Here is a 227,443-nt window from a genome sequence, read left to right as displayed (position 1 = left end):
CGATGGTCTCCGCCGGGCCCCGGCAGTACCCGCACCGCCAGCCGTCCCGGGCGAAGATCGCCCGCCGGGAGAGCCCGACGTGGGTGCGGTAGGGAACCCGGACGAACCGGGTGAGCCGGACCACCGAGGGCACCGGGAGCGCGTTGCGGGCGCTGTGCAGCACACCCTCACCGTCGGCCACGCAGATGGCCTTGGCGGAAAGGACGAGGATCGCGGCGCGACGCACCGACACGACACACAGCGGCTCGTAGGTGGCGTTGAGAACCAGCGCGCCGGAGCCCACCGCGGGTCGTATGTCAGGCATCGAAACTCACCTTCCCGGTCCAGCCGCTCCCACCGCTGGCCGCGCCGGGCACGCCCGCGCACGGCGGAACCACGCCCGACGCCGGCAGGATCACCGACGTCCGTTGCGCCAATCGTCCCTGATAAGACCCAGGATTGCACGTACTAATCCGGGGTCCCTCGGGAAGCCCTTTCGGGCCGTGCAAGGATGACCGGTTCGCCACGGTCCGCCGGTGACGGCGGACCAGATGGGTGGGTCCGCCGGCCGGTGCCCGACGGCCGTGGGGTACTAAGACAGGGTGAGTGCCGCCAGCCTGATGATCGCCGCCCTGTCCGTGGCTGCCCCGAGTCCCGCCCCGGACGTCACCCCGAGCGCCGACTGCCAGAGCAGCACCTCCTGCGAGTGGTTGTACGAGACGACCGGGTCGTCGTGGTTCGCCGAGGGCAGCTACTGGATCCTGCTGAAGCCGCTGCGGGTGCTGGTGATCCTCGTACTGGCGTTCATCGCCCGCTGGGCGCTGCACCGGATGATCAAGCGGCTGGTCCGCACCACCGCCGACGGGGTGCCGACCATGTTGCGCCCGCTGCGGGAGCGGGTGCCGACCGCCACGCACCAGCCCGGCGAGTTCGTCCCCGAGCGCCGCCGGCAGCGGGCGGAGGCCATCGGCTCGGTGCTGCGCAGCATGGTCACCGCGTTCGTCTTCGGCATAGCGCTGCTGATGATCCTGCGCGAGTTCAGCTTCGACCTGGCGCCGCTGCTGGCCAGCGCGGGCATCGCCGGCGTGGCGCTCGGCTTCGGCGCGCAGAGCCTGGTCAAGGACCTGATCGCCGGCCTGTTCATGCTGGTGGAGGACCAGTACGGCGTCGGCGACACGGTCGACCTCGGCGAGGCCACCGGCGTGGTGGAGTCGGTGGGGCTGCGGGTCACCACGGTCCGGGACGGCCGGGGCGTGCTCTGGTACATCCGTAATGGCGAGATCATCCGGGTGGGCAACAAGAGCCAGGGCTGGGCGCTGGTCGTGGTCGACCTGCCGATCGGGTTCGCCGGCACCGAGGAGGCGACGGCGGTGCTGCGGACCGCCGCGGCCTCGGTGGCGATGGACCCCGACCTGGCCCCCGAGATCGTGGAGGCCCCCGATGTGCTGGGCGTCGAGCAGATGACGATGGACGGCGCGGTGATCCGTACCGTCGTCAAGACCACCGCCGACGGGCAGTTCGCGGTCGGCCGGGAGTTGCGCCGGCGGCTCGCCGAGGCGCTGGAGAACTCCGGCATCACGGCGAAGATCGCCGCCGCCCGTCTCTACCCGGGTTTCCCGCTGCGCACCGTCGAGGGCGGGGCAACCGGCCAGGGCGGGCCCACCTGAACCGCGAAGAACGTCGATGACCTGCGACTTTGCCTGACCATGGATCTGAGGGGTCGCGGACCGCGCGGCCCCTCGGGTATCGTCCGTTCGTTCAGTCGGAGATGCGACGATCAAACCGTTCGCCCTAGTCAGCTCTCAGACGATCGGGCAGAATCCGGTACGCACGCCATCTGCCGGAGCGTAATCACGTCTCGCTGATCCGTAGATCTGACGACGGTTTCCCGGGCAGGCCATCACGAGTGGCCACCGTGGAGACGATGGAGGCCACGGTGTCCGACGAGCGACCCTCCCAGGAAGGGCCAGCCACCTTCCGCGAGGTGTTCGCCCAACGGGAGTACAGGGCGGTCTTCGCCGCGAGCGGGCTCTCCTGGATCGGCGACTTCATCGCGAAGGCCGCAGTCACCGTTCTGGTCTACCGCGAGACCGAGTCCGTGGCCTACTCGGCCGCCGCGTTCGCGGTCAGCTTCCTGCCCTGGCTGATCGGCGGCCCGCTGCTGGCCACGCTGGCGGAACGGCACCGCTACCGGTCGGTGATGGTGGCCTGCGACCTGATCCGGATGGCCCTGATGGTGCTGGTCGCCATCCCGTGGAATCCGCCGTGGCTGATCCTCTGCCTGCTCTTCGCGACCACCCTGGCCAACCCGCCGAGCCAGGCCGCCCGGTCCGCGCTGATGCCACTCATCCTGACCGGCGACCGGCTGGTGGTCGGGCTCTCGCTGAACAGCAGCACCGGCCAGGCCGCCCAGGTGATCGGCTATCTGATCGGCGCGGCCATCGCCGCGGTCAACCCGACCGCCGCCCTGCTGATCAACGCGGGCACCTTCGCCCTCTCGGCGACCCTGGTCCGCTTCGGCGTCCGGGACCGGCCACCGGCGATGAGCGCGGCGCACCGGAGCCACCTGCTGCGGGAGACAGCCGATGGCTTCCGGATCGTCTTCGGCACCCCGGTGCTGCGGGCGGTCGCCCTGCTGGTGTTCAGCTCCATGCTCTTCTCGATCGTGCCCGAAGGGCTGGCCGCCGCATGGGCCCGGGAGGGCGCCGGCGGCGGCCTGGACACCGGCGCCTCCCAGGCCGCCATCATGGCCGCCAACCCGATCGGCTTCATCCTCGGCGGGCTGCTGGTCGGCCGGGCGGTCGCCCCGGCCCGCCGGCTGCTCCTGATCCGGCCGCTGGCGGTGCTCGCGCCGCTGGCCCTGGTGCCGGCGCTGCTCGACCCGCCGCCGCTGGTGGTGGCCCTGCTCGCCGCCCTCTGCGGCTTCGCGGTCGCCGGGCTGCTCCCGGTCGCCAACGGGCTCTTCGTCCGGGCGCTGCCGAACGGCTTCCGGGCCCGCGCGTTCGGGGTGATGGCCACCGGGGTTCAGGTGATCCAGGGCGCCGCCGTGCTGATCACCGGCCTGCTCGCCGAGCGGTTCTCGATCCCGCTGGTGGTGGGCGTGTGGAGCGCCGCCGGGGTCCTGCTGATGCTGCTCACCGCCGCGCGCTGGCCCAGTCGGGCCGCGATCGACGCGGCGGTCGAGGCCGCTGGGAACGAGGCCGGCCCCGGCCTGCCCCGGCCGGCGGGCAGGGGCGACGGCAAGGGCGAGGGGCAGCTCGACAACCTGCCGGGCGAGCACAGCCGACGCAGCCACGCGGTGGGCTGACCCGCCGGTGTGACGAGGACGGCAGCGGCCCCGGCCGGTACGCCCCCGCCGGTCGCGGACGCACCTGGCAGGATGGAACGGTGAATCCCGCTGGTGAGTCCGAGCGTGCCGTGACCCTCTTCGAGGCGGTCGGCGGCGAACCCACCTTCCGCAAGCTGGTGGACGAGTTCTACGTCGGCGTCGCCACCGATTCGCTGCTGCGGCCGATGTACCCGGAGGAGGACCTCGGCCCCGCGGCGGACCGGCTGACGCTGTTCCTGATCCAGTACTGGGGCGGCCCCAACACCTACTCCGCCCAGCGGGGGCATCCCCGGCTGCGGATGCGGCACGCCCCGTTCCGGATCGGCGCGGCCGAGCGGGACGCCTGGCTGCACCACATGCGCCGGGCCGTCGACCGGCTGGACCTGCCGCCGGAGATCGCCACCGCGCTGTGGGACTACCTGGAACGGGCCGCCTACTTCATGGTGAACGCGATGGACGACCCGGCGGCCGGCCCGGCCTGACCTGACCGGCGGGTCAGAGCAGCGCGCCCTCGTCGTGCAGCCAGTCCACGAAGGTGGTGGCCACCGCCGCGCCACAGTCGAGCATCTCGACCAGGAGCGCGTCGTGCGCCCCCGCACCGAGGGGCACCTGGAGCTCCGCGTAGATCGGCAGTTGACCCCGCTCGGTGGGGTCGCCGATGTAGGCCTTGCAGAACCGACGGGTGTGGTTCCACTCGTTGACCACCCGGTAGGCCCGGTCGACCCAGTCGGGCGGGACCGTCGCGTGTGGACGGGCCCGCATCACCAGGATCTCGTCCTCCGGGCCCTCCAGAGTGACCAGCACCGCGTGCCGCTCCCACATGGCCAGCAGGTTGCCGTCGCCGTCGGCCAGGTAGCGCACGTCCAGCAGGTCGAGCGCGTCGCAGACCCGGCGGAGGGTGACCGGCCCGATGGTTGCCGACATGTCCGTGATCACGGCACGGTCGGCGGCCGGGCAGTCGTCGCCCGGTTGACGTGGGGCCGGTGGTCCGACCCGGACGGTGCTGTCCACTGTGATCCCGCTTCGAGTTTCCGGTTCGCCGTCACCGGCGGGACCGGGGCGCCATGACCACCACGGCATCGCTCGCGCACCTCACTCCCCAGCGGATCCACTCGCCTACGGTGCGTTGGATCCGAGGATGGACGGTACCCGGACAGCCGGGTTGAAGCATCCCCCCAACGGCAGCACCGATCCAGAAGAATGAACAGGGGTCATACTTTCGGCTGAGCCCCGAGCGGCGTGACGACAAGATCAGCAACCTTCTGCGACCACACGGCTCCGTATGGTCCCACCAGACTGACCCATCGCCCAGCCACACGCACCTGAACGTCGCCACGGGCGGTCCCGCCAGCGAAGGGTAGGGGGGTCCCCACCGGGGTACCGGCACCATCGCCGGGGCGGCCCAGGAAGCCCATCCGGAGCAGTCCCTGGACCAGCCGCTGGGCGATCTCGACCGGTGGGCCGGGCGGGCCGTCCGGGGTGACCACCACGGCGACGTGGTCGAGCAGGGCGTCCCGCAACACCCGCTGCCCCACCGCCCGGCCGTTGAGGCCATGGGCCGCGGCCTCGCGCAGCGTCTCCGCCGCCGCCTCGGCGATCCGCCACAGCTCCCCGGCCGGCAACACCTCCACGGGTCGGCTCGTCGAGGGCGGCAGCGGCCAGCGCCACTGGGCGTCCCGCCGGGGCGGCAGGGCCTCCTCGCCGGCCGCCAGCGCGGCCAGGAGTTCCCGGGCGGCGACCGTGGCGTCGCCGCAACCTGCCCCGGCCACCGTCCGGACGGCCAGCACACCCCACGGCAGCCGGGCCCAGAGGACCGTCCGGCCGACCGGCGCAGTCCCGTCGGCCGGGGCGGAGGGCAGCACGGAGGGCGGCGCCGCCGGCACGCCGGGCGGGGTCGACGGGACGGCTTCCGGCGGGTCCGCCGGGCCGGCCGGACGCAGCCGGACCAGTGCCGCCGGGTCGAGCCGGACCAGCCGGGCCAGGAACGCTCCCGCGTCGGCCACCCCGACCAGCCCGTGCCCGCCGCCGGCCAGGTCGGACCCGTGCCGGCGGGCCGGGACGCCGCTCACGCCCGGGCCCCGGCCGCGCCGACGCCGACGCCCGGGGCGTACGCGAGCAGGAAGGCCCGCTCCTCCTCGGTGATCCGCCGGGGCCGCTTGGCGACCAGGTCGAACGGGACCAGCACCGAGCGGGCGGTGCTGGCCAGCACGTCACCGTCGTACAGCTCGTAGCCGACGGTGAACCGGGAGGCCCGGATCTCCTCGATCCACAGCTCGATCCGCACGGTGGGAGCGGCCTCCGCGGTGGCCCGGCCCAGCGCGTAGTCGACCGGGCGCAGGTAGTCGACCTCGTGCCGGCGGATCACCACCCCGTCGGCGAACGAGCCCACCCCCCACGCCCGGCCGCCGGCGAACATCAACGCCACCCGCGCCTCCTCGTACAGGGTGAGGAAGCGCGAGTTGTTGACGTGCCCGTACGCGTCCAGGTCGGACCAGCGCAGCGTGCAGTGGTAGACGAACCGGTCAGTCACGGGTGAGCTTGCGGTAGGTCACCCGGTGCGGGCGGGCCGCCTCGGCCCCGAGCCGATCGATCTTGTTCTTCTCGTACGCCTCGAAGTTGCCCTCGAACCAGAACCACTTCGCCGGGTTCTGGTCGTCGCCCTCCCAGGCCAGGATGTGCGTGGAGACCCGGTCGAGGAACATCCGGTCGTGGGAGATGACCACGGCGCAGCCGGGGAACTCCAGCAGCGCGTTCTCCAGGCTGGACAGGGTCTCCACGTCCAGGTCGTTGGTCGGCTCGTCGAGCAGGAGGACGTTCCCGCCGATCTTCAGGGTCAGCGCCAGGTTGAGCCGGTTGCGCTCGCCGCCGGAGAGGACCTTGGTCGGCTTCTGCTGGTCCGGCCCCTTGAACCCGAACGCCGCGATGTATGCCCGCGACGGCATCTCGACCTTGCCCACCATGAGGTAGTCCAGGCCGTCGGAGACGACCTCCCAGACGCTCTTGTCGCCGTCGAGGCCCTGCCGGTTCTGGTCGACGTACGACAGGGAGACGGTGGGGCCGACCCGGACCTCGCCGTCGGTCGGCTGCTCCAGCCCGACGATGGTCTTGAACAGGGTGGTCTTGCCGACACCGTTCGGGCCGATGATGCCGACGATGCCGTTGCGCGGCAGCGAGAACGACAGGTTGTCGATCAGCAGCCGGTCGCCGAAGCCCTTGCTCAGGCTCTGCGCCTCGATCACCGTGCTGCCCAGGCGCGGGCCCGGCGGGATCTGGATCTCCTCGAAGTCGAGTTTGCGGGTCTTCTCCGCCTCGGTGGCCATCTCGTCGTACCGGTCGAGGCGGGCCTTGGACTTGGTCTGCCGCGCCTTGGCGTTGGAGCGGACCCACTCCAGCTCCTCGGTGAGCCGCTTCTTCATCTTGGCGTCGCGGCGCCCCTCGACGGCCAGCCGGGCGGCCTTCTTCTCCAGGTAGGTGGAGTAGTTGCCCTCGTAGCCGATGGCCCGGCCGCGGTCCAGCTCCAGGATCCAGCCGGCCACCTTGTCCAGGAAGTACCGGTCGTGCGTGATCGCCATGACGGTGCCGGCGTACTTGGCCAGGTGCTGCTCCAGCCAGGAGACGCTCTCCGCGTCCAGGTGGTTGGTGGGCTCGTCGAGCAGCAGCAGGTCGGGCGCCTCAAGCAGCAGCTTGCAGAGCGCGACCCGACGGCGCTCGCCACCGGAGAGCTCGGTGACGTCGGCGTCCGGCGGCGGGCAGCGCAGCGCGTCCATGGCCAGTTCGAGCTTGGAGTCGATGTCCCAGGCGTCGAGGTGGTCCAGCTCCTCCTGGAGCTTGCCCATCTCCTCCATCAGCTCGTCGGAGTAGTCCGTCGCCATCTGCTCGGCGATGGAGTTGAACCGCTCCAGCTTGGCCTTGGTCTCCGCGACCGCCTCCTCGACGTTGCCGAGGACGGTCTTGGCTTCGTTGAGCGGGGGCTCCTGGGCGAGCATGCCGACGGTGTAGCCGGGCATCAGCCGGGCCTCGCCGTTGCTCGGCCGGTCCAACCCTGCCATGATCTTGAGGAGGCTGGACTTACCGGCGCCGTTCGGGCCGACCACACCGATCTTGGCCCCCGGCAGGAAGCTCAGCGTCACGTTGTCGAGCACGACCTTGTCGCCGTGCGCCTTGCGCGCCTTTTCCAGGACGTAGATGTACTGGGCCACGGTGCGGGCTACCTCCGTAGGTTGTGATCTGAAAGCTTGCGGGTGCGGGCGCGGCTCCGGGTGCCGCTCGCCGCCGCCGGCCGGGGCCGGCCACAACGCAGGCCATCCTCAATCCTGACAGGTACGATCCGCTCCGCCCACATCACCCCGCCCCAGCAGTACGCCGGCGAGCCGCACTGCCTGCAACGGTGGTCGTCACGTCGGTCGAGCACGGCCTCTGACCGGGCCTGACCTGCGTGATCACCTTCACGGTTCGGCGGTCGTGGGACGGGTAGGTAACTCCGGCACGAGGCGCCAGACGCCGCAGCTACGCTCAGTACGCTCATCGCGGTGGACCCGCCAGCACCCGGAGGTGGCCGAACGTGACCGTCCGCAGTTCCTTTGTCGTAGTAGCGAATCGACTACCGGTCGACGAGGTGAACACCCCGGAGGGGCGGCAGTGGCGCCGCAGCCCCGGCGGTCTGGTCACCGCGTTGCACCCCGTCCTCGCGGAGCACCAGGGCACGTGGGTGGGCTGGGCCGGCGGCACGGGCGCCGCCCCGGAGCCGTTCGACCTGGAGGGGATCCGGCTGCACCCGGTGCCACTGAGCGCCGACGAGCTCGAACGCTACTACGAGGGCCAGTCGAACGCGACGATCTGGCCGCTCTACCACGACGCGGTGGAGACCCCGGCGTACAAGCGCCGCTGGCGCGAGGCGTACCGGCTGGTCAACGCGCGGTTCGCGGAGGCCGCGGCGGAGGTCGCGGCCGAGGGCGCGACGGTCTGGGTGCAGGACTACCAGCTCCAGCTGGTGCCGGCGATGCTCCGCGAGCTGCGCCCCGACCTGCGGATCGGCTTCTTCCTGCACATCCCGTTCCCGCCGATCGAGCTGTTCATGCAGATGCCGTTCCGCGCCGAGATCCTGCGCGGGCTGCTCGGGGCGGACCTGGTCGGCTTCCAGCAGCGGCTGGCCGCGCAGAACTTCGTCCGGCTGGCCCGGCACCTGCTCGGGCTGCGCTACGAGGGGCAGATGATCCAGGTCGACGGCCGACAGGTGAAGGCGGGCGCCTTCCCCATCTCCATCGAGACGAAGGAGATGGAGCGGCTGGCGGAGGACCCGGCGATCCAGGCCCGGGCCAAGCAGATCCGCGAGGAGTTGGGCAACCCGAAGACGATCATCCTGGGAGTCGACCGTCTGGACTACACGAAGGGCATCGAGCTCCGACTCAAGGCCTTCCGCGAACTTCTTGCTGACGGAAAGTTGACAGTTCCGGAGGCGGTTATGGTGCAGGTCGCCACCCCGAGCCGCGAGCGGGTGGAGCACTACCAGGCGCTACGAGTCAAGGTCGAACGTGAAGTTGGCCGAATTAATGGCGAATTTGGCAGGGTCGGCGTGCCTGCGGTGCATTACCTGCACCAGTCGTACAGTCGCAGTGAACTGGCGGCCATGTATGTGGCCGCCGACGTGATGATGGTGACCCCCCTTCGAGACGGAATGAATCTGGTGGCTAAGGAGTACGTCGCATCGCGCGCCGACCAGGGCGGCGCGCTCGTGCTCAGTGAGTTCGCCGGCGCCGCCACCGAGCTGCGCCAGGCGTTTTTGTGTAACCCGCACGACCCCGACGCGGTCAAGGACGCGTTGCTCAAGGCCGTGCACGTGGAGAAGCCCGAGGCCCGCCGACGCATGCGTGTCATGCAGCGGCACCTGCGTACCCACGACGTGGGGCACTGGGCGAAGTCGTTCCTCACCGAGCTCGGTGTGCCTGATTCGGAGGCTGCGTGAACACGTCCGTCCACGACGGAGCGGCCGTGGCCGCGGAAGTGCTGGATCCGGCGCTTAGGGCCGCAATCGGCCGGATAGCCAGGGTCCCCCAGCTCCTGGTCGCCTGCGACTACGACGGCACCCTCGCGCCGATCGTGGAGGACCCGAGCAAGGCCGTGCCACTGCCCGAGTCCGTCGCCGCCGTCCGGGCGCTCGCCGCCCTGCCGCAGACCACCGTCGCGGTGGTCTCCGGCCGGGCGCTGCGCGACCTGGCCGCGCTGTCCCGGCTGCCCAGCGAGGTGCACCTCGTCGGCAGCCACGGCTCCGAGTTCGACATCGGCTTCGTCGAGCGGCTCTCCCCCGAGCTGGTCGCCGTGCGCACCCGGCTGCGCGACACGCTGCGTGAGATCGCCAGCGCCCACCCCGGGATCCGGCTGGAGCGCAAGCCGGCCAGCGTCGCGGTGCACACCCGCGGGCTCGACCCGCGGGTGGCCGCCGCCGCCGTCGAGGCCGTCCGCAAGGGCCCCGCCACCTGGGACGGCGTCACCGTCACCCAGGGCAAGGAGGTCATCGAGCTGTCCGTGGTGGCGACCCACAAGGGCACCGCCGTCGACCAGCTCCGCACCCAACTCTCGGCCAGCGCGGTGCTGTTCATCGGCGACGACGTCACCGATGAGAACGCCTTCGGCAACCTGCACGGGCCCGACATGGGCATCAAGATCGGTATCGGGGAGACGAAGGCCGACTACCGGGTCGCCGAGCCGATCGAGGCCGCCCGCGCGCTCGGCCTGCTGCTGGAGACCCGGCGGCACTGGCTCTTCGGCGAGCGGGCCGTGCCGATCGAGCGGCACTCGATGCTCGCCAACGGGCGTACCGTCGCGCTGCTCACCCCCGACGCCAAGGTCAGCTGGCTCTGCCACCCCAAGCCCGACTCGGCGGCGATCTTCGCCGACCTGGTCGGCGGCAGCCCCGCCGGGCACTTCAGCGTCTCCCCCGAGCGCGGCGGCATCCCCCTCGGCCAGCGCTACCGCTCCGGCACGATGACCGTGGAGACCCGCTGGTCGGGCCTCACGGTCACCGACTGGCTGGACAAGCCGGCCAGGGAGACCACCCCGGACGGCCCGGCGGTCGTCACCGGCGACTCGACCCTGGTCCGGGTGCTCACCGGCTCCGGGCGGGTCCGGGTGGAGTTCGCCCCCCGGCCCGAGTTCGGCCAGGTGGCCACGCAGCTCCAGCCGGTCGGCGACGGCCTGCTGGTGCTCGGCTCCAACGAGCCGGTCGCGCTCTACTCCCCCGGGGTGCAGTGGGAGGTCAGCAACGACGGCGGGTACGAGACGGCCAAGGCCGTCGTCGATCTCTCCGCCGCCGGCGGGCAGGTCGTGCTGGAGCTGCGCTTCGCCACGCACAGCCTGGAGCACCACCGGCTGCCGGTCCACGAGCGGCAGGCCGCGGCCGAGCAGCCGTGGAAGGACTGGGTGGCCTCGCTGCGGCTACCCACCACCGCCCGGGACCTGGTCGCCCGCAGCGCGCTGACCCTGCGCGGGCTCTGCCACGAGGCGACCGGCTCGATCCTCGCCGCGGCGACCACCTCGCTGCCCGAGGAGCTGGGCGGCGTCCGGAACTGGGACTACCGGTACTGCTGGCTGCGCGACGCGTCGATGACCGCGCGGGCGCTGGTGGACCTCGGCTCCCTGGAGGAGGCCGAGGCGCTGCTGCGCTGGGTGGACGGCTGCATCGAGCGCACCGGCGGCCACCCCGAGCGGCTGCACCCGCTCTACACGGTCGACGGGTACGAGCTGGGCGCCGAGGCCGTGATCGACACCCTGCCCGGGTACGCCGGCTCCCGGCCGGTCCGGGTCGGCAACCTCGCCAACCACCAGCTCCAGCTCGACGTGTTCGGCCCGATCGCCGACCTGATCGCCGCCGTCGCCGACGCCCGAGGCTCGGTCCGCGAGGACGAGTGGCGGGTGCTGGAGAACATGGTCGAGGCGGTCCGCCGCCGCTGGCACGAGCCCGACCACGGCATCTGGGAGGCCCGCCTCCCTCCACGGCACCACATCTTCTCCAAGGTGATGTGCTGGATGACCGTCGACCGGGCGCTGCACGTGGTGCGCCAGCACGGCGGCGAGGACCGGGCGGAGTGGGTGGACCTGCGCGACCGGATCGGCGCCAACGTGCTGGAGCACGGCTGGCACGCCGACGTGGAGGCGTACAGCGTCGCGTACGGCGACGAGGACATGGACGCCTCGTCCCTGTGGATCGGCCTGTCCGGGCTGCTCCCGGGCGACGACCCGCGCTTCCTGTCCACCGTGCTCAAGATCGAGGCGGACCTGCGCAGCGGCCCGGTCGTCTACCGGTACCACTGGGACGACGGCCTGCCGGGGCGCGAGGGCGGCTTCCACATCTGCACGGCGTGGCTGATCGAGGCGTACCTGCGCACCGGCCGGCGCACCGACGCGGAGGAGCTGTTCACCCAGATGGTCGACACGGCAGGCCCGACGGGGCTGCTCCCCGAGCAGTACGACCCGCTGGCCGAGCGCGGGCTGGGCAACCACCCGCAGGCCTACAGCCACCTCGGCCTGATCCGCTGCGCTCTGCTGCTGGACAACATGCTCAAGCAGTGACCTGACCGCGACGGCGGCCGGAGACCCACGTCTCCGGCCGCCGTCGCGTGTGCGGGGTAACCCCTACCGATCCCTGCCCCCACCCCAGCAGCACCACAGGATTCATTTACATACATCACTTGCCCTGTTTGACTGCGAGCGGCGGCGTCGAAATCGACGAGGTCGAATTCTTGTCGGTTACCAGGACGGAGATGCGCTGGTGAACAGGGTGATGAAGGCCCTACGTGGGGTCGGCGCGGCGCTGAGCGCCGTGCTGGTGGTCGGCGGGGTCGTGGTGGTCGGACCCACGCCGGCCTCGGCCGCGAACTACTACTACGAGCTGCCCTACCCGGCGGGTGAGTCCTACCGGGTGACCCAGGGGCCGGAGGGCACCTATTCGCACGTCGGCCCCTACAACGAGTACGCCTGGGACTTCGGGCTCCCGGCGAACTACGAGGTCTCCGCCGCGCAGGCCGGCACCATCCTCATCTCGGACTGGTCGGTGTACCCGGGCAACGGCATCGAGGTGATGATCCGGCACTCGAACGGCCAGTGCTCCCACTACATCCACCTGAACCAGGCGATTTACAACACCGGCGACTGGGTCCCGCAGGGCCGGATCATCGGCTCGTCGGGCGCCACCGGCAACGCCACCGGGGCGCACCTGCACTTCCAGGTCATCAACTGCAACACCCGGGTGGGCCTCCCCGCCACACTCCAGGGCTGGTCGCCGCCCACCGGCTCCTGGCCGGTGAGCGTCAACAGCCGCGCCTGACCACCACCGAGGGGCTGACCCGCCGGCGGGTCAGCCCCTGCCGAGGGGTTCAGCCGTCGAGCGTCCCCACCACGTCGCCGACGAGCACCACGGCCGGCGGCCGGAGCCCTTCGGCGACCACGTCGGCGGCCACCGCGCCGAGCGTCGACCGGAGCACCCGCTGCCCGCCGGTCGTCCCCTCCTGCACCACGGCGGCCGGGGTCTGCGCGGGCCGGCCGTGGGCGAGGAGGGTCTCGGTGATCGCGGCCAGGTTCTTCAGGCCCATCAGGATCACCAGCGTGCCGCGCAGCCCGGCGAGGGCGTCCCAGCGCACCAGGGAGGCCGGCGAGTCGGGCGCGACGTGCCCGGAGACCACGGTGAACTCGTGCGCCACCGCGCGGTGGGTGACCGGGATGCCGGCCGCTGCCGGGGCGGCGATCGCGCTGGTCACCCCGGGAACCACGGTCACCGGCACCCCGGCCGCCGCGCAGGCCAGCAACTCCTCGCCGCCCCGACCGAAGACGTACGGGTCGCCGCCCTTGAGCCGGACCACGAACGCGCCGGCCAGCGCCCGGTCGACGAGGATGCGGTTGATCTCCTCCTGGGCCCGGGACGGCCCGTACGGGATCTTCGAGGCGTCCACCAGCTCGACGCCCGCGCGCAGCTCGTCCAGGAGCAGCCCGGGCACCAGCCGGTCGGCGACCACCACGTCGGCCTCGGTGAGCAGCCGCCACCCCTTTACGGTGATCAGCTCCCGGTCGCCCGGCCCGGCCCCGACCAGCGCCACCCGGCCGACGGTCGGCTCCCGCCCTCCGGGGGTGTCGACGGGGGACCGCTGCCCTACCGAATCCGTGCCCTTCCCCGCACTCAGCAGGGCGCGGACGGCGTCGCGGACCGACATGGCCCGGCGGGGGTCGCCGCCGCCGAGGACGGCGACGGTGACCGGGCCGTGCCGGGTGACGGCGGGGGTCCAGGCGGTGGCGGCGGCCCGGTCGTCGGCGCGGACGCAGAAGATCCGGCGCTCGGCTGCGGCGTCGCTGACCGCCGCCGCGGCGGCCCGGTCGTCGATGGCGGTCTGGACCAGCCAGGCGCCGTCCAGGTCGCCGGGGGCGAAGCGGCGCGGCTCCCAGCGCAGCCGGCCGGCGTCGACGTGGGCGCGCAGGGCCGGGGTCAGCTCCGGCGAGACCAGCAGGACGTCCGCGCCCGCGTCGAGCAGCGCCGGCACCCGCCGGGTGGCCACCGCTCCCCCGCCCACCACGACCACCCGCCGGCCGGCCAGCCGCAGCCCGAGCGGGTACGGGCTGCTCACTTCTCGGCCACCCCGGCAGAGTCGAAGGTGGCCACCTCGTGCAGCACCCGGACCGCGCCGGTGACCACCGGCAGGGCGAGCAGCGCGCCGGTGCCCTCGCCGAGGCGCAGCCCGAGGTCGATCAGCGGATCGAGCCCGAGGTGGCGCAGCGCGGCCGTGGCGCCCGGCTCGGCCGAGCGGTGCCCGGCGACCATCGCGCCCACCGCGTCCGGGGCGAACGCGGCGGCGGCGAGCGCGGCGCTGACCGCGATCACCCCGTCGAGCAGCACCGGCACCCGGCGGGCGGCGGCACCGAGGATCAGCCCGGCCAGGGCGGCGTGCTCCAGGCCGCCGACGGCGGCGAGCACGCCGAGCGGGTCGGCCGGATCGGGGGCGTGCCGGGTCAGCGCCGCCCGGACCACGTCGATCTTCCGGGCGTACGTCGGGTCGTCCACCCCGGTGCCCCGGCCGGTCACCTCGGCCGGGTCGACGCCGGTGAACGCGGCGACCAACGCGGCGGCCGGGGTGGTGTTGCCGATGCCCATGTCCCCGGTGAGCAGGATGCCCGCACCGGCGTCGATCAGCTCGCGGGCGATCCGGATGCCGGTCTCCACGGCGGCGCGGGCCTCGTCGCGGGTGAGGGCGGCGGTCACGGCGAGATCCCGGGTGCCGCGCCGCACGTTCGCCGCCACGAGCCGGGGCTCGGCGGAGTTCACCCCGCCGCGGGAGGTCGCGGCACCGTCCGACGGGGCGGGCGGCAGCGGGGTGGCGACGCCGACGTCGATCACGGTGACCGAGGCGCCGGCCTGCCGGGCGAACGCGTTGACCACCGCCCCGCCGGCCAGGAAGTTGCCGATCATCTGCGCGGTGACCTCCTGCGGCCAGGGGGTCACCCCCTGGGCGTGCACACCGTGGTCGCCCGCGAAGATCGCCACGGCGGCCGGCTCGGGCAGCGGCGGGGGGCAGGCGGCGGCCAGGCCGGCGAGCCGGACGGAGAGTTCCTCCAGGGCACCGAGCGAGCCGGCCGGCTTGGTCAGCCGGCCGTGCAGCTCCCCGGCGGCGACCATCGCCGGCTCGTTGAGCGGCCGGATCGCCGCGATCGTGGACTCGAGCATCATGCCTCCAGGATCTCCGCCAGTACCTCGGTGAACGCGTCGATGGTGGCCCGGTCGCGCACGGCCACCCGCAGCCAGTCGGGGCCGAGGCCGGGGAAGGTGTCGCCCCGGCGTACCGCCCAGCCGCGCTCGCGCAGGCGCTGCCGCACCTCGGCCGCGCCGGGCAGGTGGACCAGCACGAACGCGCTGGCCGGGCGGCCCGCGACGCGTACCCCGGGCAGGGCCGACAGGCGGGCGGCCAGGTGGTCGCGGTCGGCGGCCAGCCCGGCGGCGATCGCGCGCTCGGCCGCGACGGCGGCCGGGGACGCGCAGGCGGTGGCGGCGGCGAGCGCCGGGGTGGAGACCGCCCAGAGCGGCTGCGCCGCGGCCAGCCGGGCCAGCAGGGCGGCGTCGCCGAGCAGGTAGCCGATCCGCAGCCCGGCGAGCCCCCAGGTCTTGGTGAGGCTGCGCACCACGACCAGGCCGGGCAGGTCCCGGCGGGCGGCCAGGGACTCCGGCTCCCCCGGCACGTCGGGGGCGGCGGTGGTGTCGGCGAACGCCTCGTCGACGACGAGGACGCGGCCGGGACGGGCCAGCGCGGCGAGCTCGGCGGCCGGGTGCAGCACGGAGGTCGGGTTGGTCGGGTTGCCGATCATGACGAGGTCGGCGTCGTCCGGCACCCGGGCAGGGTCGAGCCGGAAGCCCTCGGCCGGATCGAGCAGCACCCGCTCGACGTCGTGCCCGGCGGCCCGCAGCGCGGCCTCCGGCTCGGTGAACTGGGGGTGCACGACCACCGGCCGGCGCACCCCGGTCAGGGCCCTGGCGAGCAGCACGAACCCCTCGGCCGCCCCGGCGGTGAGCAGTACCTCCTCCGGGGGACGCCCGTGCCGGCCGGCGACGGCCGCGCGCGCCACCCGGTTGTCCGGGTACGCGGCCAGGTCGCCCAGCGCGGCGGTGATCGGCTCGGCCAGCCAGTCCGGCATCGGGGCCCGCCGCACGTTGACCGCCAGGTCGACCAGGCCGTCGCCGACCTCGGCGTCCCCGTGGTGGCCGAGGTCCGGCTCATCCCGGGTGGGGGTCGTCGAAGCCGGCTGAGCACGCATGTCCGCGATCCTGCCGGGAAGCCGCCGTTCGGGACAGCGCATCCCGGGGTGGGCCGCGTCACCACCCGCCGACCCGGCTTCCGGTTTATGAGTTCTTCTCATTTCTGAATCGGAAATGTCATAGCTTGACCCTGTGAGCAACCGACCCCTTGCTGGCGCTGGTCGTCTCGTCCCTCTCCTGCGTGCCGGGCTGATCGCGGGCATCGTGATCGCCGGGGCCCTCTACCCGCTGGCCGCCGTCACCGGGCTCGGCGCCAAGGCCACCGCGCACGCCGTGGAACAGAAGACGGACATCCTGCGCACCGCGCTGCCCGCCGAGACCTCCTACCTGTACGCGCCCGACGGCAGAACCGTGCTGACGATGTTCTACGAGGAGTACCGGCGCTACACCAAGCTGTCGGACATGTCCCCGAACATCCAGCAGGCCATCGTGGCCGCCGAGGACAGCCGCTTCTACCAGCATCACGGCGTCGACCCGAAGGGCGTGGCCCGGGCCTTCGTGGCCAACTCCCGCTCCGGCGGGGTGTCCCAGGGCGCGTCGACCCTGACCATGCAGTTCGTCCGGATGGCCCTGCGCGACAGCGCCCGGACCCCGAAGGAGGTCCAGGAGGCCACCCAGCAGACCAGCCTGCGCAAGGTCAAGGAGATGCGGATGGCCCTGGACGTGGAGAAGGAGCTGAGCAAGGAGGAGATCCTGGAGCGCTACCTGAACTCCGCGTACTTCGGCCACCGGGCGTACGGCATCTACGCCGCCGCGCAGATCTTCTTCTCCAAGACGCCGGCCACCCTCACCCAGGCCGAGGCGGCCACCCTCGCCGGACTGGTCAAGTCCCCGTCGGAGTACGACCCCGTCACCTCCGACCAGAAGGACGCCACCGGGCGGCGCAACTACGTGCTCGACCGGATGACCCAGCTCGGATACCTCTCGCCGGACGCCACCACCGCGGCGAAGGCCGAGCCGATCCGGCTACAGCTGACCGACCCGCCGAACGACTGCGCCTCGCTGCCCGAGAAGTACAACAGCTGGGGCTTCGCCTGCGACTACCTCAAGAACTGGTGGAGCGCGCAGCCGGCGTTCGGCGAGAACCGGCTGGAACGGATGGACAAGCTGCGCCGGGGCGGCTACCGGATCGTGCTCAGCATCGACCCGAAGATGCAGGAGGCGGCCGAGAACAACGTCGGGGCCAAGGACAGCACCGGCAGCCCGTTCGCCAACGGCATCGTGCTCGCCGAGCCGGGGACCGGGCGGGTGAAGGCGATGGCGGTGAACCGGAACTACTCGCTGGACGTCAGCGAGAACGGGCTCAGCTCGAACCCGGAGGCCGGCCCGAAGGTGAAGGCGAACTACCCGAACACGGTGGCCCCGCTGCTCGGCGGCGGCGACCTGCCCGGGTACCAGGCCGGGTCGACCTTCAAGATGTTCCCGATGCTGGCCGCGCTCAACGCCGGCATGCCGCTGTCCACCGCGTACGACTCGCCATACAGGTACCAGTCGGCGATCTACGACGGCTGGGCGCCGTCCAACGCCAGCGGCGCGATGACCGGTCGGCAGACCATGTGGTCCGGCTTCGGCAAGTCGGTGAACACGTACTTCGTCCAACTGGAGGAGAAGGTCGGGGCGGACGCGGCGGTCCGGCTCGCCGAGCAGCTCGGGCTGCGCTGGCGCACCGACGTCGACCGGGAGCAGGCGTCACCCGGCAAGGTGAAGAAGTGGGGCGCGTTCACCCTGGGCGTCTCCGACGCCACGCCGCTGGAGATGTCGAACGCCTACGCCGCGATCGCCGCCGACGGCCGGTACTGCGAGTCGATGCCGGTGCAGTCGATCAGCAACCGGGACGGCAACCCGACGACGTACACCACGGTCGGCGGGATCACGCGGGAGGTCGCCAAGCCGCGCTGCCGACAGGTGGTCAACGCGGACGCCGCCCGAGCCGCCACCGACGCCGCCCGCTGCCCGACCGGGGACACCCCGGCGAAGGGCGGCTGCGGGGGCTGGTCGACGGCGGACAGCGTGCGGGGCACCGTGGGGCGGCCGGTGGCCGGCAAGACGGGCACCACGGACAGCACCCGGGCGGCCTGGTTCGTCGGATACACCCCGGAACTGGCGGCGGCGAGCTTCATCGCCGACCCGGACAACCCGTTCAACGCGGTGGGCGACGGCCAGTCCCAGATCCCGGTCAACGCGGTCGCCCAGACCCTCCGCGACGCCCTCAAGGGCCAGCCCACCCGCCAGTTCACCCCACCCTCCGACGCAATAGTCGGCTGACCCAGCGGGCCGGCGGGCCACGCCCGGGTGGACTGCCGGGCCGTGGTGGGCTGCCGCGGACCAGTGGTGGCCGTCATACGGGTAGCCTCAACGCGTGTACCGGTTCCTCCTGACGCCACGCTGGCTGGGCATCCTCGCACTGACCATGGTCGCTGCGGCCGTGATGGTGATGCTCGGCAACTGGCAGATGGACCGGTACGAGGGCCGGACGGTGATCAACGAGCGGATCGACGCCGGCGAGCGGATGACCCCGGCGCCGCTGCGGGACGCCGTGCCCGCGCCGAGCGGGGGCGCCGGCACCGCCGGCCCGGCCCCCGCCGACGAGGCCACCTGGACCAGGGTCACCGCGACCGGGCGGTACGACACTGCGAACATCGTGCTGGTGCGCGGCCGGACGGTCGACAACCGGGTCGGCTTCGAGGTGGTCACCCCGCTGGTCCTCGCCGACGGCACGGCCGTGCTCGTCGACCAGGGCTGGGTGCCGCCTGCGCCCGGCGGGGCCCTGGCCCAGCCGCAGCTTCCGCCGGTGCCCCAGGGCGAGGTGACCGTGGTGGGCCGGGTGCACCCGACCGAGAGCGGCGGCGGGGCCGTCGACCGGCGCGAGGGCCGGCTGGAGACCCGCCGGATCGCCGTCCCCCGGCTGGCCGGCAAGCTGCCGTACCCGGTGCACGGCGCGTACGTCCTGCTGGACGAGCAGACGCCGGCCGCCGACCCGCTGTTCCGGGCGGTGCCGATCGGGCACACCAACAACTGGCAGAACCTCGGGTACGTGGTGCAGTGGTGGCTGTTCGCCGCCATGACGCTCTTCGGCTACGGCTGGGTGGCCCGGCGGGAGGCCCGCCGGATGGCCGGGCTGGACGAACCGGGCAAGCCGCTCGACCGAGCCGCCGAGCCCACGCCCACGACGCCCACCGCCCCGGCCTGACACCTGCGGGAGCGGTCCGCCGTGATCGACTCGGTGTCGTCGACATCGCCGGCTCACGAGCGCGGGACGACGCGATGTCGACGATCCGGAGTGATGTCCGACCAGCTACCGGACGGTCGGCGGACCCGCGACCCGGCGGAACGTTGTAGTGTCCGCGGGTGATCAACTCCCGTGGGGGGTCACGGTGACCCCTGATCCCACGCCACCGCCGCACCCGGAGCCGTCGCCCCCGGGACACCCGCCGGAGCCGATGACGGCACACCCGTCGACCGATCCCTGGGCGGTCACGCCCCGGTCGACGACGTACTCGACCCCGCCGGCAGGGTTCCCGGCCGCGGCCGACCCGTTCGCCGCTGCCCCGCCCGCCGCGCTGCCCGCCACCCGACCGTTCCCCGCCGCGTCGGGCGACCAGGTCCCGGCAGCCCCGCACTCCGCGCTGCCGGACCCGTACTCCACTCCGCCGGCTCAGTACTCGGCACCGCCGGACCCGTACTCCACTCCGCCGGCTCAGTACTCGGCACCGCCGGACCCGTACTCCACTCCGCCGGCTCAGTACTCGGCACCGCCGGACCTGTACTCGGCACCGCCGGCTCAGTACTCGGCACCACCGAGCCCGTACTCCGCGCCGCCGAGCCCGTACTCCGCACCGCCAGACCCCTACTCCGCGCCGCCGGTCGCCGTGCGGCCCGGGCCGCACCCGCCCGTGATGGCGCTGCCGACCGCGGCCCCGGGCGGTCCGCAGTACGTGACGCCGTCCGCCGTGGCGGTGCAGATCGGCGAGATCATGGTCACGCCGCCGGAGATCCGTACGCCCGCCGGCGTGCTGCCCCTGGCCGGGGCGCAGTGGCACGTCGCCGACTACTGGCAGAAGGAGGAGAAGATCGCCCCCTGGGCGATCGTCTGCGCCGTCCTCGGGTTCTTCTGCCTCACCATCTTCAGCCTGCTCTTCCTGCTGATCAAGGAGACCCGGCACCACGGCACCGTGCAGGTCACGGTCACCAGCGGGCCCCGGCAGTACGTGGCCCGCATCCCCGTCACCGACCAGGGTCAGGTCATGCACGTCAACAACCAGGTCAACTACGCCCGGTCCCTGTCGATGCGCTGAACCCCGACGCCGCCGCCCCGGGGCCCCCGTCGCCCGACAGTGCCCTGTCGCCGGGGTGGCCCCGGGCCGGTCAGGTGCGGCGGCCGGCGTGGATGGCCCGGACCGAGTCGATCGTGTCCGCCTCGGCGGCGGTCTTGTCGCTGCGGTAGCGGACCACGCGGGCGAAGCGCAGCGCCATCCCGCCCGGGTAGCGGGAGCTGGCCTGCACACCGTCGAAGGCGATTTCCACGACCTGCTCGGGGCGGACCCGGACCACCCAGTCGCCCCGCTCCACGGCGAGGGCGAGGAACCGCTCGGTCTGCCAGCGCAGCACCTCGTCGGTGAGCCCTTTGAACGTCTTGCCGAGCATGACGAACTCGCCGCTGCCCGGGTCCCGCGCGCCGAGGTGCAGGTTCGACAGCCACCCGCTGCGCCGGCCGCTGCCCCACTCCACCGCGAGCACCACCAGGTCGAGGGTGTGCCGGGGTTTCACCTTCACCCAGGCCGCGCCGCGCCGCCCGGCGTCGTAGGGTGCGTCGAGGGACTTGACCACCACCCCCTCCTGGCCGGCGTCCAGGGCGGCGGCGAAGGCCGCCCCGGCCGGCTCCGGGCCGTCGACCTCCACCCGCCCGACCAGCAACGTCGGGTCGACGGCCCCGGCCAGCGCCGCCCACCGCTCCCGGCCGGGCCGGTCGACCAGGTCCTCCCCGTCGAGGTGCAGCAGGTCGAAGAAGTACGGCGTCAGCACCGCCTCGCCGGTGGTCCCCGCGGCGGCGAGGACCACCGGTGCGACCGGGGCGGGGCCGGTGTTGCTCGGCGTGGTGCGGCGGGCGGCCCGGCCGGACGTCTGTTGGAACGGCAGCGGCCGGCCGGTGGCGTCCAGCCCGATCGCCTCGCCGTCGAGCACCAACTGCCGGGCGGGTAACGCCCGGACGGCGGCGACCACCTCGGGCACCCGGGCGGTGATCTCGTCCAGGCTCCGGGTGAAGACGGCGATGTCGGAGCCGGCGCGGTGCACCTGGATGCGGATGCCGTCGAGCTTCACATCGACCACGGCGGGGATACCGGTCGCGGTCAGCGCCTCGTCGACAGAGGGGGCGCTCTGCGCCAGCATCGGGGCGAGCGGGCGGCCGACCTGGAGCCCGAAGTCGGCCAGCGCGACGGCACCGCCGCGCAGGGCGGCCACCGCGACCGCGCGCAGGTCACCAGCGAGCAGCAGGGCCCGGCGGACGGCGCCGATCGGCACGTCGGCGGCCCGGGCGACCGCGTCGGCGAGCAGCCCGGCCTGGGCGCCCTGGCGCAGCTCGCCGCTGAACAACCCGCGCAGCATGCGCTGCTCGTCGGCGGTGGCCGCGGCGAAGAGTGCGTCGAGCAACGCCCGGCGCCGGGCCTGGGAGCCGGGGCCGCGCACCGCCGCGATCTCGTCGACCGCGACGTCGACCGCGACGACGGTCAGGGTCGGCTCGGCGGCCGGCGGAGGCAGGTCGCGCAGGCTGGCCCAGCCGACACCGGTCTGGCGTTGTCGCAGCTCGCCGGCGAGCCAGCCCGCCCCGGCCGGAACCTCGGCCGGGTCGAGCGCCTTCAGGGCGGCGGCGAGCAACTCCACCTTGGCCCGCCGGCCGCTGGTGGCACCCACGGCGGCGGAGGTGGCCGCCAGGTCGAGGAACCGCACGCTCCCATCCTGCCAGCCACCCCCGACACCGCTGGGGATACGCGGCGGAGGCCGGAAGTTGCCGCTTCCGGCCGCCCAGCCGCCCCCCGACGCCGGGCCACTCCCCCCAGACCAGCCCGGCGACGACCTTGATCAGGCCGGAACGGGCTCCTCGATGCGCAGGCCGCGGGCGCGCACCTCGTCGGCGACCCGGGAGAGCACCGCGTCGAGCGCTACCAGGGCGGTGGAGAGATCACCGATCCGTTCCTTGAGCGTGTCCTCGGGCCACGCGGAGACGTCGATGTCCCCCAGAGCGCTGACGGCGGCCTCAAGCCGGGCCATCACCTCGTTCGTACTCATGTTCGAAACGCTATAACAGGCCAGCTCCCGACACGCCGAAAACGCCCGCCCGAACCGGGGCGTTACCGTTTCGTCACCTAACTCCGGTTCGTGCCGGCAGCGGCCACCTTGGCCAGCAGCAACGCCTCGGCGGCGCAGACCCGGGCGAACTCGCCGAGGTGCAGGCTCTCGTTCGGCCCGTGCGCCCGGGCGTGCGGGTCCTCGACGCCGGTCACCAGGATCGCGGCCTGCGGGAACATCTCCTGGAAGGTGGCGATGAACGGGATCGAGCCGCCGATGCCGATGTCCACCGGTTCGGTGCCGTTCCAGGCGGTACGGAAGGCGTCCCGCGCCGCGTCGAACATCGGGCCGGACGCGTCGATCACGCACGGCTCGCCGTCGTGCTCGAACGTCACCGTCACCTGGGCGCCCCACGGCGCGTGCTTCGCGAGGTGCTCCTTCAGCGCCTCGTACGCCCGCTTCGGGTCGTCGCCCGGCGCCAGCCGTACGCTCAGCTTGGCCTTTGCCGCCGGGACCAGGGCGTTCGGGGCTTCGCCGGTGGCCGGGGCGTCGATGCCGAGCACGGCGAGCGCCGGCTTGGTCCACAGCCGGTCGGTGATCCGGCCGGTGCCGATGAACGACACGCCCTCGGCCAGCCCGGCCTCGACCCGGAACCGGTCCTGCGGGTAGTCGACGGTCGCGCCCTCGCGCCCGGCCAACCCGACGACGGCCACGTCACCGGCGTCGTCGTGCAGGGTGGCCAGCAGCCGGGCCAGCGCGGTCAGCGCGTCCGGCACCGCGCCGCCGAACATGCCGCTGTGCACGGCGTGGTCCAGGGTGCGGACCTCGACGAAGCAGTTGACGATGCCGCGCAGCGAGGTGGTCAGCGCCGGCACGCCGATGGCCCAGTTCGCGGAGTCCGCGATCACGATGACGTCCGAGGCGAGCTCGTCGCGGTGCTCGGCGAGCAGCCGCTCCAGCGAGTCCGAGCCGTACTCCTCCTCGCCCTCGATGAACAGCACCACGCCGACCGGGAGCCGGTCGCCGAACGCGCGCAGCGCCGCGATGTGCGCCATGATTCCCGCCTTGTCGTCGGCGGCGCCCCGCCCGTACAGGCGGCCGTCGCGCTCGACCGGCTCGAACGGGTCGGACTCCCACAGCGACAGGTCGCCGACCGGCTGCACGTCGTGATGGGCGTAGAGCAGCACGGTCGGCGCGCCGGACGGGGCGGCCCTCGTCCCGATCACCGCAGGCTGCCCGCCCGAGCGCACGATCCGCACGTCGAGGCCGCAGCCGCGCAGCAGCTCCGCCACGGCCTCGGCCGAGCGTTCCACGTGCGAGTGGTCGAAGCCCTCGAAGGCGACGCCGGGAATACGGACGAGTCGTTCCAGGTCTGCGCGGACGCCGGGCAGTTCCCGCTCGACGGCGGCCCGTACCTCGGCGTCGGACATGATCGGTGATGTCATGACCGGCATCGTATGCCGGCCTTACCTCAACCGGCCGTCCCCGGCCGGCAGGCGGACGTACTCCCGGTCGGGATCGTGCGGCACCGCCGGGGCGCCGTCGACGATCAGGTCCACCGCGTCGGCCGTGGCGTCGGCGGCGAAGTGCGCCCGCTCGCCGGCGTGCCAGCGGCGCAGCTCCGGCAGGATCCCCGGCCCGTCCCGGGCCACCGCCCGGGTCAGCCGCAGCTCGTCGGGCGCGGCGACCAGGACCGACAGCGTCAGCTCGGGCCGGGCCGCGGCCCGTGCCGAGCTCACCCCCTCGACGAGCACCACGGGGGCGGGCGGCACCGGCACCTCGCGGGGCAGGAAGGACCCGCGTACCCAGCTGTACCGCTGGTACCCGCCCGGCCGGCCGGCGCGCAGCGGCGCGAGCACCCGCGCCTCCAGCCGGGGCCAGAAGGTGAGCTGGTCGTCCCAGCCGTCGAGCAGGTCGTCGGTGTGCACCACCGGCGGTCGCCCGCCGCCGGGCAGCGCGGCGAGGGCGTCCGCGAGGCGCGCGGCGAAGACGCTCTTCCCCGCGCCGCTGGGCCCGTCGACCGCCACCAGTCGGGTACGCCCCAACCGCGCCGGCCCGGCCAGCACCCGCCGGCCCAGTTCGGCGTACGTCTCGACGACCGGAACCACCACGGGCCCGACGCTAGCGGTCCGGGGCGCCCCGCCCACGGCGGGTACGTCGTCCGGTCGAACCGAGGCCGTTTCACCGCACGGACCACCCGGGCGGCGGGCATGCTCGTGCCGTGCGCCACAACGTGATGAGCCCGGGCGTCGACGCCCTGCTGGAACAGGCCCGCTCCGGGGTCCGCCGGCTGACCCCGCACGAGACCGTCGAGGCGGTACGCCTCGGCGCGCTGCTCGTCGACACCCGAACCGAGGCGCAGCGCCGGGAACAGGGCGAGCTGCCCGGCGCGGTCGTCATCGACCGGACGGTGCTGGAGTGGCGGCTGGACCCGGCCAGCGACTGGCACGTCCCCGAGGCCACCGGGTACGACCGGGAGATCGTGCTGGTGTGCCGGCAGGGCTACAGCTCCAGCCTGGCCGTGGCCAGCCTGCGGACGCTCGGCCTGCACCGCGCCACCGACATGGTCGGCGGGGTGCAGGCGTGGCGGGAGGCGGGACTGTCGATGTCCGACCACCCCGCCGACGTCCGTTACTGATCCGGCCGTCTTCCGGCGCCGGCGGTCAGGCCGGCTCGGCCACCCGGGCCAGCCAGTCGGCCGCCTCGGTCGGAGCGAGCGTCTCCTCCACGGTCAGCGCCGCGGACATCAGCGGGAACCGCCGGATGTTGTTCCAGCTCCGCTGGTACGGCGGCGGGTCCAGGACCACGACGCGGGCGTCGTCGAAGAGCGGGATGTCCGCCGGCGCGCCCTCGTTCCAGATCCACTTGCCGTGCCCGTCGATGAGGTTGAAGCTGCCGACGACGGTGCCGCCGAACCTGTCCTCGGGGGCGTCGGTGGCCACCTCGACCCAGGACGGGTCGACGGTCAGCCCCTCGATCAGCCCCCGCTCGGCCGGCCCGGCGAGCACTCCGGCCAGCAGGGTGTGCAGCTGGAAGTTGTCGGCGACGCCGTCGATGGTGACCCGCCATCCCCGGCCCGTCGCCCGGTGCAGCACGAGCAGCCGCTCGCCGTCGAGCACCCGCAGCAGCCCGAGGACGCACTCCAGGTCGGGCCGCTCGCCGGCCAGCTCCGCCCCGACCGCGAGCAGCCGCTCCCGGTGCGGGAACGTGGCCCGCACGGCGGCGGACTGCTGCAACAGGGTGATCGCGGGCATGGCCCAGGTGCCGGCCTCGTACCAGCCCTGGACCGCGTCGGAGGCGCGCTGCTCGTCGCCGTACGCCTCGGTCAGCACGCCGATCGCCGCTTCCGTGGTGCCGGGGTCCTCGGGGTCGGGCAGCGCCTCGTCGCCGCGTACCCGCTGCCAGCCGGACCGGAACCGGTGCGCGGCGACGAGGGCGGCGGCGAACCCGTCGGCCACCGGTGCGACCAGCGGGTCGGGACGGGCGCCCAGCTCGACCAGCGCACCGCAGAGGACGGAGAACTGACCCCCGGCCCTCGGGCCGAGCTGCGGCAGCAGCGCCACGCAGCGGGGCAGGACCGCGTCCAGTTCCGCGACGGACGCCTGCTGCGCCACCTCCCAGACCCTCGGCACGGCCCTGGTCATGGCGGTGCCGTCGCGCCCGCGTACGGCCGCCTCGACGGCGGCGATCCGGTCCGCCAGCTTCCCCCTGCGATTGAAGATCATCGGCGCAGCCTAGCGAGCGCACCCGCCCGTCACGGCCCACCATCGGACCCGCGCCGCACCCGGGGCTGCCGGCCTGGGCCTGTCCGGACATGTGCGACACGTCACTTCTCACCGACACCCGGCCCGCACGCCCGCCCACCCGCCCTCCCGCCCGCGCACCCGCCCGCCCCCGCCCCCGCCCGCCCGCCCGCGCAAATTCAGAGAATGTGTTGCCTTTCCGCGCTCCATGACCACACATTCCGTGAATTTGCGCGGGAGGGCGGGTGGGCGGCGCGGGTGGGCGGCGCGGGTGGGCGGCGCGGGTGGCGCGGGAGGGTGGGTGGCGCGGGTGGGCGGGTGGGGTCAGGCGGGGGCGCCGGGTGGGATGAACGGCAGGCCGGCGGGCGGGCCGGACTCGAGCAGCCGCCACAGGGCGTCGGTGTCCAGGTGCTCCTCGACCAGGTCACCGAGCAGGTCCAGAGACCGCTCGCGGGCGGCGGCGAACGCGTTGTCCGGGGCGACCCGGAAGCCGGTACGGCCGGCGAGCCGGGCCGCCTCGGTGAGGAACCGGCGGCGGAACTCGTCGGACTCGAAGGCCCCGTGCCAGTGGGTGCCGCACACCGCGCCGAGCACCGCCCCCTCGCCGGCACCGTCCGCGTACGTCAGCAGGGGCGGCAGCGCCGGGTCGGCCGACGAGACGTACCCGTGGTGGATCTCGTACCCCCGGACCGGGACGCCCGGGTCGGCGGCGGCGGTGCCGGCCGAGGACCGGACGGTCTTGCGCTTCTCGAAGGTGACCTCGACGGGCAGCAGGCCCAGCCCGGGGACGCTGCCGGCGCGGCTCTCCACCGCGTCGTGCACGGCCCGGCCGAGCATCTGGAAGCCGCCGCAGATGCCCAGCAGCGGCTTGCCGGCCGCCGCGTGGGCGAGCACGGCGTCGGCCAGCCCGGTCTGGCGCAGCCAGGCCAGGTCGGCCACGGTGGACTTGGAGCCGGGCAGCACGACCAGGTCGGCGGCGGCCAGCTCGGCGGGCTCCACGGTCAGCCGGACCCGGACGCCGGGCTCGGTGGCGAGCGCCTCGACGTCGGTGGCGTTGCTGATCCGGGGCAGCCGGACGACCGCCACGTCCAGCCAGTCGGTGCCGCGCGGGGCCGCCGGCCGGCCGAGCACCCGGCCGTACGCGAGGGAGTCCTCGGCGTCGAGCCACAGGTCGAGGTGCCAGGGCAGCACCCCGTACGTGGGGCGGCCGGTGACCCGGTGCAGCATGTCCAGCCCCGGCTGGAGCAGGCCGAGGTCGCCCCGGAACTTGTTGATCACGAAGCCGGCGATCAGCGCCTGGTCGGCCGGGTCGAGCAGGGCGACCGTGCCGAACATCGAGGCGAACACCCCGCCCCGGTCGATGTCCCCGACCACGATCGTGGGCAGGTCGGCGTGCCGGGCCAGCCCCATGTTCACGTAGTCGCCGGCCCGCAGGTTGATCTCCGCCGGGCTGCCGGCCCCCTCGCAGACCACCACCTCGTACGCCTCGCGCAGCTCGGCGAGCGCGGCGAACGCCGCCTCGGCGAGCCGGGGCCGCAGGGCGTGGTAGTTGCCGGCGGTGACCGTGTCGACGGCCTCGCCGAGCAGTACCACCTGGCTGGACCGGTCGCTGCCCGGCTTGAGCAGCACCGGGTTGAACCGCAGGTCGGGGGCGATCCCGCTGGCCGTCGCCTGCATCGCCTGGGCCCGGCCGATCTCACCGCCCCGGCCGTCCGGGCCGACCACCACCGCCGAGTTGTTCGACATGTTCTGCGCCTTGAACGGCGCGACCCGCACCCCGCGCCGGTGCAGCCAGCGGCAGATGCCGGCGGTGAGCACGCTCTTGCCCGCGTCGGAGGTCGTCCCCGCGACCAGCAGCCCCCCGCTCACCGGCCCGCCCCCGTCCCGCGCGCCCCGGCGGCCACGGCCCGCCGGCCCGCCCGCGCCAACACGCCGGCCAGCCGGCCGGCGGTGACCGGGTACGCGGCGGCCACGCCGAGCGCGACCAGCCCTACCGCGCCGGAGATCCGCGCCGCCCGCTTCAGGTGCCGCGCCTCCGGGCGGGGCCCGTCGCCCAGGTACGGGCGCACCTCCGACCGCCCGAAGTAGATGTTGCGCCCGCCGAGCCGCACGCCGAGTGCCCCGGCCATCGCCGCCTCGCACTGCCCGGCGTTCGGGCTGGGATGGTCGTTGCGGTCCCGCCGCCAGACCCGCCACGCCCGGCCCCGGTCGCCGTGCGCGGTCGGGGCGACCGCGATCGTGAGCAGCCCGGTCAGCCGGGCCGGGGCGAGATTGAGCACGTCGTCGAGGCGGGCCGCCGGGGTGCCGAACCGGGCGTACCGGGGCGACCGGTGGCCGACCATCGCGTCGAGCGTGTTGGCCGCGCGGTAGCCGAGCAGGCCGGGCAGGCCGGCGACCGCCCCCCACAGCAGCGGCGCCACCACCGCGTCGGAGGTGTTCTCGGCGACCGACTCGACGGTGGCGCGGGCCAGCTCCAGCTCGTCGAGCGTCGAGGGGTCCCGCCCGCACAGGTGCCCCAGGCGGCGACGGGCCGCCGGCAGGTCCCCGCCGCGCAGCGCCCGGCCCATCACCTTCGCCTCGTGGCGCAGCGTGCGCCCGCCGAGCACGGTCCAGGTCGCGGCGGCCATCAGCACGGCCCGGCCGACCGGCCGGTGCCGGGTGGCCACCGTCGCCGCCGCGCCGACCAGCACCGGCACCCCGACGGCGAGGGCGGTGAACACCACCCCGGCGGTACGGTCCGGCCGGTACACGCGCTGTTCCAGCGCCCCGGCCGCCCGGCCGAAGCCGGCCACGGGATGCCACCGCCGGGGGTCGCCGAGGAGGGAGTCCAGGGCGTACCCCGCCACCAGACCTGCCGCGTTAGCCACGGCGACCGACTGCCGCACCTGCCACCACCTCCGGCCGGCCAGCCTAGCCGCGGTGATCGACGAGAACCCGGCACTGGTCGGATTTCCCACGCGCGGCGCCTCCCCCGGGGCGGGGCCACGTCCGCTTTGTCGACCTCGCGCCCGAGTCCAGGTCGGGCCGCCTGATCGACCGCCGCGGCCGGCCGTCACGGGTAACTGATCAGTTCCAGCAACGATCCGTCGGGATCGCGGAAGTAGACGCTCCTGCCGTGGCCGCGCCCGCCGTCGCGGTCGACCGGCCCGGCCGCCACGTCGACGCCGTGCCGCCGGAGATGGTCGAGAATCTCGTCCACCGTGCCGGGCCAGGAGAAACAGAGGTCGCTACCGCCGGGGGCGACAGGAGGACGAGCGACCAGCGCCCCGACATCCAGGCCGGGGCCGTGGACATTGAGCTGCTGGTCGCCGAACCGGTACGCGACCCGGCCGCCGGGATGCCCGACGACCTCTGCACCGAGCACATCCCGGTAGAAGGTCGCCGACCTGTCCCAGTCGCTCACCGCGATCACACAATGATCGATCCTGATTTCCCCACGCACAGCCCGAACGCTAACAGCGCGACAGGTCCGGTGCGCTCGGTCGCCGGTACGGGGGCGAGTTTCCGCCGGTCAGGCCCGCTTGGCGAGCTGGGCGACGAAGGCTCCCCAGGATTCGTGGGAGAACGCCAGGACCGGCCCGCCTCCGTTGTCCTTCGTGTCGCGGACGTAGACCGCCGCCACGAGGTTGTCGGCGACCTCTACGCAAGCCCCGCCGTTGGTCGACGATCTCGACGGCTTCCGCCACTGCGCACCGGTCATGTCCATGTCTTCGCCGCTTCCTTGAGCAAGTCAATAGTCGGCCCGAGCGGCAGCGCTCCCCCACGGACCGCCTCCCATGACAGGCCAAGGCTAGCAATCTCCTCGGGCTGGTCGACGATCTGCGCGCAGAGCTGGTTGTCCACATATCCGGCTCGGGTGCCGTCCGGCAGGTCGGCAAGGATGAACGCGCCCGCGAGGCCCGAGTACATCCCGAGCAAGGCGGGCACGACGTGCAACTGAATGTGTGGCTGCTCGGCGTGGCTGATCAGGTGCTCTAGCTGCTCGCGCATCACATCAGGCCCGCCACAGGCCCGGCGAATGACCATCTCGTCAAGCACGGCGAAGATCTGAGGCGCAGGATCCCGACTCAGCACGGCTTGGCGGTCCATCCGTGCCGCAATGCGCTGATCAAGCTCCGAGGTAGGAACCCGCGATGCTCTGAACGTGGCCCGCACGTAAGCCTCGGTTTGCAGGAGACCCGGCACGAACGAGTGCTCGTACCAGCGGAATGCGGTCGCCTCGCGCTCAATCCCGATCCACTCGCGCAGCCATACCGGAGAGGCTTCACCCTTCACAAGCTCGTCCCAAAGCGTCACAAAGTAGCCGCCGGTGCTCAGTGCTTCGTCGACCGACTCAAGGTAGGGCAGAGTCGGCGGCTTCGCCCCCGTTTCGATTGCGCTCACCTGCGAGTCCGAGCAGAAGACACGCTCTCCGAGTTGTGCCTGCGTCAGCCCGGAGGCGGTCCGGCGACGCCGCAGCTCCCGGATCAGATACTCCGATGGCGAGATTCCCACGGATTCCACACCTTTCCACCGTGCGCCTACGCGTTCCACGTCAGCCCGTGACCGGCCCACACTTTCCGCGATCGGTTGGTAACTGTTCCGAGGGTAGAGGGCCGTCATCCAGGGTGGAACCCAGGACGGCGCGGCCGGTGGAGGTCTCAAACCCGGCGGTTGCGCCCGCCTCGGGGGCCGCCCCGGTCTTCCCCCGTACCGAGCGGCGGCCCCCTTCCACACTCGACGGACAGGGAGAGTCATGTCGCACCGAGGAGGACGTCATCGGACCCGGAGGGGCCGGCACTGCACGTGCCAGGCGTGCCGGGCGCATCGCGCGGCGAAGCCCGAGCGGAAGCCGGAGCAGCAGCCGGAGCAGCAGCCGGAGCCGGACCAGCAGCCGAAGCCGGCGCGTTACGACCCTCCCCTTGTGGGGCCGATGATCCCGCCGCTGCGGGTGCCGCGTAATGGCGTGGCGACCCGGGTCCTCCGGGGACGGGTCGGCCAGTTCCGGACGCTGGGCGAGGGGCTGCGCGGGAACGGCGGGTGGCGGTGATGGACGTACGCGAACCGGACCTGGCCGACCACTGCGCCGCTGGGCCCGGCTGGCGGTGCGAGGCGTGCGGCGAGGAGTTCCCGTGTTCGACCTGGCGGGGACTGCCGCTGGACCGGCACCTGCGCGGCGCGCTGCTGTCGTGCTTCACGTTGCTGCTCGGCCAGGCGGTCCGGGACCTGCGCGGCCATCCGCACGGCCCGACGCCGCCGCAGATCGTACGGCGCTTCCTCTGGTTCATGCCCCTCTCCGACGACGAGGCGCGAGCCGTCGCCCTGCGGGTGCGCTGATGACTCGCGTCACCCGCCCGCACCTGCCCGTCCGCCCGGTCTGGCTGTGCCGCCGTTGCGGCCATCCCTGGCCCTGCGGCGACGCCCGGCTCTCCCTGCTGGTCGAGTACCGGGGCAACCGCCTCGGCCTGCTGATCTACCTAGCCGCGCTGAAGCTGGAGGCGGCCGAACACCTGACCCGGCTCAACCCCGACTCACCCCCGGGCAACCTCACCGACCGCTTCCTGTCCTGGGCACGGGCACGCGGGTAGCCCACCGCCGACCCCCGCCCCGTACCGTTCCTTCCCCCTGTGGGAGAACCGGAACCGGGGCGGGCCTCTCCTCGGCGGCGGATCGGGACGGACGACGCTCGACGGGCTGCCCCGTGCCAGCCCGTCGCGCGCCCCGACCGATCGTCAGGCGGACACCGGGACCCGTCCACGGCCCCGCCGGCCCCGGCGGTCGGGTGTCACCCCGCCCGGCTCCCCGCCGGGCGGTTCCGGGTCGTCGTGACCACCCTGGCCCGACAGGCCGACCTCGCCGGCCACGGCGGGTGCCTCGCCGTCGGGCAGCGGGGACAGGTCGTCCCCGCTGTCTACGCCCAGCTCCGTCAACTCGTCGTCGTCGGCGGCGGGGTCGGCCCGGTCGTCGAAGGGATCTTCCGCCAGGTCCTCGAAGTCGGGGCCGCCGGCCGGCTCCCGCCCGGCGCGCGGGGCGTCGAACGATCCCCGGGCCGGGTCGAAGCCGCCCGGCTCGAAGTCCTCGTCGAAGGGACGGTCGGCCGGCAAGGCGGGCGCCTGCTCCCGCGGGACCCGCTCGGTCGGCTCCCCGTGCACCCGGGCCTCCGCCTCGGCGTCCTCAACGGTGCTGGTGGCCATGGTCGGACGGTTGCGCAGGAACCGCCCCCGCCCCCGTGCCAGGTCGTGCCCGACCGCGACCGCCTCCAACTCGTAGAGGGTGCGGTGGTTGCCGGCCTCGTCGGTCCAGTCCCGGGTGTAGAGGCGGCCGGCAACCACGACCGGGTCGCCGACCATCACCGAGGAGGCGACCCCCTCGGCCAGCTTGCGCCAGCAGTTGACGCGGACCCGAAGGCTGTTGCCGTCGACCCAACGGCCGCTGTCCCGGTCGAGCCGGCGGGCGGTGGAGGCGACCTTGAAGTTGGCCACCAGGGTGTTGCTCTGGGCGGTGCGCCGCCACTCGGGTGCGGTTAAGACATTTCCAACAAGCGTGACGTAAGTGTCGAACATCGTCCCTCCAGGGGAGAACCGGGACTTGCCATGGCGAGTCGACTCACCACCGAGCCTGGCCGTCCCGGCCGCCCGCCGCCATCGGCCGGTCGCCACCTGTGGACAATGAGGCGGCCTGTGGACGACGACCCGATCAAGGTCCCGATGTGCTATGCCCCCGGTGGAGTCAACGCCTCGGCCGGCGGCCGGTCGCCGACTCGCCTGGAGCCGGGGCGTTTCCGGACGGACCGTGACTGGGTACAGCAGTGATCAAGCGAGCACCACCGACGGCACGCCCGCCCGCCCACAACAGGCGGCATGTCGTCCGATCAGAAGGGCTGGGAAGATGGCTTTCTGCCGACTCCGTACGACCGGTTCCGTCCGCACCGAGGGCGAGGCCCGCCGATGAGCGCCGTGGCGAACCCCGCGACCGTGGGTGAGTGTCTGCGGGTCGGTGCCGGGTTCTCCCAGGGCGACCGGAACTGGATCGCCACGCAGTTCGCCACCCTCGACGCCCGGCTGGCCGGCTTCCACGCCGACGCCACCGAGCTGGAGGTGTCGGTGAAGGATCGGGAGGCCCGGGGGCAGAAGGTCACCCTGGAGTGCTGGATCGCCGGCCGACAGAAGATCGTCACCACCTCGTCGGAGGAGGACCTGCACGCCGCGCTCAACGACGTGCGGGACGACCTGCGTCGCCGGCTCAACGATTCCAAGACCAAGCAGGAGCCCCGGCACAACAAGCACCTGCGCGACACCGGTCAGGTCGGGGCGAGCCTGGACGAGGTGGACCTCGACGTCGACGCGCTCCGGGTCGACGCCGAGAGGGCTTGATCAGGACCTGAGCAGGACCGGCGGGAGGGTGGGCTTCGCCCCATCCTCCCGCTTCGGGGCTACCGCCGGGTAGGTTCCCGGCGTACCGTCGCGGTCGTGGAACCGGACGTGCTGGGGCCGCCGTACGAGCGGCAGACGATCGACCTGGGCACCGACGACGAGGGACCGGTCGTCGCGACCCTGGTCCGCCGACGGGCCGACCGCCCCACCGGCCGGGCCGTGCTGTACGTGCACGGCTACGTCGACTACTTCTTCCAGACCCACGTGGCCGACTTCTACGCCGAGCGGGGCTGGGACTTCTACGCCCTCGACCTGCGCAAATATGGTCGCAGCCTGCTGCCGCACCAGACGCCGAACTTCTGCCGCGACCTCGGCGACTACTTCCCCGAGCTGGACGCCGCCGCGAAGATCATCCGTGACGACGACGGCCACGACACCCTGCTCACCATGGGCCACTCCACCGGCGGCCTGATCATCTCGCTCTGGGCGCACGCCCGCCGCGACGCCGGCATCGTCGACGGGCTCGTCCTCAACAGCCCCTTCTTCGACATCAACGCCCCCTGGTTGGTGCGCAGACCCCTCGCGGCCGCCGTCTCCCGCCTGGCCCGCCGGGCGCCGCACCGCGTCGTCCCCGCCGGCGTCGGCAACGTGTACGGCGAAAGCCTGCACACCGAGCGACGCGGCGAGTGGACGTACGACCTGGCGTGGAAGCCGCTCGCCGGGTTCCCGGTCCGGGCCGGCTGGCTCGCTGCCGTCCGCGCCGGCCAGCGGCAGCTCCGCGCCGGCCTCGACATCCAGGTGCCGGTGCTGCTGGCCTGCTCCACCCGCAGCTTCCGGGGCACGAAGTGGCACGACTCGGCGGCGCTCGCCGACGCCGTCCTGGACGTGGAGCACATGGTCCGTTGGGCGCCCCGCCTCGGCCGGCACGTGACCTTGGCCCGCTTCGACGGCGGCATGCACGACCTGACCCTCTCCGGCCCCGCCGTACGCGAGAAGGTCTTCGCCGAGGTGGGCCGGTGGGCGGAGGCGTTCCTCGGCGCCGGCCCTACCCCCTCGGTGCCCACCAGCCGTGAACCGGCCGAGCAGGGAGCGGGCACGGCGGCTGAGCAGCGACCGGGCACGACCGGGCAGGGCCGGGAGGCGACCGCGCCGAGCTGACCGGGGCCAAACTGGGGTGCCCCACGCAGGCGGATCATGCGACGCTGGGCGGGTGCGGCGGCCCGCCCCGTCGCACCCGCCCCGGCAGGTGCGGCGGTACCCTCTTGGCGCAACACCCACGACGCGCGCCCGTAGCTCAGCGGATAGAGCAGGGGACTTCTAATCCCAAGGCCGCAGGTTCGAATCCTGCCGGGCGCACAGCACTTTCTCTCAGCCGGTCAAGCCGCGTGGTGCGAGCGAGTTAGGTCAGCCACGTGGTGAGTCGCGGGTGGCGTCCGGGTGAAATTGATCGATGTAGACGCCCCTCGAGTGTGGACAGCAAGGCGGGCATGACCGCCCCGGAAGATCATCGGAATTCTCGGCCGGGCGCTAGGGCGCTGGTCCGGTCAACCGCATGACACCACCTGCCGCGTTTTCGTACCGACAGCCGGGGGCTAGGGGCCGCACCCTTGCCCCCGGCTGACGGTTAGGCAGATCCCCGTCAGGGAGGCTGGACTGTCTGGCGACTGCCCGGCGAGAAGATCCTTTCGATGCGTCCTCACTCAGCGTGAAGCTCGCCTTCCAGCAGCCCCATCATGACCATGTCATGCCACCTGCCATCGCGGCGAAACGATTCACGAGCCCTACCCTCTTCGACGAAGCCGACCTTCTTGTAGATGTGGATCGCCCGAGCATTTTCGTCCGCGACCCACAGCGTGATGCGGTGCAGGCGCATCTTGTCGAATCCGTATCGACAGGTCAGACGAGTAGCTTCGGTGCCGTAACCGCGTCCCCAGCAGTCCTTCTCGCCGATGTAGATGTCCAACTCGGCCTCGCCCGTCTCGGGCGTCGCATCGCCGAGCTTCACAAGGCCAATCAGTCGCTTCTCCGTCAGCGTCTCGATCCCGAAGAGCACCTGATCGTACGAGTTCCGCTCACGCTGCTCGGACCGTGCAGTCACCTGAGCCAGGGACTCCGGGTATCCGTCGTCCAGCCAACGCATGACTTCTGGGTCATTGTTCCAGCGCCACAGGGCTTCTGCGTCGTCCGGCTCCATCGGCCGTAACCGAACGAGATCTCCAGCGAGCATGTGTTACTCCATTCGATGTTGGAAGCGTGTCAGCAAGCACTCCAACAGAGCTGCCATCGGGCGCACAACGAGTTTTCGACCCTGCGCCACTCCCGCTAAACGACCATCCACGTGCAGGCGCGAAGTGCAGGTCGTCAAGGAAGCCAGGAACGCCAGAGCAACGGGTTGTGCAGCTCAACGGCCGCCTGCGGGCTCAGCCGCCGTGCGGGCCGGACGGTCCGGGCCCGGGGATCGCCGCGAGCGCCTCTCGGCACGCCCCGGCCACCGCCCGGGAGACGGCGGCGCAGTCCCGGGGCGCGCACCGCTCGGCGATGCGGCGGGCCAGCACGTCGAGGTACGGGGCGAGCGCCCCGGCCGTCGAGTCACGCCCGATCTCCGAGGCCGGTACGACGACGTTGACGGTGAGCCGCCGCCGGACGGCCGAGTACCGGAGATTGTGCACCCCGCCGTCGCCCTCGGCGCTCGTGATCGATCCGCCCAGGGTGAGGAAGATGTCGACCTCGTCGAGGCCGTCGATCACGATCCGCCCGAACGACTCCTTCAGCGCCCGGCGCAGCACGACCGCCTCCGCCAGTGCCCGTTCGGGACCGCCGTGGCGGAATCTGATCGCGACTCTCACGGCACCATCATCCTGTACAGGCCGGCCACACCATCGTCCGGCCAACGGGACGACCGGATGAGAAGCCCTGCCCGCTCCGGGCCGGGCCGGAGCCGCCCGACCATCAGGTGACGGCGAGGAACGCGGCCAGGTCCAGTCCGCCGACGGTCTGTCCGCCGCTGTGCTCTCCGTTGACCCGGAACCCGAGCCGCAGGTAGAACTCCTCCGGCCCGTCGTCGCCCGGCTCCCAGGTCGTGTAGACCCGGGTCTCCCCGCGCCGCCGCGCCTCCTCGGCCACGGAACGGACGGCGAAGCGCCCGTACCCGCGCCCCTGCTTCTCGGCGGCGATGTTCAGCCGCCACAGCCCGGACCGCAGGTCGGTCGGGGTGTCCTCCTACCGACCACCGCCCCGCCCCACTCACCCCCGGTGATCAAGAGATCCCGTCGCCCCCTACGACGATCCCGATGCCGAGGCCGTCGCGACGGTCGACCTGCGGGTGGGCCGGCTGCACGGCAGCTTCCGGCTGACCGACCGGGCCACCCGGGCGCTCGCCGAGGCGCTGGGCCGGTGGACCGACCCGGACGACGCCGGTCGGTGCGGCAGCACGGTCGCGCACCACGCGGCGCGGATCGCCGACCGACCCGACTGACTCCGCCGCAGACCGGATGGCCGCGTTCTCAGGCGGCGGGGGTACGCCGGGCGGGCCGGTCCAGCGCGGCGGCCTCCTCCAGGCTCGGCGCGGTGCCGCCGAGGTGCGCCGGCAGCCACCAGGTGTCGTCGGGGCCGGCCGGGGAGTCCGGGTACTCCCGCTGGGCCCGGTCGACCAGGGCGGTCAGCCGGATCTTCAGCTCGGCGCTCATCGCGTTCACGTCGGGGTACCCGGCCGGGTCGATCGGCTCCCCGACGAGGATGGTGATCGGGGTGTGCCGGCGGGTGAGGGTGCGCGGCCGACCCTTCGTCCAGAGCCGCTGGGTGCCCCAGAGCGCGACCGGCAGCAGCGGCACGCCGGCCTCCTGCGCCATCCGGGCCGCCCCGTTCTTGAGGTCCTTCACCGTGAACGACCGGCTGATCGTGGCCTCCGGGAAGAGGCCCACGATCTCGCCGCTGCGCAGCGCGTCCACCGCCGCGCTGTACGAGCCGGCGCCGGCCCGCCGGTTCACCGGGATGTGCTTCATGCCGCGCATCAGCGGGCCGGAGATCTTGTGCGCGAACACCTCGTGCTTGGCCATGAACCGGACCAGGCGGCGGGACTCGTGCGCCCCGTACCCGCAGAAGATGAAGTCCAGGTAACTCACGTGGTTGCTGGCCATGACCGCGCCGCCGGTGCGGGGGACGTGGTGCTTGCCCTCGACGGTCAGGCGTAGGTCGAGAACCCGGAACATCGTCTTGGCGGCGGTGATCACGGGCGGGTACACGAGTTCCGGCATCCGGCGACTTTACCCTGCTGGAGGCCGGAGTATGTCAGGGCCGCGCGCCGCCTCCCACGGCGGACGGCTGGCCAGTTCTGCCCTCGGCCGAGCGCTCTGGCGCCCCGGGGCACGGCGGCCGCACGATGGCGACATGACGGAACGCGGGGTGCTCCTCTGGATCCACGGCGGCGGTTGGCGGGCCCGGTCGAGCGAGGACGGCGCGGCCCTGACCCGGCACGGGCTGCGGGTGCTCCCGGCCGCATACCGGTTCGTCGCCGAGGCGCGCTGGCCGGCCCAGCTCGACGACGTACGGGCGGCGGCGCGGGCGGCCCAGGACCGGGCGGGCGGCCTGCCGCTGCTGGTCGGGGGCGACTCGGCCGGCGCGATGCTGGCCCTGCACCTCGCCCTGCGCGGAGTGGACCGGCCCGACGACGTGGCCGGCGCGCTGGCGTACTGGCCGCCGGTGGACCCGCTGGCCACGGACTGGCGGCGGCTGCGCGGCGACGACGACCCGTGGGCGGGGCTGCTCGGGCACCGGCCCGCCCCGGGTGACCCGGCCACCCTGGACGTCACCGTCGCCACCCACGTCGGCAACGGGGTCCCGGTGCTGCTGGTGCAGGGGACGGCCGACGCGGCCGTGCCGGCGAGCCAGTCGGTCGGCCTGGCCGCCGCGCTGCTGGCCGCCGGGCACCCGGTGCACGCCTGGCTGACCCACGGCGGCCACTCCCTGGACCTGGACCGCCCCGACATCCACGCCACGACCGCGACCTTCCTCGACACCGTCCTGCCGCCGCCCGCCTCCGCAAAAACACGGAATTAGTGCCCTCGGGCGTCGTCCAAGGCCACTGATTCCGTGTTTTTGCGGAGCGGAAGCGGGTTTGTGGGAGGGCGCTGCGGGTCAGGTGGAGAGTTGGTGCAGGTTCAGGCGGCCGCGGGCGAAGGCGTCTACCCGGCCCCAGCGGCCCGGGATGTCCAGCACCTCGATCCGCCCCATGCCGATCGGCAGGCGCGGCTCGACCGACAGGTGTCCCCCGTGCGGCTCGATGCCCAACATGGTGCGCAGCAGCAGCATCGGGGTGCCGGTCGACCAGGCCTGCGGGCTGCACGCCGTCGGATACTCGACGGGGAACTTGGTCAGCTCCCGGTGGTACCCGCCGAACGCCTCGGGCAGCCGCCCGTCGAAGTAGCTGGCGGCGGCGAGGATGCCGTCGGCGATGGTCGCGGCCTCCTCCGCGAAGCCGTACCGGCGCAGCCCCCAGGCGATGAACGAGTTGTCGAACGGCCAGATCGTGCCGTTGTGGTAGCCGATCGGGTTGTACCGGGCCTCCCCCTCGGCCAGCGTCCGCACGCCCCAGCCGGAGAACAGCCGCGGCCCGACCAGGTGCTCGGCGAGTTTCTCGGCCCGGTCGTGGTCGACGATGCCGCTCCACAGCAGGTGGCCGATGTTCGAGCTGAGCACGTCCGCCGGCCGTCCGTCCGGGTCCAGGGCGAGGGCGAAGTACTCCCCGTCCTCCACCCACCAGTCGCGGTTGAAGCGCTCCTTGAGCTGCGCCGCCTCCCGCTCCAACTGCTCGGCGAACGCCGGGTCGTCCCAGAACTCGCGCGCCATCCGGGCGGCCCGAATTTTCGCGTCGTACGCGTACCCCTGCACCTCGCAGGTGGCCCGGGGGAACGGCGGCAGCGTGCCGTCACGGTACGAGATGGAGTCCCAGGAGTCCTTCCAGCACTGGTTCTCCAGGCCGGTGTCGGTGTTGCGCCGCTCGTACCAGATGTAGCCGTTGCCGACCAGGTCGGCGTAGTTGTCGATCCACCTCAGCGCCGCCCGGGACTCCTGCTCCAGCTCCTTGACCAGCGCGACGTCCCCGGTCCACCGCTCGTACTCGTCGAGCAGCACCACGAACAGCGGCGTCGCGTCCACCGAGCCGTAGTACGGCGAGTGCGGCTGCTCCTCGAACGCGGCAGTCTCGCCGTAGCGCAGCTCGTGCAGGATCCGCCCCGGGTCCTCGTCCCGGAAGTCGTCGAACCGGGTGCCCTGCAACGATCCGAGGAGGCGCAGCGTGGTCCGGGACAGCTCCGGGGCGAACGGCATGGCCTGTAGGCAGGTCAGGATGCTGTCCCGACCGAACATCGTCATGAACCAGGGCAGCCCGGCCGCGGGCAGCGTCTGCCCGCCGAGCGACAGCGGCGAGAAGCGCAGCGCCGCCAGGTCGATCAGGCTTCGCCGGTACGTACGGGCCAGGTGCTCGCACTCGGAGTTCACCTTCGGCGCGGCGGCGACCCACTCCTCCAGGTCGCGCTGGGGGGTCAGCCGCTCGCGGCTGGGCACCTGCAGCTCCATCCGCAGGTTCTGACCGGCCGAACCGAGCACGAGCGTCTGCACGTCGATGTCCGTGCTCCACTGCGCGTTCGGCTCCAGGTGGACGCTGTACGCGAAGCCGTTGCGGTCGTACCGGGCGGTCTGCGACGAGGAGATCACCGTCTCCCGCCGGAAGTTGCCCCGCCGGTAGCCCAGCCGCAGCCGGTTCTCCTCGGCCTCCGCGTAGGTCTCGCCCTTCTTGTTCAGGATCTCGTCCTTGACCTGGAACAGGTCGGCGAAGTCGGCCCCGGCGTCCATCCTGATCTCCAGGTCGACGGCCTTCTCGTCGTGGTTGAGGATGGTCAGCTGCTCGTGGAAGCTGCCGCCGACGGTCCGCTCGCGGATGATCGACAACTTGGCGTCGACGTAGTGCGTCGGCATCCCCGGCACCAGGAAGAACCGCGCCTCGTAGTACTGGAGGTCGTCGTAGGAGAGCGCGTTGAGCCGCTCGCCGTTGATTGTCAGCACCCAGCGGGACAGGAACCGGGTGTCGAGGGAGAACAGCCCGGTCGGCTCGGAGGGCGTCGCCTCGATGTCGCCGGTGTCCTCCGACACCACGAAGGTGCTGCCGTCGAGGATCCGGACCGTGTTGGCCTGCGCCATCAGTACACCTCCCGGTGGAAGACCCGATGCGGCTCCCGACTTCCCGGGGGGTTGGGGAAGAGCCGATCCACCTGCACCACCAGCCGGACGTCACCGGTCACCGTCATGTCACCGCGAATCAGCGCCGCGAGGCCGTTCTCCCGGCCGGTGGCGAGACCTTCGAACAGCTCCGGGGTGGTTCCGACGACCGCGTTGGCCTCCCGGGCCTCCTGGCTCACCCGGAGCCGCCCCCGGTCGATCATCAGCAGCCAGTGCCTGGTCTGCGGCCCCTCGTTCAGGTCGAAACGCAGGGTTCCGGAAATCTTGGTCAGCAGGGGCTCGTAACCCCGCCGGTCCAGGTCCTCGAAGAACCTGGTGGTCGCGTCCAGCATCGGGCCCTCTCCTCCCGTCGATCCGCGTTCGACGTCGAAGGAGGGTCCCCGGCCGGTGCGGGGCCAACCTCGCCCGGATCGGGTGAGGCGGGTGGGCGCGGGCGCACGACGCGACGCCGGCCCCCGGGCGGGGGCCGGCGTCGCCGCGGCGGACGGTCAGTTGTTGGGCTCGTCGGCGCTGATGTCCGCCAGCACCGACTGCGGCTCGCGCTCGACCGCGAGGTCGCCCATCGAGATCAGGCCGACCAGCCGCCCGTCGTCGATCACCGGCAGCCGGCGTACGGCGTAGGTGCGCATCAGGTCGGCGGCGGCCACCGTGTCGTCGTACTGGCTCACCGTGATCACGTCCCGGCTGGTGATCTGGTTGAGCCGGGTCGAGTTCGGGTCCAACTGCTCGGCGACGCCCCGGACCGTGATGTCCCGGTCCGTGACGATGCCGGCCACGTCGGCGCCGTTGGTCACCACCACGTCGCCGATGGCGCTGTCGCGCATCTCCCGCGCCGCGGCGGTGAGCGTCTCGTTGCCGTCCATCGTCACCAACCGGGTCGTCATGAATTCTCCGACCGTTGTCATGGTGCTCCCCTCTCGGTGTCGGCACCCGCGGTCTACCCGCCCGACCCGAGGGGTAACGCGGTCCGACCGGCGGCCACGCGGAGCCGCGCTCAGCGGGGGCGGATCACCAGGGCACCACCCCGGCGTCCTCGAAGAAGCCGCCGGTGGGGCCGTCGTCGGGCAGGGTCGCGAGCCGGATCGCGGTCGCCGCGCCCTGTTCCGGGGTACGGACGCCACGGAATCCGTTGAGGTCGGTGGCGACGAAGCCGGGGCAGGCAAGATTGATCTTGATGTTGGTGCCCCGCAACTCCTTGGCGTACTGGATCGTGACGGCGTTGAGGAACGTCTTCGACGGCGCGTACGCCACGGAGAGCGGGCCCGTCGTCGCCGGGTCGTCGGAGGCGACCTGCCGGGCGAGGGAGCCGACGCCGCTGGACATGTTCACGATCCGCGGGGACGCCGAGCGGCGCAGCAGCGGCAGCATCGCGTTCGTGACCCGGATGACGCCGATCACGTTGGTCTCCACCGCGGTCCGCACGGTCTCGACCACGCCGTCCCCGGTGGGGTTCTGCGGCATGTCGCCGGTCACGCCCGCGTTGTTGACCAGGGCGTCGAGGCGGCCGGCGCGCTCGTCGACCAGCCGGGCGGCGGCGGCCACGCTCGCCTCGTCGGTCACGTCCAGCGGCACGCCGAACGCGTCGACGCCGGCCGCGCGCAGCTTCTCCACGGAGGCCTCCCGCCGCCGGGCGTCCCTCGCGCCCACGCCCACGCTCCAGCCGAGAGCGCCCAGTCCCGCCGCGATCTCGTAGCCGATCCCCTTGTTCGCGCCGGTGACCAGCGCAATCTTCTTTTCGCTCATGAAGTGATGCTGTCCGGCCCCGGGCCGGCCGCCAACACCGTCCGGGTGGGCGTCGATGCCCGCCGGGTATCGATGCGGCTCGGGCCGTCCCGCCGGTATCGTCGGGGTGTGGAGACGCGGGAGCTGCGGTACTTCGTCGCCGTCGCCGAGGAGCTGCACTTCGGGCGGGCGGCCCAGCGGCTCGGGATGACGCAGCCGCCGCTGTCCCGGGCCATCCAGCAGCTCGAACGGCGGCTCGACGTGGCGCTGCTGGAACGCACGAGCCGCGCCGTGACGCTGACCGAGGCGGGGTCGGTGCTGCTGCGCGAGGGCCGGGCGGCCCTCGACGCGGTCGACGCCGCCGACCGCCGCACCCGCCGCGCCGCCCGCGCCGCGACCGGCGACCCCGGTCTGGTCCTCGTCACGAAGGCCGGAGCAACCACCGAACTGCTGTCCAAGCTCCTCGACGCGTACGCCGCCGAGCCCGGCACGGTCGCCGTCGACGTGCTCCTGTGCGGCCCCGGCGAGCAGGAACGGCTGCTCCGCGACGGGCGCGCCGACGTGGCGCTGCTGCACCGGCCGTTCGACTCGACGACCGGGTTCGACACCGAGGAGCTGCGCACCGAGGGCCAGGTCGTGATCCTGCCGGCCGGGCACCCCCTCACCGCCCGGACCCACCTGCGCCTGGCCGACATCATCGAGCTGCCCGGCCTGCCGATGCCGTACCGGCTCCACCCCGACGGCACGTACGTGGACGGCTCGGGCCCGCCGTTCCGGTCCCACGAGCAGCTCTACCAGCTCATCGCGCTCCACCGGGCCTCGGCGGTCCTCCCCGACTCGTGCCGGGCCCACCTGCCGCGCGACGTCGCCGCCGTGCCCGTGCTGGACGCGCCGACGGTGACCACGGTGATCGCCTGGCCACCCCACAGCCGGTCCCGCGCCCTCGCCGGGCTGATCTGGGCGGCGACCCGCCTGTAGGGCTCCACCGCGCCGGCCGGGCCGGCCGTCAGGGCCGGGTGTCCGCGGTCCCCGGGCGGTCCCGGTCGCTGTCCAGCGGATCCCCGTCCCCGTGCCGGCCCGCTGGCCAGAACGTGTGGCAGGAGCCGCGGATACCCGCTGTCGCGGAAGTCAGCCGCGCGGTGGCATGCCGTAGACCCGCTCGACGTGCAGGCGTAACACCAGCCGCCCCTCGGCGACCATCGCGGCGCGGAAGTCGTCCCAGTCTGGGTGCTCGCCCTGCACGGCCCGGTAGAGCCCGACCAGTTCCTCCACCGTCGCGTCGTCCGGCCGCCGCGCCACCGGGGTCAGCTCGGCCCGCGCCTCGGCCACCGCGTACGCCCAGCCGTCGTCGCTGCTGACGTGGAAGCTGGCCCGGGGGTCCCGGCGCAGGTTGGCGGTCTTGGCCCGCCCGTCGGTGACCGAGACCCGGATCAGCCCGGCCGCCCGGTCGAAGGAGTAGACCACGTTCGACAGCTGCGGGCGCCCGTCCCGCTTGATGGTCGCCAGCACGCCCATCCACCGGCCCGCGATGAGCTCGGTGAGGGCGCTCCGGGTCTTCTCGTCCGCCACGGCAGCCTCCAGGTCGATTCGTCGTACCTGGGTCCATCCAACCCGACGCGCGGCCCGCCGGCCGGCCGACGCTACGGCCCGGCCGGCGGGAGCGGGGTCAGCGGCCCTCGGCGGCGACCAGCTCGGCGAGCTGCACCGCGTTGAGCGCGGCACCCTTGCGCAGGTTGTCGTTGGAGCAGAACAGGGCGAGGCCGTGCTCCGCCGTCTCGTCGGCGCGGATCCGACCCACGTACGTCGGGTCCTGGCCGGCGGCCAGCAGCGGGGTCGGCACGTCGGACAGGGCCACCCCGGGCGCGCCGTCGAGCAGCTCGCGGGCCCGCTGCGGGGTGATCGGCCGGGCGAACCGGGCATTGATCTGGAGCGAGTGGCCGGTGAAGACCGGGACGCGGACGCAGGTGCCGGAGACCCTCAGCCCGGGGATCTCCAGGATCTTGCGGCTCTCGTCGCGCAGCTTCTGCTCCTCGTCGGTCTCCCCGGAGCCGTCGTCGACGATCGAGCCGGCGAGCGGGAGCACGTTGAACGCGATGGGCCGGGCGAAGACCTGGGGGGCCGGGAACTCCACGGCCGTGCCGTCGAAGGCCAGCCCCGCGGCCTGCTCGGCCACCTTTCGGACCTGCTCGTCCAGCTCGGCCACGCCGGCCAGGCCGGCGCCGGAGACCGCCTGGTACGTCGAGACGACCAGGCCGACCAGCTCCGCCTCGGCGTGCAGCGGGCGCAGCACCGGCATCGCGGCCATCGTGGTGCAGTTCGGGTTGGCGATGATGCCCTTCGGGCGGTTCGCGGCGGCGTGCGGGTTGACCTCGGCGACCACCAGCGGCACGTCCGGGTCCGTCCGGAACGCCGACGAGTTGTCGATCACGACCGCGCCGGACTCGGCGACCCGGGGGGCCAACTCCTTCGCCGTGCCCTTCCCGGCGGAGAAGAGCACGATGTCCAGCCCGGAGTAGTCGGCCGTCGCCGCGTCCTCGACGGTCACCTCGCCGTCCCGCCACGACAGGGCACGCCCCGCCGAGCGGGCGGAGGCGAACAACCGCACCTGCTCAGCCGGGAACTCGCGCTCCGCCAACACCTGCCGCATCACGCCACCGACCTGGCCGGTGGCCCCCACAATGCCGATCCTCATGCCCGCGAGGCTACCCAGGTCGACGCCCCGGCCGGGCACGCTTTCCCACCGCCCGGACCCGTCCCGGCAGTGACCCGGCCCACCTCGACCAGCCCGCAACCGCAACGACGACCCCGGCGCGGAGCGTCGCCCGGAAGATCGCAGGCGACCCGGCCGTCGGGCCGTAACATCCGCGCCCGGCAGCCGCACGCCCGGCGCCGCCGGCCCTGGCAGCCGCCACGGCCCGCGCGACGGAGATCACATCCCCCTTCGCCGCGCGGGCCGGTCAGCCGGGCCGCCGTCGGGCGGGTCAGCGGGGGGCGTCGACGATTTCGCCGAGGTTGGTGGCGACGAGGTCGTCGCGGATCAGCGCGGCGTCGCCCTCCACCACCAGGGTGAGCGACTCCGGGTGCAGGTGCTCGGCGGCGGCGGCCGAGACCTCGTCGACGTCGGCGGCGAGCAGCGACTCACGCAGCCGGGCGTGGTAGTCGTCCGGCAGGTCGTGCACGACCAGGGTGGTCAGCGCCGACGCGATCGCCCGGGGGCTCTGCAGCTCGACCGAGAGCTGCCCGGCCCGCCAGGACCGGGCCACCGCGAGCTCGTCCTCGGTGACCCCGCCGACCTGGGTACGGCTGATCTCGCCGACCGCCTCCACCAGCGCAGGCGCGGTCACCGCCGTCTGCACGCCCGAGCCGACCGCGAACCGGCCGAACCGGCGGGACGAGGCGAACTCGCCCCGGATGCCGTACGTGTAGCCGCGCACTTCGCGGATCAGGTGGTTGAGCCGGGAGGTGAACGCCCCGCCGAGCACCGTGCCGGCCAGCAGCGACGGCACGTGGTCGGGGTGCGCCCGGTGCGGCGACGGGTGGCCCAGCCGCAGCGTGGACTGCACCGACCCGGGCCGGTCGACCAGGATGATCCGCCGCCCGGCGCGCAGCGACACGTCGATCGGACCGCCCTGGGAGACCGGGCCGCCGCCGGTGCCGGCGAACGCCGCCGCGCCGAGCGCGTCCAGGTCGAGGCGATCCAGGTCGCCGACGACGATCAGGGTGCCGGGACGGAGGAACCACTCGGAGTGGAAGACGGTGATGTCCTCGGGGTCCAGGCCGGCCACCGAGTCCGGGTCGCCGTACATCGGGCGGCCCCACCGGTTCTCCGCGCCGAACAGGTCGGCCCGCAGCGCCGCCTCGGCCCGGGGGCCCGGGTTCGCCCAATCCATCCGCAGGGCGGTGGCCTCGTCGTCGCGGACCCGCCGCACGTCGTCCGGGTCCAGCCGGGGCGTCCGGACGGCCTCGGCGAGCAGCTCCACGGCGGCGGGCAGCCGGTCCACCGGCACCTGGACGCTGACCTGGAACGAATCCCAGTCCAGCCCGGTCACCAGCTCGGTGCCGAGCCCCTCCACGGCCAGCGCGTACGAGGTGGCGTCCCGCTGCGCGGTGCCCTCCTCCAGGGCCTTGGCCAGCACCGCCCCGAGCCCTTCCCGACCGGCCGGCTCCCGACCGGCACCGGCGTCGAGCAGCAGCAGCGCCACGGCCAGGTTCTGCCCGGGCAGGTGCGCGGCGACGACCTGGCCGCCGGCCACCGAGCGGCGCACCACCTGCGGGAACCGGTACGGCCGGGCCAGCCCCGGCCCGGGACGTTCGGCGATCAGGCTCATCGGGGTTTCCTTCCGTTCACGACTGCGGGGCCGGCGGACAGCGGATCGCGGCGGCCCACCGGGCGGCGGCGCTCGGTCGTCGCCCTCACGCGCTCTCCTCAGGCAGGTAGGTCAGGGTCAACCGGTCCTCGGCGCGCAGCATCTCGGCGGCGAGCTCGGCGATCTGCTCGGCGGTCACCGCGAGCCAGGCGGGCAGCCGCTCGGCGGCGACGGCCGGATCGCCGAACTGGGTGGCGTACCGGCCGAGAGCGTCGGCGCGTCCGTCGACCGTGGACATCTGCCGCCACCACCCGGTGCTCAGCAGCGCCTTGGCCCGGTCCAGCTCCGCGGCGGTGACGGGCACGGTGGCCAACTCGTCGACCACCTCGGCCACCCCGGCGGCCAGCCGCTCGCCGCTCACCCCGGGGCGGGCGGTGGCCGTGGCGATCAGCGGGGCGGGGGCGTGCGCGAGGTCCACCCCGTAGGAGCCGACCAGGTCGGGCTGGGCGATCCGCTCGCCGTCGGCGAGGCGCTGGTAGAGCCGGCTGCCCCGGCCGCTGCCCAGCACGGTGGCGAGGACGGTGAGCACGTCGTACCCGGGGGTGCCGAAGGCGTGGGTGCGGTGCGCGACGTAGACGCGGGGCGCGGGCACCGCGGCCGTGACGGTCTCCGTCACCGGCCCGCCGCCGCCCGGCACGTGCCGGCCGTCCGGCGCGGCCGGGATCGACTCCCGGGCCGGGAGGGCGCCGAAGTACTTGTCGGCCAGCGCGAACACCTCGGCCGCGGTGGCGTCGCCGACCACGGTCAGCACCGCGTTGTTCGGCGCGTAGTAGGTGCGGTGGAAGTCCTGGAAGGTGGCCAGGTCGGCGGCGTTCAGGTCGGCCATCGACCCGATGGTCGCATGGTGGTACGGGTGCCCCGGCGGGTAGAGCAGCGGCAGCAGCCGCAGCCACGCGTCGCCGTACGGCACGTTCTCGTAGCGCTGGCGGCGCTCGTTCTTGACCACGTCCCGCTGGTTGTCCAGCGTCTCCTGGGTCAGCGCCGGCACCAGGCCACCCATCCGGTCGGCCTCCAGCCAGAGCGCCAGCTCCAGATGCTCGGCCGGGACGGTCTCGAAGTAGTTCGTCCGGTCCGGGTTGGTGGTGGCGTTCAGGGAGCCGCCCGCGCCCTGGACGAGCTTCATGTGCTCGGTCTTCGCCACGTTGACCGAGCCCTCGAACATCAGGTGCTCGAAGAGGTGGGCGAACCCGGTCTGCCCGTCCGGCTCGTGCCGGGAGCCCACGTCGTACCAGAGGTTCACGGCGACCGCAGGGGCGGCGCGGTCCTCGCTCACCACCACGCGTAGACCGTTGTCCAGTCGGGTCGTTTCGATCGGCCAGGGGTAACCGCTGTCGGGCATGGCCCGACGCTATCCGATCGGCGGGACGGAAAGGTGACGCGCGCGTGGTCGGCGCGGCGGCGGGCCCGCCGCCGCAGCCCGTCGGGAGCGCCGGGCGTGGTGACGATCCTGGGTACGCCCGGACCGCCGACCGGGGTCCCGCCGGGAGCGCGGCGTGCCGGCCGCGCGCCCGGCGCGCGCCCGCTCAGTCCGGGGGCTCGATCGGCGGCACCGTCTCCTCCGAGGTGCGCTGCTCCGGCACCGTGTCGGGGGCGGCGTTCTGGTCCTCCTCCCGCAGGTCCGACTCGGTGAGGATGGCGGCGGCCTGGGCCCGCGGGTCGTCGCTGCCGGCGGCGGCCTCCTCGGGCAGCAGGTGGGCCCGGGACTCGATCCGGTCCTGGTCGCTGTGAGCATTCGTCATGCCGGCCTCTGTACCCCGTGCGCGGCTCGGCGGAACGGGCCGTGCACCCTCGTAGGTGATCCGGCCGCATCGGGTATCCTGGTCGCCGTGACATGGTGCTATCGATGGTTTAGGCAGCCGGCTGGAGGAGCCGGTGACTTCACCATGATTTGACGTCACTCCTCTTCGAGCCGGCTGGGCAGGGACATTGGTTCCTGCCCTTTTGCGTATGAGCAGCCGGCTCGACCCTGGGCGCCGGCCCCGGGGCACGGTCGGCGGAAGGAACCCCACCGTGACCACCCCGGACAACCATCGCGTCATCGACCAACGGATCGATCGCATCGTGCCGTTGACCACCCCGGCCCTGCTGCACCACCACCTGCCCCTGGACGCGCCGCTCACCGAGGCAGTGCTCGACGGCCGGCGCGCGGTCAGCCGGGTGCTCGACCGTGCCGACGACCGGCTGCTGGTGGTGGTCGGCCCGTGCTCGGTGCACGACCCGGCCGCCGCGCTGGACTACGCGGCCAGGCTGCGGACCGTCGCGGACCGGCTCGCCGACGACCTGCTGATCGTGATGCGGGTGTACTTCGAGAAGCCGCGCTCGACGGTCGGCTGGAAGGGCCTGATCAACGACCCCGGGCTGGACGGCTCGGGCGACGTGAACACCGGCCTGCGTACCGCCCGCGCGCTGCTGCTGGACGTGCTGCGGCTGGGCCTGCCGGTTGGCTGCGAGTTCCTCGACCCGATCACCCCGCAGTACATCGCCGACACGGTGGCCTGGGGTGCGATCGGCGCGCGCACCGTGGAGAGCCAGGTGCACCGGCAGCTCGCCTCCGGCCTGTCCATGCCGATCGGCATGAAGAACCGCCCCGACGGCAGCATCGGCACCGCCGTGGACGCCATCCGGGCGGCCGGCGTCCCGCACGTCTTCCCCGGGATCGACGTCTCCGGCACCCCGGCGATCATGCACACCCGGGGCAACGTCGACGGCCATCTGGTGCTGCGCGGCGGCAACGACGGCCCGAACTTCGACGCCGCCTCGGTGGCCGGGGCGCTGGACCTGCTCCGGGCGGCCGGCCTGCCGGAGCGGGTGGTGGTCGACGCGAGTCACGCCAACAGCGGCAAGGACCACCGCCGCCAGCCGCTGGTCGCCGCCGACGTCGCGGACCAGCTCGCCGCCGGCCAGCGCGGCATCGTCGGCATCATGCTGGAGAGCTTCCTGCTCCCCGGCCGACAGGACCTCGACCCCACCCGCGAACTGGAGTACGGCCGTTCCGTCACGGACGCCTGCCTCGGCTGGGACACCACGCAGGAGGTCCTCGACACCCTGGCCACCGCCGTCCACACCCGCCGCACCACGACGGCCCCCCTCACCCCTCCGGCCTGACCCCACCCACACCCCGGCCGCCCCCGCCCCGGTGATCAAGAGCTTCGCGTCAGAAATCGCCCCGCCGGACCTGACGCAAAGCTCTTGATCGACGTACGTGGGGGTGGGGTTCGGTCGCGGGGGTGGGATGGGGTGGGGTTTGACCGTTTCCGGCTCGGGTAGCTGACCGTCGTGACCGACGACGCACCCGTGACGGACCCAGCTGTGGACGACGCCGAGCTGGCCGCCGACACCGATCTGCCCGCCGACACCGACCCGACCGGGGACGCCGGGGCGGCCGAGGAGCCGGACGCCCGGCTGCTCGACGAGCTGCTCGACGAGATCTACCACGGGCAGGAGCGGATCAGCCAGGCGGACATCTACCGCCGGGCGGTCGCCGCCGAGCTTCCCGCGGTGCTGCTCACCCGGATCGCCGCGCTGCCCCAGGGCGAGTACGCGGTGGACGAGGCCGCCGATCTGCTGGGCGGGTCGGCTGCCTGACGCCTCGGGTTCGGCCGGCACGAGCAGGCCCACGGCGGCCGACGCCGTCACCCGGGCCGACCGCGGCACCGACCCCGCCCCGACCACGGAGAGGACAGCGAGATGACCGATCGCGAGGAGCAGCGGGAGGAACACGTCCCGGCGCTCGGCCAGCCGCCGGAGGGCCTGGACAACACGCCCGAGCCGGACTTCGCCGACGAGCACGACCTCACCGCCGTCGACCCCGACATCATCACCGGCGACGAGGACGACGAGGAACGCGAGACGGAGTCGCCGCACGGCTGGTCCGGCATGCAGCGCTGACGCCCGACGAAGACCGTATGCAGCGCTGAGGCAACGCCGGACGGGTACGGGGAGGCGGCCGGCGGCCCCTCCCCGTACCCGTGTCAGTCCTTGTCGCGACCGCCGTCGGCGGCCCGCTGGGCGACGGCGTAGCCCATCTGGAGGAAGTCGGAGGCCGCCACCGCGGTCAGCGCGGTGGCCACCAGCCGGGTGAGCCGGGGGGCCAGCACCAGGCCGCCGGTGAGCCCGGTGGCCACCCAGACCGCCAGGCAGAACGGGCAGCTCAGCAGCTCGCCGATGGCGTGCCGGGTGGGACTGCCCGAGTCCCGGACCTGCTCCATCACCTCGCCGGAGCCGCTCGGGCGGTCGTACCGGGTGAACGGGGCGCGCAGCGGGCTGGTGACCGCGTCCTTGGACAGCAGCCGGCTGAGCTTGTGGGTGGCGATGGAGAGCAGCACCACGTCCGACGGGCTGGGCCGCTCCGGCACCGGCCGGCCGGTCGCCCTGACCAGTCCGGCGAGCGTGGCGGTCACCCCGGCGTAGGTGCCCATCGCCACCAGGTAGCCACCGAGCGGCCGGTGCTCGTGCGGCGCGTACGCCTGGCGCAGCCGCGCCACCTTCTGCTTCAGGCTGCTGTCGCTCAACCGCGTCTCCTCGTTCTCTGCGCGTGCTGGCGCGCGGCGCGCCGGCAGCGGGTCCGGCTGCCGGCTCAACCGGCGGTCAGGTTGTCGGCCACCTCGCGGGCGAGGTTGGCCAGGGTTTCCTCGGCCAGTCCCGGATCCGCCTGGCCGGCTGCCCCGGCCAGGTCGAGCTGGACCCTGGCACCCCCGGCGTCCGTGGGCTCCACCCGGATCTCGGCCGACCAGCCGGGGGCGGAGGCGCTGGCCCACCGGGCCCGCATCTGCCCGGGGCTGACATCGGGGCGGCTGCGGCCGTCGGACCGCAGCGGCTGGGGCAGCCACGCGGCGGCCCGGTCCGGGTCGGTCGCCGTGTTGAAGACCACCTCTGGTGGCGCGGACATCCCGCGCTCCGCGTGCTCCGCCATCACTCGTCCCGCAGCCGGGCCGGGTCGACCTCGCGGCCCGGGTGCCGGGCCAGGTACTCGGTCTCCAGCTCTGCCGTGCGCCGCAGGTGGTTCGCGAGCGCCGAGTCCGCCGCGTGCCGCAGCGTGTCGAGCCGGGTGCGGTGCAGGCTGTGTATCTCGCGGATCAGGTCCTCGTCGGCGAGCTCGGTGGGGTCGATCCCCAGCTCGCCGTCGACAACCCCGTCGTCGGTGGACATGTCGTGGACGTGGTCGCCGTCCCACTCGGGCATCCGCTGCTCCGGGCTGGCTTCCGTCGGGCCGCCGGTCTGCCGCACTGATTCGGTCATCGTCGCCCCCTCGTCTCGTCTGGCTGGCGTCTAGACGGATGCCCACACCGGCCACCACCAAACCCCGAACTACGACGCCACGTCGGAGATCGTCCCGACTCCCGGTACCCTCGAACCCATGAAACGGCTCTGGACACCGGCGTGGATCGCCCGCCACGTGGCCATGGTCGTGCTGGTCGTCAGCTTTCTCGGGCTGGGCTGGTGGCAGATCACCCGGGCCGCCGACGGCAACTCCATCAGTTGGGGTTACGCCGTCGAGTGGCCGGTCTTCGCCGCGTTCGTCATCTTCGTCTGGTGGCGTGAGCTGCGGCACACCCTGCGCTCCGCCGCGGACGGGCCGTCGGCGGGCGGCGAGGAAACGGGCGGCGACATCATGGCCGGCGCGGCCCTGTCGGCGTCCGGCACCCCGACGGGGGTACGCCGACCCGTGCGGGTCGCCCGGGTGTCCGCGGTGCCGGCCGGCGGCCCCGAGGACGCCGACCTGGCCGCGTACAACCGCTATCTGGCGTGGTTGAACGCCAATCCGGGCTCCCGGCCCGGTGACTATCCCGGCTGACGCCGGTTCGCGACTACCCGGCCGAGGCCGGTTCGGAAGGACGGACGAAGGTGGGCGGAGCCCTTACCCGGTACCGCGTGATCGCCTGGATCGTGGGCGTGGCGTTGGCCGTGCTGGTCCTGATCGGCATGCCGCTGAAGTACGGGTTCGACGAGCCGACGGTGGTCGCCATCGTCGGGACGGCGCACGGCTGGCTGTACATGCTCTACCTGGCGGCGACGTTCGACCTGTCCCGCCGGGCGGACTGGCCGCTGAAGCGGATGCTGCTGGTGATGCTCGCCGGCACGGTGCCCTTCGTGTCCTTCTACGCCGAGCGGCGGGTGAGCCGCTGGCTGGCTCCCGAGCGCGCCCGCACCCCGGAGCCGGTCGCCGGCTGACGCTGACCCGGCCGGGTCAGCGGTCCGGGCGCCAGAACTCCTCGACGGTGGCCCAGCCGCCGTACCGCACGCCCTCGCGGGCCCGGTGCACGGCGCGGCTGACCTGCCCGAACTGCCGCTGGTCGTCGCTGCTGAACAGCAGCACCCGGACGCCCCGGTGCCAGCCCCACAGCTCGTACGGCGGCGGGCGCCAGCGGGCGCCGACCGCCGCGAGCAGCACGGGCAGCAGGCCCACCACCCCGAGAGTCAGGTACGCCCCGGCGGTCAGCCGTTGCAGGCCGCCGGTGAAGCCGAGCAGCAGCCCCACCCCGGCGATCATGACGGCGGTCACCGCCACCGCCCGGACGGCGAGCCGGTCGTGTGGGCCCCGGGCGGTGTGCAGGTGGGTCAGGTCGGCGATCGCGAAGCTGCTGTGGCCGACCGTGAACCGGTCCGTCGTGACGACGATCCCGGGCTGGGCATAGAGCAGGGCAGGGGGCGCGGGGGTCACCCTCGGTGACCGGCGCGGGCGGGTAGCGGAGCCATCTCGGATCACGGCTGTCTCCCACGGCTGAGGGGCCGGGAGCGGTCCCCGCGGCGCCGGTTGACGCCTGGCGGGATTCCCGGCTCCGCTCCATTGTCTGACCATCTGGCCAGCCCAGGCCCCGATTTTCCGGAGCCGGGGGCGGGCTTGCGGTCCCCTGCGCGCCGGCAAGAGGCCACCAATTCCGGCTTGTCCGGCTATTAATCGTCGCGTCCGGCAGCATCCGCCCAGAACGACGAAAGCCATGGAACGCCCGTTCGGCACATCCGGTCGCGCCGGTCGCGCCGGAGCGCCTCCCCGACAACTACCGAACGTGACTGTATCTCGCGACACATCTGGCCGTTTCGCCACTTTCGCCCCTGCTTCACCTGCGGGTAACTTCCGTCCCGGGTTAGGTTGGGCGGGTCGGACCGGTCGACGGCCGTCCAACCGGACAGCCCCGGGCCGGCGTCGCCGCGGCGTCCCGCGACGCCCGGCGACTGGTGGGAGAGGAGCCCTCCGCTCTTGTCGTACCTCAGGAATTCGCTGCGCGCACTGGCGGCGGCCGGCCTCGCGGCCGTGCTGATCGCCCCGGCGTCGGCGGCTCAGGCCGAGCCGTCGCCCGCCGAACTGACCCAGCGAATCGAGAAGTCCTCGACCGAGTTGGAACGGGTCGTCGAGTCCTACAACAAGCTCACCGAGGACATCAAGGCGAACAAGGCCGCTGCGGCGAAGCTGACGGCCCGGATCGGGCCACTGGAGGCACAGACCGCGCAGAGCCGGGCGGACGTCGGCGAGATCGCCGTCACCGCGTACAAGACGGGCCGGATGGACACCGCCAACGCGCTGCTGAGCGCGGGCGGCCCGAGCAACCTGCTGGACCGGCTGGACACCCTCGACCAGCTCACCCGGCAGCGCCAGCAGCGGATCTCCGGCTTCACCGAGAGCCAGCGCCGACTGCTCGACCAGAAGGCCCGGCTCGACGCGACGCTGGCGAAGCAGGCCGCGCAGGCCAAGCAGCTCGCCGCCGGCAAGAAGAAGATCGAGAAGGACCTGGCCGAGCTCTACGAGATGCGCCGTCAGGCGTACGGGCGGGCCACCGAGCCGCCGGCGCCGGCACCGAGGACGAAGTCGAAGTCGGGCGGGGGTTCCGCCGAGCAGGCGCCCGCCGTCTCCGGCCGGGCGGGCACCGCGGTCCGGTACGCGTACGGCGCCCTCGGCAAGCCCTACGTCTGGGCCGCCGACGGCCCGAACGGGTACGACTGCTCCGGCCTCACCTCCGCCGCCTGGCGGGCGGCCGGCAAGTCGCTGCCGCACAACACGAAGATGCAGTGGGGCGTGGTCAGCCACATCAGCCGCAGCGAGTTGCGCCCGGGCGACCTGGTCTTCTACAACAGCCTCGGGCACGTGTCCATCTACGTCGGCGGGGGCCAGGTGATCCACGCGCCGACCTTCGGCCGCAACGTGGAGAAGCGGAACGTCGACCTGATGAAGCCCTACGGGTACGGCCGGGTCCGCTGACGGCACCGACCCGAACGGCGAACGGCCGGCGTCCCCCTGTCGGACGCCGGCCGTTCGCCGTTATTGCTACCAGGTCAGGCAGCCTGCAGCCCCTCCGCCCGGGCGAGCTCGCGCAGCCGGCCCAGGGCTTGGATCTCCAACTGCCGGATCCGCTCCCGGGAGAGGGAGAACCGCGAGGCGACCTCGGTCAGCGAGTGCTCCCGCCCGTCCTCCAGGCCGTAGCGGGCCCGCATGATGCCGGCCGACCGGTCGTCGAGGTGGTTGAGCAGACCCTCGATGCGCTGCCGCTCCAGCCCGGTCAGGACGATGTCCTCCGGCGACGGGGCGTCGCTGTCGGCGACCAGGTCGCCGAGTTTGGTGTCGCCGTCGTCACCGATCGGGGTGTCCAGCGACACCGTGTCCTGCGACCAGCGGACCAGCTCGTTGACCCGCGCGACGGTCACGCCGAGGGACGCCGCGATCTGCTCCGGCTCCGGGTCGCCACCCAGCTCGCGGGTGAGCTGCCGGATCACGTTCCGCATCCGGTTGACGTCCTCGACCAGGTGCACCGGCAGTCGCACGGTGCGCTCCTGCTGCGCGATGGCCCGGCTGATCGCCTGGCGGATCCACCAGGTCGCGTAGGTGGAGAACTTGTAGCCCCGCTCGTAGTCGAACTTCTCGACCGCCCGGACCAGGCCGGTGTTGCCCTCCTGGATCAGGTCGAGCATGGGCATGCCCGAACGCACGTAGCGGCGGGCGATGGAGACGACCAGCCGCAGGTTGGCGCGGATGAAGAGGTCCTTCGCCCGCTCCCCCTCGGCGACTACACGCTCCAGTTCGTCCCGGTCGACACCGGAGGGAACGCGGTCCGCGTTGAGCAGGTGCTCGGCGTAGAGGCCGGCCTCGATCGCCTTGGAGAGGTCGACCTCCATGGCGGCGTCCAGCAGTGGCGTCCGGGAGATCTCGTGAAGGTAGACTCCGACGAGGTCGCGCTCCTCGGCCACCTCGTCGGTTCGCATGCCGATGTTCTTGTCCACGTTGCCCACGGTCCCCTCGCTCGCGCCGGTTGCCCGGTTCCTTGCCATCCCCACGTACATCAGCCCTCCCCCGTGACTTCCGCTGTGCCCACTGGTGCTGACCTGACACCTGCACAACAGCTGAGACGGGCCCGGGATTCCATGTCGTGAGTCGAAAGTGTCACGAATGCCTGAGTAGTAGCTGAGAGCCCGATCCATGTTTGCTGTCAGCACCCCGTCGGGCGGCTCGCCGTTTGCGCCACGGACAGGCCGGCGGATCGGCGGACAACGCCGCCCCCAGGAATGGCATCACTGCCGGCCCCGGGGCACAGCGATCCGCGTCACCGCCGCGCTGCGATCCTGGTCACCGCCTGATACGCGCCGACGGACCGCCCGGTTCATTCACGGACACGGAATACCCTCGCCCCGGTCGAACAATCCGGGGCAGGCGCGAAGTCCCACTCCGGGCAGGGTCGTGACCAACGTCACCGGGCGCGGCCCGACGCAGCACCCCGGTGACGGGACCGCAGCTCAGGTGGCGAGCAGGGCGAGGGCGCCGCGGACCTGGTGGGCGGAGCGGGCCAGGGCGGCCCGGGCGGCGGACACCTCGGCCCCGGAGACCAGCGACACCAGGGCGGTCTTCAGGTCGCCGTCGGCCTCGTGCAGGGCCAGCCGGCAGACCTCCTCGGCGCAGCCGGTGGCCTCCATCAGGATCGAGATCATCCGGCCCCGCAGCTTGGCGTTGGTGGCCACCATGTCGATCATCAGATTCGAGTAGACCCGACCCAGCCGCACCATCACGGCGGTGGAAAAGGTGTTGAGCACCAACTTCTGCGCGGTGCCCGCCTTCATCCGGGTCGACCCGGTCACCACCTCGGGGCCGGTGTCCACGCCGATGAAGACGTCGACCGCCGAGGCGGCCTTCGCCTCCGGGTTGGCGCAGAGCAGCACGGTCGAGGCCCCCTGCGCCCTGGACGCGGCGAGCGCCCCGAGAACGTACGGGGTGCGCCCGCTGGCGGCCAGGCCGACGACCAGGTCGCCGGTGCCGACGCAGTCCGCCGCCGCGGCCGCTCCGCCCCCGTGGTCGTCCTCGGCGTCCTCGACGGCCCGCCACATCGCGTCGGAGCCGCCGGCGATGTGGGAGCAGAACCAGTGCCGGGGCGAATTGAAGGTGGGAGCCAACTCGGCGGCGTCGAGCACCCCGAGCCGGCCGGAGGTGCCGGCGCCGAAGTAGTGCACCCGGTGCCCGCCGCGCAGCGCGGTGACCGCGAGGTCGACGGTGGTGGCGATCTCGTCGAGGACCGCCGCGACGGCCGCCGGCACCCGGCGGTCCGCCTCATTGATCACGGTGAGCACGTCCCGGGTGGACATCAGGTCGAGGTCGAGGCTGAGCGGGTTGCGTCGCTCGGTCGGTGCGCCCACCCGGACCACCGGGCGGGCCGGGACCGTGGCCACCTCGTCGGGCTGGACCCGGCGGGCGGTCATCCCCGCCTCCGGTTGGAGCCGACCCGGTGGGTCTGCACCGCCTCGGCGGTGACCTCCAGCGCCTTGCGGGCCCGCGTCCGGTTACGGGCGGCCACACCGACGAAGAGGCAGTCGACCACGGTGAGCTGGGCCAGCCGGCTGGCCATCGCGCCGGAGCGGTAGGTGGTCTCCCGGGCCGCCGTGGTGAGCACGAAGTCGGCGACGTCCGTGATCGGCGAGCGGGGGAAATTGGTCAGCGCGGCTGTGGCCGCACCCCGGGACCGGGCCTGCTCCAGCACCTCGATCACGTCGGCGGTGGTGCCGGTGTGTGAGATGCCCAACGCAACGTCGCCCTTGCCGAGCAGGGCCGCCGAGGTGAGCGCTGTGTGCACGTCGGGGAAGTAGAACGCTGTTCGGCCGATGCGATGCAGCTTCTGCTGGAAGTCGGAGGCCACGAAGCCGCTGGCACCCGCGCCGTACACCTCGATCCGGCTGGCGCCGACGATCGCCTCGACGACCTGCTCGCAGACGGCCGGGTCGAGCTGCTCGGCCGTCTCCTCGACTGCCCGCGCGTCGTTGAACGCGATGGTGGCGATGATCTGGGCCAGGTCGGCACCGGGCGGGATGTCGCCGCCGACCACCCGGGCATCCGGGGGCTCGATCCGGCGGGCCGCCTCGGCGGCGAGGCGGATGCGCAGCTGCGGGTAGCCGTTCATGCCGACCGAGCGGCAGAACCGGATCACGGTCGCCTCGGATGTCTCGGCGGTGGTGGCGAGGTCGGTGATGGTGCGCCGGGCTGCGTCCGCGGGGTCGGCGACCACCAGCCGCGCCACCCGCTGCTCGGCGGGCGACAGCGAGGGGAGCAAACCGCTGATGTGGACGATCAGTCCACCCGGCTCGTGACTCGCAGAAATCTTCGGACTCTTCACCACGGATGAAACTTACTTTCATGAAGCGTGAGCGTCAACCATCTCCCCGCGTATCGGGAAAAAGTACTCCGGACGTTCATCATTGTTGCGCCGAACACCGCCATTTCCGCAGCTTCCGGCCCCTTCCCCGGCAGGGCCCCGCCCCCTGCCGGTCGGCGGCCGACGCCCCGCCGTTGCGGCGGCCCGGCCTGCCGGGCCCGGGACAGCCGGCGACCCGGCCGGGGCGGCGCGAACGGTCGAGGCCGCGGCCCGGCGCGAGCGTTCCGGCCTACGGGCGGCCCTGAGCCGCCAGTCGCCGGCCCGCGCCCCGGCCTGCCGCGTCGACCCGACCCGGGCCGGACGGTGCCGGCTCCCCGACCGGCACGGGTTGCCCGACCTGCGCAGACTCCCCGACCTGCGGAGGCTCCCCGACCTGCGGAGGCTCCCCGGCCTGTGGAGGCTCCCCGGCCTGCACGGACTCCCCGGCCGGCGCGGGCCGCTCGGTCGGCAGCCAGGCGGCCAGGTGGGCCCGGATCTGCCGGGAGACCTCCTCCTGCGGGCGACCGGCATCGACCACCACGAAGGTCGGAAACTCGGGCAGCGTCCGGTAGGCGGTGTCGGCGGCGGTCAGCCAGCCGATGGTCTCGTGGTCGGTGCCACGCCGCTCGATCCGCCGGTACGCCTCGGCCGGCTCGACGGTGAGCAGGAAGGTGACCTGCGGCGGCGGGAACATCCGGTATCCGGCGCGGGCCAGCCGCTCCCAGCGCTGCCCGCCATGCGCCCGGATGCTCGCGTACTGGCAGGCGGAGTAGCGGTCCATCACGGCCGTGCGGCCGGTGACCAGGCAGCTCAGCAGCGCCGCCGCGATGGCGAGCCAGCGCAGCAGGGACTCGATGGCGAGCAGGCCGCGCCGGCCGACCAGCCGCTCGGCGTCCCGGCGGCCGAGCCGTTGGGCGAGGCGCCCGAGCCAGCGGCGCCCGCCGGCGTTGCGGTGGTATGTCGCCGGACGCCCGGCGGCGGTGAGCGCCTCGGCGAGGTGGTGGGCCTGAGTGGTCTTGCCCGAGCCGTCAATGCCGATCAGGGCTACGGCGCGCAGTCGGGCCTTGCCGCGCCGCTCCCGCAATGATCTGGCCACTCTCCGCAGCCTATCGGACCCGTGCCCACCACGGCGGTTTGTCCTTCCGCACCCCATTGCCGCCCCGTCGGGCGAGGCTCAGGTGTGGGCGACCTCTGTGCCGGGTACGCAATTCGAATCCGCCTGTCCACCTCACGACCGACGGGAGAGCCAGATGGCCGAGCGCGGGGACGAGACCCTGGTGCACACGCTGAAGAAGGTCGCCGCCGTGCTCAAACAGTCCGAGATCCCGTTCGCCCTCGGCGGCAGCTTCGCGGTGTACGCCCACGGCGGGCACTCCAGCGACCACGACGTCGACTTCCTGATCCGGGGACAGGACGTCGACCGGGCGATGGAGGCCCTGGTCGAGGCGGGCTTCACCGCCGAGCGCCCGCCCGAGGACTGGCTGGTGAAGGTCTACGACGATGGCCGGATGGTGGACCTGATCCACCGGCCGATCGAGACCCCGGTGACCGAGGAGACCTTCGCCGACACGATCGTCCGGCCGGTGGACGCGATCCACATGCCGGTGCTCTCGGCGAGCCAGCTCATGGTGCACAAGCTGCTCAGCTTCTCCCAGCATTACTGCGACTTCGCCCGGGCGCTGCCGCTGGCCCGGTCGCTGCGGGAGCAGATCGACTGGGAACGGGTACGGAAGGAGACGCAGCACTCGCCGTACGCCGAGGCGTTCCTGGTGCTGCTCGACCGGCTGGACGTGGTGCCGCACTCCGGCGCCACCGAGGAGAAGGAGATCGTGTGAGCGCGTACCGCGACCATGCCGCCGGGACGCCCGCCGTCGCCGCCGGCCCGCCCGACGAGTACGTGGAGGCCGAGATCCAGCGGCTGCTCGCCGAGGACCCGGCCGTCGCCGAGCAGGGAATCACCGTGGTCCGCCGGGAGCGGGGCCTGGTGCTCTACGGCGAGGTGGAGAGTCCGCACCGGCGGGAGGAGATCCTGCGCCGGGTGGCCGAGCGCTTTCCCGACGTGCCGGTCACCAGCGACATCGGGGTGATCCGCGCGCAGGCGCCCACGGAAGTCGAGCAGTTGCCGTGAGGGAGGTCGAAAGGTGATCCGGATCGCCGCCGTGGGCGATGTGCACGTGGACCAGGACGTGGTGGGCCGGTTCCGGCCCGCCCTCAACGAGCTGGCCGACTGCGCCGACGTGCTGCTGCTCGCCGGCGACCTGACCCGGCACGGCACCGAGGCCGAGGCCCGCTGCGTGGCCGAGGAGTTCGGCGGGCTGGGGGTGCCGGTGGTGACGGTGCTCGGCAACCACGACCACCAGTGCGACCAGGTGCCACAGGTGGTCAAGGTTCTTGAGGACGTGGGCATCCGGGTGCTGGAGGGCGAGGGGATCGTGCTGGAGTTCGCCGGCGGGCGACTCGGCGTGGCCGGGGTGAAGGGCTTCGGCGGTGGCTTCGCCGGCCGGTGCGCCAGCGACTTCGGCGAGCCGGAGATGAAGTCGTTCGTCCGGACCACGAACGAGAGCGCGGAGGCGCTGGGCGCGGCGCTGCGAGGGCTGGACTGCGACCTGCTGGTCGCGCTCACCCACTACTCCCCCGTGCCGGACACCCTGGCGGGCGAGCCGCTGGAGATCTACCCGTTCCTCGGCTCGTACCAGCTCGGGCAGGCAATCGACTCGGCGCCGACCGCGCTGGCCCTGCACGGGCACGCGCACGCCGGCAGCGAGCGGGGCACCACCCCGGGCGGGGTCCGGGTCCGCAACGTCGCACACCCGGTGATCAAGCAGGCGTACAGCATCTTCCATCTGGGAGATCATCTGGACGCCGGCGAGGTTTCCCGGATCGGCCACTCGGGTATTCAGCAACCATGGAGCTGATTCTCTGGATTCTCGCAGTCATTCTCGTGGTCGCCGGCATTCTGGCGCTCTTCCGCCGGCAGATCCTGTGGGGCGTCGTCCTCATCGTGGTCGGGCTGTTGGTCGGCCCGGGTGGTGTCAGCATCTTCAGTTGACGCCTGATTTCGTAACCACCACCGACCCGCCGGGGTCGTCGTGACCGGAGCTCCGTCCTCCCAGACAGGAGCAACGGTCAGGGCGGCCCCGGCGTCCTGCCGTCCGTAGGCCGGGTGGGCGCGGGCGGAGTTTGGGTGCCCGGATCGCCGGGCACCTCTTCGACATGACGGTCTCGGACAGCGTCCGGCGGTCGACCGGGGCGCGGAAGTGGTGGGCGCTGCTCGGCTTCGGCACGGCGGTGACGGTGGCCGCCGCCGTGGGCGGGCTCGGCGTGCGGGGCACCTCCGAGGAGTACGCGAGCCTGAACCAGCCGGACTGGGCACCCCCGTCCTGGCTGTTCGCCCCGGTCTGGACCCTCCTGTACGCGCTGATCGCCATCGCGGGGTGGCTGGTCTGGCGGCGGGTCGGCTTCGGCCCGGCGCTGTGGGCCTGGACCGCCCAGCTCGTGCTGAACGCGATCTGGACCCCGCTGTTCTTCGGCGCCGGCCGGTACGGTCTCGCCTTCGCCGAGATCGTGCTGATGTGGCTGGCCATCGGGGTGACGGTGGCGCTCTTCGCGAAGCTCTCCCGCCCGGCAGCGGCGCTGCTGCTGCCGTACTGGGCCTGGGTCACCTTCGCCGCCGCCCTGAACTGGTCCGTCTGGCAGCTGAACTGAGAGCAGTGCCCCCTGTCGACGCGGGGCGTCGACAGGGGGAACCCCTATCGCGTCAGCAGCGCGGGACGTTGGGGATGTAGCCGTCGTAGCCCGTGTAGACGTAGGCGTCGGCGATGTACCGGCCGCTGCCGATCCGGTCCCAGATCGAGCTGGTGCCGTACGTGCCGGTGACCGTGGTGCCGCTGGTCTGGCACTGGATCGTCACCTTCGTCCCGTCGGCGACGGTTCCGACCGAGCCGTGTCCGGTGCCCGGGCCGGAGCGGACCGTCAACGGGGTGCCCGCGGTGTCCACCGTGCCGGAGCCGGCGCCCGAGGAGCAGTTGTTGTTGCTGGTGTAGGTCTTCGTGCCCCAGTACAGCGCCACCGTGCCGTTGAACCTGACCTGGATGTCGTTGCCGTTGAGCCGCTGCTCGTAGTGCAGGTGCGGCCCGGTGGAGCCCCCGGTGCTGCCCACCCAGCCGATCACCTTGCCGTAGCCGACGCTCTGCCCGACCGACACGTTGAAGCCGTTGAGGTGGGCGTAATAGGTGGCGTACCCGCCGCCGTGGTTGATCCGGACGTACTTGCCGTAGCTGGTGCCGCCGAGGTCGGTCACCCGGTCGACGGTGCCGGGGGCGCTGGCCACCACCGGGTCGCCCAGGTCGTCCGTGCGGTTGAAGTCGACCGCGTAGGCCGGGCTGTGGCCGGTCCGGGTCTGGCCGGACCAGGACTGGCCGCAGGGGAACGGCACCTTGAAGCTCGGGGCGGCCATGGCCGGGGCCGCCGGCACCAGGGTCGCCGCCACCAGCAGGCCGACCGCCGTGAGGCTGAACCACCGCTTACGCATCCAGCACCTCCGATGTAGACAAACTTCAATTGACTGCTTTCATCGTGACAGAAAATTCCACCCCCCGAAAGGCCCTCGAACGGCCCTTCGGGCGACCCCCGGACGACCACGACCCCTATGCGTGGGAGCGCGCCCACTAGGGGTGAGCGGGTTTCGGGATTGTTACTCGTCCGTGTCCGGCTGGGGCTGGACTCGCCCCAATGCAAGCGCTTGCATGTGTTGACGCCCATCGGACCGGCGCTGCGTCGAGCACGACCGCGCCGGCAAGGAAGGAGAACGGCATGGCGGTATCTGCCAGACCACGCCAGGCTCTCGCGGTCGCCGGCGCACTGGGGCTGGCGCTCAGCGTCACTGCCTGCGGCACCGGCGACGACAAGAAGAGCGAGAACGCGGGCTCCGCGGAGTGCGCGGCATATGAGAAGTACAAGGGTCAGGACGGCAAGAAGGTCACGATCTACTCGTCGATCCGGGACATCGAGGAGGACCGCCTCGAGCAGTCCTGGAAGCAGTTCGAGGACTGCACCGGCATCGAGATCAACCACGAGGGCAGCGGCGAGTTCGAGGCCCAGCTCGGTATCCGGGTCGACGGCGGCAACGCGCCCGACCTGGCCTTCATCCCGCAGCCCGGCCTGGTCAAGCGGTTCGTCGACTCCGGCAAGCTCAAGCCGGCCGGCGCCGACACCAAGGCGATGGCCGAGCAGAACTACTCGGCCGACTGGCTGAAGTACAGCACCGTGAACAGCCAGTTCTACGGCGCTCCGCTCGGCTCGAACGTCAAGTCCTTCGTGTGGTACTCGCCGAAGACGTTCAAGGAGAAGGGCTGGACCGTCCCCACCACGTGGGACGAGCTGACGGCCCTCAGCGACAAGATCGCGACGAGCGGCACCAAGCCGTGGTGCGCCGGCATCGAGTCCGGTGACGCCACCGGCTGGCCGGCCACCGACTGGATCGAAGACCTGATGCTGCGGACGCAGACCCCCGAGGTCTACGACCAGTGGACCACCCACGGCATCCCGTTCAACGACCCGAAGGTCGCCGAGGCCCTCGACAAGGCCGGCACCATCCTCAAGAACGAGAAGTACGTCAACGGCGGCTTCGGCGGCGTGAAGAGCATCGCCACCACCTCCTTCCAGGAGGCGGGCACGCCGATCACCGCCGGCAAGTGCGCCCTGCACCGGCAGGCGTCCTTCTACGCCAACCAGTGGCCGAAGGGCACCAAGGTGGCCGAGGACGGCGACGTCTTCGCGTTCTACTTCCCGGCGATCGACCCCGCCAAGGGCAAGCCGGTCCTCGGCGGCGGCGAGTTCGTCGCGGCCTTCGCCGACCGCCCCGAGGTCCAGGCGGTGCAGACCTACCTGGCCTCCGGCGAGTACGCCAACAGCCGCGCCAAGATCGGTGACTGGGTGTCGGCGAACAACAAGCTCGACCTGGCCAACGTGCCGAACCCGGTCGACAAGCTCTCCGTCCAGATCCTCCAGGACCAGAAGACCGTGTTCCGCTTCGACGGCTCGGACCTGATGCCGGCCGCCGTCGGTGCCGGGACCTTCTGGAAGGGCATGGTCGACTGGATCAACGGCAAGGACACTGCCACGGTGCTCAAGGGCATCGAAAGCAGCTGGCCGAAGTGATCCCGGCGGTGGGCCGGCCCGTTGAAGAGGGCCGGCCCACCGGCCGCGTCGAAACCCCGAAGGAGGGTTGATGGAGTTCGACTTCGCCGAAGAGCAGCCGAAGCTCCTCATGCTGATGTACGGGCTGATCGCGTTCGTCGCGGTCGTCGGGAGTCTGTTGCTGCTCCTCGACGCCGTGCCGTCCTGGTTCGCCCGACGCCGCGAGGCACAGCTGGTCGCCGCCTCGGCGAGCGGGGCCCCGCTGCCCCGGCGCCCGAAGCAGCGCGAGGGCATGTTCGCGTTCTTCTTCCTGCTGCCCGCGGTGCTGCTGCTCCTCATCGGCCTGGTCGTCCCGGCCATCCGCACCACGCTGCTCTCCTTCATGGACGGCAGCAGCGACAACTGGGTCGGTCTGCGCAACTACACCTGGATGTTCTCCGAGGACTCGATCGTCCGGGTGCTGATCAACACGCTCGTCTGGGTGCTGCTGGTGCCGCTGTTGGCCACCGCGTTCGGGCTGCTCTACGCCGTCATGGTGGACAAGGCCCGGTTCGAGTCGGTGGCCAAGTCACTGATCTTCATGCCGATGGCGATCTCGTTCGTCGGCGCCGCGATCATCTGGAAGTTCGTCTACGCCTTCCGCGGCGACGGGCAGGAGCAGATCGGTCTGCTCAACCAGATCGTGGTGAGCCTCGGCGGCGAGCCGAAGCAGTGGCTGCTGGACTCTCCGCTGAACACCCTGCTGCTGATCGTGATCATGGTCTGGATCCAGGCCGGCTTCGCCATGGTGGTGCTCTCCGCCGCGATCAAGGCCATCCCGGGCGACATCGTCGAGGCCGCCCGGCTGGACGGGGTCAGCCCGTGGCAGATGTTCTGGCAGATCACCATGCCGAGCATCCGGCCGGCGCTGATCGTCGTGGTGGTGACGCTGTCGATCGCCACGCTCAAGGTCTTCGACATCGTCCGGACCGCGACCAACGGCAACTACGACACCAGCGTCATCGCGAACGAGATGTACAACCAGGCGTTCCGGTACGGCCAGAACGGGCAGGGCTCGGCGCTGGCGGTGTTCCTCTTCGTCCTGGTGATCCCGCTCGTGATCTACCAGATCCGCAACCTGCGTCAACAGCGGGAGGGCTGAGATGACCACCACAACGCCCACGCTTCCCGCCGGAGCCCAGGCCACCGGAAAGACCGCCACGACCGCCGGACGGGTCCGCAAGCGGCTGAACAGCCGCACCGCGACGCTGGTCTCGATCGTCATCGCGTTGCTCTGGACGATCCCGACCTTCGGCCTGCTCGTCTCCTCCGTCCGGCCCGAGGACCAGATCAAGTCCAACGGCTGGTGGACGTTCTTCACCGACCCGCAGTTCACCCTGGAGAACTACCAGGACGTGCTGTTCGGCAGCTCGTCCTCGTCGGGGCAGCTCGCCAGCTACTTCATCAACTCGCTGGCGATCACCATCCCGTCGGTGTTGTTCCCGCTCGCGTTCGCGTCCCTGGCCGCGTACGCACTGGCGTGGATCAACTTCAAGGGCCGGGACTGGATGTACATCGCGATCTTCGCGCTGCAGATCGTCCCGCTGCAGATGGCCCTCGTGCCGCTGCTGAAGTTCTTCTCCACCGGTGTCAGCCTGGGCGGGGTCACCATCATGCCCGCCTGGGACCTGGTCGACGAGCAGAAGTTCGCCCAGGTGTGGTTCGCGCACACCTGCTTCGCGCTTCCGTTCGCCGTCTTCCTGCTGCACAACTTCATCTCGCAGCTGCCCAAGGACCTGATGGAGGCGGCCCGGGTCGACGGGGCCACCCACCCGAAGATCTTCCGCACCATCGTCCTGCCGCTGATCACCCCGGCCATCGCGGCCTTCGGGATCTTCCAGTTCCTCTGGGTCTGGAACGACCTGCTGGTCGCGCTGATCTTCGCCGGAGGCGGCAACGAGACCGCGCCGCTCACCGTCCGGCTGGCCGAGATGGCCGGCACCCGGGGCAACGAGTGGCAACGGCTGACCGCCGGCGCGTTCGTCTCGATGGTCGTACCGCTGGTCGTGTTCCTGTCGCTCCAGCGGTACTTCGTGCGCGGCCTGCTCGCCGGCAGCGTCAAGGGCTGAACCGGACGACCGCCGCCGCCCGGCTCCGGGCGGCGGCGGTCGGGTCACCGGGGCGGGATAACCATGACGAAGATCGATGATGTCGCCCGCCTGGCCGGGGTCTCCACGGCCACCGTCTCCCGCGCGCTTCGCGGCCTCCCGACCGTCTCCGCGGCCACCCGTCGCCGGGTGCTCGTCGCCGCCGAGCAGCTCCAGTACGCGGTCTCGCCGAGCGCGTCGCGGCTGGCCAGCGGCCGGACCGCCACCGTGGCGGTGGTGGTCCCCCGGATCACCCGCTGGTTCTTCGGCACCGTGGTCGAGGCCGTCGAGGAGACCCTGAACGAGTCCGGCTACGACCTCCTGCTCTACAACCTCGGCGGCCGGGAACGCACCCGGCAGCGGGTGCTGCGCGCCGCGAACCTGAACAAGCGGGTGGACGCGGTCATGCTGGTCGCCACCCCGCTGCGCCCGGCCGAACTGGCCGAGCTGACCACGCTGGACCTGCCCGGGGTGACCATCAGCTCCGGCAGCGGCGTGCCCGGCTGGCCCTGCGTACGCATAGACGACGTGGCGGCGGCGCGGACCGCCACCCGCCACCTGCTCGACCTGGGTCACCGCCGGATCGCCCACATTTCCGGCGACCCCGACGACGAGCTGGCCTTCACCGCCCACCTGGACCGCCGCCGGGGCTACCAGGAGGCGCTGCGCGCCGCCGGCGTCCCCCTGGACGCGAGCCTCGACATCGAGTCGAAGTTGACCGTCGACGGCGGCAACCTGGCCGCCACCGAACTGCTCGCCCGGGGCGAACCGCCGACGGCGATCTTCGCCGCCTGCGACGAGATGGCGATGGGCGCGATACGCGCGCTGCGCGACGCGGGCCTACGGGTGCCGCAGGACGTCAGCGTCATCGGCATCGACGACCACGAGCTGTCCGGGGTGCTCGGGCTGAGCACGATCGCCCAGCCGGCGGCGGAACAGGGCCGCCTCGCGGCACGCATCCTGCTCGACCCGCTCGGCGGCCGGGCCCTCTCCGAGCCGGTCCGGCGGATCGTCCCCGCCCCGGGCGACACAAGACCGGCCGGCCCGGCGTCCGGACCGGTGATCCTGCCCACTCGGCTCGTCGTGCGGGACTCGACCGCGCCGCCCCGGCCAGACTGAACGGATTCACCCGCCCGCCGAGCGGGAACATGACGGGCGGGAACATGACCGGCGGGAACATGACCGGCGACGGCGTCGACACACGGGAGAAGGCCCTGAACACCAACGCGACCCAGCAGGAACCGTCCGCCGGCCCGGCCACCGGTTGGTGGACCGAGGCCGTCATCTACCAGATCTACCCGCGCTCGTTCGCCGACTCCGACGGCGACGGGATCGGCGATCTGCCGGGCATCACCGCCCGCCTCGACCACCTGGTCGAGCTGGGGGCGGACGCGGTCTGGCTCTCGCCGTTCTATCCCTCGCCACAGGCGGACGCCGGCTACGACGTGGCCGACTACCGGGACGTGGACCCGCTGTTCGGCGGGCTCGCCGACGCCGACCGGCTGATCGCCGAGGCCCGCGCCCGCGGCCTGCGGGTGATCGTGGACCTGGTGCCCAACCACACCTCGTCGGCACACCGCTGGTTCTCCGCAGCCCTCCCCGCCGCGCCCGGCAGCCCGGAGCGCGCCCGGTACATCTTCCGCGACGGCCTCGGCCCCGACGGCGACCGCCCGCCGAACGACTGGCGCAGCGTGTTCGGCGGTCCGGCGTGGACCCGGGTCACCGAGCCGGACGGCCGCCCCGGCCAGTGGTACCTGCACCTGTTCGACCCCGGCCAGCCCGACCTCGACTGGGACAACCCGGAGGTCCGCGCCGAGTTCCTGGACGTGCTGCGGTTCTGGCTGGACCGCGGGGTGGACGGCTTCCGGGTCGACGTGGCGCACGGGCTGGTCAAGCAGGCCGACCTGGCGGACTGGCAGGAGCCGCAGGAGATCCTCTCCGGCAACGAGGTCGACAAGCCGCGCCCGCCCATGTGGGACCAGGACAGCGTGCACGAGATCTACCGGGACTGGCGACGCCTGCTCGACGAGTACCCCGGGGAGCGGATCCTGGTCGCCGAGGCGTGGGTGGAGCCGGCCGAGCGGCTGGCCCGGTACGTCCGGCCCGACGAGATGCACCAGGCGTTCAACTTCGAGTACCTGCTCGCCGCCTGGACCGCCCCCGCCCAGTACGCCGTGGTCACCCGCTCGCTGGAGGCCACCGACAAGGTGGGCGCTCCCACCACCTGGGTGCTGTCCAACCATGACGTCGTCCGGCACGCCTCCCGGCTCGGCCTGCCCGTCGGCACCCCCAAGCCGAACGGCATCGGCATCGGCGACCCGCAGCCGGACGCCGCGCTCGGCCTGCGCCGGGCCCGGGCGGCCAGCCTGCTGATGCTGGCCCTGCCCGGCTCCGCGTACCTGTTCCAGGGCGAGGAGTTGGGTCTGCCGGAGCACATGACGCTGCCCGACGAGGCCCGGCAGGACCCGACCTGGGAGCGCAGCGGACACACCGAGCGGGGCCGGGACGGCTGTCGGGTGCCGATCCCGTGGGAGGCCGACGCCCCGTCGTACGGCTTCGGGCCGACCGATGCGAGCTGGCTGCCGCAGCCGCCGGTGTGGGCCGAGTACGCCCTGGACCGGCAGCGCGGGGTGCCCGGCTCGACGTACGAGCTGTACCGGACCGCGCTGCGGCTGCGCCGCGAGCACGGGCTGGGCCGGGGCACCCTGTTCTGGCTCTCCTCCGGCGACGAGGTGCTGGCCTTCCGCAACGGCGAGGTGGCCGTGCTGACCAACTTCGGCGACGCGGCGGCGCCGCTGCCGGCCGGGGCCGACGTGCTGCACGCCAGCGCCCCGCTGACCGACGACGGCGCGGTCCCGACCGACGTGACGGTCTGGTACCGGGCCGCCTGACAGGGCGCGGGCAGGGCCCCTTCCCGGGAGGGGCCCTGCCTACAGGCGGTCGGCGCGGGCGTGCAGCAGGTCGTGCACGGCGTCGATGTCCCGGGGCGAGGTGCGGGAGGCGAGCCAGTACATGACCCCGGTGGGGATGAAGAAGAGCTGGAACGCGGCCAGCCCGACGGCGTAGTTCAGCGGCGGCGGGAAGGCCGCCCGCAGGGCGTGGAAGGCCACCCCGACCAGGCCGTTGCCGGCCGCCCGGCCGACCCCGTTGACCAGGTTGCCGAGGCTGTAGACGGTGCCCCGGTGCTCCGGCGGATTGACGTCGGCGATCAGGGCGAACCAGTTGGGCGAGTTCGCCGAGGTGAGCGCCAGCGCCAGCACGGCGGTGAGCAGGCTCAGCCCGACCGTCGGCTCGGTGACGACGCTGGCCAGCACCGCGCCGACGATCGCGCCGGTGCTGCCGCCGTCGGGCACGTCGATGCGGATCGGCACGAAGAACAGGACCAGGTAGAACGGCAGGGCCGCGAGGATGCCCACCGCTGCGACCAGCGCCCTGCCCCGGGGGGTACGCCGCTGGAGCGCGTCGCCCACCAGGCCACCGACGATGGAGAACACCCCGCCGAGCTGGAACAGGGTGGCGAAGACGCTGCCCACCACGACTGCCGTGACCGCCGAGTAGCCCTGGTCCTCGGCCCGCTCGGCGAAGAGCACCGGCAGCCAGACCAGCGAGCCGAAGGCGGCCTGGGCGGTCAGGCCCTGGAGCACCAGCCACCGGTTGGTCCGGCGGTCCAGGATCCGGGGCAGGTCGGCCCGGGTGATCCGGTAGTCGTACTCGGCGCCGGTGGCGAGCGCCTCGGCCAGCTCCGGCTCGCTCTGCCCCCGCCGGATGTCGTACGTGAACAGGTATGCGCAGGTCGCGGCCAGCCCGACGACGGTGAGCAGCCAGAACGGCCGCCGCCACTCGGTGGCGCCGAGCAGCCCGCCGGCGAGCGTCCCGGCCAGGGTGCCGACGCCCTGGGACAGCCCCCAGAAGCTCATCACCAGCCCACGTCGGCGCGGCGAGATCAGGTCGGTGACCACCGAGAAGCCGACCGAGCCGACCGCGCCGAGGCCCACCGCCGCGACGAGCTGGGCGGCCAGGAACGTCGGGTAGCTCTGGGCCAGCGCGCTGCCGCCGGTGCCGGCGGCCCAGACCAGGGTGCCGACCATCAGCAGCGGCTTGCGGTCGGTCCGGTCGCCGACGTACGCCCAGCCGACCGCCGCGACGGCGCTGACCAGGAAACTGACCGCGGTGACCAGGCCGAGCAGCCGCTGGGACACGCCGAGCGCCCCGGAGATCGGCCCGTACAGCGGCGGGACGAGGCCGATCGCCACGTTGTCCAGCGAGGCGAGCAGCACGAAGACCACGACGCTGTAGAGCCGGTGCGCCGGGCCGCCGCCCCGGGCCGCCCGGGGCCCGCTCCTGGTCGAGCTCATGTCGGGCAGCCAACCAGGCGCGGACTACGGCCCGGTGACCGACCCCCCACCGGCGGCCCACCGGGGCAGCCCGTCCGGTCAGAGGTAAGGCCGGTCTCGGCGTGGACGGAGGGGATGGTGGCCTTCCCGGTGCCGGGAGCGCCGTGCAGCAGCGCCGGCCCGCCGGCGACGGTCTCCGGCACAGCCCATTACGCCGGATCGACGCGGTCGAGCACCCGGTCGCGGGCGGCGGCGTAGCGCTCGCGGACGGCGGGGACGGGGTCGGCGGAGTGCTCCTCGGCGCCCACCGGGGACCAGTCGGGCGGGGCGTCGCCGCCCAGGGCGAGCCAGGCGGCCTGGCGGGCCGCTCCGTCGGCGACGTACTCCCCGGGCGGCGGGACGACGACCGGGCGGCCGAAGACCTGCGGCGCGACGCGGCGCACCGCCGCCGACCGGGCGCCGCCGCCGACCAGGATCACCCGCTCGACCCGGGCCCCCTGGGCCACCAGCGCGTCGAGACCGTCGGCGAGCGCGCAGAGCATCCCCTCGACGGCCGCCCGAGCCAGGTGGGCGGGGGTCGAGGTGGCCAGGGTCAGCCCGTGCACCGCGCCGGTGGCGGACGGCCGGTCCGGGGTCCGCTCGCCCTCCAGGTAGGGGACCACGACCAGCCCGTCCGCGCCGGGCGGCGCGGACAGCGCAAGGTCGGACAGCTCGTCCAGGCCCACCCGGAGCAGGCCGGCGGCGGCGTCGAGCACCCGGGCCGCGTTGAGCGTGCAGACCAGCGGCAGGTACCGGCCGGTGGCGTCGGCGAACCCGGCCACCGCGCCGCTCGGGTCGGCGGCCGGGGCGTCGGCGACGCTGAACACCGTGCCGGAGGTGCCGATGGAGACGACCACGTCCCCGGGCCGGGCACCGACGCCGAGCGCCGCGGCGGCGTTGTCCCCGGCCCCCGGTCCGAGCGGCACCCCGCCGGTCGCCGGGCCGGCCCCGGACGACGGGCCGGCCGACGACGACGGGCCGGTCAAGGACGACGGGCCGGTCAAGGACGACGGGCCGGTCAAGGACGACGGGCCGGCCGACGACGACGGGCCGGTCAGGGCGGTCGGGTCCAGGGTGCCGGCGGCCTCGGCCGGGCCGAGCACGACGGGGACCGCCAGCCGGCGGCCGAAGACGCGCTCCAGCAGGTCGAGGCGGTACTCCCCGGTGGCCGGGGACCAGTAGCCGGTGCCGCTGGCGTCGCTGCGGTCGGTGCGCAGGGCGGCCAGGCCCGGCGCGCCGGCCAGCCGCCAGGTCAGCCAGTCGTGCGGCAGGCAGACGGCGGCCACCCGGGCGGCGTTGGCCGGCTCGTGCCGGGCCAGCCAGCGCAGCTTGGTAGCGGTGAAGCTGGCCACCGGGACCGAGCCGACCGCGTCGGCCCAGAACCGCCGGCCGGCCTCGCCGCCGCCGGCCTCCTCGATCAGCTCTGCGGCGGCGCCGGCCGACCGGGTGTCGTTCCACAGCAGCGCCGGCCGGACGACCCGGCCCGCCTCGTCGAGGCACACCATGCCGTGCTGCTGCCCGGCGACGGAGACCGCCGCGACGTCGCCCAGCCCGCCGGCCGCCTCGACCGCCGCCTCCAGGGCATCCCACCAGGCCTGCGGGTCGACCTCGGTGCCGTCGGGGTGCCGGGCGCGGCCGGAGCGGACCGGCGCGCCGGTCTCCGCGTCGCGGATCACCAGCTTGCAGGACTGGGTGGACGAGTCGAACCCGGCGACCAGGGGCACGGCGGCGACCTCAGCGGGCGCCGAGCAGGTGCTCGACGGCGAGCTGGTTGAGCCGGACGAAGCCGAAGCCCAACGCGGCGGCGGCGTCCACGTCGTACTCCTCGAACGCGGTGCGGTCGGCGAGCAGGTCGGCGTAGCCCTCGCCGGGGGCGAGGGTGGGGGCGGCCAGGTCGGTGACCCGGCTGGCGGCCAGCGCCTCGGCCACCTCCGGATCGGCCCGGAACGCCGCGGCCCGCTCCTTGAGCAGCAGGTAGGTGCGCATGTTGGCCTCGGCCGAGGCCCATACCCCGGTGAAGTCCTCGGTGCGGGAGGGCTTGTAGTCGAAGTGCCGGGGGCCGTCGTAGGCCGGGCCGCCGTCGGGGCCGCCGTGCTCCAGCAGGTCGACCAGGGCGAACGCGTTGAGCAGGTCGCCGTGGCCGAAGACCAGGTCCTGGTCGTACTTGATGCCGCGCTGGCCGTTGAGGTCGAGGTGGAACAGCTTGCCCTGCCAGAGCGCCTGGGCGACGCCGTGGACGTAGTTCAGCCCGGCCATCTGCTCGTGGCCCACCTCGGGGTTGAGGCCGACCAGGTCCGGGCGGGCCAGGGTGGAGATGAACGCCAGCGCGTGCCCGATGGTCGGCAGCAGGATGTCACCGCGCGGCTCGTTCGGCTTCGGCTCGATGGCGAAGCGCAGGTCGTATCCCTGGTCGACGACGTACTGGCAGAGCAGGTCGACGGCCTCGCGGTAGCGGTCCAGCGCGGAACGGACGTCCTTGGCCAGGTCGTACTCGGCGCCCTCCCGGCCGCCCCACATGACGAAGGTGCGCGCGCCCAGCTCGGCGGCGAGGTCGACGTTGCGCAGCACCTTGCGCAGCGCGTACCGCCGCACGTCGCGGTCGTTGCTGGTGAATCCGCCGTCCTTGAACACCGGATGGGTGAAGAGGTTGGTGGTGACCATCGGGACGACCAGCCCGGTCGCGTCGAGCGCCTTGCGGAACCGGGTGATGCGGCCGTCGCGGGTGGCCGGGTCCGCGCCGAAGGGAATCAGGTCGTCGTCGTGGAAGGTGATCCCGTACGCGCCCAGCTCGGCGAGCTTGTGTACGGCCTCGACGGCGTCCAGCTCCGGGCGGGTAGCGTCGCCGAACGGGTCGCGGGCCTGCCAACCCACCGTCCAGAGGCCGAAGGAGAACTTGTCGGCGGGGGTGGGACGGGACGCCATGGCGGACCTCCGGCAGCTATTTGTTCAGTGATTGAATTATTTGACGGGCGTGTGGCAGTGTCAAGGGGTGACCCGTCCCGCCGCTCGGGCCGCGGCGGTCCGCCAGGGCAGCCTGCGCGAGCTGAACCTCGCCGTGGTGCTCGGCCGGATCGCCGCCGCGCCCAGCCCACCGTCGCGAGCCGCGGTGGCCGCCGCGACCGGCCTGACCCGGGCCACCGTCTCCGCCGTTGTCGACGACCTCGTCGCCGGCCGGCTGGTGGGCGAGTCGGAGCCGGCCCCCCGCACCGGCGCCGGACGCCCAGCCCGGGGCCTGGTGCTGGCCGGCGACGGCCCGGCCGGGCTGGGCCTGGAGATCAACGTCGACTACCTGGCCGCCTGCGTGGTCGACCTGGCCGGCGAGGTCCGGCACCACACCGTGCGCCGGGCCGACCTGCGCCCCGTCTCCCCCGCCGACGCGCTGGCCCGGCTCGTCGGGCTGGCCGCCGCCGCCCGGGTCGACGCCGAGCGGCAGGGGCTCACCCTGGCCGGGGCCGCCCTCGCGGTGCCCGGGCTGGTCGACGCGGCCGGGCTGGTCCGGCTCGCCCCGAACCTGGGCTGGCAGGACGTGCCCGTCCCCGAACTGCTCTCCGACCATCCGCCGCTGGTCGAGCCGGTCCCCGGCATCCCGGCGCTGGTGGTGGAGAACGAGGCCAACCTGGCCGCGCTGGGCGAGCTGCACGCCGACCCGGACGGACCGGTCAGCTTCCTGCACGTCTCCGGCGAGGTCGGCATCGGCGCCGGGATCGTCCTCGACGGCGCCCTCTTCCGGGGCGTACGCGGCTGGAGCGGCGAGATCGGTCACATCCCCGTCCAGCCGGAGGGCCGGCCCTGCCGGTGCGGCGGCCTGGGCTGCCTCGAACGGTACGCCGGCCAGGAGGCCATCCTCGCCGCCGCCGGGCTGGACCGGGCGGACCTCCCGGCCGACACCGCCGCGACCCGGCTGGCCGACCTCGCGGCCGCCGACCACCCCGCGACCCTGGCAGCCCTGGCCGAGGCGGGGCAGGCGCTCGGGGTCGCGGTGGCCGGCGTGGTGAACCTGTTGGACCTCGACACCGTGGTGCTCGGCGGCGGATACGCCCTGCTCACGCCCTGGCTGCGGCCCCCGGTGCTGGCCGAGGTGTCACGGCGGGTGCTCACCGCCGGATGGTCGCCGGTGACCGTGCGTTCCTCGGCGCTCGGCCCGGAGGCCGCCGTGGTCGGCGCGGCCGGCTCCGTCGTCCGGCGGATCGTCGCCGACCCGGTCGGATGGCTGAGCCGCACCGGCTGACCTGCTCTTCGTCGATGCACGGCGGACACCCTCGCCGCAGGTGATCCGGGTCGCCGACCCGCGACTGCTGCGACCGGGGATGCGGACCAGGGTCAGGCCGTACGCGACCAGCCGCCCCCGGCGGCCTCGCCGGACCACCCGCTCGGGGCGTCGCCGGTCGACCGGCCGTGCGGTATCCCGCCGGGCCGGTTCCCGCTCGACCAGCCGGCCTGCGGCTCCCCCGAGGACCAGTCACCCGGCCCGGTCGCCGTCGCCCGCTCCCCCGGCCGGGTCTCGGCGGACGGCTCCGCGACCGGCGGCTCCGGCGGGTGCCGGTGCCGGGCCACCTCGTCGAACTCCTGCAGGCCGGCGAGGAGCGCCCGCCGCCCCTCGGGGGTCATCCCGGCCAGGATCACGGCAAGCCGCTGCCGGCGGTCGGCCCGCAGCTCGGCGAGGAGCCATTCGGCCTCCGAGGTGAGGTGCAGGGAGATCTCCCGGCGGTCGGAACGGCCGGGCTCGCGCTCCAGCATGCCCGCGGCCACCAGCCGGTCGCAGAGCCTGCTCGCCGAGGAGAGCAGCATGTCGAGCAGCGTCGCCAGCCGACGCAGGTTGATCCCGTCGTGCTGCTCGACCACCATCACCGCGCGCAGTTGCGCCCCCGAGAGCCGGCTGGTGGTCCGCTCGCGCGCCGCCTCGAAGACCGTGAGCAGGGTGCCGGCGGCCGCATCGAGGGCGGCGGCCATACTCGCTTCTGGTCCGCGTGGACCGTGTTCTTCGGACATGGTGGGCACGAGACTACCCGGCGTCCCTGGTCGCCGGGCCTCCGACAGAGGAGCGACGATGAGCGGTGCGGAAGACCGGGCCCGCCGGACGCTGACCGAGGCACCGGCCGATCTGCTGGTCGACCGACTCGCCACGGACCTCGAACGGTCGTACGGGATCACGGACGTCGAACTGCTCCAGGTCGACTACCGGCTCTCGGCGCTGCTTCCGCTCACGGAAGGTGAGCCGGTGACCGGGCCGGGACATCCGGCCTGGCGGTGCTTCGACCACCAGGAGCCCATCCTGGCCGACCGGACCGGCTACTTCCCGGTGAGCATGCGGGGGGAACGGCGTGGGGTCCTGCGGGTCGCCCCGCTCCCCGAGGACCGGGCCGCCCGGGACGAGCTGCTCGGGATCGCCACCGCCCTCGGCCACGAACTGGTGGCGGTGAACGAAGGCACCGACTTGTACCGGACCGCCCGCCGCAGCCGCCGGCTCACGCTGGCCGCCGAGATGCAGTGGGAACTGCTGCCCGGCCGGAGCCGGATCCGCCCCTCGTTCAGCCTGGCCGGGCAGCTCGAACCGGCGTACGCGGTGCGCGGCGACAGCTTCGACTGGTCCGACGACGGGCACCGGCTGTGGCTGTCGACGATCAACGGAATGGGTGAGGGGGTCACCGCGTCCGTGCTGACCGCGCTGGCCACCCACGCCCTGCGCAACGCCCGACGGGGCGGGCTCTGCCTGGCCGACCAGGCGGCGCTGGCCGACCAGGCGGTGTACGCCCTGCACCGGGGCGAGCAGCACGTCTCGGCGTTGCTGCTGGAGTTGGACCTCGCCGGCGGGACGATGACGGTGGTCGACGCCGGCTCACCCCGACTGGTGCTGCTGCGCGACGGCGAGGTGGTCGAGCAGCCCCTGGAGGCGCAGTTCCCGCTGGGCATGTTCGACGGGACCGACTACCGGGAGCAGCAGTTCACGCTGCACCGCGGGGACCGGCTCTTCGTCCTCAGCGACGGCGTCATCGAGGCGACCGGCCAGGACGTCCGGTACGGCGGGACGGCGCTGGACCGGTTCCTGCGCCGGACCGGCCCGATGGAGCCGCTGGAGGCGGTCCGGTCGCTGCTCGGCGACCTGCGGGCGTTCGTCGCCGGCGACCTCGTCGACGACGCGGTGGTGGTCTGCCTGGACTGGACCGGCCCCCAGCCGTGACCGGGGCCTTCAGCCGGGGCGGGGTCGCTGCCGGCGTCGCCCCGCCACCGGGTGGTCAATAGGCGCCCCGGCTGCGCATCACCGCGCCGAAGGTCTTCCACATGATGGTCAGGTCGGCGGCCAGCGACCAGTTCTCCACGTAGTAGAGGTCAAGCCGGATGCCGTCCTCCCAGCTCAGGTCGGACCGGCCGCTGACCTGCCAGAGGCCGGTCATGCCGGGCTTGACCAGCAACCGCCGGGCCACGTCGCCGTCGTAGCGGGCCACCTCGGAGGGCAGCGGCGGGCGCGGGCCGACCAGGCTCATGTGGCCGAGCAGCACGTTCGCCAACTGGGGCAGCTCGTCCAGCGACCACTTGCGCAGCACCCGGCCGACCCGGGTCACCCGGGGGTCGTCGCGCATCTTGAACATCAGCCCGTCGGTCTCGTTGCGGGCGGCCAGCTCGGCGAGCAGGGCGTCGGCGTTGATCACCATGGTGCGGAACTTGAACACCCCGAACTCCCGGCCGCCCTGGCCGACCCGGGTCTGCCGGAACAGCACCGGCCCCCGGCTGTCGAGCTTGATGGCCAGCGCGATCACCGCCACCAGCGGCAGGAGCAGCGCCAGCGCCACGGTGGCGGCGGACCTGTCGACGAAGCCCTTGACCAGCTTGCGGGCCCCCCGGAACTCGGGGGCCTCCACGTGGATCAGGGGGAGGCCGGCGACCGGCCGGGTGTGGATGCGGGGACCGGCCACGTCGGTCAGCGCGGGCGCGACGACCAGGTCGACCCCGGTCCCCTCCAGCTGCCAGCCGAGCCGCCGCAGCCGGGTCGCGGTCAGCTCACCGGAGGCGGTGACCGCCACGGTGTCGGCCCCGATCGCGGTGGCCGCCTGCGGGATGCCCCGGAACGAGCCGACCACCGGGACGTCACCGAGCCGCTGCGGCACCGGTGCCAGCAGCGCGTCCGGGATGCAGGCGCCGACCACCTGGTAGCCGGCGTACGGCTCCCGGCGCAGCTGGTGCACCAGCTCCAGCACGTGCGCGGTGTCGCCCACCACCAGCACCTTGCGCGACCAGCCCCGGCCCTGGGACCGGGCCCGGTGCAGCCGCTTGCGGGCGGCGAACCGGGCCGCCTCCAGGCCCAGCATGCCCACCGCGAACGAGATGGCCAGGAAGCCCCGGGAGACCCCGACGTCGGCGATGTAGCCCGCGATCGCGGTGCCCCCGGCGAGCCGCAGGCTGGCCGTGCTCACCCGGCGGTACTCGTCCGCGCCGTAGCCCAGCACCCGGTCGTCGTAGCAGCGCAGCACCTTGAGCGAGACCAGCCAGGTGAGCACGAGCGCGGGCGCGACCACGACGTACGGGATCTTCGAGCCCACCGGCTCCTCGTCGCCGAAGCGGCTGACGTAGCCGACCAGCACGGCGACGGCCAGCACGGCGGTGTCCAGCACCACCAGCATGCGGACGTACGCTCGCTCGTCGACGCGGGCCACCTGCCCTGCCCGGTGGCCACCAGGACGCGACGGCGTCCTGGTGGGGGTCAAAAGCGTCGTCGACGTCACCGGCCCTCCCCACTTCTGCTGAGGCCGACCCCGGTCGACGGTCGGTCCTCTTCACAGGACCATCGATGCCGGAGCACCCCGACATCTTGCCTCAGAACCATGGCCACCGATCGCCTCGGACGTATTGCCGTCATTTGCTTGGAAACAGCTTCCATGAAAAAAACTTTCCGTCGCACCGGTTCCACCGGCGCGACGGTCCAATCTGCACTGATTGGTTACTCAGCGTGGAGCGTTCGGCCGGAGCGCGATCGCCTTCAGGAAGATGTCACCGATCCTGGTCGGGTCCTCGGTGACGAAGTTCCCCCCACCGGTGACCTTGGTGATCGACTCCAGCTCGGCCTTGCTGACGTCGGCGCCGATGCCGATGATGACGACCTGGACCGGCCGCTCTGGGTCGGCGATCCGCTTCAGCTCGGAGAGCAGCTTCTGCTGGGAAATGCCGTCGTCGTCCTCGTTCTTGCCGTCGGTGAACAACACCACCGAGTTGACCCGGCCCGGTTCCCAGTCGTTCTGGACCTCCTGGTACGCGGCCAGCAACGTGTCGTACAGGCCGGTGTCGCCGTTCGAGGGCCGGATCGTGGTCAGCCCCTGCTCCAGCCGGGCGCGGTTGCCCGACAGCGGGTTGATCGGCACCAGCTCGCGGTAGTCCCGGGCGCCCACCAGCCTCGTGGAGAAGGTCCACAGCCCGATCGACCAGGAGTCGTCGAACAGGTTCAGGCCCCGGCTGGCCGCCGCCACCGTGACCTGCTCCCGGGTGGCGTTGTTGGCGCTCGGCACCGGCTGCTTCATCGAACCGGAGACGTCGATCACGCACAACATCCGGCCGGACTGGGTGGCGATCGACCAACTGGAGACGACGCGCTCTATCGCCGCCGGGTCCAGGCCGCCGGCACCGTTGCCGGCCGGAGTGGGCGTGACTCCCGCGCCGCCGCCCGGGCTCGGCGCGCCCCGCAGCGCCTTGAAGCCCTCGCCCCAGCCGCCGTCCGGCGCGCGCAGCGACCGCTCGGCCAGCCGGTCACGGAAGCCGGGGGTGGTGAGCGCCCCGAACAGGACCCGGGCTGCGGACTGCTTCGCCGGCTCGACACCGGGCAGCACCGCGTACGGGTAGTCCAGCGGCACCGGCGACGGTTCGAGGTAGAGCGCCGCCAGCGGGATCGGCGGCTTCCCCTCGTTGTACGCCATCACGGCCTCCTCCGACAGCGTTGCGGCGCCGAGGCCGCCGGCGATCGCCGCCGGGTCGGACGAGCGCGGGAACCGGGCGAGCAGGTCCTGGCGCAACGCGGACCGGCCGGTGGCCAGCGCCCGCAGCGTGCCGGTGGTCGCCTCCTGCGCGTCGCCGCCGGAGGCGCTGGCCGTCGCGGTCAGCGACAGCAGCCCGGACAGGCCGGCCGCGTCCCGGGTCGGCTCCACGATCCCGGTCCGCAGCGGCTTGCTGCTGCTCACCTGCCGCAGCAGGTCGGACCAGGTCAGCTTCTTCTCCGGCCAGCCGAGCCGGGAGGAGGCCACCGGCTCGGGCACCGCCACCACGACGGGGCTGCGGGCGATGGACCCGCCGTTGCTCGGGGCGAACGCGGTGGCCCCGGCGTTCTTCAGCCGCAGCAGCCAGGTCGAGGAGTCCGGCACCCACACGTCCGGGGTGACCGCGGTGCCGCTGACCTGACCCACACCGGGAAGCTGCACGCCGTGCTTGCTGGCCACGGCCGCGGCGACGTGCACGGAGTCGACGGCCGAGACGTCGACCGTGATGCAGGTGCCACCGACCGCCGCGCCGTCGGCCACCCACCCGGCGGCCTCGGCCCGCACCGCGGGCGCGACCTCGGGGGAAGCCGCGACGGTGAGCTGGACCTGCCCCGAGCACGCCGGCTGCACCAGTTGGCGGTACCCGAACCAGGAGCCCGCGACGACGACGACCAGCGCGGTCGCCGAGGCGACGGCACCTGCTCCGCGGAGACTTGAACGCATGCGATGGCGGCCTGGCACGGTGACCATCTTGCGTAACCGCTACGGGCGCTGCCACGGCCGTTCGGACGAAAGTTACCCAGCAGCAACAGTTCCCGGCCGTTTCGTTACCCTGAGTCGCCAGTTCGAATCCCGGTGTTGCCGGAATGCCCCTGAACAGGGACGGAGCGTGATGCCGGTCGCCGCCCGGTCAGGGCAGGACGCAGGTCGGGCTGGGCACCGGAACGGGCTCGCCGACCGGCGTCGGCACCCCCGTCGCCGGGTCCACCCGGAACACCCGGATCATGTCGGCGCGTTCGTCGGCGACGTAGAGGTGCCCGCCGGCCAGCGCGAGGTGCCGGGGCCACTCCCCGCCGGTCTCCACCTCGGCGACCAGTTCGGGCAGCTCACCCGCCAGCGCGAAGACCGACACCGTGCCGACGCCCCGGTTGCCGACGTAGAGGAAGCGACCGTTCGCGCCGACCGTGATCTCGGAGGGCTGGACGTGGCCGGCGCGGGTGCTGGCGTCCACCCGGCCGCGCTGGTGCAGCGCCCCGTCGGGGGCCAGCTCGTACGCGGTCACCGTGCCGTCCAGCTCCCCCGCCAGCCAGCAGCGCCGGCCGTCCGGGTGCCGGGCCAGGTGCCGGGGGCCCGTGCCGGCCGCCACGTGCACCCGGGGGCCCCGGGGCACCAACCGGCCGGAGGCGGCGTCGAGGTCGTACCGGTAGACGGAGTCGGTGCCGAGGTCGACGGCGAGCAGCGGCCCGGCGTCCGGTGCGGGGGACACCATGTGACAGTGCGCCTTGTCCTGGCGCTGCGGGTCCGCCCCGTGCCCGGAGTGCACCACCAGGTCGCTGCGCTCGCCCGGAACGCCCTGCGGGTCGAGCGGGAGGACGGCGACGCTGCCGCCGCCGTAGTTGGCGACGACCAGGTGCCCGCCGTCCGGGGTGACCGCCAGGTGACAGGGATCCGCGCCGCCGGTGCCCCGCACACCCAGCGGGGTCAGGTCGCCGTCCGGGCCGGTGCGGAACGCGCTGACCTCCCCCTCGGCCAGCTCGTTGACGGCGTAGAGCACCGGCAGGACGGGATGCCGGACGAGAAAGGACGGCGACGGGGTGACCGCGACCGTGCCGAGCGGGGTCAGCGCGCCGGTTCCCGGGTCCCGCCGGGCGGCGACGATCCCGTCGCCCCGGCCGCCGCTGGCCGCCGTGTAACCACCGAGGTGGACGATCGTCTGCTGCCCGGTCACCCGATCCGCCTTCCGTCGCTGTCCGTGTCGATCCCACAGAGCTTTCCCCGCCACCCACCGCATCAGCCCTGATTCCCGCGAATCGATCAGATCGCCGTCGCGCCGCGAGCCGCCGCGGGCCGGGTCAGGCCACCGGCACCGGCTCGCCGCGCTGCCGGGCGACGTGCTCGACCAGCGAGATCAGCACCTCCTTGCCGGACTGCCGGTCCCGGGCGTCGCAGAACACCAGCGGCACCCCCGGGTCCAGGTCCAGGGCCTGCCGTACGGAGTCCAGGCTGAACCGGCGGCCGTCGTCGAAGCAGTTCACCCCGACCACGAACGGGATGTTCCGCTGCTCGAAGTAGTCGATCGAGGGGAAGCAGTCGGCCAGCCGTCGGGTGTCGGCGAGCACCACCGCGCCGAGGGCCCCGAAGGCCAACTCGTCCCAGAGGAACCAGAACCGGTCCTGCCCGGGCGTGCCGAACAGGTAGACCTGGAGGTCCTCGTTGATGGTGATCCGGCCGAAGTCCATCGCCACCGTGGTGGTCGACTTGCCCTCCACGCCGGAAACGTCGTCGACGCCGATCCCGGCCCCGGTGAGGACCTCCTCGGTCTGCAACGGTCGGACCTCGCTCAACGCGCTCACCAGCGTCGTCTTGCCGGCGCCGAAGCCGCCGGCGATGAGGATCTTCAGGGCCAGCGGGATCCGCACCCTTGTTCCGTCACGGTCATAGCGCACGGAGTCCATTGACCACCGCCTTGAGGATGTTGTCGTCGGGTAGGAACGTGGTGCCGGCCGGCGCGTGCACGGAGACCAGGCCGCGGGCGAGCAGGTCGCCGACCAGCACCCGGACCACGACGACCGCGAGGTCCAGCTCGGCGGCGAGCTCGGCGACCGGCACCGGCCGGCGGGCCAGCTCGACCAGCCGCCGGTGCTCCGGGTGCAGTCGTGAGTGGGTGGCGGGGTCGACGGCCCGGGCGGTGAGCACGAAGGCCACCAGGTCGAGACCGGCCGGCGGCCGGACCCGGCCGCCGGTCAGGGTGTACGGGCGGACCACCGGACCGGCGTCGGCGTCCAGCCACTCGTGCTGCGGCCCGGGAGACTCAGCCCGCATCGGCGGCACCCGACCCGACCCGGGCCGGCGCGGTGAGGTTCTCGCCCACCCGGATCACCAGCATCGCCATCTCGTACGCCACCAGGCCGATGTCCGCGTCGGCCTCGGCGACCACCGCCAGACACGCGCCCTGGCCGGCGGCGGTGACGAAGAGATATGCCGACTCCATCTCCACCACGGTCTGCCGGACTCCCCCGGCGTCGAGGTGCCGGCTGGCGCCCTTGGCCAGGCTGGAGAAGCCGGAGGCCAGGGCGCAGAGGTGTTCGGCGTCGCTGCGGTCGGAGTCGGCCGAGGCGCCGAGCAGCAGCCCGTCCGCCGACAGCACCACCGCCTGGCGGCTGGCCGGCACCCGTTCCACCAGGTCGTCGAGCAACCAGTCGAGATCGACGTTCGGCTTCGTCGTGTGCACCACTAGGCATCCCTCTCAGTTGCGGTCGGGGGTTGCGCAGACACCGCCGGGGTGTCCGGATCCGGTGACGCGTCGGCGGCGGAGGTGGTGGAGACGGGCGGCACGGGACCGCCGTCGGCGGCGCCGTCCCGGCGGCCCCGGGCGGTGCCGGCCTGGAGGGCGGACATCAGCCGACGGGCCTCCTCCGGGGCGCGTGGGGCCGGCGCGTCCAGGGCGGCCGGCCGGGGGCGGGCGGCGGGGCCACGCCGGCGCACCCGGCGGGGCAGGCCGTCGCCCTCCCCGGACGGGTCGACCGGCACGGCGCGGCTGGGGACCAGCGGCACCACGGCGGTCGGCGAGTCCGCCCGCTCCCGGGTGATCCGGGCCGGACGCGTCCGGGGCAGGGTCTTGAGCCGGGTCACCTTGGCCATCCGCCGGTCGTCGGCCGAGCCGTCCGGCGCGGCGGGCGGCGGATCGGGCGGCGGCTCTGCGGTCACCAGGTCCGGCGGGATCAGCACCACGGCGGTGACTCCGCCCTGGGCGGCCCGGCGGAGCCGCACCCGGATCCCGTGCCGGGTGGCGAGCCGGGCCACCACGAACAGCCCGAGCCGGGCGCTGTCGGCCGGATCGAACTCCGGTGGCGTCGCCAGCCGCCGGTTGGCCTCCTCCATCGCCGGGATGGACATGCCCAGCCCCTGGTCGGTGATCTCCAGCGCGTACCCGTTGGGCAGGCTCTGCCCGCGCACCGACACGTGGGTGCCCGGCGGGGAGTACCCGGTGGCGTTCTCCACCAACTCGGCGAGCAGGTGGGTGACGTCGCCGACCGCGCGGCCCACCGTGGCGGCGGGCTGCACGTCGATGATGTCGACCCGGTCGTACGACTCGACCTCGGAGATGGCCCCCCGGACCAGGTCGATCATCGCGACCGGATTGCGCCAGCCCCGGCCGGGCGCGGCACCGGCCAGGATGACCAGGTCCTCGGCGTGCCGGCGGAGCCGGGTGGCCAGGTGGTCCACCCGGAACAGCTCGGCCAGCTCGTCCGGGTCCTCGACGCGGCGCTCCATCCGGTCCAGCAGGGCGAGCTGCCGGTGCACCAGGCCCTGGCTGCGCCGGGCGATGTTGAGGAAGACGTCGTTGAGCCCTCGGCGCAGGCTGACCTCGTCGACGGCGGCGCGCACGGCTGTGCGGCCCACCTCGTTGAAGGCGTGGCCGACCTGGCCGATCTCGTCGCGGCCGTACTCCAGCGCGGGCGCCTCCCGGGCCACGTCCACGTCCTCGCCGCGGCGCAGCCGGGCCACCACGTCCGGCAGCCGGTGTTCGGCCATCTCCAGCGCGGCGGTGCGCACCCCGGTGAGCCGCTGCGCCAGCGACCGGCCCACTCGCAGGGACACCAGCACCGACACCACCACGGCGGCGAGCCCGAGCAGGCCGGCCGCCCCGAGGCGGGCGAGGATGCCGACCGCCACCGGAATCGTCCGCTCGGCCAATCCGTCGGCCTGGGTCAGCTCGAAGTCGCGCAGGCTCTGCTGGACGGTGTCCTGGCTGGCCTGCCAGGCCCGGAGGTCCACGGCGGGCGCCCGGACGGGGTGGGCCCGGACCAGGGCGTCCTGGAGGGCCCGCAGCCGGGCGAAGGCGTCGCTCTCGGCCAGCCGCTGGTACGCGGCCCGGTCGTCGGCCGGCAGGTCGGCCACCGCGGACTCGATCAGGAAGCGCTGGTTGCCGATGGTCTGCACGAGCTGGGCGTGCTCGCCCTCAGCGAAGCGCCCGCTGACCAGCACCCCGGCGAGCAGCGCGTCGGCCTGCCCGAGCAGCTCCCGGGAACGGCCGAGTGCGGTCAGTGCCAGGGCCTGCCGGTTCAGGTCGTCGTCGGGCAGCGTGGCCAGCGCCGAGAACGCCTGGAACGCCGCGCCGACCATGCCGCTGTAGAGCCCGATCGCGCCGGTCCGGTCGACCTCGCGGCGGTCGATGAAGCCCCGCCCGGTGGGCAGCCCGTCCAGCGCGCCGAGCAGCCGGTCGACGCGGGCGTCGAGCAGGTCGTCGGCGGCGTCGCGCAGGCGTTCGCCGGAGGCCCGGCCGCGCAGCTCGGCGACCGCGACGTCGGTGCGCCGCCGCTGTTCGGCCAGCGCCGGCAGCGTGGCGTCGCCGGCGAGCTGCACCACGCTGAGCCGGCGCTCCCGTTGCAGCTCGGCGACGACCGTCTCGCCCGGCCGGCCGAGGTCGGACAGGAGGGTGCTGACGGAGAGCAGGTCCCGGGCCGGGCCGAAGGTGAGGGTGGTCGCGAAGATCCAGAGCACCAGCAGCGCGCTCACCGGCGCGACGACCAGCGCCGTCAGCTTCGAGCGAATCGGCCAGTCGCGGGTGTTCATCAGACCTCGCCCGGAAGGTGTGGCAGCGGGTGGCGCCGACGCCGACACGGGCTTCGCCCGCCGCGGCGCCGAGGCACCGGCACGGCGCCTTGGGCAGGATACGTAATCGCCGGCCGTTGCGGTACCGGCTCTTGCCCGGCCGCGCTCACCCCGGCACGCTCCGCTGTGGACGGCGAACGCGCGAGCGCCCCGCCCGGGAATGGGCGGGGCGCTCGGTCCGGTGCCTGCGCAGCCGGTGGGGTCGGGCGGTTGTCGGTGTCCACCCGGCCCGTTCGACCAGATGCGGGGTTCGGCCGGCGCGCGTCAGGCGTTGACGGAGATGCCGAGACCCTCGGCGATCCGCCGGCCGTAGTTCTCGTCGCACTGGCTGAAGTGCCACACCATCTTCTCCTGGATGTGCTTGTCGCACTGGGCCAGCAGGTTGGTGAGGTTGAGGACCAGGTCGTCGCGCTCCCAGTCGGCCATCTCGCGGTAGCGGCGGCCGGCCTGGGAGTAGTTGTTCTGCCGCTCGATCGGGGCCCGCATGATCTGGCCCGAGACGAACGGGCGGTACTCCCGGTAGGACTCGTCGGCCTCGTTGAGGCCCGCCACCGAGGACGGCTCGAAGTTGATGTGCGGGTTGCCGCCCCGGTTGTCCACCCCGTACGACATCTGGCCACCACCCTGGTTGGTGCTGACCTGAACGTCCTCGCGCGGCCGGTTGACCGGCAGCTGGAGGTAGTTCGGGCCGACCCGGTAGCGCTGGGTGTCCGAGTAGGAGAACGTCCGGCCGATCAGCATCTTGTCGTCGGAGAAGTCGATCCCGTCGACCAGTACGCCGGTGCCGAAGGCGATCTGCTCGTTCTCGTTGTGGTGGTCGGTGATGTTGCGGTTGAGCGTCATCATCCCGACCGGGAGGTACGGGAAGTCCTCCTCCGGCCAGATCTTGGTGTCGTCCAGCGGGTCGAAGTCCAGCTCGGGGTGCTCGTCGTCGCTCATGACCTGGACGTTGAGCTCCCACTGCGGGTACTCGCCGCGCTCGATGGCCTCGTAGAGGTCCTTCGAGGCGTGGCCCAGCTCGCCGGCCTGGATCTCGGCGGCCTGCGCCTCGGTCAGGTTGTGCTCGCCCTGCTGGGTCATCCAGTGGAACTTGACCAGCACGCCCTCGCCCTCGGCGTTGACGAAGCGGTAGGTGTTGACCCCGGATCCGCGCATGGTCCGGTAGTTCTTCGGGATGCCGTACGGCGAGAAGAGCCAGGTCAGCATGTGCATCGACTCGGGCGTGTTCGACATGAAGTCGAAGATCCGGTTCGGCTCCTGGCGGAAGGTCACCGGGTCCGGCTTCAGCGAGTGGATCACGTCGGGGAACTTGATCGCGTCCCGGATGAAGAAGACCTGGAGGTTGTTGCCCACCATGTCCCAGTTGCCGTCCTCGGTGCGGAACTTCACCGCGAAGCCGCGCGGGTCGCGGGCCGCCTCGGAGGAGTCCCGGCCGCCGATGACGGTGGAGAACCGGATGGTGAGCGGGGTCTTCTTGCCCTTGGTCTGGAACAGCTTGGCCCGGGTGTACTTCGACGCCGGCTCGTCGCCGATCGTCCCGTACGCCTCGAACTCGCCGTGCGCGACGAACCCGCGGGCGTGCACCACCCGCTCCGGGATGCGCTCCCGGTCGAAGTGGCTGATCTTCTCCAGGAAGTGGTAGTTCTCCAGCGTGGCCGGGCCGCGCGAGCCGACCGTCCGCTGCTGCTGGTTGTTGTGCACGGGGTGGCCCTGGCGGGTCGTCAGGATCGGCTTGCTGGCCTGCGGGTCGCTCATAGCTCTCCTCCGGATAGGTGTCGCTGCTGGCAGTCGGGGCAGCGCCCCCAGTACGTGACCTCGGCGAACTCCACCGCGAAGGTGGCCGCCGTCGAGGGGTCGAGGCAGGGCCCCGGTTCGGGGCTCCGGCCGGTGTCGCTGATCACGCCGCACTCCCGGCAGATCAGGTGGTCGTGATCCGCCCCGCGCATCTCGTACCGCGCGGGACCACCGGCCGGGACGAACCGGCGCAGCAGGCCCGCCCCGGTCAGGGCGTGCAGGACGTCGTAGACCGCCTGACCGGAGAGCCGCCCGAGGTGGCCCCGGGCGAGGCGGGTGATCGTGTCGGCGTCCAGGTGGGGCCGACCGCGCACCGTCGCGAGCACCGCTAGGCGGGGCTGCGTGACGCGCAGCCCGGCCGCCCGGAGGCGTTCGGCGTCTGACTCGACCGGCATCACCCCACCCTGGCTCCTTTTCTGGAACCAGTCAAGTTTTCGCCGGGAACGGTCCTGTGGGCCGGGTCATCCCGCTGCCCGGGAACCGGACGCCGAGGCGCAGCGCGCCCGGAACCGCCCGTGCCTCGTCCCGATACCCGTGATCACCCAGGAAATTCCCCCGGATCGGGATTGGCGATCAGTGGCCAGAGGGAATACCAGAGGGACGAAGGAGGAGCCATGTCGCCCACGCAGGTAATCGTCATAGTTCTTGTCGTGCTGGTGGTCGTCGCGGCGCTGGCCGTCGTGCTCCGGCAGGCCGCCCGCCGCCGCGCGCTGCGGTCCCGGTTCGGGCCCGAGTACGACCGGGTGGTCGCGGAGCAGGACAACCGGTCGGCCGCAGAGCGGGAGCTGCGGGACCGGGAACGCCGGCACGCCGAGCTGACCCTCACCCCACTCACGCCCGAGTCCCGGGCCCGCTACGCCGCCGCGTGGGAGGAGCTCCAGATCCGCTTCGTCGACTCCCCCGCCGAGACGGTGAGCGACGCCGACGAACTGGTCGGCCGGCTCGTCGCCGAGCGCGGCTACCCGACCGGCGAGTTCGACGACCGGGCCGCCCACCTGTCGGTCGAGCACGCCCGGACGCTGTCGCACTACCGGGACGCGCACGAGATCCGGCTGCGCAACGAGCGCGGCGAGGCGGGCACCGAGGAACTGCGGCAGGCCGTCGTCCACTACCGGGCGCTCTTCGCCGACCTGCTCGGCGAGGACCCGGTGGGCAGCCACACGCCGGAGCAGCACCAGCCGGAACACGTGCCCGGGCACCAGCCGGACGCCACGCCCGAGCAGCGGGCCGATGCCACGCCCGCCGACCGTCCGCACGACGCCACGAGCCGTTGAGGAGAGCCACGATGCGCCAGGAGCAGCAGACCAGCAGCGACCACCCGGAGGCCGTCCGGTCCGCGCCGGTGCCGGTCCCGCCCTCGGGCGACCGGCCCGCCGAGGCCGGCCACCACCGCGACCGCGACGCCGACGGCCGGGTCGACCTGCCCGAGGACGTACTCGACGAGCGGGGCACCTTCGACGACCCGGCCGTAACCGGGGAGCGGGGCGACGAGCACGGGGCGGACCGGCAGGGCGAGCGCCGCCGGGACGCCGACGACCTGGACGACACCCGCCCGTACGACGTGCGGGACGCCGACCCCGACCGGGCTCCCGAGTTCCACGAGCCGGCACCCCTGCCCACCGCGTTCGGGGCGACCACGGTGGGCGACGCGGTGGCCGCCTCGGCCATGGCCAGCGGCCGTCCGGAAGACGAGCGGGACCCGCGCGGCGAGGACACCGCCCAGCCGGGCGACGGCGCACCGGGACGCACCGACGCGTTCGACGCCGAGCGCGCCGACCCGACCGCCGGGGACCGGCTGCACGACCGGGACCGCTGGGCGGCAGCCGAGGCGGCCGACGGGCCCGACGACGCGCGACACCCGGGCGACCGGCACCCGGGAGACGCCGAGGCCGACCGGGCTGACGAGCACCACGGGGCGGACCGCAGCCGCGAGGACGCGGTGGTCGCCGGCGGCAGCGGGTACGGCCGGCCCGAACCGGGCATGACCGACCCGGACGCCGCCGCCCCGGACGCAGCCCTCGGCGCGGCCACGGCCCGACCGACGGGCGGCGCGATGCACGAGGACGCCACCGACCTCTTCGAGCCGGACGCCGCCCAGGCCTTCCGGGACCGCTGGCGCGACGTCCAGCTCCGCTTCGTCGACGACCCGAAGGCCGCCGCCGGGCAGGCCCAGTCACTGGTGGACGAGGCCATCCAGGCGCTCGCCGCCGCGCTCGCCGAGCAGAAGAACAAGCTGGGCGACTGGCAGCAGACCGGCGACGACACCGAACAGCTGCGGATCGCGGTACGCCGGTACCGCGACTTCCTGGACCGGGTACTCGGCCGCTGACCGCCCTTTTCGACGCTACCTATCCGCACGCCCCGGCCAACGACGGCCGGGGCGTGCGGCGCGTCCGGGAACCCACCCGTCCGGATCTCGGACGGGGCCGGGCGGTTATCCGAAGCGGTCAGCCAGCTTCGTCAGCTTGGTGACGTACGCCGGCCAGTCGTAGTCGTCGGGGATGTTGGTGTTCTCCCGCCGCAGGCCGATCGCCGTGTCGTGCTGCTCGCGCATGATGTCGGCGTGACCCGCGTGACGAGCGAGGTCGCTGGTCACGTGGATGATGATCCTTTGCAGCGTCACGGCCTGTCCACCTGGCCGCCACCACGGCACCCGCCCCGGCGCGTCGAGCGGTAGCTGTTCGATCGTCTGATCCGCGAACACCCCGACACGGCGATACAGGTCGATCAGCCCATCCTTCGTCTCTTCCTCCCGCGCGTACCAGTCCGCCTGCGGATCCTCCTCGAATGCCTGCATGGGGACCAGTTCCTCAGGCGTCGGGAATTCGCGCCCGAAGGTAGGCCCGAAGTAGCCGGCTTCGACATTGAGGCAATGCTTGAGGATTCCCAGAAAGTTGTTGCCGGTCGCGGTGCGGGGCAGTCTGGCTTCGCGTTCGCTCAGCCCGTCGAGCTTCCAGATCAGGTCCCCGCGAGTCGCTTGGAGGTAGTGGTGCAGCGCAGCCTTCGCATCGCCCAGGTCAGCCATGCCCGCCAGTCTTCCTCATGCGCCGAGCCACCAGCGGAGTGTCGTCTGCAAGATCAGCGCCCGGCTGCAGCGGTCGGCATCCTCAGCGCCGGGGCGCGCGTTGGGCCTTCGGCCGGTCACGCCCCGGCGCGCACGGCGTACACGGGCGTTAGCGCCGTTCGAGTGTGAGCAGCGGCTCGGACAGCGCGGGCGATGGCGCGCCGGGATCGGCGGACACGGCCGCCTCGATGCTGCGGAGACCGGCCTCCGCCTCGTCGGGGCTGAGCCGGGCGAAGAACGAGAGAGTACGCAGGCGCAGCCGTTCGAGCACGTCGGCGCGAGTGCCATCGGACGCGGGGGTGACCATGCCGAATCCGGTAACGCGCCAACCGGCCGCCGTGAACATCGCGATGACCTCGTGCAGCGGCTGGAACAGCGCGGTGTCCACCTCAAGACCGCGAGGGAAGTGGTCCAGCCACCACGGCTCGGGATGATGGTCGCTGAAGTTTCCGCGCAGCAGTAGCCGCCCGGCCGGCCTGAGCACCCTGGCCAGTTCCCGGGCCGCCCGGGGCTTGTCCTGGACATGGTGCCAGGACAAGAACATGAGCGCGTAGTCGGCGCTGCCGGACGGCACCGGCATGTCCTCGGCGGAGCCTGCCAGGTATTGCACGCCGGGATGCTGGGACTGCGCCTGCGCCACCTCGCGCATGCGGGCCGACGGCTCGATCCCGGTCACCGTCCCGAACGCTCGCGCCAGCGCGGGGGTGAACCTGCCGGTCCCTGACCCGACGTCCAGCCCCACCAGCGGACGCCGCTCGGGTAGCGCGGCTGCGAAGGCGCTCATCCATGCCCCCAACTGCTGCTCGGTGAGCGCGCGGCCGCGCGTGTAGTTCTGGTACTGCTCCCTGTCGTAATCGACCAGCCTCATCGCCGCTCCCTCGTCAGTCGGACCCAACTGTCCGATGTATCGAACCGATACATCGGGACGATACGCGGCGTCGCGCCAGGAAGTTGAAGCGGCAGCGGCGGGAGCGTGTCGTCCAGACGGCTCCATCACGTCCGACTGCCGGTGCGCTGAGAACGGGAAGTGCGGTGTTCGTCGAACCAGGGCCATCGTGGACAGCGGAAAGGCCGAGCTTGGCCGTTCAGCGAATCCGAAAGACCAGCACAGTGACCGGTGCCATGCGTTCGGTGGCGACGCCGACAGCAGTCGCATCAAAAGGTCATCTCTTGAACGCTCTGCGTTACCGCGACGTACTCGGCCGGTGTACCGTCCGAAGTGGTGGCCCGTCCCGGTAGCGGCGGCGGTGCCGCCGCCGAGCCCGCCACCTGGGGAGCGACGCCATGAGCGATGCCGAGACGTTTGGTTCCCGCCTACGTGCCCACCGCGAGCGAGCCGGCAAGACGAGAGCTGTCCTCGGCGGACTGGTCGGACGCAGCGGCGAGTGGGTGAAGGCCCTGGAAGCGGGTCGCCTCCTCGTCCCTCGACTGCCGATGCTGCTTCGTCTCGCCGAAGTGCTCGGTATCTCCGATTTGGCCGACCTGACCGGCGAACAGTCTCTTCCGGTCGCTTCGGTCACGAAGGCCGGGCACCCCGACATCAGCCGGATCGCCGCTGTCATGCAGCGCCCCGCCGTCCCGGCCGGCGACCCGACCTCGGTAGAGACGTTGACCAGTCTGGTTGACCAGGCGTGGCGTATCTGGCATGAATCCTCCACGGAGCGGACCGCCATTGCCGGGGTGCTGCCCGGTCTGCTCAACGACGCGCGCCGTAGCGCCTGGCGACTGGAAGGTGTCGAACGGCGACACGCCCTGGTCGAGTTGGCCCGCGTCTACCACCTCGCCCAGTTGTACCTTGCCCACCAGCCACACCCCGAGTTGGTGTGGCTGGCGGCCGACCGTGCCATGGCCGCCGCGCAGGAAGCTGACGACCCGGGCGCCATCGCCGCCGCCGCTTGGTACTACGCCCACGTGTACCGCTCGTCGAACCTGATCGAAGAGGCGGAGCAGGTGCTGATGGAGGCGCTGGCCGTCCTCGACCCCGACGCTGGCGTTGACCCGCTTGCCCGCTGGGGACAACTGCACCTGGGGGTGGCACTCGGGCGCAGCAAGGCCGGCCGGGCTGGACAGGCGTGGCGGGCCTGGGACCTTGCCGAGGAGGTCACCAGACGACTCGGCAGCGGCTACGTGCATCCATGGTTGATGTTCGGAGAGACCGTCTGTGCGGTTTCCGCAGCAACGATAGAGTCGGACCTGTGCCGGCCGGGCGAGGCTATCCGCCGCGCGGCCATCATCGACTACCTGGCGCTGCCATCGCGGACTCGTCGCGCTGCGGCCCTGATCGATGCGGCCCGGGCGCATCTGGCGCGTCGCGAGGAGATCGCCGCCGTGCACCTGCTCGGGCGAGGCCTCCGCGAGAGCGCGGACACCATCCGGTACAGCCCCTTCGCGCGAGCAGCCACGCTGGAACTGGCGGGCCGCCGCGGTACGACCGGCGAGGACGCCCGAGAGCTGGCGCTCGCAATGGGCATTAACTGGTAGTAGTCGCAGAGGTACAAACCATCACCGTCATGCCTGATCAGCGCTCGTAACGTGCAGTTACGGGCGCGATCGACATTTGCTGTCAGTACCGGTTCTGCCACGAACCGCGCCCCTCAACTGGCGCGGCGGTGGTCGGTCCTTCCAAGAGCACCGCCGCCACGCCTCTTCGGGAGGACGCAGGTGGAGGACGGTATGCAGCACGAGCCGGCACAGAGCCGTGGCGAGCAGGTCGAGCAGGCGGAGCGGGAGGCGGCCAGGCAGCGGATCCTCGCGCAGGCCGAGGCAGATCGGATACCGGTCGAGGAGACGACCCGGGCGGTGCCGGATCGGCGGTGGCGTCGTGGACAGCGGTGACCGGCTGCCGGTCGGTCGGCGGGTGGCGTACTGGCGGGCTCGGCGGAAGCTGTCGCAGCAGGTGTTCGCCGACCGGCTCGGCAAATCGAAGAGTTGGGTGGACAAGGTCGAGCGCGGCGTCCGCGCCCTCGACAAGGTGTCGACCCTCCAGGCCATCGCCGCCGTCCTGCGGATCGACACGGCCGTACTGCTCGGCCGGGACGCCCGGCCCGCCGACGTGACCCGGTGCGCCGAGGGCGTGGACCGGATCCAGGCGGCCCTTTCGACGTACGACATCGCCCTGGGCCGGCCGGCGACACGCGGGCCCGCAATGCCGGCCGATCGGCTGGCGCGGGAGGTCGCGCACGCCTGGACCGCCTTCCAGCACGCCCGGTATCCACAGGTGATCGCGCTGGTGCCGGCCGTGTTGGCCGAGGCGCAGCGCTGCCACGCCGACGACCCGGGGCCGGGCCGCGCTCTGCTGGTCGAGGTGTACCGGGTGACCGCGTCGCTGCTGGTGAAGCTCGGCGAGGCCGACCTGGCGTGGCTGGCCGCCGACCGGGCGATGGCCACTGCGACCGGCGAGCCGGTGCTGGTGGCCGCCGCAGCCGTGCAGCTCGGCCAGGTGCTACGCGCCTCGGGGCGGGCGCGGGCGGCCATGTCGACGGCGCTGGCCGCCGCGTACCGGATCGCCCCGCCCGACCCCGACGACGCCCGGCCGGCGGAGTTGTCGTTGTGCGGGACGTTGCTCGTGCAGGCCGCCCTGGCGGCTGCCCGCCACGGCGACGACCACGCCACCGCCGAGCTGATCGGCGAGGCCGCAGGCATGGCGGTGCGGGTCGGGGACGGCCACGACCATCACCGGACCGGGTTCGGGCCGACAGCGGTCGACCTGGCCCGGGTCGTCGCGGCCCTCGAACTCGGCGACGCGAGCGAGGCGGTCGCCTGGCACGAGAAGACCACCGAGCGGGACGCCTGGCGGTGGCTGCCCGCCGAACACCGCGCCGCGCACCTGGTCGACGCCGCCCGCGCCTACCTCCAGGCCGACGACCCGGCCAACGCCGGCCGCGTCCTGATCGCCGCCGAACGCACCGCGCCGGCCGAGCTACGGCACCGCCCGGCCGCGCGGGACGTGGTCGCCCGGGTGGCGCGCGACCCGCACGCCCCGGCCACGATCATTGCGCTCGCCGTCGCCCTCCGGGTGACCTGAGGATGACCGCGCCGTTCCTGTCCCTGGCGCAGATCCGCAACCGGTTGATCCTCACCGCCCGAGCGATCCTCCGCGCCCACCGGCCCGACCCCGACGGCCGCTGCCCGCTCTGCCGGACCCCGGGCTGTCCGGTGGCGACCGCCGCCCGCAACGTCCTGCGCGCAGCCGAAGACATACCGCGGCGAAACCCCGTCGGCATGTCCGGGGCGCTGGGGGGTACGCCGGGGGGATCAGGCAACACCTGGGGACAGGAGGGCGGCAGGATGACGAAGCGCGACCGGAACGCCGGGCGACCGCTGGAGGAGAGCCCCGAGGTGGCCGCGGCGGTGGACGACGAGAGCACGGTGCGGCAGTTGGCGACCGGTGGCGGGGCCGACCGGGACACTCCGTCCTTCGGCGGTCCGGGGGACGTCCCGGAGGGCGCCGGCTCGACCGAGGACCTGCTCGGCGACCCGCACGGCGCGGGCACGGGGGCCGGCGGGGACAACATCCGCACCGGCGCGGAGCAGCAGTGGGAGCCGGAGGACCTGGTGCGGGCCCGGGGCCAGGACCTGACGCCGAAGAACGTCGAGCGGGCCCGCCGCGACCTTGCCGAGCAGGGCCAGGCTGCGGTGGAGAAGACCGTGCCCTGACCCCGCCCGCCCCGCCCCGGGCACGGCGGGGGCCCCTGGCCCGACCGGTGGACGGTCGGACCAGGGGCCGGGGGAACCTGCCGCTGAGAGTGCCTCACTCCTCGCCAGCGGCGGGCAGGCGTGCCTGGTGGAGCGTCAGAGCGCCGGGTAGGCGTTCTGCATGAGCTGGGCGAACTGCGCCGAGAACCAGGCACCCGAGATCGGGGCGTCCGGCAGGGCGCCGCTCATGCTGTTGCCGTTGCGGGCGTTACCGGTGTAGGTCGGGTCGCACATCCGGTCGAAGCCCTTGCCCTCGTTGTTCGGGATCGCCTTGCTGGAGCCGTCCGACTCACCCGGGGGCTTCACCCAGACGTAGGCGTCGATGCCGGACTCCGGAGCGGCCTTGGGACGCTCGCCGAGGCCCGCGCCGGACTGGTTGCACCAGTTGCCGGCGTGGATCCGCCGGTCGACCCGGCCACCGTTGACGTAGGTGTCGACGCTGGTCAGTGCGCCCGGGCCGGTCGGCCGGGCGGTGCCGCCCCAGCCGTTGCGGGAGGTGTCGATCAGCATGCCGATGTTGCTGTTGAAGCCGACCGAGACCAGCTTGGTGCGGAACGCCTGGGCGAACGAGAGCTCGTCGGTGTAGAAGTTCCAGTCGATCCACTTCGACTGCCGGACCGACGTGCCGTTCACGTTGTCGGTGATCTTGACGTACGGCTCACGCAGCGCCGAGTAGTTGGCCGTGTTGACGATGAAGCCGTGCACGTTGTTCACGGTGCTGCCCGAGGCGACGGCGGCGGCCTTGAGCTGGTCGGCGGTCGGGCCGAAGTTGCTGTCCCAGCCGATCCAGCCGTGGTGCGCGGCGTCGATGTAGTTGTAGACGTTGCCGAGCGCGCCCAGCTTCGCCAGGGCGTACCCGACGCCGTTGACGTACGCGCCGTTGGCCTTGACGGTGTCGCACATCGCGGTGCCGCCCGGGTTGCCGGAGGTGTTGGTCACCAGGTTCGGCAGCGAGTCGATCTCGATGATGTTGATGATCCGCAGGCTGGCGTACTTCGCGTCACCCTGGATCGCGGCGATCGGGTCGATGTACTCGGCCTTGTACCGGGGCAGGTCGTTCGGGCCCAGCTCACCGTTGGAGGCGAGCGCGGCGCAGTCCCGGCCGGGCAGGTTGTAGACCACGAACTGGATGTACTTGGCACCCTGCCTCAGCGCCTCGTCCAGGTGGGCACGAACGCCCATCGCACCGTTGGAGGTGCTGTCCGGCGTGCCGTTGATCGCGGCGATCCGGTCGATCCAGACGGCGGTCGGGTTGTTCGACACCCGGTTGCCGCCGGCCACCGACTCGGCCTTGGCCTTCCACTCCGGGTTCACGTACCCCTTGGCGTTCAGGTAGGGGTTGTCCACCTTCTCCCCCGGCGGGGGCGTCGTCGGCGGAGGCGTGGTCGGGGGCGGCGTGGTCGGCGGGGGCGTGGTCGGGGGCGGCGTGGTGGGGGGAGTGCTGCCGTTGCAGACCACGCCGTTCAGGGTGAACGAGGTGGGCTTCGGGTTGCTGCCGCTCCACGCGCCGTTGAAACCGATGCTCACGCTGCCGCCACTGGCGATCGAACCGTTGTACGACTCGTTCGCGGCGGTCACGTTCTGCCCGGCCTGGCTCCACTTGGCCGACCAGCCCTGCTGCACGCGCTGGCTGCTGTTCGGGAAGGTGAACCCGAGGTTCCAGGAGCTGACCGCGTCACCCAGGTTCTTGATGGTGACGCTGGCGGTGAATCCGCCGGCCCAGTCGTTGGTGGTGTAGTCGACGCTGCACTGGGTCGCGGCCTGGGCCGCGGTGACCGGGAGGGTCACCAGGCCGGCGGCGACCAGGACACCCGCACCGGACAGTGCGAGCGCCCGGCGGTGGCCGGACAGTCTCTTCCTCATACTCATGGCACAGATCTCCTTGGGCGTGACCGGACTCGCGGCCCGGCGGAACGGCGCCCGACGTCCTGCACGGACGATCGGCGGCGCCACGGGGGGAATTTTCGGGGGTGCCCGACCCGGACGGGCGGTTTTTGGTGGTGGTGCGCGACCGGACGGGAAACGACCGGTCGGGCGGCGGACGGCGTCCGGTGGGACCGGTGCCCTCGACGTCTGCCTTGTGCGGTGTGGCTCCCCGTACCGCGTGAGGGAAATTCTTACATGGGAGCGCTTCCATGGCAATGGTTCGATGCTTGTTCGACCGGCCCAACAGGACGCCCGGAGCAGTACGGCGTGATGACACCGCTGCAGACAGCCCGGGGCGAGGCACCCCCGTCCCCCGAAAGGGTGCGTCCCGCGCAGCGGGGTTGTAACCCTTCCCCGGGTCTGTAACGCCCGACGCGAGCCGACGAGGTGCGCTTGTCGGACCTTCCACCCGAATGCCAAGGAAACTGTAAAAGATGAATCTTTCCTCTTATAGCTCGCGAACCGGTCTAACGTCTTGAGTAGCTCGGCTGACGTCGGGCTCAGGACGAACAGGGATGGAGTGACGCAGGTCATGGCAAACAAGATGCTCGGGAAGGTCGTTGCGGGTGCCGCCCTCGGGGGGGCCTCCCTGCTGGTGTTCACGCCAGGGATCGCGTTCGCGGATGGCCACGACGGCGAGTCCCGCGACGGCAAGGTCTACGCCAAGCCGCACGTCGTCAAGGCGGGCGACAAGGTCGAGCTCCTGGAGATCTGCTCGGAGCCCCAGAGGGACGCCTTCGTCTGGTCCAAGGTCACCGGCAAGGTCAAGCTGCACTCGGCCGAGGACGACCGCGGCCAGCACGGCGAGGACGGGGGCAAGCCGGGCGAGGACCACGGCAAGGACGACGGCAAGGACAACGGGGAGCACGTCAAGCACGGCGACGAGCAGGGCAAGGACGACGGCAAGGACAACGGCGAGCACGTCAAGCCCGGCGACGAGCAGGGCAAGGACGACGGCGAGCACGGCAAGCCCGGTGGGGAGCAGGGCAAGGACGACGGCAAGCCGGGCGGGGAGCAGGGCAAGCCCGGCGACGAGCAGGGCGGGGAGCACGGCAAGCCCGGCGGGGAGCAGGGCAAGGACAACGGCAAGCCCGGCGGGGAGCAGGGTGGCAAGGGCGGCGGCACCGCCGACCCGTACGGCGAGCAGGACTGGGGCGGCTACGAGCAGGGCCAGAAGGCCGAGAAGGACCACGGCAAGGAGTCCGGGAAGGACCGGTCCGACGAGGGCTCCGGCTACGGCAAGGACTCGGGCCGCGGCAAGGACTCGGGCCGCGGCAACGACTCCGAGTACGGCAAGGACTCCGGCCGCGGCAACGACTCGGAGCACGGCAAGGACTCCGGGCGCGGCAACGACTCCGAGTACGGCAAGGACTCCGGGCGCGGCAACGACTCCGAGCACGGCAAGGACTCCGGGCGCGGCGAGGACGAGCGGTCCTGGGAGCACAAGAAGGACTTCGTCTACTTCGGCGAGGCCGAGGTTTCCGAGGACGCCAAGCCGGGCCGCCACAAGCTGCACGGCTCCTGCGGCGAGGGGGAGCTGGTCGTGCTCCCGCGTGGCCACGTCGACGGCGGTGACGGCGGCGCGACCACCGGCACCAATCGCGGGATGGCCACCACCGGGGCGGGCATGGTGGGCGCCGCGGCGCTCGGCGGCATCGTGCTGATGCGGCGGCGTCGGGTCAATGGGTCCCTCGTCTGACGTGACGGCGACACCGGCCGGCGGCCGCCACGGGAGACCGTGGCGTGCCGCCGGTGCGGCCGTCGTCGTCACGCTCGCGATGGTCGGCGCCGGACTGGTGGGCGCCTCGCTGCGCGGCACGCCCGAGCCCGCGCTTCGCCCACCTCAGCCGCTGTCCCAGGCCGGCGCGGACGGCCGCGCCACCGCCGGCCCCAGCGGGAACGGAGTCGACCAGCCCACCGATCCCGACACCGGGTCGGCCGGCGAGGGACAGCCGGCGGCCGGGCTGGGCCGGGCCACGCCGACCACCATCGCCATTCCCCGGATCGGGGTCGACGCCCCGATCATGATGCTGGGCACCAACCCCGACGGCACCGTCCAGGTTCCGTCGCTGGAGCAGGCCCTGAGCGCGGGCTGGTACTCCCCGGGGCCGAGCCCCGGCGAGATCGGCAACGCGGTGGTCGTCGGGCACGTCGACTCGGCGAAGGTCGGCGGTCCCGCCGTCTTCTTCTCACTCGGCGCGCTCCAGCCGGGCGACGCCATCACGGTGTCGCGGGACGACGGCAGCCAGGCCGCCTTCACCGTCGACGAGGTGAAGTCGTACCCGAAGAAGGCCTTTCCCACCGAGCTGGTGTACGGCCCGAACGACCGGGCCGGCCTGCGGGTCGTCACCTGCGGCGGGCAGTTCGACAAGAACGCGGGCAGCTACCTGGACAACGTCGTCGTCTTCGCGACGATGACCGGCTGAGAAGTGGGGACGGGCGGCCCCCGGGACGCGCCACGGCCGGTCGGGGACACCGACCGGCCGCGGCGCGCTCCGGGCGACTCAGGCCGCCGAGGTCCGCACCAGGGTACGGATCTGACGCAGCAGCACCGACAGGGCGGCGAGGTCCGCCCGGGACTCGTCGAACTCCCCCATCGCCCGCTGGGCGCGGTGGATCGAGGTGGCGTTCGACTGCTCCCACTGCAACACCCGCTCCAGCGGCGGCAGGTCGTTCGGGGTGGAGCCGAGGACCTCCGCGGTGAGCGCGGCCAGCGCGGCGTACAGGTCGTAGCGCAGTGCCATCCGGGCCAGCGTCTGCCAGCGGTCCTCCCGCGGCAACAGAGAGATCTTCGACAGCAGGGAGTCGACCCGGAACCGGTCGGACAGGACGAAGTAGACCGAGGCCACCTCGCCGACGTCCGGACCGGTGCCCGCCGAGGTCTCCACCACGTCGAGCAGCCCGAAGCTGTACATCAGCCGGGTCGCCTGCTCGGCCAGGCCGCGCGGCAGCCCCCGGGAGGTCATCTCGTCGATGTGCGCGGCGATGGCCTCCCGCTCGCTGCCGTAGAAGAGGTTCTCCAGGCCGGGCAGCAGCCGGGCCACCCCGTCGCGCAGCCGGGCGGTCTCGGCCGGCACGTCGATCGGCGAGCGCCGGTTGGTGACCAGCCAACGGACCGCCCGATCGAGCAGCCGCCGGGTGTCCAGGTAGACGGCGGTCTGCAGCTCGGGGTCGACCTTGTTGTCGAGCGCCTCGACCGCGTCCCACAGCTCGCGCAGCCCGAACACCTCGCGGACCACCACGTACGCCCGGATCACGTCCGCCGCGGACGCCGCGGTCTCCTCGACCACCCGGAACACGAACGAAATGCCACCCCGGTTGATCGCCTCGTTCACCAGCACGGTGGTCACGATGTCCCGGCGCAGCCGGTGCTGGCCCATCCGGTCGGCGAACCGCTCCCGCATCGGGGTCGGGAAGTAGTTGACCAGCACCTCGGTCGTCCACTCCTCGTCGGCGAGCCCCTCGGCGAGGATCTCCCGTTCCAGCACGATCTTCACGTACGCCAGCAGCACCGCGAACTCCGGCGCGGTCAGCCCGGACTCGGTGCGCACCGCCAGCTCGTCGTCCGGCGGCAGCCCCTCCAGCGCCCGGTTCAGCGCGCCCGAGCGCTCCAACTCGCCGATCATCCGGCGGTGCACCGGCAGCAGCGAGGCGGCCTGGGCCTGCGAGTTGTTGATCGCCCGGGCCTGGTCGTAGTTGTCCCGCAGCACCAGCTCGCCGACCTCTTCGGTCATCCCGGCCAGCAGCTCGTCGCGCTCGGGCCGGGTCAGCGCCTCGTCCGCGACCGCCGTGTTGAGCAGGATCTTGATGTTCACCTCGTGGTCGGAGCAGTCCACCCCGGCCGCGTTGTCGATGAAGTCGGTGTAGATCCGCCCGCCCGCCCGGGCGTACTCGATCCGCCCGAGCTGGGTGCAACCGAGGTTGCCGCCCTCGCCGACCACCCGGCAGCGCAGCGCCTTGCCGTCCACCCGGATCGCGTCGTTGGACTTGTCGCCCACCTCCGCGTTGGTCTGACTGGACGCCTTGATGTACGTGCCGATGCCGCCGTTCCAGAACAGGTCCACCGGCGCGGTGAGGATCGCCTTCATCAGCTCCTGCGGGGAGAGCTGGCTGACGTCGTCGTCCAGCCCGAGGACCGCCCGGACCTGCGGCGAGATCGGCACCGACTTCGACGCGCGCGGGTACACCCCGCCCCCTTCGGAGATCAGCGACCGGTCGTAGTCCTCCCAGGACGACCGGGGCAGGTCGAACAGCCGCTTGCGCTCGGCGTACGAGGCGGCGGCGTCCGGGTCCGGGTCGAGGAAGAGATGCCGGTGGTCGAACGCGGCCACCAGCCGGATGTGCTCGGACAGCAGCATCCCGTTGCCGAACACGTCGCCGGACATGTCGCCGACGCCGACCACGGTGAAGTCCTGGGTCTGGGTGTCGTGCCCCAGCTCCCGGAAGTGCCGCTTCACCGACTCCCAGGCGCCCCGGGCGGTGATGCCCATCTTCTTGTGGTCGTACCCGGCCGAGCCGCCGGAGGCGAACGCGTCGCCGAGCCAGAAGTTGTGCGCCGCCGAGATCTCGTTGGCGATGTCGGAGAACGTGGCGGTGCCCTTGTCCGCCGCCACCACCAGGTACGGGTCGTCGCCGTCGTGGCGGACCACGTCGTCGGGCGGCACGATCTCACCGGCGGCGATGTTGTCGGTGATGTCGAGCATCGCGCCGACGAACTCCTGGTAGCAGGCGACCGCCTCGTCCCGGTCCCCCGGCTTCTGCTTGAGCACGAAGCCGCCCTTGGCGCCCACCGGCACGATCACGGCGTTCTTCACCATCTGCGCCTTGACCAGGCCGAGCACCTCGGTCCGGAAGTCCTCCCGCCGGTCGGACCAGCGCAGCCCGCCCCGGGCCACCGGCCCGTACCGCAGGTGCACGCCCTCGAACCGGGGCGAGTAGACGAAGATCTCGAACTTGGGCCGGGGGGCCGGCAGGTCCGGGATGGCCTGCGGGTCCAGCTTGAAGGCCACGTACGCCTTCGGCCGCCCGCCGACCGGCTTCTGGTAGAAGCTGGTGCGCAGGGTGGCCTGGATCAGCGTCAGGTACGACCGCAGGATCCGGTCCTGGTCGAGGCTGACCACGTCGTCCAGCGCGGCGCCGATCTCCGTCACCAGCTCGCCGCTGCGCTCGCGGCGCTGCTCGGCGGTCGGCTCCCCGGGCGCGAAGCGGGTCTCGAAGAGATCCACGAGCAGCGCGGTGATCCGCGGGTACGCGATGAAGGTCTGCTCCATGTACTCCTGGGAGAAGACCGTCCCGGTCTGTCGCAGGTACTTCGCGTACGCCCGCAGCACCACCACCTGCCGCCAGGTGAGCCCGCCGCGCAGCACCAGCTCGTTGAAGCCGTCGACCTCGGCCTCGCCCCGCCACGCCGCCGCGAAGGCGTTCTCCACGTGCGGGCGCACCTCGGCCAGTTCCTGGTGGCCCTCGGGCAGTTGCAGCCCGAAGTCGTACAGGTAGACCCGGCCGTCGATCCGGTCCACCTCGTACGGATGCTCGTCGACCACCCGGACGCCGAGGGAGTGCAGCACCGGCAGCACCGCGGAGAGCATCATCGGCTCGCCGTACCGGTAGACCTTGAACCGGACGTCCATCGCCTCGTCGAGGTCCGCGCCCCGGCCGGCGCCGTTGCCGCGCGGGGCGAGCTGCTTGCGGAACAGGTGCATCTCAAGCTGGCCGGGCTCCTCCAGCAGCTCCAGCTTCGCCAGGTCCTTCATCGCCTCGTACGGCGTGTGCCCGTCCTTGTAGCCCTCCGGGAAGGCGTCGGCGTACCGGCTGAACAGGTGCTTGGCCTGCTCGTCGCCGAGCTTGCGCTCCAGCACGAGGCGGTAGTCGTCGTCCCACAGCCGGGTGGCGTCGGCCAGTTCCTCGGCGAGCAGGTCCGCGTCGATGTCCCCCGGTGGCCGGGTCGGATCGGTGCGGACGATGAAGTGCACCCGGGCCAGCATCGACTCGGTGACCCGGGTGGTGTAGTCCACCCCGACGCCGTTCAGCTCGCGCAGCAGGATGTCCTGCATGCGCAGCCGGTTCTGCGTGGTGAACCGGTCCCGGGGCAGGTAGATCAGGCAGGAGATGAACCGCCCGTACGCGTCCCGCCGCAGGAAGACCCGCAGCTGCCGGCGGCCGGCCATCCGCAGCACGCCGATCACCGCGTGGTACAGATCCTCGGTCTTGATCTGGAACAACTCGTCCCGCGGGTACGTCTCCAGGATCTGGAGCAGGTCCTTGCCCGAGTGGCTGCGTCGGCTCAGGCCGGAGCGGTCCAGCACCTCGGCCACCTTGCGGCGGACCACCGGCAGCTCCCGGACGCTGGTCCGGTACGCCGCCGTGGAGAACAGCCCGAGGAAGCGCCGCTCGCCGATCACCTGACCGGCCTCGTCGAAGATCTTGAAGCCGATGTAGTCCAGGTACGCCGAGCGGTGCACGGTGGCCCGGGAGTTCGCCTTGGTGATGATCAGCAGGCGCTTCTCCAGCGCCCTCTCGTGCGCCTCGGACGTCATCGAGGACAGCGCCCGCACCTCCGGGGAGTCCGAGCGCAGGATGCCCAGGCCGGTGCCGAGCACCGCCTCCACCGCCGAGCCCTCACCGCCGGGGGCGTCCACCAGCCGGTACTCGCGGTAGCCGAGGAAGGTGAAGTGGTCGTGGGCCAGCCAGCGCAGCAGCTCCACCGAGTCGGTGATGTCCTTCTCCGGCACCGGCGGGCGGTTGTCGGCAGTACGGGCGGCGGCCAGCTCGTCGGCCAGGGCCAGGGCGCGCTGGCGCATCTTCGGCCAGTCCTCGACCGCCTCCCGCACGTCGGTCAGCACCCGTTGCAGCTCGCGGCGCAGCTTCTCCCGCTCGCTGGCGTCGCGGACCGGGTCGATCTCGATCCGCATCCAGCTCTCGACCAGGTCCCCGTCGATCGCGTCGTCGGGCTCCACGTCCGCGGAGACCTCGGTCAACCGGCCCAGCGGCTCCCGGCGCACCACCACCAGCGGGTGCACCAGCAGATGCACGTCGAGGTGGTGGGCGTTGAGCAGGGCGGTCACCGAGTCGACCAGGAACGGCATGTCGTCGGTGACGATCTCGATCACCGTGTGGTGCTGGTCGGCGTCCGGTTCGTGGATGCGCAACTTCAGCTCGCCCGGCACCCGCTGCTGCGCCAGATCCCAGTGCGCCCGGGCGGCGTCGAGCATCTCCTCGGCCGTGAACCCGATCAGTTCCTCGTCCGGGGCGAACCGCCAGAAGCGCCCGACCAGTGTCGCCGCGTCGTGGTCGTCGCCGGCGAGCGCGACCGCCTGGGCGACCAGGCGCTCCACGTTCGGCACCGGCTCGTCGAGCTCGGCGTCCTCCACGTCGTCGGCCAGCGCATCCACCGGCAGCCCGAGGTCGTAGATGGTGTCGATGCTCGAACCGGTCATCCCGGTCACTCCCGTGTCGAGCCGGCCGAAGCCGTCCCCGTCGGTCGCCGAATCGAAGTCGTCCCGGCCGCTGTCATCCTGCCGGAGGTCGGGTCCCGGTTTGATCGCCGGACGCCGGTCCATCGGTGCCACTCCCCTCGACCCACCGCATTGTGGGTCACTCTGCCGCCCAGCCTAGGCCCTGCCGCTCCGTGCCTTCGTCGGCGGACCACCGGCCGGACGTCCGGTTCGGGACTCTGTCCTTTCACCCGTTGCAGATATGCGGTCAGCCGGCTGGGGAGTACCCCGGTCGGGATGTTCATCACACCTTCGCGGGCCCTCTTTGCGCACGTGGCGGGCCGGGCGGGGCAGTGGGCCCGGCAGGGCCGTACTACCGTGGCGGAAGCCCGAGATTCGGAAGGACGGCTCCATGCGTCTGTCGTACCCCCTTGGTGGGCCCCGCCGATCGCGCTCCCGCCGGCTGGTCGCGGCGCTCGCGGCCACCACGCTGGCCGCCGCCGCGCTGACCGGCTGCTCCGGCGAGGACGGTCCGGAACGCGCCGTGGACGCCTTCCTGTCCGGTTGGGGCAAGGGCGACCTCCAGGCGGTCGGCTTCGTCGACCCGACCGGGAGGAAGGTGCCCGCCGCCGACGTGACGCGGGAGATCCGGGAACTCTCCGGAGAGCTGGCGGCCACCCCACCGGCGCTGCGCCGCACCGGGGACCCGAAGATCGACGCGAACATCGCGACCGCCGGCATCCGGGTGGACTGGACCCTCCCCCCGGCCGGCACCCGCTGGGGGTACGACCGGCAGGTACGGCTCACCCGGGGCGGCGACGACCAGTGGCAGGTGATCTGGGAGCCGCAGGTGGTGCACGAGCAGCTCACCACGGGCGACCGGCTCGCGGTGCGCCGGGACGTCGCGCCCCGGTCCGGGGTGCTCGACAGTGCGGGCGCGCCGGTCGTGGCGCCCCGCCCGGTGGTCCGGGTCGGGCTGCAACCGAGCGAGGTCACCGACGTGAAGGTGGTGTCCCGGAAGCTCGACGCCGCGTTCCGGGCGATCCGGCCGGCGCTCAACCCGCCGGTCGACCTCGCCGACCTGCCCAAACGCCTCGCCGAGGCCGACCCGGGCGCGTTCGTCGAGGTCGTGACGCTACGCGACGAGGCGTACCGGCAGATCCGCTCGCGGATCTACAACCTGCCCGGCACCAAGTTCCGGGCCGAGAAGCTCGACCTCGCCCCCACCCGCGAGTTCGCCCGGGCGCTGCTCGGCTCGGTCGACCAGGCCCAGGCCGACGACCTCGCCGCCCACCCCGACCGGTACCGGCGGGGCGACCTGGTCGGCCACGGCGGCCTCCAGGGCCGGTACGACGAACGGCTGCGCGGCGTGCCCGGGCTCACCGTGATCAGCGAGCGGACGGAGCCGGATGGCACCGTCGTGCCGACCGGCACGACGCTGTTCCGCGAGGAGCCGAAGGCCGGGCAGGCGGTGAAGACCACCCTCGACGTGGCCACCCAGAACGCCGCCGACACCGCGCTGCGCGGGGAGAAGCGCCGCGCCGCCCTGGTGGCGGTGCGGATCAGCGACGGCGCGGTGCTGGCCGCCGCGAACGGGCCGGGGGCCGCCGGGGAGAACCTGGCCTTCACCGCCCAGGTGCCGCCCGGCTCGACGTTCAAGATGGTCAGCGCCCTCGGCCTGCTGGACCGGGGTGCGGTCACTTTGGACGGCCCGGTCGCCTGCCCGAAGACGTTCACCGTGGACGGCCGGTCGTTCAAGAACTCCGACAACTTCGTCCTCGGCTCGGTGCCGTTCCGCACCGACTTCGCGAAGTCCTGCAACACTGCTTTCGCCGCGCTCGCCCCGAAGCTGGGCGCGGACGGCCTCGCCCAGACCGGGCGGGCGCTCGGCCTGGAGGCCGGGTGGGACCTGGGCGTCGACGCGTTCACCGGCAAGGTCTCCGCGAACGGCTCCCCGGCCGAACAGGCCGCCGCCTCGTTCGGGCAGGGCACCACCGTGGTCAGCCCGCTGGCCATGGCCGCCGCCACCGCCGCCGTCGCCCGGGGCCGCTGGGAGCAGCCAAAACTGGTCCTCGACCCGGCCCCGGCCAAGGCCGCGCCCGCCGGGCCGGAGCTGAAGCCGGAGTCGGTGCAGCCGCTGCGGACCATGATGCGCGAGGTCGTCACCGCCGGCACCGCCGGCGCGCTCAAGGACGTCCCCGGCGGGCCGGTGCACGGCAAGACCGGCACCGCCGAGTACGACGACAACCCCGCGCACACCCACGCCTGGTTCGTCGGCTGGCAGGGTGACGTGGCGTTCGCGGTCTTCGTGGAGCGGGGCGGGTCCAGCACGGCCAGCGCGGTGCCGATCAGCGAGCGCTTCCTGCGCGCCCTCGCCGCCTCCTGACCGCTGACCCGCCGGGCGGTTCCCGGCACGGGCCCGTGCCGGAGTGCCTTTGAAGCTGCAAGGTCGCCCTCGACATGCTGCGGGGTCTCGGCGTTGCCGGCACGGGCCTGTGCCGGAGCGCCTTTGAAGCTGCAAGGTCGCCCTCGACATGCTGCGGGGTCTCGGCGTTGCCGGCACGGGCCTGTGCCGGAGCGCCTTTGAAGCTGCAAGGTCGCCCTCGACATGCTGCGGGAGTCTCGGCGTTGCCGGCACGGGCCTGTGCCGGAGCGCCTTTGGAGCTGCCCGCACAGACGGGGCACCTGTCGCCCTGAACACCTCTACGGGCGCTCGCTCATCACCCGTCCTTGCGGCCCCCCGGACGACACCACCCTCAGCTCTGCGGGCAGGCGACTCCGGCGTCCAGGTGGGCGCACAGACGGGGCAGCTCCAAAGGCACTATGCGGGATGCCTCCGGCCGCGTCATGACCCAGCGACCGGCGACCGGCGACCGGCGACCCGGCAACCGGCAACCGGCCACGCCCCAAGGTAACGCCTCGACGGACCGGCGGGTCAGCACCGAACAGATCAGCAGGGCGGCAACAGACGGACCGCGTCAGATGCGGCAAGCCGACCACGGCAGACCGACCGCGACGGACGGGCTGCGGCGGACCGACGCGTCAGACGATCCCAGCTGCGGAATGCGACGTGTCGTCGCCCGTGCCGGGGCGGCTGGCGCCCGGAGACGGTGCGGGAACACGGCGCAACAGGCCCGGGCCGGCCGAGGCGGGGGGCCCGACGGGTTCCAGGACCGGGCCCGGGCCACCCTCGGTTGGGCTGCCCAGCTCCGCCGGCCTGTCCGGCTCCTCCGGCCCGCTCGCGGCGCCGTCGACATCGCCGGGGGCGGCGGGGGCCGTGGGGGCGGCGGGAGGGGCGGCATCGGCGGGGGACGCGGCGTCGACCGGATCCCCCGCCGCGCCCCGGTGCGGCGCATCAGCTGGGAAGGTTGCGGAGAAGGCTTGGCGACCGGCCGAGGGAGGGCGCCGGCCGGGGGCCGCCGGGAGCAGCCGGGGCGACACCGCGCTCGGGGCGGTGACCGGGGCCAGCCCGGCCACCACCGTGTTGACGATCTCGGCGGCGTACGACCCGTCCTGGTCGTAGTCGGGGTCGAAGACGGTCAGCTCGACGCCGAGGCAGTGCGGGGTGTCCACCAGGCCGGCGAGCAGGATCTCCAGCTCGGCGAAGGCGATCCCGCCCGCGTCCGGGGCGTCCACCGCCGGCATCACCGCCGGGTCGAGCACGTCCACGTCGACGTGCACCCAGTACCCGGCGCAGTCGGCCAGTTCCTCGTGCGCCCACTGAGCGGTGCGGGCCGCACCCTCGGCGCGCAGCGCCGGCACCGGCCGGGTGGTGATCCCGGCGGCCTGGAGGTCGAGGCGGTACTCGTCCTGCGCCCGGATGCCGAGCACCACCACGTCGATGTCCCGGAAGTACGGCCGGCGCCCCTCGATGGCCGCCAGGTCGGCCTGCCCGCGCCCGGTGACCAGGGCCAGGTCCTCCCCCGCCGCGGCCCCGACGTAGGAGGCGTTGCCGGGGTGCCGGAAGTCGGAGTGGCCGTCGACGAAGACGAGCCCGATCCGGCCGCCGACCGCCTCGCCGAGCCGGTGCATGGCCAGCGCCGAGCCGAGCAGGATCGAGCAGTCCCCGCCGAGCACGAGCGGAAACTCCCCCCGGTCGATGATCGAGCCGATCCGGTCGGCCAGCGCGGCCGAGTACGCGGCGATCTCCGGGGCGTGGCAGACGCCGTCGCCGGGACGCCAGTCGCCCGGGTCGTACCGGGGCGGGGTGAGGCAGCCGGCGTCGCGGGCCCGCAGCCGGGCCAGCAAGCCCTGGTCACGCAGCGCGCCGGGGGCTTTGCCGCAGCCGGGGACGGCGGTGGGGGTGGGTGGGCGCAGCCCGAGGTTGGACGGCGCATCGAGGACGGCGATTCGGCGCATATGGGCTCCCGTCCTCGTGGGTCGGGCGGGCCGGCGAACGCCGGCCCGCGCTGGCGTACGGCGAACTCAGAACAGGGCGCTGGCCAGGGACCGGCGGGCGGAGGCGACGGCGGGATCGTCCGGCCCGGCGACGGTGAACAGGCCGACCAGGTGCTGGCGTACCTTCTCCCGGTCCTCGCCGGCGCTGCGGCGGACCAGGCCGACCAGGCGCTGGTATGCCTGGTCCGCCATGCCGCTGAGCACCTCGACGTCGGCGGCGAGGAGCTGGGCCTCGACGTCGTCGGGGTCGGCCTGGGCGGCGGCGAGCGCCGCGCCCGGGTCCGCCCCGGCGACCCGGCGGGCCAGCCCGACCTGGGCCAGGCCGGCCTCGGCCGCGGCGTCCCCCGGCGACTCGGCGAGGATCTTCCGGTACGCCTGCTCGGCGGCGTCCAGATCGCCGCCCATCAGGGCGTCGTCGGCCTCGTCGAGGCGCGGGTCCTCCGGCTCGGCGACGGTGGCCCCGCCGGCCTTGAGCACCGCGCCGATCCACTGGCGCAGCTGGGCCTCGGGGACCACCCCGGAGAACGCGTCGACCGGCCGCCCGCCGACGACCGCGTAGACGGTGGGGATCCCCTGGACCTGGAACATCTGGGCGATGCGGGGATTGTCCTGGACATCGACCCGGGCCAGCACCCACGCGCCGTCGCCCTCGGCCGCCAGCCGCTCCAGCACCGGCGCGAACTGGTCGCTCTCCGGGTAACCGGCCGCGCCGAAGAAGACCACGACGGGCAGGTCCACGGAACGTTCGAGCACCTCGGACTGGAGGGTGGCCTCTGTCACGTCGATCACGGCGGCCCCGCCGCCGGTGGCGACGCCACCCGGCAGACCGGAGGGCGGGCCGGCCTGGGCCGGTGTGCTGGAACGGGTGGGGGCCGGTGCGGTGCCGCGCAGTGCGCTGAGGTCGACCGCGCCGCGGGTGAAGATCGACGAGGTGATCCGTGGGTCGCTCATGGTTACCTAGTCTCGCACGACCGCCGCCCAACTCCGATCAACCGCGACGGCGACAAATGTGACTCTCGCGGCTGGTCACCGGCCGTGTCGCCGCACCCCGTCGGGGGGTGCGGCGACAGCCGGTCAGAAGCGTGCCGGTTCGCGGTAGACGCCCCATTCGGCGCGCAGCGCGTCGCAGATCTCGCCGAGGCTGGCCTCGGCGCGGACGGCGTCGAGCATCGCCGGGATCATGTTCTCCCCGGTGCGGCTCACCTCGACCATCCGGGTCACCGCGGCGGAGACCGCCGCGTCGTCCCGGGCGGTCTTGCGCTCGGCCAGCATCCGGCGCTGCTCCAACTCCACCTCGTGCGAGATGCGCAGGATCTCCAGGTCCTTGGCGACCGTGCCGGTGTGGCAGTTGACCCCCACGATCCGCTTGTCGCCCTTCTCCAAAGCCTGCTGGTAGACGAAGGCCGACTCGGCGATGTGGCCGGTGAACCAGCCGTCCTCGATGCCACGCAGGATGCCGGAGGTCATCGGGCCGATCTGGTGCGGCCCCTCGCCGCCGAGCTGCCGGATCCGGGCGAAGATCTCCTCCGCCTCGGCCTCGATCCGGTCGGTGAGCGCCTCGACGTACCAGGAGCCGCCGAGCGGGTCGGCCACGTTGGTCACCCCGATCTCCTCCATCAGCACCTGCTGGGTACGCAGGGCGATCTCGGCGGACTCGTCGGTCGGCAGGGCCAGGGTCTCGTCGAGGGCGTTGGTGTGCAGCGAGTTCGTCCCGCCGAGCACCGCGGCGAGCGCCTCCACGGCGGTGCGGACGACGTTGTTGACCGGCTGCTGGGCGGTCAGCGACACCCCGGCGGTCTGGGTGTGGAACCGCAGCCACAGCGCCTTCTCACTGGTCGCGCCGTACACGTCGCGCAGCCAGCGGGCCCAGATCCGGCGGGCGGCGCGGAACTTGGCGATCTCCTCGAAGAAGTCGACGTGCGAGTCGAAGAAGAAGCTCAGCCCGGGGGCGAAGACGTTGACGTCCAGCCCGCGCGACAGCCCCAGCTCGACGTAGCCGAACCCGTCGGCGAGGGTGTACGCCAACTCCTGCGCGGCGGTCGAGCCGGCCTCGCGGATGTGGTACCCGGAGACCGACAGCGGCTTGTACCGGGGGATCTCGCGGGCGCAGTACTCCATCAGGTCGCCGATCAGGCGCAGGTGCGGCTCCGGGTCGAACAGCCACTCCTTCTGCGCGATGTACTCCTTGAAGATGTCCGTCTGCAGCGTGCCGTCCAGGGCGGACACGTCGGCGCCCTGCCGCTCGGCGGCCACCAGGTACATGCAGAACACCGGCACCGCCGGGCCGGAGATGGTCATCGACGTGGTGACCCCGGCCAGGTCGATGCCGTCGAAGAGCGTCTCCATGTCGGCGGCGGTGTCGATGGCCACCCCGCAGTGCCCGACCTCGCCGAGCGCCTGCGGGTCGTCGGAGTCGCGGCCCATCAGCGTCGGCATGTCGAACGCGACGGACAGGCCGCCGCCGCCCGCGCCGAGGATCATCTTGTAGCGCTCGTTGGTCTGCCGGGCGTTGCCGAAGCCGGCGAACTGCCGGATCGTCCAGGTGCGCCCCCGGTAGCCGGTCGGGTACAACCCCCGGGTGTACGGGAACTCGCCCGGCCAGCCGATCCGCTCGAAGCCCGGGTGCGTGACACCGTCCGGCGGGCCGTAGACCGGATCGACGGTCATCCCGGAAAGCGTGGTGAAGTCGGCGTCCCGCTTGCGTGCGGCGTCGTAGCGGGCCTGCCAGCGTGCCCGTCCGGCAGCGATCTCGTCGGCGTCCATGCGCGGGGCTCCTCCTCGGGTCCTCGTCAGAAGACCGAGTGTAGAACCCAAGCCTGAACGATCGCTAAGGAGTTCGGTACCGACTGGTAACCCGGCTCAGGCCGGAGGGCCGGCCGGCTCGCCCAGGGCCACGTCGTCGACCCGGATGTTGATCTCGTCGACCCGCAACCCGTACGCCTCGACGGCCTGGGTGACCGCCGCCCGCACCCCGTCGGTCACCTGCGGAACCGGCCGGCCGGCATCGATCACGATGACCAGGTTGACCACCGCCGCGCCGTTCGTGACGTGCGCCGAGCAGCCGCGCCGGGCGTCGCCCACCTGGTCCAGCCCGACCTTGTCGAGCACCGCGTTGAAGAACCGGGCCACGTCGCCGCCCAGCTCCGACACCCCGGGAACCGACCGCGCGGCGGCCACCGCGATCTTCTCCACCACCTCGTCGGAGACCTGGGTGGTGCCGCCCGCCACCGCGTCCGGCGTCACCGACAGCTCCTGCGTCGCCTCGTCGCCCATGCTCTCCCCCAGTACGCTCGCACCGCCCCACGGTGCCGTGGAGCGGTGCGAGCGTACTAGTTCGTGGGGGTCCGCAGTGGACATCTCAGGAGCGGAGCTGGGCCAGCAGTTCGTCGGCCGCGGCGTACGGGTCGAGGGCCCCCTCGGCCACCTTCGCGGCGAGCGTCGGCAGCTCCGTACCGTCGCGCAGCGAGCCGATCCGGGCGCGCAGCACACCCAACGCGATCGCCTCGATCTCGGCGGCGGCCCGCGCCTCCCGACGGCGGCGCAGCTCGTCGTGCTTGTCCAGCCAGTCACGGTGCTTGTCGATCGCGGCGGCGATGTCGTCGATCCCCTCGCCGCGCGAGGCGATCGCCCGGACCACCTGTGGCCGCCACTCGCCGGGCCCCCGCTCGCCCAGGGCGATCATGCCCTGGATGTCGCGGACGGTGGCGTCGACCCCGTCCCGGTCGGCCTTGTTGACCACGAAGACGTCGGCGATCTCCAGGATTCCGGCCTTGACCGCCTGGATGGCGTCGCCCATGCCGGGGGCGAGCAGCACCAGCGTGGTGTCGGCCAGCGAGGCGACCTCCACCTCGGCCTGCCCGACGCCGACGGTCTCCACCAGCACCACGTCGCAGCCGGCGCCCTCGAGCACCCGGACCGCCTGCGGGGTGGCCGCCGACAGCCCACCGAGGTGACCCCGGCTGGACATCGACCGGATGTAGACGCCCGGGTCGGTGGCGTGGTCCTGCATCCGCACCCGGTCGCCGAGGATCGCCCCGCCGGTGAACGGGCTGGACGGATCGATGGCGAGCACCCCGACCCGGTGCCCGCGCGCCCGCAGCGCGCGGACCAGCTCGTTGGTGGTGGTCGACTTGCCCACCCCGGGGGACCCGGTCAGCCCGACCACCTGGGCCTGACCGGCGTACGGGGCGAGAGCCGCCGCCACCTGGGGCAGCGCCTCGTCGCCGGACTCGACCAGAGTGATCAGCCGGGCCACCGCCCGGGGGTCACCGGCGCGGGCCCGTTCCACCAGCATCGGCACGTCCCGGCTGCGGCGCACCGACGGCACACCGGCGGCCGGTGCCTGCCCGACCGCTCCGCTCACCCTGCCGCCCTCGTTCGCGGCTGCGGGGCTCGCACACCCCGCCCACTCCTCGCGCTCACCCTGCCTCGCTGGAGCTGGGGACGTGGATGATCAGCGCGTCGCCCTGGCCGCCGCCGCCGCAGAGCGCCGCCGCGCCGGTGCCGCCGCCACGCCGCTTCAGCTCCAGCGCGAGGCTGAGCACCAGCCGGGCGCCGGACATCCCGATCGGGTGGCCGAGCGCGATGGCGCCGCCGTTGACGTTCACCTTGTCCGGGCTGATCCCCAGGTCGCGGGTGGACTGGACGCCGACGGCGGCGAACGCCTCGTTGATCTCGACGAGGTCGAGGTCGGAGATGCCCAGGCCGCCCTTCTTCAGGGCGTGGCTGATCGCGTTGGACGGCTGCGAGTGCAGCGAGTTGTCCGGGCCGGCGACGTTGCCGTGCGCGCCGATCTCGGCCAGCCAGGTCAGCCCGAGCTCCTTGGCCTTGGCCTTGCTCATCACCACCACGGCTGCGGCCCCGTCGGAGATCGGCGAGGAGCTGCCGGCGGTGATCGTGCCGTCCTTGGCGAACGCGGGACGCAGTTTGGCCAGCGACTCGACGGTGGTGTCCGGCCGGATGCCCTCGTCCTCGCCGATCACCAGCGGGTCGCCCTTGCGCTGCGGGATGATCACGGGGGTGATCTCCTCGGCGAAGTGGCCGTTCTTCTGCGCGGCGGCGGCCCGCTGGTGGCTGGCCGCGGCGAACGCGTCCTGCTCCTCGCGGGTGATGCCGTGCTTCGCGCCGTGCCGCTCGGTGGACTCACCCATCGAGCAGCAGTCCCAGGCGTCGGTGAGCCCGTCGAGCGCCATGTGGTCCTTGATCGTCACGTCGCCGTACTTGTAGCCGGCGCGCTGGCCGAGCATCAGGTGCGGGGCGTTGGTCATCGACTCCATGCCGCCGGCCACCACGATGTCGAACTCGCCGGCCCGGATGAGCTGGTCGGCCAGGGCGATCGCGTCCAGGCCGGAGAGGCAGACCTTGTTGATGTTCAGTGCCGGCACCGACATCGGGATGCCCGCCTCGACGGCGGCCTGCCGGGCCGGGATCTGGCCCGCGCCGGCCTGGAGCACCTGGCCCATGATCACGTACTGCACCTGCTCGGGGGCGACCCCGGCGCGCTCCAGCGCGGCCTTGATCGCGACACCGCCGAGCTTCGTCGCCGGGAGGTCCTTGAGGTTGCCGAGCAGGCGACCCATCGGGGTCCGCGCGCCGCTGACGATCACCGAAGCCACTTGCCTGCCTCCGAGGGGGATGCCGAGCCTTACACCTTAACGATTGTTTGGTTACCCGGGTGTTCGGTCAGACTAGCGCCATGGTTGAGAACTCCCCCGCCGAGCCCACTGCCGACTTCGTCACAGACATCGGCCTGCGCCGCATCGACCACGTCGGGATCGCCGTCACCGACCTGGACGCCGCGATCGACTTCTACCAGCGGACCTTCGGGATGCGCTGCGTACACACCGAGACCAACACCGAGCAGGGCGTCCGCGAGGCGATGCTGGCCGTCGGCCCGAGCGCCGAGGGCGGCTGCGTGCAGCTGCTCGCCCCGCTGACCCCGGAGTCGACCATCGCGAAGTTCCTCGGCCGCAACGGCCCGGGGGTGCAGCAGGTGGCGTACACCGTGGCCGACATCGACGTGGCCTGCGCGGCGCTGCGGGAACGCGGGATGCGGCTGCTCTTCGAGACCCCCCGCCGGGGCACCGCCGGCTCCCGGGTCAACTTCGTGCACCCCAAGGACGCCGGGGGCGTCCTCGTCGAGCTGGTCGAGCCCGCCGAGCACTGATCTGATCGCCGGCCGGGGGCGCGGCAGGGGCCCTGCCCACTCCCCCGCCGGCCCCTCCGACACCGGGCCCACCCTCGCCCGGCGAGCGCGACGACGCGCGGTTGAGCAGCCCAACGGACAGCTCCACACATCGGCCGATGCAGTTTTTCACAGACCCTTCCCGCCCTAACTACCGTTCAGTAACGTCCTGCTCCGACAGGAGCGGCCGTTGCCGGAGTCGGATGCCGACATCGCGGTCGGTACGCACCGGTGCCGATGGCAGCACCCCGGCCGAAGCGACGGCCACCAAGCGGATCCGCCGGGCCCCGACGCGGGTGCGGACGAACGGGAGGTCACCGTGCAGGACATCCTCGAAGCGATCATGGCGGTGGAGGGCTCCGACGAATCCGGGCGACAGCTCGCCGGCCTCGCCGGCCTTCCCGTGCCGAAGAGCTACCGGGGCGTGGTGGTGCGCGCCGACCAGGCCCGGATGTTCGAGGGGCTGGCCACCCGGGACAAGGACCCGCGCGAGTCCCTGCACGTCCAGGAGGTGCCGACCCCCGAGCTGGCGCCCGGCGAGGCGCTGATCGCGGTGATGGCCAGCGCGATCAACTACAACACCGTCTGGACCAGCATCTTCGAGCCGCTGCCCACCTTCAAGTTCCTCGAGCGGTACGGCCGGATCTCCGCGCTGACCGCCCGGCACGACCTGCCGTACCACGTGGTGGGGTCGGACGCGGCGGGCGTGGTGCTGCGCACCGGGCCCGGGGTGACGAAGTGGGCCGCCGGCGACGAGGTGGTGGCGCACTGCCTGTCGGTGGAGCTGGAGGACGCCGCCGGACACGACGACACCATGCTCGACCCGCAGCAGCGGATCTGGGGCTTCGAGACCAACTTCGGCGGCCTGGCCGAGCTGGCCGTGGTCAAGGCCAACCAGCTCATGCCCAAGCCCCGCCACCTGACCTGGGAGGAGGCGGCCAGCCCGGGGCTGGTCAACTCCACCGCGTACCGGCAGCTCGTCTCGCACCACGGGGCGAACATGAAGCAGGGCGACGTCGTACTGATCTGGGGCGCCTCCGGCGGCCTCGGCGGGTACGCCACCCAGATGGCGCTCAACGGCGGCGCGATCCCGATCTGCGTGGTGTCCTCCCCGGACAAGGCCGAGCTGTGCCGGCGGATGGGCGCCGAGTTGGTGATCGACCGGGCGGCGGAGGGGTTCCGGTTCTGGTCCGACGAGCACACCCAGAACCCGGACGAGTGGCGGCGCCTCGGCGAACGGATCCGGGGGCTGACCGGCGGCGAGGACCCGGACATCGTCTTCGAACACCCGGGCCGGGAGACCTTCGGCGCGAGCGTCTACGTCGCCAAGCGCGGCGGCACCGTCGTCACCTGCGCCTCGACCAGCGGCTACCAGCACCAGTTCGACAACCGCTACCTCTGGATGCACCTGAAGCGGATCGTCGGCAGCCACTTCGCCAACTACCACGAGGCATGGCAGGCCAACCGGCTCGTGGCGCTCGGCCAGATCCATCCGACGGTGTCGAGGACGTACCCGCTGGAGCAGGCCGGCCGGGCCGCGTACGAGGTGCACCGCAACCAGCACCAGGGCAAGGTGGGGGTGCGCTGCCTCGCCCCGACCGACGGCCTCGGCGTGCGGGACCCGGAGCTGCGCTCCCGGCACGAGGACGCGATCAACCGGTTCCGCGGTCGCTGAGCCGTCCGGACGCCGCACGGCACCCGGGCCGTCCGGGGGATGCCCGGCCGGCCATTGCGGTGGCCGCGCATTGCCTTTCGACAAGGGTCATCGGCCCTCCTTTCGCGTGATAACGCCACGAGTCGACAAAGGGTCGCGGAGTGTTCGCGCGGCCCTTTGCCCGCCCGGCCGGCCGACCGCCCGACCCGGCCGGGAGCTGCCAAGATCGCCGTCGACACGGGCCGGGTGACAGCGGCCAGTTGACCATGTAAAGAGGACACGAAAGCCCCGCACCGCTCTTGCGAAACACCCCGGGGCGTCTGCGAGTATGTCCCAATGCCCCAGCAGCAGTCCTCCCCTCTTGCGTTCTTCGATAACGCGAACTCGCAGCCAGATTTCACCGTTGGCCTGCGCGGATACAACGTTGGGCAGGTCGATGACTTCATCGGTCGACTCACCGCCGCGCTGACCCAGTCCGAGCAGGCCCGCGCCGAGGCCGAGCAGCGGATGAACGACGCCCAGCGTCGGCTCCGCCAGGCCGAGCAGCGTCAGAGCGCGCTGGAGCAGAAGCTCACCGAGACCAACAAGCAGCTCGAGGAGAACAGCCGGCCGACCCTCTCCGGCCTGGGCACCCGCGTCGAGCAGATCCTGCGGCTGGCCGAGGAGCAGGCCAACGACCACCGCAACGAGGCCAAGCGCGAGTCCGAGGGGATTCTCTCCGCGGCCCGCCTGGAGGCCCGCGAGATCACCGACAAGGCGCGCGCCGAGGCTGCCGCGATGAAGGCCACCGCCGAGCGCGAGGCCGGCAGCGCCCGCACCGCCGCCGAGCGGGAGGCCGCCGAGGTCCGCGTGCAGGCCCGCCGGGAGGCGGACACCCTGCGCGCCGACGCCGAGCGGGAGACCAAGCAGCTGCGCACCGTCACCGCGCACGAGGTCGCCGAGCTGAAGTCGACCGTCGAGCGGGAGGTCGCCACCCTGCGCGCCACCGCCGAGCGCGAGATCACCCAGCAGCGGGCGAAGGCGGCGCGGGAGGCCGAGGAGAAGCGCGCCGAGGCGACCAAGCTGCTCACCGACGCCCGCGACAAGCGCGACAAGGACCTGCAGGCCCTGGAGCTCCAGCTCGCCGAGCGGCGCGAGAAGTCCGAGCGCGAGGAGTCCGAGCGGCACGCCGCCCAGGTCACGCAGACCCAGAAGCTGGTCGGCGAGGCCGAGCAGCGGGCCCGGGCCGCCCAGGAGCGGGCCAAGGAGATCGAGCAGCGCGCCGAGGCCCGCCGGGTCGAGTCCGAGCGCACCGCCAACGAGACGGTCGAGAAGGCCAAGTCGCTCTCGGAGAAGACCCTCAACGAGGCGAAGTCCGAGGCGAAGCGGCTGCTCACCGAGGCCCGCACCGAGGCCGACCTGACCACCCAGGCCGCCCGCCGCGAGGTCGATGACCTCACCCGCCAGAAGGACGCCGTCACCTCGCAGCTCGGGCAGATGCTCTCCGGCCTCGCCGGCATCGTGCCGGGCATTCCGTCGGCGCCGGCGCCGGCGCAGGCCAAGCCGGCGGCCGCCAAGGTGGACGCCAAGGACGAGCGGGTGACTGCGGAGCCCGCCGGCTGAGCGACCGTACGGCCGGGGCATGACACGGCGCGGGGTGACACCGGGTGACCGGTTCAACCCCGCGCCGTATGCGTTTCCCAGCCCTTGACACCGCTGTCGGTGGCGTTTGTGAAGTACCTCCCATCCGGGCCGCCCGTATCGCCCCAGCCGAGCCTGATGCGTGTGAGGATGGGGGCATGTCGCGCGGCGAGGAACTGTTCGCCCTCGGCGGGGATGTGACCACGGAGCCCAGCTTCGAGTCCGCCCTGCGGGGGTACGAAAAACGACAGGTGGACCGGTACGTCGCTCGTGCGGAGCACGAGATCGCGACCCTGGCGGCCGAGCGGGAACAGGCGTACACACAGATCCACAAGCTGGCCGGGCAGGTCGAGGTGCTGCAACGCGACCTCGCCCAGGTGCGCAAGCAGGTGGGGGTGGTGGACCGGGCCTCGTTCCGGCACCTCGGCCCCCGGGTCGAACAGATCCTCGGCCTCGCCGAGGAGCAGGCCGACGACATCCTGGCCGCCGCGAACGAGGAGATCGAGGCCCGGCGGGCCTCCGCCGAGCACATCGTCGCCGAGGCCAAGGAGCAGGCCGCCCAGGCGCTCAAGGACTTCGAGATCGCCCTCGCCGCCCGGCGGGCCGAGGAGGAGCGGCACAGCGCCGGCCGCCGCGCCGAGGCGGACGCCACGCTCAGGGCCGCCAAGGAGGAATCCACCCGGCTCGGAAGGGTTGCCCAGGAGGCCCTCGCGAAGGCCCAGCAGGAGGCCACCCAGCTCCGGGACGCCGCCAAGGAAATCCACACCCGGGCCCAGCAGGAGGCGACCAAGCTCCGCGAGGCGGCCAAGGAGGTCCTGGCCAAGGCCCAGCAGGAGGCCACCCAGCTCCGCGAGGCGGCCAAGGAGGTGCACGCCAAGGCCCAGCAGGAGGCCAGGCGACTCACCGATTCCGCCACCGAGGCCGGCCGGGCCACCCACGCGAAGGCGTTGCAGGAGGCCAAGCGGATCACCGACGACGCCGAGGCGGCGGCGAAGGGCAACCGCGACCGGGCCCAGCAGGAGGCCGAGCGGCTCACCGCCCAGGCAGCCGAGGCCACCCGGCACCAGCGCGCGGAGACCGAGGCGTACGTGCAGCGGATGCGCACCGAGACCGAGGCGTACGTGCAGCAGTCGCGCGCCCAGACCCAGCAGGAGCTGGGCGCCTGGCGGGCCGGGGTGGAGAAGGAGGTCAACGACCGGCGGGAGGTGGCTGACCGCGAGCTGGCCGGGCGTAAGGCGAGCGTCGAACAGGAGTACGCCAAGCGCCGGGACGAGCTCGACAAGCAGCACGCCACCCGGCAGGGCGAACTGGACGAGCAGCACGCCACCCGGCAGACCGAGCTGGAGCAGCAGTACACCGCCCGGCGCGCGGAGATCGAGGGCGGTGCCGCCGAGATCCGGCGCGCCGCCGAGCAGGACGCCCTGACGATGCGCCAGCAGGCCGAGGAGGAGGCCGCCACCCTGCTGGGCCGGGCCGAAACCGACTCGACCGACAAGCGCCGCAAGGCCGACGAGCACGTGGCCGCCTCCCGCCGCCAGTTCGAGGAGTACGCGGCCACCACCCAGCAGCACCTGGCCACCACCCAGCAGCACCTCGCGGCCACCCAGCAGGAGGTGGCCTCGGGCCGCCAGCAGCTGGCCCAGGTGATGCTCGAGATCGCCCAGGCCCAGCAGCAGCTCGCCGACCTGCGGCAGGAGACCTGGCAGTCCCGGCAGGAGTCCGACGAGCTCCAGCAGCAGATGCTCGACCTGCGCCACCAGCTGGCCGGCGCGCGGCTGCCGGGCGACGCCACCGGCCCAACCCTGGTCACGCCGAGCCTGGACGGCGCGGGGCCGGTCAGGACCGGCGACGGCAAAGTGCCGGCGGCGGCCCACAACGGCACCGCCCCGGCGATGGCTGCCGGCGGCCCCGGTCCGGCCGCCAAGGCCACGCCCGGCCCCGGCCCCGCCGGCGGTGGGGCCGTCAAGGCGACCGCCGGCGCGGGGGCGGCGAAGGCCGCGCCGGCCGACGACGCCGGGCCGGTCAGGGCCCGACCGGTGGCCGAGCCGGTCACCACCGTGGACGGCGGGGCGGCCAGCGCGGGGGTCGACGGCGAGCCGACGGTGGCCGCGGTGCCCGGCGAGGGAGGCCGGAAGCCCACCCCCACGAAGATCACCAGCACCGGCGAGAACGGCAAGCGGCCGACCAAGCCGACCACCGACGAACGCAGCGCCAAGCCGAGCAAGGTGACCATCGAGGCCGAGTGAGCGGGCCCACCGGTGGCTCCGGGCGACCGGGCCTGCGGGGCCTGGTGAGCGGGGGTTGGCCCTGGTATCACCAGGCACTACCCTCCCGGGCAGGAGCCCGCGTGCCCGGCGACGTCCGCGGGCCCGGGAGAGGGTCTCCGGTCGGGGCACCGGAGCGCGCGGAGGAGGCCCGGTGACGCAGGACGCGCCGGTAGGCGGTAGCCCACCGGACGACGAGACGACCGCAGCGGCCCCGACCGACGACCGCCCGCCACGCGACACCCCGGCCGACAGGCGGGGAGGCCGGAAGCCGACCGACGACGTCGACGCGAGTGACGCCGACGCGAGTGACTTCGAGGTGCCCGGCGAGGTCGCCACCGGCTCCGGCCGGTTCGGGCCGCCGGGGCGTCCGTTGCGTCGCAACAGCTTCCTGGTCGGCTTCACCGGTGCGCTCGGCGTGCTGCTGGCGTACGCCGTGTTCCTCGGCGTGCGCAACTCGGCCGGCATCCTCGTGCTGGTGGTCATCGCGCTGTTCCTGGCCGTGGGGCTCAACCCGGCGGTGGTCCGGCTGCGCTCGTGGGGACTGCCGAACGGCCTGGCGGTGGCGACGGTGGCGCTGACCGTGCTGCTGCTGATCGTCGGCGGCCTGGTGGCGCTGGTGCCGCCCGTGGTCACCCAGTCCGGTCAGTTCGTCGAGCAGCTCCCCAACTACGTGGAGGAGCTGCGCCGCAACGAGGCCGTGAACGACTTCGTCGTGCGGTTCGACGTGATGGAGAAGGTCCAGGCGGCGGCGAACGCCAAGACAATCGGCCGGGCGCTGGGCGGGGTGCTCGGCGGCGCGCAGCTGATCGCCGGCACCCTCTTCCGGGCGCTCACCGTGCTGGTGCTGACGATCTACTTCCTCGCCTGGTTCGACCGGCTGCGCCGCGTCGGGTACTCGCTGGTGCCCCGCTCGCGTCGCCGTCGGGTCCAGCTGATCGGCGACGAGATCCTCGCCAAGGTTGGCGCGTACATGGTCGGCGCGCTGAGCATCGCCGTGCTGGCCGGCGTGACCACCTTCGTGTTCGCGCTGATCGTCGGGCTGCCGTACCCGTTCGCGCTGGCGGTGGTGATCGCGGTGACCGACCTGATCCCGCAGATCGGCGCGACGCTGGGTGCGGTGGTGGTGAGCCTGGTCGGCTTCGCCACCAGCCTGCCCGTCGGGATCGCCTGCGTCGTGTTCTTCGTGCTGTACCAGCAGGTGGAGAACTACCTGATCTACCCGAAGATCATGCGCCGATCGGTGGAGGTCAACGAGGTCGCCGCCCTGCTCGGGGCGCTGCTCGGGGTGTCCCTGCTGGGCGTGGTCGGCGCGCTGGTCGCGATCCCGCTGGTGGCCGCCCTCCAGTTGATCCTGCGCGAGGTGGTCCTCCCCCGCCAGGACGCCCGCTGACGGACGCCCCGAACACCGGGAGCCCCGGGGCGTCGGCAGGTCGGCCGGCTCCGGCGCGGCCGGGTCAGTCCGCGCGCGGGCCGGGGACCGGGGTGTCGGCGAAGGACGCGACCGTCCGGTCGGCGTACGCGCTGACGTCGCCGGTCTGGATCGGGCCGTCCCAGGTGCGCGGCAGGGGCAGCGGGGCGGCCGGGTTGACCCGGCGGACGATCTCGTCGAGCACGGTCTCGGCGTCGCCGACCCACAGGTGCTTCGCGCCGGGCACCCCGACCAGCTCGGCCTGCGGCACCGCCGCGAAGCGCTCGCGGGCCTCGTCGGGGCGCAGGTAGTCGTCGAACTCGGGCACCAGGGCGGTCAGCGGCTTGCCGCTCTCGGCCCAGTGGGTGAGGTCGTCGGGGGCCGAGAAGCGCAGCGGCGGGGAGAGCAGGATCGCCCCGGCCACCGCCGGGTCGCAGCCGTACTTCAGCGCCAGGTCGGTGCCGAACGACCAGCCGACCAGCCAGATGTTCGGCAGCTCGGCGAACTCGGCGTACTCGATGGCGGCGGCCACGTCGAAGCGCTCGCCGGCCGCGTTGTCGAACGCGCCCTCGCTGGTGCCGCGCAGGCTGCTGGTCCCCCGGGTGTTGAACCGGAGCACGGCGAGGTCGGCCAGCGCCGGCAGCCGCCAGGCCGCCTTGCGGAACACGTGGCTGTCCATCATCCCGCCGTGGGTGGGTAGCGGGTGCAGGCAGACCAGCGTGCCGACCGGCTCCCGGTCCACCGGCCGGGCCAGCTCGCCGACGAGCCGCAGACCGTCTGCGGTGTGCAGCTCGATGTCCTCGCGGTGCCCGGGCAGGATCGACGACGCGCGGATCGGTGTGCTCACCGTCCCAGTCTCCCGCGCCACCGCCGTCTGCGCCCGGCGGGGCGGAAACGGGGTGATCCAGATCGCTCAGCCGTACCGGGGGGCGCCCCGGCCACGCTGGACCCCCGGGCCGCGCCGGTCGCGCGCCCGCCAGCAGCCGCTGTGCCAGTGCCTGCGGTCGGTCAGGTCGCCCCGGTCGTCCGCCGGCCAGGCCACCAGGTGCGCCACCCCCGGGCGGATCTCCTGGTCGCAACCCGGGCAGCGGTACGTCTTGGCCGACGCCCCGCCGCTGATTCCGCGCACCTGCCAGTCGCCGTCGCGCCACTGCTGCACGGTGGGCACGCCGTGTCGGGCCTGGTCGGCGTTCAGTTGGACGTGCTCGTCCCGGCGGGGGCGGTTGCGACGAGGGCTCACGGTCACCAAGCGTACGAGCCGACCGCCGGGCCGCCCCCTCCCGGGGCGGCCCGGCGTGATCACCAGGTCTCGGGCCGGGTGAGGTCCTCGGCGACTCGAGCCCCGCCGAGCACCTTCGTCGCGTCGGCCTCCGTGAACCCCCGGTACGACCCGCCGAACGAGGCAACGAGGTGCGCCTTGGGCAACCCGAGCAGCTCCAGCTGATCCCCCTGGGGGGACAGGTAGGCGGGCCGGTCCCCGATCGTCCGGTTGCCCTTTGCGCGAGTGCCGGCGCTGTCGTTGTCGTAGCCCAGTTCGACACGCATCCGGTCCGCTTGCCCTCGGGCGAGCACCAGAGACGCCGAGAACGTGGCCGGGAAGTTCGCCAACGTCACCTCGCAGCCGACGACCCGGGCACCCTCAGGCAGGGCGGTCAGTTGTACCGGAGCGGCGCATCGGTAGGCCCGGTCCAGCCGCAGCGCGGGGGCCACGTCGAGGAGGTCCTGGTGGTTCTCGGCGGTCACGCTGGCCCGGGCGTACACCCCGGGGGCCGGCTGCCAGTGCCGGAGCCAGATCGATTTGCCGGAGACGGTCTCGTGGGTGACCGCCCCGGCGAAGGCCCCAGGCCTCTCCGGCGCCGCCACCACCATCGGCAGTCCGTCGACGGACGTCGCCATCGGCAGTCCGTCGACGGACGTCGCCAGCAGCCGTCCGGCGGACCCAGCGATTTCCACCGTCACCGTCCGGTCACCGCCAACGCCGACCCGAACTCTCTCCACCCCGTCCTGGACCGCCCAGGACAGGTACCGGGGGCCGTCCGGGGCGACGCCGAAGTGCAGCACGGCCGGGTCGGCGCCGATCTGGTCGGGCCGGGCCGCCGCGCCCGGCACACCGTCAGCCGGGGGCGGTGCCACGGCCCCCCCGGCGGAGGCGGTCGAGGTGGCCGGCTGGCCCGGGAAGGGCAGGCCGATCGGGCCGGTGGCGACACCGACGCCGAGCAGGGCCGCTACACCGAGCGCCGTGCCGGCGACGGCCCGGCGACGACGGACCCGACTGCGTCCCCGGGTCACCGCGCCGGCCGTCAGCCGATCGGTGTCCACATTGCTCTCGGCACGCTCCCGCAGGGCGCTGGTGATCCGTTGGTCGAGGTCGGTCACGGCCGGCTCCCGTTCGTCGTCGGGACGCCGCAGCGCTCCCGAAGATGGATGAGCGCCCGCATCGCGTGGGTGCGGACGGTGACCGGCGAGCAGCCCAGGATCTGCGCGATCGTGGCGTCGTCGAGATCCTCGTAGTAGCGCAGCACCAGCACGGCCCGTTGCCGGTTCGGGAGCGCGGCGATCAGCCGCCACATCTCGTCCCGGTCGGCCGACTCCCCACCCAGGTCACCCCGCTGGGGCTGCTCGGCGAAGGTCGACGTGGCGAGTTCCCGGCTGGACCGGCGCCGCCACCACGAGTGGTTGGCGTTGACGAGCATCCGGCGCACGTACACGTCGGGCCGGTCGGCGCGGACGATCCGCCGCCAGTGCACGTACGCGCGCGCCAGCACGTCCTGGGTCAGGTCCTCGGCCCGGTGCTCGTCCCCGGTAAGTAACCGGGCCAGCCGAAGCAGCGCCGGGCCGCGGGTGGCGACGTACTCCTCGAAGGTCACATCCCTGAAGACGCGGCCGGCGGCTCCCGGCGTTTACCCGCTCAGCGGCGGGTGTGGTCGCGGAACCCGCGCCCGGTCTTGCGGCCCAGGTAGCCGGCGGTGACCAGGTGCTCCAGCAGCGGGGCCGGGGCGAAGCCGGGCTCGCGCAGTTCCAGGTACAGCTCGCGCTGGATGGCCAGCGAGACGTCGAGGCCGACCACGTCGAGCAGCTCGAACGGGCCCATCGGGTAGCCGCAGCCGAGCTTCATCGCGTGGTCGATGTCGTCGGCGGTGGAGTAGCTGGCCTCCAGCATCCGCACGGCGTCGTTCAGGTACGGGAAGAGCAGCGCGTTGACGACGAAGCCGGACCGGTCGGCGCAGACCACGCCGGTCTTGCCCAGCGCCGCACAGACCGCGCGGGCCGTGACGGTGGTCTCCTCGGAGGTGCGGATGGTCCGCACGATCTCCACCAGCGGCATGACCGGCGCCGGGTTGAAGAAGTGCAGCCCCACCACGTCGGCCGGCCGGTGGGTGGCCATCGCGACGTCGATCACCGGCAGCGAGGAGGTGGTCGTGGCGAGCACGACACCCGGCTTGCAGATCTCGTCGAGGCTGGCGAACAGGGCCTTCTTGACGCTCAGTTCCTCGATCACGGCCTCGACGACGAGGTCGACGTCGGCGAGGTGGTCCAGGGTCGCCGACCAGGTGACCCGGCCGAGGGCGGCGTCCCGGTCGGGCTCGCTGAGCTTGCCCCGCACCACGCCCTTGTTCAGCGAGGTCTTGACCGCCTCGCAGACCTTCGCGGACTTCTCCGCGCCCCGGGTCACCGAGACGACCTCGTAGCCGGCCTTCGCGAAGACCTCGATGATCCCGGTGGCCATCGTCCCGGAGCCGACCACCCCGACCTTCGCGATGGCCCGCGCGCCGTCGGCCAGCGCCGGCCCCGCCGCCGTCGGCGTCCGCTCGTCCGGTACGACCTTCGGCGAGCCCGGCCGCTCGTAGGTGTAGAAGCCCCGGCCGGACTTCCGGCCGAGCAGCCCCGCGGTGACCATCTGCTTGAGCAGCGGCACCGGCGCGTGCCGGCGGTCCCGCCCGCCCCGCCGGTACATGGTGTCCAGGATCTCGTAGGCGGTGTCGAGGCCGATCAGGTCCATCAGGGCGAGGGGGCCCATCGGCAGGCCGCAGCCGAGCTTCATGGCGGCGTCGATGTCCTCGCGGGTGGCGTAGTGCGACTCGTACATCGCCACGGCGTGGTTGAGGTAGCCGAACAGCAGCGCGTTGGCGATGAAGCCGGCCCGGTCGTTGATGGTGACGTCGACCTTGCCGAGCCGGGCGCAGAGGGCCTCCACGTCGGCGACCACCTCGGCGGAGGTGACCACCGTGCGGACCACCTCGACCAGCTTCATGACCGGGGCGGGGTTGAAGAAGTGGATGCCGATGACCTGGTTGGGCCGCCCGGTGGCGACCGAGATCTCGGTGACCGACAGCGAGGAGGTGTTGGTGGCCAGGATCGTCTCGGGCCGGCAGATCCGGTCCAGCTCGGCGAAGAGCCGCTGCTTGAGGTCGAGGTGCTCGGGGACCGCCTCGATCACCAGGTCCACCGAGTGCAGCGCGTCCAGGCCGACCTGGAAGTCCACCCGGGAGAGCAGGGCGTCCCGGTCGGCCTCGGCGAGCTTGCCCCGGGCGACCGCCCGGTCGGTCGATCCGGTGAGGTTGGCCCGGCCGCGCTCCAGGGCGCCGGCGGAGATCTCGACCGCGACCACGTCGATGCCGTTGCGCGCGAAGACCTCGACGATCCCCGCGCCCATGGTGCCCAGCCCCACGACACCCACGCTGGTGAACTCGCGCGCCACGACCGGCCTCCCAGTGCTCCACGAGACCGCTGAACGGTCACTAGGGTTATGCGCGCGAGTCTGCCATGTGACGTTCAGTTGTCGAGCCACGGTGGGGTATTTCACGAGGTGGGCGCGGTCGGCGCTGTCGAGGTCGGCGGCCTCAGGTGCGGGCGGCGGGCGGGGCGGCGAGCGGCAGCGGGAGGGTGGGGCGGCGGTCACGGTTCCGGGCAACCGGGCTCAGCCGCAGCCCGACGGGGTCGGTCCGGGCCAGACCCGGGTCGAAGAAGCGCAGCTCGGTACGGCCCAGCCGGATCACGTCCCCGTCGGAGAGCTGCTCCGGCCCGTCGATCCGCCGGTCGTTGAGCCAGGTGCCGTTGGTGGATCCCAGGTCCACCAACGTGACCCCGCCGACGGTCAACCGCACGCTGGCGTGCCGACGGCTCAGGTGCGGATCGTCGACGGCGATGTCCACCGTCGACGCGCGGCCGATCACCTGCGGCTCCGTGCGGAGCCGGAAGCTCGCCCCACGCATCGGCCCGCCCGCCACGGTCAGCAGCGGCATCAGTTCCGGAAGATCCTCCATGGACGGTCAGCCTCCAGCCACCGGTGTCCCGGCGTCAGCGTGCCATCACGTGGTAGCCGTCCCCACCACCGGCCGGTCACCTCCGCGACCCCACGCGGTCATCTCCGGTTAGCCGGTTCGGCTCCCGCCAGAGCCATCCGGCCCGTCCCGCCAGTCGGGTTTCGGCGCCGTCGACGCCACCGGCCCTCGGGCCGTCCGGGGGGTGGCTTCCGGGTGGCGCGACGCCGGCCTCCCGGGCTGCCGGCACCCGGCTCTTCGGCACCTGGCTCTCCAGCACCCCGGTTCTCCGGCACCTGGCTCTTCAGCACCTGGTTCTCCGGGCCACCGGGGACCTACCAGCGGGTAGCTTCCGGGTCTAGACTTCCGCCATGACGGCTGTGCGTGTCCCGGGTGCCCCGGTCATCGAGGACGGTCGGCTGGTGTCGACCAGCCCCGCCACCGGCGCGGAGGTGGGTCGGCTGCCGGTCGCGGCAGCGGCCGACGTCGCGGCGGCGGTGGACCGGGCCCGGGAGGCTGCGGCCTGGTGGGCCGGGCTCGGCTTCACCGGCCGCCGGGAGCGGCTGCTGCGCTGGCGCGGCGTGCTGGCCCGGCGGATCGAGGAGCTGTCCGAGCTGGTGCACGCCGAGGGCGGCAAGCCCGTCCCCGACGCCATCGTCGAGGTGCTCACCGCGATCGAACACATCGACTGGGCCGCCCGCAACGCCGGCCGGGTGCTCGGGCCGCGCCGGATGCGCTCCCGGCTCATCCTCGCCGAGTTCTCCGCCCACCTGGAATACGTGCCGTACGGGGTGGTCGGGGTGATCGGCCCGTGGAACTACCCGGTCTTCACGCCGATCGGCTCCACGGCGTACGCGCTCGCCGCCGGCAACGCCGTCGTCCTCAAGCCCAGCGAATACACCCCGGCCGTCGGCCAGTGGCTGGCCGACGCCTTCGCCGAGGTGGTGCCGGAGCATCCGGTGTTCACCGTGGTGCACGGCCTCGGCGACGTCGGGGCGGCGCTGTGCCGTTCCGGGGTCGACAAGCTGGCCTTCACCGGCTCGACGGCCACCGCCAGGAAGGTGATGGCGGCCTGCGCCGAGTCGCTGACCCCGGTGCTGCTGGAGGCCGGCGGCAAGGACGCCATGATCGTCGACAGCGACGCCGACCTGGACGCCGCAGCCGAGGCGTGCGTCTGGGGCGCGCTCACCAACGCCGGCCAGACCTGCATCGGCATCGAGCGGGTGTACGCGGTGGAGCCCGTCTTCGACGCCTTCGTCAGCAAGGTGGTGGAGAGGGCCGGCCGGCTGACCGTCGGCGCCGAGGGGGCCGACATCGGCCCGATCACCATGCCCGCCCAGCTCGACGTGATCCGCCGGCACATCGACGACGCGCTGGCCCGGGGCGGTCAGGCCGTGCTCGGCGGCGCGGACGCGGTACGGCCGCCGTACGTGCACCCGACCGTGCTGGTGCAGGTGCCGGAGGACTCCGCCGCCGTCCGCGAGGAGACCTTCGGCCCGACGCTGACCATCAACCGGGTCCGCGACGCCGACGAGGCGGTAGCCCGCGCCAACGCCCTCCCGTACGGCCTGGGGGGTTCGGTCTTCGGCCGGCGGCGGGCGGTGGCCATCGCCCGGCGGCTGCGCTCCGGGATGGCCGCGGTGAACTCCACCCTGACCTTCGCCGGGATGTCCACCCTGCCGTTCGGCGGGGTCGGCGACTCCGGCTTCGGCCGGATCCACGGCGAGGACGGGCTGCGCGAGTTCGGCCGGGCCAAGGCGGTCACCCGCCGCCGGGCCCGGTCGCTGCTGCCGGCGATGACCTTCGAGCGCACCCCGGCCGACGTCGCCCGCCTGATCAAGGTCACCAAGCTGATGTACGGTCGCCGCCGCTGACCCGCCCGGCCACTGACCGGCTCGCGCCGCTGACCCGCCGCGCCAGCCGCGCGCTCGGCGGCTGACCGGGGCGGGCCGGCGGCCGGTCGGGGGGCGATCAGAACAGGGTCAACTCGTCACGCTCGATACCGCGCAGCTTGTCGTAGTTGACCACCACGCAGCGGATGCCCCGGTCCGTCGCCAGCACCCGGGCCTGCGGCTTGATCTCCTGGGCGACGAAGACGCCGCTGACCGGGGCGAGCAGCGGATCGCGGTTCATCAGCTCGAGATAGCGGGTGAGCTGCTCCACCCCGTCGATCTCGCCGCGCCGCTTCACCTCGACGGCGACCGCGCCCTGCGCCGCGTCCCGGCAGAGCAGGTCCACCGGCCCGATCGCCGTCATGTACTCCCGGCGGACCAGGGTGAACCCCTCGCCCAGGGCGGTCGGGTTGGCCGCCAGCAGTTCCTGCAGGTGCGCCTCGACGCCGTCCTTGCGCAGGCCCGGGTCGACGCCCAGCTCGTACGAGGTGTCCTGGAAGATCTCCTCCAGGGTGATCCGCAGCTCCTCGCCGGCCTTGTTCACCACCCGCCACACGCCGGGGGCCTCCTCCAGCCGACAGGGCGGGCTCATCCAGTTCAACGGCTTGTACGCCCGGTCGTCGGCATGGATCGACACCGACCCGTCCGCCTTCACCATCAACAAGCGAGTGGCCAGCGGCAGGTGAGCCGAGAGCCGTCCGACATAGTCCACCGAGCATTTCGCAATCACCAGCCGCACCCGACGAGGGTAGCGGAGACCCCAACCTCCGCCGTCGAGCGGCACTGGCGTGGCGGTGCCATGCTGAGACGGTGTTCGAAGTGCTCACTGGTACCGGGCTCGCCGCATCGGCGGGCCTGAACGCCTACATACCCCTGCTCACCATGGGATTGCTGGCCCGCTACACCGACCTGATCGACCTTCCCAGCGGCTGGCAGTGGCTCGGCAACGGCTGGGTCATGGTGATCCTCGCGGTGCTGCTCACCGTCGAGGTCGTCGCCGACAAGGTGCCGGTCGTCGACCACGTCAACGACGTCGTCCAGACAGTGGTGCGGCCGACCGCGGGCGGGCTGGCCTTCGGTGCCGGTTCCAGCTCCGAGACGGTCACGGTCAGCGACCCCGGCCATTTCTTCTCGTCCAGCCAGTGGGTGCCGGTGGTGACCGGCGTGCTCATCGCCCTCGGCGTACACCTGCTCAAGTCCGCCGCCCGCCCGGTGATCAACGCGACCACCGCCGGTGTGGGCGCCCCGGTCGCGAGCACCGCCGAGGACGCCACCAGCATCGTGATGTCCCTGGTCGCGATCATCCTGCCGGTGCTGGTGCTGGCCTTCCTGGTCGGCTTCGTCCTCTTCCTCTTCTGGTTCCTTCGCCGCCGCAAGGGCCGCCGCCGCGAGCGCCAGGCCGCCCGCGCCGCCGGCTTCCGCGTCTGATCACCCACCCACCTCACGAGCCCTGGACTTCGTTCCCGCAGACGCCACTGGCCGGGTCCCCTTGTCGGGGGCCCGGCCGGTTGGCTGTTCGGTGGGGTCAGCTGTTCCAGTGCTCGGCGACGAGGTCGGCGGCCTGCTGTTCCCACTGGGCGTAGTGGTCGGGGTAGGCGGACACCTGGACGGTCTGGGCGGCCTTGGTCAGCGGCATGTCCTGCCATCCGTCGACCTGCTTGAGGCCCTTGAGGAACGCGAGGGTGGAGTACTCGGGGTCGGTGATCTGCTCCACCGTGCCCCAGCCGGAGGTGGGGCGCTGTTGGAACAGGCCCTGCGAGTCGTGGTCGTTGCGGTCGCCGAGGTGGCCCAGGTTCTCCAGCTTCGACTCCTGCAGCGCCGTGCCGATGGAGATGACGGCGGCTCGCTCGTCCATGTCGGCCTTCTTCGTGGCGGCGATGATCGCCTTGACGTTGGCGGTCTGCTCGGCGTTGAGGTCGATGCGGGACTGGTCGCCCTGCACGCCGTGCGGGATCAGTTTGGCCTTGTCGACAACCGGCTTTTCGGCCTGCACGGCGACGACGGCGGTGGGGGTGGACTCGGTGGTGGGGGTGGCGTGGGCGGTGGCGGGGCCGGCGAACACGCCGCCGGCGAAGGCGAGACCGGCGATTCCGAGAACGCTCTTACGCATGATCGTGTTCATGGGGGTGTCTCCAATCGGGGGTCGACACACACGCCGCCCCGGGGGAGGGGCGGGGGTGTGAGCACCACGTCGAGGCGCCCAACAGATCAAGGGGGGAAGTCATCGCTCACCGCACCGGGGGGTGCTGGTGGCGGCGGGACCATGTGTAACGACCGGCGGCCGGCCCGCATTCCCCGACGGGGTCACGGGGGTTCGGGCAGCTCAGCAGCGGCGTGCGCTACTCGATCGTCTGCCATGTGTAACGACCCCGTCCCGCCCGATGTTCCGCCGACCGGATGCCCCCGGCCACACCCCCAAACCCCCCAAAACCCCCAAACACCCCACCCCGCCCCGCCCCGGCCCAGCCCAGGTCCCCGGCAAAGTCGTGCGGGTCTCCGGCTTGGCAGGCCCCACGGGATGCGCGCGCTCCCGACACCATCGGCCCCTGCCGGGTCGGCCTTTCCTGGTCAGCCTCGGCCCTTGCCGGGTCGGCCTTTCCTGGTCAGCCTCGGCCCTTGCCGGGTCGGCACTGCGCTGCGTTGGTCCCTATGGAGCTGCCCCGTTTGTGCTGTCGATGGAGCGGGAGCACAAACGGGGCAGCTCCATAGGGACCGAATGGCAGGTCCCCGCCCGGGTGGGGGCATTCGTCAGGCCGCCGCCCGACCGCCCGGTGTACGGGGCGGCGTGGCGGCGACCTCCCGGGGCATGTGCGGGAGAGGGGACATGGCCGAGGACCGGCCAGACCGGGACCCTGGCTGGGCCGGGCCGGCTACCGGCGGACCGCCTCCGCCAGGATCTCGGGTCATCCGCAAGGAGCGGAACGGGATTCCCGGAAGGTGAATGGGCTTCGGGCGGGATGATCAAAGAGGTTGTGTCCGGTTCGGGGCGCCCCTGACACAAACCTCTCGACCACCGCGGGTCAGCGGGTCAGGGTGTTCGTTGGGATCATCTGGCAGTGTCCGTGAAGAAATCCCGCGTTCCCCTGGTGGCGACGCTCGCTGCCCTGACCGGCGTTGCCGCCCTGCTGGCCGCACCTACCCCGTTACGCGAAACGGGTCACGCCGCCATCTTCGGGGCACCAGCGCCCTCGGGGGCGGCAGCCACCTCCGGCAGTCCACGTACCGCCCCGGCAGGGGGGTCGGCGGAGCCGACCGGACAACCGGCACCGTCACCCGTGCCGAGCGGCCGACCAGACCCGGGGGCGACGGTGCCGGGTGCGAGCCGGGTCGGACGACGGCCGCCGGTGGTGGACCACGGACCGCGCACCGGCGACAAGGTGGCGCTCACCTTCGACGCGGACATGACCGACGCGATGCGGCACCAACTACGCAGCGGCGCGGTCCGGTCGTACGCGAACCTGGCGATCATCGACCTGCTGGAGCGGGAAGGGGTGCCGGCCACCTTCTTCCTGACCGGCAAGTGGGTCGAGGAGTACCCCGACGTCACCCGTCGCCTGGCCGCCAACCCGCGCTTCGAGCTGGCCAACCACACGTACGGCCATCTCGCCTTCACCGCGGACTGCTACCAACTGCCGACGATCCCCCGGCAGCGGATGGCGGCCGACGTGGCCCGGACCTTCGACGTGATCGCCCCGTACGGCGGGCGGCAGACCCGGTACTTCCGCTTCCCCGGGCTCTGCCACGATCGCACGGCCCTGACCGAGCTGGCACCGTTGGGCGTCACGGTGGTGGACGGTGACGTGGTCAGCGGCGACCCGTTCGCGCGGTCCTGGCGGCCGATCGTCGACGCGGTGCTGTCCCGGGTACGCCCCGGCTCCGTCGTGGTCCTGCACGTCACCGAGGCGAACGCCCCGATGACGGACGAGGCGCTGCCGCGCATCCTGGCCGGGCTGGCCGACCGGGGTCTCACCCCGGCTCCGCTCTCCGAGGTGCTGGCGGCGACGCCGCCCCGCCCCGCCGGTTGACCACGGCAGGGTCCGGGCTGACCAATCATCAACATCAAATGTGACAAAAGCCTAATGTCGGAGAGGAGTCGACAAGAACCAGAGGAGGTCGTCATGACTACGGCGATGGAGATGCCCCGCGTCCAGGAATGCGTGGTCGCGGCCTGCGCCTACAACAACACCGGCGACTGCCACGCGTTCGCCATCACGATCGGCAGCGCGGACCACGCCCACTGCCACACCTTCGTCGAGATGCCGGTCCGCGGTGGCATCGAGACGCTGATCGCCCAGGTGGGCGCGTGTCAGCGGTCGGACTGCCGGCACAACTCCCAGCTGGAGTGCCACGCTCCGGCGATCCGGGTCGGCCCCGACAACGACATGGCCGACTGCATGACGTACGACGTCCGCTGACACACGTACCGAGGACCCTTCTCACAGGCCGTTGGCGGCGCGGACGACGGTGACGAGGTCGTCGATGATGCCGGTGAGCGCGAAGTCCTTCGGCGTGAACACCCGGGCCACCCCGGCGGCGCGAAGCGCCTCGGCGTCGCCGGGCGGGATGATGCCGCCGACCACGACCGGCAGGTCGCCCCGGCCGGCGGCCCGTAGGCCGTTCAGCACCGCCGGCACGGCGTCCAGGTGCGAGCCGGAGAGCACGGACAGGCCGACCAGGTCGACGTCCTCCTCCACGGCGGCGGCGACGATCTGCCCGGCGGTCAGCCGGATGCCCTGGTAGATCACCTCGAAGCCGGCGTCGCGGGCACGTACCGCGATCTGCTCGGCGCCGTTGGAGTGCCCGTCCAGGCCGGGCTTGCCGACCAGCAGCCGCAGCCGGCCAGCGCCCAGCTCGCGGGCGGTGGTGGCAACCCGCTCCCGGACGGCGGCCAGGCCGCTGTCGCCGCTCACCCCGGTCGGCGCGCCGGCCAGCCCCGTCGGCGCCCGGTACTCGCCGAAGACCTGGCGCAGCGCGCCGGCCCACTCGCCGGTGGTCACCCCGGCCCGCACGCACGCCAGGGTCGCCGGCATCAGGTTCGCGGTGGTCACGGCGTCCGCGCGCAGCCGGTCGAGCGCCGCGTCGACCGCCGCGCCGTCCCGGCCGGACCGCCACTCGCGTACGGAGGCCACGGCCGCCGCCTCGACCGCCGGGTCGACCTGCTCGATCGCCTCGGCACCGGACGCGGTCAGCGGCGACGACTCGGTCTCGGTGAACCGGTTGACGCCGACCACCACGTCGGTGCCGACCTCCAGCCGGCGGCGGCGTTCGGCCAGCGAGCCGACCAGCGCGCTCTTGAGGTACCCGGTCTCGACGGCCGCCACCACGCCGCCCATCTCCAGCACCGTGTCCAGCTCGGCCCGGGCCCCGGTGACGATCCCGTCGACCAGCGCGGTCATCACGTGCGAGCCGGCGAACAGGTCCGGGTATTCGAGCAGGTCCGACTCGTACGCGAGGACCTGCTGCATGCGCAGCGACCACTGCTGGTCCCACGGCCGGGGCAGGCCGAGCGCCTCGTTCCAGGCCGGGAGCTGCACCGCGCGGGCGCGGGCGTCCCGGGACAGGGTGACGCCGAGCATCTCCAGCACGATCCGCTGGATGTTGTTCTCCGGCTGGGCCTCGGTCAGGCCGAGCGAGTTGACCTGCACGCCGTACCGGAACCGGCGCTGCTTCGGGTCGGTGACGCCGTACCGCTCGTGGGTGATCTCGTCCCAGAGCGCGCCGAACGCGCGCATCTTGGCGATCTCCTCGACGAAGCGCACCCCGGAGTTGACGAAGAACGAGATCCGGGCGACCACGTCGCCCATCCGCTCGGCCGGCACCTGGCCGGCGTCGCGCACCGCGTCGAGCACGGCGACGGCGGTGGCCAGGGCGAAGCCGACCTCCTGCACCGGCGTCGCGCCGGCCTCCTGGAGGTGGTACGAGCAGATGTTCACCGGGTTCCACCGGGGCATCTCCCGCAGCGTGTACGCGATGACGTCGGCGGTCAGCCGCAGCGACGCGGCCGGCGGGAAGATGTACGTCCCCCGGGACAGGTACTCCTTGATGATGTCGTTCTGCGTGGTCCCGGCGCAGCGGGCCAGTTCGGCACCCTGCTCCGCACCGACGGCGCCGTAGAGGGCGAGCAGCCACATCGCCGGCGCGTTGATGGTCATGGACGTGTTCATCTCGGCGAGCGGGATGCCGTCGAAGAGGGCCCGCATGTCGCCGAGGTGGGCCACCGGCACGCCGACCCGGCCGACCTCGCCGGCGGCCAGCTCGTGGTCCGGGTCGTACCCGGTCTGGGTGGGCAGGTCGAAGGCGATCGACAGGCCGGTCTGCCCCTTCGCCAGGTTGCGGCGGAAGAGCGCGTTGCTCGCGGTGGCCGAGGAGTGCCCGGCGTAGGTGCGCATCACCCACGGACGCTCGCGCTCGGGAAGCCGGCCGGGGGGAGCCTTCTCGTCCATGGCGGGAGTCTAAGTTACCGTTAAGTCACCTGGGTTGGTGAAAAACCGCACAGGTCTATGGGACGCGGCGGACTGAACAGCACCGGAACGTGCGGGACGGCCGGCACCCCGGGCGCCGCTGACCGGCCCGCACGACGCACACTTGACGGCATGGATGACGAGCTCGCAATCTCCGTCCGGGGGCTGCGCAAGGCGTACGGCGACAACGTCGCGGTGGCGGGCGTGGATCTCGCGGTCCACCGCGGCGAGGTGTTCGCCCTGCTGGGGCCGAACGGCGCGGGCAAGACCACCACGGTGGAGATCCTGGAGGGCTACCGGCAGCGCGACGCCGGCGAGGTCTCCGTGCTGGGCAGCGACCCCGCCCGCCCCGGGCCGCACTGGCGGTCCCGGGTGGGCATCGTGCTCCAGGGAACCGGCGAGTTCGACGAACTGACCGTCGCCGAGTTGGTCTCGCACTTCTCCGGCTTCTACCCCGACGCCGACGACCCGGCGAAGGTCATCGAGCGGGTCGGCCTGGGTGCCAAGGCGAAGGCCCGCACGCACACCCTCTCGGGCGGGCAGAAGCGCCGCCTCGACGTCGCGCTCGGCATCATCGGCCGCCCCGAGCTGCTGTTCCTGGACGAGCCGACCACCGGCTTCGACCCGGAGGCCCGGCGCGAGTTCTGGGAGCTGATCCGGGACCTGACCGCCGCCGGCACCACCATCGTGCTCACCACCCACTATCTGGACGAGGCCGAGGCGCTGGCCGACCGGGTCGGGGTGATCGCCGCCGGCCGGCTGGTCGAGGTGGCCCCGCCGAACCGCCTCGGCAACCGGCAGGAGTCCCTGGCGACGGTCTCCTGGCGTACCCCCGAAGGGGCCGTGGAGACCGCGGAGAGCGCGACGCCGACGCGCCTGGTGGCGGAGCTGGCCGCGCGCTTCGGCGGCGAGGTCCCCGGGCTGACGGTGACCCGGCCGACCCTGGAAGACGTCTACCTGAAGATGATCGGACACTGATGACCACCACCACCAGGCCGGCGGCCCCGGTCGACCCCGCCGCACCGGCCCGCCGGCTCGGGGCGGGCGCGCTCGCCCTGCGCCAGGGCCGGCTGGAGATCACCCAGTTCATGCGCAGCCGGGAATCCGTCGTGTTCACGATGGGCTTCCCGATCATCATGATCCTGATCTTCGCGGCCATCTTCAGCGACGAGATCGCCCCGGGCGTCAGCTACACGCAGTACTTCATCACCGGCATGATCGCCACCGGCCTGATGACGGGGAGTTTCCAGAACCTCGGCATCTGGATCCCGATCGAGCGGGACCGGGGGGTGCTCAAGCGCTACCGGGGCACCCCGATGCCGAAGTGGGTGTGGTTCGCCGGCAAGGTGCTCATGGTGGTGGCGATCAGCGTCGCCGAGACCGCCCTGCTGCTCGCCGTCTCGGTCGCCGTGTTCGACCTGGATCTGCCCGGCACGGCCGGCAAGTGGTTCACCTTCGGCTGGGTCTCCCTCCTCGGGGTCACCGCGTGCACCCTGTGCGGCATCGCGATCTCCTCGCTGGCCCGCACCGCGCGCAGCGGCTCCGCCGTGGTCACCCCCATCGCCCTGGTGCTCCAGTTCACCTCCGGGGTCTTCTTCGTCTTCACCAACCTGCCGAGCTGGATGCAGCAGGTGGCGGCCCTCTTCCCGCTGAAGTGGATGTGCCAGGGGCTGCGGGCGGTCTTCCTGCCGGAGAGCTTCGGCGCCCAGGAGCCGGCCGGGTCCTTCGAGCTGGGCCGGGTCGCCATCGTCCTCGCCCTGTGGTGCGTGATCGGCCTCGTGCTCTGCCTCACCACCTTCCGCTGGACCACCAAGCGCGACGGCTGAGGTCCCCCGCAGCCGTCGGAGCCTCGCAGACTGGTTCCCACGTACGCGGGGTGATTCTGTGTCCGGCGGGGGCGGCGGGCCGAGGCCGGGGCTGGCAGACTGGGCCGGTGGTGGCGGGACCGACGCGGCGACGGCTGCTCCTGGCCGGGGCAGCCACGGCGGCGCTGGCCGTGGCCGGCGGCGCGACGGCGCGGAAGCTGACCCGCCCGCGACCGGGGCCGGCACCGGCGCTGCCCGACGCCCCGGCCGGCGACGAGCGGCTGATCCGGCGGCAGTCGGCGGCCCGGGGTCGTGCCGTCGACTTCTGGACAGCCGTGCCGGCCGGGCACGGCGACGGGCGAGGGCTGCCGGTCTGCCTGGTGCTGCACGGCGCTTCGTCCACCCCGCGCGACTACGCGCGCTTCGGGCTCGCCCGGTTCCTCACCGACGCGGTGCGCCGGGGCGCTCCGCCGTTCGTGCTCGCCGGGGCGACCGGCGGCCGGCTCTCCTGGCGGCGCTCCGGAGCTGACGACCCGCAGCGGATGGTGCGCGAGGAGTTGCCGGCCTGGTGCGGCGAGCGCGGCTTCGACACCAGCCGGGTGGCCGCGTGGGGCTGGTCGATGGGCGGCTTCGGATCGCTGCTGCTCGCCGAGACCTTCCCCGGCTGGCTGCGGGCGGTGGCCGCGTTCTCCCCCGCCGTAGGCCCCGGGGACGCGGTCTTCACCGACGTGGCGCGGCTGCGCGGCACGCCGGTCGGGCTCTGGTGCGGCCGGCAGGACGGCCTGCTGCGCGACGTGCGGGCGCTGGCCCGCGCCCTGCCCGAACCCCCGGCCCGCGCCGAGTACGCCGACGGCCGGCACAACTTCGTCTACTGGGGCACGGTCGTCCCGGCGGCCTTCTCGTTCCTGGCCGACGCCCTCACGCCGCCGCGCCCCTGACCCGGCCCCGAGCGGGAACGGGTCAGGGGTCGGTGCGGCGTCAGTACGTGTAGAAGCCCTTGCCGGTCTTGCGGCCCAGGTCGCCGGCGGTGACCATGCGCTGGAGCAGCTCCGGCGGGAAGAACTTCTCGTCGGCGGTGTCGGTGTAGATGTTCTTCGAGGCGTGCAGCAGCACGTCCACGCCGGTCAGGTCGGTGGTGGCCAGCGGGCCCATCGCGTGGCCGAAGCCGAGCTTGCAGGCCGTGTCCAGGTCCTCGGCCGACACCACGCCGGACTCGACCAGCTTGACCGCCTCGACGACCAGGGCGGCGATCAGCCGGGTGGTGACGAACCCGGCGATGTCCCGGTTCACCACGACGACGGTCTTGCCGATCTCCTCGGCGAACGCCTTCACGGTGGCCAGGGTCTCGTCGCTGGTCTTGTAGCCCCGCACCAGCTCGCAGAGCTTCATCATCGGCACCGGGGAGAAGAAGTGCGTGCCGACGACCGCCTCCGGGCGCTCGGTCACGGCGGCGATCTGGGTGACCGGGATGGCCGAGGTGTTGGTGGCGAGCACCGCGTCGGCCTTGCAGATCTTGTCGAGCGCCCGGAAGACCTCGTGCTTGATCTCCAGCCGCTCGAACACCGCCTCGACGACGATGTCCGCGTCGGCGACCGCCTCCAGGTCGGTGGTCGGGGTGATCCGGCCCAGTGTCGCCTCGACCTCGACGGCCTCGATCTTGCCCTTCTCGGCGAACTTCTCCAGCGACTTCCGGATGCCGGCCAGCCCACGCCCGGTGGCCGCGTCGTCCAGGTCCCGCAGCGTCACCTGCCAGCCCGCCTGCGCCGCCACCTGGGCGATGCCCGAGCCCATCAGCCCGGCCCCGACGACCGCGAGTCGACCCGCCATCTGCTTCTCCCTCGCCTGATTGAGTGTCTGTCCGCACCCTAGTCGGCGATGCTGAACGAAGGCTAAGCCGGTCATCGGGAAGCCCGACCACCGAGAAGCCCGAGCAGCGGAATGCCGGCCAGCGCGGTGGTCGGGCAGTGCGGTGGCGGGCAGGGGTAGCGCGGCGGCAGGTCCGCCGTACTGCGGTCAGATCTCCAGCGCCGGCTCTTCCGGCACGCTGCCGCGCTCGACCTCCACGCCCAACGCCCGCAGGTCGGAGACGAAGTCCGGGTAGCCGCGGTCGACGTGGTGCACGTGGGAGACCTCGGTGACCCCGTCGGCGCAGAGCCCGGCGATGATCAGCCCGGCGCCGGCCCGGATGTCGGTGGCCCGGACAGGGGCCCCGGAGAGCCGGTCCCGGCCGCGGACCACGGCGTGGTGGCCGTCGGTCTTGATGTCCGCGCCGAGCCGCATCATCTCGTTGGCGAACATGAACCGGCCGTCGAAGATGTTCTCGGTGATCAGGGACGCGCCGTCGCTGACCGCGGCGAGCCCGATCGCCATCGGCAGCAGGTCGGTGGCGAAGCCCGGGTAGGGCAGGGTGACCACGTCCACCGCCCGGGGGCGCTCGTCGACCCGTACCCGGAAGGCGTCGCCGCGGGTCTCCACCAGGCCGCCGGCGCAGATCAGCTTGTCCAGCGCGACCTCCAGGAAGCCCGGGTCGATCCCCGTCACGGTGACGTCCCCCCGGGTCATCGCGGCGGCGAACGCCCAGGTCCCGGCGACGATCCGGTCGCCGACGGTCGCGTGCCGCACCGGCCGCAGCTCCGGCACCCCATCGATGTGCAGGGTGGAGGTGCCCTCCCCCTCGATCCGGGCACCCATCCGGATCAGCATCGAGCAGATGTCGACGATCTCCGGTTCCCGGGCCGCGTTGTCGATCACCGTCGTGCCCCGGGCCAGCACGGCGGCCATCACCAGATTCTCGGTGGCCCCGACGCTGGGGAAGTCGAGCACGATGTCCGCGCCGTGCAGGCCGTCCGGGGCGGCGGCAATGACGAAGCCGTGCTCGCCGGAGATGTCCGCACCCATCCGGGTCAGCCCGGCGATGTGCATGTCCAGCCCCCGGGAGCCGATGGCGTCCCCGCCGGGGTGGGCCACCCGGACGTACCCCCGGCGGGCCAGCAGCGGGCCGAGCACGCAGATCGACGCGCGCAGCCGGCGGACCAGGTCGTAGTCGGCCTCCGCGCCGGGCCGGTCCGGCACGTCGATGGTGACCGACCGGGACCGGGCCACCCCGCCCCGGGCCACCATCGGGTCGACGGGGTCGTCCGCGTCGAACCGGACGCCGCACCCCAGCCGGCGCAGCACCTCGCCCATGATGGCGATGTCGGTGATCCGGGGGACGTTCGTGATGACGCTGCGCCCGGGGACCAGCAGCGCGGCGGCCATCAGCTTGAGGGCCGAGTTCTTCGCCCCGACGACGTGCACCGTCCCGGCGAGCCGGGCGTTTCCGGAGACCCGGATGACGTCGACGTCGTTGACCGCCGGGTCCCCGGCGTCGCCGGGGCCGACCCCGGCCGGCCGGGTCGGGGTCGGCCGAGCGGGGATGGTCAGGTCGGGTATCCGTAGGCTGTGCGTCATGGCCGTCCACCTCACGCGCATCTACACCAGGGCCGGCGATGCCGGCATGACCAGGCTGAGCAACAACGAGCAGGTGCCGAAGACCGATCCGCGGATCGCCGCGTACGCGGACGTCGACGAGTGCAACGCCGCGATCGGCGTCGCGATCGCGCTGGGGCAGCTCGACGACGAGCTGCGGGCGGTGCTGGGGTCGATCCAGAACGACATGTTCGACGTCGGCGCCGACCTGTCCACCCCGGTGGAGCCGGACCCGGAGTACCCGCCGCTGCGGGTCACCGAGGAGTACGTGGACCGTCTCGAGGGATGGTGCGACGAGTACAACGCACGCCTGAGCAAGCTCGACTCCTTCATCCTCCCCGGCGGCACCGCGGGAGCGGCGCTGCTGCACGTGGCACGGACGATCGCCCGGCGGGCCGAGCGTGCGGCATGGGCGCTGGTCGCGCAGGACCCCGACCGGACCAGCATCCTCCCGGCAAAGTATCTCAACCGGCTCTCCGATCTGCTCTTTATCCTGTCAAGAGCGGCAAATCCGGCAGGAGACGTGCTGTGGGTGCCGGGCGGTAAGCGCTGAGCGTCGACACCGACCGCACCCCGGTCGGGGCCCTGCACCACGTCGAGGTCTGGGTGCCCGACCTGGCCGGCGCGGTCCACGGCTGGGGCTGGCTGCTGGGCGAGCTGGGCTGGACGCCGTTCCAGGAGTGGCCGGCGGGCCGGTCCTGGCGGCTCGGCCCGACGTACCTCGTGCTGGAGGAGTCCCCCGCGCTGTCCGGGCGAAACCACGACCGGCTCGCCCCGGGCCTGAACCACCTGGCCTTCCACGCCGGCCCGCCGGCCGCCGTGGACCGGCTGGTCGCGGCCGCGCCGGCCCACGGCTGGACGCTGCTCTTCCCGGACCGCCACCCGCACGCCGGGGGCCCGGACACCTACGCGGCCTACCTCACGAACATCCAGGGCTACGAGATCGAACTGACCGCTTCCACCAACTGACCCCGCACGGGGCACCCCTCGGGCCCCCCTCGGGCCCCCCGCGATCTTGCAGTTGCGGCCCCGGAAGCGCGCCCTTTGTCCGTTACGCCCGGGCCCTAAGTGCAAGATCGCCGAGGACTGGGGGCGGGGGCGGGGCGGGCAGGGCGGGCGGGGGGTTAGGCGGCGGGCCAGTCCTGGGACGCCAGGCGGGGCGAGGCCGCCCCTGGTGCGGCGGCCTCGATCCAGGAGAGGAAGCCGGTGACGGTGGACCGGGCCATGGCGATCTCCACCGGGGCGTGCTGACTGGTGCACCGCAGGATCACCCAGTCGGCGGGCATGGAGAGGCGCTCCTGCCCCTCGGGCAGCCGCCGGCGCTCCACCACCAGGGTCTTGCGGGACAGCGCCAGCTTGGGGCGCAGGGCGAAGGAGAACATCCGGTACCACCGGAGTTCATCGCCCGCGAACCGGCCGAAACCGGGCGACCAGCCCCGGCCGTCGAGCATCGTGGAGACCCGGACGCTGAGCCGGATGATCCCGCCGGTGCGGGTGACCAGCGCCCGTCGGACGAAGAGGATCAGCAGAGCGGCGATCACGGCGGCGAAGCCGATCCCGATCCCCTCCACGATCTCCATCGAGGGGTCGGCTCAGCGGCTCTGCGAGGCGGAGACCGGGGTGGCGCTCTCGGCGAGAACGGTGACACCCTCGCTGCTCACGGAGAGGAAGCCACCGGCCACCTCGTACGAGACCTGCTCGCCGCCGGCCAGCTTGATCCGGACCTGGCCGGGCTCGGCGAGCTGGCCCAGCAGGGGCGCGTGCCCCGGCAGCACACCCAACTCACCCTCGGTCGTCCGGGCGACGACCATCTCGGCCTCGCCGGACCAGACCTTCTCCTCGACGGCTACGAGCTCGACGTGAAGCTGCTTTGCCACGCTGTCTCCTTGCTGCGGCGGCGGATTGCCGAAAGTCTAGTCGCGCCCCCCGCAGACGCCGAACGCGGGTGGCGTAAGCTGCGCCACCCGCGCCCGGACCGCGCCAGCGGGCGCTACTTCGTCTTGTTGCGGAAGTCCGGATGCTCCAGCAGGAACGCGTCCAGTTGCTCCTTCTCCAGGGCGGTGAAGAAGTCCTCGGCCTCGGGCAGCAGCCGCTCCCCCCGGTACGCCGACCCGGTGCCGATGTTCTCCCCCGGCAGCTTGATCAGCTCGACGTTGTCGGCGCGCGTGGACTTGAGGGCGATCGCGAAGTCGATCACGCTGCTGCCCCGGCCGTTGAAGATCAGCGACTGCCCGGCGGCCCGGATCACCTTGTCCAGCTTGATCGGGTTGGTCACCACGTCGGCGCTGAACGCCTGGTTGACCATCGCCTTGATGAACTGCTGCTGGTGCCGCTGCCGGCCGTAGTCGGCGTCCGGGACGCCGTTCTTCGGGTACCGCTGCCGGACGTAGTCCAGCGCCTGCCAGCCGTTGAGGTGCTGGTTGCCCTTCTTGTAGACCGCCTGAGGGCCGATGTAGCCATCGCCGTAGGGATTGCCCTTGCGGTGCACCCCGCTCGGCTCGCGGTGCTCGGAGCGCACCTCGCGCTCGATGTACATGTCGACGCCGCCCATCGCGTCGACGATCTTCTGGAAGCCGGTGAAGTTGATGATCGCGCCGCCGTCGAAGCGCTCGATCCCGGTCACCTGCTGCACGGTCGTGGCCAGCAACTCGAAGCCGCGGGCGGCGTCGGGGTTCTGCCCAGGCACCCGGCTGCCGTACGACATCGCGGCGTTAAGCTTGTCGGTGCCGCCGTGGAACTCCGCCTTGCTGAACTTCGGGATCTCGACCCGCAGGTCGCGGGGCAGCGAGAAGAGGTACGCCCGGTCCAGCTCGGTCGACACGTGCAGCACCATGACCGAGTCCGCCAGCGGCGGGGTCTCCGGATCGCGCGGGTCGATGCCCACCAGCAGGATGTTAAGCGGGCCCTTGATGTCGCTCTTGCGCTCCTGGGCGCCCGCGGCCTGGTCGCCGAACAGGTCGCCCTTGCCGACCGCGCCCTCGTACCGGGACACCAGCGCCTCGTAGCCCACCAGCACCGCGCCGCTGAGCAGCATGAGCACGGCGCCGAACACCGTGCACACCCGCGCCCACTTCGGCACGCCAGACCACACCGACGGCTTCTTCCCGCCGCCCTTACCGGCCTTACCCACGAGATTCTCCGTTCGTCACGCCCACGAAGAGGAGACGGGCGCACGCAGCCGAAAGGTTGCAGTATTTGTCACTCGCCGGGGGACGAGCGTAGATCGACGGTACCCCGCCCACGACGCAACCACCGGCTCGGCAACCGGACAGCGGAGATCATAGGGCCTGTAGACGAGCGAGGACCGCCCCGGTGGCTACCGGGGCGGTCCTCGACGGTGTGACGACCGTCTACTTCGTCAGCTCCGCGGCCTTCTGCTCCAGGTCCTGCAGACCACCGCACATGAAGAAGGCCTGCTCGGGGAAGTGGTCGTACTCGCCCTCGCTGATCTTCTTGAACGCCTCGATGGTCTCGGCGATCGGGACCGTCGAACCCGGCACGCCGGTGAACTGCTCGGCGGCGTAGGTGTTCTGCGACAGGAAGCGCTCGATCCGCCGCGCGCGCTGCACGGTGATCTTGTCTTCCTCGGAGAGCTCCTCGATGCCGAGGATGGCGATGATGTCCTGCAGGTCCTTGTACTTCTGCAGGATCCGCTTCACCTCGGTGGCGACCGCGAAGTGCTCGGCGCCGACGAACTCCGGGGCGAGGATCCGGGACGAGGACGCCAGCGGGTCCACGGCCGGGTAGATGCCCTTGTCGGAGATCGACCGCTCCAGGTTGGTGGTCGCGTCGAGGTGGGCGAACGTGGTGGCCGGGGCGGGGTCGGTGTAGTCGTCCGCCGGCACGTAGATCGCCTGCAACGAGGTGATGGCCTGGCCCCGGACGGAGGTGATCCGCTCCTGGAGCTCGCCCATCTCGTCGGCCAGGGTCGGCTGGTAACCCACGGCGCTCGGCATGCGGCCGAGCAGGGTGGAGACCTCGGAGCCGGCCTGGGTGAAGCGGAAGATGTTGTCGATGAAGAGCAGCACCTCCTGCTTCTTCACGTCCCGGAAGTACTCCGCCATGGTCAGCGCGGAGAGGGCGACCCGCAGCCGGGTGCCCGGCGGCTCGTCCATCTGGCCGAAGACCAGCGCGGTCTTGTCGATGACGCCGGACTCGGTCATCTCGGCGATGAGGTCGTTGCCCTCACGGGTGCGCTCACCCACGCCGGCGAAGACCGACGTGCCACCGAAGTTCCGGGCAACCCGGGTGATCATTTCCTGGATGAGCACCGTCTTGCCCACGCCCGCGCCGCCGAACAGGCCGATCTTGCCGCCCTTGACGTACGGGGCGAGCAGGTCGATGACCTTGATGCCGGTCTCCAGCATCTCGGTCTTCGGCTCCAGGTCCGCGAAGGCCGGGGCCTTGCGGTGGATGCCCCACCGGTCGTCCGCGTCGAGCGTCTCGCCCTCGGTGAGGTTGAGGCACTCGCCGATCGCGTTGAACACGTGGCCCTTGACCGCGTCGCCCACCGGCACGCTGATCGGCGAGCCGGTGTTGCGCACCTCGGCACCGCGGACCAGGCCGTCGGTCGGCTGCATCGAGATCGCGCGGACCAGGTTGTCACCCAGGTGCTGGGCGACCTCCAGGGTCAGCGTCTTCTCACCGCCGGAGAGCGTCACGGTGACGTGCAGGGCGTTGAACAGGGCCGGCATGGCGTCGCGCGGGAACTCGGCGTCGACGACCGGGCCGATGACCCGGACCACGCGACCCGTGGCCGTCCTGGTCTCAGCTGGTCCACCAGCAACTGCGGATACAGTCATCACACTTCACTTCCCGACGCGGCGAGCGCGTTAGCGCCGCCGACGATCTCGCTGATCTCCTGGGTGATCCCGGCCTGGCGGGCCGAGTTCATCTCACGCGTGTACTTCTCGATCATCTCTTCGGCGTTGTCGGTGGCGCTCTTCATCGCCCGCCGCCGGGCCGCCGACTCGCTCGCCGCCGACTCCAACAACGCCGCGTAGATCCGCGTGTTGATGTACTTCGGCAGCAGCGCGTCGAGCAGCACCTCCGCCTCCGGCTCGAACTCGTACGCCGGGAGCAGGCCCTCCGACCTCGGCCGGTCCTCGACCTGCATCGGGCCGATGATCTTCGCGACCGGGTTCTGGGTCATCAGGGAGTGGAACTCGGTGTAGACGATGTGCAACTCGTCGACCCCCAGCACCCCGTCCGCCCCGGCGTCGCCGTCGGTGTCGTCCGCGCCGGCGGTGAACGCCTTGATCAGCGTCTCACCCACCTCGCGGGCGTCGGCGAACGTCGGCTGCTCCGAGAAGCCCGTCCAGTTCGCCGCGATCGGCCAGTCCCGGAACCGGTAGAACGCGACGCCCTTGCGGCCGATGACGTAGAGCACGGGCTCCTTGCCCTCGGCGCGCAGCCGGGCGATCAGCGACTGCGCCGTCTTGATCGCGTTGGAGCTGTAACCGCCGGCCAGGCCCCGGTCGCTGGTCACCAGCAGGACGCCCGCCCGCCGCACCTGCTCACGCGCAGTGAGCAGCGGGTGGTCGATCCGGGCGTTGGACGCCAGCGCGGTGAGCACGCCGGTGATGGCCTGGGCGTACGGCAGGGACGCCTGCACCCGGGCCTGGGCCTTGGCGATCCGGCTCGTCGCCACGAGCTCCATCGCCTTGGTGATCTTCTTCATCCCCTTCGCCGACCGGATCCGTTGACGAAGAACGCGTACCTGGGCCGCCATGAGTCAGCCCTACTGCTTCTCGGCGTTGCCGCGGTAGCGGGTCACCGTCTCGCGGTTCTGCTCGCCCTCCAGCGGGGCGGCCGGGGCCTCGTTGATCCGGGCCTCGTCCTCCTTGCCCAGGAACGTCTGCTTGAAGCTCACGATGGCCTGGTCGAGGGTGGAGATCACCTCGTCGTTCCACGTGTTGTCGGCGATCGCCGCGAGGGTGCCCTCGTGCTTGTGCCGCAGGTACTGGAGGAACTCCGACTCGAAGCGGCGGACCTCGCCGACCGGGATGTCGTCCAGCTTACCCTCGGTGCCGGCCCAGACCGTGACGACCTGCTCCTGCACCGGGTACGGCGAGTAGTTGGGCTGCTTGAGCAGCTCGACCAGGCGGGAACCGCGATCCAACTGGGCCCGGGAGGTCTTGTCCAGGTCGGAGGCGAAGGCGGCGAACGCCTCCAGCTCACGGAACTGGGCCAGGTTGAGCCGCAGCGAACCGGCGACCTTGCGCATCGGCTTCACCTGCGCGGCGCCACCGACCCGGGAGACCGAGGTGCCGACGTTGATGGCCGGGCGGACGCCCTGGTTGAACAGGTCCGTCTCCAGGAAGATCTGGCCGTCGGTGATGGAGATGACGTTGGTCGGGATGAAGGCCGAGATGTCGTTGGCCTTCGTCTCGATGATCGGCAGACCGGTCATCGAGCCGCCGCCCAGCGCGTCGGAGAGCTTCGCGCAGCGCTCCAGCAGCCGGGAGTGCAGGTAGAAGACGTCACCCGGGTACGCCTCGCGGCCCGGCGGGCGGCGCAGCAGCAGCGACACGGCCCGGTACGCCTCGGCCTGCTTGCTCAGGTCGTCGAAGACGATCAGGACGTGCTTGCCGCCGTACATCCAGTGCTGCCCGATGGACGAGCCGGTGTACGGGGCCAGGTACTTGAAGCCGGCCGGGTCGGACGCCGGGGAGGCGACGATGGTGGTGTACTCCAGCGCGCCCGCCTCCTCCAGGATGCCCTTGATCGAGGCGACCGTGGATGCCTTCTGGCCGATGGCGACGTAGATGCAGCGGACCTGCTTCTTCGGGTCGCCGGAGCGCCAGTTGTCCCGCTGGTTGAGGATGGTGTCCAGCGCGACCGTGGTCTTGCCGGTCTTGCGGTCACCGATGATCAGCTGCCGCTGGCCCCGGCCGATCGGGGTCATGGCGTCGATCGCCTTGATACCGGTCTGCAGCGGCTCGTCGACGGACTGCCGGGACATCACGTTCGGGGCCTGGAGCTCCAGCTCGCGGAAGCCCTCGTTGGCGATGTCGCCGAGGCCGTCGATCGGCTGGCCGAGCGCGTTGACCACACGGCCGAGGAAGGCGTCGCCGACCGGCACGGAGAGCACCCGGCCGGTGCGCTTGACGCGCTGGCCCTCTTCGAGCTTCGCGGAGTCGCCGAGGACGACGACACCGATCTCCCGGACGTCGAGGTTCAGGGCCACGCCGAGCGTGCCGTCCTCGAACTCCAGGAGCTCGTTGGTCATGGTCGAGGGCAGGCCCTCGACGTGGGCGATGCCGTCACCGGTGTCGGCGACGGTGCCGACCTCCTCGCGGGAGACGTCGGGCGAATAGGAGGAGACGTAGCGCTCCAAGGCGCCGCGGATCTCCTCCGTCGAGATGGTCAGCTCGGCCATCCTCTGCTTCCTTAAATTTCAGGGGCCCGGGATACCTAGTACCGACCGGTCCGAATGGCGTCTGTCAATCCGGGCGCTTCGCGGGGTGTGCCAGCGGGCGCCGGTCAGCGCTTGGCGAGCGCGTTGCGGGTCTCGTTGAGGCGGCGCAGGACGGTGCCGTCGTACAGGTCGGAGCCGACCCGGACGCTGACGCCACCGAGGATCGTGGGGTCCACCGTCTGCTTGACGGAAACCTCTCGACCGTACATCGCGGAGAGGCGGGCACCGAGCCGGCGCTCGTCCTCGTCACTCAACGGGGCCGCCACGGTCACGTACGCGACCTGCCGGTCCCGCCGGTCGGCGGTGAGCTCGACCAGCCGGGTGACCGAACCGGTGAAGGACCGCCCGCCGAACCCGCCCAGCGCCACCTCGACGAGGCGGACGGTGATCGGGCTGGCCTTGCCGGCCAGCAGCTCGCGGGCCAGCGCGGCCCGCCGCTCGACCGGGGCGACCGGGTCGGACAGCGCGCCGGAGAGCGCGGGCTGGCCGGCGACCACCTGACCGAAGCGGAACAGCTCGTCCTCGACCTCGCCCAGCTCGCCGGACGCGTCGGCGCTGGCCAGCAGCGCCTCCACACCCAGTCGCTCGGTGCCGTCGAGCAGTTCCGACGGCGCCGACCACCGGCCGGACGCCAGCCCGGTGAGCAGGTCGAGCGCGCCCGCGCCGACCTTCCCCCGGAGCATGTCGCCGAGCAGCCCGGCGCGGTCCGCGCCCGGCCGGGCCGGGTCGGACAGCGCCCGGCGCAGCCGCGGCTCGCGCCGCAGCAGGCCGGCGACGGAGAGCAGGTCGTCGGCGGTGGCGGCCACCGCCGACGGCTCCGCGCCCCGCGCGTACGCCGCCAGGCGCTCGGTCGCGGCCCGGTACGACTCCCGGCTGGCGGCCTGCATCAGCGGGCCCCCGTGCTTTCGAGGCCGCTGAGGAACCGGTCGACGGTGCCCTTGCGGCGGGCCTCGTCGGCCAGCGACTCGCCGACGATCTTGCTGGCCAGGTCGACCGCGATCGTGCCGACCTCCGTGCGCAGCTCGCGCACGATGGTGGCCCGCTCGGCGGCGAGCTGCTCCTTGCCGGCCGCGATGATCCGGTCGGATTCCTCCCGCGCCTTGGCGAGGATGTCCTGGCGGATGCCCTCGGCGTCGGCCCGGGCGTCGTCCCGGATCCGGGCGGCGTCGTTACGCGCCTCGGCGAGCTGCGCGCGGTACTGCTCGAGGAGCTGGTTGGCCTCGGCCTGGGCGGCCTCGGCGCGCTTGATACCGCCCTCGATCGCGTCCACCCGGGCCTGGAACGTCTGCTCCATGCGGGGGAAGACGAACTTCATCAGCACGAAGCAGAGCACGGCGAAGGCGACGGACCCAACCACGATCTCCTGCCAGATCGGGATGATCGGGTTGTGCGTCGACTCACCACCCTCAGCGGCGAGGAAGAACATGGAAGACCTCCCGGTCGAAGGGGGGCGGGATTAGGAGAGCGTGCCCTGCCAGATGAAGCCGAACGCGATGCCCAGCAGCGCGAGCGCCTCGATGACGGCGAAGCCGATCCAGACGTACGGCAGGGTCATCTTGGACGACTCCGGCTGACGGGCGGTCGACTGGATGTAGGCGGCGAAGACCAGGCCGACACCGATACCCGGGCCGATGGCCGCGAGACCGTAGCCGATGGCGGCGGTGCTGCCCTCTACCGCGGCGTAGATGTCCATTAGTGGGTTCCTCCTGGTTATCACGCGTGACGGTCACGCGGAACGACAACGGGTGGTGCGAGGTGGATCAGTGCTCGTCGGCGAGCGCGCCCTGTACGTAGCTGGCGCTGAGCACCGTGAAGACGTAGGCCTGGAGGCAGATCACCAGGAACTCGAGGAAGGTGAGCGCGATGGTCATCACCCAGGACAGCACCGAGACCGGGGCCAGCCAGGCGTTGGCGCTCAGCATCGCGAAGCCGCCGAGCGTGAAGACCAGCAGGAGCATGTGGCCGGCGAACATGTTCGCGAAGAGACGGACGGCCAGCGAGAACGGCCGGACCAGGAAGGTCGAGAAGAGCTCGATCGGGATCAGCAGCGGCAGGATGTACCACGGTGCCGGCGGGATCAGGGAGTTCTTGAAGTACTTCGCGAAGCCGTGCTTGCGGATGCCGATGTAGTTGAACATCACGTAGCTGATCAGGGCCAGGACGGCCGGGAACGCGATGTGCGAGTTCGGCGAGATCTGGAAGAACGGCAGGATCGCGAAGAAGTTCGTCAGCAGGACGAAGCAGAAGAGCGACGTGAAGTACGGCGCGAACCGCACCCCCGCGTGCCCGATCATGTCGACGGCGATGTTGTTCCGCACGAAGCCGTAGATCGACTCGGCGAACCACTGCTTCTTCGTCGGCACGAGCTGCGGCTTCCGGTACGTGACCAGGAAGAAGATGATCAGGATGCCGACGGCGACCCAGACCATGGCCGTGATCTTGGTGAACCAGTACGAGTCGTGCGCACCCCAGGGGAGGATGCTGGGCAGGTAGAAATCGTCCACGCTGGGTGGGAATGCTGCCTCGCCCTGTGCCAGGACGTTCGCCTGTCCGAACACCGCGTCCCTTCCTAAGTAGGCGTGCCGAGCCGGCGGATGACCAGGATGATCCCCCCGGCCATGCCGAGCACGACGCCGATCCCGGTGGCGATGCCGCCGGTGTCGAGCCACTGGTCGACCAGCCAGCCGATGAAACCCCAGACGAGCATGCCCCCGATGAGGTACGAGAGCGCGGTCCAACCCTGGCCGGCGCCGGTCGGAATGTCGTCCGGGCCGCCGGTGGGTTGGGGGGTTTGGTCACCAGCCATGACGGGGCGAACGATATCAGTCGGGAAAACGAGGCTGTGCCTCACCCCCCGCACAACTGTCGTTGTGTGGGCCTCGGGCGGGCAGTTCGTCTGGGGGCACGCTACTCCCCTTCCGCCACCCAGAGAATGACCGGCATCGGACACATTCGCGCGTCGTGTCGATGAGTGGGACGCCGACGAGGTCAGGCCCTGGTCCGGCGCATGTGGACCGTGCTGATCCACCAGATGTGCGCGCCGGTCCAGGCCGCCACGCCGACGGCGATGCCGAGGCAGAGCGGGAGCAGCCCGGCCCACCCGGTCGACGCGACCGCCAGCATCACGCCACCCAGGAGGGTGAACTTGGCGGCGTAGAGGCCGAGCCCGAACGGCAGCACGAGCTGCGGGTTCCGCGCGTCCGCCCAGGCCAGCACCACCGTGGTTAGGGTGTAGCTGGCCACCGTGACGGCCATCCCGGCGGCCACGCCGAGCGCCGCGTCGGCGCCGCCGAGGACGCCGCCGGCCACCGCGCCGAGGGCCGCCACCACGGCGGAGACGACCAGCAGCAACGGCAGGTGGCGCAGCCGCCAGCCACGGTCGTCGGCCACGTGCGCCGCGTCCACCCCGCGCTCAGCCACGGTGGTACGCCGGGAAGGCGGCGACCAGCTCGGCGACCCCGCCGGCGATCCGGGCGAGGGTGTCCGCACCGCCGGGGACGCCGGGGCCGGTACGCACCGCGCGGGCGATCTCCGGATCGGTGGCGCCGAGCTGCTCGAAGTCCGGCCCCCAGAAGGTGCTCGTCGCGTTCTTCACAACGAGGAAGTCTATGGGCCGCACACTGGTGGCTGTGAGATGCCTCGTCACGGGTGCGACCGGGTACATCGGCGGGCGGCTCGCGCCCAGGCTGCTGGCGGACGGGCACCAGGTGCGCTGCCTGGCCCGCAAGGCCGCCCGGCTGCGCGACGTGCCGTGGGCGTCGCGGGCCGAGATCGCCGAGGGCGACCTGCGCGGACCGGAAACTCTGCCGGCCGCGTTCGCGGGCGTGGACGTCGCGTACTACCTGGTGCACTCACTCGGTCAGGCCGGCTTCGAGGCGGCCGACCGGGAGGCCGCGGCCAACTTCGCCGCCGCGGCCCGCGCCGCGGGCGTACGCCGGATCGTCTACCTCGGTGGGCCGGAGCCGAACGCCGACGGCGAGGTCTCGTCGCCGCACCTGCGGTCCCGGGCGGAGGTGGCGCGGATCCTACTGGCCAGCGGTGTGCCGACGGCCGCGCTCCGGGCGGCGGTGATCATCGGGTCCGGCTCGGCCTCGTTCGAGATGCTGCGCCACCTCACCGAGCGGCTGCCCGTGATGGTCACCCCGCGCTGGGTGCGCAACCGGATCCAGCCGATCGCCGTCCGGGACGTGCTGCGCTACCTGACGGGCTGCGTCGCGCTGCCGCCGGAGGTGAACCGGGCCTTCGACATCGGCGGCCCGGACGTGCTCACCTTCCAGGACATGATGCGGCGCTACGCCCGGGTGGCCGGGCTGCCCCGGCGGATCATCGTCCCGGTGAGGCCGCTGACCCCGGCGCTCTCCTCGCACTGGGTCGGGCTGATCACCCCGGTGCCGAACGCCATCGCCCGGCCGCTGGTGGAGAGCCTGGTGCAGGAGGCGGTCGCCCACGAGCACGACATCGCCCGGTACGTCCCCGACCCGCCGGGCGGGCTGACCCGCTTCGACGAGGCCGTCGCGCTGGCGCTGGCGAAGGTCCGCGACGCCGAGGTGGAGACCCGCTGGTCCACCGCGAGCGGGCCGGACGCCCCGGCCGAGCCGCTGCCCAGCGACCCGGCGTGGTCCGGCGGCACCGTCTACACCGACGAGCGGGAACGGGCCGTGGCCGCCCCGGCGGACGCGCTGTGGCGGGTGATCGAGGGGGTCGGTGGGGAGCACGGCTGGTACTCGTTCCCGCTGGCCTGGTCGGTGCGCGGGTGGCTGGACCGGCTGATCGGTGGGGTGGGGCTGCGCCGGGGCCGGCGTGACCCGCACCGCCTCCAGGTCGGTGAGGCACTGGACTTCTGGCGGGTCGAGGAGATCGTCCCGGGCCAGTTGCTGCGGCTGCGCGCCGAGATGCGGCTGCCCGGCCGGGCCTGGCTGGAGATGCGCGTCGAGCCCGGCGAGGCCGACGCGAGCCGCTACGTCCAGCGCGCGGTCTTCCTCCCGCATGGCCTGGCCGGTCACGCCTACTGGGGCTCGGTCTTCCCGTTCCACGCGATCGTCTTCGGCGGCATGGCCCGCAACATCGCCCGCAACGCCGAACACCCCGCCCCTGACTGACCCACGTCAACCCACGTCGACCCTGAGGTCAATCGCCGGTGCGGGCGCCCGTGACGCGGAAGGCGACCGACTCGCCGGGCGGCACGAAGTCGCGGACCGGCTCGTCCCGGAGGGTGTCGTACAGGATCCTGCCGACGACGTCGACCAGGCGGGCCTGGACCGCCTTGCCGACCGCGTCGCGCGGGTCGTCGGGGTTCGCCGCGATCGAGGCGACGGCGAGCTGCGGGGTGAAGGCCACGACGGTCTCCGTCCCGTTCCCGTCCGAGCTGCCGGTCTTGCCCGCCACCGGCCGGCCGAGCCGGGAGCGCAGGTCGGCGGCGGTGCCGCCGGCGCAGCGGCCGTACATCGACTGGTCTCCGACCGGGCAGCGGGCGGCGTCCGCCGCGCCCCGGGCCACGTCGACGTCGAGCACCTGCCGGCAGTCCGGGCGACCGGCGGCGGCTGCCCGGCCACCGCCGTCGGTGATCGACAGCACCGGCGTGGGCGCGCACCACCTGCCCTCCGCGGCCACCGCGGCGTACGCACCGGCCAGGTCGAGCGGGGTGGTGGCGGTGACCCCCAGGGTGAACGGCCCCCACTCCCGCGCGCCGTACCGGGCCATCCGGGCGTCGGACTCGGCGCGGAACTGGATGCCGAGCCGCTCGGCCATCTCCACCACCCGGTCCGCGCCCACCCGCTCGGTCAGCCAGGCGAAGTAGGTGTTCACCGAGCGGCCGAAGGCGTCCCACATGGTGCGGTGGCCGTTCATCCCGACGGGGTCGGCGTTGACCGGGCACCACCGGCCGTCGCATTCGGCGGAGCCGCCGGAGACCGGGAACCGGGTGACGATGCGGGACGGGGAGTCGAACCCGGTGTCCAACGGCAGGCCGGCCTCCAGCGCGGCGAGCACGGCGAAGATCTTGAACGTCGAGCCGGCCTGGTAGCCGGTGATCGCCCCGCCACCGGCGACGAGCTGGTTGACCGTGTTCGGGCGGTTCTTCCAGCCCGGCGGGTTCTCGGCCACGCCGTAGTTCCGGTTCACCGCCAGGGCGAGGACCTGCCCGGTGCCCGGCTGCACCACCGCGGTCGGCGCGGCTCGGCGGTCGTCGACGTCGTACACCTTCCGCACCTGCTCGGTGGCGGTCCGCTGCACGGCCGGGTCGAACGAGGCGACGATCCGGAAGCCGCCCCGGCGCAGGGTGCGCTGCCGCTCGTCGACCGTGGCGCCGAAGGCCGGCTGCTCGCTCCACCAACGGGTGAACCAGTCGCAGAAGAATCCCCAGTCCTCGTGCCCCTTCGGGACGGCCGCGCAGTCGTTCGGCGTCGTGCTGGTCTTCAGCGTCAACGGCTCGGCCTGCGCCGCCGCGGCCACGTCGGGCGCGACCTGGCCGGTCTCGACCAGCCGGTCCAGCACGTACGCCCGGCGCAGCAGCGCCGCGTCGGCGTCGCCGTTGATCGGGTCGTCGGTGTTCGGCGAGCGGACCAGCCCGGCTAGCAGGGCCGCCTCGGCCAGGGTGAGCTTCGCCGGCGGCTTCGAGAAGTACCGCTTGCTGGCGGCGCCCACCCCGTACGCCCCAGCGCCGAAGTAGGCGATGTTGAGGTAGCCGGCGAGGATCTGCTCCTTGCTCAGCTCTTGTTCCAGCGCCAGGGCGTACCGCATCTCCTTGAGCTTGCGGGCAACGGTGATCTCGGTGGCCTTGGCCCGCTCCTCCTCGGTGAGCGCCGGGTCGCTGGCCAGCACGTTGCGCACGTACTGCATGGTCAGCGTGGAAGCGCCCTGCCGGGTGCCGTCGCGCTGGTTGGCGGTGAACGCCCGGACCACGCCCCGCGCGTCGACGCCCCGGTGCTGGTGGAAGCGGACGTCCTCGGCGGCGACGATGGCCTGGCGCATCACCGGCGCCACCTCGCCCAGCGGCACGTCCGCCCGGTCCTCGGTGTAGAACGAGGTGATCAGGGTGGTGCCGTCGTTGGCGTAGAGGTTGGAACGCTGGGCCGTGGGCGGCGTGCGCAGCGACTCGGGCAGCTCGGACCAGGGCTCGGTGAGCCCCCGCACGCCGAACCCGAAGACCAGGGCGGCCGGCAGGGCCGCCACGGCCAGTGCCAGCCCGGCGAGCACCCCGGCGATCACGATGGTCATCAGCTTGTCGAGACGGCGGACCCGGATCATCAGCTCTCCCCGCAGGAGCCAGCGTGCGAACCCGTTCAGAATGACCCGGAAGCCATCAGGCACCCCCGGTTTTCCCCAAAGGGGGACAAGTTTCGCGAGAAAAGCACGCGACGCGCCGCAGGACGCGCGGGACGCCCGGCCCGGCCAGGTCGGACGGCGGGCGGGTGGCGGGTGGGCGGTCGGCGGGGCGGGCGTCAGGGCAACAGGGCGACGGCCAGCGGGTGGACGGTCTCCTCGATCTCGTCGGCCACCCGGCTGAAGCACTGGTCGCCCCGCCCCCACGGGTCGTCGAGGTCGTCGGTGCGCAGCGGGGACGTGCCCTGCCGGGCTGCGTGCGCGGCGGCGACCAGGGCCACCCCGCGCGCGTACACCGCGTCGGGGACGGACTCGGCGGCCGGCAGGGCGGCGGCGTCCACCGCCGCCAGCAGCCGGCCGAACTCGCCGAGCACGAAGGTGCGGGCGGCGGCGTCGGGGCGCAGCGCCACCACGTACTCCTGCTGGTCGGCGGTGGCGGTGAGGACCAGGTCGGCGGCGTCGATCTGGTCGGAGCGCAGCTTGCGGGCGGCGAAGCCGTCCACGTCGCCGCCCCGGGAGAGCACCTGCCGGGCGGCCGGCGGGTTCATCTCCTCCCCCGCGTGCCAGCCGCCGGTGCCGGCGCTGTGGCTGTGCAGCAGCCCGTCCGCGCCGGTCGGGTCGACGCCGCGCCGGGTCAGCCGCTCGCGGACGGCCAGCGCCAGCAGCCGCTCCGCCATCGGCGAGCGGCAGATGTTGCCCATGCAGACGTGCAGGACGGTGAACGGCGGCACTCAGCCCACCCGGCTCTCAACGATGTCGGGCACGACGTCCCGCAGCTTCTCGAACGGGATCGCCCCGGCGCGCAGCACCCGGGGCACCTCGCCGGTGAGGTCGACGATGGTGCTCGGCACCGGGTCCGGGCAGGGCCCGGCCTCCAGATACGCCCGGACGGCGTAGCCGAGCTGCTCACGGGCCTCCTCGGCGGTGACCGTCGCCGGCTGGCCGAGCTTGTTGGCCGACGCCACCGCCATCGGGCCGGTCTCCCGCAGCACCTCCAGGGCCACCGGGTGCAGCGGCATCCGCACGGCGACCGTGCCGCCGTCGCCCAGGTCCCACGACAGGCTCGGCGAGTGCTCCACCACGATGGTCAGCGCGCCCGGCCAGAACGCCTCGACCAGGTCGCGGGCCGCCGGGGGCAGCGTGAAGACCAGCCCGTCGAGGGTGTGCCGGGAGCCGATCAGCACCGACGACGTCTGCCGGGTGCCGCCCTTGGCGTCCGAGAGGGCCTTGACGGCATACGGCGTGAAGGCGTCGGCGCCGATCCCGTAGACCGTGTCCGTCGGCAGGACGACCAGCTCGCCGTTCTTGACAGCCTCGATGGCAGCGGCGATGCCGCGGTCCCGGTCGGCGGGCGACCGGCAGTCGTAGAGCATCACGAGGAGCCAGTCTGCCACGCCCGGGGCCCGTCGGTGTCCTCGGCGTGACCAGGTGCCACGGGCACGGACTCCCGGCGGCGGCGGGCGGTGGCGAACCGGGGCCGTCCGGCCAGGTCCCGGTGCTCCTCGACCGCCTCGTACCGGCCGTCGGCGGCGAGCAGCGCCGGCAGCACCGCGCCGTGCGTGTCGTCGTGCTCGACCCCGAGCACCCCGCCGGGGCGCAGCAGCTCGGCGGCCCGGGCGAGCACCGGCCGGATCACGTCCAGCCCGTCCGCCCCGCCGAAGACCGCCTCGTCCGGGTCGTGCGCCGCCACCTCGGGCGCAACGAGCACCGCGCGCGGCACGTACGGCGGGTTGCACAGCAGCACGTCCACCCGCCCGGTCAGCCCGGCCAGCAGCTCCGGGTCGGTGACGTCGGCGGCTACCACCTCGATCGGCCGGTCCCCGGCGGCGGCCCGGTCGGCGGCGTTGCGGCGCAGCCAGGCCAGCGCGGCCGGCGACCGTTCCACCGCCACCACCCGGGCGGCGGGCGCCTCCTGGGCGACCGCGAGGGCGATCGCGCCCGACCCGCTGCACAGGTCGACCACCAGCGGCCCGCCACCCACCCCGGCCGTCTCGCCCGCCCCGGGCCGCAGCCGGGCCCGGTCGACGCCCCAGCCGGCGAGCAGTTCCGTCTCCGGCCGGGGCACGAAGACGCCCGGCCCGACCGCCAGCTCCAGGTGCCGGAAGCCGGCGCTGCCGGTGAGGTGCTGCAACGGCTCCCTGGTCGCCCGCCGGGCGACCAGGGCGTCGTACCGGTCGAGCTGGCCGGCGGTGAGGCCGTCGGCCAGCGCCAGCCGCCCCCGGGGTACGCCCAGCACGTGCGCGGCGAGCAGCTCGGCCTCGGCGCGGGACGCCTCGACGCCGGCCGCGGCGAGGGTCCGCGCGGCGCGGGCAACCGCCACCGAGGGCCGAAGCCGTTCTGACCCTTCGGACGGGTGTTGCGGAAGGGAGGTCACGACATAATCATGAAGCGTCGCCGGAGCGCGCCACGAGCTGGTGCGTCGGCGCACACCGACAGGGAGGTCGCGGGTGGGCTGGCTCGACCGGGTCAACGACCAGGTTGACGCCCTCACGCGGGCCCGCACCCTGCAGGAGGTGGACCGCTCCGCCGAGGCGTGCCTCCTGCTCGACGGGGTGATCCACAGCACCGCCGACCCGTACGTCCGGGCGGACGCGCTGGTCCAGCGCCTCTCCGCGTTGATCAATCTCGGTCGCACCGCCGAGTTCACCCGGGCCATCGAGGAGGCGTCCGCCGCCGTGCGGGACCTCGCCGAGCCGTACCTGCACGGGCACCTCAACGCACTGGCCGCGCTCGCCGCCCACCACCAGGGGGCGCTCGACCGGTGCGTCACCCACCTGGTCAAGGCCGCGCGGGCGCTCGGCGCGGTGGACGACCCGGACCGGGAGACCGCGTGGGGCTGGCACGACCTGGCGATGGCCTACTCGTACCTCAGCTTCCACGGGTACGCCCTCGGCGCGATCGAGCGCGCCCGCCAGCTCGGGGTCGCCGCCGGCATCCCCGAGGAGACCTTCGCCGCCCCCGGGATCCGGCTGCGCAACGCGGTGGCCCTCGACCACAACGGCGACAGTGACGGCTGCCTACGGGTGCTCCGGGACGTCGCCTCCGACCTGAGCCGGTTCCTGCGCGGCGAGCGGGCCGGTCAGCTGCGGCCGAGCAGCCTCGCCGCGTACGGCTACGCCGCCGCCCGGCGGGCGGCGCTGGGCGACCGGGTGGAGACCGGCACCGACGCGGACCCGACGCGGCTGCTCGCGCACGGTGGGGACAGCGCGCGGGCCCGGGACATGCGCCAGCTCGGCCAGGTGTGCATGGCCATCGCCACCGGCAACCCGATCGAGGCGGTCACCCGGCTGGAAACCGCCCGGGTCTCCCACGAGACCCTCGGCGCCGCCGAGTCGGCGCGGCTGCGCAGCATCGCGTACGGGCGGGCCGGCGACCACCCGGCGGCGCACCGGGCCGACCGGCACGCGTTCCGGCTCGCCGCCCAGCGCAGCGACCGGCTGCGGGACGTCTACATCGACGGCATCGCCGCCCGGATCGACCACGAGGAGATGCGCCGCGAGGCCGCCCGGTACGAGGGCGAGGCGCTCACCGACCCGCTGACCGGGCTGCCCAACCGGCGCCGGCTGGAGCGCTACATCGCGGCGGTGGTGGCCCGCGGCGAGCGGGTGGTGATCGGCGTCTGTGACCTGGACAAGTTCAAGGCGGTCAACACCCGGCACGGCCATCACTCCGGCGACCTGGTCCTCCAGCGCGTCGCCGGGGTGATCAACCGGGTGATGCGCCGGGGTGACTTCGTGGCCCGCTACGGCGGCGACGAGTTCGTGGTGGTGCTGTCGGGCGCCGGGATGTCCGAGGCGACCGAGGTGGCCCGCCGGATCAAGGCGGCGGTGGGCACGGAGGACTGGGAGTCGCTGGTGCCCGGCACCCCGGTCGGGGTCAGCATCGGCTTCGCCGAGGTGAGCGGCTCCGGCGCGGGCCTACGCGACGCGCTCGGCACGGCGTTCGAGACCGCCGACCGGGAGATGCTCGCCGCCAAGGCCCGCGCTCGCGCCTCCTGACCCCGGGGGCGGCTCAGGGGCCGGTCAGCGGCGGGTCAGCTCGGTGTCGCCGGCCAGTCGGGCAGTGCGGTCGGCCTCGGCGAGGGCGTCCAGCACGCCGTCCAGCTCACCGGCGAGGGCCAGGTCCAGGTTGTACGCCGTGTAGCCGATCCGGTGGTCGGTGATCCGGTTCTGCGGATAGTTGTACGTGCGGATCCGCTCCGAGCGGTCCACCGTGCGCACCTGCGCCTTGCGGGCGTCCGAGGCGGCGGCGTCGGCCTGCTCCTGGGCGGCGGCCAACAGCCGGGCCCGCATGATGCGCATCGCCTGCTCCCGGTTCTGGAGCTGGGACTTCTCGTTCTGGCAGGAGACCACGATCCCGGTCGGCAGGTGGGTGATCCGCACCGCCGAGTCGGTGGTGTTCACCGACTGCCCGCCGGGCCCGGACGAGCGGAACACGTCGATCCGGAGGTCGTTCGGGTCGATGGTGACGTCCACGTCCTCCGCCTCGGGCAGCACCAGAACCCCGGCGGCACTGGTGTGGATGCGTCCCTGCGACTCGGTGACCGGGACGCGCTGCACCCGGTGCACCCCGCCCTCCCACTTGAGCCGGGACCAGACCCCGTTGCCGCCCTCCGGGACACCCTTGGTCTTGATCGCCAGCGAGACGTCCTTCACCCCGCCCAGGTCGGAGTCCTGCACGTCGATCACCTCGGTGAGCCACCCGTGCCGCTCGGCGTACCGGGTGTACATCCGCAGCAGGTCGCCGGCGAACAGGGCGGACTCCTCGCCGCCCTCGCCGGCCTTGATCTCGACGATCACGTCCTTGGCGTCGTGCGGGTCGCGCGGGATCAGCAACTCGGCGAGGCGTTGCTCCAGCGCCGGCAGTCCGGCGGCGATCGACTCCGCCTCGGCCGCGAAGGACGGCTCCTCGGCGGCCAGTTCCCTCGCCGCGACCAGGTCGGCGCGGGCCTGCGCCAGCTCGCCGGCCGCCTTGTTCAGCGGCACCAGTTCGGCGTACCGGCGGCCGACCCGGCGGGCGGTGCCCTGGTCGGCGTGGATGGCCGGGTCCGCGAGGCGCTTCTCCAACTCGGCGTACTCGTCGAGGAGGGCGGCCAGCCGCTCGCTGCTCATGCTCGGGGTGCTCCTTCGACGACGAGGACCGGCCGGGGATGGTGGACCGGACGGGGGGCAATACGGACAGCGCCCGCGCCCGGCAGGAAGCCGGACGCGGGCGCCGAACGTGGAGCTACTTGGCCTTCTTGGCCTGAACCTTGGCGTACTTCTGCTGGAACTTGGCGACCCGGCCGGCCGTGTCGAGAACGCGCTGCTTACCGGTGTAGAACGGGTGGCAGGCGCTGCAGGTCTCGACGTGGATGGAACCGCCCTTGGCGGTGCTGCGGGTCGTGAAGGTGCTACCGCAGGAGCAGCTGACCTCGGTGGTCGTGTACTCCGGGTGGATGTTGGACTTCATGTCGCCTCGGTCCTTTCGTGGGTGGTCGCCGGGTCGCCCGTGCGGGCGCCGACGCGTGGTGCGCGCCGGGCTCGGGCGTGAACCGGAACCGGTGGCCGATTGACCAGTGTGCCATGGGCGTGGGCCGACCCGTCAGGCGGGCCGCACAGCAGGTCCGGCTTCGTCAACGTGCCGGTCCCCTCCCGCATTCCCGCCCCGCCGCCCCGCATTCCGGTGCGAGCCGGCCCCCTCGGCGGAGGGGAAAACCTCCCGGCAGCCGAGGAGCGTGCGGCGGCCGGGGACGGCGGGCGCATCGTGGGCTGATGTCCGATTCATCCCAGGAACAGCCCGGAGCCGTGTGGCACGGGAAGGGCCCCGGTCGCCGCGTTCCGCGGCGGCCGGGGCCCTTCCCCACCTCTCAGGCGGCGGGGGTCCGGGCGGCTGCGGCGGCCGCCCGGGTGAGGGTGACGGTGGCCTCGGCGCGGACGCCGTTGACCGTCACCGCGAGCTGGACCGTCGCGCCCGGACGCAGCGCCGTCAGCACACCGGTCGCCGGGTCGAACCGGGCCACGTGCCAGGGCCTCAGCCCGATGAGCGGTCCGACGAGAACGCTCGGCGAGGCGGACCAGTCCGCGCTGACCGGGGCGGCCACCGGCACGACTCGCCCGCCCGGCTGGGTCAGCGTCGCGGTCACCCGGGCCGGGGTGCCGACCGCCACCGTCTCCGGCGCGGTCAGGGCGAGTTCGTCGACGTGGGCGTGCAACTCGGCGTCCACCCAGCGGGGGCCCTCGGCGAGCGGGTTGCGGCGGGCCCGCTCGGCCTCGGCCGGGGTGACCGGGTCGACGCCGAACTCCGTCCAGCCGGTGAAGCCGCCGAGCTGCGCCGGGGTGGACGGATTCTTGCCCGAGTTGCCGTTGATCACGTACGGCACCCCGTCGACCCGGTCGGCGTGGAACGCGCCGACGTGGCCGTTGACGACGAGCGCGCCCTTGCCGGTGCGGTGCTGGAAGTCGGCGAGCCACTGCTCGACCAGCGCCGCCTCCTTGCGGTCGCCGAGCTGGCTGGCCTTCGCCGGGCTCGGGTCGCGCGGCGGGTGGTGGAACAGCACGGCCACCGAGCCGACGCTCCGGTCGGCGGCGGCCCGGTCGAGGGTGTCGCGCAGCAGCTCGACCTGGTCGAAGCCGCTGCCACGCAGCGACCCGGCGGACGTGTTCAGCGTGACGAACCGGGTGCCGGCGTGGTCGAAGACCCGCGAGGTGGCCCCGAACGCGGCGGTGAAGTTGCCGATCGGGGCGCCCATGATCTCGTGGTTGCCGGGGACGTAGTAGTAGGGCAGCTCGCCGCCCAACTCCTCGTCGAGGATCCGCCTCGCCAGGGCGAAGTCCGCCGGGTACGCGGTGTCCACGAAGTCCCCGTTGATCACCAGGAAGTCCGGCTTGGCGGCCCGGATCTCGCGCAGCGTGCGGCGGGCCTGGGCGACCAGGTCGCTGTCCGGGGCGGCGGCGACGAACTGGGCGTCGGACATGACCGCGAAGCGCCAGGGCGCCCCGTCGACGGTGCCGTCGCGCAGCACCACCCGGTCGGTGCGCGGCTCCTCGGCCGGCGCGTCGACCGTCGGGGGAACCTTCGCCACCAGGTCGTCGATGACGATCTCGCTGGTGTACTGGGCTGCGGCGTTGGTCTCCGCGACGTAGAACCGGCGCACCCGCACCGGGTACTGCACCCCGGCCGGGACGGCGAGCTCGACGTACCGCCAGCCGGTCCAGGTGATCAGCGGGCCACGCAGCACGTGCTGGGTGTCCTGGGCGTCGTGCAGGTGCAGGCTGGGCCACTCCCCCTTGCCGCTGCCGTTGATCCACATACCGAACGCCTGCGGCTGGCCGGGCACCTCGATCCAGGCCGGCGGGTCGGCGTACGCGGCGCGGGTACCGGTGGACTGGCTGAAGTCGTACGACATCTTCAGGCCGGTGCCGGTGTGGCCCGGCGCCGGGGCGACGGAGCCGCTGGCCCGGGCCTGGCTGAACTTCCAGGACGCCGCGTCGTCGAAGGTGGCCACCGGGACGTCGGTGAGCCCGACGGTGACCGGCAGGACGGTGGTCCGAGCCCCGACACGCACGGTGACCAGGGCGGAGCCGCTGTCGGTGAGTGCCTTCACCGAGAGGTTGCCGTCCTCGGTGGGGGCGACGTCGAGCAGGCTCCGGTCGTATTCGAGCCGCAGGTCGGCGGGCTCGATCGGGGCGGTGTTGCCCTCGGCGTCGTAGCCGACGACGCCGAACAGGGCGGCGTCGCCGGCCCGGTTCAGCCCGACCCGGTCGGTCGTGGCGTCGATCCGGGCCAACGGGCCGAGCACGGTGAGGTCGAGCGTCCCGCTGGCCCCGCCCCGCAACGCGGTGACGGTGCTGCGGCCGGGCAGGAGGGCCCGGAAGACGCCGCCGCGGTCGACCAGCCCGTGGACCGCGGGATTCGCCCGCCAGGCCGGGGCGCCGGCCGCCGGGCCGTACGTCTCGTCGTGGCCGGCGGCGGTGAGCTTACGGGTCAGGCCGGGGAAGACCCGGTCGGGCCGGCCGCCCCGGACCGGGGCGACGCCCGGCGCGGCGGCGGGGTCGCTGGTGGTGCGCAGCCAGTAGCCGGTGAGCCGGCCACTGCCCTTCGGCGCGTAGATGGCCAGGCCGTTGGGCACGGCGCGCTCAGCACCGTCGGACGGGCTGTTCGCCACCTCGACGGTCGCCTCGCCGGGGCGGCGGGCCAGCAGGGTCGAGGAGCCGCCGCCGTCGAGGTTGAGCGCGGTCCACGCGCCCAACTCGGCCATCATCCGGCCCATCTCGGTCTGGGTGACGCCCCGGCTGTCCACCTGCCGGCCGTCCACGGTGAGCATGATCATGCGCTTGCCGTCGGCGGTGAAGCCGACCGCGGTGCGCGGCGCCAGTGAGGCGTCGGCGATGCTCTGCACCGCTCCGTCGCGGACCAGCACGTTGCTGCCGCCGACCGCCGCGCGCAGGGTGCCGCCGTCGGACGCCTTCGGCTGGTACGCCACGCTCACCGTGTCGCCCGGCCGCAGGCCGGCGAGGGCGTCCGCGCCCGAGTCCCGCCCGAGCAGCACGATGGTGCCGGCGGGGATCGGGCCGGTACCGGCCGCCGTGGTCACCGTTGCGACGCGGCCGTCGACCACGGTCACCTCGGCGACGCGCTGCGCGCCCTCCACCGCACGTTCCCGGGAGTACGCGCCCCAGAGCGGGGTGAACAGGCCGACCCCGTTCGCCTGCACCATGTTGTTGAACTGGGTCAGCGACACCGGGCCGGCGGGCAGGGTGGCGGTGCCGTCGAAGTTCACCTGGATCACCCGGCCGAGGCCGTCGGCGCTGATCGCGACGGCGTTGTTGTGCCCGGCGATGGGCGACTGGACCAGCTCCCCGGCGCGTACCCCGATCCCCTGGGCCGCCCCGGAGTTGTTGATGTCGAAGAAGTCGCCGTTGACGGCGGCGACGGCCCGGGACCGGTCCACCGCGCCGCGCAGCGGCTCGGCCTTCGCCACCTCGCCGGAGTTGACGTAGTCCACGGTGACCCCGCCGGTGAGGTCGGCGGTCAACGCGTCGGCGCGTAGCCACCCATCGGCGTCGTAGCGGTCGAAGGAGGTCAGGTCGAGGCCGGGGGCGACCGGCCGGACGGTCTTCGCGGTCTCCAGGCCACCGGCCGGTTCGACGCCGGAGGCTGCGCGGGTGGCGGCGCTGGCCGCGGCCGGGTCACCGGCGAGGGCGACCGCGTCGGCGGGGGCGGACGAGGCGCGGGGGGCGTCCTCGGCGGCGGTCCCGCCGGCCGGGGCAGGGGGTGGGCCGGCCGCGGCCGGCACGGGGCCCGTCAGGGTGAGCAGCGGCGTCAGCAGCAGGACGCCGGCGAGATGAACGGATCGACTGCGGGTGCGCATGACCGCCAGTCAACCCGACGGTGAACAGAAGTTTCAATACCTAGCGGCTTAACCGAAGGAAAACTTCACGTCGGCCGACCCTTCCGGCCTGCCCCGGGACGCGGAAGGGCACGGCCGCGAGCGGCCGTGCCCTTCCGTCAGTCCCTCCGGATCAGTCCCCCGGTGTGGACTTCGCGATCTGCATCAGGAACTCGATGTTGGTGCGGGTCTGCTTGAGCTTGTCGAGCAGCAGGTCCATCGCCGCCTGCGAGTCCAGCGAGTGCAGGACCTTGCGGAGCTTGTGGAGGATGGCCAGCTCCTCGGGTGCGAGCAGGACCTCCTCCTTACGGGTGCCGGACGGGTTGATGTCGATGGCCGGGAAGGTGCGCTTGTCGGCGATCTTCCGGTCCAGCTTCAGCTCCGCGTTGCCGGTGCCCTTGAACTCCTCGAAGATGACCGTGTCCGCCATGGACCCGGTCTCCACCAGCGCCGTGGCGATGATGGTCAGCGAGCCGCCGTTCTCGATGTTGCGGGCCGCACCGAGGAAGCGCTTCGGCGGGTAGAGCGCGGTGGAGTCGATACCACCCGACATGATCCGGCCGCTGGCCGGCGCCGCCAGGTTGTACGACCGACCGAGCCGGGTCACCGAGTCGAGCAGCACGACGACGTCATGCCCGAGCTCGACCAGGCGCTTCGCCCGCTCGATCGCCAGCTCCGCCACCGTCGTGTGGTCCTGCGGCGGCCGGTCGAACGTGGCCGCGACGACCTCGCCCTTGATCGACCGCTGCATGTCGGTGACCTCTTCGGGCCGCTCGTCCACCAGCACCACCATCAGGTGGCATTCCGGGTTGTTGTGCGTGATCGCGTTCGCGATCGCCTGGAGCACCATCGTCTTACCCGCCTTGGGCGGCGACTGGATGAGTGCCCGCTGGCCCTTGCCGATCGGCATGACCAGGTCGATGACCCGGGTCGTCAGGATGTGCGGCTCGGTCTCCAACCGCAGGCGCTCCTGCGGATACAGCGGAGTGAGCTTGTAGAACTCCGGCCGACGCTTCGCCTCGTCCGGCTCCATCCCGTTGATCGTGTCCAGCCGCATCAGCGGGTTGTACTTGTCCCGCCGCTGCTCACCGTCCCGCGCCGCACGTACCGCACCGGTGATCGCGTCACCGCGCCGCAGGCCGTACTTCTTGATCTGGGACATCGAGACGTACACGTCGTTCGGGCCGGCCAGGTAGCCGGTGGTCCGGACGAAGGCGTAGTTGTCGAGCACGTCGATGATGCCGGCGACCGGAACGAGGACGTCGTCCTCGTTCACCTGCGGCTCGCGGCCACCGCCGGCACCGCCAGGACCGCCGCCGCCAGGACCGCCACCGTCCTCACCACGCTCGCCGCGGCCCCGACGACGGTCCCGGAAGCGACTGCGCCGGCCCCGCCGGCCACCCGCCTCGTCGTCGTCGTCGTTGTCGACGCGCGGCCCCCGGTCGTTGCGGTCGTTCCGGTCGTTCCGGTCGTTGCGCTCACCGCGCTCGGTCCGGTCGGTCCGCTCGGCACGGTCGGTCCGCTCGGGACGCTCACCGCGCTCGGTCCGGTCGGTCCGCTCGGCACGGTCGGTCCGCTCAGCACGCTCACCGCGCTCGGTCCGGTCGGTCCGGTCGGCACGGTCGGTCCGGTCGGCACGGTCGGTCCGCTCGGCACGCTCGGTCCGGTCGGCACGCTCGGTCCGGTCGGCACGCTCGGTCCGGTCGGTCCGGTCGGCACGCTCGGTCCGGTCGGTCCGGTCGGTCCGGTCGGTCCGGTCGGCACGCTCGGTCCGGTCGGCCTGGTCCCGGCCGCCCCGGACCTCGCCGCGCTCCCGGCGGCCCTCGCCGCGCTCGGCGGGTTCGGTCACGGTCGCGACCGGCGGCTCCTCGGCGCGCGGCTCTACCGGCCGGGTCTCAGCCGGCTGGGCCTCGACCGGCCGGGTCTCGGCCTTGGAGGCCCGGGGCTCGGCAGTGGCGGCCCGGCTGCGCCGGGCCCTGGTCCGGCCCTCGGCCGGCGCGGCAACGGCCGGCTCCTGGGCCCGGTTCTGGTCGGCGCCGGACGGGGTCTGGGAGACCTCCACGTGCACCTCCTCACGGGCGGGGGCAGCGGCTGCGACCTCGGCCCGCGGTCGAGGGGTCCCGGCAGCGGCGCCGCCCTGCCGCTCGGTGATCGCGCTGATCAGCTCGCCCTTGCGCATGCGAGCCGTGCCGGAGATGCCGAGCGACGCGGCCAGGCTCTGCAGCTCCGGCAGCAGCATCGCCGACAGGCCGGTTCCGCTACGCCGACGGCGGACGGGGGCGGCAGCGGCGGCATCGCCAGCGACGTTGGAAACATCCGACGTCACGTCGGTGGTGTCGCTCAATGGATTCCTTCCCTCGATAGGCCGGGACTGCCCGGAGTCGACAAGCAGGTGGCCGGGCGGCCTCGGTGCACCCGCCTCGCATGACGCGTCGCGGGAGACTGTGACACAGCAGCCGGTCGGGTTTCCCGGCTCACCAACATCGGTGAACAGGTCTCGCCGTCTGCGGCGACCTGCGGAAACTGCGGTGCGGCGTGGGCCTTAAGCAGAAGTGACGGGCTGACCGCCGAGAGTTTCGGGGGTGCGCCGACCCGCAGGAAGATCGCATGCTTCGCGGCTGTGCTAAGTCTAGAGCGTAATCAACTCTTCCGACCTGCGGCAACAGGGTCCCGCTCGGCGTGTCCAAGTCTACCCCGTGCGACCCGTGCTCCGTGCACATCTATTGCCAACCGCAGAGTCCGCCAACCTGTTCCCCCGGAAAAGCCCGGGTCAGGCTCGCTCAGCGCCAGCACCGTCGGCCCGGCCCCACTGACCACGGCAGCCACACCGGCCGCACGCAGCGCGCCGACCAGGGCAGCCGTGCCGGGCATCCCCTCGGCGCGGTAGCCCTGGTGCAGCCGGTCGACCGTGGCGGGCAGCAGCAGGGCCGGCTCGGCGGTCAGGGCGTGCACCAGCAGCGCGGCCCGGCCGGCGGTGAGCGCGGCGTCGGCATGCGGGACGGTGCCGGGCAGCGCGGCCCGGGCCACGGCGGTCAGGCCGCGTTCCTCGGGCACGAAGACCGTCGGCCGCACCCGGTCGTCGACGGCCAGCGAGACCGCGCGGGCGCCGGACGGCTCCGTCCAGGCGATCGTGAAGCCGCCGAGCAGACAGGGGGCGACATTGTCCGGATGTCCCTCGATCTCCGCCGCCAACCGCAGCGCGCCCGCGTCGTCCAGCCGGTTGTCGCCGTCGACGACCAGCGCCCGGGCGAGCTCCACGCCGGCCACGATGGCGGCCGACGAGGATCCCAGGCCACGAGCCTGCGGAATCCGGTTGACGCACTCCACGGCGAAGCCCGACGGCTGTCCGCCCAGCGCGTCGAAGGTGGCCCGCATCGCCCGGGCGACGAGGTGTGCGTCGTCGTCGGGCAGCTCACCCGCGCCCTGCCCGGTCACCGTCACCCGGACGCCGTCGGGCACCACCTCGGCGGCCACGTCGTCGTGCAGGCCGAGCGCCAGCCCCAGCGCGTCGAACCCCGGACCGAGGTTGGCGCTGGTGGCGGGGACCCGGACCTTGACCGGCCCGGACACGAATGTCGTCGGCACGCGCTCATGCTAGGCCGCCGGGGCGGTCCGGCGGCGGTCCGCCCGGCCCGTGGGATTCGTCCGCCTCCGCTAGCCTGGCCGGGACGATCACAGGGCGGGAGTTTTGGCATGGAGTTCCTGACCTACTCGGCCACCCAGGTGGCCACGCAGCTCCCGACCCTGCTGGTGCTGGTGGCCGGCCTGACACTGGCAGTCGTCTCCCGCGACCGGCTCGGCCGGCCATCCCGGCTGATGCTGGTGTCGGGCGTGGTGGTGCTGCTGGTCGGCGCGCTGGTCAGCCTCGCCTGGCTGCTCGTCCTGCCCCGGCTCTACACGTCCGGGGGCGCCTCGCTGTCCGGCGTCACGGTGGCCCGGCTCAACACCGGCGTCAGCCTGGTACTCGCCCTGCTCCACCCCGCCGGGCTGGGCCTGGTGATCGCCGCGGCCCTGACGGGCCGGCGGCCGACCGGCGGCGCGTGACCCCACTGCCCCGCCGGGCGGTCAGCGGGCCGGTACGGGCTCGGCCACCGGGTCGGTCAGCGAGAGCCGCCGGGTGGCGATCCGCCAGCCGACCGCGTAGACCAGCGTGACCAGGCCGCAGCCGGCCAGCACCACCCGCTCGTCCACGATGTCGATAACTCCGGCCACCACCAGCTGGCTGACCGAGACGGCGAGCGTCGCCAGCATCATGTCGGTGGCGAAGACCCGGCCGCGCAGCCGGTCCGGCACCTCGCCCTGAAGGGCGAAGTTCGACATCACCCAGTTGCTCCCACCGGCGAAGTGCGCCACGAAGACCAGCCCCAGCACCAGCGGGAACCAGTCGACCACCGAGGTGCCCACGTAGGCCAGGCCGTAGAGGGACATCGACAGGGCCAGGCCGGGCAGCAGCCAGGCCCGGTTGGTCAGCACCCGGCGCATCAGGATCGGACCGACCAGCGCGCCGGCGCCGCGCACCGCGAAGAGCAGGCCGGTGCCGATCGCACCCACCCCGTACACGCCGGCGAGCAGCGGGAAGACGGTGAGCACGCCGTTGCCCAGGCCCACCGCGGACTTCACGGTGACCAGCCCGAGGACCCGGGGGCGGTGACCGATGTAGCCCAGCGCCTCCCGGATCGCCGCCCAGGTGCGCTGGGCGGGCACGGCGGCGTCCCGGGGGACCTGCAACGGACGGCGGATCAGCGCCGCCAGCCCCGCCGCCAGCGTCAGGCCGACCGCGGCCACCCAGAAGCAGACGTACGGGCCGGCGGCGGCGCTGAGCACGCCGCCCAGCGAGGCGCCGACGACGGTCATGGTGCCCCAGGCGGAGCCGGCGACCGCGTTGCCGGCGGCCAGCTCCTCGGGGTCGAGGACGTTGGGCAGGGCGGCCTGGGCGGCCGGGGAGTAGAACGCCTTCGCCACCGCCACCACGGCGATCCCCGCCATCGCCAGCCACGCCGTGTCCGCGCTGCGGACGCCGAGCAGCAGCAGCACGCCGAACAGCGACGCCACGTTGGCCGCCATCATGATCTTCTTGCGGTCGAACCGGTCGGCGATCGTCCCGGTGTACGGCAGCAGCAGCGCCACCACGCCGGTGTCCACGGCCAGCACGAGCGCGCCCCAGACACCGCTGCCGGTCAGCGTCGGCAGCAGCACGAGCAGCGGCACCATGACGAACCAGTCGGCGCCGAAGACGACCAGCTCGGCCAGGAAGAGGTTGCGGAAGTTCCGGTTGCGGACCAGAACCGAGGTGGTGGGCGGCACGGACGGGAACCCTACTCGCCGGGGCTCGGTGCGGTCGCCTGGCGCAGCAACTCGGAGACGGTGACGAAGGTGAAGCCACGGTCCCGCAGCCCGGTGATCATGGCGGGCAGGCCGCGCAGTGCGATCAGCCGGTTGGCGGGCCCCACGTCGTGGGCGAGCAGGATGGTGCCCGGCTGCACCTCGGCCACGATCCGGCGGGCGTGCCCGGCGGGGTCGTCCGGGAACCGCCCCTCGAGCATCTGCACCGACCAGAGCACAAGCCTGTAGTGCAGCCGGACGGCGGCGTGCAGCACCGCGCCGCCGAGGTGCCCGTACGGGGGGCGGAGCAGTTGGGGAGCCACCCCGACCGCTTCGGTGATCGCGTCGTGCGAGCGCCGCAGGTCGTCGTAGACCTCGGTGGCGTCGCGCCGGGCCAGGTCGTGGTGCGCCCAGCTGTGGTTGCCCACCTCATGCCGGCCGAGTCGGTCGCGCAGGATGCCGCCGTGCTGGCGGGCCCGCTCCCCCACCAGGAAGAACGTGGCCGGCACGGCGTACTGGTCGAGGGTGTCCAGCACCATCGGCGTCCACTTCGGCCTCGGGCCGTCGTCGAAGGTGAGCGCGACCAGCCGCTGTTCGGTCCGGACCCCCCAGACGACCGACAACTCGCCCGCGCCGACCTCCTGGCGATCGCTGCCCAGGGTGGCGCTGGCCGGGCCGCCGGCCAGCGGCAGCCGACGGTCGGCGATCCAGGTGGTCTCGGCGGTCGCCCCGGCACCCAGGACTCCGCCACCGACGACCAGCCCGGCACGGCGCAGCACAGTCCGCCGCCCCCACCGGCTGACGCTGTCCGCCACTACCCGCTCCCGACCCGAGCGAATCGCCGCCGAGGGCGATTCGAGACCGTCATTATGCACCTGCCTACCAGGCGGATCGAGTCGGATGTGCGGCGGACCTCGTACGCGACGCGCCCCCGCCGGGACAACCCGGCGGGGGCGCGTCGTGGCTGCGACCGGCTACTCGGTCGGGGGCAACGGCGACTGCCGGCTCCGCGGCAGCCGCAGCACCTCGAACTGGTCGGTGCCGTCCACCAGCGCCGCCGACGGCGCGGGCCGGGCCCCGGACGCACCGGACGGCGCACCCGCCGGCACCGGCTCGGTCACCGGGGCGTCATCCGCGCCGGCCACACCGGACTCCGGCACCGACCCACCGGTACGCCGCCGACGGCGGGCCCGCAGCGACTCCTTGGTGTTCTCCACCATCGTGTACAGCGTCGGGACCAGGATCAGGGTGAGCAGGGTGGAACTGAGCAGGCCGCCGATCACCACGACCGCCAGCGGCTTGGAGATGAACCCGCCCTCCCCGGTCAGTCCGAACGCCATCGGCAGCAGGGCGAAGATCGTCGCGACCGCGGTCATCAGGATCGGGCGCAGCCGGCGCCGGCCGCCCTCGACCACCGCCTCCCGGACCCCCATGCCCTGCGACCGGTACTGGTTGATCAGGTCCAGCAGCACGATCGCGTTCGTCACCACGATGCCGACGAGCATCAGCACACCGATCAGCGCCGGCACGCCCAGCGGGGTGCCGGTGGCCAGCAGCAGGCCGATCGCACCGGTCGCCGCGAACGGAATCGAGATCAGCAGGATCAGCGCCTGAGTGAGGCTGCGGAACGTCGCCACCATGATCAGGAAGACGATCGCGATGGCGGCCAGCACGGCCAGCCCCAGGTCGGCGAACGCCTCCTCCTGGTCGGCACTGACGCCGCCGATGCTGACGCTCGCCCCGGGCACGTCGATCGCGTCCAGCTTCTTCTGCAACTCCTGGCTGGTCGCGCCGAGGTTCGCGCCGGTCGCCGTGCCGGTGACCGTGACGCTGCGCTCGCCGTCGATCCGGGTCACCTGCTGCGGCCCCTCGGCCTGGGTGACGTCGGCGATGTCGTCCAGCTTCACCGGGCCGACCGGAAGGGCGCGCAGCTCCTCCACGGTCGTCGGCGGCTTCCCGCCGCCGCGCAGCACCACGTCCTGCTGCCCGCCGTCGAGGGTCACCTGTCCCAGCGGGACGCCCCGGTACACCTGGGCCACGAGCTGGCCGACGGCCGCCTCGCTGAGCCCGACCCGGGCCGCGGCCAGCCGGTCGACGGTCACGTCCACCCGCGGCACCCGCTCGGCCAGGGTGGTGGAGACGTCCTCGACGTCGGCCGTGTCGGCCATCGCCGCCCGCGCCTGCTCGGCCGCCCGGGCCAGCACCTCCGGGTCGGCCGCCTGGACGACGACCGCCAGCTGGTTGGTCGCCCCCTGGGCCCCGGCGAAGCTCAGCTCGCCCGCCTCGGCGCCGAGGGCGTCGAACTCCCGGCGCAGCGTCCGCTTCACCTCGGCCACGTCGGTGTCGCCGTCCAACGCCACCGAGAAGGTGGCGGCGTTGTTGCCCCCGCCGCCCGCCCAGGGCTGGTCGCTGCCGCCGGCGCTGACCTGGTACGTCTCGACGCCGTCGGTGCGTTCCAGCACCGCCTCGACCCGGCGGGCCGCCTCGTCGGTGCCCGCCAGGCCGGTGCCGGCCGGCAACTGCTGGCTGATGGTCAGGGTGTCCTGGCCGGAGTCGTCCAGGAAGTTGGTCTTGAGCGCGCTGGACAGGCCGAAGGTGCCGAGCAGCACCAGCAGGCCCAGACCCAGGGTGATCCAGCGGGTGCCCCGGCCCCGGGTGGCGAACCCGATCACGGGCAGGTACGCCCGCTGCAACGGGCTGCGCAGCTCCTTCTCCTCGGCCGCGCGGCGCGCGGCGTCGTCCGTTGCGCCCCGCTTCGGCTTCAGGAACCAGTACGCCAGCACCGGAATCACCGTCAGCGAGACCAGCAGCGAGGCGAGCAGGGCCACCGTCACGGTGATCGCGAAGGGCGCGAAGAGCTGCCCCACGAAGCCGCCGACCAGCGCGATCGGGGCGAAGACGGCCACCGTGGTCAGCGTCGACGCGGTAACCGCGCCGGCCACCTCGCGGACCGCCGTGAGGATCGCCTCCCGCTTCGGCTCGCCGTACTCCAGATGTCGTTTGATGTTCTCCAACACCACGATCGAGTCGTCCACCACCCGCCCGACGGCGATGGTCAACGCGCCGAGGGTGAGCAGGTTGAGCGAGTAGTCGCCGATCCAGAGCGCGAGCAGCGCCACCAGCACCGACAGCGGGATCGAGACCGCCGTGACGATGGTGGAACGCACCGACAGCAGGAAGACCAGGATGACCACGACCGCCATGACCAGGCCGAGCAGGCCCTCGGTGGTGAGGCTCTCGATGGACTTCTCCACGAACGGCGCCTGGTCGAACACGACGGTCAGGTCCGTGCCGGAGGCCGAACGCAGGTCGGCGAGCCGGTCCCGGATCTCGTGGGAGATCTCGACGGCGTTGCCGTCCGGCGACGCGGTGACCGCGATACCGAGGCTGTCCCGGCCGTTGGTGCGGGTGAGCGAGGTGGCCGGTGCGAGCTGCTGCTCCACGGCCGCCACGTCACCGAGCCGGACCGGGGCCGCCTTCGGCGCGGTCGGGGCCAGCACGATGCCCTTGAGGTCGTCGATGGACCGGACCGGCGTACCCACCTGGACGGTGAGCGACCGCGAGCCGTCGGAGACCGCGCCGGCCGGCACGGCGACGCCGTTGGTCTTCAGGGCCGTGCCGATCGCGGTCGGCGCGAGCTTCGCGGCGGCCAGCTTGGCCGGGTCCGGGGTGACGGTTACGACCTGGTCGCGGGTGCCGGTCACGGCGACCGTGCGGACCCCCTCGATCGACTCCAGCTCCGGCACCACGGTGTCGCGCAGCTTGTCGGCCAGCGCCCGCTCGTCACCACCGCCGGCCGCGGCGATCACCACCGCCGGGAAATCGTCGGTGCTGCCCGTGAGGACCTGCGGGTCGACGCCCTCGGGGAGCTGGGCGTCGATCCGGCTCAGCGCGGTCTGCATCTTGTTGACCACGCCGTCCAGGTCGGTGCCGAACGCGAACTGCACCTGGACGGTGGCGGAGCCCTCGCGGGACGTCGAGGTGACCTCCTCCAGCCCGGGGATGCCCTGGAGGCTGTTCTCGATCGGCTCGGTGACCTGGGACTCGACGATCTCGGGCCCGGCGCCGGGGTAGACCGCCACGATGAAGGCGCCGGGGAACTCCAGCGAAGGCAGGAGTTGCTGCTTCAACGACGGCACGGCGAACAGGCCGAACATCGTCGTGACCACCGCGATGAGGGCGACCAGCCCCCGGTTGGCGAGGCTGAATCTGGCAAGCAACGACATCGGCGCGGCTCACTCCTGAGGAAGAGGGTGGAACAGCTCGGTGAGGGAGAGTCTGCCGCACCAGATCTCTTCTCCGGCGCGCGGGCCTCGCCCGGCGAGCCCGTCCCCGGGGTGGCCTGGGGAGCTTCGCCGGGCCGTCAGGCCAGGTCGAGGGACCGCGCTGCGGCGAGCGGGTCGTTGGCGATGGTGACCGGGGCGGGAGCGGTGGAAATCGCCCACTCCGGGTCCTTGAGGCCGTGGCCGGTGACCGTGCAGACGACCGTGGCGCCGGCCGGGACCATGCCGGCGGCGGCCTGCTGGAGCAGCCCGGCGACGCTGGCCGCGCTGCCCAGCTCGACGAAGACCCCGACCTCGCGGGCGAGCAGCCGGTACGCGGCCAGGATCTCCCGGTCGGAGACGGCGGCGATCAACCCTCCGGAGGCATCCCGGGCGTCGATGGCCTTGGTCCAGCTCGCCGGGTTGCCGATCCGGATGGCGGTGGCGATCGTGGACGGCTCGTGCACCACCTGGCCGCTGACGATCGGCGCCGCCCCGGCGGCCTGGAAGCCGTACATCTTCGGGGCCTTCGTGGCGTTGCCGTCCCGCAGGTCCTCCGAGTACCCCATCCAGTACGCGGAGATGTTGCCGGCGTTGCCGACCGGCAGGCAGTGGATGTCGGGGGCGTCGCCGAGCGCCTCGACGATCTCGAACGCGGCGGTCTTCTGCCCGTGCAGCCGGTCGGGGTTGACCGAGTTGACCAGCGCGACCGGGTAGTCCTGGGCGAGCTTGGCGGCCAGCGCGAGGCAGTCGTCGAAGTTGCCATGGACCTGGAGCAGCTTCGCGCCGTGCACCAGCGCCTGGGCCAGCTTGCCGAGGGCGATCTTGCCCTGCGGCACCAGCACGGCGCAGGTGATCCCGGCGCGGGCCGCGTACGCGGCGGCGGACGCGCTGGTGTTGCCGGTCGAGGCGCAGATGATCGCCTTGTCGCCGTGCTCCACGGCCTTGGAGACCGCGAGCGTCATCCCCCGGTCCTTGAACGAGCCGGTCGGGTTGGCCCCCTCGACCTTGAGGTGGACGTCACAGCCGAGCCGGGCGGAGAGCACCGGCGCGGGCAGCAGCGGGGTGTTCCCCTCGTGCAGGGTGACGACGGGGGTGGCGTCGGTGACCGGCAGCCGGTCCCGGTACGTCTCGATCAGACCCCGCCACATGTCGCTCTCCTCGCCTCTGACCGCCCCGCCCCGCCGGAGGCACCTCCAGCGTGGCCCAGTTTCCCCGAGCCGTGCCTGCCGCACCCGCGCATAACCACCAGGCGAGACGCGAACGCGGCTCGGGCTCCTCAGGCCTCGCCCTCGACCCGTAGCACGCTCGTCACCGACCGGACGATGTCCAGCCCGCGCAGTTCCCCCACGGTGGCGGCGAGCGCGGCGTCCGGTGCCACGTGGGTGACGATGACCAGCTCGGCGTCGTCGCCGGAGCCGGGACGCCCGCCGCCCGTCGAGCCCTGCCGGACGGTGGCGATGGACACGTCGTGCCGGGCGAACACCCCGGCCACGGAGGCCAGCACGCCGGGACGGTCGGCCACGTCGAGGCTGATGTGGTAGCGGGTCAGCGCCTCCCCCATCGGCCGCACCGCAAGGTCGGCGTACGCGGACTCGCTGGCCGCGCGCACCCCGGCCAGCCGGTTGCGGGCCACCGCCACCACGTCGCCGAGCACGGCGCTGGCCGTCGGCGCGCCACCCGCACCCCGGCCGTAGAACATGAGCTGCCCGGCCGCCTCGGCCTCGACGAAGACGGCGTTGAACGCGTCGCCGACGCTGGCCAGCGGGTGGGTCAGCGGGATCATCGCGGGGTGCACCCGGACGCTGACCGTCTCGGCCCCGGTGGTGTCCTTGCCCCGGGCGGCGATGCACAACAGCTTGATCGTGCAGCCCATCGCCTTGGCGCTGGCCACGTCGGCGGCGGTGACCTCGGTGATCCCCTCGCGGTGCACGTCCGCGGCGGTGATCCGGGTGTGGAACGCCAGCGAGGCGAGGATGGCCGCCTTGGCCGCCGCGTCGAAGCCCTCCACGTCGGCCGTCGGGTCGGCCTCCGCGTAGCCCAGCTCGGTGGCCTCCTCCAGCGCCTCGGCGAAGCCGGCCCCGGTGGCGTCCATCGCGGAGAGGATGAAGTTGGTGGTGCCGTTGACGATGCCGGTGACCCGGTTGACCCGGTCGCCGTGCAGCGAGTCGCGCAGCGGGCGCAGCAGCGGGATCGCCCCGGCCACCGACGCCTCGTAGTAGAGGTCCGCCCTGCCCTCGGCCGCCGCGTCGTGCAGCGCCGCGCCGTCCTCGGCGAGCAGCGCCTTGTTGGCGGTGACCACGCTCTTGCCGGCCCGCAGCGCCTCGACCAGCCAGCCCCGCGCCGGCTCGATCCCGCCGACCACCTCGACCACCACGTCGACGTCGTCGCGCTTGATCAGGCCGAGCGCGTCGGTGGTGAACAGCGCCTCGTCGACCGGCAGGCCGCCGCGGTCCCGGCCGAGCCGGCGGACGGCGATCCCGACGATCTCCAGGGGTGCCCCGATCCGGGCGGCGAGGTCGGCCGACTGCTCGTGCAGCAGCCGTACCACCTCGCTGCCGACCGTTCCGCAGCCGAGCAGCGCCAAGCGAACAGGTGAGGTCATCCGACATCCAATGCGAGCAGGTCCTCTTCCGTCTCCCGCCGGACGATCAGGCGGGCCCGACCGTCGCGCACCGCGACCACCGGGGGCCGGGGCACGTGGTTGTAGTTGCTGGCCATGCTCCGGCAGTAGGCGCCCGTGCCGGGCACCGCGACAAGATCTCCGGGCTGCACGTCGGCGGGCAGGAATTCATCCTTCACCACGATGTCCCCGGACTCACAATGCTTTCCCACCACGCGGGCGAGCAGCGGCTGCGCGGTCGAGGCCCGGGAGGCCAGCGTGGCCGAGTACGACGCGTCGTAGAGGGCCGTGCGGATGTTGTCGCTCATCCCCCCGTCCACGCTCACGTACGTCCGGATCCCGTCGACGTCCTTGACCGTGCCGACCTCGTAGAGCGTGAACACGGCGGGGCCGACGATCGCCCGGCCCGGCTCGATGGACAGGTGCGGCACGGCCAGCCGCTCGGCCGCGCACTCGCCGTCGACGATCTTGCGAAGCCGCTTGGCCAACTCCTGCGGGGCGGACGGGTCGTCCTGGGTGGTGTACGCGATGCCGAAGCCGCCGCCCAGGTCCAGCTCGGGCAGCTCGACCCCCCGGGCGTCGCGGATCTGCGCCTGGAGGGCGAGCACCCGCCGGGCGGAGACCTCGAAGCCGTTGGCGTCGAAGATCTGCGAGCCGATGTGCGAGTGCAGGCCACGCAGGTCGAGCACGTCCTCGTCGAGGACCTTGAACGCGGCCGCGGCGGCGGCCCCGCCCGCGAGGGAGAAGCCGAACTTCTGGTCCTCGTGGGCGGTGGCGATGAACTCGTGGGTGTGCGCCTCCACGCCGACGGTGACCCGGATCAGCACGCCGGGGCGTACCCCGCGCTCCCGGGCCAGCGCGGTGAGCCGGTCGATCTCGGTGAACGAGTCGAGGACGATCCGCCCCACGCCCGCGTCCAGGGCCCGGGTCAGCTCGGCCACGGACTTGTTGTTGCCGTGGAAGCCGATCCGCTCCGGGGGCATCCCGGCGGACAGCGCGGTGGCCAGCTCGCCGCCGGTGCAGACGTCGAGGTGCAGGCCCTCCTCGGCGATCATCCGCACCACGGCCCGGCAGAGGAACGCCTTGCCGGCGTAGTAGACGTCGGCGTCGGCGAAGGCGGCCCGGAAGTCCCGGCAGCGCGAGCGCAGGTCGTCCTCGTCGAGGACGTACACCGGGGTGCCGAACTCGGCCGCGATCTCGCGGACGCCGAGCCCGCCGACGGCGAGCGCGCCGTCGGCGGCCCGGGTCGCGGTGCGCGGCCAGAGCTGCGGCACCAGGGCGTTGACGTCGCCCGGGGTACGCAGCCAGGCCGGCCCCCGGTTGCCGATGTCGCCGTGCAGCGCACCGGCCTCGTGAGCCCGCATCAGCGGTCTCCACTTCGCGACTGCGGGGCTCGCAAGCTCACTCCTCGGGCTCGCATGTCACATCCTCTCCGGGGCGGAGACGCCGAGCAGGCACAGGCCGTTGGCGATGACCGTGCGGGTGGCGTCGTTGAGCCAGAGCCGGGCCCGGTGCAGGTCGGTGATCTCCTCGTCGCCGCGCGGCAGAATCCGGCAGTTGTCGTAGAACCGGTGGTACGCCCCGGCGAGCCCCTCCAGGTACCGGGCCACCCGGTGCGGCTCGCGCAGCTCGGCGGCCGAGGCGACCACGGCGGGGAACTCGGCGAGCGCCTTGAGCAGCTCGTTCTCCTTGTCGTGGGCGAGGAGCTCGGGGCGGAACGCGTCGGCGTCGCCCCGGGTCAGCCCCACCTCGGCGGCGTTGCGGCCCACGCTGGCCGTGCGGGCCGCCACGTACTGCACGTAGTAGACCGGATTGTCCCGGGTGGCCCGGGTCCACAGCTCGACGTCGATGTCGATCGGCGAGTCGCTGGAGTAGCGGGCCAGCGCGTACCGGGAGGCGTCGACGCCGATCGCGTCGACCAGGTCCTCCAGGTTGACCACGGTGCCGGCGCGCTTGCTCATCCGCACCGGCGCGCCGTCGCGGACCAGGTTGACGAGCTGGCCGATCAGGATCTCCAGGTTGGTGTCCGGGTCGTCGCCGAAGCAGGCGGCCATCGCCTTCATCCGGCCGATGTAGCCGTGGTGGTCGGCACCCAGCATGATCACGATGCGGTCGAAGCCGCGCTCGCGCTTGTCCAGGTAGTACGCGCAGTCGGCGGCGAAGTACGTCCACTCGCCGTTGGACTTGCGCAGCACCCGGTCCTTGTCGTCGCCGAAGTCCGTGGTGCGCAGCCAGACGGCCCCGTCGGTCTCGAAGACGTGACCCTGCTCGCGCAGCCGGACCAGGGCCTGGTCCAGCTCGCCCCGGTCGTGCAGGTCCTTCTCGTTGAAGTAGGTGTCGAACTCCACCCCGAAGTCCCGCAGCGAAGACTTGATCTCGGTGAACATGAGCTGCACGCCCTCGACCCGGAACACCTCCTGGGCGGCGGCGTCGTCCAGGGTCAGCACGTCGGGCCGGCGGGTGCGCACCTCGGTGACGATCTCCGCGATGTACGAGCCGCCGTAGCCGTCCTCCGGGGCGGGCTCGCCCTTCGCGACGGCGAGCAGGGACCGGGCGAACCGGTCGATCTGGGAGCCGGCGTCGTTGAAGTAGTACTCCGTGCCGACGTCGGCGCCGGTGGCGCGCAGCAGCCGGCTGAGCGCGTCACCGACGGCGGCCCAGCGGACCCCGCCGATGTGCACCGGGCCGGTCGGGTTGGCCGAGACGAACTCCAGGTTGAGCCGCTGCCCCGTCAGGGCGTCGCTGCGCCCGTACGCCGGGCCGGCCTCGACGATCGACCGGGCGAGCTGACCGGCGGCGGCCGCGTCGAGCCGGATGTTGAGGAAGCCCGGTCCGGCGATCTCCACCGACTTGACCCCGGGGGCCCGGCCGAGCTGCTCGGCCAGCTCGGCGGCCAGTTCCCGCGGGGGCACGCCCACCTTCTTGCTCAGCTGGAGGGCGAGCGTCGAGGCGTAGTCGCCGTGCTCGGGATTGCGCGGTCGCTCGACGACGGTGCGCTCCGGAAGCGCCGCGCGGTCCAGGCCTCGGTCGGCGAGGACGGCGTGGGCTGCGGAGAGGACGGCGGCGGCGAGTTCTGCGGGAGTCACCGAACCATGTTATCGGGGGTAGACTCGGGCACTCGGCGGCGACCCTGCGCGTGATATTCGGCCCGCCACCCACCCTGACCGACCGACCTGACGAGGCACGATGAGCATCAGCACCCCGGGCGGCCCAGAGCGCCGTCCGACCGTGGTCACCACCGGCAAGAAGCCGGCGGCGGGCCGGCCCGCGTCCGGCGCCAAGCCCGGGGCCGGCAAGTCGACGGGCGACAGCCCACGCCCCACGGCGGGAGGCAAGGGCAAGGGCCCCCGCAAGCCGATCGCCCCGGTGAAGGTCAGCCAGGGCCGGCCCTGGGGGCCGATCGCGCTGTTCGTCGCGGTCGGCGTGCTCGCCGTGGCGATCATCGGCTACGGCGCGTGGGCCTCGTTCCAGGGCTCGAAGTCGTGGGAGAAGCGGGCCGCCGACATCAGCGGCATCGTCAACTTCCGCGACAAGGACCCGGAACTGGTGAAGGGCAGCAACCACCAGCAGGGCGCGGTCAAGTACGTGCAGGCCCCGCCGGTGGCCGGCCCGCACAACGGGGCCTGGCAGAACTGCATGGGCGACGTCTACGACGCGCCGATCGCCAACGAGCACGCGGTGCACAGCCTGGAGCACGGCGCAGTGTGGATCACCTACCGCCCCGACCTGCCCGCCGACCAGGTGGCGCAGCTCAAGGACAAGGTCGCGGGCAAGGAAAAGATGATGCTCAGCCCGTACGAGGGGCTGGACAAGCCGATCTCCCTCCAGACCTGGGGATACCAGCTCAAGGTCGACAAGGCCGACGACAGCCGGCTCGACGATTTCATCAAGACGCTGCGGGTGAACGCCTCGATCGAGGGTCCGACCGCCAACTGCTCCCAGGGCATCACCGCCACCGGCACCACGCCGCGTGACGGCAACCAGATGCCCACCCAGTGATCCGGACAGCGAGGACGGGGACCCGATGACCGCACCCGCAACGACGGACCGCGACCTGGCGGGCGGCCCGGTGGACGACGGCGGCCGGCCGGCCGGGCGCCGGTTCGGCGTCCTGGTGGTCGCCGCCGCCGTCGTGGTCGGTCTCCTCCTCGGGTACGCGGGCGGCCTGCTCACGCCGAGGCTCACCCGCCCGGGTGACGCCTCGGCGGAGGCGGGCTTCGCCCGGGACATGACCAGCCACCACGCCCAGGCGGTGGAGATGGGGCTGATCGCGTTCCAACGGGGCACCGACCCCGAGGTGGTCAGCATCGGCGGCGACATCGCCACCGGCCAGCAGGGCGAGCTCGGCACCATGCAGACCTGGCTGCGCTCCTGGGGCCTCGACCCGACCGGGTCGCAGCCCCGGATGGCATGGATGCCGGACGGCGAGGACACGGTGCGCGACGGGCTGATGCCGGGGATGGCCACCCCGGAGGAGCTGGCGAGGCTGCGCGCCGCCCAGGGCCGGGAGCTGGACGTCCTGTTCCTGGAACTGATGATCGACCATCACACCGGCGGCGTCCACATGATCGACGGCATCCTCGACGTGAGCGACGAGTCCGACGTGGTGCGTACCGCCCAGACCATGAAGAACACCCAGCAGACGGACCTCACCAACCTCAGGGCCGCCCTCGCCCGGCTCAAGGGCTGAGGGTCCTGACGACCAGAAGGCCCGCGCCCCGTCCATCCGGCGGTCGGCGCGGGCCTTCCGTCTGCCACCGGCACTCGCACCCCGACGACCGCATGTCCGATTGGCCGCTTTGGAGGCCTGAAGCCCTATTGCTGCACTTGATGGACTTTTCTGCCCACATATCGTGACCAGTTGCGATTCGTGCTCGTTGCGCAGGACGTGGGGGTTGCACTCAGAGACGCAGGGCGCTCGGTCACCAGCTGGTGCCGGCGCCACACCATCGGCGGTGACGGAACGGTGGCAGCCGTCCGTCGCGGACAGCGGCAGGGCGAGCCGGGAACGCTCAGCCGCGAACAGGAGCTGGAACTGATCGACGTCCTGCGGGGCGTCCACCCCGACGAGTTCGGCCTGGACGAGGAGCTGTGGACGCGGCAGAGCCTCACCACGCTCATCCAGCGCCGCTTCGACCCGGCGATGGACGTCGGCGCCGTCGGGGCGTACCTGCGGGCCTGGGGGTTGGGGCCGCGCGAGCCGCGCGAGCGCGCCTGCGGCCTCTGCGTCAGCGCGGTCGAGCGCTGGGTGCGCCTGGAGTACCCGGTGATCACCCGGGCCGCCCAGGAGCACCTGGCCGAGGTCTACTGGCTCGGCCGGGTACGGCTGCGCGGGACGATGCCGGCGGCCGACGTGGTCTCCGCCGTCTCGTCCCGGGGCCGGGTCCGGTTCATGGTGACCACCCCGTCGGTCGACCCGCCGCTGCCCCGGGACTTCGTGCTGCGGCTCAGCGGGGCCGAGGAGCGGCCCGTGCACCTCATCGTCGACGGCTCCTGGCCGAGGAACGAGTGGCCGCGCCGGCTGCCCCGGCGGATCGCGCTGCGCCCGCTGCCGAGCTGCGGGCGCGCGGCCGCCGCCTGAAGCCGCGGGCAGCCCGGCGCGGCGGTGCCAGCGAGGCCCCAGGTCAGCGCCGGCACCGCCCCGTCGACGACACGAAGCCACTCACCGAATACCGATTCGGCGATCGTCGGGGACGTTTGCTAGTCTTCTCCAGTCGCCGAGCCCCCGTAGCTCAGGGGATAGAGCACCGCCCTCCGGAGGCGGTGGCGCAGGTTCGAATCCTGCCGGGGGCACCAGAGTTGACCAGCACGAAAAGGCCGCTGACCAGGGCAAAACCGGTCAGCGGCCTTACTCGTGTGTCCGGCTGTGTCCGGCCGTCAGCGGCCCGTCGCGGACGTCTGCGCCATATACGTGTCCAAGTTTGGCGGGGCTCAGCCGTGGCCTAGCGCCCTCTCGATGCGCTGCCGCAGGGCGGCGACAACCTGGCCGCGTCGTCGCCGTCCGCGACAGCAAGGACAGGACCGGCCCCACCCTCACCTTCGCCCCCCGCCGCCCAGTCCGCCTTTGTACGGGCCAACAAGACGACGCGCTGAGGGCCGTCCCACAACGACAGCGCCCCCGGCGTATCGGCTTGGGGCACTGTCATCGAGGCTGGCGTAGTCCACGAAATCCTAGGCAGCAGCACTCACACCATCTACTAAACGTATTTCCACAAAGCAAGATCTATTGCCGGAGACGCAGACGGCGATGGTGACGGTGACGGTGACGAGGTGTCTCCCGGACAGGTTTTCAGGATGACGATCGTCCCGGCGGACGGGTTATCCCCGTAGATAGTGAGACACCAAGGGCCGCCTGCCAGGTTGCTCAGAAGCCTTCCGTCGTTGGTAAGGGTCCACTGCTGATTCTGCAAACCGTGGCACCCCCAGTTGACCACGGAAACTCCGTCGGCGGCTGTACCGCCGTAGACGTCGACGCATCTGGTGGTGTCGGCTTGGCTCACAATAGTGCTAGCTTCACCGGCAAGTGTCCACAAGTTGTTTTCGACCGCAGGGTCGCATGGCATGACGACCAACGGGGCACCATCGTACGCGTTACCGTTATAGAGTGTCAGGCACATATTCGTGTCTGGGTTCTGCAGCTGATGGTAGCTAGCCTGGATCGTCGCCCTGCCGTTCGGATCGGCAATATCCGGTTGCGCCGTCGCTCCGGCGGTTGGCCACACCAGCAGGCTCAGGGCAAGAATGACAGCCCCAAACCCTGCTGCGAATACACGGCTGCCACGAGGGGGGTGAATCATGCACTCATCCATTCGTAGAGGTAAATATATTCCACAAGTATCCGAGCAGGAACGAGAGGTTGCAATAGCTGATCGGAACTACCGTCCGCAACCCTGCACGATCGGGCACATATCAAACGCTCTTGTGCGCGCTCAGCACGCCGGATCGGGATGACACGCAGATAACGCCCACAACGGGCAGCGTCAGCCAGTTATCGCCCCGCCGGCCCCTCCACCGCCCCCAGGGTGGGCGGGGCGGGGCCCGCAACACGGGCAGCCGCTGCTCAGCGGCATCGCCTTCCCGGCCGCCTACCGGAACCCACACGTCGGCCAACGGCCCATGCCAACGAGGCTCAGGCGCGCCTCGCTGGCCCGGACCGGCGGCGATTGCAAGGAATCAACTGCCCGTCCAGCCAGGTTGAAGGTTTCCTGCGAAATCGCCGGGAATCTGCCGGAGAACCGTTGGTCAGGCGGTTGGGCCCGTGCCAAACTCCCCGGCATTCCAAGCGAGCCCGCCGGAAGGAACAACCCATGCCATCGTTGCCAGCCCAGGACCATGCCCGTCTCTCGATGGACCGCCGCCGGTTGCTCGGCCTGGGCGTCGGCGCGGTCACCGCGGCGGCCACCGGCGCGGTGGTCGGCGGTTCGCCCGCGGCGGCCGGCTCGCCCGTGCACGGCGGGCCGTGGTCGTCGGGGTTCGCCCTGCTCGGCGACACGCAGATCGACGTGGATCTTCCTGAGCGGACCGAGGGGGTGCGCTGGGTGTACCAGCAGATCGCCGCGGCGAACGCGCCGATCGTCTGCCACGTCGGAGACCTCGTCGAACATGGCTCGGTGGCCGAGTACGACACCTATCTGGGCACCATCCCGCCGGCGTTGCGGCCCCGGATCCGGCACGTGCCGGGCAACCACGACTGGCGGTGGGACAGCACCGCCGGCAAACGGTACGGATCGCTGTTCGGGCCGACCCGGTACTCGTTCGACTTCGACGGCCTGCACTTCGTCGCGCTGGACCCGAGCCACCTGCTCCAGGAGCCGGGCGGGTTCGGCGAGTCCGGCATCCAGTGGCTGACCCGCGACCTGGACAAGGTCGCGCCCGGGGTGCCGATCGTGCTGCTGTGCCACTTCCCGTTCGGGGGCGACAACTACTACGTCTCCGACCAGGAGCGGCTGCTGAAGCTGCTCGACCGCTACAACGTACGGGCCATGTTCGCCGGGCACGTGCACGACGAGCAGGTACAACGGTTCAACGGGGTGACCCAGCTGGCGGTCGACGACACCCGTGGCGCGCCGATCTACTACTGGGTGCAGCGCGCGGTCGGGTCCGACGGCCCGGTGCTGAAGGTGACGGCCGTGCAGCGGGCCGTCGACGGCAGTGCCGTGTCCCGGCCGGTGCTGGACATTCCGCTCGCCGGCGCACGGATCGCCGCGGAGCAGCGACCCCAGGCGGTCTCGCTCGACCCGGCCGGCGCCGCGCTGGCCGTGTCGGTACGACTCTCCCCGCACGTTCGGGCCGCCAACGTGCAGGCCAAGCTCTACCCGCAGCACACCTACGGGCTCAAGGACGCCGGCCCCTGGCGGAACCTCTCCCCCGACTCCGCCGGCCGCCGCTACACCGGTGGCCTGGACATCACCGCGCTGCCGCCCGGCGAGCACCGGATGACCGTACGGGTCACCGACCCCGGCGGCGCCTGGCACGAGCAGACCCGCACCTTCGCCCTCCCCGACGCCGGCCGGCGACTGCGCTGGAGCGAACAGCTCGGCGCACCGGTGCAGGCCGGCCTGGCCGCCCGGGACGATCTGCTGGTCGCCGCGACCACCGGCGGGACCGTCATCGGCGCCCGACCCACCCGCCGTGGGCTGCAGCGGCGCTGGCAGACCCGGATCGGCCCGGTGCACGGCCGGCCGGCGTTCGCCCCCGACGGCAGGACCGTCTACGTCCCCTCCGACGACCACCGCCTCTACGCCCTCGACCCGGCCACCGGCCGCCGCCGGTTCGCCCACGACGCCGGTGCCCCGGTGCTCGGCAGCCCGCTGGTGACCACGGTCGACGGCCGCACCCTGGTCGTCCTCTCCGCCGGCCAGACCCGGCAGGCCCTCGACGCGCGTTCGGGCGAGACGGTGTGGAACGTGGCGGGACAGGGCATGTTCGCCGGGCGCGCGGCCAGCGACGGTGCTCGGGTGTACGCCGGTGCCGGGGACGGAAACGTCTACGCCCACGACGCTCGAACCGGCGCCGCGCTGTGGTCGTTCTCCACCACCACCCGCACCACCGCCTACAGCCGCCTCATCTACGGCCCCTGGGCGGACACCCTGGAGGTACTTTCCAACGGCCTGCTCCTGGTGTCCACCGTGACCAGCGCGTTCGCGCTCGACCCCGCCACCGGCGAGCCCCGCTGGTCGATGGCCGGCTCCTACATCTACGCACCCAAGCTGCTGCTCGACAACGGCGACGTGCTCATGTTCGACGACGGCGGTCGCACCGCCTCCCGGGTGGACCCGGCCACCGGCCAGGCCCGGTGGACCACCGGCCTCGGCGCCCGGCCGGTCAACACCGGCGCGGCGATCCACGGCAACGTCGCGTGGACCCCGACCACCACCGGCCTGCTGGTCGGCCTCGACCTCACCACCGGGGCGGTCCGGACCCGGCTCCAGCTCACCACCGCCGCGTACTGCTACAGCCCGCCGGTCGTCATCGGCGACCTGCTCCTCGTCGGCGACCAGGACGGCCTGCTGCACGGCATCGCCGTGGGCTGACCGCCCGGTGGCGCGCCGCCCCCGTCCGGCACGAGCGTCAGGCGGCCGGCGCGCCACGCGGGCCGGCCGCGAGCAGTCGCGCCCGGCGCCCGACGGGTCCACGCCGGGCCGTACCGCCGCCCGCCCCGCCGGTCAACGGGGGCCGGCGGGGCGGGCGGCGGGGCCGGGACCGGATCCCTGTTCCTCCGCACGCCGCGCACGGGCGCGGCGCTTGCCCTCGTGCATGGCCTGCACCCTGGCGACCGGGATGCCCCGGCCCTGCTCGACCAGGTCGGCGGGAAGGCGCTGGGGCGGCGGCATCGACCCGGCCCACGGGTCACCGGCGGCGACCAGGGCGGGGACGGTCCGCACGGTGAAGTCGGCCGGGGCGACCGCGTCGAGGTCGTCCCAGCCGACCGGGAAGGACACCGGCAGTCCCGGGCGCAGCCGAGGGCTGTACGCGGCCACCACGGTCGCCCCACCCGCCCTGGTGGAGTCGACGAAGACCCGGCCGCCCCGGTCCTCGCGGATGAAGGCGGTGGTGGCGAGCGCCGGGTCCAGTCGTTCGGCCCGGACGGCCAGGGCGCGGGTGGCGGCGGCCAGTTCCTCGGCGCCCGTGCCCGGCTCGACCGGAACGAACACGTGCAGCCCCTTCGCCCCGCTGGTCTTGACCGCCCCGGCGAGCCCGGTGTCGGCCAGCGCCTGCCGGACCAGTCGGGCGACGGCCACGACCGCGCCGAAGGCGGCCCCCTCCGGCGGGTCGAGGTCCAGCACGAGGTGGGTCGGGTGGCCCGGGCGCTCGACGGTGGCCAGGGTCGGGTGGTACTCCACGGCCCGCTGGTTGGCGAACCACAGCAGCGTCCGCCGGTCGTCGCAGAGGGCGTACGACACCTCGCGGTGCGACGCCTCGGCCCAGACCGACGCCCGGCGCACCCAGGCCGGGGTGTACTTCGGCAGGTTCTTCTGCATGAACGGGGGCTGACCGCGCAGCACCCGCACCACCGACAGCGGACGGTTGCGCAGGTGCGGGACCAGCCGCCCGTGCACCGCGTCGAGGTAGTCCACCAGGTCCCGCTTGGTGGCCCCGGTCTCCGGGGCCAGCGGCTGGTCGAGGTTGGTCAGCGACACCCCGTCCCGGGTCTGCTCCGCGCTGCTCATCACCCCACCCTCCCGGCCCGGCCGCCCGGGGGCAACCGGAACCGGGACGCGGGCGTCGACAGGACCCCTACGCCGAAGGCGGGGCGTACGGGTTCTTGCCGGCCCGGACCGCGTCGAGCAGCGCGGCGGTCCGCGCCTTGACCGCCGTGTACGGGCCGGCGCCGTAGCTGACCCGGGCCGCGCCGAGCCGGGCCAGCTCCGCCAGGCTCGGGGCGCCGGGCCTGAAGACCAGGTTCACCGGGGCGTCCGCGCCGGCCACGAACTCCGCGATCTGCTCCGGGTCGGCCAGGAAGATCGGGTAGACGCAGTCCGCCCCGGCGGCCCGGTAGCGCCGGGCCCGGCGGACCGCCTCGGCGGTACGCCCGGCCGGATCGCCGGACTCCCGCAGGTACAGGTCGATCCGGGCGTTGAGCACCAGCGGCACCCCGGCCCCGTCGGCCGCGGACCGGACGGCGGCGAGCAGGTCGGCCTGCTCCTCGGCGTCGTACAGCGCCCCGGTGCGCGGGTCGGAGTCCTCCAGGTTGCAGCCGACCACGCCTGCGACGAGCATCCGCTCGACCAGCTCGGCCGGGCTCAGCCCGTACCCCCGCTCCAGGTCGGCGGTGACCGGGACCGGCACGGCGCGGGCGATCCGGGCGACGGCGGCGAACATCTCGTCGACCGGGGTGGCCTCGCCGTCGGCGTACCCGAGGGATTCGGCGACCGCGGCGCTGCTGGTGGCGACGACCGGGAAACCGGCCGCGGCGACGGCCCGGGCGGACCCGGCGTCCCAGGCGTTGGGCAGGACCAGCGGGTCGCCGGTCTTGTGCAGGGCACGCAGCGCGTCCGCGCGCTCGGCGAGAGTCGATGAGTTTTCGGTCATCCCCGCATCATGGCAGCCATCGGGGCGGCGGCTGTTCTTCGAAAGGGCCGTGTCTCATCGCCCGTGCTGTACCCGAATCCGATCCGGCATCGGTGTCGGATGGTGACGAACGGGTACAGGGAACCCCGGAACGGCGGGCTGTGGCGAACGCCACCCGACTTCTCTGACCGATCGGTCAGGTCCTGACCGATCGGTCAGGCATGCTGATGGGCGGGAGGTGGCCGACATGGCTCGGGTGGTACCGGAGACGCACGCCGAGATTCTCGCCGCCGCGGCGCGGAGGTTCGCCGTGACCGGATACAAGGGCACCTCGTTGCAGGACATCGCCCGCGAGGTGGGCATCTCCAAGGCCACCGTGCTCTACCACTTCGCCAACAAGGAGGCCCTGCTCAGCGAGCTGATGGCCCCGGCGATCACGGCGCTGCACGAGCTGGACGACCGGTTCGCCGGGCTGACCGGCCCGGACGCCCGGCGGGTCGCCGGCGAGGGCTTCGTGAACCTCGCGGTGCGCTTCCGGCGGCAGATCGCGCTGCTCCGCGGGGAATTCCCCGAGCTGCTCCAGCAGCCGGCGTTCGCGCACGTGCACCAGATCTCCGAGCGGCTGATCGCGGCGCTCGCCGGCCACTCGACGCGCCCGGCGAACCGGATCGCGGCGCTGGTCGTCCTCGCCGGGATCGCCGAGACGTGCGGCGAGTTCGGCGACGTCGCCGACGACGAGCTGCGCGACGCCCTGCTCGGCCTGGTCCGGCGGGCACTGGCACCTCCCGACTGACCCCACCACCGTCCAGCTCACCAACGACCGAGAAAAAGGATCTGATGGCGACCCTGTTGTACCGGCTCGGCCGAGCCTCGCTGCGCCGCCGACGGCTCGTCGCCGTCGTCTGGCTCGTCGTGCTCGTCGGCCTCGGCCTCGCCGCGGCGACGCTGCGCGGCCCGACAACGAGCAACTTCACCATGCCCGGCACCGAGTCGCAGCAGGCGATCGACCTGCTCAGCGAGCGGTTCCCGGAGGCCAGCGGGGCCACCGGCACCATCGCCGTGAAGGCTCCGGCGGACGGCCAGCTCGCCACGCCCGAGGGGCAGGCCCTGGTCAAGCAGGTGACCCAGGAGGCGGCCACCCTGCCCGGCGTGGTCGGGGCGGTCGACCCGTACCAGGCCCAGGCGATCACCCCGGACGGCCGGTACGCGCTGATCCAGGTGCAGTTCGCCGGCCGCGCCGACGACGTCACCGACGCCCAGCGCGACGCGTACGAGAAGGTGGGCGCGCAGGCCGAGGCGCAGGGCTGGCAGGTCGCCCCGGGCGGCGAGGTGCTGGGCGGCGAGCCGGAGATCGGCTCGACCGAGGCGCTGGGCGTGCTGGTGGCGGCGGTCGTCCTGGTCATCACGTTCGGCTCCTTGGTCGCGGCCGGGATGACCATGCTCAACGCGCTGATCGGCGTCGGCGTCGGCATGGCCGGCCTGTTCGCGCTCAGCAGCGTCATCGAGCTGACCAGCACCGCGCCGATCCTCGCCCTGATGCTCGGCCTGGCGGTCGGCATCGACTACTCGCTGTTCATCACCTCCCGGCACCGGCAGAACCTGCTGGAGGGCCTGTCCCCCGAGGAGGCCGTTGGCCGGGCGGTCGGCACCGCCGGCTCGGCGGTGGTCTTCGCCGGCGCCACCGTGGTCATAGCGCTGGCCGGCCTCGCGGTGGTGCGGATCCCGTTCCTGACCGTGATGGGCCTGGCCGCCGCCGGCACGGTGACCATCGCCGTGCTGGTCGCGATCACCCTCGCCCCGGCCCTGCTCGGCTTCGCCGGCACCCGGGTGCTCCCCCGCAAGCTGCGCAAGGCCGAGACGGCGGCCAACGGCGCGGACCCGACCGAGACCCCCGAGGCGGCGGCCGCGGCCGAGGACCGGTCCGGCTTCGGGTTCCGCTGGGCACGCCTGGTCACCCGGCTGCGCGTACCGGTGATCCTGGTCGCCCTGCTCGGCCTGGGCCTGCTCGCGCTGCCCGCCCCCGACATGCGGCTGGCCCTGCCGGACGCCAGCACCGCCGCGGCCGGCTCGTCGGCCCGGGTGAACAACGAGCTGATCCGGGAGAGCTTCGGACCGGGCTTCACCGGCCGGCTCGCGGTGGTCGTCACGTCCGACTCGCCGGAGGCCACGGCCGCCGCCGCACCGCAGGTCGCGCAGCTCGTCCAGCAGACGGACGGGGTGCTCGCGGTGGCCCCGCCGCAGACCGACCGGACCGGGCGCACCGCGCTGCTCGGGGTCATCCCCAAGAGTGGTCCGACCGACGAGGCCACCGAGAACCTGGTGCACGACATCCGCCAGCGGGTCTCCGGCGTCACCGGCGCGGACGTGCTGCTGACCGGCGCGACCGCGATCGGCATCGACGTGTCGGAGAAGCTCTCCGACGCGCTGCCGGTCTACCTGGTGCTCGTCGTCGGCCTGTCGATCCTGCTGCTGATGCTGGTGTTCCGGTCGATCCTGGTGCCGGTCAAGGCCGCCCTGGGCTTCCTGCTCACGGTCGCCGCGACGTTCGGCATCACCGTCGCGATCTTCCAGCAGGGGCACCTGGCCGACCTGGTCGGCCTGGACACCCCGGGCCCGCTGGTCAGCTTCCTGCCGATCCTGCTCATCGGCATCCTGTTCGGCCTGGCCATGGACTACGAGGTCTTCCTGGTCTCCCGGATGCGGGAGGACTTCGTGCACGGCGACACCGCGCAGCAGGCCACCGTCAACGGCATGGGACACGGCGCCCGGGTGGTCACGGCCGCCGCGCTGATCATGATGGCGGTGTTCGGCGGCTTCGTCTTCCTCGACGACCCGATCATCAAGTCGATGGGCTTCGCGCTGGCCATCGGCGTGGCCATCGACGCCTTCGTGGTCCGGATGACCATCGTCCCGGCGGTGATGTCGCTGCTCGGCAAGGCAGCCTGGTGGATCCCCCGCTGGCTCGACCGGCTGCTGCCCAACGTGGACATCGAGGGCGAGGGGCTGCGCGCCCACCTCGCCGAGAAGAAGCCGGCCGACGCCTGACAGTCCGGCCCCGGGCCCCGCACCGCCGCTGACCCGGCGGGGCGGGGCCCGTCCGGCTCAGACCCCGGCCGGGTACGTCTCCATCTCCCCGAACGCGGTGAGCGCGGGCAGCGGGTGCAGCGCGGTGGTGTCGTCGCACCAGACGAAGGCGTCGTAGCGCTCGCCCAGCCGGGTCGGCACGTAGTTGCCCCAGGACTCGAAGGTCGGGTCGTAGACCACCCCGATCGCCCGGTGGTCGTGCTCCTCGGTGACCCAGCCGGGCTGGTCCGGGCCGCCGAAGACCAGCACCGCGCGCTCCGGCATCAGCTCGTGCAGCCGCCGCTCGACCGAACCGGGCCGGGCCGGCGGCACCACCATCGCCTCGGCGGGCGACCCCCACCGGGGAGCCGCCACCGCCGTCCCCCGGTAGCTGCCGAAGCCGACCAGCACCACGTCGTCCGCCCCGTGCCGCTCCCGGGCCAACTGGCCGATGTTGACCAGCCCGTCGGCGGCCATGCCGGTGGCCCGGGCGTCGCCGACGTGGGTGTTGTGCGCCCAGACGACACCCCGGGCGTCCGGGCCGTGGAAGTCCAGCAGCCGGTCCAGGGTGTCCGCCATGTGGATGTCCCGCACGTTCCACGACTCCGGGCCGCCCGCCACCATCGCCCGGTAGTAGCGTTCCGCGCCGGCCACCACCTCCGCGTTCTGCCAGGCCGAGAAGCGGTCCGGGCCGTCCGAGGCGGCCCGTTCCCGGGTACGCGCCAGCAGCTTGATCACCTCCTCCTCGCAGCGGGCCGAGACGAACCGGCTCGCCGCGCCGTACTCCTCGACCCGCCGCCCGTACGGCTCGAAGCACCGGTACGCCTCCTGCGCGGCCTCCAACGAGGTCGGGTCCTCCTCGCCCAGGTAGTCGAAGATCGCCTGCATGGACTCCCAGAGGCTGTAGACGTCCAGGCCGTGGAAGCCGGCCCGCCGTGGGACCGGCTGCTCCAGGTTCCACGCCCGCAGCCAGCGGCAGAACCGGGCCACCTCGGCGTTCGCCCACATCCACGTCGGCCAGCGCTCGAAGCGCTCCAGGGCGACCTGCGGGTCGGCGAGACCGTTCGGGGCGGCCGTTACCGACCGGTGCACCCGCTCGCAGTCGGGCCAGTCCCCCTCCACGGCGACGAAGGAGAAGCCCTGCTCGGCGATGAGCCGCCGGGTGAGCTGCTCGCGTAGCCGGTAGTAGTCGTGGGTGCCGTGCGTCGCCTCGCCGATCATCACGATCCGGGCGTCCCGGATCCGCTCCAGCAACGGATCGAAGTCGCTCGGCGTGCCGAGCCGCTGTACCAGCATGTCCGCGGCTACCCGACCCCGTTCGGGGCAAACCGGTCAGCTCCGAACCCCGCGCCCTCGGTTAGGCCCTGAGTGGTCGGTCAGCGCCCAGCAACCCCCGGCGCCCGTCCGGGCTCGGGGGGAGGGCGAGATCGGCGGGGACGGGCATGCCCTCCCGCATAGCGGGTAGCCGGAGGCATGACGGTCAGCGGGACGGAGTTGCAGGAGTACCTGGCCGGGCTCGACTACCCGGTCTCCCGGGAGGACCTGGTCCGCTGGGGGCAGGAGAACGGCGCCAGCACGGAGGTGTTGCAGATGCTCCACGCACTGCCGGCCGAGGGGTTCGCCTCTCCCACCGAGCTGAGCGAGGCGCTGGGCACCCTCGCCTGACAGGGTGCCGTGACACCGGCTGCGCTACCCGGACTCGCGGGCGGGCCACCCGCAACGGGCCGCGTACTGACGCCGACGCGACGTCCACCGATGACGGACGGGGGCGGGAGCCCGCGTCTCAGCCCGGGAGGGCAACGGTGCGGCCCTCGGCACGGGCGGTCTCGGCGGCGTCGAGGACGGCCACCACCTCCCGGCCGAACCGGACGTCGCAACGGTGGTCCCGGGCACCGGCGTCGACCTCCTCGACGAGTTGGTCGATCGCGGCGGAGAGCGCGGTCAGCGCATTGCCGTCCCCTGGCGGGACCTCCAGCACGCCGTTCTCCCCGAAGAAGACGAAGTCGCGGGTGGCGGCCTCGGGCGGCGCGTCGAGGGTGAGCGACACCGTGCTCGTCGCCCCGCCGTCGTGGGTGAGCAGCAGGTGGACCAGGCCGCTCGGGCCGTCGGTGGCCGTGACCCGGGTCACCCGGCCGAGCACCGGCAGGATGATCGACAGGGCGTGCGGGCCGATGTCCCACAGCGCGCCCCGGTCCCGCCGCCACTGTGACGCGCCGTACGGGTTGCCGGGCTGGAAGATGGACGTGAACATCGTCGCCCGGGCGTGCTGCCAGCCCCCGGCCGCCGCGGTCGAGGCGAGGAAGCCGGTCACGTTCGGGTGGAACCGCTGGGTGAAGAACACCACGGAGGCGACGCCGGCCTGCCCGGCCGCGGCGACCACCCGGTCGGCGTCGGCGAGGGTGAGCGCCAGTGGCTTGTCCAGCAGCAGGTGCCGGCCGGCCGTGGCGGCTCGGACGGCGATGTCGGCCTGCACGTCCGGGGGCAGCGCCACGGCGACCGCGTCGCAGGCGTCGATCAGCGCGTCGACCTCGGTGAAGACGGGCACCCCGTGCCGCCGCGCCAGCTCCGTTGCCTTGTCGGGGTTGCGGCCCCAGACCCCGGCCAGCTCGGCGCGGGGGTGCGCGCCGATCGCCGCCGCATGCGTCTCCGCGGCCCAGTGGCCGGTGCCGAACAAGCCGAACCGCAGCACGTGTACTCCCGGTGTCGTCGCCGACCACGGCGGTCCCGTGGCCGTGATCCACGCTAGTCGCCCGGCCGATCCAACGCAGCTGGCGGGGCCGGGCCGGACCAGGTCAGGCCCACGGACCGGGACGGTCGGACCCACCGGACCGGGCCCGGCCAGGCTGCCGGGCCGGCCCCGGCCAGACCACCAAACCGGACCCGGCCAGACCACCAACCGGGCCCGGCCAGGCTGCCGGACCGGGCCCGACCAGACCACCAAACCGGGCCCGGCCAGACCGACGGCGGGCGTGGCGACAGACCGGGCCGGGGTGAGTACTACGCCGGTTAGTAGGCTGTCCCGGTGACCGAGACTCCGACTCCGGTGCTGTCGATGACCAGCATGGCCGCGGCCGGCTCGCCGGTGGACGGGATCCTCGCGACGGCGACGATCGTGCTGTCGCTCGTACTCGCGGTGTGGGCGCTGGTGGCGGCGATGCGCAACCGGTCGCCGGACCGGGTGCAGTTCGCCGGCCTGGCTGTGCTGGAACTGGGCCTGCTCGCGCTGACGGTGGGGGCGCTGGTCGCGCTCGGCGGCGGTGAGCGGCCGGGCGAGCCCGGCGCGTTCTTCGGCTACCTGGTGACGCTGGTCTTCCTGCCGCCGCTGGCCTGGGTGCTGGCCCGGATGGAGCCGACCCGGTGGGGGTCGGCGATCATCTGCGCGATCTGCCTGGTGACCCCGGTCGTGGCGGTCCGGCTCCAACAGACCTGGGAGGCGCTCGGTGGTTGAGACGGAGACACCCCGGCTGGCCACCAACTCCGGGCCGGGCCGGTTGCTGATCGCCGTGTACCTGCTGTTCGCCATCGCCGCGACCTCCCGGGCGGGGCTGCAGATCGCCACGAAGCTCGACGAGGCGCCGGTGGCGTACCTGCTCTCGGCGCTGGCCGCGCTGATCTACATCGTGGCCGCGGTGGGGCTGGCCCGCGCCGGTCATGCCGGCCGGCAGGTGGCGCTGGCCTGCTGCTCGGTGGAGCTGGTCGGGGTGCTCGGCGTCGGCGTCCTCAGCCTGGTCGACCCCGCGCTGTTCCCCGACGAGACGGTCTGGTCGGGCTTCGGCAGCGGCTACGGCTACATCCCGCTGGTGCTCCCGCTGCTCGGCCTGCTCTGGCTCTGGCACACCCGCCCCCACCCCCGCTGACCCCACCCCACCCCCACCCCCACCCGCGCTCTTTCACGGAAAGAGTGGGCATGGGAGGCGAAATGGCCACTCTTTCCGTGAAAGAGCGGCCATTCGTGGGTGGGGGTGGGGGGTTAGGACCTTGGGCCGCCCGCGACGTAGATGACCTGGCCGGAGACGAAGGACGCGCCCTCGCTGGCCAGGAACGAGATGGTGTGGGCCACGTCCTCCGGGCGGCCCACCCGGCGCACCGGGATCTCCGACTCGGTGTGCTTCTGGAGCGCCTCGAAGTCCACCTTCATCCGGGCGGCGGTCGCGGCGGTCATGTCGGTGACGATGAACCCGGGGGCGACCGCGTTGACGGTGATCCCGAACGGGCCCAGCTCGATGGCGAGGGTCTTGGTGAAGCCCTGCATGCCCGCCTTCGCCGCCGCGTAGTTGGCCTGGCCCCGGTTGCCCAGCGCCGAGGTGCTGGACAGGTTGACGATCCGGCCCCACTTCCGCTCGACCATGTGCTTCTGGGCGGCCTGGCTGAACAGGAACGCGCCGCGCAGGTGCACGCCCAGGACGGTGTCCCAGTCGGCGTCGGTCATCTTGAACAGCAGGTTGTCCCGGAGCACCCCGGCGTTGTTGACCAGCACGGTCGGCGCGCCCAACTCGGTGGCGACCCGCTCGACGGCCGCCTCCACCTGGTCCCGGACGGAGACGTCCGCGCCGACGCCGAGGGCCCGTCCGCCGGCCGCGACGATCGCGTCCACGGTGTCCTTGGTGGCCGACTCCTCGATGTCGACCACGGCGACGGCCAGGCCGTCGGCGGCCAGCCGACGGGCGGTGGCCGCCCCGATCCCCCGTGCGGCCCCGGTGACGATCGCGACCCGTTGCTCCTCGGACATGCCTACCTCCCGGTAACTTGCGGCGACCATCGGAGCCTAGCCCACCCCCGGGGTCAGTAGGCGGCCCCACGACAGAGGCGGATCCAGCGGTAGCCGTACCCGGCGAGCTTGAGCGAGTCGAGCTTGCCCACCTCGCCGTAGTTACGGTCCGCGAGGACATCTCTCGGCAGGTCCGCCTCGTCGGCGAGCGTGCCGAGGTCGACCTCGACGTCGTCGGTGCCGAGGTTGTGCAGGAAGACCATCGTCCCGGTCGGGCCGTCGGCGCGGTGGGCGAGCACCCCGTGCGGCGTCGGCACGTCGATGTGGGTGGTCGAGCCGGAGCCGATCTCCGGCGCCTCGCGCAGCGTCCGGATCATCCGCTCGAACCAGGACAGCAGCGACTTGTGGTCGCCGCGCTGGGCGGTGACGTTGACCTTCTCGTACGAGAAGTCACCCTTGTCGATCACCGGGCGGACCAGCTTCTCCGGGTCGGCCGTGGAGAAGCCGGCGTTCGGCTTGTACGACCACTGCATCGGGGTACGGATCGCCTCCCGGCCGGGCAGCGAGAGGTCCTCGCCCATCCCGATCTCCTCGCCGTAGCGCAGCACCGGCGTGCCGCGCAGCGAGAACTGGAGCGCGTACGCCAGCTCGACGCGCCGCCGGTCGTTGCCGAGCATCGGGGCGAGCCTGCGGCGGATGCCCCGGTCGTAGATCCGCATGTCCTCGTCGGGGCCGAACTCGGCGTACACCTGGTTGCGCTGCTCGGTGGTGAGCCGGGACAGGTCGATCTCGTCGTGGTTGCGCAGGAACGTGGCCCACTGCCCGCCGGTGGGCAGGATCGGGGTGTCCCGCAGCGCCTCGATCACCGGTTCCGGGTCCTGGCGGGCCAGGGCGAGCACGAGCCGGCCGTTGAGCATGAAGTCGAAGAGCATGTGGATGCGGTTGCCGGAGCCGCTGCCGTCGCCGAAGAAGGTGGGGAGCTGGTCGGGCTCCACGTTGGCCTCGGCGAGCAGGACGGCGTCGCCGCGCCGCCACTGGACGTGCTGGCGCAGCTCGGTGAGGTACTCGAAGTCCTTCGGCGAGTTCGGGTTCCCCGGCTCGGTCAGCTCGATGATGAACGGCACCGCGTCCATCCGGAACCCGGAGACGCCGAGCTGGAGCCAGAACGAGACGATCTTCTTGACCTCGGCGCGGACCTCGGGGTTGTTGAAGTTCAGGTCGGGTTGGTACTTGTAGAACCGGTGGTAGTACCAGGCCTTGGCGGTCCGGTCGTAGCTCCACGTCTCCTTCTGCTCGCCCGGGAAGACCATGCCCTGGTGCCGGTCGTCCGGCTCGTGGTCGGACCAGACGAACCAGTCCCGGTACGGCGAGTCGGGCGAGGACCGGGCGGACTGGAACCACGGGTGCTCGTCCGAGGTGTGGTTGACCACCAGGTCGATGATCACCCGGATGCCCCGGTTCTGCGCCTGGTGCAGCAGCTCGGCGAAGTCGCCGAGGGTGCCGAAGCGGGGGTCCACGTTGTAGAAGTCGGTGACGTCGTAGCCGTCGTCCTTGTTCGGCGACGGGTGGATCGGGTGCAGCCACAGGCAGGTCACCCCCAGCCGGGCCAGGTAGTCGAGCCGGCCGATGAGGCCGCGGATGTCGCCGACCCCGTCACCGTCGGAGTCCGCGTACGTGTCGATGTCGAGGCAGTAGACGACCGCCTCGGAGTACCACCTGTCACCCATGCCGACGTACCTTCTCCGATTCCGGCTCCCGGCAAACGCGAACGGATTCCGGCTTCCGACGAACGCGAACGCCGTCCGCGTCGGGGCTGGTCCGCGTCGGGGCCCGGTCGGCGGGTCGGCGGGTCGGCGGGTCGGCGGGTCGGCGGGTCGGCGGGTCGGCGGGCGGTAGCGTGCCGGCCATGAGCGTGGAGTCGGAAGCCGGGGACCGGGACGTCGACTGGGCCGAGGGCCGGTGGCTGCACCAGCCGGTGCGCGCCGAGCCGACCCCGGACGGCGGGCTGGTCGTCGAGCCGGGCGCGGGCAGCGACTTCTGGCGGCACACCAGCTACGGCTTCGTGCACGACGACGGCCCGGCCCTGCTCGCCCCGCTGCCGGCCGGCACCGCCGTGGAGGTCACCTTCCGGCTCGACTTCACCGGGCAGTTCGACCAGGCCGGCGTGCTGGTCCGGGTGGACGAGCGGAACTGGGTCAAGGCCGGGGTGGAGTTCAGCGACGGGCAGCCACAGGTCGGCGCGGTGGTCACCCGCGACGTCTCCGACTGGTCGGTCGCGCCGGTGCCGGAGTGGGCGGGCCGGGAGGTGACGGTCCGGGTCAGCCGGGCCGGGGACGCGCTGACCGTCCGGGCCCGCGCGGGCGACGAGCCGTGGCGGCTGGTCCGGCTGGCCCCGCTCGCCCCACTGGCCGAGGCATCGGCCGGGCCGTTCTGCTGCTCGCCGAGCCGGGGCGGGCTGGTGGTCCGGTTCCTCGGCTGGCGTCGGGGTCCGGCCGACGCGGCGCTGCACCCGGAGGCCTGAACGCGGGGATCACGGGGGCGGGCCCGGTCACCGGTAGGTGTGATCGCCGCCGAACTGGGTATCACCTTCCGATCCCCCCGGCGGCCCGCGGAAGGACAACCATGGCCCTCGCCCAGAACGTCGATCCGTCGCAGTTCACCGGGCTGACCGGGTGGGTGGCCAGCGTGATCGACTCGCTCGGCGCGGTCGGGGTGGCCGCGCTGGTCGCCCTGGAGAGCATCATCCCGCCGATCCCGAGCGAGATCGTGCTGGCCATGGCGGGCTACCTCGCGGCCGAGGGCCGGTTCAACCTCGTCCTCATCGTGGTCGCCGCGACGGTCGGCTCGGTGGTCGGCGCGCTGGTGCTCTACTGGCTCGGCGCGGCCGTCGGCGAGGACCGGCTCAAGCGGTGGCTGGACCACATCCCACTGGTCGACCGGGACGACCTGGAGAAGGCCGACCGATGGTTCGAGCGGCACGGCCGGTGGGCCGTGCTGATCGGCCGGGTGGTGCCGGTGGTGCGCAGCCTGGTCTCCATCCCCGCCGGGGCGAACCGGATGCCGCTGGTCGAGTTCGTCCTGCTGACCACGCTGGGCAGCGGGGTGTGGAACGCGCTGATCGTCGGCGCCGGCTTCGCGCTCGGGTCGCGCTGGGAGGAAGTGGACCAGTACAGCAGCTGGTTCAACTACGCGATCTTCGCCGTCTTCGGCGTGATGATCCTGAGCTGGGTGGTGAAGAAGGTGCGCCGCCGCCGCGCGCGGCGCGACCGGCAGTCCATGACCACCGGTCGCTGACCGCACGCCCGCCCGGCGTTGCCCAGGCGGTACCGCTGCGTCGGCGGTGCTGCTCAGTTGTACTGGGCGGTGATGCTGGTGAACTCCCAGGTGTTCTGGGCGATGCCGGAGCAGTGGGCCACCACTCCCCCGCCGGCGCAGGGCCGGTCGCGGTTGACGGCCCAGAAGGTGAACCGGGACAGGCTGCGGGCCTTCGCCCAGTCGCGGATCTGCGTCCAGGTCGCCGGGGAGGTCAGCTCCTGCTGGTCGGACAGACCGTTCATGCCGGAGATGCCCATGTGCGTGTACGCGGCGGCGTCGGACCAGCCAAAGGCGGTCTTCAGCGCGTTCTTCAGTCCTTCGGCCGCGTTGACGGTGCTCTGGTACATGTTCGCGCCGCCGGCGAAGTCGAACGGCATGATCGTGAACGTGTCGATGTTCGCCCCGAGCGCGGCAGCCTGGTTGATCAGCCGGATGCCGTAGTACGACGGCCCGGTGGTCGTGGTGCCGAAGGTAACGATCGTCTTGATCCCGGGGTTGTTCTGCTTGACGATCTTCAGCGCGCCGAGGATCCGGTCCTGCACCGCCTCGTTCTCGAACTCGTCGCTGTTCTCGATGTCGATGTCGATCGCCTTGAGCCCGTACGCGTTGATCACCTGCTGGTACGCCGCCGCCAGCGCGCTGGCCGACGAGCAGTTCGGGCCGAGCTTGTTGCCGCTCCACCCGCCGAAGGACGGGATGACGTCGCCCCCGGCGGCCCGGATCGCGGCGATGGTGTTGGCGTGCGCGCCGCCGGTGAGCGGGCCGCTGCCGTCCCAGGCCGGGGTGCAGCCGCCGCCGGAGAGGACGAACGCGATGGTGAACCACTTGATCCCGGTCGCGCCCATCACCGTCGAGGGCGCGGGCGGGTCGCCCCAGCCCGGGTAGAGGTACGGCGCGGCGGCCATCGGGGCGTTCCCGCCGCTGCAGCCGGTGGTGGTGGCGGAGACGGCCGGCGACTTCGCCGACTCGCCCGAGGAGTTGTACGCCGCCACGGTGTAGCTGTGCGCGGAGCAGGTGGCGAGCCCGGACACCGTCGTCGAGGTGCCGGTGACGGTGGCCTTCACGGTGCCGCCCTCGTACACCCGGTAGCCGGTGACCGTGCCGGAGACGGCGTTCCAGGCAAGCGAGACCGAGGCGGCCGTGGTGCCGGTGACCCGCAGCCCGCCCGGGGTGGCCGGGCCGCCGGGGTTGCCGCCGCCGGTGCAGGAGCCGCCGTTGACGGTGCAGTTGGTCGGGTCACCGGTGCCGGCGACGACGAACCCGAACGACGTGCTGGCGCCCGGGGCGAGGGCGCCGTTCCAGGACTTGTTGACGGCGGTCACGTGCTGGCCGGCGGCGGTCATCGTGGCGTCCCAGAAGGTGCCGAGGGAGCTGCCGGTGGGCAGGTCGAACTGGACGTTCCAGGAGCCGATGCTGGCCGAGGTGTTGTTGGTGACGGTGAACTTCGCCTCGTACCCGCTGCTCCAGCTCGAGGTGCGGACGAAGGCGGCGGTGGCCGCCGACGCCGCCGGCGGGGCCACGAGGGTGGCCGCGACGACGGCGGCGGCGAACGCGGCGGCGAACGTCGCCGCGCGGGGGGACCGGAGTTTCACGTGGCCTCCAGGGACCGGTGGTGGGGGTTTCCGCCCGAGGGGGGTGGGCGGGACCGCCGGCCCGCGCGGGGCGGGCCGGCGGTGGTACGGGGCCGGTGGTGCGGGGTGGTGCGGGCGGGTCAGGGCAGGGTGGACAGGTGCGGCTTGACGGTGCGGGCGAAGCCGTTGCCGTTGCTGACGTCCCAGTTGACCGACCAGGTCATCGCGCCCCGGATGCCCGGGTAGGTGCGCGGCGGGCGGAAGCTGCCGCAGTTGGTGCCCTTGGCCAGGCAGTCGAGGGCGGCGTTGACCACGCTCGGGGCGACGACGCCGCCACCGGCCGCGCCGGGGCCGGCGGGCAGGCCGAGCCCGACCTGGTCGGGGCGCAGCCCGGCCTCCAACTGGATGCAGGCGAGCGCGACGATGAAGTTCACCGTGCCCTGGCCGTACGCGGCGTTCTGGTCGCAGCCGAGCATCGCTCCGGAGTTGTAGAACTGGGTGTTGACCACGGTGAGGATGTCCCGGATGTCCAGGGCGAGCTTGAAGTAGCCGCCGGCCGGGTTCTGCATGTCGATGGTCTGCGGTGCCATCGCGATGATCAGGCCGGTCCCGACCTTGGCCCGCAGGGCGCGTAGCGCCTGGGCCATGTACGTCGGGTTGAGCCCGTTCTCCAGGTCGATGTCGACGCCGTCGAAGCCGTACCGCTGGATGAGGGCGTAGGTGGTGTCGGCGAAGGCGGTGGCCGAGGCCGCGTTGTTGACCGCGACCCGTCCGGTCTCGCCGCCGACGGAGAGGATGACCTTCTTGCCGCGCGAGTGCAGCGTCCGCACGTCGGCGGTGAAGTCGGCGTCGGTGTAGCCGCCGAGGGAGGCGGACAGGCCGGGATCGACGGCGAAGGTGACCGCCCCGGGCGTGCCGGTGGCCTCGGCGAAGGCGACCGCGACCAGGTCGTACTCGGCCGGGACGTCGCGCAGCCGCAGCTCGACCGCCGGGTTGTCGAAGTTGTGCCAGTAGCCGGTGAGCAGGTGCTTCGGCAGGCCGCCGGTGGGCGGGGCGGTGGTCGGGGGCGGGGTCGTCGGGGGCGGCGTGGTCGGGGGCGGCGTGGTTGGAGGCGGCGTGGTTGGAGGCGGCGTGGTTGGAGGCGGCGTGGTTGGAGGCGGCGTGGTCGGGGTGGGGCCGCCGCCGCAGGGGGCGCCGTTGAGCTGGCAGTTGGCCGGGCTGCCGGAGCCGGTGGCGAGGAAGCCGAACGACGTCGACGCGCCGGGGGCGATGCCGCCGTTCCAGGAACGGTTGGTGAAGGTGTACCGCTGGCCGGAGGTGGTCAGCAGGGCGTCCCAGTAGCTGCCGACGGTGGTGCCGGCCGGTAGGTCGAAGGTGACGGTCCACGCGGAGATGGCGGTGGCACCGCCGTTGGTGATCGTGTACTTGCCCTCCCAGCCGGACCCCCAGTCGGAGGTCTTCACGAAGTTCGCGGTGGCCCCGGCGGCGAACGCCGGCAGTGCCACCCAGGCCGCCCCGACGGTCGCGGCCAGCGCCGTCACCAGGGCCATGACAAGGGATCGGGAACGCTTCATGCAACCCTCCACGCCCGGACGGGCATTCACACTCATCGACGTTGGCGCTTATTATTAGGACTATTAACTGTTTCTGTCCAGAGGGAGATGCGGCGTCGACCGGACCCGGTCGTCCGCCGAGGTCCGATCGACGGTCAACGAACCTCGACGGGTGCCGCTCGGGGGCGGCGCAACACCGCCTGCTCCGCCGCCGTCCACGCCGTCGTGGTGACCAGGTAGAGCACCGCCGCCAACGGCACCACCAACGCGACCAGCACGGTCAGGTACGGCAGCAGCGGGACCAGCCGGCCCAGGGTGGCCGCCCCCGGCCCCTCGGTCGGCGTACCGGCCACGGTGACCCCGGCAGCCGCCGCGCGTCGCGCCCGACGCGACGACCACCAGGCCAGCGCCACCAGCGCCGCCAACAACGCCCCGAACAGCGGGCCGGCCGCGCCGGTCAGGCCGTCGGAGAGGTGCCAGCCCAGCGGCACCCCGGCCAGCCGCTCGTCGAGCAGGCCGGTGCCGCCCTCGTCCGTGCTGAACAGCCGGTACATGATCAGGAAGAACGGGGCCTGGAGCAGGGCCGGCAGGCAGCCGGCGACCGGGCTCGCCCCGGCCGACCGGTAGAGCCCCAACAGCTCGCTCTGCAACCGGGCCGGGTCGTCGGCGTACCGGCGTTGCAGGTCGCGGACCTGCGGGGCGAGGACCGCGCGGCGCCGCTCCCCGCGAACCTGGGCCAGGGTGAGCGGCGAGACCAGCAGGCGGACGGCGACGGTGAACAGAACTATGGCGACGGCCGTGGCGGCCCCGCCGGTCAGCGGGTGCAGCGTGTCGGCGAGCCAGGTGACGGCGGTGGCGGCGGTGCCGACCGCGCCGTGCAGCGGTGCGAAGGCGAGCATGGGTGACCCCTCGGTCCGGTTCCGGATGTCCCGACCGGCCCGGAAACGGGCGCGCGGCGGGACGGGCGACGGCGGAGGCGACCTGATGGCGGGGGCGACGCCGACGGGGTATGCCCGTCCGTCACCCCGGGGGCCGACGCCGACGGAAGCCGGCGCGGCCCGGGAAGCTACCCGGCCGCGGGGGCCAGTCCGGGCGCGCGGGGTCGGGGACGGCCGGCGGCGTCCGGGTCGACCTGCCGGGGAACACCCCGACGCCGGGCGCGTTCCCGCAGGCCGACGCCGTGCCTGGCGGCCCTGGCCGGCGGGCCGGCCGCCATCGGGAGCCGCCCGGCGAGCACCACGGCGAGCAGCACGGCGGCGGCCACGGCCGCCCCGGCCAGCAGCTCGGCCGGGCGGTCCGCGAGCACGATCAGGTGGGTGAGCGCGTACGCCCACATCCCCGTCACCGTCAGCAGCAACCCGCCCACGCGACCACCCTAGGCCCCACCGTCCACCCCGAAGGGCGGAACGTTCCTCCCCGCGACGCGGGCCCCCGGCACCGGGGATGCGGAACGCGAGCGGCGTGCCGGCGGGCGACACGCGGGCCGCGGAGTTTCCCCGCACCGACACTGCGGGTATTGGCCGGTCACGTCGCGGCACAGCGCCGCGGCCGGCATGGAAACGGACGGTGAGGACGATGAGCGGTTCAGTGGTGCAGCGGGAACCGAACGTGGCCCCGGGCGGCACCGATCTGCTCACCGTCGGTGTCGAGGAGGAGTTCCTGCTCGTCGACCCGCACACCGGCACCGCCGTGCCGGCCGTCGACCTGGTGATGGAGCAGGTGCCGGCCGAGCTGCGCGGCCAGGTCGAGCGCGAGTTCCAGACGAGCCAGATCGAGATCGGCAGCCCGCCGGGGCTGGAGCTGTCGTCGATCCGGCACTCCCTGGGGGTGCTGCGCCGGGCGCTGTCCGAGGCCGCCGAGCGGGCCGGCGTACGGGTACTGGCCATCGGCACCGGCCCGGTCGACGGCCCGGTCCCGCCGGTGGTCGACAAGCCCCGCTTCGACCGGATGATCGAGCGGTTCCGGCTGCTGGTGCCCGGCCCCGGCAACAACGGCATGCACGTGCACGTCGGGGTGCCGGACCCCGAAACCGGCGTGCAGGTGCTCAACCACGTCCGGCCCTGGCTGCCGATCCTGCACGCCGCGACGGTCAACTCCCCGTTCTCGGCCGGCGTGGACACCGGCTACGCGAGCTGGCGATCCGTGGAGTGGGAGCGGTGGCCGTCGGTGGCGCCGACGCCGTACCTGGAGTCGCACGAGCACTACGAGCGGCTGATCCGGCAGCTCATCGCCAGCGGCGTGATGCTCGACGAGGGGATGCTCTACTGGTACGCCCGGCTGTCGGCCAAGTACCCGACGGTGGAGCTCCGCATCGGCGACGTCTGCCCGTCGGTGGACGATGCCGTGCTGGTCGCCGCCCTGGTCCGGGCCCTGGTGGCCAGCGCGATGACCGACATCGCCGAGGGCCGGCCGCCGGTGCGCACCGACCACCACCTGCTGGTCGCCGCGCACTGGCGGGCCGCCCACGACGGGCTGGAGGGCGACGGGGTGGACCTGACCGACGGCGAGCTGCGCCCGGCGTGGGAGCTGCTGGACCGGCTCGTCGAGCGGCTCCGCCCCGAGTTGGAGCGACACGGCGACCTGGCCGAGGTGACCGACCTGCTCGGTGGGCTGCGCCGGCACGGCACCGGGGCGGCCCGGCAGCGGGCGGTCTTCTCCCGCACCGGAAACCTGGTCGACGTGGTGCGGGACGTGGCCCGCCAGACCCGTGGCTGAGCACCCGACCGCGCGGGCGGCCGAACGCGGCGGGGTCGGGTGGGCGGCGCGGCGGGACGGGCTCCGCGGAGGGCGTGGCGTGACAGGATGGTCGGCGTGGCGCAACGGTTGATCGTCATCGGCGGGGACGCCGCCGGCATGGCGGCGGCCTCCCAGGCGCGGCGTCGCCGCGACCGGTCGGACCTGGAGATCGTGGCCTTCGAGCGGGGACACCACACCTCGTACTCGGCGTGCGGCATCCCGTACTGGATCAGCGGGCTGGTCACGGATCGGGACCAGCTCGTCGCCCGCGCCCCGGCCACCTTCCGCGACGAGTTCGACATCGACGTCCGGCTGCGACACGAGGTCACCGCGATCGACCTGGACCGCCGGGAGGTGGTCGCCCGTGATCTCGACCGCGGCGGCGAGGTCCGCGAGCGGTTCGACGACCTGATGTACGCCGCCGGAGCGGCGCCGACGACACCCGGCTGGGCCGACACGGACATGGGCGGCGTCTTCGGCGTGCAGACCCTCGACGACGCCGGGGCCCTGCGCGACTGGCTGGACGGCGACCCGACGCCCCGGCGGGCCGTGGTGGTCGGCGGCGGCTACATCGGGGTGGAGATGGCCGAGGCGCTGGTCCAGCGCGGGCTGTCGGTCACCCTGGTCGAGAAGGCCGACCAGCCGATGGCGACCGTCGACCCGGACATGGCCGCTCTCGTCGCGACGGCCATGCGCGGCATCGGCATCGACATCCGTACCGGCGTGGGGGTGACCGGGCTCGACCAGCGCGACGGCCGGGTGTCCGCGGTGGTCACCGACGACGGGTCGCTGCCGGCCGATGTCGTGGTCCTGGGCCTGGGGGTACGCCCCAACACCGCCCTCGCCGAGGCCGCCGGCCTGCCGGTCGGCCCCTCCGGTGGGATCCGGGTGGACCGGCGGATGCGGGTGGTCGGGGCGCCGGGGGTGTGGGCGGCCGGCGACTGCGTGGAAAGCCTGCACCTGGTCAGCGGCCTGCCGGTGCACGTCCCGCTCGGCACCCACGCCAACAAGCAGGGCCGGGTCGCCGGAATCAACCTCGGCGGCGGATACGCGACCTTCCCCGGGGTGATCGGCACGGCCGTGACGAAGGTCTGCGAGCTGGAGGTGGGGCGCACCGGCCTTCGCGAGCGGGACGCCACGGCCAGCGGCTTCGAGTTCGTCTCGGTGGTGGCCGAGTCGACGAACCGGGCCGGGTACTACCCGGGGGCGCGGCCGATGACGGTGAAGCTGATCGCCGAGCGTCCCAGCGGGCGGCTGCTCGGCGCGCAGATCGTCGGCTGGTCGGAGGCCGCCAAGCGGATCGACACCCTGGCCGTGGCGCTGTGGAACGGCATGACGGTGGACGAGATGACCGCCCTCGACCTCGGCTATGCCCCGCCGTACGCGCCGGTCTGGGACCCGGTGCTGATCGCGGCCCGCAAGGCCGTCGACGCCCTCGACCGCAGCCGGGGATAGACCGAACCTGTCGGGGGGCGCGGTTAGCGTGTGCTCGCTGTCGCGGTGCCGGGTCCGGCGCGCTTCCCCCCGAAAGGCGATGCCATGTCGCAGGAGACGACCTACCTCGAACTGTCCGAATCGGACGGTGCGGCGCACAAGTTCTACGAGGTGGTGGTGGACGACACCACGATGACCGTTCGCTACGGCCGGATCGGCGACCAGGGTCAGGTGAAGACCACGGCCTTCCCGGACAACGCCCGCGCCCGCGCCACCGCCGCGAAGAAGATCGGCGAAAAGGTCCGCAAGGGGTACGCCCCGGCGGTGCCCGGCGCCCGCCAGAAGCGGCCGGTCTCCCGCCGTGCGATCGTCAGCACCCGCTCGACCGCCCGTACCGCCCCGGTGCTGTGGCGGTACGCCTCGGGCGCGCCCGCGTTCGGCATCTTCGTCGACGGGCGGCACTGCATGGTCGGCAACGAGCACGGGGTGATCACCACCCTCGACCACGACGCCCGGCTGCTCAACCAGGTCCGGCTCCCCGACGGGGTGAAGTGCATCGTCGCCGACGACGCCTGGATCTACGCGGGCTGCGACGACGGCAACGTCTACGACCTCTCCGGCAAGGTGCCCCGGGCGGCGTACGCGATCGCCCCGGACATCGACATCTACTGGCTGGACATCCACGACGGGTTGCTGGGCGTCTCCGACGCCGGCGGCGGGATCGCCGCGATCGACCACGAGGACGAGTTCCTCTGGCGGCGGCCGGGGCGCGGCCGGGGCGGGTGGATGGTCCGCTGCGACGCCGACGCGCTCTACCAGGGCCACTCCCAGGGGGTGACCGGCTACGACTGGCGCACCGGGCGGGAGCTGTGGCACACCCGCACCGGGTCGGTGCTCTTCGGCTGGCAGGAGCGCGACGCCGTCTTCGCCGGTACCGGCACCCGCGAGGTGGTGCGGCTGCGCAAGGACGGGCGCGCCGAGCAGACGTACCGCTGCGACGCCGCGGTCTTCTCCTGCGCCACCGCCGAGGACGGCCGGTACGTCTTCGCCGGCGACAACCAGTCCTCGATCTACTGCTTCGACGCGGCCGGCAACCGGCTGTGGAAGCTCGGCACCGGCTGCGGCTCGGCGTACTCCATGCAGTACCACGACCAGCGGCTCTACGTGGTCACCACCTCGGGCTATCTGGCCTGCGTCGACGCGAGCGAGCCGGCGATCCGGGCCGCCGAGGCGGGCAGCGTGCCGGAGGTGGTGGACGTCAAGGCCCCGGCCCGGCTGCCCGAGCCGGCGGCCTGGACCACGGTGGAGGTCACCACCGAGGAGCGGGGCGGCGTGGTGGTGCAGTGCGTCGACGAGGGCGGCCGGCTGCGCGTCCACGTCCTCTCCGACGGCTACCACCGCGACTGGTCGGTGCAGTTCCCCAAGGGCATCCGCGAGGCGGGCGCGCGCTACCTGATCACCGAGGTCCGCCCGGCGGGCCGGGGCGGCTTCTACCGGGCGTACGGCGACATCCGCCGGCTGCGCTGAGCGGGGTCTTCCTGCTCCAGGCGGTGGCCGGCAATAACCGGTGGTGCCGACCGGCCGGCCGGGCCGAGGATGGTCCGATGGGCGTGCGGCTGGAAATCCCCGAGGGGCTGCGCTGGGCCGAACGCGAACCAGCCGGCCGGGCCTGGCTCGCGTCGCTGCCGGACCGGGTGGCGGAGTGCGTCGACGGGTGGGGGCTGCGGCTGTCCGGCCCGCCGTTCCCGTGCGCGTTCGCCTCGCTGGCGTTGCCGGCCGAGCTGCCCGACGGCACCCGGGCGGTGCTCAAGCTCCAGTACCCGGACGCCGACAGCGAGCACGAGGCCACCGCGCTGGCGCGCTGGGCGGGCGACGGGGCGGTCGGGCTACTCGGGCACGACCCGGGCCGGCGGGCGCTGCTGGTGGAGCGCTGCGACCCGGGCACGCCGCTGCACGCCCTGCCGCCGGACGAGGCGCTGGACGTGGTCGCCGGCCTGCTGCCCCGGCTCTGGCGGCCGGCCGGCGCGCCGTTCACCCCGCTGGCCGAGGAGGCGGCGGGCTGGATCGAGCAGATGCCGGCGGACTGGGAACGGGCCGGCCGGCCGTACGAGCGGCGGCTGCTGGACGCCGCGCTCGGCCGGCTCGCCGAGCTGGTCGGCACGCAGGGCGAGCAGGTGTTGGTCAACCAGGACCTGCACGCCGGCAACGTGCTGCGGGCCACCCGGGAACCGTGGCTGGTGATCGACCCGAAGCCGCTGACCGGCGAGCGCGAGTTCGGGGCGGTGGCGATCGTCCGGGGGCAGGAGCTCGGCCACTCCCCGGCAGCGGTGCGGCACCGGCTGGGCCGGCTCGCCGCCGAGCTGGGCCTGGACGCCGAGCGGGTCCGGGGCTGGGCGATCGGGCACACCCTGGCCTGGAGCGTCGCCGGGGACGTCGTGTTCGGCCACCAGGTCGAGACGGCCCGCTGGCTCGCCGGGCTGGGCTGACCGGCGGACCTGGGGCGGTCAGCGCTGGCAGGTGGGGCACCAGTAGAGGTTGCGGCCGGCCAGCGTGCCCCGGTGCACCTCGTCGCCGCAGACGTGGCAGGGCTGGCCGGGGCGTCGGTAGACGTACACCTCGCCGCCGTGCCGGTCCACCCGGGGCGCCCGGCCGGTGGCCTCCGGCAGGTGGGCGTCCCGGACGGTGTCGATCCGGCCCACCTCGACGGCCCGGGTCATCAGGTCCACCAGGTCCGCCCACAGCTCCCGCCAGAGCGCCGGGGTCAGCGCCCGGCCGGGCAGCAGCGGCGGCAGGCCGGCCCGGAACAGCGCCTCGGTGACGAAGATCAACCCCGTGCCGGCCACCACCGACTGGTCGAGCAGCAGCGCCGCGAGCGGGGTCTGGCTGCGGGAGATCCGGGCGTACGCGCGGGACGGGTCGGCGTCGGCGCGCAGCGGGTCGGGGCCGAGCCGGTCGCGCAGCGCCGCCACCTCGGGCGGGGTGATCAGCTCGCAGGCGGTGGGGCCGCGCAGGTCCAGCCAGTACGCGTCGCTGGTCAGGCGCAGCCGCACCTGACCGACGGGCGGCGGCGGCTCGCCCGGCCCGTCGGCGAACCTGCCGTACAGGCCGAGGTGCACGTGCAGGGTCAACTCGTGCGCGTAGTGGTGCAGCAGGTGCTTGCCGTACGCCTCGGTGTCGTCCAGGACGGTGCCGGACAGCCGGGCCGCGCCCTCGGCGAAGCGGCCCTGCGGGCTGGCGGCCTGCACCTTGTCGCCGGCGAACAACTCGGCGTGCCGGGCGGCGAGGCGGTGAATGGTGTGTCCCTCTGGCACGCCCGCAACGGTAGCTCCGGGCGCGGCGTCGACGGCGGGCCGGGCCACCCTTGCGGGTGACGGGGTGTCGGCGGCTCGGCGGTTGGGTACCTCGGGGGCGTACCGCGTGGCTGCCGCTGGCGCTTCCCAGGCCTCCACGCACTGACCAGGAGGTGATGAGGTGAAGATTCCTTCGCTGTTGTCGCGCCGGAGCGAGCCGGCGACGACTTCCGACAGCAACGGCGACGGCCACGTCGACGAGTTCGAGCGGGCCGTCGCGACGGACACCGGCAGCCGCCCCGCCGGGCCGCCGGTGCTCACCGACCGCGGCGACGAGCAGGCGACGTACCGCAGCGGCACGACCGCCAGCGACGGCGAGCGGGCCTCGGACGCGGAGCGACAGGCCGCGGAGCGGGGAGCCCGCGCCCGCGCCGCGACCGCCCGCGCGGCCACCGCCCGCACCCCGGACGGCGAGGCCAAGCGGCCGACCACCGGCCCGTCCACCGCGACGGCCGCCCCCACCACGACCGGCTCCCCCACCAAGGAGCCGGACCTCGACCGGGACCGCACCGCCGAACGGCCGCTGCCGGCCGACCCCACGGTCGGGCAGCCTGCGGGCCGGGACCGCACCGCCGAGCGGCCGGCACCGGTGGACCGCACCGACGGCGAGACCCGGCCGGAGCCGGTCGCGGTCGGGCCGAAGCCGCGCGCGAGCCTGCTCGCCACCCTCGGCCTGATCGTCGGCGTCGCCGGGGCGCTCGCCGTGCTGAGCGGGACCCTCGCCGGGTACGGCATCGCGGTCGGCGTGCTCGGCGGGGTGCTGTCCGTGTTCGGCCTGCTCGCCACCCGGCGCCGGCACATCGCCGGCAAGACCGACGCCCTGCTCGGCATGGCCTTCGGCATCGCCGCCGTGGTCCTCGGCGTGCTGGCGATGACCGGCCAGTTCGACTGGCCGACCACGGACGGCGACTGGGTGCAACGGCTCCGTGAGTGGCTCGACTCACAGTTTGTCGACCGGTTCTGACGGGCAGTTTGAACTCCGCCGGCGGTTCGCCGGCCCAGCCCGACCAGTCTGGTGGTTCACCAGCCGGGCACATCCTCTTTCGGGGGGCGGCGGTTCGCCGCCCCCCGAAGCACGTCCGGCCTCGACTCACCCCACGGCCGGGGCAAGTGCTGATCGAGGAATGGGTCTGCGCAACGAATCGTCGGGCGGGTCCTGCTATACGCAATGATTCGTCGGTCAACGCAAGCTCCACCGGTGGATGTCGTTGCCGCCGGCCGCATACCGTTGGGCCACGGCGCCAGCCCCGTGGGCCGAAGGTGGCCGGGGCGCGCCCGACCCCTGGGAGCAGGACAATGACGATGGACGCCACCAGCCAGCGCTTGCTGATGTGCCGGCCGACGTACTTCGCCGTCGACTACGCGATCAACCCGTGGATGGACCCCACCGCGCCGGTCGACGCCGACCTGGCGATCCGGCAGTGGGAGGAGCTGCGCGGGATCTACCGCGAGCTGGGCCACACGGTCGAGGAGATCGCCCCGCTGCCCGGCCTGCCCGACATGGTCTTCGCCGCCAACGGCGGCACCGTGATCGACGGCCGGGCGATGGCCGTGCAGTTCCGCGACCCGCAGCGCGCCGACGAGGCCCCCGCCTACCGGGCCTGGTTCGAGGCCGCCGGCTTCGAGGTGTACGACCCGAAGCACGTCAACGAGGGCGAGGGCGACGTCCTGCTGGCCGGCGACGTCCTGCTGGCCGGCACCGGGTTCCGCACCGCGCACGCCTCGCACGCCGAGCTGCAGGAGGTGTTCGGCTACCCCGTGGTCACCATGCAGCTCGTCGACCCGCGCTTCTACCACCTGGACACCGCACTCACGGTGCTGGACGAGCGCACCGTGGCGTACCTGCCGGAGGCGTTCTCGCCCGGCAGTCAGGCCGCGCTGCGCCGGCTCTTCCCGGACGCGGTCCACGCCACCATGGCCGACGCCGAGGTGCTGGGCCTGAACGCGGTCGGCGACGGGCGGCACGTGGTGCTGCCCGCGCAGGCCACCGACCTGGCCGCGAAGCTGCGCGACCGGGGCTACGAGACCATCGGTGTCGACCTGTCCGAGCTACGCAAGGCCGGCGGTGGACCGAAGTGCTGCACGTTGCGGCTCCGTCAGGGAAAGGCGAGCAATTGATCGTGGATGACAGGCTGCGGACGCCGGGCGCGGTCCGGGACGCGGAGCGCTTCACCGCGCACAACTACCACCCGCTGCCGGTGGTGATCGCCTCCGCCGAGGGGGTTTGGCTCACCGACGTGGACGACCGGCGCTACCTGGACTGCCTCGCCGGCTACTCGGCCCTCAACTTCGGCCACCGGCACCCCCGGCTCATCGCCGCCGCGCACGCGCAGCTCGACAAGCTGACCCTGACCAGCAGGGCGTTCGTCCACGACCAGTTCGCCGACTTCTGCCGCGAGCTGGCCGAGCTGTGCGGCAAGGACCTGGTGCTGCCGATGAACACCGGCGCCGAGGCGGTGGAGACCGGGATCAAGGTGGCCCGCAAGTGGGGCTACCAGGTCAAGGGCGTGCCGGCCGGGCAGGCGAACATCGTGGTGGCCGAGGGGAACTTCCACGGCCGCACCACCACCATCGTCAGCTTCTCCACCGACTCCGACGCGCGCGCGGACTTCGGGCCGTACACCCCGGGCTTCACGGTCGTCCCGTACGGCGACCTGGATGCGCTGGCCGCCGCCATCGACGAGAACACCGTCGCCGTGCTGCTGGAGCCGATCCAGGGCGAGCAGGGCGTCGTGGTGCCGCCGGAGGGCTACCTGCCGGGCGTGCGCCGGGTCTGCACCGAGCGCAACGTGCTCTTCCTCGCCGACGAGATCCAGTCCGGCCTGGGCCGGACGGGCACCACCTTCGCCTGCGAGCACGAGGGCGTGGTGCCCGACATGTACCTGCTGGGCAAGGCGCTCGGCGGCGGCATCGTGCCGGTCTCCGCGGTCGCCGCGAACGCCGACGTGCTGGGGGTGCTGAAGCCGGGCCAGCACGGCTCCACCTTCGGCGGCAACCCGCTGGCCTGCGCCGTCGCCACCGAGGTGGTCCGGCTGCTGGCCACCGGCGAGTTCCAGCGCCGCTCGGCGGAGCTGGGCGAGCGGCTGCACGCCGGCCTCCAGTCGCTGGTCGGCAAGGGGCTGGTCGCCGTCCGGGGCCGGGGCCTGTGGGCCGGCCTGGACATCGACCCGACGCTGATGACCGGCCGGCAGGCCTGCGAGCGGCTGATGGAACGGGGCGTGCTGGCCAAGGACACCCACGGCTCGACGCTCCGGCTGGCCCCGCCGCTGGTGATCACCGCCGAGGAGATCGACCACGCCGTGGCCCAGCTCGCCGCCGTGCTGGCCGGCTGATCCTCTCGTACGACAGTGGCGGGCGTCGGGATCACGGTCCCGGCGCCCGCCGTCGTCCGCCCGCCCCGGCGGCCCGGGGTCAGGGCCGGGGCAGGCGCATCGCCATGGTGGGGGCCTCGGCCATCACCGAGGTGGGGGTGAACGGGGCACCCGTCGGAAGCTCGTCGGCGCGGCCGATCTGCACCCCCGGGTACAGCTCGACCATGTCGTTGGCGGAGAGCACCCGGGACTGCTGCGGCTTCAGCGGAATCCGGTCCGTCTCGGCCATCGAGCCGGACGGGCGGATGCCCGAGCCGTTGGTGCTGACGTCGGTGACGATCACCTCGCCGACCCGCAGCTCGAACCGGACGTGGCCGCGGCTGATCCAGCGCCGCGCCTCGTCGTTGAGCCACTGGCCGAGCACGATCCCGCCCTGCTGCTCCGGCGCGCGCCCGACCAGCACCGACTGCCCCTCGGTGAGCACGAACCGACGGCGGATCAGCCCGCCGACGCGCACGGCCAGCACCTCGGTACGCGGGCGCGGCCCGGCATCGCCGAGCCGGGCGCCGTGCCGTGGGCAGGTCGGCACCCCGCCGCGCAGGGTGGGCGGCGGCTGCCCGGCCGGGGCCCGCTCCACCCGGGCCAGGTCGGCGAACGCGCCGCCGCCCCCACCGCCGCCGAACAGGGCGCAGCCCGGCTCGGGGCAGCGCCACTGCCGGGCGAGCAGCTTCGCGCCGGTCGCCGAGCGGGTGCCGGCGATGGGCACGTGCCCGCCGCCGACGTGGCCGATGAACACCGGCCCGCCCGCGCCGGGCACCGGGGCAAGCACCCGGCCGGGCTGCTCGGCCACCCACGGGAACCGGCCGCGCAGGCCGTCGAACCGGGCCCGGCTGAGCACCGGCAGCCCGAGCAGGTCGGCGACCTCCAGCATCCGGTCGCCCGGGTTGTCGAGCACCTCCACCAGGCCGTCGTCGGCCCAGCGGCGGACCACCATCCGCTCGTTGGACGTCAGGTCGGCGTCGGAGAGCAGCGCCCGGTGCACGATCGCGTAGACCGGGACGCTGTCCTCCTCCAGGTCGCGGGCGAGCGCGTCGATCACCATGCCGAGCCGCAGCAGGCTCGCCGGCCGGCCGCCGTCGAGGTTCTGGTACCGGATCACCTCGGCCAGGTCGAGGACGGCCCGGGCCAGCGACGGGTCGGTGCAGACCCGCCCCTCGATGGCGTCGAGCACCTTGCTGATCTCGAATCTCATCGGGCACTCCGGACGATGTCGTCGACCCGCCGCGCCAACTCCAGGTCACGTTCGGTGACCCCACCCGCCGAGTGGGTGACGCAGCGGAAAGTGAGGGTCCGCCACCGGATGTCGATGTCGGGGTGATGGTCCAGCTCCTCGGCCACCTCGGCGACCCGGTCGACCACCGCGATCGCCGCCGGGAAGCTGCCCAGCTCGGTGGTACGACTGATCCCGGTCGGGTCCCCCGTCCAGTCCGCCAGGCCGCCCAGCCCGTCTCGCACCGCCTCTGCGGTGAGCACGTCTGCCATGGCCCCGACCCTACCGGCAGGGCCGGGTGACCGGCTCTCCCACCACCTCGTCCACCCCCCGCCGACCTGCGCGGACAGGCTGGGCAGGGCACGGAGGCGGGCGAAGGTGGCCGCTGGCGGACCAACGGCTGTCACCCCGGCCCGCTACGCTGGCCCGCGGCCCGGCCGGGCAGCCACACACCGCCGCCCGGCCCACCCTTCACGAGGAGTGATCCACAATGAACACTCGACGGCTGGCAACCACGGGGGTTGCGCTCGTCGCCGCGTTCGGTCTCGGTCTCGGCCTCACCGGCTGCGGCAACCAGGACGGAGGAGACGCGCCGGCCGGCAACGGCAACACCGGCGCGAGCTCGGCGCCCGCCACCAGCGCCCCGGCCGACGCGCTCGCCGAGCTCACCGCCGCCGCGCTGAAGCTGAACGAGCAGAGCGTCCGGGTGGACATCAAGTCCTCGGTCATGAACGGCGGCGGCCTGATGGACCCGCGGAGCAAGTCCGCCGACATGACGCTGGACCTGGGCGCCCAGGGCGGCAAGATCCGCATGGTCACCATCGGCGACGACATGTGGCTCAAGGCGAACAGCATCTCCAAGAAGTGGCTGCACATGGACGCCACCAAGCTCGGCGCCAACGGGCAGCTGAACCTGATGCCCGACGGCGACCCGGGCGGTGCCAAGAAGATGATCGATGGCGTGGTCGAGGTGAAGAAGACCGGCGAGGGCGCCTTCTCCGGCACGCTGGACTACACCAAGGCCAACCCCGACGACAAGGACATCAAGGCGCTCGGGGCGAAGGCCAAGGCCGTCCCCTTCACCGCGAAGACCGACGCCGAGGGGCGGCTCGTCGAGCTGGACGTGGACACCAGCGTGCTGCTTGCCGCGCTGGGCAAGATGACCACCACGTACTCGGACTTCGGGGCCACCGTGTCGCCCGAGAAGCCCGCGGCCGGCGAGACCGAAGAGGCGCCGGAGTCGCTGAAGAAGGCGTTCGGCGGCTGACCTGTGCGGAGCACCGGGACGGGGCGGCGCCGGTCGGCGCCGCCCCGTCCCGCGTCCGGGCTCAGCCGCGCAGCGGGCGCCCCACCTCGTGCAGGTGGGCGAGCGCCTGCCGGTACGACTCGACCAGCCCCGTCTCCGCGTACGGCAGGTCAAGCTCGGCGCAGTACGCCCGCACCAGGGGCCGGGCCCGGCGCAGGTTCCCCCGGGGCATGTTCGGGAACAGGTGGTGCTCGATCTGGTAGTTCAGCCCGCCGAGCGCGAGGTCGATGAACCGGCCGCCCCGCACGTTGCGCGCGGTGAGTACCTGCTTCCGCAGGAAGTCGAGGTCGTCGTCGGCCGTCGGCATCGGCATGCCCTTGTGGTTCGGGGCGAACGCGCACCCCATGTAGAGCCCCCACAGGCCCTGGTGGACGGCGACGAACGCCAGCGCCTTCCCCGGCGACAGCACCGCGAACAGCAGGCCGAGGTAGCCGACGGCGTGCGCCGCGAGCAACACCCCCTCAACAGCCCGGTGCCGCATCGGCGTCGCGTACCGGCCGTCCGGCCCCCGGGCGACCAGCGCCCGCACGCTCGCCACGTGCAGGGCGAGCCCTTCCAGCAGCAGCATCGGGAAGAACAGCCAGGCCTGCCGGCGGGCCAGCCGGCGGCCGAACCCCCGGGTCGCGGCGGCCTGCTCGTACGTCCAGACCAGCGCACCGGCCCCGACGTCCGGGTCCTCGTCCTCATGGTTCGGGTTGGCGTGGTGGCGGTTGTGCTTGTCGACCCACCAGCCGTAGCTGAGCCCGACCGCCAGGTTGCCGGCGAGCAGCCCGGCCACCTCGCTGGGGCCCCGGCGGCGGAACATCTGCCGGTGCCCGGCGTCGTGCCCGAGGAACGCCACCTGGGTGGTCGCCACCGCCAGGCCGACCGCCACCGCGAGCTGCCACCACGAGTCGCCGACCAGCGGCACCGCTACCCAGCCGGCAACGAAGGCCGCCACGGTCAGCACGATCCGGGCCGCGTACCCGCCGGGCCGGCGGTCCAGCAGGCCCGCCCGGTTGATCCGCCGGGACAACTCCGCATAGTCGCTGCCCCGCCTGGCCGGCCGGTCCATTGTCGCTGCACGCACCATCTGGGCTCCCGCGTCTCCGCACCCAGGCACGCCGGACGGCGTGCCCTACCGTCAAGTCTGCGGGCAACCGGTTGCGCAGCGTAACCCGGGCCACCCCCGTCTCCGGGGTAGGGCGTGCCCTACCCCGGGCTCCCTGCGCCCCGCCCCGCCCTGCCCCGCTCCCTCCGGCTTCGTCCTGTTCAACGCGCGTGCCCGCACGCGCGGAACGCCGACGGGTTCACCCCATCCGGCCGACCACCGCCCGGAGCCTGGCCAGGTCGCGTCGGCGTCGCTCGTAGGTGGCGGCCAGGCCGATCAGGGCCAGCCCGCCGACGGCCAGGAAGATCCAGCGGGGCAGCAGGTCCCAGCTACGCACCAGCTCATGCAGCGCGAGCAGGGCCAGGGTGATCCCGCCGAGCAGCACCGGCGCCTGCCAGCGGCGGGCCGACCCGGCCAGCACCACGGCCAGGGCGCCGGCCCCGAGCAGCAGCCGCCGCCAGGGCTGCGGCTCCGGCGCGAACAACACCGACACCAGGCCGGGCAGCAGCGCGGCGGCCAGCCCCGGCCCGAGCGCGAGCCAGCTGTTCAGGCCCGGGCGGGTGCGCAACGCCACCACCCCGGCGGCCAGCGCCACCCCGGCCGTCGGCAGGGTGTACGCCTCCAGCAGCACCACCCCGCCCGCGCCCAGCAGCAGCCAGGTGCCGAGCAGCTCGCTGCCCCCGGCGACGCCCGCGAACGCCCATCGCCGCCCGGTCGGCTCGCCGCGGCGCAGCAGCCGCAGCCCCACGGCGACCCCCCAGAGCACGCAGACCGCGGCGGCGTGCCGGGGCGACCCGCCGGCCAGCAGCACCGCGAGCAGGGCGACGGCCTGGGCGGCGACGTCCAGCACCGGGCCCCGGGCGGGGTCGCGCCCGGCCGGCAGCGCGGCGGCGGCCAGGACCAGCACCGCGACCGTCAGCACCGCGAACGAGGCCGAGCGCAGCGGCAGGCTGGCCGCCAGCGCGGCGGTGACCGCGAACCCGGTCGCTGCGCCGACCGCCACCAGGGCCCCGCCCAGCCGGACCGGGCCCACCCGGCCCCCGACGGCGACCACCGTGGCGACCACGACCAGCGCGCCGAGGCCGGTGAGGGTGCCGGCGCGGGTGGCGAGCAGCCCGGCCAGCCCGAACACGGTGGCCACCAGCCCCACCGGCACGGTGACGGGGACGAGCAGCGGCCGGGGCCCGGCGAGCGCGGCGGCCAACAGGGCGGCCAGCCCGGTGAGCAGGAGGACGGCCGGGACCACCGGCCACGGCGTGCCGGCGGCGGCCAGCAGCACCGGCAGCGCCGCCGCGGCGAACGGCACCGCCGACAGCCACGCCCCGACTCCACCCACCCCGCCGTCCGCCGGCCCGGCCGGCTCCCGACCAGCCCCCGCGCTTTCACGGAAAGAGGGGGCATGGAACGCGGAATGGCCACGCTTTCCGTGAAAGTGCGGGGACCGGGCCGCCAACGCCGCCGCCAGGGTGAAAACGAGCAGGGCCACGCCGGCCGGGGTGGACCCCGGGATCGTTCCGCCGGCCGGCGCGCCGGACCAGGGCAGGGCCGGCCCGCCGTGCGGGGCTACCAGCGTCGCCACGACCGCCGGGGCGGCGGCGAGGAGCGCGACCACGAGCAGCCCCAGGCCGGCGACCCGGGGCGCGCCCCGCCCGGCGAGCACCGTCAGCAGCACCGCCAGCGCGGCGTAGAGCGCCACCGGCTCGTCGGCCCGTACGACCAGCGGCGCCAGCCCGGCCAGCGCGGACCCGACGGCGAAGGCGGTCGAGGCGTAGCCGGTCAGCTCGGGCCACCAGCGGCGAACGGCGAGCAGGCCGAACAGCGCCAGCCCGACGGCGGCCAGGGCGGCCCGCGCCTGCCACCAGGGTGCCGCCCCGGCCGCGAAGCACGCGACGACCACCGTGCCCTGGAAGGCCAGCAGCGCGGCGGCCAGGGCGGCCCCGGCGACACCCCGGCCGACGCCGGTTGCCCGGCGGCCCCGGGCGGCGACCGCCGTCCCGAGCAGCACGACCGCGCCGAGCAGCACCGCCTCCCCGGCCGGCGTGGCCAGCCCGACCAGGAGGGCATGCCCGACCAGGGCCCCGCCCGCGACCGCCGCCACCAGCGCCTCCCACCAGGGCCGGACCCTGGTGACCGCGTACAGCAGCAGGGCCGCTCCGACGACCAGGTCGGCGGCGGGCACCGCCGGCCACGGCACCGGCCCGACGCCCGTGAGTGCGAGGGTGCCGAACGCGACCGCGACCACCCCGGTGACCGGTCTCGTCACCCGGGGCAGCAGTGCTGCCAGCGCCACCGCCGCCAGCACCACGGCGACCGGGACCTGCCACCCCCACGACAGGTCCGGACCGGCACCGACGCCCCGCCACGGCGGCAGCGCCCTGCCCACCGCGACCGCGCCGAGCACGACCGCGAGCAGCGCGGCGACGTGGGCGGCCCCGGTGGCCACCACCAGGGCCCCGACCCGGGGGCCGGGCCCGACCAGGCGGGGCAGCGGCCGGACCGCGCCGACCAGCGCGAGGGCGATCAGCGCCGTCGCCACGGTCAGCAGGTTCGGCCGCAGCTCCGCCACCGGCCGGAGCAGCGCCAGGGCGAGCACCGGAACCACCGCCCCGGCCGTGATCGCCCGGAACAACCGCCCGCCGGCGACCAGCGCCGCGCCGAGCAGCGTCAGGGCCACCAGCAGCAGCGGCCCCCCGGCCAGCAGCGGCGTGCCGGCGACCCGGCCCAGGGCGAGCGGCACCAGCGCGCACCCCGCCGCGACGGCCAGCGCGACCCCGTGACCCAGCCAGGCCAGCACCCGTCCGGCGGCGACGGCCGCCCCCCCGGCGGCCGTCGCCACCACTGCCGGCCCCCCGACCGCCGGCCCCCCGACCGCCGGCCCCGCACCCCCCGCCGGCACCGGACCGGTCGCCGCAGCCGGCGCCCCCACCGGAACCGGACCGGCCCACGCACCCGGCACCACCGCCGGCCCGGGACCGACCGCCGCACGCGGGCCGCGCAGGGCGGCGACCACGGCCAGGTTCAGCGCCGCGACGCCGACGAACACCAACGTCCACCCGGCCGCCGAGGGGCGGGCCGGTGCGGCGAGCAGGGGCAGCACCGGCTGCACGGTGAGCAGCGCCGCGAACCATGGCACCGCGAGGCGGGTCAGCCGGCCGTAGCCGGCCGCCAGCGCCGCGCCGGCCCCCCCGACCAGTGCGGCGTAGCGGGCCGCCGACCAGCCGGTCACCCCGAACAGGTCCACCGACCAGGCGGCGTACCCGTCGAGCACCACCAGCAGCAGGCCCACCGCGGCGAAGGTCTCCGCGGTGCCGCGCAGCCCACGCCGCGCCAGCAGCGGCGGGACGGCCAGGGCGAGCACGGTGAAGGCGAGCAGGATCAGCGCCCGACCGACGACGCCCACGGCGGCCCACGCGACCGCCGTGAAGACCACCGCGGCGGTGCCGAGCAGCAGGCCGCCGAGGACGAAGAGCAGCCCCTGCACCGTCCGGGTGGAGGCCTCCGCCCCGCCGACCGGCGCGGCCGGCGCCGGCCGCTGCGACGGCACCGGTCCGGGCGACCCGGCCGGCACCGGTCCGGCACCCCACACCGCCGGGACCGCCAGGGGTCCGGCGGGACCGACCACGGGCGCGGGAACAGGCCGGGCAGGACCGACCGCGGGCGCGGGACCGGCGGGCGGCGGCGCGGCCTGGCGCGGGGCGCCGACCGGGGTCGCCGCCCGCACCCGGGCCGCCAGCTCCGCCCGGCGGGCCTGCGCCGACCGCACCGCCCCGGCCAGTTCGAGGTACGTCCGGCGGGCCTGCTCCGCCCGCCCGGCGAGCATGACGATCTCCCGGTCGAGCCGGATCACCTCGGCGGCGGCCGGGTCGGGCGGGCGGCCGCAGCGCCGGCAGCCGACGCTCAGGTCGGCGGGGGTCCCGCACCCCGGGCAGGGGTAGCCAGTGGTGTCCACGTGGCCATCATGCCGACCGTGATCCGCCCCGCCCAGAGTGCGGGTACTCAGGGACGGGTCTGCTCGTGCACCCAGGCCGCGTAGTCGGGGTTACCGCTCTCCGTCCGGGTGACCAGGATCTCCGGCACCTCGTACGGGTGGGTGGCGCGGATCTGGTCGACCAGTGCGTTCACCCGGTCCGGCGCGGTCTTGAACAGCACCGACCACTCCGAACTGGTTTCCACCGCGGACCGCCACCAGTAGGTGCTGTCCACCTGGCCGCCCACCTGCGCACAGGCGGCGAGCCGGCCGGCCACCGCGGCTGCCGCCAGAACGTCCGCGACGGAGCGGCTGTCCACCACCGTCGTCACCACGCTGATCTGCTCCACGACCGCACCCTACGCGGCATCGACCCCGTCGTGGTGCGCCGCGATCCATTCGTCGATCCGCGCCCACCAGTCGAAGAGCCAGTCGATGCGCTCCTGCTTGCCGACGGGAACCTCCTCCGGCGGCACGGACCAGAACCGCATCACGATCCGCTTGTCCATCGGCAGCTCCCGCCAGACGTCGGCGACGGTGAGCATCCGGTCCAGCCCGGTGTGCGCGACGAAGATCACCCCGGCGTCCGGGGCGGCGTCCAGGGCGGCGAGCAGCCCGCCGGGTTGCGGCGCGAGCACGTGCTGCATCCGTTCGGCGCGCAGCGCCATCCGCTCCAGCCCCAGGGACCGCAGCCGGGCGATGGCCCGCAGCCGCCGGCGCGGGGTGAAGTTGCCGCCCTCCGGGAAGATCACGAACGCGTCGTTGTCGTCCAGTCCGGTGGCGAGATGGCCGATCTGCTCGGCCACCGACCCGTCCCGGTTCCGGGCCGGGGCCAGGAACCGGTTCGGCAGCCGGTTGAGCAGCACGTCGATGGCCGGGTCCCACTGGAGGCTGTCCTTGAGCACGATCCGGGGCTCCCGGTGGAACCAGTTGACCAGCGCGTGGATCAGGATGAACGAGTCGCCGGGCCCCGCGTGCCGGCAGAGCACCAGCTCGGGTCGGCCGGGCAGCGCCGTGTCCGGGTCGGTGCCGACCACGTCGATGCTCAGCCGCAGCGTCCACCGGGCCTGCCAGAAGAGCGCCCGGAGGAACCACCCGGCGAGCACGTAGTGCGCCCGCTGGAACTGCGGCGTGCGCTTCCACACCCCGAAGCCCGAGGCGAGCCAGAGCGCGAACAGGGCGAGCAGCGCCGCCGCGTCCCAGACCAGGTAGACGCAGCCGATCCAGAGCAGCCGCAGCGGCCGGAGCCGACCCGGCACCAGCGGGGACAGCGCCAGCGCGGCGAACGCCCAGACCGGCAGGGTGGTCACGACCAGCACCGCGATCAGCACCACCCCGGGTGCCAGCAGCAGTCGGCGTACCCACCGGGGCGGCAGCGGCATCAGCGTTCCAGGTGGGTGGCCAGGTAGCGGCGGGAGGCGGTGTACGCGCGGCTGATCCGCCGCCCCACCGCCGCCATGTCCCGGTACGCCCACGGGCTGTCCTCGCGCGGTCCCGGCCCTCCGGTCGGCAGCACGTGCACCCGCACCCCCTCGGGCAGCGCCGCCATCTCCCGGGCGAACCGGTGCCGGCGGGCGATCTCGAACGCCACCTGGGCGATCTCCCAGGGCCGCCTGGGCGGGGTCAGCTCCCGCTCGATCCGGCCCACCTGGAGGACGAAGATCTGCCGCGCCCCGACGGCCACCGCCTCGCCGATCGGGATGGAGTTGACGATCCCGCCGTCGATGTAGTGCTGCCCGCCGATCTCGGTGGGCGGCAGCAGCCCCGGCACCGAGGCGGAGGCGAGCACGGCGGGCACCAGCGGCCCGCTGTCGAACCAGTGCTCGGCGGCCCGCTCGATGTTGGCCGCGCAGCACCGGAACGGCACCCGCAGGTCGGCGAACGTGGTCTCCTCACCGAGTTCCGCCTCCAGCAGCCGGCGCAGCGGCCGGGGCGAGTGCAGGTGGGTGCGGGCGGCGAAGCGGCGGAGCTGCCGGGCCACCGAGTCGCCGTACACCTCGCTGGCCTCGGGGGAGGCCCAGAGCCGGACCAGCCGGTCGGTGACCGCCTCGGTCGGGTCGGCGGCGACCAGCGCGCCGTTCACCGCGCCGATCGAGGTGCCGAGCACCAGGTCGGGCCGGACGTCGGCGCGGAACAGGGCACGCAGCATGCCCACCTCGACCGCACCGAGGACTCCCCCGCCGCCGAGCACGAACGCCACCGGACCGCTGACCATGCCGTCCATCCTGGCACGTCCCGTCCGGTCGGCCATCCACCGCCCGAGCTGCCACCGGCCACGGGCCGGACGGGTGGAACCGGACGGCCGTTGACACGCTGGACACATTCGCGCAACCTGATACCGCCCCGACACCAGGCAGGTGCGCTCCGTGATGGCAACACTGCACGCCGGAAGGCTGCTGGCCCGTAGGTACCGGCTCATCGACCAGATCGGCGCCGGTGGCATGTCGGTCATCTGGCGTGCCCGGGACGAGGTGCTGGACCGCACTGTGGCGCTGAAGGTGCTCGCCCCCTCGCTGGCGGCGGACGCCCGGTTCCGGGACATGGTCCGCGAGGAGGCGCGCAGCGCCGCCCAGCTCGTCCACCCGCACGTGACGGCGGTGCACGACTACGGCGAGGCGCTCGCCCCGGACGGCAGCATCACCTCGTTCGTGGTGATGGAGCTGCTCGCCGGGGAGGAGCTGGAGTACCGGCTGACCGAGGGCCCGCTGCCCTGGCCGGACGCGGTCGAGATCGGTGCCCAGGTGGCGGAGGCGCTGGCCGCGGCGCACCGACTCGGCATCGTGCACCGGGACATCACCCCGGCCAACGTGATGATGACCCCGGTCGGCGCCAAGGTGCTGGACTTCGGCATCGCCACCCACATCGGCGCACCCGACGAGGACGAGGACGGCGGCACCTTCGGCACCCCCGCGTACGTCGCCCCGGAGCGGCTGGACGGGGCGCCGGCGCAGCCCGCCACCGACATCTACTCCCTCGGGGTGCTGCTGTACGAGATGCTGACCGGGCGGGTGCCGTACCCGGCGGACACCTGGGAGCAGCTCGGCGCGGCGCTGGGGACCGGCGACGCCCCGCCCCCGCTGGAGGTGCCGGCGCTGCCGACCGAGGTGGCCCGTATCTGCCTGCGGTGCCTGTCCCGGGAGCCGCAGGACCGGCCCTCCGCGCACCGGGTCGCCCTCGCGCTACGCGATCAGCTCCTGCCGGCCGACCCGCAGGCCGCCACCATGCTCGCCCCGACCATGACCCTGCCGTCGATCGTCGGTCCGCCCGAGCCGCCGCCGGCCCCGGTCGCCGGGCCGCCGGCCGCCGCCGGGCCGGCCGCGTCCACTCCGGACGTGGCACCGCCGGGCGAGGGCGGGCGGCGGCGCGCCCGGTCGGATCGTCGCCGCTGGCCGGTGCCGGTGATCGCGGTGGGGGTCGTGGTGGTCACCGGGCTGGCACTGCTCCTGCCGACGGTGACCCGGGAAGCGGACCCGCCGCCGCCCGGGGCCGCCCCGACGGGCGCCCCGACGGTGGCGGCATCGACACCCGCGCCGGATCCGTCCCCGAGCGCCCCGAGCGCACCCGCCCCGACCCGGCCGCCCGGCCGGACGCCGCGCACCCCGTCGGCGGCGACCACACCGCCGACACCGTCCGGCGGAAGCCTGGCCGAGGCGGCCAGCCGGATCGACCAGCTCATCGAGGCGGGGGTGGCCGACGGTGGGATCCGCACCGATGTCGGCACGGACCTGCGCAACCTGCTCGGCCACGCCACCGCTGCGGGCGGCCGGGACGACCTGGCCGGCGCGGTGCGGCGGGCCCGCGACAAGGTCGCCGACCGGCGGCGCGAGGGCAGCATCACCCCGGCGTACGCCCGCCAGCTCGACACGGCCTTCCAGCAGCTCGGCGTGACTCGGGTCTGACCCGTCGGGGTCTGACCCGTCGGGGTCGGGCCGAGGGCAACCCGACCGGGCGGCGTGGGCTCGGGGCGACGCCGGTCAGCGGGCGGTGACGGGGACCGGCCGGCGGGTCGCGGCGTGCCCGGAGGTGCCGAGGAAGTCCCGGTACACCGCCTCGTAGCCCAGAGCCATCCGGGAGGTGGAGAAGCTCTCCGCCACGTGTGCCACGCACGCCACCGGGTCCAGCCGTCCGGCCTGCCGCAGCGCGCCCGGCAGGTCCTCGGGGCGGTCGCAGACCAGACCGGTCACGCCGGGGCGGACCAGCTCCGGCACCGCCCCCCGGCGCAGCGCCACCACCGGCGTGCCGGTCGCCATCGCCTCCAGGATCACCATGCCGAACGGCTCCTCCCACTGGATCGGCATGATCAGGCAGAGGGCGTCCACGAGCATCCGCAGGGTGGCGTTCCGGTCCGCGTTGAGCACCACGGTCACGTCCTCGTCGAGCATCGGCTCGACCACCTGCTCGAAGTACCGGCGCTCGGCGGGCTCGTTGCACTTGCCGGCGAGCACCAGCGGCAGGCCCGCCGACCGGCAGGCGCGGATCGCCACGTCGGGGCCCTTGTCCGGGCTGAACCGGGCCAGCCAGAGCACCGGGCCGCGGCCCGGGGCGGCCTTGTGCGGCACGTCCCCGGTGTCGAGCGCGTTGTGCACGGTGCCGACCCACGGCAGCCCCGGGTTCAGCCGGCGCTGGGTGTGTGAGATGGCCACCAGCCCGACCCCGTGGTCGGTGTTGCCGAGCACCGTGCCGTACTCGCCGACCGGGTTGCCGTGCACGGTGGCCACGGTGGGCACCGCCCGGCGGCCGGCGACCAGCGGCCCGATGGTGGTGTGGTCGTGCACGAGGTCGAAGTCGTCCGACCCGACGAGGCGGTCGACGTGGGCCAGGTGGGCCAGCTCCGGCAGCGACTCGCCGAGCCGGTCGTACTGGAGGTTGTCGCAGGTGGAGACGTATCCGGCCCGGGTGCCGTGATCCGGGCCGGCCCCGAAGACCGTCAGCGCGTGCCCCAGCCCGGCCAGCGCGTCCACCAGCCCGGCGACCACCTGTTCCAGGCCGCCGTAGCCGGGGGGTGGCACGGGCAGCCACGGTGGGACCACCATCGCGATCCTCAGCGGGTGCTCCCCCGGGCGGTCGGACGGCAGGTCGTTCACGGCCACGAGTCCTCCCCGTTGGTCCCAGTGCGCGTGATCGGCGGCGCTTTCCCGCCTGGAACGGTGGTCAAACCGGGCACCCGGCGGCCCGCGCCGGTCGCCCGGCCCGGTCGGTCCCATCAGCCGGTCGCCCACGCCCCTAGCCGACCACCACGAGCCGGTCGTCGACGGCCCGCACCCCCGGGGCCGACCAGGCGATCCGTTCCGCCTCGTCCCGTTGCCACCAGGAGCGGACCACGCCGGTGAGGACCACGGTGTCGCCGCGCACCCGGGCCTGCACCCGCTCGGTGCCGAGGATCCGGGACACGGCCCGCTGCACGTCATGCCGGGCGCGTTCGCCGGTCGGCCGCCGCGCGGGGCGGACCTCGACGAGGTTGGTCACCCCGCGCACGCCCCGCAGCCGGCGCAGCTCCCGTTCGGCGGTACGCCGCTGCCAGCCGAACTCCACCTCGCCCCGCAGGATCAGCCACCCGTTGGCGGCGGTGACGTCCAGCCGTTCGGCCGGCACGAAGCTGTCCCATTCCAGGGCCCGCCCGGCCGCGAGGGCCAGCTCGGTGTCGGTCTGCCCGGGGACGTCCGACGGGCGTACCTCGATGTCGTCGGCGACCGCGCGGACGCCGCGGATCCGCTGGGCGCACCGTACGGCTGCCCAGCGGTGGGCGTAGCTGTCCACCGAGCCGGTGAGGGTGACCACGCCGTGCAGCA

The 227,443-nt window shown here is 73.1% G+C and carries 204 protein-coding genes, 2 tRNA genes and 3 pseudogenes (2 of these 209 only partly in view); 84 read left to right on the top strand and 125 right to left on the bottom strand.

The annotated features are described in order from the left end of the window. Positions 1-304 carry the 5' portion of an HNH endonuclease gene (locus tag OG559_RS18020; protein WP_396669944.1) on the bottom strand. 239 nt of this gene lie to the left of the window's left edge, so the window shows 304 of its 543 coding nt (coding positions 1-304); the start codon lies at positions 302-304; its stop codon lies off the left edge, out of view. Between the two features lie 295 nt (positions 305-599). Here OG559_RS18020 and OG559_RS18015 point away from each other — a divergent pair, with 295 nt between their 5' ends. The 3 genes from OG559_RS18015 to OG559_RS18005 all read left to right on the top strand — a co-directional run bounded on the left by OG559_RS18015 (position 600) and on the right by OG559_RS18005 (position 3,789). Further along, complete coding sequence (locus tag OG559_RS18015) at positions 600-1,646, top strand: mechanosensitive ion channel family protein (protein WP_405116755.1); 1,047 nt, start codon at positions 600-602, stop codon at positions 1,644-1,646. 257 nt (positions 1,647-1,903) lie between these two features. Beyond that, a complete protein-coding gene (locus OG559_RS18010; protein ID WP_405105251.1) occupies positions 1,904-3,286 on the top strand; it encodes an MFS transporter in 1,383 nt (460 codons plus the stop codon). An 80-nt stretch (positions 3,287-3,366) separates the two neighbouring features. Then, complete coding sequence (locus OG559_RS18005; RefSeq protein ID WP_405105249.1) at positions 3,367-3,789, top strand: globin; 423 nt, start codon at positions 3,367-3,369, stop codon at positions 3,787-3,789. 13 nt (positions 3,790-3,802) lie between these two features. Here the strand turns inward: OG559_RS18005 and OG559_RS18000 are convergent, their stop codons facing one another. The 4 genes from OG559_RS18000 to ettA all read right to left on the bottom strand — a co-directional run bounded on the left by OG559_RS18000 (position 3,803) and on the right by ettA (position 7,506). After that, a complete protein-coding gene (locus OG559_RS18000; RefSeq protein ID WP_387026464.1) occupies positions 3,803-4,387 on the bottom strand; it encodes a YbjN domain-containing protein in 585 nt (194 codons plus the stop codon). 131 nt (positions 4,388-4,518) lie between these two features. Then, a complete protein-coding gene (locus OG559_RS17995; RefSeq protein WP_405105247.1) occupies positions 4,519-5,376 on the bottom strand; it encodes a hypothetical protein in 858 nt (285 codons plus the stop codon). Continuing rightward, a complete protein-coding gene (locus OG559_RS17990; protein ID WP_405105245.1) occupies positions 5,373-5,837 on the bottom strand; it encodes an acyl-CoA thioesterase in 465 nt (154 codons plus the stop codon). Before OG559_RS17990 ends, OG559_RS17995 begins: the two co-directional genes overlap by 4 nt. Beyond that, the gene (gene ettA / locus OG559_RS17985) at positions 5,830-7,506 is read right to left on the bottom strand and encodes an energy-dependent translational throttle protein EttA (RefSeq protein WP_405105243.1); all 1,677 of its coding nucleotides are present in this window, start codon (positions 7,504-7,506) and stop codon (positions 5,830-5,832) included. Before ettA ends, OG559_RS17990 begins: the two co-directional genes overlap by 8 nt. Before the next feature lie 362 nt (positions 7,507-7,868). On the opposite strand from ettA, the gene OG559_RS17980 reads away from it, so the two are divergent. The 3 genes from OG559_RS17980 (at position 7,869) to OG559_RS17970 (ending at position 12,626) form a co-directional block, all read left to right on the top strand. Further along, a complete protein-coding gene (locus tag OG559_RS17980) occupies positions 7,869-9,269 on the top strand; it encodes a trehalose-6-phosphate synthase (RefSeq protein WP_350886175.1) in 1,401 nt (466 codons plus the stop codon). A 26-nt stretch (positions 9,270-9,295) separates the two neighbouring features. Further along, a complete protein-coding gene (gene otsB, locus OG559_RS17975; RefSeq protein WP_405105241.1) occupies positions 9,296-11,872 on the top strand; it encodes a trehalose-phosphatase in 2,577 nt (858 codons plus the stop codon). Positions 11,873-12,071: 199 nt separating this feature from the next. Next, a complete protein-coding gene (locus OG559_RS17970) occupies positions 12,072-12,626 on the top strand; it encodes a M23 family metallopeptidase (RefSeq protein ID WP_405105239.1) in 555 nt (184 codons plus the stop codon). Positions 12,627-12,675: 49 nt separating this feature from the next. Here OG559_RS17970 and cobA read toward each other — a convergent pair whose 3' ends face one another. From cobA to cobC, 3 genes are read right to left on the bottom strand one after another with little or no spacing between them, the layout of a single operon-like run. Continuing rightward, positions 12,676-13,914 (bottom strand): uroporphyrinogen-III C-methyltransferase, encoded by a 1,239-nt coding sequence (gene cobA, locus OG559_RS17965; RefSeq protein WP_405105237.1) that lies wholly within the window; start codon positions 13,912-13,914, stop codon positions 12,676-12,678. Further along, a complete protein-coding gene (gene cobT, locus OG559_RS17960) occupies positions 13,911-15,008 on the bottom strand; it encodes a nicotinate-nucleotide--dimethylbenzimidazole phosphoribosyltransferase (protein WP_405116753.1) in 1,098 nt (365 codons plus the stop codon). Before cobT ends, cobA begins: the two co-directional genes overlap by 4 nt. Next, a complete protein-coding gene (cobC, locus tag OG559_RS17955; protein WP_405105235.1) occupies positions 15,008-16,090 on the bottom strand; it encodes an Rv2231c family pyridoxal phosphate-dependent protein CobC in 1,083 nt (360 codons plus the stop codon). The genes cobT and cobC overlap by 1 nt, the downstream gene beginning before the upstream one ends. Positions 16,091-16,223: 133 nt before the next feature. Here cobC and OG559_RS17950 point away from each other — a divergent pair, with 133 nt between their 5' ends. The 3 genes from OG559_RS17950 to OG559_RS17940 all read left to right on the top strand — a co-directional run bounded on the left by OG559_RS17950 (position 16,224) and on the right by OG559_RS17940 (position 20,386). Further along, positions 16,224-18,356: a transglycosylase domain-containing protein gene (locus OG559_RS17950; protein ID WP_405105233.1), complete on the top strand. Its 2,133-nt coding sequence runs from the start codon at positions 16,224-16,226 to the stop codon at positions 18,354-18,356. A 145-nt stretch (positions 18,357-18,501) separates the two neighbouring features. Beyond that, positions 18,502-19,281, top strand: coding sequence for an SURF1 family protein (locus OG559_RS17945; RefSeq protein WP_405116750.1), 780 nt, complete (start codon positions 18,502-18,504; stop codon positions 19,279-19,281). 184 nt (positions 19,282-19,465) lie between these two features. Then, on the top strand, positions 19,466-20,386 hold the full coding sequence (locus tag OG559_RS17940) for a hypothetical protein (protein WP_405105231.1): 921 nt from the start codon (positions 19,466-19,468) through the stop codon (positions 20,384-20,386). 70 nt (positions 20,387-20,456) lie between these two features. On the opposite strand, the gene OG559_RS17935 is transcribed toward OG559_RS17940, so the two are convergent. The 4 genes and pseudogenes from OG559_RS17935 to OG559_RS17920 all read right to left on the bottom strand — a co-directional run. Beyond that, the gene (locus tag OG559_RS17935) at positions 20,457-22,037 is read right to left on the bottom strand and encodes an ATP-dependent DNA ligase (protein WP_405105229.1); all 1,581 of its coding nucleotides are present in this window, start codon (positions 22,035-22,037) and stop codon (positions 20,457-20,459) included. Between the two features lie 132 nt (positions 22,038-22,169). Continuing rightward, positions 22,170-22,376 (bottom strand): hypothetical protein, encoded by a 207-nt coding sequence (locus tag OG559_RS17930; RefSeq protein ID WP_350886162.1) that lies wholly within the window; start codon positions 22,374-22,376, stop codon positions 22,170-22,172. A 77-nt stretch (positions 22,377-22,453) separates the two neighbouring features. Beyond that, positions 22,454-23,806: a dipeptidase gene (locus tag OG559_RS17925; RefSeq protein WP_405116748.1), complete on the bottom strand. Its 1,353-nt coding sequence runs from the start codon at positions 23,804-23,806 to the stop codon at positions 22,454-22,456. After that, positions 23,799-24,523 (bottom strand): annotated as a pseudogene (locus tag OG559_RS17920) (uridine kinase); the annotation flags it as partial. The gene OG559_RS17925 and the pseudogene OG559_RS17920, both read right to left, overlap by 8 nt. Before the next feature lie 89 nt (positions 24,524-24,612). On the opposite strand from OG559_RS17920, the gene OG559_RS17915 reads away from it, so the two are divergent. Next, positions 24,613-25,014 carry a rhodanese-like domain-containing protein gene (locus OG559_RS17915; RefSeq protein ID WP_396670720.1) on the top strand — a complete coding sequence of 134 codons (402 nt, stop codon included), beginning with the start codon at positions 24,613-24,615 and terminating at the stop codon, positions 25,012-25,014. A 25-nt stretch (positions 25,015-25,039) separates the two neighbouring features. Here OG559_RS17915 and OG559_RS17910 read toward each other — a convergent pair whose 3' ends face one another. The 6 genes from OG559_RS17910 to OG559_RS17885 form a co-directional block, all read right to left on the bottom strand. Further along, positions 25,040-26,101 (bottom strand): hypothetical protein, encoded by a 1,062-nt coding sequence (locus OG559_RS17910; protein ID WP_405105227.1) that lies wholly within the window; start codon positions 26,099-26,101, stop codon positions 25,040-25,042. Between the two features lie 342 nt (positions 26,102-26,443). Beyond that, the gene (locus OG559_RS17905; protein ID WP_405105225.1) at positions 26,444-27,988 is read right to left on the bottom strand and encodes a cobyric acid synthase; all 1,545 of its coding nucleotides are present in this window, start codon (positions 27,986-27,988) and stop codon (positions 26,444-26,446) included. Next, positions 27,985-29,004 carry a cobalamin biosynthesis protein gene (locus OG559_RS17900; protein WP_405105223.1) on the bottom strand — a complete coding sequence of 340 codons (1,020 nt, stop codon included), beginning with the start codon at positions 29,002-29,004 and terminating at the stop codon, positions 27,985-27,987. Before OG559_RS17900 ends, OG559_RS17905 begins: the two co-directional genes overlap by 4 nt. A gap of 167 nt (positions 29,005-29,171) precedes the next feature. Continuing rightward, positions 29,172-29,561 (bottom strand): VOC family protein, encoded by a 390-nt coding sequence (locus OG559_RS17895; protein WP_405105221.1) that lies wholly within the window; start codon positions 29,559-29,561, stop codon positions 29,172-29,174. Between the two features lie 69 nt (positions 29,562-29,630). Continuing rightward, on the bottom strand, positions 29,631-29,825 hold the full coding sequence (locus tag OG559_RS17890) for a DUF397 domain-containing protein (protein WP_405105219.1): 195 nt from the start codon (positions 29,823-29,825) through the stop codon (positions 29,631-29,633). Next, entirely contained in the window at positions 29,816-30,613 is a 798-nt protein-coding gene (locus OG559_RS17885; protein ID WP_405105217.1) for a helix-turn-helix domain-containing protein, read from the bottom strand. The genes OG559_RS17890 and OG559_RS17885 overlap by 10 nt, the downstream gene beginning before the upstream one ends. Positions 30,614-31,022: 409 nt before the next feature. Here OG559_RS17885 and OG559_RS17880 point away from each other — a divergent pair, with 409 nt between their 5' ends. From OG559_RS17880 to OG559_RS17870, 3 genes are read left to right on the top strand one after another with little or no spacing between them, the layout of a single operon-like run. After that, positions 31,023-31,148 carry a hypothetical protein gene (locus OG559_RS17880; RefSeq protein WP_405105215.1) on the top strand — a complete coding sequence of 42 codons (126 nt, stop codon included), beginning with the start codon at positions 31,023-31,025 and terminating at the stop codon, positions 31,146-31,148. After that, positions 31,148-31,435 carry a hypothetical protein gene (locus OG559_RS17875; RefSeq protein ID WP_405105213.1) on the top strand — a complete coding sequence of 96 codons (288 nt, stop codon included), beginning with the start codon at positions 31,148-31,150 and terminating at the stop codon, positions 31,433-31,435. The genes OG559_RS17880 and OG559_RS17875 overlap by 1 nt, the downstream gene beginning before the upstream one ends. After that, on the top strand, positions 31,435-31,686 hold the full coding sequence (locus OG559_RS17870; protein WP_405105211.1) for a flavin reductase: 252 nt from the start codon (positions 31,435-31,437) through the stop codon (positions 31,684-31,686). The genes OG559_RS17875 and OG559_RS17870 overlap by 1 nt, the downstream gene beginning before the upstream one ends. Before the next feature lie 144 nt (positions 31,687-31,830). Here the strand turns inward: OG559_RS17870 and ssb are convergent, their stop codons facing one another. Further along, a complete protein-coding gene (ssb, locus tag OG559_RS17865) occupies positions 31,831-32,661 on the bottom strand; it encodes a single-stranded DNA-binding protein (protein ID WP_405105209.1) in 831 nt (276 codons plus the stop codon). Positions 32,662-33,045: 384 nt separating this feature from the next. Between ssb and OG559_RS17860 the strand changes: the two genes are divergently transcribed. From OG559_RS17860 to OG559_RS17850, 3 genes are all read left to right on the top strand, one after another. Beyond that, complete coding sequence (locus tag OG559_RS17860; protein ID WP_405105207.1) at positions 33,046-33,471, top strand: HPF/RaiA family ribosome-associated protein; 426 nt, start codon at positions 33,046-33,048, stop codon at positions 33,469-33,471. 96 nt (positions 33,472-33,567) lie between these two features. Continuing rightward, positions 33,568-34,629, top strand: a complete 1,062-nt coding sequence (locus tag OG559_RS17855) for an alpha/beta hydrolase (protein ID WP_405105205.1) — start codon at positions 33,568-33,570, stop codon at positions 34,627-34,629. Positions 34,630-34,754: 125 nt separating this feature from the next. Further along, positions 34,755-34,827 (top strand) — tRNA-Arg (locus OG559_RS17850). Between the two features lie 340 nt (positions 34,828-35,167). Here the strand turns inward: OG559_RS17850 and OG559_RS17845 are convergent. From OG559_RS17845 to OG559_RS17835, 3 genes and pseudogenes are all read right to left on the bottom strand, one after another. Beyond that, a complete protein-coding gene (locus OG559_RS17845) occupies positions 35,168-35,665 on the bottom strand; it encodes a GNAT family N-acetyltransferase (protein ID WP_405105203.1) in 498 nt (165 codons plus the stop codon). A 226-nt stretch (positions 35,666-35,891) separates the two neighbouring features. Continuing rightward, entirely contained in the window at positions 35,892-36,317 is a 426-nt protein-coding gene (locus tag OG559_RS17840) for an Imm12 family immunity protein (RefSeq protein WP_405105201.1), read from the bottom strand. A 103-nt stretch (positions 36,318-36,420) separates the two neighbouring features. Beyond that, positions 36,421-36,675: pseudogene (locus OG559_RS17835) on the bottom strand (GNAT family N-acetyltransferase); the annotation flags it as partial. A gap of 118 nt (positions 36,676-36,793) precedes the next feature. Here OG559_RS17835 and OG559_RS17830 point away from each other — a divergent pair. Then, the gene (locus OG559_RS17830) at positions 36,794-36,946 is read left to right on the top strand and encodes a hypothetical protein (RefSeq protein WP_405105199.1); all 153 of its coding nucleotides are present in this window, start codon (positions 36,794-36,796) and stop codon (positions 36,944-36,946) included. Between the two features lie 28 nt (positions 36,947-36,974). Here the strand turns inward: OG559_RS17830 and OG559_RS17825 are convergent, their stop codons facing one another. Then, positions 36,975-37,724: a lysophospholipid acyltransferase family protein gene (locus tag OG559_RS17825; RefSeq protein WP_405105197.1), complete on the bottom strand. Its 750-nt coding sequence runs from the start codon at positions 37,722-37,724 to the stop codon at positions 36,975-36,977. Positions 37,725-37,857: 133 nt separating this feature from the next. Between OG559_RS17825 and OG559_RS17820 the strand changes: the two genes are divergently transcribed. Beyond that, positions 37,858-38,526, top strand: coding sequence for an alpha/beta hydrolase fold domain-containing protein (locus tag OG559_RS17820; RefSeq protein ID WP_405105195.1), 669 nt, complete (start codon positions 37,858-37,860; stop codon positions 38,524-38,526). A gap of 78 nt (positions 38,527-38,604) precedes the next feature. Here the strand turns inward: OG559_RS17820 and OG559_RS17815 are convergent, their stop codons facing one another. From OG559_RS17815 to OG559_RS17800, 4 genes are all read right to left on the bottom strand, one after another. Continuing rightward, on the bottom strand, positions 38,605-40,665 hold the full coding sequence (locus OG559_RS17815; protein ID WP_405105193.1) for a glycogen debranching N-terminal domain-containing protein: 2,061 nt from the start codon (positions 40,663-40,665) through the stop codon (positions 38,605-38,607). Further along, entirely contained in the window at positions 40,665-41,036 is a 372-nt protein-coding gene (locus OG559_RS17810; RefSeq protein ID WP_405105191.1) for an SCP2 sterol-binding domain-containing protein, read from the bottom strand. Before OG559_RS17810 ends, OG559_RS17815 begins: the two co-directional genes overlap by 1 nt. Positions 41,037-41,192: 156 nt before the next feature. Further along, on the bottom strand, positions 41,193-41,609 hold the full coding sequence (locus tag OG559_RS17805) for a CBS domain-containing protein (protein WP_396669985.1): 417 nt from the start codon (positions 41,607-41,609) through the stop codon (positions 41,193-41,195). A gap of 103 nt (positions 41,610-41,712) precedes the next feature. Further along, on the bottom strand, positions 41,713-42,447 hold the full coding sequence (locus tag OG559_RS17800; RefSeq protein WP_405105189.1) for an SDR family oxidoreductase: 735 nt from the start codon (positions 42,445-42,447) through the stop codon (positions 41,713-41,715). Between the two features lie 108 nt (positions 42,448-42,555). Here OG559_RS17800 and OG559_RS17795 point away from each other — a divergent pair, with 108 nt between their 5' ends. After that, positions 42,556-43,404 carry a LysR family transcriptional regulator gene (locus OG559_RS17795; RefSeq protein ID WP_405105187.1) on the top strand — a complete coding sequence of 283 codons (849 nt, stop codon included), beginning with the start codon at positions 42,556-42,558 and terminating at the stop codon, positions 43,402-43,404. Positions 43,405-43,554: 150 nt separating this feature from the next. Here OG559_RS17795 and OG559_RS17790 read toward each other — a convergent pair whose 3' ends face one another. From OG559_RS17790 to OG559_RS17770, 5 genes are all read right to left on the bottom strand, one after another. Next, positions 43,555-43,995 carry a PPOX class F420-dependent oxidoreductase gene (locus OG559_RS17790; RefSeq protein WP_405105185.1) on the bottom strand — a complete coding sequence of 147 codons (441 nt, stop codon included), beginning with the start codon at positions 43,993-43,995 and terminating at the stop codon, positions 43,555-43,557. A gap of 97 nt (positions 43,996-44,092) precedes the next feature. Continuing rightward, positions 44,093-45,118, bottom strand: coding sequence for an aspartate-semialdehyde dehydrogenase (locus OG559_RS17785; RefSeq protein ID WP_405105183.1), 1,026 nt, complete (start codon positions 45,116-45,118; stop codon positions 44,093-44,095). A gap of 289 nt (positions 45,119-45,407) precedes the next feature. After that, positions 45,408-46,754 (bottom strand): M16 family metallopeptidase, encoded by a 1,347-nt coding sequence (locus tag OG559_RS17780; protein ID WP_405105181.1) that lies wholly within the window; start codon positions 46,752-46,754, stop codon positions 45,408-45,410. 85 nt (positions 46,755-46,839) lie between these two features. Then, a complete protein-coding gene (locus tag OG559_RS17775) occupies positions 46,840-48,132 on the bottom strand; it encodes a M16 family metallopeptidase (RefSeq protein WP_405105179.1) in 1,293 nt (430 codons plus the stop codon). A gap of 184 nt (positions 48,133-48,316) precedes the next feature. Next, positions 48,317-48,532, bottom strand: a complete 216-nt coding sequence (locus tag OG559_RS17770; RefSeq protein ID WP_387015920.1) for a hypothetical protein — start codon at positions 48,530-48,532, stop codon at positions 48,317-48,319. Positions 48,533-48,740: 208 nt separating this feature from the next. Here OG559_RS17770 and OG559_RS17765 point away from each other — a divergent pair, with 208 nt between their 5' ends. The 3 genes from OG559_RS17765 to OG559_RS17755 all read left to right on the top strand — a co-directional run bounded on the left by OG559_RS17765 (position 48,741) and on the right by OG559_RS17755 (position 50,681). Next, positions 48,741-49,898: a 3-deoxy-7-phosphoheptulonate synthase gene (locus OG559_RS17765; protein ID WP_405105177.1), complete on the top strand. Its 1,158-nt coding sequence runs from the start codon at positions 48,741-48,743 to the stop codon at positions 49,896-49,898. Positions 49,899-50,135: 237 nt separating this feature from the next. Further along, complete coding sequence (locus OG559_RS17760) at positions 50,136-50,378, top strand: hypothetical protein (RefSeq protein WP_405116746.1); 243 nt, start codon at positions 50,136-50,138, stop codon at positions 50,376-50,378. A gap of 102 nt (positions 50,379-50,480) precedes the next feature. Next, positions 50,481-50,681, top strand: coding sequence for a hypothetical protein (locus OG559_RS17755; protein WP_405105175.1), 201 nt, complete (start codon positions 50,481-50,483; stop codon positions 50,679-50,681). A gap of 83 nt (positions 50,682-50,764) precedes the next feature. On the opposite strand, the gene OG559_RS17750 is transcribed toward OG559_RS17755, so the two are convergent. The 3 genes from OG559_RS17750 to OG559_RS17740 form a co-directional block, all read right to left on the bottom strand. Further along, entirely contained in the window at positions 50,765-51,304 is a 540-nt protein-coding gene (locus OG559_RS17750) for a DUF1360 domain-containing protein (protein WP_396669992.1), read from the bottom strand. A 65-nt stretch (positions 51,305-51,369) separates the two neighbouring features. Then, positions 51,370-51,705, bottom strand: a complete 336-nt coding sequence (locus OG559_RS17745) for a hypothetical protein (RefSeq protein WP_405105173.1) — start codon at positions 51,703-51,705, stop codon at positions 51,370-51,372. Continuing rightward, positions 51,705-52,031: a DUF6158 family protein gene (locus OG559_RS17740; RefSeq protein WP_405105171.1), complete on the bottom strand. Its 327-nt coding sequence runs from the start codon at positions 52,029-52,031 to the stop codon at positions 51,705-51,707. Before OG559_RS17740 ends, OG559_RS17745 begins: the two co-directional genes overlap by 1 nt. A 118-nt stretch (positions 52,032-52,149) precedes the next feature. On the opposite strand from OG559_RS17740, the gene OG559_RS17735 reads away from it, so the two are divergent. Continuing rightward, positions 52,150-52,587, top strand: a complete 438-nt coding sequence (locus OG559_RS17735) for a hypothetical protein (protein WP_405105169.1) — start codon at positions 52,150-52,152, stop codon at positions 52,585-52,587. Between the two features lie 50 nt (positions 52,588-52,637). Further along, on the top strand, positions 52,638-52,964 hold the full coding sequence (locus OG559_RS17730) for a DUF3817 domain-containing protein (protein ID WP_405105168.1): 327 nt from the start codon (positions 52,638-52,640) through the stop codon (positions 52,962-52,964). 16 nt (positions 52,965-52,980) lie between these two features. Here the strand turns inward: OG559_RS17730 and OG559_RS17725 are convergent, their stop codons facing one another. Continuing rightward, positions 52,981-53,454, bottom strand: coding sequence for a DUF6232 family protein (locus OG559_RS17725; RefSeq protein WP_405105166.1), 474 nt, complete (start codon positions 53,452-53,454; stop codon positions 52,981-52,983). A gap of 537 nt (positions 53,455-53,991) precedes the next feature. Between OG559_RS17725 and OG559_RS17720 the strand changes: the two genes are divergently transcribed. Beyond that, a complete protein-coding gene (locus OG559_RS17720) occupies positions 53,992-54,987 on the top strand; it encodes an NlpC/P60 family protein (RefSeq protein WP_405105164.1) in 996 nt (331 codons plus the stop codon). 74 nt (positions 54,988-55,061) lie between these two features. Here the strand turns inward: OG559_RS17720 and OG559_RS17715 are convergent, their stop codons facing one another. The 4 genes from OG559_RS17715 to OG559_RS17700 all read right to left on the bottom strand — a co-directional run bounded on the left by OG559_RS17715 (position 55,062) and on the right by OG559_RS17700 (position 59,489). Continuing rightward, entirely contained in the window at positions 55,062-56,051 is a 990-nt protein-coding gene (locus OG559_RS17715; protein ID WP_405105162.1) for an RNA polymerase sigma factor RpoD/SigA, read from the bottom strand. Between the two features lie 462 nt (positions 56,052-56,513). Next, the gene (locus OG559_RS17710) at positions 56,514-57,467 is read right to left on the bottom strand and encodes an N-acetylmuramic acid 6-phosphate etherase (protein ID WP_405105160.1); all 954 of its coding nucleotides are present in this window, start codon (positions 57,465-57,467) and stop codon (positions 56,514-56,516) included. Beyond that, the gene (locus OG559_RS17705) at positions 57,464-58,378 is read right to left on the bottom strand and encodes a MurR/RpiR family transcriptional regulator (RefSeq protein WP_405105158.1); all 915 of its coding nucleotides are present in this window, start codon (positions 58,376-58,378) and stop codon (positions 57,464-57,466) included. Before OG559_RS17705 ends, OG559_RS17710 begins: the two co-directional genes overlap by 4 nt. A gap of 265 nt (positions 58,379-58,643) precedes the next feature. After that, entirely contained in the window at positions 58,644-59,489 is an 846-nt protein-coding gene (locus tag OG559_RS17700) for a dTMP kinase (RefSeq protein ID WP_405105156.1), read from the bottom strand. Between OG559_RS17700 and OG559_RS17695 the strand changes: the two genes are divergently transcribed. The 5 genes from OG559_RS17695 to OG559_RS17675 all read left to right on the top strand — a co-directional run bounded on the left by OG559_RS17695 (position 59,425) and on the right by OG559_RS17675 (position 62,098). Then, positions 59,425-60,228 carry a nucleotidyltransferase family protein gene (locus tag OG559_RS17695; RefSeq protein ID WP_405105154.1) on the top strand — a complete coding sequence of 268 codons (804 nt, stop codon included), beginning with the start codon at positions 59,425-59,427 and terminating at the stop codon, positions 60,226-60,228. The two genes, OG559_RS17700 and OG559_RS17695, sit on opposite strands and share 65 nt — an antisense overlap. Next, positions 60,225-60,521, top strand: a complete 297-nt coding sequence (locus OG559_RS17690; RefSeq protein ID WP_405105152.1) for a hypothetical protein — start codon at positions 60,225-60,227, stop codon at positions 60,519-60,521. Before OG559_RS17695 ends, OG559_RS17690 begins: the two co-directional genes overlap by 4 nt. 13 nt (positions 60,522-60,534) lie before the next feature. Then, a complete protein-coding gene (locus tag OG559_RS17685; RefSeq protein WP_396670005.1) occupies positions 60,535-61,308 on the top strand; it encodes a metallophosphoesterase in 774 nt (257 codons plus the stop codon). Further along, the gene (locus OG559_RS17680; protein ID WP_350884567.1) at positions 61,299-61,442 is read left to right on the top strand and encodes a GPGG-motif small membrane protein; all 144 of its coding nucleotides are present in this window, start codon (positions 61,299-61,301) and stop codon (positions 61,440-61,442) included. The genes OG559_RS17685 and OG559_RS17680 overlap by 10 nt, the downstream gene beginning before the upstream one ends. Before the next feature lie 164 nt (positions 61,443-61,606). Further along, positions 61,607-62,098, top strand: a complete 492-nt coding sequence (locus OG559_RS17675) for a TspO/MBR family protein (protein ID WP_405105149.1) — start codon at positions 61,607-61,609, stop codon at positions 62,096-62,098. 52 nt (positions 62,099-62,150) lie between these two features. On the opposite strand, the gene OG559_RS17670 is transcribed toward OG559_RS17675, so the two are convergent. Then, entirely contained in the window at positions 62,151-62,924 is a 774-nt protein-coding gene (locus tag OG559_RS17670; protein WP_405105147.1) for a peptidoglycan DD-metalloendopeptidase family protein, read from the bottom strand. Positions 62,925-63,205: 281 nt separating this feature from the next. Here OG559_RS17670 and OG559_RS17665 point away from each other — a divergent pair, with 281 nt between their 5' ends. The 5 genes from OG559_RS17665 to OG559_RS17645 all read left to right on the top strand — a co-directional run bounded on the left by OG559_RS17665 (position 63,206) and on the right by OG559_RS17645 (position 69,548). Then, positions 63,206-64,552 (top strand): ABC transporter substrate-binding protein, encoded by a 1,347-nt coding sequence (locus tag OG559_RS17665; RefSeq protein ID WP_405105145.1) that lies wholly within the window; start codon positions 63,206-63,208, stop codon positions 64,550-64,552. Positions 64,553-64,622: 70 nt separating this feature from the next. Continuing rightward, complete coding sequence (locus OG559_RS17660) at positions 64,623-65,672, top strand: carbohydrate ABC transporter permease (RefSeq protein WP_405105143.1); 1,050 nt, start codon at positions 64,623-64,625, stop codon at positions 65,670-65,672. A 1-nt stretch (position 65,673) separates the two neighbouring features. Continuing rightward, positions 65,674-66,639 carry a carbohydrate ABC transporter permease gene (locus OG559_RS17655; protein WP_387015879.1) on the top strand — a complete coding sequence of 322 codons (966 nt, stop codon included), beginning with the start codon at positions 65,674-65,676 and terminating at the stop codon, positions 66,637-66,639. 63 nt (positions 66,640-66,702) lie between these two features. Then, a complete protein-coding gene (locus tag OG559_RS17650) occupies positions 66,703-67,776 on the top strand; it encodes a LacI family DNA-binding transcriptional regulator (protein WP_405105141.1) in 1,074 nt (357 codons plus the stop codon). A gap of 95 nt (positions 67,777-67,871) precedes the next feature. Then, positions 67,872-69,548, top strand: a complete 1,677-nt coding sequence (locus OG559_RS17645) for a glycoside hydrolase family 13 protein (protein WP_405116744.1) — start codon at positions 67,872-67,874, stop codon at positions 69,546-69,548. A gap of 39 nt (positions 69,549-69,587) precedes the next feature. Here OG559_RS17645 and OG559_RS17640 read toward each other — a convergent pair whose 3' ends face one another. The 3 genes from OG559_RS17640 to xylA all read right to left on the bottom strand — a co-directional run bounded on the left by OG559_RS17640 (position 69,588) and on the right by xylA (position 73,952). Then, complete coding sequence (locus OG559_RS17640; protein ID WP_405105139.1) at positions 69,588-71,012, bottom strand: MFS transporter; 1,425 nt, start codon at positions 71,010-71,012, stop codon at positions 69,588-69,590. Between the two features lie 188 nt (positions 71,013-71,200). Then, entirely contained in the window at positions 71,201-72,754 is a 1,554-nt protein-coding gene (locus tag OG559_RS17635; protein ID WP_405105137.1) for a xylulokinase, read from the bottom strand. 10 nt (positions 72,755-72,764) lie between these two features. Further along, entirely contained in the window at positions 72,765-73,952 is a 1,188-nt protein-coding gene (xylA, locus tag OG559_RS17630) for a xylose isomerase (RefSeq protein ID WP_405105135.1), read from the bottom strand. Between the two features lie 67 nt (positions 73,953-74,019). Between xylA and OG559_RS17625 the strand changes: the two genes are divergently transcribed. Beyond that, on the top strand, positions 74,020-75,258 hold the full coding sequence (locus tag OG559_RS17625; RefSeq protein WP_405105133.1) for an ROK family protein: 1,239 nt from the start codon (positions 74,020-74,022) through the stop codon (positions 75,256-75,258). 92 nt (positions 75,259-75,350) lie between these two features. Here OG559_RS17625 and OG559_RS17620 read toward each other — a convergent pair whose 3' ends face one another. Then, complete coding sequence (locus OG559_RS17620; protein ID WP_405105131.1) at positions 75,351-75,980, bottom strand: MarR family winged helix-turn-helix transcriptional regulator; 630 nt, start codon at positions 75,978-75,980, stop codon at positions 75,351-75,353. A 97-nt stretch (positions 75,981-76,077) separates the two neighbouring features. On the opposite strand from OG559_RS17620, the gene OG559_RS17615 reads away from it, so the two are divergent. Continuing rightward, a complete protein-coding gene (locus OG559_RS17615; RefSeq protein WP_405105129.1) occupies positions 76,078-77,208 on the top strand; it encodes a PP2C family protein-serine/threonine phosphatase in 1,131 nt (376 codons plus the stop codon). A gap of 55 nt (positions 77,209-77,263) precedes the next feature. Here OG559_RS17615 and OG559_RS17610 read toward each other — a convergent pair whose 3' ends face one another. From OG559_RS17610 to OG559_RS17570, 9 genes are all read right to left on the bottom strand, one after another. Continuing rightward, positions 77,264-78,748: a sugar transferase gene (locus OG559_RS17610; protein ID WP_405105127.1), complete on the bottom strand. Its 1,485-nt coding sequence runs from the start codon at positions 78,746-78,748 to the stop codon at positions 77,264-77,266. Between the two features lie 219 nt (positions 78,749-78,967). After that, positions 78,968-80,710, bottom strand: coding sequence for a VWA domain-containing protein (locus OG559_RS17605; protein ID WP_405105125.1), 1,743 nt, complete (start codon positions 80,708-80,710; stop codon positions 78,968-78,970). 187 nt (positions 80,711-80,897) lie between these two features. Next, a complete protein-coding gene (locus tag OG559_RS17600; RefSeq protein WP_405105123.1) occupies positions 80,898-81,935 on the bottom strand; it encodes a lactonase family protein in 1,038 nt (345 codons plus the stop codon). A 124-nt stretch (positions 81,936-82,059) separates the two neighbouring features. Beyond that, positions 82,060-82,662, bottom strand: a complete 603-nt coding sequence (locus tag OG559_RS17595) for a GTP-binding protein (RefSeq protein WP_396670021.1) — start codon at positions 82,660-82,662, stop codon at positions 82,060-82,062. Continuing rightward, a complete protein-coding gene (locus OG559_RS17590) occupies positions 82,643-83,029 on the bottom strand; it encodes a DUF742 domain-containing protein (RefSeq protein WP_405105121.1) in 387 nt (128 codons plus the stop codon). The genes OG559_RS17595 and OG559_RS17590 overlap by 20 nt, the downstream gene beginning before the upstream one ends. Then, positions 83,019-83,441 carry a roadblock/LC7 domain-containing protein gene (locus tag OG559_RS17585; RefSeq protein WP_396670023.1) on the bottom strand — a complete coding sequence of 141 codons (423 nt, stop codon included), beginning with the start codon at positions 83,439-83,441 and terminating at the stop codon, positions 83,019-83,021. The genes OG559_RS17590 and OG559_RS17585 overlap by 11 nt, the downstream gene beginning before the upstream one ends. Continuing rightward, a complete protein-coding gene (locus OG559_RS17580; RefSeq protein WP_405105119.1) occupies positions 83,441-85,783 on the bottom strand; it encodes a nitrate- and nitrite sensing domain-containing protein in 2,343 nt (780 codons plus the stop codon). The genes OG559_RS17585 and OG559_RS17580 overlap by 1 nt, the downstream gene beginning before the upstream one ends. A gap of 303 nt (positions 85,784-86,086) precedes the next feature. Further along, positions 86,087-87,577: a catalase gene (locus tag OG559_RS17575; RefSeq protein WP_405105117.1), complete on the bottom strand. Its 1,491-nt coding sequence runs from the start codon at positions 87,575-87,577 to the stop codon at positions 86,087-86,089. Further along, entirely contained in the window at positions 87,574-88,011 is a 438-nt protein-coding gene (locus OG559_RS17570; RefSeq protein ID WP_405105115.1) for a Fur family transcriptional regulator, read from the bottom strand. Before OG559_RS17570 ends, OG559_RS17575 begins: the two co-directional genes overlap by 4 nt. 219 nt (positions 88,012-88,230) lie before the next feature. Between OG559_RS17570 and OG559_RS17565 the strand changes: the two genes are divergently transcribed. Beyond that, positions 88,231-88,890, top strand: coding sequence for a hypothetical protein (locus OG559_RS17565; RefSeq protein ID WP_405105113.1), 660 nt, complete (start codon positions 88,231-88,233; stop codon positions 88,888-88,890). An 11-nt stretch (positions 88,891-88,901) separates the two neighbouring features. Then, a complete protein-coding gene (locus OG559_RS17560; protein ID WP_405105111.1) occupies positions 88,902-89,945 on the top strand; it encodes a hypothetical protein in 1,044 nt (347 codons plus the stop codon). 105 nt (positions 89,946-90,050) lie between these two features. On the opposite strand, the gene OG559_RS17555 is transcribed toward OG559_RS17560, so the two are convergent. Together OG559_RS17555 and OG559_RS17550 are read right to left on the bottom strand one after the other, a co-directional pair. Further along, a complete protein-coding gene (locus tag OG559_RS17555) occupies positions 90,051-90,641 on the bottom strand; it encodes a DinB family protein (RefSeq protein ID WP_405105109.1) in 591 nt (196 codons plus the stop codon). Positions 90,642-90,789: 148 nt separating this feature from the next. After that, positions 90,790-91,548, bottom strand: a complete 759-nt coding sequence (locus OG559_RS17550; protein WP_405105107.1) for a class I SAM-dependent methyltransferase — start codon at positions 91,546-91,548, stop codon at positions 90,790-90,792. Positions 91,549-91,964: 416 nt separating this feature from the next. Here OG559_RS17550 and OG559_RS17545 point away from each other — a divergent pair, with 416 nt between their 5' ends. The 4 genes from OG559_RS17545 to OG559_RS17530 all read left to right on the top strand — a co-directional run bounded on the left by OG559_RS17545 (position 91,965) and on the right by OG559_RS17530 (position 95,336). After that, positions 91,965-93,161 carry a helix-turn-helix domain-containing protein gene (locus tag OG559_RS17545; RefSeq protein WP_405105105.1) on the top strand — a complete coding sequence of 399 codons (1,197 nt, stop codon included), beginning with the start codon at positions 91,965-91,967 and terminating at the stop codon, positions 93,159-93,161. Between the two features lie 180 nt (positions 93,162-93,341). Then, a complete protein-coding gene (locus OG559_RS17540) occupies positions 93,342-93,515 on the top strand; it encodes a hypothetical protein (RefSeq protein WP_405105103.1) in 174 nt (57 codons plus the stop codon). Then, positions 93,502-94,704 (top strand): helix-turn-helix domain-containing protein, encoded by a 1,203-nt coding sequence (locus OG559_RS17535; RefSeq protein ID WP_405105101.1) that lies wholly within the window; start codon positions 93,502-93,504, stop codon positions 94,702-94,704. Before OG559_RS17540 ends, OG559_RS17535 begins: the two co-directional genes overlap by 14 nt. 263 nt (positions 94,705-94,967) lie before the next feature. Further along, positions 94,968-95,336: a hypothetical protein gene (locus OG559_RS17530; protein ID WP_350884507.1), complete on the top strand. Its 369-nt coding sequence runs from the start codon at positions 94,968-94,970 to the stop codon at positions 95,334-95,336. 135 nt (positions 95,337-95,471) lie between these two features. Here OG559_RS17530 and OG559_RS17525 read toward each other — a convergent pair whose 3' ends face one another. Continuing rightward, positions 95,472-97,244, bottom strand: coding sequence for a glycoside hydrolase family 6 protein (locus OG559_RS17525; RefSeq protein WP_405105099.1), 1,773 nt, complete (start codon positions 97,242-97,244; stop codon positions 95,472-95,474). A 589-nt stretch (positions 97,245-97,833) separates the two neighbouring features. Between OG559_RS17525 and OG559_RS17520 the strand changes: the two genes are divergently transcribed. Together OG559_RS17520 and OG559_RS17515 are read left to right on the top strand one after the other, a co-directional pair. Beyond that, positions 97,834-99,000, top strand: coding sequence for a hypothetical protein (locus tag OG559_RS17520; RefSeq protein WP_405105097.1), 1,167 nt, complete (start codon positions 97,834-97,836; stop codon positions 98,998-99,000). Between the two features lies 1 nt (position 99,001). Further along, entirely contained in the window at positions 99,002-99,727 is a 726-nt protein-coding gene (locus OG559_RS17515) for a class F sortase (protein WP_405105095.1), read from the top strand. Positions 99,728-99,805: 78 nt separating this feature from the next. On the opposite strand, the gene OG559_RS17510 is transcribed toward OG559_RS17515, so the two are convergent. After that, positions 99,806-104,860 (bottom strand): NAD-glutamate dehydrogenase, encoded by a 5,055-nt coding sequence (locus OG559_RS17510; RefSeq protein WP_405105093.1) that lies wholly within the window; start codon positions 104,858-104,860, stop codon positions 99,806-99,808. 286 nt (positions 104,861-105,146) lie between these two features. On the opposite strand from OG559_RS17510, the gene OG559_RS17505 reads away from it, so the two are divergent. Beyond that, positions 105,147-107,120, top strand: coding sequence for a penicillin-binding transpeptidase domain-containing protein (locus OG559_RS17505; RefSeq protein ID WP_405105091.1), 1,974 nt, complete (start codon positions 105,147-105,149; stop codon positions 107,118-107,120). Positions 107,121-108,114: 994 nt separating this feature from the next. On the opposite strand, the pseudogene OG559_RS17500 reads toward OG559_RS17505, so the two are convergent. The 6 genes and pseudogenes from OG559_RS17500 to OG559_RS17475 form a co-directional block, all read right to left on the bottom strand. Continuing rightward, positions 108,115-109,093 (bottom strand): annotated as a pseudogene (locus OG559_RS17500) (arginase family protein); the annotation flags it as partial. Positions 109,094-109,159: 66 nt separating this feature from the next. Then, positions 109,160-110,083 carry a tetratricopeptide repeat protein gene (locus OG559_RS17495; RefSeq protein ID WP_405105089.1) on the bottom strand — a complete coding sequence of 308 codons (924 nt, stop codon included), beginning with the start codon at positions 110,081-110,083 and terminating at the stop codon, positions 109,160-109,162. A 123-nt stretch (positions 110,084-110,206) separates the two neighbouring features. Beyond that, on the bottom strand, positions 110,207-111,895 hold the full coding sequence (locus OG559_RS17490) for a methylmalonyl-CoA mutase (protein WP_405105087.1): 1,689 nt from the start codon (positions 111,893-111,895) through the stop codon (positions 110,207-110,209). 96 nt (positions 111,896-111,991) lie between these two features. Beyond that, a complete protein-coding gene (locus tag OG559_RS17485; RefSeq protein ID WP_405105085.1) occupies positions 111,992-112,489 on the bottom strand; it encodes an Asp23/Gls24 family envelope stress response protein in 498 nt (165 codons plus the stop codon). A gap of 1 nt (position 112,490) precedes the next feature. Beyond that, positions 112,491-113,426 carry a methylmalonyl Co-A mutase-associated GTPase MeaB gene (gene meaB / locus OG559_RS17480; protein WP_405116741.1) on the bottom strand — a complete coding sequence of 312 codons (936 nt, stop codon included), beginning with the start codon at positions 113,424-113,426 and terminating at the stop codon, positions 112,491-112,493. 124 nt (positions 113,427-113,550) lie between these two features. Next, a complete protein-coding gene (locus tag OG559_RS17475; RefSeq protein ID WP_405105083.1) occupies positions 113,551-114,747 on the bottom strand; it encodes an acetyl-CoA C-acetyltransferase in 1,197 nt (398 codons plus the stop codon). A gap of 80 nt (positions 114,748-114,827) precedes the next feature. Here OG559_RS17475 and mce point away from each other — a divergent pair, with 80 nt between their 5' ends. From mce to OG559_RS17450, 5 genes are all read left to right on the top strand, one after another. Continuing rightward, the gene (mce, locus tag OG559_RS17470; protein ID WP_405105081.1) at positions 114,828-115,298 is read left to right on the top strand and encodes a methylmalonyl-CoA epimerase; all 471 of its coding nucleotides are present in this window, start codon (positions 114,828-114,830) and stop codon (positions 115,296-115,298) included. Between the two features lie 337 nt (positions 115,299-115,635). Further along, positions 115,636-116,991 (top strand): crotonyl-CoA carboxylase/reductase, encoded by a 1,356-nt coding sequence (ccrA, locus tag OG559_RS17465; protein WP_405105079.1) that lies wholly within the window; start codon positions 115,636-115,638, stop codon positions 116,989-116,991. Between the two features lie 315 nt (positions 116,992-117,306). Next, on the top strand, positions 117,307-118,572 hold the full coding sequence (locus OG559_RS17460) for a cell division protein DivIVA (RefSeq protein WP_405105077.1): 1,266 nt from the start codon (positions 117,307-117,309) through the stop codon (positions 118,570-118,572). Between the two features lie 176 nt (positions 118,573-118,748). Beyond that, positions 118,749-120,836 (top strand): hypothetical protein, encoded by a 2,088-nt coding sequence (locus OG559_RS17455; RefSeq protein WP_405105075.1) that lies wholly within the window; start codon positions 118,749-118,751, stop codon positions 120,834-120,836. Positions 120,837-121,173: 337 nt separating this feature from the next. Beyond that, positions 121,174-122,247 carry an AI-2E family transporter gene (locus OG559_RS17450; RefSeq protein ID WP_405116739.1) on the top strand — a complete coding sequence of 358 codons (1,074 nt, stop codon included), beginning with the start codon at positions 121,174-121,176 and terminating at the stop codon, positions 122,245-122,247. A 64-nt stretch (positions 122,248-122,311) separates the two neighbouring features. On the opposite strand, the gene OG559_RS17445 is transcribed toward OG559_RS17450, so the two are convergent. From OG559_RS17445 to OG559_RS17420, 6 genes are all read right to left on the bottom strand, one after another. Next, positions 122,312-123,112 carry an alpha/beta hydrolase gene (locus OG559_RS17445; protein WP_387015786.1) on the bottom strand — a complete coding sequence of 267 codons (801 nt, stop codon included), beginning with the start codon at positions 123,110-123,112 and terminating at the stop codon, positions 122,312-122,314. A gap of 66 nt (positions 123,113-123,178) precedes the next feature. Continuing rightward, entirely contained in the window at positions 123,179-123,460 is a 282-nt protein-coding gene (locus tag OG559_RS17440) for a hypothetical protein (RefSeq protein ID WP_396670725.1), read from the bottom strand. Positions 123,461-123,564: 104 nt separating this feature from the next. Beyond that, entirely contained in the window at positions 123,565-124,641 is a 1,077-nt protein-coding gene (locus tag OG559_RS17435; RefSeq protein WP_405105073.1) for a hypothetical protein, read from the bottom strand. Beyond that, positions 124,638-125,132 carry a SigE family RNA polymerase sigma factor gene (locus OG559_RS17430; protein ID WP_405105071.1) on the bottom strand — a complete coding sequence of 165 codons (495 nt, stop codon included), beginning with the start codon at positions 125,130-125,132 and terminating at the stop codon, positions 124,638-124,640. Before OG559_RS17430 ends, OG559_RS17435 begins: the two co-directional genes overlap by 4 nt. Positions 125,133-125,173: 41 nt before the next feature. Continuing rightward, positions 125,174-126,964, bottom strand: a complete 1,791-nt coding sequence (locus tag OG559_RS17425) for a 3-hydroxyacyl-CoA dehydrogenase family protein (protein WP_405105069.1) — start codon at positions 126,962-126,964, stop codon at positions 125,174-125,176. 142 nt (positions 126,965-127,106) lie between these two features. Then, on the bottom strand, positions 127,107-127,529 hold the full coding sequence (locus OG559_RS17420) for an FHA domain-containing protein (protein WP_405105068.1): 423 nt from the start codon (positions 127,527-127,529) through the stop codon (positions 127,107-127,109). A gap of 368 nt (positions 127,530-127,897) precedes the next feature. Here OG559_RS17420 and OG559_RS17415 point away from each other — a divergent pair, with 368 nt between their 5' ends. Then, the gene (locus tag OG559_RS17415; RefSeq protein WP_405105067.1) at positions 127,898-129,400 is read left to right on the top strand and encodes an aldehyde dehydrogenase family protein; all 1,503 of its coding nucleotides are present in this window, start codon (positions 127,898-127,900) and stop codon (positions 129,398-129,400) included. 97 nt (positions 129,401-129,497) lie between these two features. On the opposite strand, the gene nucS is transcribed toward OG559_RS17415, so the two are convergent. Continuing rightward, positions 129,498-130,157: an endonuclease NucS gene (nucS, locus tag OG559_RS17410; RefSeq protein ID WP_350884471.1), complete on the bottom strand. Its 660-nt coding sequence runs from the start codon at positions 130,155-130,157 to the stop codon at positions 129,498-129,500. Positions 130,158-130,228: 71 nt separating this feature from the next. On the opposite strand from nucS, the gene OG559_RS17405 reads away from it, so the two are divergent. Continuing rightward, positions 130,229-130,846 (top strand): DUF4126 domain-containing protein, encoded by a 618-nt coding sequence (locus OG559_RS17405; RefSeq protein WP_387015774.1) that lies wholly within the window; start codon positions 130,229-130,231, stop codon positions 130,844-130,846. Positions 130,847-130,943: 97 nt separating this feature from the next. Here OG559_RS17405 and OG559_RS17400 read toward each other — a convergent pair whose 3' ends face one another. Further along, positions 130,944-131,540 carry a hypothetical protein gene (locus OG559_RS17400; RefSeq protein ID WP_405105065.1) on the bottom strand — a complete coding sequence of 199 codons (597 nt, stop codon included), beginning with the start codon at positions 131,538-131,540 and terminating at the stop codon, positions 130,944-130,946. Between the two features lie 1,222 nt (positions 131,541-132,762). On the opposite strand from OG559_RS17400, the gene OG559_RS17395 reads away from it, so the two are divergent. Beyond that, positions 132,763-133,443, top strand: a complete 681-nt coding sequence (locus OG559_RS17395) for a polysaccharide deacetylase family protein (RefSeq protein ID WP_405105063.1) — start codon at positions 132,763-132,765, stop codon at positions 133,441-133,443. 93 nt (positions 133,444-133,536) lie between these two features. After that, entirely contained in the window at positions 133,537-133,833 is a 297-nt protein-coding gene (locus OG559_RS17390) for a DUF1540 domain-containing protein (protein WP_405105061.1), read from the top strand. A 21-nt stretch (positions 133,834-133,854) separates the two neighbouring features. On the opposite strand, the gene OG559_RS17385 is transcribed toward OG559_RS17390, so the two are convergent. After that, positions 133,855-135,861, bottom strand: coding sequence for a protein meaA (locus OG559_RS17385; RefSeq protein WP_405105059.1), 2,007 nt, complete (start codon positions 135,859-135,861; stop codon positions 133,855-133,857). 150 nt (positions 135,862-136,011) lie between these two features. On the opposite strand from OG559_RS17385, the gene OG559_RS17380 reads away from it, so the two are divergent. The 3 genes from OG559_RS17380 (at position 136,012) to OG559_RS17370 (ending at position 138,622) form a co-directional block, all read left to right on the top strand. After that, entirely contained in the window at positions 136,012-136,857 is an 846-nt protein-coding gene (locus OG559_RS17380; protein WP_405105057.1) for an ABC transporter ATP-binding protein, read from the top strand. Then, positions 136,857-137,705: an ABC transporter permease gene (locus tag OG559_RS17375; protein ID WP_396670057.1), complete on the top strand. Its 849-nt coding sequence runs from the start codon at positions 136,857-136,859 to the stop codon at positions 137,703-137,705. The genes OG559_RS17380 and OG559_RS17375 overlap by 1 nt, the downstream gene beginning before the upstream one ends. 107 nt (positions 137,706-137,812) lie before the next feature. Next, a complete protein-coding gene (locus tag OG559_RS17370; protein ID WP_405105055.1) occupies positions 137,813-138,622 on the top strand; it encodes an alpha/beta hydrolase in 810 nt (269 codons plus the stop codon). Positions 138,623-138,662: 40 nt separating this feature from the next. On the opposite strand, the gene OG559_RS17365 is transcribed toward OG559_RS17370, so the two are convergent. Beyond that, a complete protein-coding gene (locus tag OG559_RS17365) occupies positions 138,663-139,511 on the bottom strand; it encodes a 3-hydroxyacyl-CoA dehydrogenase family protein (protein WP_396670059.1) in 849 nt (282 codons plus the stop codon). A gap of 186 nt (positions 139,512-139,697) precedes the next feature. Next, on the bottom strand, positions 139,698-141,134 hold the full coding sequence (murA, locus tag OG559_RS17360) for a UDP-N-acetylglucosamine 1-carboxyvinyltransferase (protein ID WP_405105053.1): 1,437 nt from the start codon (positions 141,132-141,134) through the stop codon (positions 139,698-139,700). On the opposite strand from murA, the gene OG559_RS17355 reads away from it, so the two are divergent. Next, on the top strand, positions 141,133-141,705 hold the full coding sequence (locus OG559_RS17355; protein WP_350884451.1) for a cob(I)yrinic acid a,c-diamide adenosyltransferase: 573 nt from the start codon (positions 141,133-141,135) through the stop codon (positions 141,703-141,705). The genes murA and OG559_RS17355 overlap by 2 nt on opposite strands. Beyond that, complete coding sequence (locus tag OG559_RS17350; RefSeq protein WP_405116737.1) at positions 141,702-142,121, top strand: VOC family protein; 420 nt, start codon at positions 141,702-141,704, stop codon at positions 142,119-142,121. The genes OG559_RS17355 and OG559_RS17350 overlap by 4 nt, the downstream gene beginning before the upstream one ends. Before the next feature lie 155 nt (positions 142,122-142,276). Here the strand turns inward: OG559_RS17350 and OG559_RS17345 are convergent, their stop codons facing one another. From OG559_RS17345 to OG559_RS17285, 13 genes are all read right to left on the bottom strand, one after another. After that, positions 142,277-142,732, bottom strand: coding sequence for a DUF2550 domain-containing protein (locus tag OG559_RS17345; RefSeq protein ID WP_396670062.1), 456 nt, complete (start codon positions 142,730-142,732; stop codon positions 142,277-142,279). Positions 142,733-142,744: 12 nt separating this feature from the next. Continuing rightward, positions 142,745-143,029 carry a F0F1 ATP synthase subunit epsilon gene (locus tag OG559_RS17340; protein ID WP_350884447.1) on the bottom strand — a complete coding sequence of 95 codons (285 nt, stop codon included), beginning with the start codon at positions 143,027-143,029 and terminating at the stop codon, positions 142,745-142,747. A gap of 113 nt (positions 143,030-143,142) precedes the next feature. Next, complete coding sequence (locus tag OG559_RS17335) at positions 143,143-144,282, bottom strand: LCP family protein (protein WP_405105050.1); 1,140 nt, start codon at positions 144,280-144,282, stop codon at positions 143,143-143,145. A 220-nt stretch (positions 144,283-144,502) separates the two neighbouring features. After that, on the bottom strand, positions 144,503-145,954 hold the full coding sequence (gene atpD / locus OG559_RS17330) for a F0F1 ATP synthase subunit beta (RefSeq protein ID WP_405105048.1): 1,452 nt from the start codon (positions 145,952-145,954) through the stop codon (positions 144,503-144,505). Beyond that, positions 145,954-146,883, bottom strand: coding sequence for a F0F1 ATP synthase subunit gamma (locus tag OG559_RS17325; RefSeq protein ID WP_405105046.1), 930 nt, complete (start codon positions 146,881-146,883; stop codon positions 145,954-145,956). The genes atpD and OG559_RS17325 overlap by 1 nt, the downstream gene beginning before the upstream one ends. A 9-nt stretch (positions 146,884-146,892) precedes the next feature. After that, positions 146,893-148,533, bottom strand: coding sequence for a F0F1 ATP synthase subunit alpha (atpA, locus tag OG559_RS17320; RefSeq protein WP_405105044.1), 1,641 nt, complete (start codon positions 148,531-148,533; stop codon positions 146,893-146,895). A gap of 104 nt (positions 148,534-148,637) precedes the next feature. Then, positions 148,638-149,459: a F0F1 ATP synthase subunit delta gene (locus tag OG559_RS17315; RefSeq protein WP_396670068.1), complete on the bottom strand. Its 822-nt coding sequence runs from the start codon at positions 149,457-149,459 to the stop codon at positions 148,638-148,640. Then, positions 149,459-149,998 (bottom strand): F0F1 ATP synthase subunit B, encoded by a 540-nt coding sequence (locus tag OG559_RS17310; RefSeq protein WP_350884437.1) that lies wholly within the window; start codon positions 149,996-149,998, stop codon positions 149,459-149,461. Before OG559_RS17310 ends, OG559_RS17315 begins: the two co-directional genes overlap by 1 nt. A 30-nt stretch (positions 149,999-150,028) precedes the next feature. Continuing rightward, positions 150,029-150,265 carry an ATP synthase F0 subunit C gene (locus OG559_RS17305; RefSeq protein ID WP_117665579.1) on the bottom strand — a complete coding sequence of 79 codons (237 nt, stop codon included), beginning with the start codon at positions 150,263-150,265 and terminating at the stop codon, positions 150,029-150,031. Between the two features lie 67 nt (positions 150,266-150,332). Beyond that, positions 150,333-151,130: a F0F1 ATP synthase subunit A gene (gene atpB / locus OG559_RS17300; RefSeq protein ID WP_396670070.1), complete on the bottom strand. Its 798-nt coding sequence runs from the start codon at positions 151,128-151,130 to the stop codon at positions 150,333-150,335. Between the two features lie 11 nt (positions 151,131-151,141). Then, positions 151,142-151,378: an AtpZ/AtpI family protein gene (locus OG559_RS17295; RefSeq protein WP_161685176.1), complete on the bottom strand. Its 237-nt coding sequence runs from the start codon at positions 151,376-151,378 to the stop codon at positions 151,142-151,144. Positions 151,379-151,560: 182 nt separating this feature from the next. Further along, positions 151,561-151,992, bottom strand: coding sequence for a hypothetical protein (locus OG559_RS17290; RefSeq protein ID WP_405105041.1), 432 nt, complete (start codon positions 151,990-151,992; stop codon positions 151,561-151,563). Next, complete coding sequence (locus OG559_RS17285) at positions 151,985-152,167, bottom strand: hypothetical protein (protein WP_405105039.1); 183 nt, start codon at positions 152,165-152,167, stop codon at positions 151,985-151,987. The genes OG559_RS17290 and OG559_RS17285 overlap by 8 nt, the downstream gene beginning before the upstream one ends. A 34-nt stretch (positions 152,168-152,201) precedes the next feature. Here OG559_RS17285 and OG559_RS17280 point away from each other — a divergent pair, with 34 nt between their 5' ends. Then, positions 152,202-153,671: an SDR family oxidoreductase gene (locus OG559_RS17280; protein WP_405105037.1), complete on the top strand. Its 1,470-nt coding sequence runs from the start codon at positions 152,202-152,204 to the stop codon at positions 153,669-153,671. Between the two features lie 28 nt (positions 153,672-153,699). Here the strand turns inward: OG559_RS17280 and OG559_RS17275 are convergent, their stop codons facing one another. The 4 genes from OG559_RS17275 to prmC form a co-directional block, all read right to left on the bottom strand. Continuing rightward, on the bottom strand, positions 153,700-155,817 hold the full coding sequence (locus tag OG559_RS17275) for a transglycosylase domain-containing protein (protein ID WP_405105035.1): 2,118 nt from the start codon (positions 155,815-155,817) through the stop codon (positions 153,700-153,702). Positions 155,818-156,011: 194 nt separating this feature from the next. Beyond that, entirely contained in the window at positions 156,012-156,623 is a 612-nt protein-coding gene (locus tag OG559_RS17270; protein ID WP_405105033.1) for a phosphotyrosine protein phosphatase, read from the bottom strand. Beyond that, positions 156,624-157,286: an L-threonylcarbamoyladenylate synthase gene (locus OG559_RS17265; protein ID WP_405105031.1), complete on the bottom strand. Its 663-nt coding sequence runs from the start codon at positions 157,284-157,286 to the stop codon at positions 156,624-156,626. It abuts the gene before it with no gap. Next, a complete protein-coding gene (gene prmC / locus OG559_RS17260; protein ID WP_405105029.1) occupies positions 157,265-158,266 on the bottom strand; it encodes a peptide chain release factor N(5)-glutamine methyltransferase in 1,002 nt (333 codons plus the stop codon). The genes OG559_RS17265 and prmC overlap by 22 nt, the downstream gene beginning before the upstream one ends. A gap of 73 nt (positions 158,267-158,339) precedes the next feature. On the opposite strand from prmC, the gene OG559_RS17255 reads away from it, so the two are divergent. Continuing rightward, positions 158,340-159,890, top strand: a complete 1,551-nt coding sequence (locus OG559_RS17255) for a GGDEF domain-containing protein (protein ID WP_405105027.1) — start codon at positions 158,340-158,342, stop codon at positions 159,888-159,890. Between the two features lie 24 nt (positions 159,891-159,914). On the opposite strand, the gene prfA is transcribed toward OG559_RS17255, so the two are convergent. The 5 genes from prfA to thrB form a co-directional block, all read right to left on the bottom strand. Then, complete coding sequence (gene prfA / locus OG559_RS17250; RefSeq protein ID WP_405105025.1) at positions 159,915-161,003, bottom strand: peptide chain release factor 1; 1,089 nt, start codon at positions 161,001-161,003, stop codon at positions 159,915-159,917. A 115-nt stretch (positions 161,004-161,118) separates the two neighbouring features. Further along, positions 161,119-161,343: a 50S ribosomal protein L31 gene (gene rpmE, locus OG559_RS17245; protein ID WP_117665559.1), complete on the bottom strand. Its 225-nt coding sequence runs from the start codon at positions 161,341-161,343 to the stop codon at positions 161,119-161,121. Between the two features lie 397 nt (positions 161,344-161,740). After that, a complete protein-coding gene (locus tag OG559_RS17240; protein WP_405105023.1) occupies positions 161,741-165,244 on the bottom strand; it encodes a phosphodiester glycosidase family protein in 3,504 nt (1,167 codons plus the stop codon). 151 nt (positions 165,245-165,395) lie between these two features. Beyond that, positions 165,396-167,606: a transcription termination factor Rho gene (rho, locus tag OG559_RS17235; protein ID WP_405105020.1), complete on the bottom strand. Its 2,211-nt coding sequence runs from the start codon at positions 167,604-167,606 to the stop codon at positions 165,396-165,398. 296 nt (positions 167,607-167,902) lie between these two features. Continuing rightward, positions 167,903-168,847, bottom strand: coding sequence for a homoserine kinase (gene thrB, locus OG559_RS17230; protein WP_405105018.1), 945 nt, complete (start codon positions 168,845-168,847; stop codon positions 167,903-167,905). A 108-nt stretch (positions 168,848-168,955) separates the two neighbouring features. On the opposite strand from thrB, the gene OG559_RS17225 reads away from it, so the two are divergent. After that, positions 168,956-169,306 (top strand): hypothetical protein, encoded by a 351-nt coding sequence (locus OG559_RS17225; protein ID WP_405105016.1) that lies wholly within the window; start codon positions 168,956-168,958, stop codon positions 169,304-169,306. 21 nt (positions 169,307-169,327) lie between these two features. On the opposite strand, the gene OG559_RS17220 is transcribed toward OG559_RS17225, so the two are convergent. From OG559_RS17220 to argS, 7 genes are all read right to left on the bottom strand, one after another. Beyond that, complete coding sequence (locus tag OG559_RS17220; RefSeq protein WP_405105014.1) at positions 169,328-170,566, bottom strand: MFS transporter; 1,239 nt, start codon at positions 170,564-170,566, stop codon at positions 169,328-169,330. 11 nt (positions 170,567-170,577) lie between these two features. Continuing rightward, positions 170,578-171,399, bottom strand: a complete 822-nt coding sequence (locus OG559_RS17215) for a polysaccharide deacetylase family protein (protein WP_405105012.1) — start codon at positions 171,397-171,399, stop codon at positions 170,578-170,580. 159 nt (positions 171,400-171,558) lie between these two features. After that, positions 171,559-174,810 (bottom strand): efflux RND transporter permease subunit, encoded by a 3,252-nt coding sequence (locus OG559_RS17210; protein WP_405105010.1) that lies wholly within the window; start codon positions 174,808-174,810, stop codon positions 171,559-171,561. A gap of 137 nt (positions 174,811-174,947) precedes the next feature. Continuing rightward, on the bottom strand, positions 174,948-175,997 hold the full coding sequence (gene thrC, locus OG559_RS17205) for a threonine synthase (protein ID WP_405105008.1): 1,050 nt from the start codon (positions 175,995-175,997) through the stop codon (positions 174,948-174,950). Between the two features lie 128 nt (positions 175,998-176,125). After that, positions 176,126-177,451 (bottom strand): homoserine dehydrogenase, encoded by a 1,326-nt coding sequence (locus tag OG559_RS17200; RefSeq protein WP_405105006.1) that lies wholly within the window; start codon positions 177,449-177,451, stop codon positions 176,126-176,128. Next, positions 177,448-178,833 carry a diaminopimelate decarboxylase gene (gene lysA, locus OG559_RS17195; RefSeq protein WP_405105004.1) on the bottom strand — a complete coding sequence of 462 codons (1,386 nt, stop codon included), beginning with the start codon at positions 178,831-178,833 and terminating at the stop codon, positions 177,448-177,450. Before lysA ends, OG559_RS17200 begins: the two co-directional genes overlap by 4 nt. A gap of 57 nt (positions 178,834-178,890) precedes the next feature. Beyond that, positions 178,891-180,555: an arginine--tRNA ligase gene (gene argS / locus OG559_RS17190; protein WP_405105002.1), complete on the bottom strand. Its 1,665-nt coding sequence runs from the start codon at positions 180,553-180,555 to the stop codon at positions 178,891-178,893. A 100-nt stretch (positions 180,556-180,655) separates the two neighbouring features. Here argS and OG559_RS17185 point away from each other — a divergent pair, with 100 nt between their 5' ends. The 4 genes from OG559_RS17185 (at position 180,656) to OG559_RS17170 (ending at position 183,265) form a co-directional block, all read left to right on the top strand. Continuing rightward, the gene (locus OG559_RS17185) at positions 180,656-181,468 is read left to right on the top strand and encodes a DUF3105 domain-containing protein (protein ID WP_405105000.1); all 813 of its coding nucleotides are present in this window, start codon (positions 180,656-180,658) and stop codon (positions 181,466-181,468) included. A 25-nt stretch (positions 181,469-181,493) separates the two neighbouring features. Continuing rightward, the gene (locus OG559_RS17180; protein WP_405104998.1) at positions 181,494-182,159 is read left to right on the top strand and encodes a DUF305 domain-containing protein; all 666 of its coding nucleotides are present in this window, start codon (positions 181,494-181,496) and stop codon (positions 182,157-182,159) included. Between the two features lie 198 nt (positions 182,160-182,357). Continuing rightward, on the top strand, positions 182,358-183,050 hold the full coding sequence (locus OG559_RS17175; RefSeq protein ID WP_405116735.1) for a winged helix-turn-helix domain-containing protein: 693 nt from the start codon (positions 182,358-182,360) through the stop codon (positions 183,048-183,050). 140 nt (positions 183,051-183,190) lie between these two features. Next, positions 183,191-183,265, top strand: a tRNA-Arg gene (locus OG559_RS17170). A gap of 401 nt (positions 183,266-183,666) precedes the next feature. Here OG559_RS17170 and OG559_RS17165 read toward each other — a convergent pair. Beyond that, positions 183,667-184,266, bottom strand: a complete 600-nt coding sequence (locus OG559_RS17165; RefSeq protein WP_405104996.1) for an RICIN domain-containing protein — start codon at positions 184,264-184,266, stop codon at positions 183,667-183,669. A gap of 510 nt (positions 184,267-184,776) precedes the next feature. On the opposite strand from OG559_RS17165, the gene OG559_RS17160 reads away from it, so the two are divergent. Then, positions 184,777-187,002 (top strand): PQQ-binding-like beta-propeller repeat protein, encoded by a 2,226-nt coding sequence (locus tag OG559_RS17160; protein ID WP_405104994.1) that lies wholly within the window; start codon positions 184,777-184,779, stop codon positions 187,000-187,002. A 132-nt stretch (positions 187,003-187,134) separates the two neighbouring features. Here the strand turns inward: OG559_RS17160 and ligD are convergent, their stop codons facing one another. Continuing rightward, complete coding sequence (gene ligD / locus OG559_RS17155; protein ID WP_405104992.1) at positions 187,135-188,139, bottom strand: non-homologous end-joining DNA ligase; 1,005 nt, start codon at positions 188,137-188,139, stop codon at positions 187,135-187,137. A gap of 67 nt (positions 188,140-188,206) precedes the next feature. Next, positions 188,207-189,001: an isocitrate lyase/phosphoenolpyruvate mutase family protein gene (locus tag OG559_RS17150; protein WP_405104990.1), complete on the bottom strand. Its 795-nt coding sequence runs from the start codon at positions 188,999-189,001 to the stop codon at positions 188,207-188,209. 226 nt (positions 189,002-189,227) lie between these two features. Between OG559_RS17150 and OG559_RS17145 the strand changes: the two genes are divergently transcribed. Continuing rightward, positions 189,228-189,773 (top strand): TetR/AcrR family transcriptional regulator, encoded by a 546-nt coding sequence (locus OG559_RS17145; protein ID WP_405104988.1) that lies wholly within the window; start codon positions 189,228-189,230, stop codon positions 189,771-189,773. Between the two features lie 44 nt (positions 189,774-189,817). Then, positions 189,818-192,025, top strand: coding sequence for an MMPL family transporter (locus tag OG559_RS17140; RefSeq protein ID WP_405104986.1), 2,208 nt, complete (start codon positions 189,818-189,820; stop codon positions 192,023-192,025). A gap of 57 nt (positions 192,026-192,082) precedes the next feature. Here OG559_RS17140 and OG559_RS17135 read toward each other — a convergent pair whose 3' ends face one another. Further along, the gene (locus tag OG559_RS17135; protein ID WP_405104984.1) at positions 192,083-193,339 is read right to left on the bottom strand and encodes an erythromycin esterase family protein; all 1,257 of its coding nucleotides are present in this window, start codon (positions 193,337-193,339) and stop codon (positions 192,083-192,085) included. Between the two features lie 177 nt (positions 193,340-193,516). Here OG559_RS17135 and OG559_RS17130 point away from each other — a divergent pair, with 177 nt between their 5' ends. Beyond that, positions 193,517-193,708 (top strand): DUF2795 domain-containing protein, encoded by a 192-nt coding sequence (locus OG559_RS17130; protein WP_396670099.1) that lies wholly within the window; start codon positions 193,517-193,519, stop codon positions 193,706-193,708. Positions 193,709-193,826: 118 nt separating this feature from the next. Here OG559_RS17130 and OG559_RS17125 read toward each other — a convergent pair whose 3' ends face one another. Beyond that, positions 193,827-194,729 (bottom strand): Gfo/Idh/MocA family protein, encoded by a 903-nt coding sequence (locus tag OG559_RS17125; RefSeq protein WP_405116733.1) that lies wholly within the window; start codon positions 194,727-194,729, stop codon positions 193,827-193,829. Between the two features lie 366 nt (positions 194,730-195,095). Here OG559_RS17125 and OG559_RS17120 point away from each other — a divergent pair, with 366 nt between their 5' ends. After that, the gene (locus tag OG559_RS17120; protein WP_405116731.1) at positions 195,096-195,491 is read left to right on the top strand and encodes a hypothetical protein; all 396 of its coding nucleotides are present in this window, start codon (positions 195,096-195,098) and stop codon (positions 195,489-195,491) included. Continuing rightward, entirely contained in the window at positions 195,484-195,900 is a 417-nt protein-coding gene (locus OG559_RS17115) for a hypothetical protein (protein ID WP_405104982.1), read from the top strand. Before OG559_RS17120 ends, OG559_RS17115 begins: the two co-directional genes overlap by 8 nt. A gap of 113 nt (positions 195,901-196,013) precedes the next feature. Here the strand turns inward: OG559_RS17115 and fabG are convergent, their stop codons facing one another. Beyond that, positions 196,014-196,772, bottom strand: a complete 759-nt coding sequence (gene fabG / locus OG559_RS17110) for a 3-oxoacyl-ACP reductase FabG (RefSeq protein WP_405104980.1) — start codon at positions 196,770-196,772, stop codon at positions 196,014-196,016. Between the two features lie 53 nt (positions 196,773-196,825). Then, positions 196,826-198,478 carry an alpha-amylase family protein gene (locus tag OG559_RS17105; protein WP_405104978.1) on the bottom strand — a complete coding sequence of 551 codons (1,653 nt, stop codon included), beginning with the start codon at positions 198,476-198,478 and terminating at the stop codon, positions 196,826-196,828. 179 nt (positions 198,479-198,657) lie between these two features. Here OG559_RS17105 and OG559_RS17100 point away from each other — a divergent pair, with 179 nt between their 5' ends. Continuing rightward, the gene (locus tag OG559_RS17100; RefSeq protein ID WP_405104976.1) at positions 198,658-199,272 is read left to right on the top strand and encodes a DUF1349 domain-containing protein; all 615 of its coding nucleotides are present in this window, start codon (positions 198,658-198,660) and stop codon (positions 199,270-199,272) included. Between the two features lie 101 nt (positions 199,273-199,373). Continuing rightward, a complete protein-coding gene (locus OG559_RS17095) occupies positions 199,374-200,045 on the top strand; it encodes a DedA family protein (protein WP_350884364.1) in 672 nt (223 codons plus the stop codon). Positions 200,046-200,098: 53 nt separating this feature from the next. Here the strand turns inward: OG559_RS17095 and OG559_RS17090 are convergent, their stop codons facing one another. The 4 genes from OG559_RS17090 to OG559_RS17075 form a co-directional block, all read right to left on the bottom strand. Continuing rightward, entirely contained in the window at positions 200,099-201,658 is a 1,560-nt protein-coding gene (locus OG559_RS17090) for a cellulose binding domain-containing protein (RefSeq protein WP_405104974.1), read from the bottom strand. Between the two features lie 119 nt (positions 201,659-201,777). After that, positions 201,778-203,211 carry a chitinase gene (locus OG559_RS17085; protein ID WP_405104971.1) on the bottom strand — a complete coding sequence of 478 codons (1,434 nt, stop codon included), beginning with the start codon at positions 203,209-203,211 and terminating at the stop codon, positions 201,778-201,780. 134 nt (positions 203,212-203,345) lie between these two features. Beyond that, positions 203,346-204,089: a YidC/Oxa1 family membrane protein insertase gene (locus tag OG559_RS17080; RefSeq protein ID WP_405104969.1), complete on the bottom strand. Its 744-nt coding sequence runs from the start codon at positions 204,087-204,089 to the stop codon at positions 203,346-203,348. 167 nt (positions 204,090-204,256) lie between these two features. Beyond that, positions 204,257-204,556 carry a DUF6412 domain-containing protein gene (locus OG559_RS17075; protein ID WP_405104967.1) on the bottom strand — a complete coding sequence of 100 codons (300 nt, stop codon included), beginning with the start codon at positions 204,554-204,556 and terminating at the stop codon, positions 204,257-204,259. A 200-nt stretch (positions 204,557-204,756) separates the two neighbouring features. On the opposite strand from OG559_RS17075, the gene OG559_RS17070 reads away from it, so the two are divergent. The 4 genes from OG559_RS17070 to OG559_RS17055 all read left to right on the top strand — a co-directional run bounded on the left by OG559_RS17070 (position 204,757) and on the right by OG559_RS17055 (position 209,846). Further along, positions 204,757-205,905: a glutamate--cysteine ligase gene (locus OG559_RS17070; protein ID WP_405104965.1), complete on the top strand. Its 1,149-nt coding sequence runs from the start codon at positions 204,757-204,759 to the stop codon at positions 205,903-205,905. Between the two features lie 96 nt (positions 205,906-206,001). Then, positions 206,002-207,381: an FAD-dependent oxidoreductase gene (locus OG559_RS17065; protein ID WP_405104963.1), complete on the top strand. Its 1,380-nt coding sequence runs from the start codon at positions 206,002-206,004 to the stop codon at positions 207,379-207,381. A gap of 84 nt (positions 207,382-207,465) precedes the next feature. Then, complete coding sequence (locus tag OG559_RS17060) at positions 207,466-208,887, top strand: WGR domain-containing protein (protein WP_405104961.1); 1,422 nt, start codon at positions 207,466-207,468, stop codon at positions 208,885-208,887. Positions 208,888-208,964: 77 nt separating this feature from the next. Then, the gene (locus OG559_RS17055; RefSeq protein WP_405104959.1) at positions 208,965-209,846 is read left to right on the top strand and encodes an aminoglycoside phosphotransferase family protein; all 882 of its coding nucleotides are present in this window, start codon (positions 208,965-208,967) and stop codon (positions 209,844-209,846) included. 18 nt (positions 209,847-209,864) lie between these two features. Here OG559_RS17055 and OG559_RS17050 read toward each other — a convergent pair whose 3' ends face one another. Further along, positions 209,865-210,671: an Fpg/Nei family DNA glycosylase gene (locus OG559_RS17050; protein WP_405104957.1), complete on the bottom strand. Its 807-nt coding sequence runs from the start codon at positions 210,669-210,671 to the stop codon at positions 209,865-209,867. Positions 210,672-210,831: 160 nt separating this feature from the next. Between OG559_RS17050 and OG559_RS17045 the strand changes: the two genes are divergently transcribed. The 3 genes from OG559_RS17045 (at position 210,832) to rocD (ending at position 214,042) form a co-directional block, all read left to right on the top strand. Then, positions 210,832-211,674: a thrombospondin gene (locus OG559_RS17045; RefSeq protein ID WP_405104955.1), complete on the top strand. Its 843-nt coding sequence runs from the start codon at positions 210,832-210,834 to the stop codon at positions 211,672-211,674. A 338-nt stretch (positions 211,675-212,012) separates the two neighbouring features. Next, positions 212,013-212,828: a dimethylargininase gene (gene ddaH / locus OG559_RS17040; RefSeq protein WP_405116729.1), complete on the top strand. Its 816-nt coding sequence runs from the start codon at positions 212,013-212,015 to the stop codon at positions 212,826-212,828. Continuing rightward, on the top strand, positions 212,828-214,042 hold the full coding sequence (rocD, locus tag OG559_RS17035; RefSeq protein WP_405116727.1) for an ornithine--oxo-acid transaminase: 1,215 nt from the start codon (positions 212,828-212,830) through the stop codon (positions 214,040-214,042). The genes ddaH and rocD overlap by 1 nt, the downstream gene beginning before the upstream one ends. 79 nt (positions 214,043-214,121) lie before the next feature. Here the strand turns inward: rocD and OG559_RS17030 are convergent, their stop codons facing one another. Together OG559_RS17030 and OG559_RS17025 are read right to left on the bottom strand one after the other, a co-directional pair. Next, the gene (locus tag OG559_RS17030; RefSeq protein ID WP_405104953.1) at positions 214,122-215,273 is read right to left on the bottom strand and encodes an FHA domain-containing protein; all 1,152 of its coding nucleotides are present in this window, start codon (positions 215,271-215,273) and stop codon (positions 214,122-214,124) included. After that, on the bottom strand, positions 215,270-215,563 hold the full coding sequence (locus OG559_RS17025) for a 4a-hydroxytetrahydrobiopterin dehydratase (protein ID WP_396670115.1): 294 nt from the start codon (positions 215,561-215,563) through the stop codon (positions 215,270-215,272). The genes OG559_RS17030 and OG559_RS17025 overlap by 4 nt, the downstream gene beginning before the upstream one ends. Positions 215,564-215,781: 218 nt before the next feature. Between OG559_RS17025 and OG559_RS17020 the strand changes: the two genes are divergently transcribed. Continuing rightward, a complete protein-coding gene (locus OG559_RS17020; RefSeq protein WP_405104951.1) occupies positions 215,782-216,558 on the top strand; it encodes a hypothetical protein in 777 nt (258 codons plus the stop codon). 61 nt (positions 216,559-216,619) lie between these two features. Here the strand turns inward: OG559_RS17020 and OG559_RS17015 are convergent, their stop codons facing one another. From OG559_RS17015 to OG559_RS16995, 5 genes are all read right to left on the bottom strand, one after another. Further along, entirely contained in the window at positions 216,620-217,669 is a 1,050-nt protein-coding gene (locus OG559_RS17015; RefSeq protein WP_405104949.1) for a fatty acid desaturase family protein, read from the bottom strand. A 217-nt stretch (positions 217,670-217,886) separates the two neighbouring features. After that, positions 217,887-221,636, bottom strand: coding sequence for an SCO7613 C-terminal domain-containing membrane protein (locus tag OG559_RS17010; RefSeq protein ID WP_405104947.1), 3,750 nt, complete (start codon positions 221,634-221,636; stop codon positions 217,887-217,889). 47 nt (positions 221,637-221,683) lie between these two features. After that, on the bottom strand, positions 221,684-222,004 hold the full coding sequence (cutA, locus tag OG559_RS17005; RefSeq protein WP_350886905.1) for a divalent-cation tolerance protein CutA: 321 nt from the start codon (positions 222,002-222,004) through the stop codon (positions 221,684-221,686). A gap of 9 nt (positions 222,005-222,013) precedes the next feature. Further along, the gene (locus tag OG559_RS17000) at positions 222,014-223,036 is read right to left on the bottom strand and encodes a 1-acyl-sn-glycerol-3-phosphate acyltransferase (protein ID WP_405104944.1); all 1,023 of its coding nucleotides are present in this window, start codon (positions 223,034-223,036) and stop codon (positions 222,014-222,016) included. Beyond that, the gene (locus tag OG559_RS16995) at positions 223,036-223,869 is read right to left on the bottom strand and encodes a patatin-like phospholipase family protein (protein ID WP_405104942.1); all 834 of its coding nucleotides are present in this window, start codon (positions 223,867-223,869) and stop codon (positions 223,036-223,038) included. The genes OG559_RS17000 and OG559_RS16995 overlap by 1 nt, the downstream gene beginning before the upstream one ends. Before the next feature lie 154 nt (positions 223,870-224,023). Here OG559_RS16995 and OG559_RS16990 point away from each other — a divergent pair, with 154 nt between their 5' ends. Continuing rightward, complete coding sequence (locus tag OG559_RS16990; RefSeq protein ID WP_405104940.1) at positions 224,024-225,553, top strand: serine/threonine-protein kinase; 1,530 nt, start codon at positions 224,024-224,026, stop codon at positions 225,551-225,553. Between the two features lie 75 nt (positions 225,554-225,628). Here OG559_RS16990 and OG559_RS16985 read toward each other — a convergent pair whose 3' ends face one another. Further along, positions 225,629-226,687, bottom strand: coding sequence for a glycosyltransferase (locus OG559_RS16985; RefSeq protein ID WP_405116724.1), 1,059 nt, complete (start codon positions 226,685-226,687; stop codon positions 225,629-225,631). A gap of 190 nt (positions 226,688-226,877) precedes the next feature. Beyond that, positions 226,878-227,443, bottom strand: the 3' portion of a protein-coding gene (locus OG559_RS16980) for a BON domain-containing protein (RefSeq protein ID WP_396670123.1). Its footprint extends 106 nt past the window's final position; 566 of the gene's 672 nt are visible here — the last part of the coding sequence; its start codon lies off the right edge, out of view; its stop codon occupies positions 226,878-226,880.

This window comes from Micromonospora sp. NBC_01405 (assembly GCF_045040155.1).
Taxonomy (GTDB): Bacteria; Actinomycetota; Actinomycetes; order Mycobacteriales; family Micromonosporaceae; genus Micromonospora.
This window is presented reverse-complemented; position numbering and strand designations above follow the sequence as displayed.

Coding starts and splice junctions, on each gene's coding strand:
- OG559_RS17460 (WP_405105077.1), top strand. CDS start 117,307: ATGCCCCAGCAGCAGTCCTCCCCTCTTGCGTTCTTCGATAACGCGAAC.
- OG559_RS17020 (WP_405104951.1), top strand. CDS start 215,782: ATGAACACTCGACGGCTGGCAACCACGGGGGTTGCGCTCGTCGCCGCG.
- OG559_RS17385 (WP_405105059.1), bottom strand. CDS start 135,861: ATGGACGAGAAGGCTCCCCCCGGCCGGCTTCCCGAGCGCGAGCGTCCG.
- OG559_RS17715 (WP_405105162.1), bottom strand. CDS start 56,051: ATGGCAAGGAACCGGGCAACCGGCGCGAGCGAGGGGACCGTGGGCAAC.
- OG559_RS17915 (WP_396670720.1), top strand. CDS start 24,613: ATGAGCCCGGGCGTCGACGCCCTGCTGGAACAGGCCCGCTCCGGGGTC.
- rpmE (WP_117665559.1), bottom strand. CDS start 161,343: ATGAAGTCCAACATCCACCCGGAGTACACGACCACCGAGGTCAGCTGC.
- murA (WP_405105053.1), bottom strand. CDS start 141,134: ATGACGCACAGCCTACGGATACCCGACCTGACCATCCCCGCTCGGCCG.
- OG559_RS17530 (WP_350884507.1), top strand. CDS start 94,968: ATGACGAAGCGCGACCGGAACGCCGGGCGACCGCTGGAGGAGAGCCCC.
- OG559_RS17680 (WP_350884567.1), top strand. CDS start 61,299: ATGGAGCTGATTCTCTGGATTCTCGCAGTCATTCTCGTGGTCGCCGGC.
- meaB (WP_405116741.1), bottom strand. CDS start 113,426: ATGCTGGTGGAACGGGCCCGCGCCGGTGACCCCCGGGCGGTGGCCCGG.
- OG559_RS17815 (WP_405105193.1), bottom strand. CDS start 40,665: ATGGCGCAGGCCAACACGGTCCGGATCCTCGACGGCAGCACCTTCGTG.
- OG559_RS17655 (WP_387015879.1), top strand. CDS start 65,674: ATGACCACCACAACGCCCACGCTTCCCGCCGGAGCCCAGGCCACCGGA.
- OG559_RS17210 (WP_405105010.1), bottom strand. CDS start 174,810: ATGTCGTTGCTTGCCAGATTCAGCCTCGCCAACCGGGGGCTGGTCGCC.
- OG559_RS17085 (WP_405104971.1), bottom strand. CDS start 203,211: ATGAAGCGTTCCCGATCCCTTGTCATGGCCCTGGTGACGGCGCTGGCC.
- OG559_RS17150 (WP_405104990.1), bottom strand. CDS start 189,001: ATGACCGAAAACTCATCGACTCTCGCCGAGCGCGCGGACGCGCTGCGT.
- OG559_RS17275 (WP_405105035.1), bottom strand. CDS start 155,817: ATGATCCGGGTCCGCCGTCTCGACAAGCTGATGACCATCGTGATCGCC.
- mce (WP_405105081.1), top strand. CDS start 114,828: ATGGTTGAGAACTCCCCCGCCGAGCCCACTGCCGACTTCGTCACAGAC.
- OG559_RS17015 (WP_405104949.1), bottom strand. CDS start 217,669: ATGGTGCGTGCAGCGACAATGGACCGGCCGGCCAGGCGGGGCAGCGAC.
- OG559_RS17505 (WP_405105091.1), top strand. CDS start 105,147: ATGCGTCTGTCGTACCCCCTTGGTGGGCCCCGCCGATCGCGCTCCCGC.
- OG559_RS17310 (WP_350884437.1), bottom strand. CDS start 149,998: ATGTTCTTCCTCGCCGCTGAGGGTGGTGAGTCGACGCACAACCCGATC.
- ligD (WP_405104992.1), bottom strand. CDS start 188,139: ATGAGCAGCGCGGAGCAGACCCGGGACGGGGTGTCGCTGACCAACCTC.
- prfA (WP_405105025.1), bottom strand. CDS start 161,003: ATGAGCAGCGAGCGGCTGGCCGCCCTCCTCGACGAGTACGCCGAGTTG.
- OG559_RS17165 (WP_405104996.1), bottom strand. CDS start 184,266: ATGATTCACCCCCCTCGTGGCAGCCGTGTATTCGCAGCAGGGTTTGGG.
- thrC (WP_405105008.1), bottom strand. CDS start 175,997: ATGTGGCGGGGTCTGATCGAGACGTACCGGGACCGGCTGCCGGTCACC.
- OG559_RS17765 (WP_405105177.1), top strand. CDS start 48,741: ATGAGCAGCCGGCTCGACCCTGGGCGCCGGCCCCGGGGCACGGTCGGC.
- OG559_RS17495 (WP_405105089.1), bottom strand. CDS start 110,083: ATGAGCGACCCACGGATCACCTCGTCGATCTTCACCCGCGGCGCGGTC.
- OG559_RS17580 (WP_405105119.1), bottom strand. CDS start 85,783: ATGAACACCCGCGACTGGCCGATTCGCTCGAAGCTGACGGCGCTGGTC.
- OG559_RS17890 (WP_405105219.1), bottom strand. CDS start 29,825: ATGGACATGACCGGTGCGCAGTGGCGGAAGCCGTCGAGATCGTCGACC.
- OG559_RS17315 (WP_396670068.1), bottom strand. CDS start 149,459: ATGCAGGCCGCCAGCCGGGAGTCGTACCGGGCCGCGACCGAGCGCCTG.
- OG559_RS17080 (WP_405104969.1), bottom strand. CDS start 204,089: ATGCTCGCCTTCGCACCGCTGCACGGCGCGGTCGGCACCGCCGCCACC.
- OG559_RS17785 (WP_405105183.1), bottom strand. CDS start 45,118: ATGAGGATCGGCATTGTGGGGGCCACCGGCCAGGTCGGTGGCGTGATG.
- OG559_RS17120 (WP_405116731.1), top strand. CDS start 195,096: ATGACCAGCATGGCCGCGGCCGGCTCGCCGGTGGACGGGATCCTCGCG.
- OG559_RS17945 (WP_405116750.1), top strand. CDS start 18,502: ATGGTCGCTGCGGCCGTGATGGTGATGCTCGGCAACTGGCAGATGGAC.
- OG559_RS17570 (WP_405105115.1), bottom strand. CDS start 88,011: ATGCCGGTCGAGTCAGACGCCGAACGCCTCCGGGCGGCCGGGCTGCGC.
- OG559_RS17925 (WP_405116748.1), bottom strand. CDS start 23,806: ATGTCCGACGCCGAGGTACGGGCCGCCGTCGAGCGGGAACTGCCCGGC.
- OG559_RS17415 (WP_405105067.1), top strand. CDS start 127,898: ATGACGGCTGTGCGTGTCCCGGGTGCCCCGGTCATCGAGGACGGTCGG.
- OG559_RS17670 (WP_405105147.1), bottom strand. CDS start 62,924: ATGCGTAAGCGGTGGTTCAGCCTCACGGCGGTCGGCCTGCTGGTGGCG.
- OG559_RS17695 (WP_405105154.1), top strand. CDS start 59,425: ATGCCGATCAGGGCTACGGCGCGCAGTCGGGCCTTGCCGCGCCGCTCC.
- OG559_RS17665 (WP_405105145.1), top strand. CDS start 63,206: ATGGCGGTATCTGCCAGACCACGCCAGGCTCTCGCGGTCGCCGGCGCA.
- OG559_RS17660 (WP_405105143.1), top strand. CDS start 64,623: ATGGAGTTCGACTTCGCCGAAGAGCAGCCGAAGCTCCTCATGCTGATG.
- OG559_RS17160 (WP_405104994.1), top strand. CDS start 184,777: ATGCCATCGTTGCCAGCCCAGGACCATGCCCGTCTCTCGATGGACCGC.
- ddaH (WP_405116729.1), top strand. CDS start 212,013: ATGGACGCCACCAGCCAGCGCTTGCTGATGTGCCGGCCGACGTACTTC.
- atpD (WP_405105048.1), bottom strand. CDS start 145,954: ATGACTGTATCCGCAGTTGCTGGTGGACCAGCTGAGACCAGGACGGCC.
- OG559_RS17145 (WP_405104988.1), top strand. CDS start 189,228: ATGGCTCGGGTGGTACCGGAGACGCACGCCGAGATTCTCGCCGCCGCG.
- OG559_RS17100 (WP_405104976.1), top strand. CDS start 198,658: ATGAGCGTGGAGTCGGAAGCCGGGGACCGGGACGTCGACTGGGCCGAG.
- OG559_RS17810 (WP_405105191.1), bottom strand. CDS start 41,036: ATGCTGGACGCGACCACCAGGTTCTTCGAGGACCTGGACCGGCGGGGT.
- OG559_RS17555 (WP_405105109.1), bottom strand. CDS start 90,641: ATGGCTGACCTGGGCGATGCGAAGGCTGCGCTGCACCACTACCTCCAA.
- OG559_RS17870 (WP_405105211.1), top strand. CDS start 31,435: ATGACTCGCGTCACCCGCCCGCACCTGCCCGTCCGCCCGGTCTGGCTG.
- OG559_RS17780 (WP_405105181.1), bottom strand. CDS start 46,754: ATGAGCCTGATCGCCGAACGTCCCGGGCCGGGGCTGGCCCGGCCGTAC.
- OG559_RS17740 (WP_405105171.1), bottom strand. CDS start 52,031: ATGACCGAATCAGTGCGGCAGACCGGCGGCCCGACGGAAGCCAGCCCG.
- OG559_RS17140 (WP_405104986.1), top strand. CDS start 189,818: ATGGCGACCCTGTTGTACCGGCTCGGCCGAGCCTCGCTGCGCCGCCGA.
- OG559_RS17560 (WP_405105111.1), top strand. CDS start 88,902: ATGCGCCAGGAGCAGCAGACCAGCAGCGACCACCCGGAGGCCGTCCGG.
- OG559_RS17305 (WP_117665579.1), bottom strand. CDS start 150,265: ATGGACATCTACGCCGCGGTAGAGGGCAGCACCGCCGCCATCGGCTAC.
- cobT (WP_405116753.1), bottom strand. CDS start 15,008: ATGCTCGAGTCCACGATCGCGGCGATCCGGCCGCTCAACGAGCCGGCG.
- OG559_RS17770 (WP_387015920.1), bottom strand. CDS start 48,532: ATGACGAATGCTCACAGCGACCAGGACCGGATCGAGTCCCGGGCCCAC.
- fabG (WP_405104980.1), bottom strand. CDS start 196,772: ATGTCCGAGGAGCAACGGGTCGCGATCGTCACCGGGGCCGCACGGGGG.
- OG559_RS17420 (WP_405105068.1), bottom strand. CDS start 127,529: ATGGAGGATCTTCCGGAACTGATGCCGCTGCTGACCGTGGCGGGCGGG.
- OG559_RS17875 (WP_405105213.1), top strand. CDS start 31,148: ATGGACGTACGCGAACCGGACCTGGCCGACCACTGCGCCGCTGGGCCC.
- OG559_RS17930 (WP_350886162.1), bottom strand. CDS start 22,376: ATGAGTACGAACGAGGTGATGGCCCGGCTTGAGGCCGCCGTCAGCGCT.
- OG559_RS17390 (WP_405105061.1), top strand. CDS start 133,537: ATGACTACGGCGATGGAGATGCCCCGCGTCCAGGAATGCGTGGTCGCG.
- OG559_RS17380 (WP_405105057.1), top strand. CDS start 136,012: ATGGATGACGAGCTCGCAATCTCCGTCCGGGGGCTGCGCAAGGCGTAC.
- OG559_RS18015 (WP_405116755.1), top strand. CDS start 600: ATGATCGCCGCCCTGTCCGTGGCTGCCCCGAGTCCCGCCCCGGACGTC.
- OG559_RS17030 (WP_405104953.1), bottom strand. CDS start 215,273: ATGAGATTCGAGATCAGCAAGGTGCTCGACGCCATCGAGGGGCGGGTC.
- OG559_RS17345 (WP_396670062.1), bottom strand. CDS start 142,732: ATGGAGATCGTGGAGGGGATCGGGATCGGCTTCGCCGCCGTGATCGCC.
- OG559_RS17650 (WP_405105141.1), top strand. CDS start 66,703: ATGACGAAGATCGATGATGTCGCCCGCCTGGCCGGGGTCTCCACGGCC.
- OG559_RS17800 (WP_405105189.1), bottom strand. CDS start 42,447: ATGAGCGAAAAGAAGATTGCGCTGGTCACCGGCGCGAACAAGGGGATC.
- OG559_RS17575 (WP_405105117.1), bottom strand. CDS start 87,577: ATGAGCGACCCGCAGGCCAGCAAGCCGATCCTGACGACCCGCCAGGGC.
- OG559_RS17490 (WP_405105087.1), bottom strand. CDS start 111,895: ATGGACGCCGACGAGATCGCTGCCGGACGGGCACGCTGGCAGGCCCGC.
- OG559_RS17055 (WP_405104959.1), top strand. CDS start 208,965: ATGGGCGTGCGGCTGGAAATCCCCGAGGGGCTGCGCTGGGCCGAACGC.
- OG559_RS17615 (WP_405105129.1), top strand. CDS start 76,078: ATGAGCGGTGCGGAAGACCGGGCCCGCCGGACGCTGACCGAGGCACCG.
- OG559_RS17095 (WP_350884364.1), top strand. CDS start 199,374: ATGGCCCTCGCCCAGAACGTCGATCCGTCGCAGTTCACCGGGCTGACC.
- OG559_RS17375 (WP_396670057.1), top strand. CDS start 136,857: ATGACCACCACCACCAGGCCGGCGGCCCCGGTCGACCCCGCCGCACCG.
- OG559_RS17910 (WP_405105227.1), bottom strand. CDS start 26,101: ATGATCTTCAATCGCAGGGGGAAGCTGGCGGACCGGATCGCCGCCGTC.
- OG559_RS17000 (WP_405104944.1), bottom strand. CDS start 223,036: ATGCCGCTGCCGCCCCGGTGGGTACGCCGACTGCTGCTGGCACCCGGG.
- OG559_RS17825 (WP_405105197.1), bottom strand. CDS start 37,724: ATGCCGGAACTCGTGTACCCGCCCGTGATCACCGCCGCCAAGACGATG.
- OG559_RS17745 (WP_405105173.1), bottom strand. CDS start 51,705: ATGGCGGAGCACGCGGAGCGCGGGATGTCCGCGCCACCAGAGGTGGTC.
- xylA (WP_405105135.1), bottom strand. CDS start 73,952: ATGGCGTCCCGTCCCACCCCCGCCGACAAGTTCTCCTTCGGCCTCTGG.
- OG559_RS17735 (WP_405105169.1), top strand. CDS start 52,150: ATGAAACGGCTCTGGACACCGGCGTGGATCGCCCGCCACGTGGCCATG.
- OG559_RS17060 (WP_405104961.1), top strand. CDS start 207,466: ATGTCGCAGGAGACGACCTACCTCGAACTGTCCGAATCGGACGGTGCG.
- OG559_RS17640 (WP_405105139.1), bottom strand. CDS start 71,012: ATGAGCTCGACCAGGAGCGGGCCCCGGGCGGCCCGGGGCGGCGGCCCG.
- OG559_RS17845 (WP_405105203.1), bottom strand. CDS start 35,665: ATGGAGCCGGACGACGCAGAAGCCCTGTGGCGCTGGAACAATGACCCA.
- OG559_RS17365 (WP_396670059.1), bottom strand. CDS start 139,511: ATGGCGGGTCGACTCGCGGTCGTCGGGGCCGGGCTGATGGGCTCGGGC.
- OG559_RS17510 (WP_405105093.1), bottom strand. CDS start 104,860: ATGGACCGGCGTCCGGCGATCAAACCGGGACCCGACCTCCGGCAGGAT.
- OG559_RS18010 (WP_405105251.1), top strand. CDS start 1,904: ATGGAGGCCACGGTGTCCGACGAGCGACCCTCCCAGGAAGGGCCAGCC.
- OG559_RS17325 (WP_405105046.1), bottom strand. CDS start 146,883: ATGGCGGCCCAGGTACGCGTTCTTCGTCAACGGATCCGGTCGGCGAAG.
- OG559_RS17295 (WP_161685176.1), bottom strand. CDS start 151,378: ATGGCTGGTGACCAAACCCCCCAACCCACCGGCGGCCCGGACGACATT.
- OG559_RS16995 (WP_405104942.1), bottom strand. CDS start 223,869: ATGGTCAGCGGTCCGGTGGCGTTCGTGCTCGGCGGCGGGGGAGTCCTC.
- cobC (WP_405105235.1), bottom strand. CDS start 16,090: ATGCGTGCTCAGCCGGCTTCGACGACCCCCACCCGGGATGAGCCGGAC.
- OG559_RS17755 (WP_405105175.1), top strand. CDS start 50,481: ATGACCGATCGCGAGGAGCAGCGGGAGGAACACGTCCCGGCGCTCGGC.
- OG559_RS17520 (WP_405105097.1), top strand. CDS start 97,834: ATGGCAAACAAGATGCTCGGGAAGGTCGTTGCGGGTGCCGCCCTCGGG.
- OG559_RS17805 (WP_396669985.1), bottom strand. CDS start 41,609: ATGACAACGGTCGGAGAATTCATGACGACCCGGTTGGTGACGATGGAC.
- OG559_RS17590 (WP_405105121.1), bottom strand. CDS start 83,029: ATGCGGGCTGAGTCTCCCGGGCCGCAGCACGAGTGGCTGGACGCCGAC.
- OG559_RS17620 (WP_405105131.1), bottom strand. CDS start 75,980: ATGGCCGCCGCCCTCGATGCGGCCGCCGGCACCCTGCTCACGGTCTTC.
- OG559_RS17775 (WP_405105179.1), bottom strand. CDS start 48,132: ATGCCCGACAGCGGTTACCCCTGGCCGATCGAAACGACCCGACTGGAC.
- OG559_RS17820 (WP_405105195.1), top strand. CDS start 37,858: ATGACGGAACGCGGGGTGCTCCTCTGGATCCACGGCGGCGGTTGGCGG.
- OG559_RS17240 (WP_405105023.1), bottom strand. CDS start 165,244: ATGCGCACCCGCAGTCGATCCGTTCATCTCGCCGGCGTCCTGCTGCTG.
- atpA (WP_405105044.1), bottom strand. CDS start 148,533: ATGGCCGAGCTGACCATCTCGACGGAGGAGATCCGCGGCGCCTTGGAG.
- OG559_RS17130 (WP_396670099.1), top strand. CDS start 193,517: ATGACGGTCAGCGGGACGGAGTTGCAGGAGTACCTGGCCGGGCTCGAC.
- OG559_RS17565 (WP_405105113.1), top strand. CDS start 88,231: ATGTCGCCCACGCAGGTAATCGTCATAGTTCTTGTCGTGCTGGTGGTC.
- OG559_RS17185 (WP_405105000.1), top strand. CDS start 180,656: ATGAGCATCAGCACCCCGGGCGGCCCAGAGCGCCGTCCGACCGTGGTC.
- OG559_RS17525 (WP_405105099.1), bottom strand. CDS start 97,244: ATGAGTATGAGGAAGAGACTGTCCGGCCACCGCCGGGCGCTCGCACTG.
- OG559_RS17400 (WP_405105065.1), bottom strand. CDS start 131,540: ATGAACACGATCATGCGTAAGAGCGTTCTCGGAATCGCCGGTCTCGCC.
- OG559_RS17550 (WP_405105107.1), bottom strand. CDS start 91,548: ATGAGGCTGGTCGATTACGACAGGGAGCAGTACCAGAACTACACGCGC.
- OG559_RS16990 (WP_405104940.1), top strand. CDS start 224,024: ATGGCAACACTGCACGCCGGAAGGCTGCTGGCCCGTAGGTACCGGCTC.
- OG559_RS17605 (WP_405105125.1), bottom strand. CDS start 80,710: ATGCGTTCAAGTCTCCGCGGAGCAGGTGCCGTCGCCTCGGCGACCGCG.
- OG559_RS17135 (WP_405104984.1), bottom strand. CDS start 193,339: ATGCTGGTACAGCGGCTCGGCACGCCGAGCGACTTCGATCCGTTGCTG.
- OG559_RS16985 (WP_405116724.1), bottom strand. CDS start 226,687: ATGGTGGTCCCACCGTGGCTGCCCGTGCCACCCCCCGGCTACGGCGGC.
- OG559_RS17455 (WP_405105075.1), top strand. CDS start 118,749: ATGTCGCGCGGCGAGGAACTGTTCGCCCTCGGCGGGGATGTGACCACG.
- OG559_RS17355 (WP_350884451.1), top strand. CDS start 141,133: ATGGCCGTCCACCTCACGCGCATCTACACCAGGGCCGGCGATGCCGGC.
- OG559_RS17025 (WP_396670115.1), bottom strand. CDS start 215,563: ATGGCAGACGTGCTCACCGCAGAGGCGGTGCGAGACGGGCTGGGCGGC.
- OG559_RS17710 (WP_405105160.1), bottom strand. CDS start 57,467: ATGACCGCCCGCCGGGTCCAGCCCGACGAGGTGGCCACGGTCCCGGCC.
- OG559_RS17180 (WP_405104998.1), top strand. CDS start 181,494: ATGACCGCACCCGCAACGACGGACCGCGACCTGGCGGGCGGCCCGGTG.
- OG559_RS17105 (WP_405104978.1), bottom strand. CDS start 198,478: ATGGGTGACAGGTGGTACTCCGAGGCGGTCGTCTACTGCCTCGACATC.
- OG559_RS17675 (WP_405105149.1), top strand. CDS start 61,607: ATGACGGTCTCGGACAGCGTCCGGCGGTCGACCGGGGCGCGGAAGTGG.
- OG559_RS17545 (WP_405105105.1), top strand. CDS start 91,965: ATGAGCGATGCCGAGACGTTTGGTTCCCGCCTACGTGCCCACCGCGAG.
- OG559_RS17595 (WP_396670021.1), bottom strand. CDS start 82,662: ATGGACTCCGTGCGCTATGACCGTGACGGAACAAGGGTGCGGATCCCG.
- OG559_RS18000 (WP_387026464.1), bottom strand. CDS start 4,387: ATGCCGTGGTGGTCATGGCGCCCCGGTCCCGCCGGTGACGGCGAACCG.
- OG559_RS17225 (WP_405105016.1), top strand. CDS start 168,956: ATGGAGTTCCTGACCTACTCGGCCACCCAGGTGGCCACGCAGCTCCCG.
- ssb (WP_405105209.1), bottom strand. CDS start 32,661: ATGTTCGACACTTACGTCACGCTTGTTGGAAATGTCTTAACCGCACCC.
- OG559_RS17860 (WP_405105207.1), top strand. CDS start 33,046: ATGAGCGCCGTGGCGAACCCCGCGACCGTGGGTGAGTGTCTGCGGGTC.
- lysA (WP_405105004.1), bottom strand. CDS start 178,833: ATGCGGGCTCACGAGGCCGGTGCGCTGCACGGCGACATCGGCAACCGG.
- OG559_RS17485 (WP_405105085.1), bottom strand. CDS start 112,489: ATGTCCACTGCGGACCCCCACGAACTAGTACGCTCGCACCGCTCCACG.
- OG559_RS17200 (WP_405105006.1), bottom strand. CDS start 177,451: ATGACCTCACCTGTTCGCTTGGCGCTGCTCGGCTGCGGAACGGTCGGC.